The sequence below is a fragment of the Streptomyces sp. NPDC102441 genome, from assembly GCF_044765585.1.
Classification (GTDB): domain Bacteria; phylum Actinomycetota; class Actinomycetes; order Streptomycetales; family Streptomycetaceae; genus Streptomyces.
This window is the reverse complement of the sequence record NZ_JBIWKH010000006.1, coordinates 55,124-280,622: the sequence shown is the minus strand read 5'-3', so window position 1 is coordinate 280,622 and position 225,499 is coordinate 55,124. Positions and strand designations below refer to the sequence as shown.

The following is a 225,499-nucleotide window of genomic DNA, read 5'->3' as shown; positions in this document are numbered from 1 at the left end:
GATGTGCTGCGTGGCCGGCAGCAGCGGCACATGGAGGCTGATCAGGTCCGCCTCGGCGAAGAGGCGCTCCTTCTCCACGTACCTCATGCCGAGCGCGGTGCAGGCGGGGTTCTCGGTGACGTCCCAGCCGAGCAGTTCCATGCCGAAGCCGTGGGCGATCCGGGTGAACACCTCGCCGATCTTGCCCGTGCCGACCACTCCGGCCGTGCGGCCGTGCATGTCCCGGCCGAGGAGCCCGTCCAGCCGGAAGTCGAAGTCCCTGGTGCGGCTCACCGCCCGGACGATGCGGCGGTTGACGGCCATGGCCAGGGTCCAGGCGAATTCGGCGACCGCGTGGGGTGAGTAGTACGAGACCCGGGCGACGCGCAGGGCGAGCCGTTCGGCGACTTCGAGGTCGATGTTGTTGAAGCCGGTGGAGCGCTGGGCGATCATCTGCGTGCCGCCCGCCGCGAGGGCCTGCAGGACCTGACTGCCGAGGTCCGCGTTGACGCTGGTGGAGACGACCTCGTAGCCGGCGGCGATCGGGGCGGTGTCCTCGGTGAGGAAGACGTCCAGGCAGCGGACTTCGTGCAGGCCGGCGAAGGCCTTCTCGATCAGCGGCTTCTCGTCGGACTGCACTCCGAATGCCAGGATTTCCACGACGTCTCCCGGATGAGGGGGCGGGGCCGGTCCTCGCGAATATACGGCCCGCGCCCCCTGGGCGCCGCTCGGCCGGAGCAGGTCCGGCCGGGGAGGGATCAGCCGAAGAAGACCCCCGCTTCCGCGTACAGCGCGGGGTCGACCGTCTTCAGCCGGGCCGTCGCCTCCGCGATCGGCACCCGCACGATGTCCGTCCCCCGGAGTGCGACCATCACGCCGGAGACGCCCTCGTGCACCGCGTCGATGGCGTGGAGCCCGAAGCGGGTCGCGAGCCAGCGGTCGAAGGCACTCGGTGTGCCGCCGCGCTGGACATGCCCGAGGACGGTGGTCCTGGCCTCGTTGCCGGTACGCCGCTCGATCTCCTTGGCCAGCCACTCGCCCACACCCGAGAGCCGGACATGACCGAAGGAGTCATGGGAGTCGTCCTTGAGGACCATCTCGCCGCGTGCGGGTGCCGCGCCCTCGGCGACCACCACGATCGGCGCGTAGCTCGCCCGGAAGCGGGAGGTGACCCACTCGCAGACCTGGTCGGTGTCGAAGCGCTGTTCCGGGATGAGGATGACGTTGGCCCCGCCGGCCATGCCCGAGTGGAGGGCGATCCAGCCCGCGTGGCGCCCCATCACCTCGACGACGAGTACCCGCATATGGGACTCGGCCGTGGTGTGGAGCCGGTCGATGGCCTCGGTCGCGATGGAGACGGCGGTGTCGAAACCGAAGGTGTAGTCGGTACCGGAGAGGTCGTTGTCGATGGTCTTCGGGACGCCTACGCACGCGACGCCGTATTCGTCCGACAGCCTGGCCGCGACGCCGAGCGTGTCCTCGCCTCCGATCGTGATCAGGGAGTCGATCTCGTACTTGGCGAGGCTGTCCTTGATACGGCGGACCCCCTGGCCCGCGTACTCGGCGTCGAACGGATTGGTCCGGGACGAACCGAGGATGGTGCCGCCGCGCGGCAGGATGCCGCGCACCACCGGTATGGAGAGCGGCACGGTCACCCCCTCCAGGGGGCCGCGCCAGCCGTCGCGGAATCCGGTGAAGTCGTAGCCGTACTCCTGCACGCCCTTGCGGACGACGGCGCGGATGACCGCGTTGAGCCCGGGGCAGTCGCCTCCCCCGGTCAGTACTCCGACCCGCATGAAAGCATCCCTTCGCCGAAGTGAGCTCGCTATGGGCCACGCTAATGGTGACCCAGGTCACTTCGGGATGGGTCGGACGGTCAATTCCGCCGCGATACGGGCCGGTTGCCCGTCAGGCGTCGTCGAGGCCGGTCTCGATGGCGTACCGCACGAGCTCCACCCGGTTGTGCAGCTGGAGCTTTCCCAGGGTGTTCTGGACGTGGTTCTGCACGGTGCGGTGGGAGATGACCAGGCGCTCGGCGATCTGCTTGTACGAGAGTCCCTTGGCGACCAGCCGCAGGACCTCCGTCTCGCGGTCCGTGAGCTGCGGGGCCTTCGGCTGGTCGGGGGCGGCGGGTGCGGGGTCGGAGGCGAGCCGGCGGTATTCGCCGAGGACCAGCCCGGCGAGGCCCGGCGTGAAGACCGGGTCGCCGGCCGCGGTGGCGCGCACGGCCTCGGTCAGCTCCCGGGTGCTGGCCGACTTCAGCAGATAGCCGGTGGCGCCCGACTTCACGGCCTCCAGGACATCGGCGTGCTCGCCACTGGCGGAGAGCACCAGGACACGCAGCCCGGGATGCGATCCGACGAGCTCCTTGCAGACCTGGGCTCCCGGCATCCCCGGGAGGTTCAGGTCGAGCACCAGGACGTCGGGCACGACGGCCCCGGCACGGCGTACGGCGCCCGGGCCGTCGCCGGCGGTCGCGACCACGTCGAACCCGGACTCGGCCAGATCGCGGGCCACGGCGTCGCGCCACATCGGGTGGTCGTCGACGACCATCACCTTGATGGCCCGTTCCTCGGATGCCTGTGCGTGCGGTGTACTCATCGGGCCTTTCCTGCCTTCCCCCGTGAAACCTTCGGGACCTTCAATTCGACCTCGGCGCCCTGGCCCGGGACCGAGATCAGCTCTGCCGTACCGCCCAGATCGCGCAGCCGCCCGCGGATCGAGAGGGCGACACCGAGCCGGCCCTCCCCTTCCGCCTGGTCGAGTCTGCCCTCCGGGATGCCCGGGCCGTCGTCCCGGACCGTGACGATCACCTCGTCCGGCTCGTCCTCGACCAGGATCCAGGCCTGGGCGTCCGGACCCGCGTGGGCCCGGACGTTGTCCAGCGCGGCGCTCACCGCGGCGGCGAGCTCACGCGCCGCGCCTGCCGCGAGCACCACCGGGGCCCCGGGCTCCGCGAAGGTGACCCTGGAGCCGGCGTGCCGGGCGAGCAGCGCGCGCAGGTCGCACTCGCCGTCCTCCGGCGCGTCCGCGTCCACCGCGCGGACCGCCGCGCCCTCGGCGCCCTCCTCGGAGACCCGGGTCGTGGGCACCAGGCCGCTGGAGACCAGGGTCCGCAGGGCGACCTCCTGCTCCCCGGCCAACCGGCCGAGCTCCGCGGCCTCGCCGCCCATGGCGGTGCCGCGCCGCTGGACCATGGCCAGCACCTGGAGGACGCTGTCGTGGATGTCCCGGGCGAGCCGCTCCCGCTCCCGGGTGGCGGCCTCGATCTCCAGGGCGCGGGCGAGGGTGCGCTCACTGGCGCGGGCCACCTCGACGACGTAACCGATGGCGATGGAGGCGACCCACACCAGCAGCACGTTGTGGAACGTGTCCTCGCTGGGCTCGCCCCGCTCGATGATGTTGGCGCCGGCGACGAGGGTCGAGGCGAAGGCCGCCCAGCGCCAGCCGCCCTTGAGCGCGAAGGCGAGGACCGAGCCCGCGGTCCAGATCGACGGGAGCGTCGGGCCGTCCATGTGCTGGGCGTCGGCGTCGGCGAGGGGGGTCAGCAGGATCCCCGCCAGTGCGACCACGAGGTCGAGACCGAGGAACCGCTTGGTGCAGCTCGCCGCGCCGGCCACCCTGGGGAGGGTGACGACGGTCCAGAGGGTCAGGAAGGCCAGGAAGGCGACGGCGACCCAGAGGCGCTCGTACTTGTCGCGGCCGAAGCCCGCGAGCAGCGCCGCGTAGACCAGCGTCAGCACGCGGTACGCGGTCAGTGCCCGCCACAGCGGCTGCTCGACCGACATCCGTACGGCTCGTTCACGCGCGGCCATGTCCTCTGTGTCCCCTCCCCCGGTTCCCGCCCCTGTCATGCTGCCCGCCCGGGCGGTCCGCGGCGCTCCTATGCGCCGGGCCGTTCCGTTCCCTTGCTCTTCGCCTCGTCGGCGATCTGCCGTTTGGCCGCCGTCGCGTAGATGTCCACGTACTCCTGGCCCGAGAGCTTCATGATCTCGTACATCACCTCGTCGGTGACCGAGCGCAGGATGAACCGGTCGCCGTCCATGCCCTGGTAGCGGCTGAAGTCCAGCGGCTTCCCGATCCTGATTCCTGGCCGCATCAGCTTGGGCATCACCTGGCCGGGCGGCTGGATCTTCTCCGTGTCGATCATCGCCACGGGGATGACGGGAGCACCGGTGGCGAGGGCCACCCGGGCGAGGCCTCCGGGCTTGCCCCGGTAGAGCCGTCCGTCGGGTGACCGGGTGCCCTCCGGGTAGATGCCGAAGAGCCCGCCGCTCTCGATCACCTGGATGCCCGCCTTGATCGCCGCCTCGCCGGCGCCGCGGCTCCCGGAGCGGTCCACCGGGAGCTGTCCCACGCCCTTGAAGAAGGCGGCGGTGAGCTTGCCCTTCACCCCCGGGGCGGTGAAGTACTCCGCCTTGGCGATGAAGGTCACCTTGCGGTCGAGGACGGCCGGCAGGAAGAAGGAGTCGGAGAACGACAGGTGGTTGCTCGCGAGGATCGCCGGCCCGTGTGCGGGGATGTTCTCCAGACCCTCCACCCACGGCCTGAAGGCGAGCTTCAGGGAGCCGCCGATGGAGAACTTCATTGCGCCGTAGATCAACTCTGGTGCCTCCTGTGTGCCGTCGATGAGACCTTAACCTGTGGGACCGTGCCCTCCCCGTGCGCTCGGGGCGGTGTCCGGCACGGGTGCCCCAGCTGGTGACAGCTGTCCGGACGGTGACGGCCCTGGTCGGTGTCGGTCCGGTCGCGTACGGTGAAGTAATCCTTTTGCACACCCCTCGCACCCCCCGCCCCGCTTCATGAACAGGAGACCCCGGTGCCGGTCCTCCCTGGATCCGAGCCGTTCCGCCACGAGGGCGGAGAGGCCGGCGTCCTCCTCTGTCACGGATTCACGGGTTCGCCGCAGTCCCTGCGCCCCTGGGCCGGTTATCTGGCGGAGCGCGGGCTGACCGTGTCCCTCCCCCTGCTGCCCGGCCACGGCACGCGCTGGGAGGACATGGCGGTCACGGGCTGGCAGGACTGGTACGCGGAGGTGGACCGGGAACTGCGGGCGCTGCGGGCGCGGTGCGAGCAGGTCTTCGTCTTCGGCCTCTCCATGGGCGGTGCCCTGGCGCTCCGCCTCGCCGCGAAGCACGGGGACGAGATCACGGGCCTGGTGCTGGTGAATCCGGCGAACAAGGTGCACGGCCTGTCGGCGTACGCCCTGCCGGTGGCCCGGCATGTGGTGCGGACGACGAAGGGCCTGACCAGCGACATCGCGCTCAAGGGCGCCGAGGAGGTCGGCTACGACCGGGTGCCGCTGCACGCCGCGCACTCCGTGCGGGCGTTCTTCCGGCTGGTCGACGCCGATCTGCCCCAGGTCACCCAGCCGATCGTGCTGCTGCACAGTCCGCAGGACCATGTCGTGCCGCCGGCCGACACGGCGCGGATCCTCAGCCGGGTCTCCTCCAGGGATGTCGAGGAGATCCTCCTGGAACAGAGCTACCACGTGGCGACGTTGGACCACGATGCGGAGCGGATCTTCGACGAGAGTTACCGGTTCATCGAACGCCTCGCACCCAACGCTGGCAAGAAGGGGAGCACGTCCGGTGGCTGAACACGACGCGGAGCGCGCGGGCAGTGACGAGGAGCGCGAACCGCGCCCCACGGAAGGAACGGCCGTCCCCGAGGGCACGGAGGAGGCCAGGCCGCTCGACGAGACCGCGGCCTGGGAGGCGATCGTCGCGGGGTACGGCGAGGAGCCGCCGGACCCGCCGGGCGCCAAGCCCTTCAAGTCGGTCGAGGATCTGGCCCTGCTCGATGACGACCAGCTCAACGTCCTGGACCCCTCTCCGGAGCCGGGGCCGGGCGCGGGCGACGACGCGGACAAGGGCGGCAAGACATCCGGCGGGCCGCCGGAGAAGAAGCCGCTCGGCGGTTCGGTCGTCTTCGCGCCCGGGGTCGCGGGCCCGCGCGACTACGGCCTGGAGGCGCCCAAGGACGGCGACACCGACGACCCGGACGACAGCGGGGAGGGACACTTCGTCCCGCCGGAGCCGCCACCGCTTCCCGAGGCCGATGTGACGGCCAAGTTCGCCTGGCTCGCGGTCGTCGGCGGACCGGTGCTGATGCTGGTCGCCGTGCTGATGCAGTGGGACATGACGTGGTGGCTCACCACACTCTCCATCGGCGGCTTCCTGGGCGGGTTCGCCACCCTGGTGGCGCGCATGCCCCACGACGACGAAGAGGACGACGACCCGGGGCGCGGCGCGGTCGTCTGACCATTCGCGCGACGCGGTCGTCCGACCCGGGGCGAAGCGCTCCGGCGGCGTCCCCCGGCTCAGGCCCCCGCGGGCACCCTGAGGGCGGCGAGTACGGGCAGATGGTCCGTGGCCGCCCGCAGGTCCGCGCCCGTGACACCGGGCAGGTCCTCCGGGACGCCGCAGCCGAGCACCTCGATGCCGTCGGTCGCGAACACCGCGTCGATGCGCTTGCGCGGAGCGTCGGGCGGGAAGGTGAGCTCGCCGCCCCAGGGCCGCACGGTCCGGCAGTCCTGGAGCCGCCCCGCCAGCCGCCGGAAGGCGCTCCCCTCCGGTACGTCGTTGAGGTCACCGGCCACGACGGCGTGCGGGACGTCCATCGCGTCGACCCGCTCCAGCAGCAGCCCCGCCTGCGTCTGCCGTTCCTCCCGCTGCAGGCTGAGGTGACAGCTCAGGACACCGATCCGCGCCCCGGCGATCCGTACGACCGCAGTGGCCAGACCACGCCGGTGCAGCCCCGGGGTGCGCGGCAGCAGGACGTCCTCTGTGTGTTCCACGGTGGCGCGCAGGGAGCAGAGCAGCAGTGGCCCGGCCGCCGTGGCCCCGCCGCTGAGGACGACCAGGTCTGTCATGGCCGCGAGCCTGGCCGCCGCCTTGCGCCAGCGGAAGAAGCGCGGGGCCTCCTGGACGCACACCAGGTCGGGCGCGCAGGCGCGGATGACACGGGCCAGCGCCTCGGTGTCGTCCCGCAGCGAGCGGACGTTGTAGCTGAGCACCCTGATGACGGCCGAACCGTCCGGCTCGGTACGGGAGTCGGGCAGGGACAGCGGCATCGTGACCATGGAAGGCACGATACGACGAACGCCCGCCGCTCCCCGGAGGGCGCGACGGGCGTTGGACGTGCTGCGGTGCGGTCAGCCCTGGCGTGCCAGGTCCGCCGCGCCCACCAGGCCCGCCTTGCCGCCCAGTTGGGCGGCGAGGACCTGCGCGTGCGGGCGCCACTCGCCGCCGATCAGCCAGCGCCGGAACGACTTGCGGATCGGGTCGAGGACGAGTTCACCCTCGTCCGAGACGCCGCCGCCGACGATGAAGGCCGACGGGTCGAAGAGCGAGGCGAGGTCGGCCAGTCCGGCCCCTGCCCAGCGCGCCAGCTCGCGGAAGGAGTCGACGGCCACGGGGCAGCCCTGCCGGGCGGCCTCGCTGATGTGCTTGCCCTCGATGCCCTCCACGGTGCCGTCGCCGAGCCCGAGCAGGATCGGGGCGTTCTCCGGGGTGGCGTTGGCGCGCTGCTTCGCGTAGCGCACGAGGGCGCGCCCGGAGGCGTACTGCTCCCAGCAGCCCTGGCTGCCGCAGCCGCAGAGCAGCCCGTCCGGGACGACCCGGATATGACCGAATTCCGCCGCCACGCCGAAGCGTCCACGGCGCAGCTTGTTGCCGATGATGATGCCGCCGCCCAGGCCGGTGCCGAGCGTGATGCAGATGACGTCGTCGTGGCCCTGGCCGGCACCGAAGCGGTATTCGCCCCAGGCCGCCGCGTTGGCGTCGTTCTCGACGACGACGGGCAGGCCGACGCGCTGCTCGACCTTGTCCTTGAGCGGCTCGTGGCGCCAGTTGATGTTCGGAGCGAACAGCACGGTGGCACGCTTGTCGTCGACGTATCCCGCCGCGCCGATGCCTACCGCCTCGACGTCGTGTCCCTCGCTCGCCCCTGACACGGCGGAGCTGATCGCGTCCACGATGCCCTCGGCGGTCGGCGGGGTCGATACCTTGAACGTCGAGAGGATCCGGCCCTCTTCGTCGACCACTCCAGCCGCGATCTTCGTGCCGCCGATATCGACGCCGATGGTGAGTCCCATGAATCCCTCAGTTTCGGTCGAGCCCCGCTACGGCCAACCGTACCCGAGCCGGGGACGGGTATTTCCTGCCCAGGGTCAGTCCAGGTCGATGTGTTCGCTGCCGTCGGTGCCCTCGTCACGCGGGTCGGAGGCGTCATCGGCCGCCTTCTTCCCGGTGCCGGGGGCGGATCCGGTGCCGCCGGAGGTGGGTCCGGCGCCTTCGGTGCCCCGGGTCCAGCGGCCCTCCTGGCCCTCGACGGCAGAGCGGTAGGCGGCGAGGAGTTCGTTTCCCGCGGCGGCGAGATGGTCGAAGAGGTCCGGATTGCGCTCGATGACGGGTTCGACCGCGGATTTGGCCTGCCGGATCACCTGCTGGACGGTTCCCTGGGCGGCCATGCCGAGCAGCGGCGACTGCAGCGAGGAGACCTTGTCGGCCACGGCGTCGATCAGTTTGCGCAGCTCCTCGGCGGCGGAGCCCGGCTGCTGTCCGTACTGGGCCCTGCGACGCGCCTTCTCCGCTTCGAGGTCCTCGGCGCAGGCCTCCGCCCACGCGTCGTCGTCGGCGGGACGATCGGTGGCTTCACTCATGGCGGGCTCCTGCGACGCGGTTGTCTGCGTGACCGTGCGGGCCACGTACTACCGACGTTACCCGAACGGTGGTAGGCCGTTCATCGTGTCCGGGGCCAGAGCCCGGGGTCAGGCGTGAACCGGACACGCAGGACTCCGTCGGTGAGCGCGGCCCCGGAGACGGTGCAGCGGCGCAGCGCGGACTCCAGGCGGACGATCCGGTGGAACGGTCCGGCGGTGAGAAGCAGTTCGTCACCGCGCCGGACGAGCTTGAGGTCCTCCTTGGCCGCCCCGGGCAGCGGAAGGCACCAGGCGATGACACCGTCCCCGGCGTCCTCGGTCCACCAGGGGTCCCCGGCGTGTCCCGGCGCCCGGTCGTCCGGCGCGCAGGTCTCGGCGAGCAGGGCCAGGTCCTCGACGGTGCGCGGCTCACGGCCGAGGTGGGCGGTCTCGCTTACGGACGTCCCGGGCGCCCACTCCTGGCGCCAGTGGTCCAGGCACTTCTCCTGCCGGGCCGCGAGGTCGGCGAACCAGGGATCGGCGGAGTGGCGGGGCAGGACCCGGGAGGCCACGAGGGAGTCGACGCGCAGTCCGTGCAGGGCGAGTCCGGTGCGGGCGGAGCGCAGCGCCTCACCTGCGGCCTGCCCGGGTTCGGCGACCAGCCGCACGGTGGTCGCCTCGTCCTCGATCAGCGCCTCGACGAGGGCCAGTTCGGCGTCCTTGCGGGCGGCGGCCTCGTACAGCCACTGGGCGGGCATGGGGACACCGGCGAGCTGGGCGAGCACCGGGCGCAGGGCACGGGCCGCCTGGCGTTCCCGGGGCAGGAGGCGGCGCAGATAGCGGCGCAGCTGCCCGGGCAGGGCGAGCAGGGCGAGGGCCTCGGTGAGCGGGGGCAGGTCGACGACGAGCACCTCGTAGCCGTCCCCGGACCGGTCGCCCTCGGCCGCCCCGTGCAGGGCGTGGAGGAGGGCGAGCTGCGCGCTGCCCGGGAGTTCGGTGAGTTCCTCGCCGTCGAGCCGGTTGGCGCCGAGCAGGTCGAGCACCCCGGACGCCCGGTCCTGGAGGGCCAGGAGTTCCTCGCGGAAGTGCGCGGCGGAGTCGATGCGCGCGCAGGACAGGTGCTCGGTGTCCGGGGGGAGCGCGGGCACGGCGTCGGCGGAGATCAGGAGGGTGCGCCGGCCGCCGCGTGCCGAGGCGAGCGCGGTCGCCGCGGCGACGGTGGTACGGCCTGCGCCGCCGGGACCGGTGACGAGGACCGTACGCACGTGATCAGGCCTTCGGGACGGATTCGACGCGCTTCTTCAGCCCGGCGAGTGCCCGGTCGATGATGACCTTCTCGGCCTTGCGCTTGATCATGCCGAGGAGCGGGATCTTGACGTCGACGGCGAGCCGGTAGGTGACCTCGGTGCGGTCGCCGTCGCCCAGGGGCGCCAGCGCGTAACTGCCGTCGAGGGCGCGCAGCATCTGGGACTTGACCAGGGTCCAGCCGACCTCGTACGGGCTGTTCCAGGTGTAGGCGAGGACGTGGTCGTCCTTGATCGCTCCGGCGTCCAGGACGAGGCGGACCTGCTCGGCACGGCCCTGGTCGTCGGTGGCCAGGATCTCGGCCTCCTTGACCTCTCCGGTCCATTCGGGATAGCGGGCGAAGTCGGCGATCACTCCCATGACGTCGGGCGGTGCCGCCTCGATCGTGATGCTCGAGCTGGTGTGTTCAGCCATCGCCGTGGCCCTCCAGTGCGGTGTACCGGTCGCGTTCGGCAGAGGCCTGCCGTGTGCAGGCTATCGGGTGCCGACGGCCCTCCCGCCCGCGCCCCGGCCGGCGGCCGGTGGCCGTGTCGCACGGATGAGGTCGTCACCACTCCAGGGCCCAAGGGCGCCCGCTCGACGCGAAGTGACCGACGTTGACGCACTCGGTGACGCCGATCCGCATCCGGCGGACCAGCGGCTGGTGGACATGGCCGAAGACCGCGTAGCGGGGGCGGGTGCGGTGGATGGCGTCCAGGAGCGCGCGGCTTCCGCGCTCGAAACGCCGGGCCACGGTGTCGTAGGTCAGCTCCGGGACGTCCGGGGGGATGTGTGAGCACAGGACGTCCACCGGGCCGAGCGCCTCGACCTTGGCGGCGTATTCCTCGTCGCCGATCTCGTACGGGGTGTTCATGGGGGTCCTGAGGCCGCCCCCGACGAACCCGAAGACCCGGCCTCCGATCTCGACCCGTTCGCCGTCCAGCACGGTGGTACCGGAATTGGCGTACTCGGACCAGAGCGCGGGGACGTCGACGTTGCCATAGGTGGCGTAGGTCGGGGTGGGCATCACCGCGAACATCTCGGCGTACTGCTTGCGCACGGCGGACAGGATCGCCGCGTTGCGGTCCCTGCCCGCCCACAGCTCGCGGCCGAAGGCGCGCGCCTCGTCGAAGCGGCGTGCGGTGCGCAGCTCCACGATGCGGTCGGCGTTGGCGACGCCGAACAGGTCGGGGAAGATGCCGCGCGAATGATCGGCGTAGTCGAGGAAGAGGACCAGGTCACCGAGACAGATCAGGGCGTCCGCACCGTTCCCGGCGCGCGCCAGCGCTTCCGTGTTCCCGTGCACGTCGCTGACCACGTGCACGCGTGTCCGTCGAGTGGGGGTTGTGTGCTGATTGTGCGGTGTGCCGACTCCCATGGAGATCACCCTAGGTCTCCGCCCGCCGCTCTGGGTAGATGCCGTCGGACCTGCGATTACTTCCGGATCAGGACACGGGTGGACTAATGTGCGCCGAAGGACCACCGATATGTGTGATGCATAAGACATCTGGCCGGAAACCCCTTTCCGGAAACGAGTACCGGTGGGTAACGTCCCGCCAGTCCAGTCGTGCTCACCCCACTGAGCATCTGCCAGTCTTGGACCGATCCGGTGCGTCGCACAGAGCAGTGGAACCGGAGCCCGATGAGGAGCAGCAGTCTTGCGCGAGTTCAGCCTTCCGGCCCTGTACGAGGTCCCTACGGACGGCAACCTGACCGATCTCATCCGCCGCAACGCCGCTCAGCATCCCGATGTCGCGGTGATGAGCCGGAAGGTGGCGGGCGTCTGGACGGACGTCACGGCGACCCGGTTCCTCGCTGAGGTCAGAGACACCGCCAAGGGCCTGATCGCGGCGGGCATCCAGCCCGGCGACCGGGTGGCGCTCATGTCCCGTACCCGCTTCGAGTGGGTCCTGCTGGACTTCGCCATCTGGAGCGCGGGCGCGGTCACCGTGCCGGTGTACGAGACCAGCTCCCCGGAGCAGGTCCAGTGGATACTCGGCGACTCGGGCGCGGTAGCGGTCGTCGTGGAGAGCGCCGCCCACGCGGAGTCCGTCACCGCCGTGCGGGACCGGACCCCCGGCCTGCACCACGTCTGGGAGATCGACCGGGACGCCGTCGGCGAGCTGGTGGCGGCGGGTGCCGGAGTCCCGGACGAGACCCTGGACCTGCGCATGGCGAGCGCGAAGGCCGACGACCCGGCGACGATCGTCTACACCTCGGGCACCACCGGCCGCCCCAAGGGCTGTGTGCTGACGCACCGCAGCTTCTTCGCGGAGTGCGGCAACATCGTGGAGCGGCTCAAGCCCCTCTTCCGTACCGGCGAGTGCTCCGTCCTGCTCTTCCTCCCCGCCGCACATGTCTTCGGCCGGCTGGTCGAGGTCGCGTCGGTGATGGCCCCGATCAAGCTCGGCTGTGTGCCGGACATCAAGAACCTCACCGATGAGCTGGCCTCTTTCCGGCCGACGCTGATCCTCGGAGTGCCGCGGGTCTTCGAGAAGGTCTACAACTCGGCGCGGGCCAAGGCCCAGGCCGACGGCAAGGGCAAGATCTTCGACCGGGCCGCCGACACCGCGATCGCGTACTCCCGCGCGCTGGGCACGGCGGAAGGCCCCTCGGTGGGCCTGAAGGTCAAGCACAAGGTCTTCGACAAGCTGGTGTTCAGCAAGCTGCGGGCCGTCCTCGGCGGCCGCGGCGAGTACGCGATCTCCGGCGGCGCTCCGCTGGGCGAGCGGCTCGGCCACTTCTTCCGCGGCATCGGCTTCACGGTGCTGGAGGGCTACGGCCTCACCGAGACCTGTGCCGCCACGGCCTTCAACCCGTGGGACCGGCAGAAGATCGGCACGGTCGGCCAGCCGCTGCCGGGCTCCGTCGTCCGGATCGCGGACGACGGCGAGGTGCTGCTGCACGGCGAGCACCTCTTCACCGGGTACTGGCAGAACGAGTCGGCCACGGCCGACGCACTGGCCGACGGCTGGTTCCACACGGGTGACATCGGCACGCTGGACGAGGACGGCTATCTCGCGATCACGGGCCGCAAGAAGGAGATCATCGTCACCGCGGGCGGCAAGAACGTCGCGCCGGCGGTGATCGAGGACCGGATCCGCGCGCACGCCCTGGTGGCGGAGTGCATGGTGGTGGGCGACGGACGCCCGTTCGTCGGCGCGCTGCTCACCCTCGACGAGGAGTTCCTCTCCCGCTGGGCCGAGGAGAACGGCAAGCCGGCCGGGTCGACGGCGGTCTCGCTGCGCGAGGACCCCGACCTGCTGGCCGAGGTGCAGCGTGCGGTGGACGACGGCAACGCCGCGGTCTCCAAGGCGGAGTCGGTACGCAAGTTCCGCGTCCTGGCAGCGCAGTTCACCGAGGAGGCGGGCCACATCACGCCGTCGCTGAAGCTGAAGCGCAACGTCGTGGCGAAGGACTTCGCGGACGAGGTCGAGTCGATCTACCGCGGCTGAACCGCACACGTATGAGCAGGGGCCCCGCATCGCGACCGCGACCGGTGCGGGGCTCCTGCCCGTCCGTGCTCAGAGCAGTGTTCTGAGCTTCTCGGCCAGCAGGTCCCAGCGCCATTTCTCCTCGACCCACGCCCTGCCCCGCTCCCCCATGCGCCGGCGCAGTTCCGGGTCACGGAGCAGCGCGACGATCCGGTCGGCGGAGTCCTCGGCGGAGCCTCCCCGCACCACCCAGCCGGTCTCGCCGTCGAGCACGGCGTCCGGGGCGCCCCCCGAGTCGCCCGCCACGACGGGCAGTCCGGTCGCGGACGCCTCCAGGTAGACGATGCCGAGGCCTTCGACATCGAGCCCGCCGCGCCGGGTGCGGCAGGGCATGGCGAACACGTCGCCGGCGCCGTAGTGCGCGGGCAGCTCCTCCCAGGGCACCGGTCCGGTGAAGCGCACGGAGTCCTCGACACCGGTCTCGACCGCCAGCTTCTTCAGCTGCCCGGCGTACGGGCCGCCGCCCACGACGAGCAGGACCGCGTCCGGCACGCGTGCCAGGATCGCCGGCATGGCCAGGACGAGGGTGTCCTGGCCCTTGCGCGGCACGAGCCGCGACACACACACGACGACGGGCCGGTCCGCGAGGCCGAGCCCGGCCCTGACCCGGTCACCGCCGGAGGCGGGTTGGAAGGTCTTCTCGTCGACCCCGGGCGGCAGCTGCACCATGCGGGCCGCGGCGTCGGGGGTGAGCGCGGCGGCGATCCTGGACCGGGTGTACTCACCGAGATAGGTGATCGTGTCGGTGCCCTCGCCGATCCTGCGCAACAGCTGCCGGGACGCGGGCAACTGCGCCCAGCCCGCCTCGTGGCCGTGCGTGGTGGCCACGATCCGGCGGGCGCCGGCCCCGCGCAGCGCGGGCGCCATCAGCCCGAGGGGGGCGGCCGCACCGAACCACACGGAGGAGCAGCCGTGTTCGCGCAGCAGCCGGACCGCCCGCCGGGTGACCCGCGGGGTGGGCAGCAGCATCGTCGTACGGTCGCGTACGACGGTGAACGGCTGCTCGGCGTCGAAGGCCGCGGTGGCCTCGGCGCCCTCCGTGGAGCGCTTCCAGGTGGAGGCGTAGACCACGATCTGCTCGGGGTCCATGCGCAGCGCCATGTTGTGGAGGAAGGCCTGGATGCCGCCGGGGCGGGGCGGGAAGTCGTTCGTCACGATCAGCGTCTTGTCCATCGCCGCCGACAGTACCGGGCGCCCCGACGGCCCTGCCTGACGGCTCCCGCACAGCCCGGGCCTGCATCATGGCGTCCATGACGGTCAGGACGGACGCGAGCGGCCGGGGTCTGTCCCTCGCCGTATGGGGTCTCACGCGGGCGGTGCTGCTGCTCTGCGTCTTCAAGGTGTTCACCGTGCCGGGCCCCGATGTCACGAGCGACGTCTCGGTGATCTACCGGGGCTGGTACGAGGTGCTCCGCACCGGTTCGTATCCGCTGGACGACGTCACCTGGCAGTACCCGCCCGCCGCCGCTCTCGCTGTGCTCTCCCCGGATCTGCTGCCCTTCCTGGAGTACGCCTCCGCCTTCTTCGTCCTCGTGCTCCTGTGTGACGCCCTGGTGTTCGGTCTGCTGTTGTACGCGGGAAGCCGTCCGGGCATGCGCGACGCGGGCACCTGGCTGTGGGTGGTGGGCGTGCCGCTGCTCGGGCCGACGGTGTACGCCCGCTACGACCTGATGGTGACGGCCGTCGCGGTGGCGGCGCTGCTGGCGGGTGTGCGCCGTCCCAGGGTGCTGGGGGCGCTGGCCGCCTTCGGCGCGCTTCTGAAGGTGTGGCCGGTGCTGCTCCTGGTGGGCACGGCCCGGGGCGCGGCCACCCGCCGGTCCTGGTCGGCGGCGGCGGTGACGGCCGCCGTGGCGGCCCTGGTGGCCGCGGTGGCGGTGCCGGGAGCGTTCGCCTTCCTGACGTTCCAGCGGGACCGGGGGCTTGAGATCGAGTCGCTGGGGGCGCTGGTCTTCCATGTGGCCCGGCAGTTCGGCTGGGAGGGCCGGGTGGAGCTCCGCTACGGCTCGATGGAGTTCGCCGGCCCCCATGTGTCGCTCGTGAGCACCCTGGCTCTGGCGCTGAGCGTGCTCGCCTTCGGCTGGCTGCTGGTGTGGCGGCTGCGGGCCCGCACGTTCGCGGTGCACACCCCGGCGGACGCGGCGTTCACCGCGGTGCTGCTGTTCACCGTGACCAGCCGGGTCATCAGCCCCCAGTACATGGTGTGGCCGCTCGGTGTCGCCGCGGTGTGCCTGGTGTTCCGCGGCAGCCGGATGGCGCTGCCCGCGTGCCTGGTCCTGGTGGCCACCGCCGTCACCCTGCTGGAGTTCCCCCTCGGCTTCGCGCATGTGGTGGCCAGTGACCCGGAGGGCCTGGAGCTCATGGCCGTACGCAACGGTCTGCTGCTCCTCGCGACGCTGAGCGCCGGGCGGCGGCTCTGGCAGGACACCGTGCCGGGGGCCCGGCGGGGGCGCGCGGCGGAGCGGGTCAGCCCAGCCGGTCGCGCAGATACTCCCGCCAGCGCGCCGTGAAGTCCTCGGGCGTGGTGCCGAGCACCGTGTGCATGGCCTGCTCCACGGCCCCGTCCCGCTCGGAACGGCTCCCCACGGCCTCGTAGAAGGCGATCAGCTCCTCCTCGCCCCAGTCCCGCGCGATCAGCTCGCAGGCCAGCCAGCCGCCCTCGTACGCCCGGGAGAGCTTCGCGGCGTCCTCGCCGAAGCCGAAGTCCTCGTCGGTCGGCAGCCGCGCGGGCAGGTCGCCGCTCCGGACCGCCTCGGCCAGCTCGGGTGCGAGCTCGGGGGCGGTGCGGCTCTCCTGGCTGTACGCGGTCCGGTCGGCGAAGCCCTCGGAGAGCCAGACGGGAGTGGCGGCGGAGGTGTGCGCCCGGGTCGCCACATGGGTGGTCTCGTGGGTGAGGACGACCCGCTGCCCGAAGTCGCCGAGCATCCCGTACGCCTGCGGGTTGACGATCACGCGGTCCGCGGGGGCACGGCCGCTGCCGCCGACCTCACCGGTGGTGACGGCCGCTATGTCCCGGTAGCTGGCCACCGGTGAGCCCAGGAGCCCCGCCATGTCCTCCACCGACTCGGGGACGAGCACCACGACGCGCTCCGCCCAGGGCTCCGGCCAGGTGCCGGTGACGGCCGGGACGGCCCGGTCCGCGGTGGCCGCGATCCGGCGCAGCTCCGCCGTCCGCCGGCCGACGCCGAGGACCAGGCTGTGTGTGCCCCGTACGACCTCGACGTCGCCCTGCTGCCAGAGCTGCCCCGGGGCGCCGTCGGCTGCCCGGTCCGCGGCGATGTACCAGGTGCCGTTCTCGCCCCGGCGGACCAGCTCCACCGTGCGGGAGGAGGACATCGGGGCCTTGTCGTAGCCCTTGATCCGGTAGCGCAGTTCGACCTCGGCGGTCACCCGGTCCGCGCTCCTGTCGTTCACGTCCTTCACCTTGTACGCCCATGACTCCAGCGGTACGTCGGCGAGGTTGTGCAGCTCGGCGCGCTGTGCGGCCCGGAAGGACGCGGCACCGGGGTCGAGCGCGGCCAGGTAGGCGTCGGTGTCGTGCTCCATGACCGCCGCGGCCCGGCGGTCCAGGGTGGCGCCGACCTCCCGTGCGGTCATGCCGGTGGCGGGGTCCCGGGGACCGGCGCAGGCGGGCGCGAGCAGCAGAGCGGCGAGCACGGCACCCGCCGTGCTCGCTCTGCGGGTGCGCTCCCACCGGGCGTCCTGCGTCCGAACAGCCATCCAGCCGATCGTACGGTCAGACGCGGGTAACCGAGGAGACGGGCATCATGCCGACGGGGTCGTAGCGCACCGGCGCCCCCGGGTACGGCGCGTGGATGACCTGCCCGTTTCCCGCGTACATCCCGATGTGGCTCGCGTCCGCGCGGTAGGCGACCAGATCCCCGGGCTGCGCCTGCGCGAGCGGCACCATGCGGCCCGCGTACCGCTGTGCCTGCGAGGTCCGCGGCAGAGCGACCCCGGCCTGTGCGTACGCCCACTTCATCAGCCCGGAGCAGTCGAATCCGGCGGGCCCGTCGGCGCCCCAGACGTACGGGCGCCCCAGGGCCTGCCGGGCCGCCATGAGAGCCGCCAGGCCGCGCGCGGAGGCGGGGGCGCCGGCCGTCAGCACCTCGGCGGGGCCGGAGCGCGACGCACGGCCGAGAGACGCGCGGTCGGCGGCCGGAAGCGCGTGCAGCAGCTCCCGGGCCCGGGCCAGTTTGCCCTCCACGGTGCGCTTGCTCCGAGCCACCGCGGCGCGCTCGCGTTCCACGCCGGCGAGGGCACCGGCGGCCTCCGTACGGATCTGCGCGATCTTCCGCCGGGCCTGGTGGAGCTTGCCCAGCGTCGCGGCCCGGCGCTCGCCCACACGGTCCAGAGCGGCGGCCCTGTCCAGGAAGGTGTCCGGGTCGGAGGAGAGCAGGAGGGCGACCGACGGGTCGATACCACCCGAGCGGTACTGCGCGCCCGCCATCGAGCCGAGGGACACCCGCATCCGGTTGATGTCCTCCTGAGTCCGGGCCGCCGAGTCCTGGGCCCCGGCGACACGGCCACGCAGCCGGCCGAGGCTCTCCCTGGCCGCGTTGTACCGCTCGGTGGCACGCTCGGCCTCCCCGTACAGCCGGTCGACCGCGGCCTTCGCCGTCTCGTGGGTCTCCTCGGGCACGGCGCTCGCGGGTGCGGCCTGGAGGGTGACCGCCGCGGTGGCCGCGGTGGCCGACAGGACGGTGGCCCGGACGCCACGGTTGAGGCCGGGCCGGGTGGGGCGGCGATGCGACACCACAGGAAGCCGCACTCCCTTCCGCTGTACGCAGGTGTGCGCAGCCCCTGCCGCCCGGGGCGGGCGGACCGACGACCGGGAGCTACGCGGCAGCGCAGACAGTAACCGGGCGGCCGCACCGCGGCCAAAGGCCATGCCGGGAGAAGGGTGGGGGCGAAACAGCTCCGCCCCGCCGGTGACCTGTGGTCTCCGGCGGGGCGGGGCGTCGTCGAGGGGTGCTGCGATTCGCCCGTTCGGGCGTCAGACGCGCACGCCGAACTGGAAGGTGCCCATGTAGTCCATCGACTCGTAGCGGACCACGGCGCCGGGCTTCGGGGCGTGCAGGATCTGGTTGTTGCCCGCGTACAGGCCCACGTGCGAGGTGTTGTTGAAGAAGACCAGGTCGCCCGGCTTCAGGGCGCCGCGGCCTATCCGGACACCGTCGTTGATCTGGGTGTACGTGGTGCGGGTGATCTGGACGCCGGCCCGGGCGTAGGCCCACTGGGTCAGACCCGAGCAGTCGAACGAGTTGGGGCCGGTGCCGCCGGAGACGTACGGCTTGCCCTGCTGCGTGGAGGCGGCCTGGAGGGCGGCGGCACCACGGGCGGACGCGGGGACCTCGTTGCCGAGGTCGACCCGGTCACCGGCGTCACGGCTGGCGCGAACTTCCTTGTCGGCCATCGCCTGGCGCTCGGCGGCGGTGAGGGTGTTCAGCAGCTTCTGGGCGTCGGCGAGCTTGCCCTGGTACTTCTTCTTGTTCTCGTTCAGCGACTTGCGGACGTCCGCGAGGTCGTCGAGCTTCCCCTGCGCCTCCTTGCGCTGCTGCGCGAGGGTGCGCTGCTTCGACTGGATCTTCTGCAGCGACTCGGCCTGCTTGGCCGTCAGCTGGTCGAGCGCGGAGGCCTGGTCGAGGAAGCTGTCCGGGTCCGAGGAGAGCAGCAGCTGGACCGACGGGTCGAGACCACCGGAGCGGTACTGCGCGGTGGCGAGCGAACCGAGCTCGCCGCGCAGGGTGTTGAGCTCGTCCTGGCCCCGGGCGACCTTGTCCTGGAGCGCGTCGGCCTGCTTCTTGAGCTTGTCCTGCTGCTCCTTGGCGCCGTTGGCCTTCTCCGTGGCGACCTCGGCCTCGTGGTAGAGCTTGTCGACCTTCGCCTTGACCTCGGTCTTGGTCGGCTTGGGGTCGGCGTGGGCCGCCTGAGAGGTCAGGGCCACGGCTGCAGCGGCGGTCGCGGTGAGCACGGTCACGCGGGTGCGGCTCGGCTGCTTGGGACGACGGTGGGACGCCACGAAGGCGAGCTCCTTCTTCCTCGAGCCGCCTACCGGGCTGTGGGGGGACGTAGATCCCCGGCTCCGTGCACTCACGGACTCGGCGGTTCCTTCGCCGTCACCCCTGGTGGGCGATCAACCGTGCGAAGGTTCGAGGCCTGACCTTAGTGACCATCTTGTGATCAGTTCAAATCCTCACGAGCAAAATCTCGCCACACCAGGCACTTCTTTACTTTCATCACACTGCGTGTAGCGATGAATTGACGGTACGTTCCGTAAATTCCGGCAAGTCACCCATGTCTCACATGACGCATCAGACGCGCGAAAGGCGCTTCAGGAGCAAGGCGGACGCGACCGGCCGTGCACCCGCCTTCGCCACGCCGTCCGCCACCTCGCGGTCGGTGGAGACCACGACGACGGGCCTGCCGGACGGTTCGGCCCGCGCCAGCTGCCGGATCAGCTCGTCGGCGGTCACCCCCGCCTTGCTGAACAGCACACGGACACCGCGCGGCGGTGCCAGCAGAACCGGGACGGCCAGTTCGGCACCGTCGAAGACACAGGTCATCTCGGCGCCGGTCTGTGCCGCGAGGACCGAGAGACCGCCCAGGAGGCGCAACCGCTGCTTCTCCAGCGGCATCTGCGGATAGCCGGTCTTCGTGACGTTGTAGCCGTCGACGATCAGATGCGCCTGGGGCAGGGCGAGCAGCTGGTCGAGGAGCGCCGGATCGGTCTCCGAAAGGGCCCTGGCCGCAATGTCCTTCGGGGACATCCGGCCGGGCTCCACCGCTTCGACGCCGTCCGCGGGGCGGAGCGAGGAAGGAGGCAGGGCCAGTTCGCGGCGGAGTCCCTGCGCCGCGTCGAGCACCGTGTCCAGGAGCAGCCGCAGCCGCATGTCCTCGACCGAGCGGCCTTCCCTGGCCGCCCGGCGGCCCGCCTCGACGGAGGCCTCCGCCTCGGCCAGCCGCGCCTTGAGCCGGCGGGACTCGCTCTCGGCCGCGGAGACCTGGACCGCGGCCTCGGCCCGCACGGCGTCGGCCTCGGCGCCGGCCTTGCGCAGCGCCGCCTCGCCGCGCTTCATCTCGCTGAGGGCGCTGCGGAGTTTGCGGTGCAGGGAGTCGGCCTCCTTGCGGGAGGTGTCCAGCTCCGAGCGCAGCCGCTCGGTGTCGGCCCTGGTCTGACCCCGGGCACGGTCGAGCTCCTCGCGCAGTCCCTCCAGTTCGCGCCTGGTCTCCTCGTCCGCCTGCTCGGCGTGCGCCCGCTGGACCTCCTCGCCGGCCGCGGCCACCAGCTTGACCCAGCCGGCCGGCCGCAGCACATAGGCGGCTGCGGCAACGTCGACGGGGTCGGCGGCGGCGGGCGGGGCACCGGAGGTGAGGGCACCGGCCAGCTCCGGCTGGGTCTGGACGATCCGCTCACCGATGCGCCGGCGGAACACCGGATCGTTCTCCAGGGCGGCGGCCATCGCGTTACCCGCGAACTTGGCCCGCCTGCTCGGGGTGAAACGGGCGTACTGCCGGAGCTGGGCGGGGAGTTCGCCGATGGTCAGACCGCCGAACGCGTCCGAGACCAGGCCCACGACCTTGCGGCGTACGCCCTCGGGCAGCGGACGGTCGAGCGACTCCGCGGTGCCGTCGGCCGCGTCGGCCGGTCCGGCGCCGCCTGTCGGCTGCTCCACCATCCATCACCCCAATATGTCTGTCCGCACGGCCCCGTCAGGAGTCGGCACCAGGCCTGTCGACCAGCTCGATCTGGTCCACGGCGTTGCACCAACGACAGCGCACCGACTCGATGGTCTCACTGACCACCTCGCGCTCCTCGATACTCGACTCCCCGGCCAGGTCGAGATGCACGTACTCCACGACCTTCGAGGACCGCGTCACGTCGAAACGGGTGAGGTTGCCGCAGAGCGTGCAGCGCCAGCGCGTCGCGTCCGTCGGCTGGGGAACCGTCGTCATCGTTGCGTCCTCTTTCGTCGTTCTCGAGTCTCGTGCGTGCCCAGGTCTTCGATCTCGCGGTGCGCCGTCGAACTGCGGATGTCCTGCCGCAACCCTACGGCCTTGCGCATACCTATCGACACGGCGAGGCGGTCTGTCCCGTTCTCACCTGGTGCGTCATGCTCTGTACGTGACCGATCGGCGGGAAGTCCACTGGCGGAGGCGGGCCGGAGAGCTCCGGGCCGCGGCAGCGGCGGGCGGCGCCCCGGTCACGTACGGGCTGATCGCGCTGTGCTGTGCGGTGTTCCTGCTCAGTCCGCTCTCCGGGTTCAATCCGGTCTACGGCAGCGCCGACGCGCTCCTGGCCGCCCAGGCCGGGTACTTCGAGCGGTGGGGCGTGATCCCCAGCGAGCTCATGGCCGGCTCCGCCCACGCGGTCCTGACCCCGCTGACCGCGCTCTTCGTCCACGGCAGCTGGCTGCACCTGCTGGGCAACCTGCTCTTCCTGTACGTGTTCGGCGCGATGGCCGAGGAGCGCATGGGCCGCACCGAGTTCACCTTTTTCTATCTCGCGTGCGGCTACTTCGCCCTCGTGGCGTACGCGGTGGTGCACGCGGACTCCGACCAGACGCTGGTCGGCGCGTCGGGGGCGATCTCCGCGGTGCTCGGCGCCTTCCTCTACCTCTTCCCGAAGGCCCGGGTCACCAGCCTCTTCCCCTTCCTCTTCTTCCTTCCGCTGCGGTTCCCCGCCTGGATCGTGCTCGTGTTCTGGTTCGTGCTGCAGTGGCTGGCCGCGCGGAGCGCCGGCAGCGGCCCGGGCGTGGCGTACCTGGCGCACGTGGCGGGTTTCGCGGCCGGGTTCCTCTACGCCTGGGTGCGGTTCCGGGGGACTAGAGTGAAGTCTCCAGCCACGGCCACCGAGGGAGAAAGCCAGCCGTGATCACCGCGATCGTGCTCATCAAAACCAGCGTGGACCGGATTCCCGAGATCGCGGAGGCCATCGCCGCGCTGGACAGTGTCAGCGAGGTCTTCTCGGTCACCGGTACGTACGACCTGATCGCCATGGTCCGGGTGGCCCGGCACGACGATCTGGCCGATGTCATCCCGGGCCGGATCAGCAAGATCCAGGGCGTCGAGGGCACCGACACCCATGTCGCCTTCCGCACGTACTCGCAGCACGACCTCGAGGCGGCCTTCGCCATCGGCCTCGACGCCTGAGGCCACAGGAAAGGCGTACGGCTCCGGCCGGGGACGGGGCACGACGCCTCCCGTCCCCGGCCGGAGCCGTGTCCGGACCGGCTCAGACCTGCGCGGTGCCCCGGTCGGGCACGCAGCGGCCCTCCTCGGTGCGGTAGGTCCAGCGGGCGCCCTTGCTCACCAGCTCGCGGACGGCGCCCAGGAACCGCTCGATGTGCTCGTCCGGCGTACCGGCACCGAAGCTCACCCGGATGGCGTTGAGGGACCTCTCCCCCGGCCCGGCCTCCGGCGCGCCGCACTCGCCCGGGTCCTGCGGCTCACTGCCCAGCAGGGTCCGCACCAGCGGGTGCGCGCAGAACAGTCCGTCCCGCACCCCGATGCCGTACTCCGCGGAGAGCGCCGCGGCGAAGTGCGAGCTGTTCCATCCCTCGACCACGAAGGAGATGACGCCGACCCTCGGGGCGTCGTCACCGAAGAGCGAGAGCACCTTGACCTCGGGAACGTCGGCGAGTCCTTCGAGGACCCGCGTCACCAGCTGCTGTTCCCGGGTGACCAGGCGGTCGAACCCGGCCTCGGTCAGGGCCTTGCAAGCGGCGGCGATGGAGTAGACGCCGATGACGTTGGGCGATCCGGCCTCGTGCCGGGCCGCGGTGGTGTGCCACTCGACGTCCACTCCGCCGTCGGCACGCCGGGCGACCTTGCGGGAGGCGCCACCGCCCGCGAGGTACGGCTCCGCGTCCACCAGCCAGTCCGCCCGGCCCGCGAGGACGCCCGAGCCGAAGGGCGCGTACAGCTTGTGCCCTGAGAAGGCGACCCAGTCGACGTCCAGCTCGGCGATGTCCACGGGGTGGTGGGGCGCGAGCTGCGCCGCGTCGAGCACGATCCGCGCCCCGTGCGCGTGGGCGGCGGCGGCCAGTTCCCGCACCGGCCACAGCTCACCGGTGACGTTGGACGCGCCGGTCACGCAGACCAGTGCGGGGCCATTGGGCTTCCGGCCGGCCAGGGCGCGCTCCAGCGTGGCGACGGCCTGGCCGGGGGTGCGCGGGGCGTCGAGGCAGGTCACCCGGGCGTCGCGCCAGGGCAGCAGCGAGGCGTGGTGCTCGGTCTCGAACACGAACACCTGGCAGTCGGCGGGCAGTGCGGCGGCGAGCAGGTTGAGGGAGTCGGTCGTCGAGCGGGTGAAGACCACCTGGTCATCGGCCCGGCAGCCGAGGAACTCCGCGACGGTCTCGCGGCTGCCCTCGAACAGGTCTGTGGAGAGCTGCGAGAGGTATCCGGCACCACGGTGCACGCTGCCGTAGTACGGGGCGTAGGCGGCCACGTCGTCCCACACCCGCTGGAGAGCCGGGGCGCTGGCCGCGTAGTCGAGGGCGGCATAGGTGACGTCCCCGCCCGTCACGAGAGGAACGATGACATCGGCACCCAGAACCGGCAGCGGGGCACAGACGGACTGGTCGACGGCAGCGGTGGAGACAGACATGGCGAACTCCCGTAAGAGACAGGCGAAATCCTCGCGCCGGCGACAGTGCGCGGCAGCGCGGGGAACGAAAGAGAAGAGGTGTGCGGAGCAGGGCGTAGAGCCCTATCGCATTCGCTTGCTCACAGAAGGCTCCCTGGGACCAGGACCCCAAGGGGTGGCATCCAACGATGCCGAGGGGCCCGCGCTTGCCACAGACCTCGCTGCCTGCGGCCTGGTCTTCACCCGGGGCACCCCGCCACGGACGGAGGGTTGCCGGACAGCGGGCCGGGGCCGTAGTCGCTGTCACTCATGACCTGCGCAGCATCTTGCCATACCGACGGCCACGCGCAAGGGCGCAGTCCGCGATCCGGACTGCGCCCTTGCTCACACCAGCTCCGCGCCCTCAGGCGTTGCTGGCCGCCACCCAGCGCTCCAGCGCGCGCTTGGCGGCGCCCGAGTCGACCGACTCCGCGGCCCGCGCGATACCCGCCGAGAGCTGCTCGTCCAGCGTGCCCTCGCCCGGGTCCAGAGCGACCAGCGCGGCAGCGGAGTTGAGCAGCACCGCGTCGCGTACGGGGCCGGTCTCCCCGTCGAGCAGCCGACGGGCCACATCCGCGTTGTACGAGGCGTCCGCGCCGCGCAGCGCCTGGACGGGGACCAGGTCCAGGCCGACGTCGCGCGGGTCGAAGGCCTCCTCGCGGACGCTGCCGTCGCGGACGATCCAGACCCGCGAGGTCGCCGTGGTGGTCAGCTCGTCGAGGCCGTCGTCACCCCGGAAGACGAGCGCCGAATTCCCCCGGTCCGCCAGCACACCCGCGACGATGGGCGCCATCTTCGGGTCGGCGACCCCGACGGCCTGGGAGCGCACCCGGGCCGGGTTGGTGAGCGGGCCCAGGATGTTGAAGGTGGTCTGCGTGCCGAGCTCCTTGCGCGCCCTGGCGGCGTACCGCAGGGCGGGGTGGAACTTCACGGCGAAGCAGAAGGTGATGCCCGCCTCCTCGGCCACGGCGACCACGCGCTGCGGGGTCAGTTCGAGGTTGACGCCGAGCTTCTCCAGCACGTCGGAGGCCCCGCTCGCCGAGGAGGAGGCCCGGTTGCCGTGCTTGACGACCTTGGCGCCCGTCCCCGCGACGACGATCGCCGACATGGTGGAGATGTTGACCGTCTTGGCCATGTCGCCGCCGGTGCCCACGATGTCGACCGTGCGGCCGGGAACCTCGATGGTGTGGGCGTGCCCGTACATGGCGCGGACGAGTCCGGTGACCTCGTCCACGGTCTCGCCCTTGGCCCGCAGCGCGACGGCGAAGCCGGCGATCTGCACGTCCGTGGCCTCACCGCTCATGATGCGGTCCATGGCCCACGCGGTGTCGTCCGCGCCGAGGTTCTCGCCGCGCAGCAGGGGGGTCAGCACGCCGGGCCAGGTTCGGTCCGCCACGCTGTCGCCGCCGTCCGGGGTCACAACGTTCATGGTCCGCTCCTGGGGGTCCACAGCCGGTACAAGGATGCCTCCCACCCTATCCAGGCCCGGGGACAGCGAAGAGCCCCGTCCATCGGATGGACGGGGCTCCCGCTGTGGCGTTCAGCTGAGGTGATCAGTGGTGGCCGTGGCCGCTGGTGATCTCCTTGTACTCCTCGGAGGTGGGCTTGGCGATCTGGTTGTCCTCGCCGAAGTAGCTCCTGCTGAGCCTGGCCCGCACCTTCTGCAGCACCGACGGCTTGCGCTCGACACCGTTCTCGTCGACCGTCGGGCCGATCTCGACCGGCTTGTACTGCTCGTGCGCCGTGAGCGTGTGCAGCTGGCCCTGGCTGAGCGGCTCGTGGATCTCGACGAACTCACCGTGCGGCAGGCGCTTGATGGTGCCGGACTCGCGTCCGTGCAGCACCTTCTCCTTGTCGCGGCGCTGGAGGCCGAGGCAGATCCGCCGGGTGGCGACGAACGCCAGGACCGGGCCGACGAAGAAGGCGATCCGTACGAACCAGCTGATCGCGTTGAGCGACAGACTGAAGTGGGTCGCCCAGATGTCGTTGCCGCCGCCGATCAGCATGACGAAGTAGATCGTCACCCAGGCGACGCCCAGTCCGGTGCGGGTCGGAGCGTTGCGCGGCTTGTCCAGGATGTGGTGCTCGCGCTTGTCCCCGGTGATCCAGGACTCGATGAACGGATAGAGCGCGAGCGCCCCGAGGATCACACCGAAGAGGACCAGTGGGATCAGCACCCCGAGGACCAGCGTGTGGCCCCAGAGGTTGATCTCCCAGCCAGGCATCACACGCACGAAGCCTTCGGCGAAGCCCATGTACCAGTCCGGCTGGGCGCCCGTGGACACCTGGTCGGGCCGGTAGGGGCCGAGCGCCCAGATCGGGTTGATCGAGGCGATCGCCGCGATGATCGCGATGAAGCCGAAGACCAGGAAGAAGAAACCGCCGGCCTTCGCCATGTACACCGGCAGCAGCGGCATGCCGACGACGTTCTTGTTCGTCTTGCCCGGACCCGCGAACTGCGTGTGCTTGTGGAAGAAGACCAGGATGAGGTGGCCGACCACGAGCCCGAGCATGATGCCGGGCAGCAGCAGGATGTGGATCGAGTAGAACCTCGCGATGATGTCCGTCCCGGGGAACTCCCCGCCGAACAGGAACATCGAGATGTACGTACCGACGATCGGCATCGACAGGATGGCGCCCTGTGTGAAGCGCACACCCGTGCCGGAGAGCAGGTCGTCCGGGAGCGAGTAGCCGGTGAACCCGGTGAACATGCCGAGGACGAACAGCAGGAAGCCGAACAGCCAGTTGATCTCACGCGGCTTGCGGTACGCGCCGGTGAAGAACACCCGGAACATGTGCACGAACATGCCGGCGAGGAAGATCACCGCTGCCCAGTGGTGGATCTGCCGGACGAGCAGACCACCGCGGACGTCGAAGCTGATGTCCAGCGTCGAGGCGTAGGCCTCGGACATCCGGATGCCCTGCATCGGCTCGTACGAGCCGTGGTAGACGACCTCGTTCATGCTCGGGTGGAAGAACAGCGTCAGATACACACCCGTGAGGATGATGATGATGAAGCTGTAGAGGCAGATCTCACCGAGCATGAAGGACCAGTGGTCCGGGAAGATCTTGCGCATGTTGGCCTTGGCCAGGCCGTAGATGCCGAGCCGGCCGTCCGCCCAGTCGGCCACCCGCTCACCGGCGGGCGCCTTGCGTTGTGTTTCCGTCGCAGTACTCATCCGCGCTCCCAGAAGGCAGGACCGACGGGCTCTTCGAAGTCACCGAGCGCCTCGAGGTTGCCCTCGCTGTTCACACCGATCTGCAGCTGCGGAAGGGCGTGACCGGCCGGACCGAAGATGACGCGGGCGCCGTCGGAGAGGTCGAAGGTGGACTGGTGGCACGGGCAGAGCACGTGATGCGTCTGCTGCTCGTACAGGCTGATCGGGCAGCCGACGTGGGTGCAGATCTTGGAGAAGGCCACGATTCCCTCGTGGGCCCACTCGCGCTCCTGCTTGTCCTTGATGTTGTCCGGCTCGATGCGGATGATCATCAGGGCGGCCTTGGCGATCTGCGACTGGAAGTCGTGCGCGTCCTCCTCCAGGCCCTCGGGCATGGCGAAGGTCAGCGAACCGACGACGATGTCCTCGGGACGCAGCGGCTCCATGGTGTTCATGTTGACGAGCTGCTTGCCCTTGGCCCACAGCGTCTTGCGGAGCTTCTTCTCCGGCAGCGGGCCGAGGTCGCGCAGCAGCACCACACCGGAGAGCGGCACCAGGGCCAGCGCACCGAACATGGTGTTGCGGATCAGCTTCCGCCGTCCGAGCGCGGACTCCTTGGCGCCGGCCGCGAAGTCGGCCATGACCTTGGCCTTGACCTCGGGCTCCGCCTCGATGGCGTGCCGGTCGTCGGCGACCTCCACGTCGGACATCAGGGTGCGCGCCCAGTGGACGGCGCCCGCGCCGATGAGGAAGAGCGCCAGGCCCAGGGTCAGGCCCAGGGAGAAGTTGAGCGCGCTCACATGGCCGAACGGCCAGATGTAGACGATCTGGTCGACCGGGAAGATGACGTACGAGGCGATGAAGCCGACCGTCGCCAGCATGGACAGCGTGAACATGAAGGCGACGGCCCGCTCGGAGCGGTTCGCGGCTCGTTCGTCGATGTCCTGGATGCGCGGCCTGTGGGCCGGCAGCCCCGGGTCGGCGAACGGGTCGCCCGCACCCTCTACCGCGCCGTGCGCGGTGCCCTGCTCTACCGGCAGGTTCTCTTCTGGAATCTGTTGGCTACTCATGACTTCTTGGCCTTAGCGGTGTGGGCCGCGACCCATACGGCGATGGCGACCAGGCCGCCCAGGCCGAAGATCCAGCCGAAGAGACCTTCACTGACGGGGCCGAGGCCACCGAGCGAGAGCCCTCCGGGGTCCTCGGACTCATCACCGTTGACGGTCTTGATGTACGCGATGATGTCTTTCTTCTCCTGCTCGGGCATGGTGCTGTCCGGGAAGGAGGGCATGCTCTGCGGGCCGGTCTGCATGGCCTCGTAGATGTGCTTCGGGCTCACGCCTTCGAGGTCCGGGGCGTACTTGCCGTCCGTCAGCGCGCCGCCCTTGCCGGTGAAGTTGTGGCACTGCGCGCAGTTGGTGCGGAACAGGTCACCGCCCTTGGCCACGTCCGCGCCCGCGGGGTCGACCTGGCTTCCGGTCGGCGTGATCGGACCGGCGCCCAGGGACGCGACGTACGCCGCGAGCTGGTCGATCTCGGCCTGGGAGTAGATGACCTTCTTCTTCGGGATCTGGGCGCCCGGCTGCTGAGCCGGCATGCGTCCGGTACCGACCTGGAAGTCGACGGCGGCGGAGCCGACGCCCACGAGGGACGGCCCGTCGGTGGTGCCCTGACCGCCGGATCCGTGGCAGCTGGCGCAGCCCACGGAGTAGAGCTTCTTGCCCTCGTCGATGGCGAGGGACTGGGCGGTTTCGTCGGCCTGCGCCTTACCCGCAGGCGCGAACGCGGCGTACAGCCCCCCGGTAGCCGCCAGCGCGAGGAGTAGTACGACGACCGCCGCCAGCGGATGGCGTCGTCGTGCGGAGAGCTTTTTCACGGATTACCCCGGTGTCAGGATCTTCTGCGTCGATGATGGGTGGGTGCGAGCCCGGTTACTTGATCATGTAGATCGTGGCGAACAGACCGATCCAGACGACATCGACGAAGTGCCAGTAATAGGACACGACGATGGCGGCGGTGGCCTGCTCGTGGGTGAATCTCGAGGCCGCGTATGTCCTGCCCAGGACGAGCAGGAAGGCGATGAGCCCGCCTGTCACATGCAGACCGTGGAAGCCGGTCGTCAGGTAGAACACCGAACCGTACGGGTCGGAGGACAGGGAGAGCCCCGCCTCCTTGACCAGCTCGGTGTACTCGAGGACCTGGCCTCCGATGAAGATCGAACCCATCACGAACGTGATGATGAACCAGGTGCGGAGCTTCTTCACATCGCCCCGCTCCGCGGCGAAAACGCCGAGCTGGCAGGTGAGAGAGGAAAGCACCAGGATCGTGGTGTTCGTCGCCGAGAACGGGAAGTTCAGATGGTGAGCCATCTCCTTCCAGTGATCGGGTCCCATCACCGATCGCAGGGTGAAGTACATCGCGAAGAGGGCCGCGAAGAACATCAGCTCGGAACTCAACCAGATGATGGTTCCGACGCTGGTGAGGTTCGGTCGATTGACCGACGGGTGCGCGTGCCCGGTTTCTACTGTCGTTGCTGTCGCCACGACCGACATTATGTCGGTCGCTTATCCCGCCCTCACTCCCGGGGGTGCCGTTCGGTGTGTCAGAGGCCTGTGTCCTCACCGAACGGCCCATCGAATCGCTGTCCTTACCGGTGCTGACAGGCAGTCCGCCGGAGTACGATCCGCCCATCGGTTCATGCCCGGAGAGCCCCGAAGACACAGACGTCACGGAGGAACAATGCAGCCGACCGCCACGGTCCTGGTCTACAGCGACGACGCCAACACCCGCGAGCAGGTGAGGCTGGCAGCCGGGCGCAGGCCTGCGGCGGACGTGCCGCCGGTCGAGTTCCTGGAGTGCGCCACCCTGCCCGCCGTCCTGAGCGCGCTGGACCGGGGCGGTGTCGACGTCTGCGTGCTGGACGGCGAGACGGCCCCCGCGGGCGGCATGGGCGTCTGCCGGCAGATCAAGGACGAGATCTTCGACTGCCCGCCCGTCCTGCTGCTGATCGGACGCCCGCAGGACGCCTGGCTGGCCACGTGGAGCCGTGCGGACGCCGCTGTGACGCATCCGGTGGACCCGGTCGACTTCGCGGACGCGCTGGCCTCCCTGCTGCGCCACAGGCTCTCCGTGGAGGCCTGAGGCGGCGGAGGGGCCCCGAACCCCTCCGCGGTGTCCTTCCGGGGCGCGGCGCACTCCCGGGCGGGTCAGACCTGGGGGCGCAGCCGCGCCGTCCGGACATCGGTGCCCGGGTCGGAGGTGCCGCCGCCGCTGTGCAGGGCGCTGCCCTTCTGCCAGGCGTCCCAGGCCAGATTCCAGTCGCCGAAGCCGTTGTCGAACGGTGTCATCGTCTCGCCGTCGCTCCCGACGACCTTGACGATGTCGCCCTCGCGTACGGTCTCGAAGAACCATTCGGCGTCGGCGGTGCTCATGCCTGTACAGCCGTGGCTGACGTTGGCGCTGCCCTGCGAACCCGTCGACCAGGGTGCGGCGTGGACGTACTCACCGCTCCAGGTGACACGGGTCGCCCAGTAGACGGGCAGGTCGTAGGACTCCGAGGAGCCGGCTGCGATGCCGATGCTCTCGCCGCGCATACGTACGAACTGTTCCTTGGCGAGCACCACCTTGACGCCGTTACGGGTGTCGAAGCCCGGCTTGCCCGTGGTGACCGGCAAGGTGTTGATCACCTCGCCGTTGCGCAGGACGGTCATGGAGTGGTCCGAGGCGTCGGTGATCGCTTCTATACGGTCCCCGGTGTTGAGCTTCAGGGGTTTCGTGGCCGCCCCGTAGAGGGCGTTGGTGACCTTGATGCCCTTGAGGTTGCTGCGGACGTCGATGGCGGCGTCGGCGGGCCAGTACTCCTTGGGCCGGTAGTGCAGGGTCTTGTCGTCGACCCAGTACCAGGAGCCGGTGACGGCCGGGGCGGACCGGACCTGCAGCCCGCGTTCCACGGTGGCCCTGGAGGCCTTGTCGGCGACCGGAGCGCTGAGTTCCGCTGTGAGGGGCTGTCCGACGCCGTAGGTGCCCGCCTGCGGGCCGAAGGAGACCTTGAGGAACTTCTTGGCCGAGTTCGTGCCGAAGGCGTACGTACGGCTGCCGGGGGCGCCGTCACCGTTCTCGGTGGAGACCTTGACGGTGTATCGGGTGCCGGCCGCGAGCGCGGTGGTGGAGTGCCAGCGCTTCCCGTCGGCGTCGAGTTCGCCCGCCAGGTGGCGGCCCTCCGTGTCGACGGCCGTCACGTCCGTGATCTTCGCGTCGTCGTCCTTGACGGAGACTTCGATGGGCTTGTCGGGGTCGGCCTTCTCCTTGCCGGTCGGGCCGTTGAAGGAGACCAGGTCGGCGGCGTCGTGCGGCCTCAGGGACAGGGGGTCACCGTCGGGCTCGCCACAGGCGGTCGCACCCGCTATCAGGGTCACGACCAGCAGAGTGCAGCTCACTACGGTGCGGATGCGCGGCGTGTGGTTCATGAACCCACGCTAAGAAGATTCATCCGATCCAGCGCGTTCAGTGACTGCAAACGGGGGCCCTGCCCGCTCGTTGCTGAGCGGGCAGGGCCCCCGTCCGGGTGCCACGCGCCCTGTGAAGGCGTGTCCTACTGGGTGCGGTTCTCTCCCCGGTAGTACTCGAAGACCCAGCCGAAGAGGCCGATCAGGAGCAGCGGGGCCGAGAAGTAGGCCAGCCACCAGCCGAAGACGACGGCCATGAAGAGGAAGGCTCCACCGATGGCCAGCGAGAGCGGCTGCCAGCTGTGCGGGGAGAAGAAGCCCACCTCACCGGCTTCGTCCGCGACGTCGGCTTCCTTGTTGTCCTGGGCCATCGCGTCGACCCTGTTGGCCGTGAACGCCAGGTAGAAGCCGATCATGATGGTCAGCCCGAAGGCCAGGACCAGCGCGGTGGTGCCGACCGGCTCCTTGGACCAGACGCCGTACGTGACGGCCATGGCCAGCATGAAGACGCTCAGCCAGATGAAGAGCTTGCCCTGGATCTTCACTTGCCGTCCTCCTTGCCACCGACGAGGACCTTGTCACCCTCGGACAGGCGATCGAGCTGTTCGAGTGCTGCGATCTCCGGGTGGTGCAGGTCGAACGCCGGGGATTCGGAACGGATCCTCGGCAGGCTGATGAAGTTGTGCCTCGGGGGCGGGCAGGATGTCGCCCATTCGAGCGAACGGCCGTAGCCCCAGGGGTCGTCGACCTCGATCTTCTTGCCGTACTTGGCGGTCTTCCAGACGTTGTACATGAACGGAAGCATCGACAGTCCGAGCACGAACGAGGAGATCGTCGAGATCGTGTTCAGGGCGGTGAAGCCGTCGGCGGCGAGGTAGTCCGCGTAGCGTCGCGGCATGCCCTCGGCGCCGAGCCAGTGCTGCACCAGGAAGGTGCCGTGGAAGCCGATGAACAGCGTCCAGAAGGTCATCTTCCCGAGCCGCTCGTCCAGCATCTTGCCGGTGAACTTCGGCCACCAGAAGTGGAACCCGGCGAACATCGCGAAGACCACGGTGCCGAAGACGACGTAGTGGAAGTGCGCCACGACGAAGTACGAGTCGGAGACGTGGAAGTCCAGGGGCGGCGAGGCCAGGATCACGCCGGTCAGACCACCGAAGGCGAAGGTGATCAGGAAGCCGACGGACCAGAGCATCGGTGTCTCGAAGGACAACGACCCCTTCCACATCGTGCCGATCCAGTTGAAGAACTTCACACCGGTCGGCACCGCGATGAGGAATGTCATGAACGAGAAGAACGGCAACAGCACACCGCCGGTGACATACATGTGGTGCGCCCACACGGTCACCGAGAGGCCGGCGATGGAGATCGTCGCCGCGATCAGACCGACGTAGCCGAACATCGGCTTGCGGCTGAACACCGGGATGATTTCGGAAATGATTCCGAAGAATGGCAACGCGATGATGTACACCTCTGGATGGCCGAAGAACCAGAAGAGGTGTTGCCACAGCAATGCGCCACCGTTGGCCGCGTCGAAGACATGTGCGCCGAATTTTCGGTCGACCTCCAGCGCGAAGAGCGCGGCGGCCAGGACGGGGAAGGCCAGCAGGACCAGGACACCGGTCAGCAGGACGTTCCAGGTGAAGATCGGCATGCGGAACATCGTCATGCCGGGGGCGCGCATGCAGATGATCGTGGTGATGAAGTTGACCGAACCGAGGATCGTGCCGAAGCCGGAGAAGGCCAGACCCATGATCCACATGTCGGCGCCGACGCCCGGCGAGCGGACCGCGTCCGACAGCGGGGAGTAGGCGAACCAGCCGAAGTCGGCCGCACCCTGCGGGGTGAGGAAGCCGGCCACCGCGATCAGCGAGCCGAAGAGGTACAGCCAGTAGGCGAACATGTTCAGCCGCGGGAACGCCACATCGGGCGCGCCGATCTGCAGCGGCATGATCCAGTTCGCGAATCCGGCGAACAGCGGCGTCGCGAACATCAGCAGCATGATCGTGCCGTGCATCGTGAACGCCTGGTTGAACTGCTCGTTCGACATGATCTGCGTACCGGGACGGGCCAGCTCGGCGCGCATGAAGAGCGCCAGGAGGCCACCGATGCAGAAGAAGGCGAACGATGTGACCAGGTACATCGTGCCGATCGTCTTGTGGTCAGTGGTGGTCAGCCACTTGATGACGACAGCCCCCGGCTGGTTGCGCCGCACCGGCAGCTCGTCCTCGAAAGACTCGTCTGCTGCCGCGGCACCCTGGGATTCGTTGAGGATGCTCACAGTTTGTTCGTCTCCGCATTCCTGGCCGGGTCCGTCTGCTCGATGCCTGACGGCACGTAGCCCGTCTGACCCTTCTCCGCCAGCTCCTTGAGGTGCTGCTGGTAACGCTCCGGAGAGACGATCTTGACGTTGAAGAGCATCCGGGAGTGGTCGACGCCGCAGAGCTCGGCGCACTTACCCATGTAGGTGCCCTCCTTCTTCGGCGTGACCTCGAAGGAGTTGGTGTGGCCCGGAATGACGTCCTGCTTCATGAGGAACGGCACCACCCAGAAGGAGTGGATGACGTCACGCGAAGTCAGGATGAAACGGACCTTCTCGCCCTTCGGCAGCCACAGGGTCGGACCCGGGTTGCCGTTCTGCGGGTTACGCGTACCAGGGATACCCACGTCGTAGACGCCGTTGGCGTTGGCGGGGAAGTCCTTCTGGAACTTGTCGGGGATGGCGTCGAGCTCCTTGGAGATCTTTCCGCCGGTGGAGGGCTCGCCCTCCACGTTCTCGATGTAGTTGAAGCCCCAGCTCCACTGGTAGCCGACCACGTTGATGGTGTGGGCCGGCTTCGGGCTGAGCTCCAGGAGCTTCGACTCATCACGCGCGGTGAAGTAGAAGAACACCGAGACGATGATGAGGGGGACCACTGTGTACAGCGCCTCGATAGGCATGTTGTACCTGGTCTGCTGAGGTACCTCCACCTTGGTCCTGCTTCGCCGGTGGAAGATGACGCTCCACAGGATCAGCCCCCAGACAAGGACGCCCGTGGCGAGCGCTGCCGCCCACGAGCCCTGCCAGAGGGAGAGGATCCGAGGGGCCTCTTCCGTTACCGGTGTGGGCATACCGAGGCGGGGGAAATCCTCCCAGTTGTATGAACAACCGGAGGCCGTCGCCAGGACCAGGCCCGCAGTCAGCACCTGCGGCAGCTTCCGCCGCATCGGGCGCCGCGACAAGCGGTCGGAGCCGTTGGGACTCACGTAGCGCCTTCCCGAGAGTCTCGCCCGCACGGTCGGCGCGCCCGTCTCACTTGGTCGGTCGCCGGCCCTGACGCGGGCAGGGGTTTGGATGTTTATGCGGACCAAACCCTACTGGACGCTAATTGGGGTCGCGCGGGGAGGGTGCCCAACGCGCCGCACGACACCCCGAAGGGATGGAATGCGAGCCTCCGGCCGACATCTGACGCCCTCTCTCCCTGTCGTGACGGCGGCCGCCCGCCTGGTCGCGCGCCCGCGCGGGCTAGCGTGACGTCGTGCCCTACTTCGACGCGGCTTCCTCCGCCCCCCTGCACCCCGTCGCGCGTCAGGCGCTGCATGCCTCACTGGACGAGGGCTGGGCCGATCCCGCCCGGCTCTACCGCGAGGGGCGGCGGGCCGCGATGCTGCTGGACGCGGCCCGGGAGGCCGCGGCGGAGGCGGTCGGCTGCCGTCCGGACGAGCTGGTCTTCACCTCGTCCGGCACCCGGGCGGTGCACTCGGCGATCACCGGTGCGCTTTCCGGGCGTCGGCGTGTCGGACGCCACCTGGTGCTCTCGGCCGTCGAGCACTCCTCGGTACTCCATTCGGCCGCGGCCCTCGACGCGGCCGGGGGATCGTCCACCGAGGTGCCGGTGGACCGGACCGGGGCGGTGGACCCCTCGGCGTACAGCCGCGCCCTCCGCCCGGACACCGCGCTGGCCTGTCTCCAGTCCGCCAACCACGAGGTGGGCACCGAACAGCCCGTGGCGGAGACCGCCGAGGTCTGTGCCGCCGCGGGCGTGCCGCTGCTGGTGGACGCCGCGCAGTCGCTGGGCTGGGGGCCGGTGCCCGGCCGCTGGTCGCTGCTGGCCGCGAGCGCCCACAAGTGGGGCGGGCCGGCCGGCGTCGGACTGCTGGCCGTGCGCAAGGGGGTCAGGTTCGCCCCCCAAGGGCCCGTCGACGAACGGGAGTCGGGCCGGGCGCCCGGCTTCGAGAACATCCCCGCGATCGTGGCGGCCGCGGCCTCCCTGCGGGCGGTGCGCGCGGAGGCTGAGGCCGAGGCCGCCCGGCTGCGCGCCCTCGTCGACCGGATCCGGGCGGCGGTGGCGGACCTGGTGACCGATGTGGAGGTGGTCGGCGATCCGGTGCGGCGGCTGCCGCATCTGGTCACCTTCTCCTGTCTCTATGTCGACGGTGAGACCCTGCTCCATGAGCTGGACCGGGCCGGATTCTCCGTTTCGTCCGGGTCGTCCTGCACGAGCAGCACACTGACGCCCAGCCATGTCCTCAAGGCGATGGGGGTGCTCACGGAGGGAAACATCCGCGTGTCGCTTCCGGCCGGGACCACGGAGGAAGAGGTCGGCGGCTTCCTCGGCGTACTGCCCGGCGTGGTGGCCGAGGTGCGGGAGAGGCTCGGCGCGCCCGCCTCTGCGGCTCCCTCCGAGGCGCCGCGGGACTCGCTCGTGGTCGACGCGCTGGGCAGGCGCTGCCCGATTCCGGTGATCGAACTCGCAAAGATGATCGGAGAGGTACCGGTGGGCGGCACGGTGACGGTGCTCTCGGACGACGAGGCCGCCCGACTCGACATCCCGGCCTGGTGTGCGATGCGCGAGCAGGAGTTCGTGGGCGAGGAGCCGGCGGACCATGGCTCCGCCTATGTGGTCCGCCGGCTCCTGTGAGCTCGTAGCGCTTCGGACTCTCAGGAGAGGTGCTTGCGGACCTCCTCGGCCGCCTCGTCCCCGTAGGCCTTGGTGAAGCGGTCCATGAAGTGGGTGTGGCGCAGCGTGTACTCCTGGGTGCCGACCGTCTCGATGACCAGGGTCGCGAGCATGCAGCCGACCTGGGCGGCACGCTCCAGGTTCACGCCCCAGGCGAGGCCGGAGAGGAAACCGGCCCGGAAGGCGTCACCGACGCCGGTCGGGTCGGCCTTGCGCTCCTCCTCGGCGCAGCCGACCTCGATGGGGTCCTGGCCCGTCTGCTCGATGCGGACGCCACGGGCGCCGAGGGTGGTGACGCGGTGGCCGACCTTGGACAGGATCTCCTCGTCGCTCCAGCCGGTCTTGGACTCGATGAGCCCCTTCTCGTACTCGTTGGAGAAGAGGTACGTGGCGCCGTCGAGGAGGATCCGGATCTCCTCGCCGTTCATCCGCGCGATCTGCTGGGAGAAGTCGGCGGCGAACGGAATGCCGCGCGAGCGGCACTCCTCGGTGTGGCGGAGCATCGCCTCGGGGTCGTCGGCCCCGATCGAGACGAGGTCGAGGCCGCCGACGCGGTCGGCGACGCTCTTGAGCTCGATCAGCCGGGCCTCGCTCATGGCGCCCGTGTAGAAGGAGCCGATCTGGTTGTGGTCGGCGTCCGTCGTGCAGACGAAGCGCGCCGTGTGCAGGACCTCGGAGACACGGACCGACTCGGTGTCGACGCCGTGCCGGTCGAGCCAGGCGCGGTAGTCGTCGAAGTCGGCCCCGACGGCTCCCACGAGGACCGGCTGCGTGCCGAGCACGCCCATGCCGAAGGCGATGTTGGCGCCGACTCCACCACGTCGCACATCGAGGTTGTCGACGAGGAAGGAGAGCGAGACCGTGTGCAGCTGATCCGCGACCAGCTGGTCGGCGAATCGGCCGGGGAAGGTCATGAGGTGGTCTGTGGCGATGGAGCCGGTGACTGCGATGCGCACGGAGGCTGCTCCTGCGGAAGGCGGAGGGAACGCGTGAGCGCGCCCCCCGGGACGGCGTGACAGTTCACGCTACCCGGTGACGCCACCGGGTCCGAAGGGGCAAAACTACCCGATAGTAGGTCTTTCTACCTGAGTGTTCCCATGCGTACGGTGCGGATATGTCGAACACCATCGTTCCGCGTGAGTCCCTTCCGCGTGAGTCCGAGATGAGCCTGGCCGAGCTGCGCGGTGACTGCGCGCGGATGGCGCCGCACTGGGTCGTACCCACGAGGGCCACCGCGAAGCCGGTGGAGCCCTCCCGTATCCACGGGGTCACGGTGCCGCCCTCCTCGGCCCGCCTGATCGACGGCATGTCCGACTACGGGGACTGACCGGGCCCGGCAGACGCATCGGAGGCGGCTCCCCGCGCACGCGGTGGAACCGCGCGCTCCCCTGGCCCGTCCCACCGGCGTCCCCCGCACCGGGGAACGATGATGGGCACATGACGGCCAGGCAGCCGAAGGAGCGATCCGGTGAGCACCGAGCGACCCGAGAATGACGTGACCGGCCCCCGGCGGCGGTCACCCCTCGCCGTGGCCTCGGTGGCGGCGGCCGTGCTGCTGGCCGGAGGCGGAGCCGCCTACTGGGCCTCGGCCGCGTCGGGGGACGGCGGTACGGACGCGGGCCGGGCGGCGTCCGGCGGCAGCTCCCCTCCGCTGCTCACGCTGGACCGCGACGAGGGCCCGTCGGCGCGGCCGCCGGGGATCGCCCCCGGTGAGCCCGACCCGCACGGCGGCGGGGTCGTCCACCGCGCCTCGGGTGACCTGCCGGACGGTCCCGGCACCGCGGCCGTCCACCGTGCCGGCTCGGCGGTGACCTCGGCCGAGGTGGCGCGGCTCGCGAAGGCGCTCGGGGTACGGGGAACCCCGCGCACGGAGGGCACGGCCTGGAAGGTGGGCAGCGAGGGTGACGGTTCCGGACCGTTCCTGAGGGTGACCAAGCAGGCGCCCGGGACCTGGACGTTCGCCCGTCACGGCTCCGGCGGTCCGGACGCGTGCGAGTCCGCCCGGACCTGTTCGAAGCAGGACCGGACGCCCGCGTCCGGGTCGCCCGTCAGCGAGAAGGCCGCGAAAGCCGCGGCGGTTCCGGTGCTGAAGGCCGTGGGGCAGGACGGCGCCGCGCTCGACGCGGATCAGCTGATGGGTTCCGTACGGGTGGTGAACGCCGACCCCGTGTTGGACGGGCTGCCGACCTACGGATGGTCGACCGGGGTCCAGGTGGGCGCCGGTGGCGAGATCGTCGGCGGCAGCGGGCATCTGAAGGCCCTGGAGAAGGGCGACACCTATCCGGTGACCGGCGCGGACGACGCGCTGAAGCAGCTGAACGCTGAGAGCCGGCGTGCCGCGAAGTCGTCCGGCATCGGCGGCTGCGCGACAGCCGAGCCCCTGGAGGGTGATCCGGCGTCGCCGAGGACCGGCTGCGGCGGGACTCCGCCGGCCACCACGGCGACGGTCGAGAAGGCCGAGTTCGGGCTCGCGGCGCAGTACGCGGACGGTGAGCAGATTCTCGTGCCCTCGTGGCTCTTCTCCGTACGGCCCGAAGGGGGCGGCCCCGGGAACACGGTCGTCCAGGTCGCGGTGGACCCGGACCACCTGGCGCCGGAGAGCACCCGGCCCGCCCCGGAGCCCACCAAGGACCCGCAGGGCAAGGGCGCGGCTCTCATCGCGTACAGCGCGGACGGCCGGACGCTGGAGGTGACGTTCTGGGGCGGCGTGTGCAGCACGTACACGGCCCACGCCACGGAGGACACCACGACGGTGCGGGTCACGGTCTCCGAGTCGAAGCCGGATCCCGGGAAGGCCTGCATCATGATCGCCAAGGAGCTGACCCGGACGGTGACGCTGGACGCGCCGCTGGACGGCCGGAAGGTGGTCGACGCGGGGTCGGGCGAGACGGTGGAGCGCGGCTGAGTTCCGTGCACGTAAACGACAGCGGCGGCGCTCCCTGGTCCGGGAGTGCCGCCGCTGTCGTACGACTGAGGTTCAGCTGAAGGAGTCGCCGCAGGCGCAGGAGCCCGTGGCGTTCGGGTTGTCGATCGTGAAGCCCTGCTTCTCGATGGTGTCCACGAAGTCGACGGAGGCGCCGCCCAGGTACGGGGCGCTCATCCGGTCCGTGACGACCTTGACGCCGCCGAAGTCCTTCACGACGTCCCCGTCGAGCGCGCGCTCGTCGAAGAAGAGCTGGTACCGCAGACCCGAGCAGCCTCCGGGCTGAACGGCGACGCGCAGCGCGAGGTCGTCACGACCCTCCTGCTCCAGCAGGGTCCTGACCTTGTCTGCGGCGGCGTCGGACAGGAGGATGCCGTCGCTCACGGTGGTGGTCTCGTCCGATACGGACATCTGCTTCTCTCCCGGGGTTGTACGGACTGCTTGCCGACGGTCCAACCATCGGGGCCGCGGATTCATTCCGGGCCAGGCGCGTGTCTGTTCCCTTCATGCTCGCACACCGGGTGGGCGGGGGGATGCGTCACATCGACGCTATGGGCATCGTCAAGCTGACACGAAGCGGTTATGATAGATAACGTCAATTAGACGAAAAGGCTTTTCGCAGAAAAGAAAGGGTGCGTGTCGTGACCACCGCCCAGCCCCTGGATGTCCAGCCGACGCCCCTCGCCCTTCTGCTGCTCGGCCGAGAGGCCGACCCGCGGAGCGAGCGCGGGGTCGAATGCCCCGGCGACCTGCCCTCCCCGTCCGACCCGGACCTGGTGGAGCGGGCCCGCGCCGCCAAGGAGAAGCTCGGGAACAAGGTCTTCGTGCTCGGGCACCACTACCAGCGCGACGAGGTCATCCAGTTCGCGGACGTCACCGGCGACTCCTTCAAGCTCGCCCGGGACGCGGCGGCACGGCCCGAGGCGGAGTACATCGTCTTCTGCGGTGTGCACTTCATGGCCGAGTCCGCGGACATCCTGACGGGCGACGACCAGAAGGTCGTCCTGCCGGACCTGGCCGCCGGCTGCTCGATGGCCGACATGGCCACCGCGGAGCAGGTCGCCGAGTGCTGGGACGTGCTGACGGAGGCGGGAGTCGCCGACCAGGTCGTGCCGGTCTCGTACATGAACTCCTCCGCCGACATCAAGGCCTTCACCGGTAAGCACGGCGGCACCATCTGCACCTCGTCCAACGCGAAGCGGGCGCTGGAGTGGGCCTTCGAGCAGGGCGAGAAGGTGCTCTTCCTGCCTGACCAGCACCTGGGCCGGAACACGGCCGTGCGGGACATGGGGATGACCCTGGAGGACTGCGTCCTCTACAACCCGCACAAGCCGAACGGCGGCCTGACCACCGAGGAGCTGCGCGCCGCGAAGATGATCCTCTGGCGCGGGCACTGCTCGGTGCACGGGCGCTTCTCCGTGGAGTCGGTCAACGACGTACGGGAGCGCATCCCGGGCGTCAACGTGCTGGTGCACCCGGAGTGCAAGCACGAGGTCGTGGCGGCCGCGGACCAGGTGGGTTCGACGGAGTACATCATCAAGGCCCTGGAGGAGGCGCCGGCCGGCTCCAAGTGGGCGATCGGCACGGAGCTGAATCTGGTGCGCCGGCTGGCGAACCGTTTCGCCGACGAGGACAAGGAGATCGTCTTCCTCGACAAGACGGTGTGCTTCTGCTCGACGATGAACCGGATCGACCTGCCGCATCTGGTGTGGACGCTGGAGTCCCTGGCCGAGGGGAGCCTCGTCAACCGGATCCAGGTCGACCCGGAGACGGAGAAGTTCGCGAAGCTGGCGCTGGAGCGGATGCTGGCGCTGCCGTAACCCGCGCAGTGAAGAGGGAAGGCCCCCGATGCCGCTGTACGGCGTCGGGGGCCTTCCTGCGCTGTTACCGAGGGTTTCCTCAGGCCTTCGCGGGCTCCGGCTCCTCGGAGGTGGCTTCCTCGGCCGCCTCGGGGGCCGCCGCGCCGGACTTCGCCCCGCGCTTGGCCGCCTTCTTCTTGGCGCGGCGCTCCTTGCGGAGTTCGACCACCGCGTAGAGCGTCGGCACCAGGAGCAGGGTCAGCAGCGTGGAGGTGATCAGACCGCCGATCACCACGACCGCCAGCGGCTGGGAGATGAAGCCGCCTTCGCCCGTGACGCCGAGTGCCATCGGGAGCAGGGCGAAGATCGTCGCCAGTGCCGTCATCAGGATCGGACGCAGACGATGGCGTCCGCCCTCGATGACCGCCTCGACGACGCCCATGCCCTGCGCCCTGTACTGGTTGATCAGGTCGATCAGCACGATCGCGTTGGTCACCACGATGCCGATCAGCATCAGCATCCCGATCATCGCCGCGATGCCCATCGGGGTGCCGGTGACGACGAGGAGGCCGATGGCGCCCGTCGCCGCGAACGGGATGGAGACCAGCAGGATCAGCGGCTGGATGAGCGACCGGAAGGTGGCCACCAGGAGCATGAAGACGATGGCGATGGCCGCGAGCATGGCCAGCATCAGCTTCGTGGTGGCGTCGTCCTGTTCCTCGGTGACACCGCCGATGGTGGCCGTGGCGCCCTCCGGGAGGTCCAGGGCGTCGAGCTTCTTCTGGAGCTCTGTGCTGACCGCGCCGGTGTCGTCGGCGGTCGGCTTGGCGGTGATCGTCGCGGCCCGCTGGCCGTCGATCCGGGTCATCGTGACCGGTCCGGGGACCAGCTTCACGTCGGCGATGTCGCCGAGCTTCACGGGGCCGAGCGGCAGCGCCTTCAGCTCGGCCATCGTGGTGGCGGGCTTCGCCGACTTCACCAGGACGTCCCGCTCGGTGTCGTCCATGATCATCGTGCCGGACGGGGTGCCGCGCACCGCGCCGGCGACCGCCGCCCCGAGCGTCGTCTGGTTGAACCCGGCGTCGGCAGCCTTGTCGTTGGCCTTGACCGAGATGCGCGGGACGCTCTGGGCCACGTCGCTCTGGACGTCGGTGACGTCGTCGAGCTTCGCGACCTCGCTCCGCACCGCTTCGGAGGCCTTCTTCAGGACGTCCGCGTCGGCCGCCTTGACGGTGACGCTGAGGTCCTGTGAACCGAAACCGCCGTCGGCGACGATCGTCGTGTCACCGATGCCGTCGAGCTTGCCGAGTGCCTCGTCGATCCGCTTCTGGGCGGCGTCGAAGTCCGCCGGGTCCTTGAGGGTGATCTGGTACGAGGCCTGGTTGGCACCCGTACCGCCGCCGAAGGCCGCCATGAAGCCCGAGGAGCCCACGGTGACCTGGTAGTCCTTGACGCCCTTGTCGGCCGCGAGGACCTTCTCGACCTTCTGCGCGGCCTCGTCCGCCGCGGCGAGGCTGGTGCCGGGATTCAGCTCCTGCTTGAGGGAGAGGACTTCCTGCTCTCCCTGCTCGAAGAGGGTCGTCTTCAGCAGGGGCGCCATGCCGAACGTGCCGAACAGGACCACCAGGGCGATCACGATGCTGGTGACACGGCGCCGGGTCGCGAAGCGCAGCACCGGGACGTAGATCCGCTGGAGCCGGCTCGCGGCTTCCTTCTCCTCGGCCTTGCGGCGTGCCTCGTCCGGGTTCTCGGCGGTGCCCTTGGGGGCGCGCAGGAACCAGTACGAGAGGACCGGGACCACGGTCAGCGAGACCAGCAGGGAGGCCAGCAGGGCGGCCGTGACGGTGAGGGAGAACGAGCCGAAGAGCTGGCCCACCATGCCGCCGACCAGGCCGACGGGCAGGAAGACCGCGACGGTGGTGAGTGTGGAGGCGGTGACCGCGCCGGCCACCTCCTTGACCGCGGTGGTGATCGCCGACTGACGCTCCTCGCCGTAGCCGAGGTGGCGCCTGATGTTCTCCAGGACCACGATCGAGTCGTCGACGACGCGGCCGATCGCGATGGTCAGCGCGCCGAGGGTCAGCATGTTCAGCGACAGGTCGCGGGTCCAGAGCACGATCAGCGCGAGGACCACGGAGAGCGGGATGGAGACCGCGGTGACCAGCGTCGAGCGGATCGACGCGAGGAACACGAGGATCACGACGACCGCGAAGAGCAGGCCGAGCGCGCCCTCGGTGGTCAGACCGGAGATCGCCTTGGAGACTGCGGGTCCCTGGTCGGAGACGACCGTCAGCTCGGCGCCCGCTCCGAGGTCCTTGCGCAGGTCCGGGAGCTTGTCCTGGACGGCGTCCGAGATGGCGACGGCGCTGCCGTCCTTGTCCATCGTCGCCATGACGGCGAGGCTCGGCTTGCCGTTCGTACGGGTGATGGAGGCCGCCGTGGCGGGCTCCTGCTCCACCGTGGCGACGTCACCGACGCGGACCGGCTTTCCGGCCTTGCCCGACGCCGGGTCCGCCGCGGAGACCTTGAGGTCCTCGATCTGCCCGAGCGAGGTGAAGGAGCCGCCCACCTGGATGGTTCGGCTCTTGCCCGACTCGGAGAAGGAACCGGCCGGGACGGTGGCGCCGCCGGCCTGGAGGGCCTGGGCCAGCGAAGCGGCGTTCATGCCCGCCGCGGCGAGCTTCTTGTCGTCGGGGACGACGGAGACCTGGAGCTCCTGGACGCCGTCGATCGCGACCTGGCCGACGCCCTCGATGTCCTCGAGCGCCGGTACGACGGTGCGGTCCAGCCGGTCGGCGAGCGCCTGCTGGTCCTCGTCGGAGGTGACGGCGAGGACGACGGTCGGGATGTCGTCCGTCGAACCCGCGATGACCTGCGGGTCCACATCGTCGGGCAGCTGGATGCGGGCGCGGTTCACGGCCTGCTGGATGTCGGCGACGAGCTGCTTCGTGCCTTCGTCACCGAAGTCGAAGCTCGCCATGACGACGGCGTTGCCCTCGCTGGCGGTCGAGGTGATGCCCTCGACCCCGTCGACGGCCTTGATGGCGTCCTCGAGGGGTTCGACGACCTGCTTCTCGACCACATCGGGGGACGCACCCTGGTAGGGGGCCAGGATCGACACCATCGGGAGCTCGATGGTGGGCAGCAACTGCTGCTTGAGCTGCGGGATCGCGATGGCTCCGAAAACAAGCGCGACGATCGAGATCAGCCCGATCAGGGCCCGTTGCGCGAGGCTGAATCTGGACAGCCAGGACATGGGTGGGTCTCTCTTCTGTGGCTTACGCGGCAGATGGGCGGCTGCTCGGTGTTCACGTCGGTGATCATTCGGTGCTCACTTCGGTGATCACAGGGGACACAGCCCGCCCATCTATACGATCGCCGGTCCCATGAGCGAAATCGTCGGCCCCCGGGTTGCTTTCTTATCCCGCGCATACCGCAGCTGGAGTAGCCCGGTCTCCACCCGTCACTCCACCCTGGGGCGGACCAGGCCCGATTCATACGCAATGACCACCAATTGCGCCCGGTCCCGCGCGCCCAGTTTCGCCATGGCCCGGTTCACATGGGTCTTCACGGTGAGAGGGCTGACGACGAGCCGGTCGGCGATCTGGTCGTTGGAGTGTCCGCCCGCGACCTGGACGAGAACCTCACGCTCGCGCCCGGTGAGCGCGGCGAGACGCTCGGTGTACTCCTTGCTGTCCAGGTCCTCCGCGTCGCTGCCGCCCTGGGCGAGGAAGCTGGCGATGAGGCCCTTGGTCGCGGCCGGGGAGAGCAGCGCCTCACCGGCCGCGGCGACCCGGATGGCGTTGAGCAGCTCGTCCGGCTCCGCACCCTTGCCCAGGAAGCCGGACGCTCCGGCGCGCAGGGACTGAACGACGTATTCGTCCACCTCGAAGGTGGTGAGCATGACGATCCGTACGCCCGCCAGATCCGGGTCCGCGCTGATCATCCGGGTGGCGGTGAGCCCGTCGGTGCCCGGCATCCGGATGTCCATCAGCACGACGTCGGCGAGGGTCGAGCGGGCCAGTTCCACGGCCTGGGCCCCGTCGGCGGCCTCACCGACCACCTGCATGTCGGGCTCGGAGTCGACCAGCACCCGGAAGGCGCTGCGCAGCAGTGCCTGGTCGTCGGCGAGCAGCACCTTGATGGGCGTCATGCGCGTCCCCCCGTCGTCCCCACCGTGCCCGGCCCTTCCGGCGCGCGTGTGCGGGACATGACGGGCAGGATCGCATGGACCCTGAATCCGCCTCCGTAACGGGGTCCCGCCGTGAGGGTGCCGCCCAGGGCGGTGACACGCTCGCGCATGCCGATCAGGCCGTGCCCGCCGCCGTCGGCCGGCGCGGGGCGGGGACCGGCTCCGCTGCCGTTGTCGAGCACGGTGATCTCCGCTGTCCCCCCGACCCGTACGACGCTCACCTCTGCCTTCGCCCCGGCGCCCGCGTGCTTGCGCACGTTGGTCAGCGCCTCCTGGATGATCCGGTAGGCCGCGAGGTCGACCGCCGCGGGCAGCGGGCTGTCAGGGTCGGTGCAGGCGACCTCGACGGGGAGCCCCGCGTTACGGAAGGTGTCGACCAGGGTGTCCAGGACCGCGAGCCCCGGGGCGGGCTCCGTGGGCGCCTCCGGGTCGCCGGACTGGCGCAGCAGCCCCACCGTGGTGCGCAGTTCGTTGAGGGCGGAGCGGCTGGCTTCCCTGACGTGGGCGAGCGCCTCCTTCGCCTGGTCGGGGCGCTTGTCCATGACGTGGGCGGCGACCCCGGCCTGGACGTTGACCAGGGCGATGTGGTGGGCGACGACGTCGTGCAGGTCCCGGGCGATCCGGAGCCGCTCCTCGGCGACCCTGCGGCCGGCCTCCTCCTCACGGGTACGTTCCGCGCGTTCGGCCCGTTCCCTGATCGCGTCGATGAAGGCGCGTCTGCTGCGCACGGCGTCACCTGTGGCGCCGGCGAGACCGGTCCAGGCGAGCACACCGAGGTTCTCCTGGCTGTACCAGGGCGTCGTGCCGACCACCATCGCGGTCATGGTCAGCACCACCATGGTCAGCAGCCCGACCCGCCAGGTGGTGGGGCGGTCGGTGGTGGCCGCGACGGTGAAGAGTGCGATGACAGCGCTCATCACCACGGGGGCCGGCGGATCCATCAGGACGAACTCGACGGCGGACAGCAGCCCGGTCACGGCGAGTACCGCCATGGGCCTCTGCCGGCGCAGGACGAGCGCCGCCGCGGCGAGCACCATCAGCAGCACACTCGACACCTCGGGTGTCCGGGCTCCGAAGACGGGCCCGTGGCCCGGGTCCGGCTCGGCGAACGACGCGCAGAGCATGCAGGCGAGCACGGCCGTGGCGAGGCCACCGTCGAAGGCGAGGGGATGGCCGCGCAGCCAGCGGCGGGCGGGCACGAGCCCCGTTCCGAGGGTGGTCACGTCGGACAACGGTACGCGTGGGGCCGACGCGGCGGTCCGGGCGGCGTCACGGCACGGTGGCAGGGCACCCACGGCACGGTGGCAGGAGCGCGCAGCACAGTGGCCGGCCACGCAGCACGATGCCCCGCGCCGGCAGGACCGGGGCGGGGCATCGCGGGAGTGCGGGAGCGGGCGGCCCGGTCAGCCGGGGATCAGCCCGTCGTCGCGGAGCATGGAACGCACCTCTTCGAGGGTGGCGCCGGGTGACGGAAGGATCAGTTCGGACGGCTCCAGGGAGTCGTCGGGAAGCGCCGAGCCGAGCTCACGCACCTTGTCCAGAAGAGCGTGGAGGGTGGCGCGGAAGCCGGGTCCGTCACCGCTCTCCATCTCCGCGAGAAGTATGTCGTCGAGCTTGTTCAGCTCGGCGACATGACTGTCGGCCAGTACGACCTGGCCCTCCCCCATGATCCGTACGATCACGACGCCGCCCTCACTGCTTGTCGAACTTGTGCGGGGACTGCTGCGACTGCGGTGCCGCGTCCTCGGCGCCGCCTTCGATGGCCTGCTGCTGCCCGGCGGAGCCGCCGGCCAGCTCGGCCTTCATGCGCTGCAGTTCCAGTTCTACATCCGTACCACCCGAGATCCGGTCCAGCTCGGCGGCGATGTCGTCCTTCGCCGTGCCGGACGGGTCGTCGAGGGCTCCGGAGGCCAGCAGCTCGTCGATGGCTCCCGCACGTGCCTGGAGCTGCTGGGTCTTGTCCTCGGCCCGCTGGATCGCCAGGCCGACGTCGCCCATCTCCTCGGAGATGCCGGAGAAGGCCTCGCCGATCCGGGTCTGCGCCTGGGCGGCTGTGTACGTCGCCTTGATGGTCTCCTTCTTCGTCCGGAAGGCATCCACCTTGGCCTGCAGACGCTGGGCCGCGAGGGTGAGCTTCTCCTCCTCACCCTGCAGCGTCTGGTGCTGCGTCTCCAGGTCCGTGACCTGCTGCTGGAGGGCCGCGCGCCTGGACAGCGCCTCACGGGCCAGGTCCTCGCGCCCGAGCGCGAGCGCCTTGCGGCCCTGGTCCTCCAGCTTGGACGACTGTCCCTGCAACTGATTCAGCTGCAGCTCCAGCCGCTTGCGCGAGGTCGCCACATCGGCGACGCCGCGGCGTACCTTCTGAAGCAGTTCGAGCTGCTTCTGGTACGAGTAATCGAGGGTCTCGCGCGGATCCTCGGCCCGGTCAAGGGCCTTGTTTGCCTTCGCGCGGAAGATCATTCCCATACGCTTCATGACACCGCTCATGGGCTTCGCGCGCCCCCTTCTGACGGACTGAGCTCCAGCACTCCAACAGAACCCACAGTACGGGCCCTGTCTCCATTACCGCACTGTTCGAGCGCGGATGTGCTCCTCCGCAAGGACGACTGCCGCCGGCGACCGCTCCCGCGCAGGGAGTAGACGACCATCAGGGAAGACGTCGGCAACGTCCGTTCTGCCCCTGTCGGGACACTTTTCAGGACGCAGGCCGTTGCGGGATCGTTCCCGGCCGGTCTCCGGTAGTCCCGGCCGACCCCGTACCCTTGGGTTTTGTGTTCCGTAGCCGCTCCAAGGAAGAGAAGGCCCCCACCGGCAAGGTGACGGCGGACCTCTCCAAGACGCCCCGCGACCCCCAGGCTCCCAAAGGTCGCCCCACCCCCAAGCGCAGCGATGCCCAGACGCAGCGCCGACGCGCCTCAAGCGGTGCGCCGACCGATCGCAAGGAGGCAGCGAAGCGCCAGCGCGAAGCACGCCGGTCCGACATGGCCCGGCAGCGGGAGGCTCTCGCCTCGGGTGACGAGCGCTATCTGCCGGCGCGCGACAAGGGGCCCGTGCGCCGCTTCGTCCGTGACTTCGTGGACTCGCGCTTCTGCATCGCGGAGTATTTCCTTCCGCTCGCGGTGATCATCCTGATCCTCAGCGTGATCCAGGTGCAGAACATCCAGAACATCTCGCTGCTGCTCTGGCTCGGCGTGATCGTGCTGATCGTCGTGGACTCCGTCGGCCTCGCGTTCCGGCTCAAGAAGCAGCTGGCCCAGCGCTTCCCGGACACCCCGAAGCGCGGCGCGGTGGCCTACGGCCTGATGCGTACGCTCCAGATGCGCCGACTGCGTCTTCCCAAGCCTCAGGTCAAGCGGGGAGAGCGGCCCTGAGCACGGAGACCTCCGGCTTCACGGGGGTGTCCTCCCGGTGGCTGAGCGGGCTCGGCGGACTGCGCAACACGGTCCGCCAGGAGCTCGTCGCCCGGCAGCTCGACGAACAGATAGCCGCGCGCTTCCCCGTGGGGCAGCGGCTGCGGGTTCTGGACGTCGGCATGGGCCAGGGCACGCAGGCACTGCGTCTGGCGCGGGCCGGTCACTCCGTGACGGGCCTCGAGTCCGACGGCGAGATGCTGCGGTCGGCACGGGAGTCCCTGGCGGGCGAGCCCGAGGGCATCCGGGAGCGGGTGCGGCTCATCGAGGGCGACGGCCGTGACACCGGGGTGCACTTCCTGCCCGGCAGCTTCGACGTGGTGCTCTGTCACGGGGTGCTGATGTACGTCCCCGAGCCGGATCCGCTGCTGGCGGGCCTGGCCCGGATGCTCGCGCCCGGCGGGCTGCTCTCCCTGCTCGTACGGAACGCGGACGCGCTGGCGATGCGCCCGGGGTCGGCCGGCGACTTCGGCGCGGCTCTCGCGGCGTTCGACACGGATACGTACACGAACAGGCTCGGCCTCGACGTCCGGGCCGACCGGCTCGGGGTGCTGCGTGCCACCCTCGCCGGGATCGCCGCCCCGCTCCAGGCCTGGTACGGCGTGCGGATCTTCACGGACCACGTGAGCAACGAGGCGGAGCTGCCCGGCCCCGAGGAGCTGGCGCAGGTGTTCGCGGCCGAGGACCGGGCGGGACGGACCGACCCGTACCGCGGGGTGGCAGCGCTGCTGCATCTCTGCGGCGTACGCGGCTGACGCCTCCGGACCGCGCGTCCGGCCGGCATGGCCCGGGCGGCTGGACCCGCCACGGCCGTACGCCTGATCGGCCCAGCAGCGCAGGCCGTCGGCGGCGGGCCCTGGCGATACTCCGGGAATGGACGCAACCCCTTCCCGCAGGCGGGTACGCCGCTCGCTCACGCCTCTGGCCGTTGGTGCCTGCGCGATCGCCCTGGCAGGCGGCTGCGCCGGGACCGGCCCCGCCCCGTCGGCCGCCCCGTCCCAGCAGGCGGTGGTGTCCCGGGCCACGAGCGGTCTGGAGGACCAGTACCAGACCGTGATCAAGGACGTGCTGCCCTCCGTCGTGCAGATCGGCGCCGGGGACGCGCTCGGCTCGGGCATCGTCTACGACGACAAGGGCCACATCGTCACGAACGCCCATGTCGTGGGCAGCGAGAAGACGTTCGACGTCAGCGTCGCCACCGGCGAGAAGGTGCTCAAGGCGTCCCTGGTCTCCTCCTATCCGGAGCAGGACCTCGCCGTCATCAAGCTCGACAGCGTCCCCGACGGCCTGCGGGCCGCGAAGTTCGGGGACACCGACGAGGTCGAGGTGGGGCAGATCGTCCTGGCGATGGGATCACCGCTCGGTCTCTCCAGCAGCGTCACCCAGGGCATCGTCTCGGCCGTGGGCCGGACCGTCAGCGAAGGCCGCTCGGGCGGCGGCACCGGGGCGACGCTCGCCGACATGGTGCAGACATCGGCGGCCATCAACCCCGGTAACAGCGGCGGGGCCCTGGTGAACCTCGACAGCGAGGTCATCGGCATCCCGACCCTGGCGGCGACGGACCCGGAGCCGGGAGGCAGCGCGGCACCCGGGATCGGGTTCGCCATCCCGGTCTCGATGGTGCGAACGGTCGCCGACCAGATCATCAGGTCCGGGAAGGTCACGGACTCGGGCCGGGCGGCTCTGGACATCACGGGCCGCACCGTCGTGGACGACGAATACCAGCCTGCCGGTGTCGCGATCGTCAGCGCCGAGAAGGGCGGGGCGGCGGAGAAGGCCGGCCTGCGCACGGGGGACGTCATCACCCGGATCGGCGACACCCGGGTCACGACGATCACCTCGCTCACCGAGGCCCTGGCGGGCGACAGGCCGGGCCAGAAGGTCACGGTGACGTACACGCGGGGGGACTCGAAGAAGACGGCCGAGGTCACCCTGGGCGAGATCTGAGAGCCGGCCGGATGAGGCCGCAGGTGAGGAGGTCCCGCCCGGACGCCGGGGTCCGGGCGGGTGCGGGGGTCCCAGAGCCTGTCGGTGATCCGAGACCGCCCGGGGGCCTCTCAGTCGGCCTGGAGGCTCATCGGGCCGTAGATCTTCGTCGCGTCCTCGAAGAGCGTCACCTGGTCCGCGCCGCCCTCGAGGAGCTCCTTCCAGAACTCACCGATCCAGGACTCCGCGTCGCCCTGAGTCGTGAACTCCTCCGGCTGCAGCGCCGGCTCCGTCTCCGTACCGTCGGACTTCTCGAACCGCCACGTCCACGCCATGTCCGCCTCCTGGGTCACGTTGCTCCCCGAAGACTAGTGGGTGTCCCGGGCGCGCAGGTGGTTCACGGACACGGGAGGATCAGAGCGTGGAACTGACACTGCTCGGCACCGGAGCCCCCGACGGGCTGCCGCGGCCCGACTGCCCTTGCGCCGTCTGCGCGTCCTCCCGCGGCGCCGGGGCGCGCGCCGCGACCGCGCTGCTCGTGGACGACGCACTGCTGCTGGATCTGACCCCGGGCGCCGTGTTCGCCGCCGCCCGCGCGGGACACTCGCTCGCCGGCGTGCGGCAGGTGCTGCTGACCCACCCCCATGACGGGCCCGCGGTGGAGCTGCCCGCCTCTCTCCCGCCCGCGGGGCGTGTCCCGGACGGCCAGGAGCTGACGCTGATCAGCGGACACCGGATCCGGGCCCTGGCGATGGACTCCCCCGGCACCGGTTACGAGGTGACCGCACCGGAGGGCGAGCGCCTGCTCTATCTGCCTCCCGGGGCCTCCCCCGCCGGTCTGGCCGACGCGGTGGCGGAGCCGTACGACATGGTCGTGTGCGACGTGACCGCGCGGCCGGACGCCGTGGCCAGGCTGCGGGCCGTGGGGGCCGTCGGTCCGGCCACCGAGGTGATCGCCGTCCATCTGGACCATGACGCGCCGCCCGGTCCTGAGCTGGACCGCCGGCTCGCGGCAGGCGGGGCGCGGGCCGTGCCGGACGGGACGACGCTGCCGGTGGGCGCCTGCCACCCCGTACCCGAGGTGCCCCGGCGCACGCTGGTCACGGGCGGGGCCAGGTCGGGGAAGTCGGTGGAGGCCGAACAGCGCCTGGAGACCTTCCCCGAGGTGGTGTACGTGGCGACGGGCGGCCGCCGCGAGGGGGACGTCGAGTGGGAGGCCCGGATCGGTCTGCACCAGGAGCGCAGGCCCGCCGCGTGGCGCACCGAGGAGACCTGCGAGCTGACGGGCCTGCTGACGGAGGACGGCCCGCCGCTGCTGATCGACTGCCTGTCGCTGTGGCTGACGGACGCGATGGACCGGGCCGGGGCGTGGGACGACGGCCGGTGGGCGGACGGCGGGCAGGAGAAGCTGCGCGAACGGGTCGCCGAGCTGGTCCGCGCGGTGCGCGGGACACGTCGTACGGTCGTCGCCGTGACCAACGAGACCGGCTCGGGTGTGGTCCCGGCGACGGCATCGGGGCGGCGCTTCCGGGACGAACTGGGCCGGCTGAACGCCGCCTTCGCCGCCGAGTGCGAGCAGGTGCTTCTGGTGGTGGCGGGGCGGGCACTGGTGCTGCGGGGCTGAACCAGGGGTGGGTGCGGGGCCGGGGTACGGAACGGCGTGCCGGGTACTGTTCCGCACAGGAGCCCCCGGCGGGTTCCGGCCCACCTGGCGCCGACCCGCAAGGCAGACCCCCGTGAATCTGGACGACTTCTCCGACCTGATCGAACGCCCCGACGGGGGCGTACGGCGTGATGCCGAGGAACGGCGGGAGCGGCTCGCCGTCCCCGTCGGGGCGCTCGGCCGGCTCGACGAGCTGGGTGAATGGCTGTCGGCCGCCCAGCAGTCGGTGCCCGTCAAGGCGGTCGAGCGGCCACGCGTCGTGCTGTTCGCCGGTGATCACGGGGTGGCTGAGCTGGACGTCTCCGGCCGGGCCGCGGGGACGGCCCACGAGCTCGTCCGGGCGGCGCTGGACGGCGCGAGCCCCGTCGCCGTGCTGGCCCGGCGCTTCTCCGTCCCCCTGCGGATCGTGGACGCCGGTCTGGACTGCGATCCGGAGCTGCTCCCCGACGCCGTCGTACGCCACCGGGTGCGACGCGGCAGCGGACGGATCGACGTCGAGGACGCGTTGACGGCCGAGGAGGCCGAGCAGGCCGTACGGCTCGGGATGCGGATCGCCGACGAGGAGGCCGACTCCGGCACCGACCTGGTGGTGCTGGGAGATCTGAGTGTCGGTGGTACGACGGCGGCCTCGACGCTGATCGCCGCCCTGTGCGGTACGGACGCCTCGGTGGTGACCGGGCGCGGCGGTGCGGGCATCGACGACCTGGCGTGGATGCGTAAGTGCGCCGCGATCCGGGACGCGCTGCGGCGCGCCCGGCCGGTCCTCGGTGACCAGTTGGAGCTGCTGGCGGCCGTCGGCGGAGCGGACCTGGCGGCCACGACGGGATTCCTGCTGCAGAGCGCGGTGCGCCGGATGCCCGTGGTGCTGGACGGAGTGGTCTCGGCGGCCTGTGCGCTGGTGGCCCAGCGTGCGGCCTTCCGGGCTCCCGACTGGTGGCTGGCGGGGCAGCTCAGCGGGGAGCCGGCCCAGCTGAAGGCACTGGACCGGATGGCTCTGACGCCTCTGCTGGACCACGGGGTGACGGTGGGTGGGGGAAGCGGGGCCCTGCTGGCGCTGCCGCTCGTCCAGGCCGCGGCGGCGCTGGCGGCGGAGCTGCCCGAGCGCGCCCCGGAACCCGCCCCGGAGGAGAAGGAAGCGGAGGCGGAGGAGCCGTCCGAGGACGCGGAGGCCGCAAAGGCGTCGGACACGACCGCCTGAGCGCCCCGGGCCCCGCCACCGCCCTGTCACAGGCGTGCCGGTGGCGGGGCCTCAGGTCTTGTCACCGGGGCGGGGGCCCGGCAGCGGGGTCCTGTCCGGTGCCCCGCCGATGAGGTCCTGGAACCGGCGCCGCGGCCCCGCCCAGCGGACATCGTGGTGATACGCCCGCAGCACCGCTGCGGCGCGGGCCCGGTGGCGGCGGCGGTAGAAGCGCTTCGCCCAGAGTGACGTGGGCCGGGCCAGCCGGAGCGCTCCGATCAGCGCGATGAACGGGATGAGGGTGCCGATCACCGCCATCCGGGCCTTGCCCTTGAACAGGGTGACCAGCACGAAGCCGAAGTTGACGACGTACGTCAGGACGACGCCCAGCCTGTTCTGCTGCTGCTCGCCGGTCAGTTCGTCCACGCCGAGCGGTGAGAACCCGGCGAGCACGAGACCGACGAGCGAGGCGGTGAGGACGACGGCCTCCACGCTCTGGCGGCCCTCCTCGGTCCAGTACACGTCGTCGAGGTGCAGGATCAGCGCGAACTCGTCGAGGACCAGACCGGCGCCCATCCCGAAGACCACCGCGAGGATCCCGGCCGCGACACCGTGCTGACCGCTCGCGACCGCCCCGAAGCCGCCGACCACCGTCAGGACGACCCCGGGCACCACGTGGTGGACGTGCACACCGCCGGGCGTGATGTTGCGGAACGGTCCCTTCCCGGCCCTGATCATCCGGGTGATCATCCGGGTGACGGCGAAGGTCAGCACGAACGCGCTCAGGGCGAGCAGCAGGGGGAGCTTGCCCGGCTCGACGATGTTCTGCTGGAACCAGTGACCCATGCCACCTCCGCCCGGGGACCCTTTTGGGTCGCTTTGCCCAATCTAGCCTGCTGTCGCACCGGCTAGCCTGCGCGCGGTGACCTCCCTGAACAGCCACGGCGCGCGCTTCGCCTTCGGCACCCTGACCGCACTCCCCGTCCGTGTCTCGCGCTGGGACCGCGACACCGCCCGCGCCGGCATGCTGTGCGCCCCGCTCGCCGGGCTCGCCGTGGGGCTGCTCGCGGCTGTCCCGGGGGTACTGCTCCTCTCCGGGGGGGCCGGCCCCCTGGTGGCGGCGGTCGCCTCCGCCGCGCTCCCCGCCGCGCTGACCCGTGGGCTGCACCTGGACGGGCTCGCGGACACCGCGGACGGGCTCGGCAGCGCCAAGCCCGCCGAGGACGCGCTGCGGATCATGAAGCAGTCGGACATCGGCCCGTTCGGCGTGATCACCCTGCTGTTCGTGCTGCTGGCCCAGGTCGCGGCCCTCCACGAGCTCTACGGCCGCGGCTGGGCGGACGGCGCGCTGGGCACGGTCGCCGCCGCCGTCACCGCCAGGCTCGCGCTCACGCTGGCCTCGCGCCGCGGCGTACCGCCCGCCCGGCCGGAAGGCCTCGGTGCGGCGGTGGCGGGCACCGTCCCGCCCTGGGGTGCCGCGGCGGTGGCCTGTGCGGTGGTCGCCTGCTGCGCCGCGGCGGCCGCACCGCTCGGCGGGTACGGCGCCGCCCTGCACCACGCCCTCGCCGCCCTGGCCGGCCTGGCCGCCGCACAGGTGATGCTGCGTCACTGCGTGCGGCGCTTCGGCGGGGTGACCGGTGACGTGTTCGGAGCGCTGGAGGAGACGGCCGCCACGGTGACACTGCTGGCGCTGTCCCTCGGCTGAGCACTGCTCCTGACAGGCGGCCCTTCCCTCCGGACGGCCCGCCCCCGCGAGCCGGAAGCAGGTGCGCGCGTAGGCTCGTTCCCGGCACATTGCGGGGCATCCACGATGCGCCGGGCGCGGTCGGCCACCCCTTCGACCAACACAGACCGGCACACAACTCAACGGAAGCGAGAATTCACCACCGTGACTGCTCTCACTCTCAGCACCTCAGGTGCGGCGACGCTGCGCGCCGACGCACTCGTCGTCGGCGTCGCCAAGGGCGCTGGGTCCAAGTCCGGGGACCTGGTCGTCGCACCGGGCGCCGAGGCCGTGGACAAGGCGTTCGACGGAAAGCTCGCCGCCGTCCTGGAGACCCTGGGCGCCTCAGGTGCCGAGGGCGAAGTGACCAAGCTCCCCGCCCCGTCCGGCCTCAAGGTCCCGGTCGTGATCGCGGTCGGGCTCGGTCCGGTCCCGGCGAAGGACGACGCGTACGACGCCGAGGCACTGCGCCGGGCCGCGGGCAGCGCCGCGCGTGCGCTGAAGGGGTCGAAGAAGGCCGGTTTCGCGCTGCCGACGGAATCCGCCGAGGACGCCGGGGCGGTCGCCGAGGGCGCCCTGCTGGGTGCGTACGCGTTCACCGCTTACCAGGGCGGCGAGGACAGGCTCGCCCCCAAGAGCGCCAAGTCCGGCAGGAACGACGCGAAGCTTCCGCTCGCCGAGGTCGCCCTGCTCGGTGCCAAGCCGCGTGACAAGGCCTTCAAGGCCGCCGCCGAGCGCGCCGTCGCGGTCACCGAGGAGATCAACCGGGCCCGCGATCTGATCAACACCCCGGCGAACGACCTGTACCCCGAGTCCTTCGCCGCCGTGGTCACCGCCGCCGGCAAGGAGCACGGCATCAAGGTGCAGGTCCTCGACGAGAAGGCGCTCGTCAAGGGCGGCTTCGGCGGTCTGCTCGGCGTCGGCCAGGGCTCCACGCACGGCCCGCGCCTGGTCAAGCTGTCCTACACCCACCCCAAGGCGGAGAAGACGCTCGCCCTGGTCGGCAAGGGCATCACCTACGACTCGGGCGGCATCTCGCTCAAGCCGGCCGGCCACAACGAGACGATGAAGTGCGACATGAGCGGCGCCGCCGCCGTGTTCGCCGCCGTCGTCGCGGCCTCCCGCCTCGGCCTCCGGATCAACATCACCGGCTGGCTGGCGCTCGCCGAGAACATGCCCTCCGGCAACGCGACCCGGCCGGGTGACGTGCTGCGCATGTACAGCGGCAAGACCGTCGAGGTCCTCAACACCGACGCCGAGGGCAGGCTCGTTCTCGCCGACGCGCTGACCCGCGCCTCGGAGGAGAAGCCGGACGCGATCGTCGACGTGGCGACCCTGACCGGTGCGATGGTCCTGGCGCTGGGCAACCGCACCTTCGCCGTCATGGCCAACGACGACGCGTTCCGTACGTCGGTCCACGAGATCGCCGAGGAGGTCGGTGAGGCCTCCTGGCCGATGCCGCTCCTCGCCGACCTGCGCAAGGGCATGGACTCCCCGACCGCCGACATCGCCAACATGGGCGAGCGGATGGGCGGCGGCCTGGTGGCCGGCCTCTTCCTGCAGGAGTTCGTGGGCGAGGGCATCGCCTGGGCGCACCTGGACATCGCGGGCCCCGCGTTCCACGAGGGCGCGCCCTACGGCTACACCCCCAAGGGCGGCACCGGATCCGCGATCCGCACCCTGGTGCGGCTGGCGGAGCGCACCGCGGACGGCGACCTCGGCTGACCGGCCCCGTTCGCGGACCTCGCGCGCGGGGTTCACTCACGGCGCAGACGGCCCCGGGCATACGTCCGGGGCCGTGGGCGTTGATCCCGGTGTCTCCGAACGGCATATTTCCGGAAATCTGTACGCATCGGTATCCGTCCGGAACGGATCTTCGTCCCGCTCGGAGCAGGGGCCCGCGTCCCGTCCGCGCGCAACAAGTGCGAAGATGGGTTCTCGGCAGGACAGGGCCCACACCACAGGGCCGAATAACGCAAGCGGCCGAACACCAGCCGACCGGCCGGTCACACCCCAGCGACGGGGCCCGGCATACGGCGCACATGCATGGAGGACGTGACGTGGCGAACGACGCCAGCACCGTTTTCGACCTAGTGATCCTCGGCGGTGGTAGCGGCGGTTACGCCGCGGCCCTGCGCGGAGCTCAGCTGGGCCTGGACGTCGCACTGATCGAGAAGGGCAAGGTCGGCGGCACCTGCCTGCACAACGGCTGCATCCCCACGAAGGCGCTGCTGCACGCCGGCGAGATCGCCGACCAGGCCCGCGAGGCCGAGCAGTTCGGCGTGAAGGCCACCTTCGAGGGCATCGACATGGAGGCCGTCCACAAGTACAAGGACGACGTGATCTCGGGCCTGTACAAGGGTCTGCAGGGTCTCATCGCCTCGCGCAAGGTGCACTACATCGAGGGTGAGGGCCGGCTTTCGTCGCCCACCTCGGTGGATGTCAACGGCCAGCGCGTCCAGGGCCGGCATGTGCTGCTGGCGACCGGCTCCGTGCCGAAGTCGCTGCCCGGCCTGGAGATCGACGGCAACCGCGTCATCTCCTCGGACCACGCGCTGAAGCTGGACCGCGTGCCGAAGTCCGCGATCGTTCTGGGCGGCGGCGTCATCGGCGTCGAGTTCGCCTCGGCGTGGAAGTCCTTCGGCAGCGACATCACCATCGTCGAGGGCCTGAAGCACCTGGTCCCGGTCGAGGACGAGAACAGCTCCAAGCTTCTCGAGCGCGCGTTCCGCAAGCGCGGCATCAAGTTCAACCTCGGCACCTTCTTCGACAAGGCCGAGTACACGCAGGACGGCGTGCGGGTGACCCTCGCCGACGGCAAGGCCTTCGAGGCGGAGGTGCTGCTGGTCGCGATCGGCCGTGGCCCGGTCTCGCAGGGTCTCGGCTACGAGGAGGCCGGTGTCGCGATGGACCGCGGCTACGTCCTCGTCGACGAGTACATGCAGACCAACGTCCCGACGATCTCGGCCGTCGGCGACCTGGTCCCGACCCTCCAGCTCGCGCACGTCGGCTTCGCCGAGGGCATCCTGGTGGCGGAGCGGCTCGCCGGACTCAAGACCGTGCCGGTCGACTACGACGGCGTGCCGAAGGTGACGTACTGCCACCCCGAGGTCGCCTCCGTCGGCATCACCGAGGCCAAGGCCAAGGAGATCTACGGTGCGGACAAGGTCGTCGCGCTCAAGTACAACCTCGCGGGCAACGGCAAGAGCAGGATCCTGAAGACCGCGGGCGAGATCAAGCTCGTCCAGGTCAAGGACGGTGCGGTGGTCGGCGTCCACATGGTCGGTGACCGTATGGGCGAGCAGGTCGGCGAAGCCCAGCTGATCTACAACTGGGAAGCGCTGCCGGCCGAGGTCGCGCAGCTCATCCACGCCCACCCGACGCAGAACGAGGCGATGGGCGAGGCCCACCTGGCCCTGGCCGGCAAGCCTCTCCACTCCCACGACTGATCCAGTCCCGGGGACGACCGACCACTTCCGCACTTTCGTAAGGAGCAACTGAAACCATGTCGGTTTCCGTAACCCTTCCGGCGCTCGGCGAGAGCGTCACCGAGGGCACCGTCACCCGCTGGCTGAAGGCCGAGGGCGAACACGTCGAGGCCGACGAGCCGCTGCTCGAGGTCTCGACCGACAAGGTCGACACCGAGATCCCCGCGCCCGCCTCGGGCACCCTCGCGTCCATCAAGGTCGCCGAGGACGAGACCGTCGAGGTCGGCGCCGAGCTGGCCGTCATCGACGACGGTTCGGGCGCACCTGCCGCCGAGGCTCCGGCCGCCGAGCCGGAGGCCGCTCCGGCTCCGGCCGAGGAGGCTCCGGCCCCCGCCGCCGAGGCCCCGGCCGCTGAGGCCCCCGCCGCCGAGGCTCCCGCCGCCGCTCCGGCCGGTGGCGCCTCCGGTACGGACGTCACCCTCCCGGCGCTCGGCGAGAGCGTCACCGAGGGCACCGTCACCCGCTGGCTGAAGGAGGTCGGCGAGGAGGTCGCGGAGGACGAGCCCCTGCTCGAGGTCTCCACGGACAAGGTCGACACCGAGATCCCCGCCCCGGTCGCCGGCGTGCTGCTGGAGATCGTCGTCGGCGAGGACGAGACCGCCGAGGTCGGCGCCAAGCTCGCCGTCATCGGCGCTCCGGGTGCCGCTCCGGCCGCCGCTCCGGCAGAGGCCGCCCCGGCTCCTGCCGCGGCCCCGGCCGAGGCCGCCCCGGCTCCTGCCGCCCCCGCACCGGCTGCTCCGGCTCCGGCTCCCGCCGCCCCGGCCGCCCCTGCTCCGGCACCGGCCGCGCCCGCCGCTCCGGCACCGGCACCGGCACCGGCCGCGCCGGCAAAGCCCGCCGCTCCGGCACCGGCCGCGCCTTCCGGCGACGACGGCGCGTACGTCACGCCGCTGGTCCGCAAGCTCGCCGCCGAGAACGGCGTCGACCTGGGCTCGGTCAAGGGCACCGGCGTCGGTGGCCGTATCCGCAAGCAGGACGTCGTAGCCGCCGCGGAGGCCTCCAAGGCCGCCGCTGCCGCTCCGGCTCCGGCCGCCGCTGCCCCGGCGGCCAAGGCCGCGCCGAAGCTCGAGGCGTCCCCGCTGCGCGGTCAGACGGTCAAGATGACCCGCATGCGCAAGGTCATCGGCGACAACATGATGAAGGCCCTGCACTCGCAGGCGCAGCTGACCACGGTTCTCGAGGTCGACATCACGAAGCTGATGAAGCTGCGCAACCAGGCGAAGGCTTCCTTCGCCGCCCGTGAGGGCGTCAAGCTGTCCCCGATGCCGTTCTTCGTGAAGGCGGCGGCCCAGGCGCTGAAGGCCCACCCGGTCGTCAACGCCCGGATCAACGAGGACGAGGGCACGATCACGTACTTCGACTCGGAGAACATCGGCATCGCCGTGGACGCCGAGAAGGGTCTGATGACCCCGGTCATCAAGGGTGCGGGCGACCTGAACATCGCCGGTATCGCGAAGAAGACCGCCGAGCTGGCCGGCAAGGCCCGCGGTGGCGGCCTGACCCCGGACGACATGTCCGGCGCGACCTTCACCGTCAGCAACACCGGTTCGCGCGGTGCGCTGTTCGACACGGTCATCGTGCCGCCGAACCAGGCGGCCATCCTGGGCATCGGTGCCACGGTCAAGCGCCCGGCGGTCATCGAGACCGCCGAGGGCACCGTCATCGGCGTCCGTGACATGACCTACCTCTCGCTCTCCTACGACCACCGTCTGGTGGACGGCGCGGACGCCGCCCGTTACCTGACGACGGTCAAGGCGATCCTCGAGGCGGGCGAGTTCGAGGTCGAGCTCGGCCTCTGAGCCGTACAGCTGTAACCAGCCTCACCAGCGGCGCCCCCGTCCGGAACACTTCCGGGCGGGGGCGCCGCCGTATTGTCTAGACACCACCGGTCGCCCCAGGCAGCCGTATTGGTGGAGAGCAGTACCGGTTTGCCCGAAGGAGCCCCTCATGACCCCGCCCGTCGTCCACTCGCTGCGCGAACAGATCCGCGAGCACATCGTGGAAGGGATAGTCAGCGGGCGCTGGAAGCCGGGGGAGCGGATCGTGGAGCGCCGTATCGCCACCGAGCTCGAGGTCAGCCAGACGCCCGTGCGCGAGGCGCTGCGGGAGCTGGAGACGCTGCGGCTGATCGAGTCGGCGCCCAACAAAGGTGTCCGGGTACGCAATCTCACCGCGGCCGATCTGGAGGAGAGCTACCCCGTGCGGGCCGGCCTCGAGCAGATCGCGGCGGAGCTGGCGGCCCCCGCGCTCGGCGAGGACTGCTCGCGGCTCGCCCCGCACGTGGCGGCGCTGTACGAGGCGGACCGGCTGGCCGACGGCGAGGCGCAGGTGCGGCACACGGTGGCCTTCCACCGGGAGATGGTGCGCGCCGCCGGGAACGCCGTGCTGCTGCACACCTGGGAGGGGCTGGGCATCGAGGTGTTCACAGCCCTGTCGATCCGCTGGCTGGGCACCGTGCAGAAGTCGTACGCGGAGGAGCACGAGGCTCTCATCGAGGCGTTCCTCCGCCGGGACCCGCAGATCGCCGTGATGGTGAAGGAACACGTCCTCGGGTGCGCGCCGCGCGCCTGAGGACCGGCGCCGGGCGGGCGGGCACATCTGGGGCGGGAGCCGCTCGAACGTGCAGGTCATCGCCCGTTTCGCCCCCTTGATCCCGTCACTCCGTGCCCCGTTTCGCGGCACCGCATGCCACTTTTCTTCATATCGAGAAGTTTTGCCCTTCACCCTTTGATCGATCATCGATCGGAGACTTACAGTTCAGTCGCGGGCCCACCGGCCCCATCGCCCTGTCCTGCCAGCCAGGGACTTCTCCACCCCCTCCCACTCCGGAAGGCGGCGATCATGACCGACCCCGTAGCAAAGCTTCCGAGCGAGCTCGACCAGCTCCCGGACCGCGACCCCGAGGAGACCGCCGAATGGGCGGCCTCCCTGGACGCCGTCACCAAGGCCGCGGGCCCGCACCGCGCCGCGTACCTGATGCGGCGTTCGCTCCAGCACGCCGAGGGCGCCGGCATCGCGCTGCCCAAGCTGCTGGAGAGCGATTACGTCAACACCATCCCCACCTCCGCCGAGCCCACGTTCGACGGCGACCTGGAGATGGAATCGAAGATCACCGCGTGGAACCGCTGGAACGCGGCCGCGATGGTCACCCGTGGCGCCCGGTACGGCGTCGGAGGCCACATCGCCACGTTCGCCTCGGCGGCCTGGCTGTACGAGACCGGCTTCAACCACTTCTTCCGCGGCAAGGAAGGTGACGGCTCCGGCGACCAGCTCTACATCCAGGGCCACGCCTCGCCCGGCATCTACGCCCGCGCCTTCCTCGACGGACGCCTCAGCGAGCAGCAGCTCGACAACTTCCGCCAGGAGTCGGGGGGCGACGGCCTGCCGTCCTACCCGCATCCGCGGCGGCTGCCCTGGCTGTGGGAGTTCCCCACCGTCTCGATGGGCCTCGGCCCGCTCTCGGCGATCTACCAGGCGCGCTTCAACCGTTATCTGACCAACCGCAACATCAAGGACACGTCGAACTCGCACGTCTGGGCGTTCCTGGGCGACGGCGAGATGGACGAGCCCGAGTCGACCGCCGCCCTCGCCCTCGCGGCCCGTGAGCAGCTCGACAACCTGACCTTCGTCATCAACTGCAACCTGCAGCGTCTCGACGGCCCGGTCCGCGCCAACTTCCGCGTGGTCCAGGAGCTGGAGGGCGCCTTCCGCGGAGCCGGCTGGAACGTCATCAAGACGCTCTGGGGCAACGCCTGGGACGAGCTGTTCCAGCTGGACACCACGGGCGCGCTGATCCGCCGCCTCCGCGAGGTCCCGGACGCGCAGTTCCAGACGTACGCGACGCGCGACGTGGCCTACATCCGCGAGCACTTCTTCGGCGCCGAGCCGGCCCTCGCCGAGCTGGCGAAACTCCTGAGCGACGCGAAGATCGCCGAGTGTTTCTACAGCTCCCGCGGCGGCCACGAGGCCCGCAAGGTGTACGCGGCCTACCGCGCGGCCGTCGAGCACAAGGGCGCGCCGACCGTGATCCTGGCCCAGACGGTGAAGGGCTACACGCTCGGCAAGGGCTTCGAGTCCAAGAACGCCAACCACCAGATGAAGAAGCTGTCGATCGACGAGTTCAAGGGCATGCGCGAGCTGCTCGGCCTCCCGATCCCGGACAGCGCCTTCGAGGACGGGCTGGTTCCCTATGGCCACCCGGGCGCCGACTCCCCCGAGGTCCGCTACCTCCAGGAGCGCCGTGCCGCCCTCGGTGGTCCGGCCCCCGCCCGCCGGGTGCACGCCGCCGCGCTGCCCCAGCCGGAGGACCGCGCCTTCAAGGCCCTGTACAAGGGGTCCGGCAAGCAGGAGATGGCCACCACCATGGCGTTCGTCCGCCTGGTGAAGGACCTGATGCGGGACAAGGAGACCGGCAAGCGCTGGGTTCCGATCGTCCCGGACGAGGCCCGTACCTTCGGTATGGAGTCGCTGTTCCCGTCGGCCGGCATCTACTCCCCTATGGGCCAGACGTACGACCCGGTCGACCGCGACCAGCTGATGTACTACAAGGAGGCCAAGGACGGCCAGATCCTCAACGAGGGGATCACCGAGGCCGGCGCCATGGCCGACTTCATCGCCGCCGCTTCGTCGTACGCGACGCACGGCGAGACGATGATCCCGTTCTACATCTTCTACTCGATGTTCGGCTGGCAGCGGACCGGCGACCAGATGTGGCAGCTCGCCGACCAGCTCGGCAAGGGCTTCATCGTCGGCGCCACCGCCGGCCGTACGACGCTGACGGGTGAGGGCCTCCAGCACGCGGACGGCCACTCGCACCTGATCGCGTCCACGAACCCGGCTTCGCTCAACTACGACCCGGCGTTCGCGTACGAGATCGCGGTGATCGTCAAGGACGGTCTGCGGAGGATGTACGGCCCCGAGGCCGAGAACATCTTCTACTACCTGACGGTCTACAACGAGCCGAAGCAGCAGCCCGCGATGCCCGAGGGCGTCGAGGACGGCATCGTCAAGGGTCTGTACCGCTTCAAGGAGGGTGTGCCCGCCGCGGCGGACGCTCCGCGTCTCCAGCTGCTGGGTTCCGGTACGGCGATCCACTGGGTCCTGAAGGCCCAGGAGCTGCTGGCCGCCGACTGGGGTGTCACGGCCGACGTCTGGTCCGCCACCTCATGGGGCGAGCTGCGCCGCGACGCCCTGGAGTCCGACGAGGCACTGCTCCGCGGCGAGGAGCGGGTGCCCTACGTGGCCCAGGCGCTCTCCGGTGCGCCGGGCCCGGTCCTCGCGGTCAGCGACTGGATGCGCGCGGTCCCGGACCAGATCAGCCAGTGGGTGGAGCAGGACTGGTCCTCCCTGGGCACGGACGGCTTCGGCCTCTCCGACACCCGGGAGGGCGCACGGCGCCACTTCGGCGTGGACGCCGAGTCCGTCGCGGTCGCCGCGCTGGCCCAGCTGGCCCGCCGTGGTGAGATCCCGGCCTCGAAGGTCAAGGAGGCCCGGGAGAAGTACGGGCTCTGAGTCCCCGCGCGGAGGCGGGTGCCGGGTCTCCCGGTGCCCGCCCCGCCGTACTCACCGGGCCCGCCCCCACAATGGGGGCCATGCGTGCTGCCCGGCTGATCAAGATGGTGCTGCTCCTGCAGTCCCGCCCCTCCATGACCGCCGCCGAGCTGGCGGCGGAACTGGAGGTGTCGGAGCGCACCGTGACCCGGGACGCCCAGGCGCTCTCCGAAGCGGGTGTGCCCGTGTACGCCGACCGCGGCCGGAACGGCGGCTACCGGCTCGTGGGCGGCTACCGGACGCGGCTCACCGGGCTGGCCCGCCATGAGGCCGAGGCGCTCTTCCTGTCCGGGCTGCCCTCCGCTCTCCGCGAGATGGGGCTCGACGACGCCGCTTCGGCCGCGCGGCTGAAGGTCTCGGCCGCCCTGCTGCCCTCGCTGCGGGACGCCTCGCGCACCGCCGCCCGGCGTTTCCATCTGGACGCCCCCGGCTGGTACCACGATCCGGTCACTCCCGAGCTGCTGCCGGCCGTCGCGGAGGCCGTCTGGGACGACCGGCTGGTCCTGGCGCGCTACCGCCGCCGGTCCTCGGGAGAGGTGGAGCGGGAGCTGGCCCCGCACGGGCTCGTCCTGAAGGCCGGGGTCTGGTATCTCTGCGCGCGGGCCGGGGACGACTTCCGGGTGTACCGGATCGACCGGTTCACCGCCGTCGCCGTGTCGGAGGCCCGTTTCGTACGGGACGAGGACTTCGACCTGCCGGGCTTCTGGGAGGAACGGGCCGCTCAGTTCGCCCGGTCGATCCTGCGTACCGAGGTGACCGTACGGCTGTCGGAGGCAGGGGTACGACGGCTGCCGCACACCATGGACCGGGCCGCCGTCGACGAGGCGCTGGCGGGGGCCGCGGAGCCGGACGCGGACGGCCGGCGCACGGTCGTCCTGCCGGTCGAGTCCGCCGAGGTGGCGTACAGCCAGCTGCTGGCCCTCGGGCCCGAGGTGGAGGTCCTGGCCCCGGCCGCCCTGCGCGAACGCTTTGCCGATACCGCCGAACGACTGCGCGACCTCTATCGCTGAAGTGGCCCGGAAGTGACGTCGAAGGCTGCAATTCGGTGTCTGGGCGTGCGTCGCCTGCCGCCGGGGCAGATGCTGGACCCGTGATGGACGAGACGGAGTTCTGGGAGATCATCGACGGCACCCGCGAGGCCGCCGAGGGCGACCCCGAGGAGCACGCCGACCTGCTCGTCGAACGGCTGGTGCGGCTCGATCCCGATTCCGTGCTGGATTTCGCCAGGCACTTCGAGGCCCGTTACAACCGCGCCTACCGCTGGGACCTGTGGGGCGCGGCGGCCGTACTGCTCGGCGGGGCGAGCGACGACGCCTTCGACGACTTCCGGTGCTGGCTGATCGCGCAGGGCCGCGAGGTCTTCGAGGGCGCGATGCACGACCCGGACAGCCTGGCCGAGCTGCTGGACGACTTCGACGAGGAGCTCGACGGCGACGGCGAGGACATCGGCTACGCCGCCGACGAGGCCTACGAGCAGCTCACCGGCGTGGTCGCCCCCGACCTGGGACTGCCGCCGCAGCCGGCGGGACCCGCGGGCACGCCCTTCGGCCTCGATGACGACGCGGCGCTGGCGGATCGCTATCCGGCCCTCCGGGAACGCTTCGGCCCGGTCTGACCCCGGGCCCCCGCTTCTCAGCCGGGGAGCGAACGGCCCATCAGTACGTCGTCGACGTACCGCCCGCCCAGGAAGAACTCCCCGGGCAGTACGCCCTCGACCGCGAAGCCCTCCGCCGCGTAGAGCGCCTGCGCCGCGGTGTTGTGGGCGAGCACCCGCAGGGTGAGCCGTCCGGCGCCCTGCCGCCGCGCCTCGGCGTACGAGGCCCGCAGCAGCGCCCGCGCGACGCCTTGGCGCCTGGCCCAGTCGGCGACGGCGAGACCTTGTATCTGGCGGACGTGGGCGTTGCAGGCGAGCGGGGTCGGGCGGGCCAGCCGGACGTACCCGGCCAGGCACGTTCCGCCCGAGCCGGTGACCGCCTCGGCCACCAGGTGGTCGCCGGGCCGGTGCCGGTCGTCGAAGAACGGCTCGTACGGCGGCTGCGGCCTCGGCTGCACGGCGTGCAGGGTCGACCAGGTGGCCCGGTCGAGCTCCCCGAGGGCGGTCCCGTCCCCGGGCTCGGCGGGACGGACGGGGCGGAGGGACCGGAATCGCGGCGCGGACATGCGCGCAACTGTGCCATGCGTGTCCGCACGTCGGTCTCCCGCGTGACCCGGGGCCGATGGGGCAGGATGGACGTCATGCTGCGTTCCCGAATCGCCGTCAGCGGATCGACCGGACTCATCGGAGCGGCGCTCGTGCGCTCGCTGCGTGCCGACGGGCACGAGGTGGTGCGCCTGGTGCGCCGCCCGGCCGCCACCGGTGACGAGGTGGAGTGGGACCCGAAGCGCCAGTACGTCGATGCGGCGGGCCTGGTCGGCTGTGACGCGGTCGTCCACCTCGCCGGTGCGGGGGTCGGGGACCACCGGTGGACCGAGGCGTACAAGCGGGAGATCCGTGACAGCCGGGTTCTGGGTACGGCGGCCGTCGCCGAGGCTGTCGCGTCCCTGGACACCCCGCCGAAGGTGCTGCTGTCCGGGTCCGCCGTCGGGTTCTACGGCGACACCGGCGACCGTGCCGTCGACGAGAGCGCGCCGCCCGGTGAGGGCTTCCTGCCGTCCGTGTGTGTGGAGTGGGAGGAGGCCACGGCTCCCGCCGAGGAGGCGGGCGTGCGCACGGTGCACGCGCGGACCGGTCTGGTGGTCTCCCGGCGGGGCGGGGCGTGGGGGCGGCTCTTCCCGCTGTTCAAGGCGGGTCTCGGCGGGCGGATGGGGAACGGCCGGCAGTACTGGAGCTTCATCGCGCTGCACGACCACATCGCGGCGATGCGGCACATCCTGGACACCGAGGCGCTGTCCGGTCCGGTGAACCTGACGGGCCCCTCCCCCGTCACCAACGGCGAGGTGACGGCCGCCATGGGGCGGGTGCTGCGGCGTCCGACCCTGTTCACCGCCCCGGCGCCCGCGCTGAAGGCCGCGCTCGGGGAGTTCTCCGGGGACGTCCTGGCCAGCCAGCGGGTGCTGCCCGGCCAACTTCTCGACTCGGGCTTCGCGTTCGCCTTCCCCGGCATCGACGACGCCATCCGCGCCGCACTGCGCTGACCACGGCCCGGCGCTCCCCCGGACCCGACGCCGGGCCGCCGTGCGACCCCGTGCACCGGTGCCCGGGGTGCGCGCGACTGCGCCTCTCTCGGCCATACACCTAGCCTCATCCCGAACTCGGGCATTCCGGGGGCCGGTTGGGGGCAATACCTCCCCACCAGTCGCACCGACTCGGGGAGGGGCACGTGATCGGGGCACACACAGCAGACCACGCGGATGTGGTCATCATCGGGGCCGGGATCGCCGGCCTGTCGGCGGCCCACCAGCTTATCGGCGCAGGGGTGGGCGTCAGCGTCCTGGAGGCCGCCGCGCAGGTGGGCGGCAGGATGGCCACCCATGATGTGGACGGGTTCCGGCTCGACCACCTGGGCCCGCTGCTCAGTTCCGCGTATCCGGAGCTGAGCACCACCCCGGGGCTCGAAGGCCTGGTACTGCGGGACTTCGCCCCCGGGGTACTCGTCCACAGCAGGGGGCGGCAGTACCGCGCAGGGGACGTGCGGAGCGCGCGGGGCGCATTCCGTGCCGTGCGCTCCAGGCCGAGCGCCCCTCGCGCACCTCTGGGCGGGGCCATCGAACAGGCCAGACTCGGTGCCTGGCTCGCCCGTCTCGCCGCCACTCCGGAGTCCCGGATCCTGGCCCGGCCCGACAGGGCCGTCGTCGACGCGCTGCCGGCGCGCGGTCTCCCGCACCGGACGGTCGGCGGATTCCTGCGCCCCCTGCTCTCCGCGCTGCTCGGCGATCCCGGCCTCACCACGTCCAGCCGCATGGCCGACCTCACCCTCCGGGACTACGCGCGCGGCCGGCTCTGTGTGCCCTCGGGCGGTTCCGCGACGCTGCCCGAGCTGCTGGCGGCCGCCCTGCCTCCCGGGACCGTACGCACCGGGGTCCATGTGACCGCGGCCGACATCACCTCCGTACGCACCAAGGAGCACGGCGAGCTCGGCTGCCGGTCGCTCCTGCTGGCCACCGGAGCGGGCGCAGCCGCCGAACTCCTGCCGGGCCTGCGGATGCCCGCGTTCCATCCGGTGACCGTGCTGCACCACGCCGCCGGGGAGGCTCCGGCGACCGGGGGCAGTCTGCTGCTGGACGCGGACCGCTCGGGGCCGGTCGCGCACACCGCCGTGATGAGCGAGGTCGACCCCTCGCGCGCCCCGCGCGGCCGGACCCTGATCAGCTCCACGGTGCTCGGCCCTCCGCCGGGGGACCTCGACGGCGAGGTACGCGCGCACCTGGCCACGCTGTACGGCACGCCCACCGACGACTGGGAGCTGCTGGCCGCCCACCACGACCCGGAGGCGGTCCCCGCCATGCCGCCACCGCACGATCCGCACCGGCCCGTCCGGCTGCTCGCCGGGCTGTACGTGTGCGGCGACCACCGCGACACCAGCACGGTCCAGGGCGCGCTCCGCTCCGGCAGGCGCGCAGCCTCGGCGATCCTCACGGACCTGGGGGTGCGCCGACGGCAGCCCGACGGGACGGAGCTGCCCGCCGCCGCGTAGGCCGTCGGTCAGCCCAGCGCGGCGACCCGGTCGCGGTATCCCCGCACGGCGACGGCGTCGCGGTACGGCTCCAGGCGGCGCTCGAAGTCCCGTACGTACTCCGTCGCGCGCACCGACCGCATCTCCGCCGCCTGCTGGGCCGCCTCGGCGCCCAGCAGGCACGCCTGGTCCAGCTCACCGAGCCCGAGCCGCGCGGAGGCGAGCACCACCCGGCAGAACAGCCGGCTCCGGGCGTACGCCGGAGCGCGCAGCTGGAGCGACCGCTCGGCGTGCTGGGCGGCGACGCGGTACTGCTGCAGATCGCGGTGGCAGTGGCCGAACTCGTCGGCGAGCTGCGCCTCGTCGAAGTAGCGGGCCCAGTGCGGCACGTCGTCCCCGGGCCGGGAGATCCCCAGCGCGCGTTCCGCCCGTACGAGCCCGGCGACGCAGGGCCTGGTCTCCCCCAGGACGCCGTGTCCGCGCGCCTCGACCGAGTGCAGCAGGGCCATGACGACGGGCGGCGCGGAGGAGCCGATGCCCTGCTGGGCGACGCGCGCCAGCTGGACGGCTTCCCTGCCGTGCCCGAGGTAGACCGCCTGCCGGCTCATCGTGATCAGGACGAAGGCGCCGTAGGCCCGGTCCCCGGCCGCCTGGGCGAGCCGCAGCGCCTGGACGAAGTAGCGCTGGGCGAGGCCGTGCGCCGCGATGTCGTACGAGGTCCATCCGGCGAGCCGGGTCAGATCGGCCACGGCGGAGAACAGCCGGCGGCCCAACGTCTCGCCGTAGCTCCCGCGGAGCATGGGCTCGGCCTCGTGCTCCAGATACCGCACGAGGGCCTGCCTGGCGTGGCCGCCGCCGTAGGCGTTGTCCAGCGTGCGGAAGAGCTCGCCCACCGAGCGCAGGGCGGCGACGTCCCCGCTGCCGACCCGCTGGCCCGCGCCGCGCTCGGTCTGCCGCTGGCGCGGGACGCCCAGGAGCGGTGGCACGGGAGCGGACGGGCGGGAGGGGACGGGCCCACGGGTGGCTCCGGCCCGTGCGCCGTTGGCGCCCGCCCCATGCGTCAGGCCGGGAGCGCCGGGCACCTGGAGGGTGCCGGCCCCGTTGGCCTGATGGAGCCCGTGCGGGGCCCGGGGCCCTTGGCCCTCGGCGGGCGTACGGGGGGAGGGCAGTCCGGTGGCGCCGTTCACGCGTTCCGGCGGCTCACCGCGGCCGACCCATTCGTCGGCCCGCCCGATCAGCCAGTCCCTGCTGGGGACGACCAGTCCGGCGGGCGTGAACGCGATCTTGCGCAGCTCCGCATGGCTGCCCGAGTCCTTGCGCCACAGCCCGCTGACGATGTCGACGGCCTCGGCGGGCGTGGCCGCGAACTCCAGGCCGGCGTAGACGGGCGCACAGGCGTCCAGGCCCAGGTCCTGGGCGGAGAGCCTGCGTCCGAGCCGTCTGGTGAAGACCTCGGCGATCAGCGCGGGGGTGGTGCCCCGGGGCTGCTGGCCGCGTAGCCAGCGGGTCACCGAGGTCTTGTCGTATCGCAGGTCGAGCCCGTGTTCGAGGCCGAGCTGGTCCACCCGGCGGGCCAGGCCCGCATGGGAGAACCCGGCCTCCGCGATGAGGGCAGCGAGCCGCCGGTTCGGGGTGCGCTGCGGAGGTCGTTCCGACATCAGCTGTAAGGTCTCCTGCCTTCGGCGCCGGGCGAGCAGCCCTCACGGGTTCCCCCACGATTGGGAGCGGGCGAGCCCGGTATGGAACGGCGCGAACTTAACCGCCCCGGCGGCAGGGCCGACGACCTTCGCTCCACGTTCATCCGATCGTGTGAGGATTGCCGGATCGCTGACGGGAAGCGCCCGGTCCGTAACCTGCCGGACTCCTTGTTCCGGAGCGGTCGTACAGTGGATCGGGGCGCATACGCATGGTGACGCGGCTCCGGGGACACCCCCCGGGGCCCTTTGGCGCCGCGAGCAGAAAGGCACCCGAGTGAGTGAGCTGCGGTTCGTCCGTCTGGGATTCGGCGAGGACCGGGTCGACTACCAGGAGGCCTGGCAGAAGCAGCGCGAGGTGCATGCCGCCCGGTTCGAGGACACGGTCCCCGACACCTGCCTGCTCCTCGAGCACCCGTCCGTCTATACGGCGGGGCGGCGCACGACGGAGAGCGAGCGTCCGCTGGACGGCACCCCCGTCATCGACGTCGACCGCGGCGGGAAGATCACCTGGCACGGTCCCGGGCAGCTCATCGGCTACCCGATCCTCAAGCTGCCCCGCCCGGTGGACGTGGTCGCCCATGTCCGCCGCCTGGAGGACGCCCTGATCCGCACGGCCGCCGAGTTCGGCGTGGAGACCAGCCGCGTGGAGGGCCGCAGCGGCGTCTGGGTCCTGGGTGACCCGGTCGAGGAGCGCCCCTCGCTCGGCGGCCTCTCCCTCGACTTCGATCCCCGGCTGCACGACGAGGAGTTCGACGCCCGGCTGAACGGCCCCGAGTACGCGCCGTCCAACGCCGGACAGCGCCGCGAGGACCGCAAGCTGGCCGCGATCGGTATCCGGGTCGCCAAGGGCGTCACCATGCACGGCTTCTCCCTGAACGTGAACCCGGACAACACCTGGTTCGACCGGATCGTGCCGTGCGGGATCCGGGACGCGGGCGTGACCTCGCTCTCGTACGAACTGGGCCGCGAGGTCACGATCGACGAGATCCTCCCGGTCGCCGAGAGGCATCTGCGGGACGTTCTGGAGAACGCGGAGCTCGCGCCCCGGGTCCTCGCACCGAAGGAGCCGGCCGCCACCGCGTAGGGAATAGGCCCGCTCGGCCACAGGTTGGCCAGACGCAAGGCCGTTCTAACCACGGGCGTACCCTGGTGTTCGCCGAAGAATCCAATGCAGCGAAAGCAAAGGGGTGCCGGAGTGTCCGGTGTCGCACCCGACGGGCGCAAGATGCTGCGCCTGGAGGTCCGAAACAGCCAGACCCCCATCGAGCGCAAGCCCGAGTGGATCAAAACCCGGGCGAAGATGGGCCCCGAGTACACGAAGATGCAGGCGCTCGTGAAGAGCGAGGGTCTGCACACCGTGTGCCAGGAGGCCGGCTGTCCGAACATCTACGAGTGCTGGGAAGACCGCGAGGCCACGTTCCTCATCGGCGGTGACCAGTGCACCCGGCGCTGCGACTTCTGCCAGATCGACACGGGGAAGCCGCAGGCGCTGGACCGTGACGAGCCCCGCCGCGTGGGCGAGTCCGTCGTGACGATGGACCTGAACTACGCCACGATCACCGGCGTCGCACGCGACGACCTGGAGGACGGCGGCGCGTGGCTGTACGCGGAGACCGTGCGCCAGATCCACGCCCAGACCGCGGAGCGCGAGGGCGGCGCCACGAAGGTGGAGCTGCTCATCCCCGACTTCAACGCGGAGCCCGCGCAGCTCGCCGAGGTCTTCTCCTCGCGCCCCCAGGTGCTCGCGCACAACGTCGAGACGGTGCCGCGGATCTTCAAGCGGATCCGGCCCGGCTTCCGTTACGAGCGCTCCCTCGACGTCATCACGCGGGCCCGCGAGGCCGGTCTGGTGACGAAGTCCAACCTGATCCTCGGCATGGGCGAGACCCGCGAGGAAGTCAGCGAGGCGCTCCAGGACCTGTACGACGCGGGTTGCGAGCTCATCACGATTACGCAGTACCTCCGGCCCTCCGCGCGGCACCATCCGGTCGAACGCTGGGTGAAGCCGCACGAGTTCGTGGAGCTGAAGGACGAGGCCGACGCGATCGGTTACTCCGGAGTCATGTCGGGACCGCTGGTGCGTTCCTCGTACCGCGCGGGGCGCCTCTTCCAGCAGGCGATGGAGCGGCGCGGCGCGACCGCCGCCGTCGCACCGGCCGTGTGAATCGGCACACAAGAAGCTACTGAGCGGTAATGCCCGCGACGGCGCGGCCCATACGTTCCCCGCAGGTCGGGGGGCCCGTATGGGCCGCGTCGGCGTGCGCGCCGACGAAATCAGAGTTTCATTGGTGTTTGACCGACCGGTCATGCACTGGTAACACCGAGCAGTGACCCTAGGTACATACGCGGTGGCTCCCGCAGCCGCCGTCGTCATTGCTTCCCGCTACTCAGTGCGCGCCGGGCGCGCGCATCCGCTCCGAGGGGGAACACCCACGATGCACGCCGCACCGGTACGAGCCAGTGCCATCCCGACCGTCACCACCGCGCTCCGCGCGGTCGAGTCACTGCTGCTGAGCAGCGGCCAGCGCACCGCCCGCCGCAACGCCTGGACGGCGGTCCTCGAGGACCGCCGCAGGGCACAGGACCGGGTCGAGGCGGACCATGTGCTGAAGGCTGTGGCCGACCACCGTTCCTAGGTCGCTCCAGGGCCACGTAAACTTCGGCACATGGCGAGGAAGGCAAACACTGAAGGCGCGGACAGCGCCGAGAACGCGGGGCGGCTCAAGCAGATCGCCCTGACCTACAAGATGACCAGGCGGTCGGATCCCAAGGTGGGTCTTGTCGTCGCGGGTGTGGGAATCGTCACCTTCGGTGTCCTCCTCGCGATCGGTTTCCTGGTCGGTCACCCGGTCTACGCGGGCATCCTGGGCTTCGTCCTGGCCTTCCTCGCGATGGCGATCATCTTCGGACGGCGTGCCGAGCGCGCGGCCTTCGGCCAGATGGAGGGGCAGCCCGGCGCGGCCGCGGCGGTGCTGGACCGGGTGGGCCGTGGCTGGACCACGACTCCGGCCGTCGCGATGAACCGTAACCAGGACGTCGTCCACCGGGCGGTCGGCAAGGCCGGCATCGTCCTGGTGGCGGAGGGCAACCCGAACCGGGTGAAGAGCCTGCTGGCGGCCGAGAAGAAGCGGATGGCCCGCATCGTCATCGACGTACCGGTGCACGACATCATCGTCGGCGACGGCGAGGGCCAGGTGCCGCTGAAGAAGGTGCGCACCACGATGCTGAAGCTTCCGCGGGTCCTGACCGGCCCGCAGGTGACCGCCGCCAACGACCGGCTCCGGGCGATGGGCGACCTGATGAGCAACATGCCGCTGCCCAAGGGCCCGATGCCGAAGGGCATGCGGATGCCGCGCGGCGGAAAGATGCGCTGACCGAACGTATACGCAGAGGAGCGGCCCCGGACGACGTACGCGTCCGGGGCCGCTCCTCTGCGTACACGCCCGCGGACGTGTCCCGCAGAGGCGCCGTCCCGCCAGGCCTCAGATACGGACCTGGACGGCGCGGGCCAGCCGGTCGTGGAGGCCACGGCTGTCGCGGTCCCAGACGATGGCCGGGATCACCAGGACGAGCAGCACGCTCCGCACGACGACCCGCACGACACCGAGCCGTCCGCCGTCCTCGGCGATGACCCGCAGGCCCAGAATCCGCTTGCCGGGGGTGGAACCGACCGTTCCGACCGTCAGCAGGCTCATGACGAGGAAGACGCCGAGCGCCCAGTTCCCGGCCGTCTGCTGGTCACCACGAGCGAGCAGGCCGTATGCGATCACCATGCACACGATCCAGTCGATGAAGAGGGCCCCGAAGCGCCGGCCGAGCGGGGCCACGGCACCCGGGCCTTCCTGGGGCAGACCGAGGCGCTCGCCCCGGTAACCGAAGTCGGCGCCCATGTCCTCGGCCGCCGCGCGCGGCCCCGAGAGCCACGATCCGATTGCTTGCCTGTTGTCCACCCGTCCACGGTACTGCTCCCGCCTCCGCACCCGACCGGCCGGGGCGGCGGACACGTCGCTGAGGTGCCGCACACTGCCGCCCTGGTTAACTTGTGCGAAACAAATGGGTCATGCTGGAGAAATCCTGTCTACCTATGGTCGGGTCCAGCGTGTGCCACCGCACTGGCCACACAGACGAGCTGCAACCCCGCCCTTTCCCGGGTCGGGAGTAGGAGGAGTTGGATGTTCCAGAACGCCGACGAAGTCCATAAGTACATCGCCGACAACGACGTCAAGTTCGTCGACGTCCGGTTCTGCGACCTGCCGGGCGTGATGCAGCACTTCACGATTCCGGCGGCGATCTTCGACCCGGCCGAGGAACTGGCTTTCGACGGCTCGTCGATCCGCGGCTTCCAGGCCATCCACGAGTCGGACATGGCGCTCCGTGCGGACCTGTCCACGGCTCGGCTCGACCCGTTCCGCCGCGACAAGACGGTGAACATCAACTTCTTCATCCACGACCCGATCACCGGCGAGCAGTACAGCCGTGACCCTCGGAACGTGGCCAAGAAGGCCGAGGCCTACCTCGCCTCGACCGGCATCGCCGACACCGCGTACTTCGGCCCCGAGGCGGAGTTCTACGTCTTCGACAACGTCCGCTTCCAGACGTCGGCGAACGAGAGCTTCTACCACATCGACTCCGAGGCCGGCGCCTGGAACACCGGTGCGGTCGAGAACAACCGTGGTTACAAGGTCCGCTACAAGGGCGGCTACTTCCCGACGCCGCCGGTCGACCACTTCGCCGACCTGCGTGCCGAGATCTCCATGGAGCTGGACAAGAACGGCCTGCAGGTCGAGCGCCAGCACCACGAGGTCGGCACCGCCGGCCAGGCCGAGATCAACTACAAGTTCAACACGCTGCTCGCCGCGGCCGACGACCTGATGCTCTTCAAGTACATCGTGAAGAACGTCGCCTGGCGCAACGGCAAGACCGCGACCTTCATGCCGAAGCCGATCTTCGGTGACAACGGCTCGGGCATGCACGTCCACCAGTCCCTGTGGGCCGGTGGCGACCCGCTGTTCTACGACGAGCAGGGCTACGCGGGCCTGTCGGACATGGCGCGCTACTACATCGGCGGCATCCTGAAGCACGCCCCGTCGCTGCTCGCCTTCACCAACCCGACGGTGAACTCCTACCACCGCCTGGTCCCCGGCTTCGAGGCCCCGGTCAACATGGTGTACTCGCAGCGCAACCGCTCCGCCGCGATGCGCATCCCGATCACGGGCTCCAACCCGAAGGCGAAGCGCGTCGAGTTCCGCGCCCCCGACCCGTCCTCGAACCCGTACCTGGCGTTCTCGGCCCTGCTGATGGCCGGCCTGGACGGTGTCAAGAACAAGATCGAGCCCCCGGAGCCGATCGACAAGGACCTCTACGAGCTGGCCCCCGAGGAGCACGCGGGCGTCCAGCAGGTCCCGACCTCGCTCCCGGCGGTCCTCGACGCGCTCGAGGCCGACCACGAGTACCTCCTGGCCGGCGGCGTCTTCACGCCCGACCTGATCGAGACGTGGATCGACTACAAGCGCACGAACGAGATCGCCCCGATCCAGCTGCGCCCGCACCCGCACGAGTTCGAGCTGTACTTCGACCTCTAGGCGCGCGGTAGTTCGCAGGAACACATGTGAGGGCCGCCATCCCCTGGCCGGGGGTGGCGGCCCTCGCGTGTGCGCCCTGCCGGGGCCCGTTGGTTCAGGACCCGCAGCAGCCGCCGGCCTGTTCTGCGGCGGGGTCGTCGAAGAGTCCGGCGCCGCCGCATACTCCGGTCTCAGGGAGGGTGAGTTCGACGCGGCCGGCGGACTCGGTGTCGCCCGCGATGGCGGCGGCGACCGAGCGGACCTGCTCGTAGCCGGTCATCGCGAGGAAGGTGGGGGCACGTCCGTAGGACTTCGTACCGACCAGGTAGACGCCCTGTTCGGGGTGGGACAGTTCGCGGTGGCCGTGCGGGTGGACGGTGCCGCAGGAGTGCTGGTTCGGGTCGATGAGCGGGGCGAGCTCCACCGGGGCCTGGAGGCGCTCGTCCAGGGCCAGGCGGAGCTCCGACAGGAAGGACAGGTCGGGGCGCAGGCCCGTCAGGACGATGACCTCGTCCACCGGGTCGAGGCGCCGGCCGTGCTCACCGACGAGGGTCAGACGGTCGTCGGTGGTGGGCTCGATGGCCTCGGTACGGAAACCGGTGACGGCGTCGGCGTATCCGTCGTCGACGGCGGCCTTGGCGGCCAGGCCCAGGGCGCCCCGGGCGGGGAGCTGGTCGGCGGGGCCGCCGCCGAAGGTGGATCCGCTGATGCCACGGCGCAGGACCCACACCGAGTGCGTGCCGGGTGCGTCCTTCGCTACGTCGGCGAGGCCGGCCAGGACGGTGAACGCGGAGGCGCCGGAGCCGATGACAGCGGTGCGCCTGCCTGCGTACCGGGCGCGGACCGCGGGGTCCTTCAGGTCGGGGATGCGGTAGGAGACGCGGGCGGAGGCGGCGCGTTCGCCCAGGGCGGGCAGTCCGTCGGCGCCGGCCGGACCGGGGGTCGACCACGTACCGGACGCGTCGATCACGGCCCGGCCGAGGATCCGCTCCTCGGCGCCGTCGGCGCGTGTGAGGCGGATCGTGAAGGGCTGCTGCTCGCGGTCCGCGTCGACGATCCTGTCCCGGCCGAGGCGGGAGACGCCGGTGACGGTGGCGCCGTGGCGGACCTTGTCCCCCAGGGCTTCGGCGAGTGGCTGGAGGTACCGCGCGACCCAGTCCCCGCCCGTGGGGTAGGTGTCCGCGTCGGGCCTCGCCCAGCCGGTCGGCGCCAGGAGCTTCTCGGCGGCCGGGTCGACGAGCTCTCCCCAGGTGGAGAACAGCCGCACGTGTGACCAGTCGCGTACCGCGGTGGCGGCGGTGAGCCCTGCTTCCAGGACCAGTGGCTGGATGCCGCGCCCGACCAGGTGGGCGGCGGCCGCCAGCCCGGCGGGGCCGGCCCCGATGACGACGACCGGCAGGTCTGCAGTGGTGGTCATGGCGGTGATGCCCTCCTAGGACGGGCGACGGATGAGCGAGGAATGAGCGAACACACCCGGTCGCTGTTTCGATGTTTGTCTATATTCGAAGCCTGGCACTTCGCATCGACGGATGTCAACATAGACGTATGTCGAATTCTGAGGTTGTGGAGCCGCCCGTCCTGGACGCGGGCGCCGTGGTGCCGTGCTGCCCGCCGATCACTTCGGGTGAGCTGTCGCAGGACGACGCGGAGAGGATGGCCGTGATGTTCAAGGCGCTGTCCGACCCGGTGCGGCTGCGCCTGTTCTCCAAGGTCGCCTCGCACCCCGGCGGCGAGGCGTGCGTGTGCGACATCTCCGACGTCGGCGTCTCCCAGCCGACGGTCTCCCACCATCTGAAGAAGCTGCGCGAGGCCGGCCTGCTGACCTCGGAGCGGCGCGGGACCTGGGTCTACTACCGGGTCGCCCCGTCCGTCGTGGCGGCCATGTCCGCCATGCTCGACCTGCGCACCTGATACCGGGCGGTGCGTCAGGCCTCCCCGCCCGGGGCGCCTGCGGCGAACCTCCTGCGCCAGGCCAACGCGACGTACACGAGTCCGATCAGGACGGGGACTTCGATCAGCGGGCCGACCACGCCGGAGAGGGCCTGCCCGGAGGTGACGCCGAAGGTGGCGATGGCGACGGCGATGGCCAGCTCGAAGTTGTTGCCCGCCGCAGTGAACGCCAGCGTCGCGGTGCGGTCGTAGGCGAGGCCAAGGGCCTTGCCGAGGAGGAAGCTGCCGAAGAACATGATCGCGAAGTAGACGAGCAGCGGCAGCGCGATGCGCACGACGTCCAGCGGCTGCGAGGTGATCGTCCTCCCCTGGAGCGCGAAGAGGACGACGATCGTGAACAGCAGTCCGTACAGCGCCCAGGGGCCGACCTTCGGCAGGAACTTCGCCTCGTAACTCTCGCGTCCCATTCTCCTCTCGCCGATGCGCCGGGTGAGGAAGCCGGCGAGCAGAGGGACGCCGAGGAAGATGACGACGTTCAACGCAATGTGCCACACGGACACGTCCAGGCCCTGCCCGTCGCCGAGGCCCAGCCACCGGGGCAGCAGGTCGAGGTAGAACCAGCCGAGCAGGCCGAAGGCGAGGACCTGGAACACGGAGTTGAGGGCGACGAGGACCGCTGCGGCTTCGCGGTCGCCGCAGGCGAGGTCGTTCCAGATGATGACCATGGCGATGCAGCGGGCGAGGCCGACGATGATCAGGCCGGTGCGGTACTCGGGCAGGTCGGGCAGGAAGATCCACGCCAGGGCGAACATCACGGCGGGGCCGATGATCCAGTTGATGACCAGCGAGGAGACCAGCAGCTTGCGGTCGCTGGTCACACGGTCGAGCCTGTCGTAGCGGACCTTGGCCAGGACCGGGTACATCATCACCAGCAGGCCGAGCGCGATCGGCAGGGAGATCCCGCCGGTCTCGATCTTCGCCAGTGCGTCGTTCATCCCGGGGACCAGCCGGCCCAGCCCCAGGCCGACGGCCATGGCCAGCAGGATCCACACCGCGAGGTAGCGGTCCAGGGTGGAGAGCTTCTTGACGATCGAGTCGTCCGCTCCGGCCTCCGGCGTTGCGCCGGAGGGGGTGGTGGTGGGCTCGGCGGAGGTCACGGGCAGGCCCTCTTGTTCTCGGAAGAGGTGCGAGCGGATTCGGCGAGCGCCGCGAACTGCTCCGAGAGGCCGGCGAGGACCTCGGGGCGCAGCTTGTAGTAGGTGAAGCGGCCGCAGGGCTCGGTCTCCACCAGTCCGGCCTCGCGCAGGACCTTCATGTGGTTGGAGAGGTTGGTCTGCTTCGCCCCGGTCTCCGCGACCAGGTGGGTCGTGCACAGGGTCTCGCGGGCCAGCAGGGTCACGATCCGGAGGCGGAGCGGGTCGCTCAGCACCCGGACCAGATCAGGATCCACTGATGTCAGCATGCGCTGATACTGTCACATCATCGCTCGCTGACATCAGCGGGGGCTGAACCTCTGTACCGCCCGGCGGCTCCGGAGCGGCGGATCCGGTATTCGCGAGGCCCCTACACTGAGACCCTTCGGGTCCGACAGCGCGGCCCACGCCGGACAGGAGAGCGAAGGTGGCAGCAGGGGGCTCCGACGATCCGCCCGCCGAGGTGCTGACGGACGCGGCTGCGGCCTTCGGGCTGCTGGCATCGCCACCGCGCCTGCACATCGTGTGGGCGCTGGCGGAGGGCGAGAGTGATGTGAGCGGGCTCGCCCAGCGCGTGGGCGGAGCGCTGCCCGCGGTGAGCCAGCATCTGACGAAACTGAAACTCGCCGGCCTCGTACGCTCCCGGCGGGAGGGGCGACGACAGGTCTACTTCGTCGACGACCCCGACGTGGTGACGGTGGTGCGGCTGATGATCGGCCAGCTGACCACCCGTGCCGCGCACGCTTCGGCCCCCCGCATCCGTGACATCGGTGCCTGAGACCGCAGCGTCCGGCAGTACCGATCCTGCGGGCCCCGGTGGACAGTGGGCGCGGCGCCCGTCGGACACGGCTCCCCGGCCGGGCGACGGATCGCCGCCCTGGCCCGAACTCACCTCCCTCCAGGTGCTGCGGCGGCTGGACAGCGGGCCCCGCGGGCTCGTCGAGGCGGGAGCCGGGGAACGGCTCGCCCGGTTCGGCGAGAACACGGTGTCGTCACGGCGGACGGCCTCCTGGTCCGGCCGCCTCGCGGGAAGCCTGCGGGATCCGTTCACCGTCGTCCTGCTGTGTCTGGGACTGGTGTCGGCCACCGTGGCGGCCTGGGGCACCGCGAGCGTGATCCTCTCCCTGGTGGTGGTCAGCTGCGTCCTGCGTGCCGGCGGGGAGCGCCGGGCCGACCGGTCCGTGGCCGCGCTGCGGAAGCTGGTGGCGACCACGGCGACCGTGCTGCGGCGCACGGCGGAGGACGCGGCGCCCCGGTCACGGGAGATCCCGGTCGACGAGCTGGTACCGGGCGATGTGATCCGCCTCGGCCCGGGTGACCTGGTCCCCGCCGATGTACGGCTCCTTCGCGCGAGCGGCCTCACGGTGCACCAGGCCCCGCTGACGGGAGAGTCGGCCCCGGTGGCCAAGTACCCCGTCGACGTACCGGTGGAGCAGGTCGGACTGTTCGACCAGCCGCAGTTGTGCTTCCAGGGCAGCAGCGTGGGAGCGGGCAGCGGTACCGCGGTGGTCGTCTCGACCGGTGCGCACACCCGCTTCGCCGCCACCCGGAGCGGCCCGGGGCAGCGCGCGGCCAGCGCGTTCGACCAGTCGGTGCACGGGATCTCCTGGGTCCTCATCCGCTTCATGCTGCTGACCCCGCCCCTGGCGCTCATGGCCAACGCGGCGCTGCGCGGCAGGGGTTTCGAGATGCTGCCGTTCGCGGTGGCGGTCGCGGTCGGACTCACCCCGGAGATGCTGCCGGTCATCGTCACCACCGCCCTGGCCCGTGGGGCGGCCCTCCTCGCCCGTGACCACAGGGTGATCGTCAAGCGGCTCCCCGCGCTGCACGATCTCGGCGCGGTCGATGTGCTGTGCCTCGACAAGACGGGCACCCTCACCCAGGACCGGCCGGTCCTCCACCACGCGCTGGACGTGCGGGGCCGTCCGGATCCCGGCGTGCTGCACTGGGCCGGTGTCAATGCCTGGTGGACGCTCCAGCTCGCCGACCTGCCCGCCCCTGACGCTCTGGACGAGGCGATCCTGGACGCCGTCGAGGAGGACGAGCCGCTGTCGTACGAAGGTGTGGCGGCGCTGCCCTTCGATCCGGTACGGCGTCTCTCCACCGCGGTCGTACGCCGCCCGGGCCGTCTCGGGCTCCACACGATGGTCGTCAAGGGCGCCGTGGAGGAGGTGCTCGACCGCTGCGCGCTCACCGGGGACGAGCGGGCCCGGCTGCTCTCGCTCGCGGCGCGGGAGGCACGTGACGGCATGAGAGTCCTCGCGGTCGCCACCGCCGAACGGCACGCCCGGAACCGCGACTACACCCCGGCCGACGAGCGGGGGCTCACGCTCATCGGCTTCGTCGCCCTGCGCGACGCCCTCGCCCCGACCGCGGCGGACGCCCTGGATGTCCTCGCGGACCGGGGCGTCACCGTCAAGATCCTCACGGGTGACCACCCGGGCACGGCCGCCCGCGCCTGCCGGGACCTCGGCCTCGACCCCGGCGCCGTCCTCACCGCCGACGCCATCGAGGGCGTCACGGACTCCGAGCTCGCGGACCTCGCCCGCCGCACCACCGTCTTCGCGCGCTGCGCCCCTGAGCACAAGGCCCGGATCATCTCCGCGCTGCGCGCCGACGGGCACACCACCGGGTTCCTCGGTGACGGCGTCAACGACCTTCCCGCACTCCACGCGGCCGATGTCGGTATCTGTCCGCGCGACGCCGTGGACGTCGCCCACGAGAGCGCCGATGTGGTCCTGGCCGAGAAGGACCTCACGGCCATCGCCCATGCGATCAACTCCGGCCGCTACAGCAGCGTGAACATCGCCACCTATCTGCGCATCACGCTCTCCTCCAACCTCGGCAACGTGATCGCGATGCTCGCGACCGGCCTGATGCTGCCCTTCCTGCCGATGCTCCCGGCGCAGATACTGGTCCAGAACCTGTGCTTCGACGCCGCCCAGCTCGCCTTCGCCTTCGACCGGCTCCACCCCGGCACGCTCCGGAGGCCGACGGTGCTGCAACCCCGCCACTTCCTCCGTTTCATCACGGGATTCGGGCTGCTGGGGGCCGCGGCCGACCTGGCCACCTTCGGCGTCCTCGCGCTCGCCCTGCACGACACCGCCGACTCCGGGCAGGCCGCCTTCCACTCCGGGTGGTTCACCGAGAACCTGCTCACGCAGGCGCTGGTGATGCTGCTGCTGCGCGCCGGCCGCCGCACCGCCGAGGGCCGTACCGGGAGCCCGGTCCGCTGGGCCGCCGCAGGCCTGGCCGTCATCGGCATCCTCCTGCCGCCCTCCCCGCTCGGACCGCTGCTCGGCCTGACCGCGCTGCCGCCGCTGTACTACCCGCTGCTCGCCGGGGTCCTCGCCCTGTACACGGTGGCGCTGGCGGCCGCCCGGTCCCGTTACGACAGGCCCGGCACCGGGCGGTAGGCGTGCCTGCGTTCGTCCGGCCATGGCGGAGGGACGACTGAACCCGCACCGAGCTTGTACAGTTGCGCAATCTAGCAACCTTTAAGACGTGCGTCGCACTCCGCCGGTGCGCACGCCCGTACCGATGAGAGAAGGGGCGGTGCGGCAATGCTCCGCAACGGACTTGAACCCTGGCACCTACTGGTCCTGGCGATCGTGGTCATCGTGCTGTTCGGATCGAAGAAGCTGCCGGACTCCGCCCGCGCGCTGGGCCAGTCACTCCGGATCCTCAAGAGCGAGACGAAGGCGATGAAGGAGGACGGCGCGACACCCGGCGCCGCCCCTTCCGAACCGGCCACAGCCGGGGCCGCACGGACCACATCCGAGGCTGCCACGCCGACCGCTCGATAGTTTCCAAGTTGCGCAATAGATGGAACCTTAAGGGCCGCTCCGGCGTTGAACCGGATGACTGCAGATCCAGAGACAATGGAGGAACACCGTGGGAGTCAGCCTGGCCAAGGGCGGCAACGTATCGCTCAGCAAGGAGGCCCCCGGCCTCACCGCCGTGACGGTCGGACTCGGCTGGGACGTGCGCACCACCACCGGCGCTGATCACGACCTCGACGCCAGCGCCCTGATGTGCGACGAAGCCGGCAAGGTCGTCTCCGACCGCCACTTCGTCTTCTACAACAACCTCACCAGCCCCGACGGTTCGGTCCAGCACACCGGCGACAACCTCACGGGCGAGGGCGAGGGGGACGACGAGTCCGTCAACGTGGACCTGGCGTCCGTGCCTGCCGAGGTCGCGAAGATCGTCTTCCCCGTCTCCATCCATGACGCCCCCGCACGCGGGCAGAGCTTCGGCCAGGTCCGTAACGCCTTCATCCGGGTGATCAACCGCGCCGACAACGCCGAGCTGGCCCGCTACGACCTGAGCGAGGACGCCTCGACGGAGACCGCCATGGTCTTCGGCGAGCTCTACCGCCACGGCAGCGAGTGGAAGTTCCGCGCGGTGGGCCAGGGCTACGCCTCCGGTCTGGCCGGCATCGCCGCCGACTTCGGCGTCAACATCTGACGCGGCGGCGGGCGTACGTCGCAAGCCGAAGGCGGGCCGGGGGACGCACTCCCCCGCCCGCCTTCGTCCCCGGGTGACTCCGGTCAGTCCGCCAGCAGTTCGCGGAGTTCGGCGACCGCTGCGCGGAGGCGGTCCGCGAAGGCGTGCATCTGGCCGGCCACCGCCCGCGGGGTGCTCAGGTAGAGGTTGAAGCGGTCGGGCAGCAGGACATAGGCGATGCCGATGCACTTGCTGCTCGTGGAGCCGAAGCCGAAGTACTGGATGTTCTCCGACGGTGCCGAGCTCGTGCTCAGGTAGTCGTCCCGCATGGTGAGCCAGCCCGGGGAGCGGTACAGAGCGGGCTGTTCGCGCACGCCCAGCTCCTCGCCCCGGCGGCGCTGGATCAGTTCCAGCTCCCAGAGGTGCTGCTCGGGGGCCCCGCCCGCCTGGCATTCCCTCGCACGGGCCACATGGGCGGACGCGGCGGCCCGGAACGCCGCCCGGCGGCTGTCCCGGCCGGCAGTGGGGTCGTCCATCGCCGCGACGAAGGCGAGCATCTCGGGGGTGACGACACGCATCGCCTCGGTCCGGCCGTGCCGGTACTGACGGGTGGCGATCGACTCGTACGTGGCTCCCAGATGGCCCTTGGCCCGCTGGTGGGCCAGCTGGTACGCCGCCTGGACGAAGGCGTCCGGGGACGCTCCGAGCGCCTTGGCCGCCGTACTGCCGAAGTCACCGAACGACACGGTGCGGGTGGCGGTGTCTCTGCCGTACGCGGCGAACGCCTCGGCCGCGGTGCGGACCTGCGCCCGCTGGGACGCGTCCAGCTCGAAGGTCAGCGGGTGCGGCACCGGCACGCCCTGGGCGCGCGCCCCGGACCGGCGGGAGTGCTCCTGGGGCGGGGTGCCGAGCAGGGCGTCGGTGAAGCTGAGGATCGTCGTACCGTCCAGCTCGCAGTGCTCGACGTTGATACCGGCCCGGCCGTCCGCGTGGACGACGAAGGAGACGGCCTTGTCGAACCAGCGGTTGCCGCGGTCCCCGTGGAGCAGTTCGTCGCACGCGGCCTGGGTGTCCTCCGGAGCGAAGTCCTCCAGGCAGACGCAGAAGAGCGCGGTCTCGATGTCGTCCAGCGTCCGGGCGTTGCCGGGGTGGCCGTCGACGAGGGACGCCCGGGTGGCCGCCCATTCGGCGCGCGCCATGGTGGTGAGATGGCCGGCCCGGTCCTCCTCGGCCGTGTGGATGTCGGCCTTGGTGACGGCCCGCAGCCCGGCCTCGATCTCGTCGAGGGTGTGCGGGACGCCGTCGGGGCCGAGCACGTCCAGCCGGAACATGGTGCCCCGGAAGAACACCACGATGTGCCGGGCCGTGGAGGGTCCGGGCGCCTGTTCGCTGTACGGGGCGCGCACCGTGTCCAGCGGCACCCCGGGGACACGGGTCGTGGAGAAGAGATACGCGTTCTGCACCATCGACTGGGGCACGCCGCGCTGCTCGACCGGTGCGATCAGCCCCTCGTCGAGCTGCCTCTTGTAGTGCAGCGCCCCCGCGACGAGACCGGCCGCACGGTCGAGCTGTCCCTGGCCGGTGTCCTGGAAAAGGAAGAAGAAGTTGGCGTTGAGCGCGATCCGGTCCCTGCGGCCGAGGTAGCGGTACGGCCAGAAGGTGTCGAGCCAGCTGTGCACTCCCTCCGTCGCGTCGTACTCCTCGAGCGCCGCGTGCAGCGTCCGGCCGGGGCCGCCGGGCCGCAGGAAGGCGGTGACCTCGGCCTCGGTCGCGGCCCGCTCCTCCGCGGTCAGCAACGGGGCGCACCAGGCGAGGAACCTCTCGCAGCTCGCATCGAGCGTGGGCAGCGGCACACGCGGAAGACTGCCTTCACGGGCGAAGGTCGCGCCGGCTGCTGCTTCCTGACTGACGTTCAATGCGGCTCTCTTCTCGGTGAGTCGGGCTTTTCTCGGGTGGTCTACCTGTGCTGCGGCCTGGAGAGATAGAGCTGAGCGTAGAGCCAGCCGTCCTCCTCCAGTCCGCTCGCGTCGACATCGGCCGCGGCGAGGCTGTCCAGGACGCCCCGTTGTTCCTGCGGGCCCGCGAACCGGCGCTGCTTGAAGACCCCGTCGACCCGGGTCGTCCGGTAACCCAGCTCTTCGAGGGCGTTCTCGACGGGGTCGAAGGGGAACATCCGCAGCACGAAGTGCGCCATCCAGGGGAGGCGGCCGTCCTGCGCGCGGACGACACGCGTGAGGGTGCGCTCGGTGACGTAGCCGACGCAGCCCGTGGAGATCACCAGGTCCGTCCCTGCGAGCCGGTCCCGCTGCGCGGGGGTGGGGTCGTCCGTCTCGAGGTCGGCGTCGACGGTGTCGTCGAGGAACCCGGCTTCATGGGCGTAGGCCAGGGCGTTGGCGGAGGCGTCCAGGCCGGTGAAGCGAAGGGTCTGTGCGGGCCTCCGGGAGCGGGCGAGACCGCGGTCGCGCTCCAGCAGCCCGGCGCGGGATCCGGGGCCGCTGCCGTCGTAGCGCGCGTACAGCTCGTCCATCGTGGTGTCGTACTTGAGCAGGGCCGCGTTGATGCCGTACGAGCAGCCGATGTCCAGCACCCGGGGGACGGCCACCTTCTCGGTCTCCCGGTACTCCTTGACGAGCTTGTCGAAGTAGGGCTTGGCCAGTTGGGGGACGCAGTAGCCGAGCGGGCGGAGCACCTGGAAGTAGGTGCGGGGGTCGGGTGCGGTGTAGATGTGGTCCAGCGAGACTTTTCCGGACGCGTCGAGACGCAAGGTCTTCTCCTCGGTGGGGGCGCGCGTGGCAGTGCCTGGGACCGTTCGCCGTACATCTAGTCCAGAAGCTGGTCCCCCCGTACGGACCGGCCGTCCGCCGCCAGGTGTTCGGGCAGTACGCGGCCGAACAGCTGCCGGGTGCGTGACACGCTCCCGATGACGCCGGGGCGCTCGCTGTAGGCGAAGATCGCGCTGTGACGTGCGAGGCCGCCATGGACGGGACTGACCCGGTGCAGCGAGTAGCGGCCCTTGAACAGCTGCAGGTCGCCCGGGTGCAGGGGCAGGCGCTCCGGGGCGCCTTTGCCGTCCAGGACGTCCCGGACGTCGTCGAAGCGCTCGTCGGTGGCGGACCTGATGTTCGGGCAGTACTCGAAGGAGCCGCCCTCCTGTGCCTCCTGGGTCAGCATGCTGACCGTGTACTCGTTGGTGTCGAAGTGCCAGGGATGCTCCATGCCCGGCCGTACGACGTTGAGCACGAGCCCCGAGAGCGGGTCGGCGAGCTCGTACAGGCGTGGCAGCCCTAAGCAGTCGGCGACGAAGCGCTGGAACGCCTCGTGGGCGTAGAGGCTGCCGATGAGGGAGTCCCCGGGGATGCGGTCGCGGGCGACGAACGCGTTGCCGCGCTCGAAGGTACGCCGGCCGGGGTGGTGCTCGGGCAGGTCCGCGTCCACATCGATGTTGTAGACGTTGACCGTCTCGACGTCGAAGTACGCGTGCGGGGCGAGGGCGGCACACTCCTGCCGCAGGGCCTCGTGGAGCCGGGGCCGGACGAAGTCCGGCAGTACGGTGCAGCCGGCCACGGCCAGTTCGCGCCTCGCCCGCGCCACCACGGCGCGGGCTTCGGCACTCTCGGGATCCGACAGGGGGTAGTGGTCCGTGTCGACCACTTGGTCGAGCGTGATGGCTTGCAGAGTGCTCATTCGACCCTCTCACGCGTGGACGTCGGTAACTCAACTGACGGGTAACAGAGTTGAAGTTCCCACAGCCCTGTTGCGTTGTCTGTGACACGTCACACTTCCGGAGAGAGTGTGCGGTGGCCAGAGGCCCTTTCCGGCCGCGTGCGGTGAATCGAGTCAGTCGAGACCGATGACGGGACGTGCGTTGAAGTCGGCGAACATGTCCTCGCCCTCGGGCCCGTCGAGGAACTCGGCCGTGGCCGGATTGCGGTTGGCGGTGGCCAGGGGCAGCCATTCGAGCAGCGAGCCGTAGCCCCCGCAGACCGCCTCTCCCCCGTCGCCGCCGTAGACGGAGGCGGGATCCGAGGTCATCTCGGCGGTGTCGTAGACGTCGAAGGCGATGTGCAGCCCGAAGGCGTTCGGCGGGTGGTGCGGGCCCTTGTCGCCGCCGTAGGGGGGCACGTCCGCCGGATAGCCCTCGCCCCAGCGGAACAGTGTGCGGGCGCCGGCCCCGCAGGCGTGTTCCCACTCGTCGGGGCTGGGCAGCCGCAGGCCGTCCCCGGCGAGCAGCGCGGGTACGAGCGCGGGGAGTTCGGGGAGCTTCCTGGGCTCCACCGCCATCAGCACCGTCGGCAGGGTGACCGTGCGCGGCGGGGTCATCACCCGCGCGAGACGGTCGCGTGGGTCCGTCTCGAAGCCGAAGCCGCCCGCGAGGCTCTCCTCCCGGTAGGAGACGAGCTGCTCCGGCAGCGGCTGCCAGGCGTCCACGTCGAAGCCGACGGTCACCTCACCGCCCGGCACCAGGGCATAGAGCTCACCGGCCCGCTCGATCACCGCGCGGTGCCCGCCGCCGCCCGGGTGCGGAGAGGTGTCCAGCCGGATGAGCCGGCCGTCGGCCCGGCGGGCGGCCTCGTCCGCGTACCGCCCGGCGGTGGCCGCGTCCAGGGCGCGCCAGCGGACGAAGGTCAGGTCGGCGAGAGACATGGCGTGCAGTCTCGCACCCGTCCCGCACGGCGGTGGAGCCGCCGTCCGTGCCCCCGGTTCCTCCTCCGGGGGCACGGACGGCGGGAGCACGGACGGCAGGGTCAGCGGCCGTAGCGGATCAGGGCACGGACCATGCGGCAGGTGGTGTCGGACGGCGGGTGGATGGCGAGACGGTCGGCGGTCGCGCGGATGCGGGCGTTGTCGGCGCTCGACGGCTGGTACACCCCGGTGTCGAGCAGGGCTATCGCCAGGCGCATGGCCTTCAGGCGGCGGTTGTGGGAGACATACCACTCGCGGGGCCGGCCCGCGGGGAGCGGCTTCTTCCGCAGCGGCTTGTGGAGCGGCTGGGTCGTGACTGTGGCAACGGCCATCGGCAACCTCCTGGCACGGTGGTGGAACCCTCACGAACTACCTCCATCTTACTGCCCACCACTGACAATCACCCCTGGCCAGAGGCGCTTTCGGGGATCCCTCCCGTACCCTGGCCCCATGGAGATCTGGATCAATCCCGCCTGTTCCAAATGCCGCAGCGCGGTGAGTCTGCTCGACGCGGAGGGCGCCGAATACACCGTCCGCCGCTATCTGGAGGACGTGCCGTCGGCCGAGGAGATCCGGGCCGTGCTCGACCGTCTCGGCCTGGAGCCGTGGGACATCACCCGCACCCAGGAGGCGGAGGCGAAGGAGCTCGGGGTCAAGGAGTGGGCGAAGGACGCCGGTTCGCGCGAGCGGTGGATCACGGCGCTGTCCGGACACCCGAAGCTGATCCAGCGTCCGATCATCACCGCGCAGGACGGTTCTGCCGTGGTGGCGCGGACGGACGATGCGGTCCGGGACGCGCTGGGGCGCTGACGACGGCCCCGTGGCTTCCGGGTACAACAGGTGCACGGCCACCAACAGGCCCACGACCGGACGCGCCGGCTTCTTCTGCAGGGCCACGCGCCGCTTACGGAGACCGGCCTGCCGCTTGCCGGCTCGCCTTGCCCGCCGCCGCCCGGGCCTACCCGGTCAGGCCCGCCCCACAGCCTCCTCCGCCTGCGCGAGCACCTCGGTGAGACGTAGCCCGAAGCGCACGTCGCAGGGGTGGGCCACCCCCGTACGCGCGGCTTCGGCCAGTGCGTCCACGGCCGCCCCGAACGCGCCGAGCGCGTCGCCGCCTCCCGTCGGCAGGGAGGACACGCCCCGCTCGCCCCGGAACTCGACCTCGGTGCCGGCCGCGCCCTCCGGTGCGCCCAGGGCGAGCGTCACCGTGCTCGACGCGCCGGAGGTGTGGCGCAGCAGCAGATGGGTGGTGTCGGCCGGGCCACGGGCCGCGACCACCTCCGTCACATCGCCCAGGACCGGGATCAGGACCGAGAGCGCGTGCGGGCCCACGTCCCAGAGGCCGCCCTTCTCGCGGCGCCAGGGCGAGGCGCCGAACTCGCTGGTCGCACCCGGGGCGAACAGCGCGCCCATCCACAGGGCGCGTGCCGTGAACCAGCCGCCCGCCGCTGCCTGCTCGGCGATCCACCCGTCCGTGCCCCGGGCGAACCGCAGGGTGCAGAAGACCACGGAGGCGACCCGGGCCCGCTCGGCGGCATCGGCGACCTCGCGCGCGCCCGCCACGGTGGTGGCGACCGGCTTGTCCAGCAGGAGGTGGCATCCGGCCTCGGCGGCGCGCGCGGCCAGGGGCGCCTGGACGTCGGGTGGCACGGCGAACGCCACCGCGTCGCTCGCGGCCAGGAGCGCGTCGATGCCCGCCTCGCCGGTGTACGCCTCGGTGCCGTGGGCGGCGGCGAGCGCGTCCGCCGCCGCGGGGCGGCGGCCCCATACGCCGCTCAGCACGGCGGCGGGGTGGGCGGCGAGGGCGGGGGCGTGGGTGAGGCGCGCCCAGGGGCCCGCCCCGACGAGGCCGACGCGCAGCGGTGCGGCGGAATCCGGGTGTGTGGTCATGCCGCCAGTCTGCCCGGGCCGGGTCGCCGGCGCGGAACGTATCCAGTGCGACGCAGGGTGAGACGGCATCGGGCGGCGGGGACCTGCCGTCCGGCACCTTCACGAAACCTCGGTAACACGGGGTTCACATCCGGGCAACGGTCGGGAAATCGCGTCTTGCCAAGCTGCGCACCATAGACCGCAGCACCCGCAAAGGATGGCGTCCGTGACGTTCAAGGCTGAGTACATCTGGATCGACGGCACCGAGCCGACCGCCAAGCTTCGTTCCAAGACGAAGATCATGGCCGGCAGCCCCTCGCAGGGCGTGGCGGATCTGCCCATCTGGGGCTTCGACGGTTCGAGCACCAACCAGGCCGAGGGCCACGCCTCCGACCGGGTCCTGAAGCCGGTCTTCGCGTGTCCGGACCCGATCCGCGGCGGTGACGACATCCTCGCCCTGTGCGAGGTCTTCCACATCGACATGACTCCGCACGAGTCCAACACCCGTGCGTCGCTGCGTCCGGTCGCCGAGCAGTTCGGGTCCCAGGAGCCGATCTTCGGCATCGAGCAGGAGTACACCTTCTTCGACGGGCACCGTCCGCTCGGCTTCCCCGAGGGCGGCTTCCCGGCCGCGCAGGGCGGCTACTACTGCGGCGTGGGCTCCGACGAGATCTTCGGCCGCGACATCGTCGAGAAGCACCTGGACAACTGCCTGAAGGCGGGCCTCGCCATCTCCGGCATCAACGCCGAGGTCATGCCCGGCCAGTGGGAGTTCCAGGTCGGCCCGGTCTCGCCGCTGGAGGTCTCCGACCACCTGTGGATCGCCCGCTGGCTGCTCTACCGCACCGCCGAGGACTTCAACGTCTCCGCGACCCTGGACCCGAAGCCCGTCAAGGGCGACTGGAACGGCGCGGGCGCGCACACCAACTTCTCCACGAAGGCGATGCGCGAGGGGTACGAGGCGATCATCACCGCGGCCGAGTCGCTCGGTGAGGGCTCGAAGCCGATGGACCACGTCAAGCACTACGGCGCGGGCATCGACGACCGCCTGACCGGTCTGCACGAGACCGCCCCGTGGAACGAGTACAGCTACGGCGTCTCCGACCGCGGCGCCTCGGTCCGTATCCCGTGGCAGGTCGAGCAGGACCGGAAGGGCTACATCGAGGACCGTCGCCCGAACGCCAACGTCGACCCGTACGTGGTCACGCGGCTGATCGTCGACACCTGCTGCACCGCGCTGGAGAAGGCCGGCCAGGTCTGATCCGTCACCGGACCGGTTCGGAGGGGCGCCTGCTCGCGGGCGCCCCTCCGGCATGCCCGGCGGTACGGGAGGGGGGCGTGAGGAACCTGACACGGCGGTCCGTATCGACGGGTGAGAGGACTCTCCTGCACAGCCGCAATCTCTGCTTCAATGGGGACATGGCCAGCTTCCAGCACACCGCGTCGGGTCGCAGCGACCTCGAGCCGTTCTGGCCCTCTCGTCAGCACCATGACTTCGACCGGGTGTGTTGCCGCGCGTGGAACGCGCAGGCCCTCTAAAGCCGCATCACCCGGCCTTCGGCCCGCGCGCACGACGTACGTCCTGGACGACTCCTCGCGCGAAAGAGCTGACCCTCATGGCGAACACCCGTACCTTCTCCACCGCGTCCGCCGTCACCGCGGCGTCCGCGGTGTCCGCTGCGGCCACCACCACCGCCCGCGACTCCCTGTCCCCCAACCGCCCCCGGCTGCGTGCCGTCGACCGTGACGAGGTCGTCGAGCTCTCGGACGTGGCCGGCTTCCTGCCGCCCGGCGCCACCTGGCTGCCCGCGCCCCAGCACACACTGCCCGCCCTGCCGGGACGGCCTCCGATGGTCGGTTACCTGGTGCTCGTGCCCGCCGACCAGCAGCCGGCCCTCGCCGGGGCCGTGGCCTCCGCCCGGAACCGGGAGTTCGTCCCGGAGCCGGCGGGCGGCCCCGTCCTGATCGACTCGACGCGGCGCACCGCCGCCGTGGACGGCGTCACCCTCGAACTCACCTACCTCGAGTTCGAGCTGCTGGCGCACCTGGTGGCGCACCCGCACCGGGTGCACACCCGCGACCAGTTGGTGACGACGGTCTGGGGTTACGGGCATGTGGGCGACGGGCGCACCGTCGACGTCCATGTGGCCCGGCTGCGCCGCAAGCTGGGCGCCGAGCACCGCCGGTCGATCCAGACCGTGCGGCGCGTGGGCTACAAGTACGCCCCCTGATCACACCGCTCGTACGGGAGGCCCCGGGTTCCTGCCCGGGGCCTCCCGCCGTTCCGATGGTGGTGCCAGGTACACCTCCGTCGGGTGGTGGAACGGCTGACGGCGCCCCCGGCGCAGAGGCGAGACTGTGTGTCGAACGGGATCCGGCGTGGGGCCCGGCAAGGAGAGGCACCATGATGAAATCGGCACAGAGCCGGGTACGGACCGCGATGCTGGCCGGCGGGCGGGCGTTCGTCCTCTCCTTCGCGAGCATCGCCGGCTCGGCCACCCTCTTCGTCCTGTCGGTCCTCTCGATCAGCTTCGTCCTGCTCGGGGTCGGGCTGGTCACCACGCCGTGGATCATGGAGGCCGTGCGCAGGCACGCCAACCAGCGCCGGCTGCTCGCGGCGACCTGGTCGGACATCCGCATCCCGGTCCCCTACCGGCAGTTCCCGAAGGATGTGCGCTCCGGGTTCACCGGACAGGTCGAGCGCACCACACTGCTGCTGAAGGACCCGGCGACCTGGCGCGACCTGCGGTGGCTGCTGGTCGACATGACGGCGGGCTACACACTGCTGGTCTTCGCCTTCGCGCTGCTGGTCTACCCGCTGGAGGGGCTGGTCCTGGCGGCGGGACTGTGGCGGGTGTTCGAGGACAGCACGTACTGGTACGGCTTCGTCCCGGTGGACAGCCAGATGACGGGCCTGGCCGCAGCGGCGCTCGGCATCGTGATCTTCCATGTCGGGCTGTTCGCGAGCAAGCCCCTGCTGCGCCTGCACTTCGTGCTCGCCAGGTCGGCGCTGTCGCCCACCCCGGAGGAGCTCGCGCAGCGCATCGAACGGCTCACCGAGACCCGCCACGAGGCGGTGGACACGGCGGCATCCGAACTGCGGCGCATCGAGCGGGATCTGCACGACGGGGCGCAGGCACGGCTGGTCGCCATGGGCATGAACCTCGGGACGATCGAGGCGCTCGTCGAGAAGGACCCGGCGGAGGCGAAGAAGCTGCTGGCCATGGCGCGTACGTCCTCCGCGGAGGCCCTCACCGAGCTGCGTGATCTCGTACGGGGCATCCACCCGCCGGTGCTCGCCGAGCGTGGCCTCGGGGACGCGGTGAAGGCGCTGGCGCTGCGGCTGCCGATCACGTCCGAGGTGACCGTGGACCTCGCGGCCCGCGCCGACGCACCGGTCGAGTCGGCGGCGTACTTCGCCGTGAGCGAGGCCCTGACCAACGTGGTGAAGCACGCGGAGGCCGACCGTCTGTGGGTGGACGTGCACCACGCCGAGGGCATGCTGCGGATCTCCGTCACGGACAACGGCAGGGGCGGTGCGGACATCGGGGCCGGCTCCGGACTGAGCGGCATCGAACGCCGGCTGGGTACATTCGACGGCGTACTGGCCGTCAGCAGTCCTGCGGGCGGCCCCACCATGGTGACCATGGAGATCCCTTGCGCGTTGTCCTAGCCGAAGATCTCTTCCTGCTCCGCGACGGCCTCGTACGGATGCTCGAAGCCTACGATTTCGAGATCGCCGCGGCAGTCGAGACGGGGCCCGAGCTGACCAAGGCCCTGGCCGAGTTGGAGCCGGACGTCGCCGTCGTCGACGTCCGGCTCCCGCCGTCCCACACGGACGAGGGCCTCCAGTGCGCGCTGGCCGCCCGCCGCCGGAGACCCGGCCTGCCGGTGCTCGTCCTGTCGCAGCATGTGGAGCAGCTGTACGCCCGGGAGCTGCTGGCCGACGGCAACGGCGGCATCGGCTATCTGCTGAAGGACCGGGTGTTCGACGCCGACCAGTTCATCGACGCGGTGCGCCGGGTCGCCGCCGGGGGCACGGCGATGGATCCGCAGGTCATCTCGCAACTGCTGTCACGACGCTCGGCGGACAAGCCGATGGGCGGCCTGACGCCCCGGGAGCGTGAGGTCATGGAGCTGATGGCCCAGGGCCGTTCCAACGTGGCGATCGCCTCGCAGATGGTGGTCACCGAGCGGGCGGTGGCCAAGCACACCTCGAACATCTTCAGCAAGCTCGGCCTGCCCGTGTCCGACGACGACAACCGCCGTGTGCTCGCGGTCCTCGCCTACCTCGACCAGGGCTGATCCCCGGGCCGGTCGAGAAGCCGGTCCAGCCGCTGGGCCGTACGGTCATCGTGCCCCGCGTTCCCGGTGCCTGCGGGGAAACGCACAACACGCCCCGGAGCGCGCACGCCGGAGTGACCATCGCACGATTCGCTCGTTCAGCTGAATATGCCCTCACTGCGAGCAGTACCGCCGTCCACCGGCCGCCCGTACGCGCAGGAGGCGACCGGGGAGCGGGCCGAGGCCGCGCCCGCCGAGCACTACGCCCGGCTGGTGCGGCTCGCGTATCTCGTGCTCGCGCCCTCGCTGGGCCGCAACCGCCGGGTGCTGTCGGCCCACTGGCTGGCCCAGCGGGCGCTGGCCGGCGGGCGGTCCGCGGACCCGGGGGGCGCGTACGCGGACGTACGGCTGCGGGTGCTGCGTTCCGCGCTGGAGGCGGGGCTGCCGCTGTTCAGGTTCGGCCGGCCGAGGCGGGCGCAGTTCCCGCCGCTGGTGCCGCAGGTGTGGGGGCTGCGGCTGTTCCCGCACTCCTGCGGTGCGGACGAGCTGGCTCTGGAGCAGGCCCTGGGCGAGGCGTCCGGGCCCTGCCGGGCCGCTCATGTGCTGCGTGGGCTCGAGGGGCTCGGCGACGCCGAGGTGTGCCGCGTTCTCGACGCGGCGGGCATCGACGATCCGCGGGCGGCGCTGCTGGAGGCCGACGCGCTCACGGCGCCCTACACCCTGCTGGCCTCGCCGGAGTTCGACCCGTGCTCCCTCCAGGTCAGGCCGACCGATCCGGCGCGCCGCCGGCGGCGCGGGCGTACGCTCCTGGCCGGTGCATGCGCCCTGCTGGTCTGCGGGACGCTGCTGCTGATGCCGGGGGACGGCCTGGGCGGCCCCAGCGCCTCGTCCGCACCGCTCTACTCGCGCAACCCCACCGCCCAGCAGGCCCTGGACCCGGACGCGTTGCGGCGGGTGCCCGGGGGGCTCTGGCGGACTTCCACACGCAGGGACTTCACCGTCTGGCCCACGCGCGGCGACCGCACCGGGGACACCGGGCTGCTGGGCCGCGCTCTCGCCGCGTGGGCACGGCCCGGCCCGGCGGTGGCCGCGTCGGCGACGCCCGGGACACCCGACGGGCCGCCGATGGGGCCGCCGCAGCTGCTGTACGCGGGCGAGGTCGGGCGGGCGGCGGTGGTGCTGTTCCACGACGGCCTGCGTGTCGTGCGCTACGCCGAGCCGCGCAACGCCGATCCGTCCGGGGGTGCCGCACTCGACTTCGCCCGGGTGGACGGGGCGGGCCCGGCGGCGGCGAGTGCGCTGGTGGTGCAGCGCCGCACCGGCCGGGTCCGTTATCTGACCGCGCCCTGGGTGCGTGACGTCGGCGTACGTGACCTGCTCGCACCGCACGGGAAGGCCAGGCCGCTGCCCCGCGACCGTCACGGGGTGACGGACCCGCTGACGGAGCCGGAGACCGAGGAGGGCGGCCGGGCGGACTGCCGTTCCTGGCAGGCCCTCGAGATGCGTGACGACACCGCGGCGCGGCTGATGACGGATCTCGGTGAGCTCACGCCCGTACGCCTCACCTCCGGTGCGCCGTCCGCTCCGCACGACGTGTCGGGCCGGGCGGAGCGCGAGAGCTGGGCGCGCACCGCCTGTCTTCTGCCGGCGGTGCGGTCCAACGGCGTCCGGAGCGTGAACTCCTGGCCGTACGCGAAGCAGCGGCTGCCGGAGGGCGAGGGGGACGCCCTGTGGTTCTGCACCCGGGCCGACACCTGGCGGGGCACGGGCAGCAGGGTCCTGGCGCAGTTCCAGGCGCCGCCCGAGCTGTCGGGCGGCACCGGGGCGCCGGCGGCGGTCGCGGCCCGCGCCGAGGACTCGCCGGACTGCGGGATACGCAGACCGCGGGTGCTGGCCGGTGTGCTGTGGAAGTCGGACGGCGGGCGGTGGTACGTACTGGCGGCGGGCTCACGGCAGTTCACCGCCCTGACCGCGAGCGGAGGGGTGACCGGCCGGGTCGCCGGGCGGCTGCTGGCGTTGCCCGCCGACGAGGGCGACCGGCCCCGGCTGGACGGGCTGCTGGCGGACGGCAGCCGGGTGGGCTCTCTGCGCTGAGGCGGTCCGCACGGGGCGGCCACCCCGGCAGGGGCGCCGACGTACGCCTTAGGGTCTGACGGGTGAAGATCCCACGCCTCCTCGACGGCCGGCTGAAACTGCGCCACCTCTCCCTCGTCGACGCGCTCTCCCGGCAGGGAAGTGTGGTCGGCGCCGCGGCCGAGCTCCACCTGACCCAGCCGGCCGCCACCCGCAGCCTGCACGAACTGGAGGACATCCTCGGGGTCCCGCTGTACGAACGCGGGCCGCGGGGGGTCACCCCCACCGTCTTCGGCACGGCGTTCACCGAGCACGCCCGGGCCGTGCTGGCCCAGCTGGCCCAGGCGGGCCGGCACGTGGTGGAGCTGGCCGACGCAGACCGGGGCACGGTCGTCGTCGGCACCCATCTCGCCGGGTCCAACGTGCTGCTCCCGCGGGCGATCGCCGCGCTCAAGAGAGGACGCCCCTACCTCACGGTCGTGGTCCGCGAGGCGTCCCCCGAGGCGCTGCTGCTGGAGCTGGAGGCCGGCCGCATCGACTTCGTCGTCGGCCGGCTCACCGTTCCCTCCGACGAGCGGATCCTACGGCGCACGCTGTACGACGAGTCCGTCGAACTCGTCGTCGGGGCCTCGCACCCTCTCGCCGGGCGCCCGGATGTGCGGCTCGCGGATCTGGCGGACCTCCCGTGGATCCTGCCGGGCGCGGAGACCGCTCTGCGGCGCGAGATCGAGGAGTTCTTCGCCCGGCACGGCATGCCGCTGCCGGCGAACCGTATCGAGACCACCTCCTTTCTGACGGTACGTCAACTACTGGTGGAGACCGAGGTCGTCGCGGTGCTGCCGGGGCTGATCACCAGGGACGACAGCCGGATCGTCCGGCTGGGCGTACCGCTCGACCCCATCGGACACAGCGTCGGGCTGGCCCTCTCGGCCTCCCGCACCCTGGGCCCGTCGGCTCAGGCTCTGATCCGGAGCCTGGAGGAGACGGCCGCCGGGATGACCGGGGGCCGGTCCTAGGGCCTGTCGTCAAACTCCCGTCGTCGCCCGGAGGACGGCCGCGCGGCGTCTGGTGCGTGCAATCGCAAGGCGCCGGAATGGTCTCGGTCGGGGCCTCCCCTGCTCGAACGGAGTTGAGAGCTCGGGGAAGGAGCTACTAGGGCATTTCGGCAACGCCGCGAGTGTGCGTGCCAGGCGTCGCGCGGCAGGCGTCGCGCGGCAGGCGTCGCGCGGCAGGCGGGAGTTTGACGACAGGCCCTAGAGTTCCGGCATCCCCAGGAAGCGCTCCGCGTTGCCGTGCGTGATCAGCCCCCGGCTGCGGTCGTCCAGGAAGGCGCTCTTGCGGACCACTTGGCCGACCGGGCGCTCGCCCAGCGGATACGGGTAGTCGCTGCCCACCATCACCCGGTCCGCGCCGACCGTGTCGACAAGGAGACGCAGGGCGCGGTCGTCGAAGACGACCGAGTCGACGTAGAAGCGGCCGAGGTAGTGCGAGGGCGGGAACGCGGAGGTGCCGATGACGTCGTTACGGCCGTGCCAGGCGTTCTCCATCCGGCCCAGCCAGAAGGCGAAGGAACCACCGCCGTGTGCGAAGCAGATCTTCAGCCGGTCGTCGATCCGGTCGAAGACCCCGCCCAGGATCATGGCGAGGATCGACAGATGGGTCTCCGCGGGCATGGCCGTGAGCCACTGCGCCATCCAGCGGTCCAGCCGGGGCGAGTTGGCCATGTCCCAGGGGTGCACGAACACCGGGACGTCCAGCGACGCGCAGTACTGGAGGAAGGTGACGACCCCCTCGCTGTCGAGGTCGAGATCGCCGACGTGGTTGCCGATCTCGACGCCCCGGTGCCCGTTGGCGATGCTGCGTTCCAGCTCGCGGCAGGCCGCGTCGGGGTCCTGCAACGGCACCTGGCAGAAAGGGATCAGACGGTCCGCTGCCGGGGCAACGATCTCCAGTGCCAGGTCGTTGAAGATCCGTGCGATCTTCGTCGCCTCGGCTCCACTGCGTCCGTACTGGAAGAACGCCGGGGTCGGCGAGACCACCTGCTTGCGCACCCCGTCCGCGTCCATGTCGCGCAGCCGTGTCCCGGCGTCCCAGGCATCGGCCTGGACCCGGCGGAACTCCCTGGAACCCATCATGATCATGGCCTCGGACTCGGACTCGATCCGCAGCCAGGGGGCGTCCGGGCCACCCTCTGCCGTCAGGTCCGGCCAGCCTCGCGGCACGTAGTGCGTGTGGATGTCGATGGTGCGGTCCACGGTCAGCCCTTCCCGGGGTGCAGAGCGCCGCAGTCCGGGCAGGTGCGTGCCTTCTCGTCCTCGTAGAAGGCGGTGAAGACCGGCGGCAGGTCCTCGACGATGTCGCGCACCTGGAGCTCGACCTCATGGACCAGCGCGGAGCAGTCGGCGCAGTACCACTGGAACTTCTCCAGGGTGCCCTCCTCGCGGACCCGCTCGATGACCAGACCGATCGAACCGGCGGCGGGGCGCTGCGGGGAGTGCGGCACGTTGCCGGGCAGCAGCCAGGTCTCACCCTCCCGGATGTGCACGGTCCGCGGCCCCTCCGTGGTCATGACGTCGACGTGCATGTCGCCCTTGAGCTGGTAGAACCACTCCTCGTACGGGTCGACGTGGAAGTCGGTCCGCTGGTTGGGTCCGCCGACGACCTGAACGATGAAGTCCGCGCCCAGGGCCATGGTGCGGTTGTTGACCGGCGGCTTGAGCAGGTGCTCGTGCTCGGCGATCCAGCCCTGGAAGTCGATGACGGGGGGAAGGGCGGTCATGAGGAAACCTCCGTGCTCTGTACTGCGTGGGACGGGCGGGACCGCGTCAGATGCGCGACGGCCTGGATCTCGATCAGCAGATGGGGATGGGGCAGCTGGTGCACCGCGACGGTCGTCCGGGTCGGCCCGCTCTCGTCGAAGAACTCGCCGTAGACCTCGTTGTATCCGCCGAAGTCGTTCATGGACACGAGGTACGTGGTGAGCTGGGCGATGTCGCCGAGTTCGGCGCCGACCTCGGCGAGGATGTCCCGGATGTTCTCGATGACCGCGCGGGTCTGCGCCTTGATGTCGAGCCGGGTGGTGCCGAACTCGTCGGCCTCGACGCCCACGAACGTGTTGTCGGGCCGGCGCGAGCTGGTGCCGGAGACGAACACCAGGTCGCCGACGACCTTGACGTGGGGGAAGCGCCCGCGCGGGGCTGCCTTCCCTTCGATGACCCGGGAGCCGCTCATCACCGCCCCCGTACCGTGACGGAGCCGAGGCCCGCCACATCGCACTCGGTGACCCCCGCCACCAGCGGCAGGGCGGCGGTGGCCGCACCGGCGAGCACGACCTCTCCGGCCCGCAGCGGGATCCGGCGGCGCCGGCACATGTCCAGCAGGGCGTGCAGCGCGTGCACCGGGTCGCCGAGGATCGCTGCGGTCGAGCCGACGGATTCAGCATCGGCGGTGCGCAGCCGTACCGCCCGGTTCGCCACGCTCCCGACAGGACTCCACGGGCCGATCGCGTATCCGGCGGCGGAGGTGTTGTCCGCGACGACATCGGTGTAGGTGAACCGGAAGTCGCGGTACCGCGAGTCGATGATCTCCAGGGCCGGTGCCATGGCGTCCACGCAGGACTCGATGTCGGTCAGCGGGTCGTCGAGGTCGACGTCGCGGCAGAGCCGGTAGGCGACCTCGGGCTCCACCTTGGGGTGGATGAAGCGTGCAAGGCCGAAGGAGTCGCCGTCCCCGATCCGCATGGCGTCGGTGAGCCGCCCCAGGATGACGTCGGACACCCCCATCTGCGCCATCTTGGCCTTGCTGGTGAACCCCAGCTTGACGCCCACGATCCGCTCGCCCCGGGCGACCCGGCGCTCCAGCAGCGCGGCCTGGACGGCATAGGCGTCGTCGATGTCGAACGCGTGGCTGTCGGCAAGACTCGGGGTGTCCGCACACGCCGTCTGTGCTGTGTCGAGCCGCTGTGCCAGCGAGCCGGTCAGGTCTGCCGCGATCACTTGCTGCTTCCTTCCTTGAGGGCCTCGCGCCGCGCGGCCAGGTCGAGTGCGATGTCCACGATCAGGTCCTCCTGGCCGCCCACCATCTGGCGCCGTCCGACCTCGACGAGGATCTGCCGGGTGTCGATCCCGTAGCGCTTCGCGGCGCGTTCGGCGTGCAGCAGGAAGCTGGAGTAGACGCCGGCGTAGCCGAGGGTGAGGGTTTCGCGGTCGACCTGTACGGGCCGGCTGCGCATCGGGCGGATGATGTCGTCGGCGGCGTCCTGGAGGGCGAACAGGTCGCAGCCGTGTTCCCAGCCGAGCAGATCGGCGACGGCGACGAACGGCTCGGCCGGGCAGTTGCCGGCCCCGGCACCCTGGCCGGCCAGGGCGACGTCGACGCGGTACGCGCCGTGCTCCACGGCGGTCACGCTGTTGGCGACCGAGAGGGAGAGGTTCTCGTGGGCGTGGATACCGATCTCGGTGCCCGCGTCCAGCACTTCGCGGTATGCGTCGACGCGGGCGGCGACATCCCCCATCGTCAGCCGGCCGCCGGAGTCGGTGACGTACACGCAGTGCGCCCCGTAGGACTCCATGAGCCTGGCCTGGGCGGCCAGCCCCTCCGGGGAGTTGAGGTGGCTCATCATCAGGAAGCCCGCGACGTCCATCCCGTGCTCGCGGGCCCAGGAGATGTGCTGTGCGCTGACGTCGGCCTCGGTGCAGTGGGTGGCGATGCGTACGCTGCGCACGCCCAGGGCGTGGGCCCGGCGCAGGTGCTCGATGGTGCCGATCCCTGGCAGCAGCAGGGTGGTCAGCTTCGCGTGCTGCAGGACGTCGGCCGCGGCCTCGATCCACTCCTCGTCGGTGTGGGCGCCGAAGCCGTAGTTCGCGCTCGACCCGCCGAGACCGTCGCCGTGCGCGACCTCGATGGCGGCGACACCCGAGGCGTCGAGTGCGGCGACGATCCGGCGTACCTGGTCGACGGTGTACATGTGCCCCATCGAGTGCATGCCGTCGCGGAGGGTCACGTCCTGTACGTACAGCTTCATGCGTTCACCCATCCTCGGAGCACGGCGATCTTCTCCGCGGTGCGGACAGCGGCGGAGGTCATGATGTCGAGATTGCCCGCGTAGTCGGGCAGGTAATGGCCGGCGCCGAGCACCTCCAGGAACACGGAGACCTTGACCCCGGTGATCCGCCGCCCGAGGGCGGGGACCATGGTCTCCTCGACCGGGTCGAACTGCACGTCCTGCTTGAGCCGGTAGCCGGGCACGTACTCCTGCACGGTCTCGGCCATCTGCTGTACGGACGCCGCGATCCGGTCCCGGCCCGAATCCGTCAGCGCGCCCTCGACGAGGCAGAAGACCGTGTCGCGCATGGCGAGCGGGGGCTCGGCGGGGTTCAGCACGATGATCGCCTTGCCGACCTCGGCGCCGCCCACCACCCGGATCGCCTCGCTGGTGGTCTCGGTGAACTCGTCGATGTTGGCCCGGGTGCCGGGGCCCGCCGACTTCGATGCGATGGAAGCGACGATCTCGGCGTACACGACCGGCGCGACGCGCGAGACCGCGGAGACCACGGGGATGGTCGCCTGGCCGCCGCAGGTCACCATGTTGACGTCGGGGGCGGCGAGATGCTCGTCCAGGTTGACCGAGGGCACCACGAACGGTCCGAGAGCCGCGGGGGTGAGGTCGACCATGAGCTTGCCGTGCTCGGCCGCGATCCGCGCGTTGCGTACGTGGGCCTTGGCCGAGGTCGCGTCGAAGATCACCTTGATGGAGTCGAACCCGGGCAGGGCCACGAGTCCGTCGATGCCCTCGTGCGTGACGGCGACCTTGAGCCGGGCGGCGCGGGCCAGTCCGTCGGACTCCGGGTCGATCCCGGCCATGGCGCCCATGCTCAGCGTCTTCGAGAGCCGCAGCACCTTGATCATGAGGTCGGTTCCGATGTTGCCGGACCCGATGACGGCGACCGGTACGGTGCCGTCGGTGGTGTTGCTCACTTGGTTCCCTCCTCGTCGAAGGTCTCGATGACGGTCTCGACCTCGCCCATCCCGTCCAGGACGAGGCGGTAGCGGCCGGGCTCGGTGACCGGCACCATCGGGCCCAGTGCGCCGGACATGATGACGTCTCCGGCCCGCAACGGCTGTTGCCGCCGGGCCATTTCGCGGGCCAGCCAGGCCACGGCGACGACCGGTGAGCCGAGGCAGGCGTGGCCGGCGCCGAAGGAGACCGGTTCGCCGTCGCGCTGGAGCACCATGCCGGTCCGGGAGAGGTCGAGCCCGCTCAGCGGGCACGGGGTGGTGCCGAGGACGACCGCGCCGCTGGAGGCGTTGTCGGCGACGGTGTCGGTGATGGCCAGGTCCCAGCCGGCGATGCGCGAGTCGACGATCTCGATGGCGGGCAGCACGAAGTCGGTGGCCCGCAGCACGTCGGCGACGGTCGCGCCGGGACGGTCCAGGTCGTGGCCGAGCACGAAGGCGATCTCCCCCTCCACGCGCGGCTGGAGGAAGCGGCCCAGCGCCAGCGGCTCGGTGTGCGCGTGCACCATGTCGTCGAAGAGCACCCCGAAGTCCGGCTGGAACACGCCGAACTGCTGCTGCACGACGGGGGCGGTAAGGCCGATCTTGGCCCCGGCCACGCGGGCTCCGGCGCTGCTGCGGGCGGCGGCGATGCGCCGCTGCACCTCGTAGGCGGAGTCGAGGTCGTCGGCGCCCAGGAACTCGCGTACCGGCGCGCAGGGGGTCCGGTCGGCGGCCGCGGCGGTCAGCCGCGCGACGGCGGCGTCGATCCCGGCGCGGGCAGCGGAGTGGTCGTGGTGTTCCGTCACAGCTGTACGCACACATTCGTCGGCTCGGTGTAGAAGTGCAGCGAGGACTCGCCGCCCTCGCGGCCGATGCCGGAGAGTCCGACACCGCCGAACGGGGATCGCAGGTCGCGCAGGAACCAGGTGTTGACCCAGGCCATCCCGACGTTCATGGACTGCGCCACCCGGTGTCCGCGGCGCAGGTCGTTGGTCCACACCGAGGCGGCGAGGCCGTACTCGGTGTCGTTGGCGAGGGCGATCGCCTCCGTCTCGGTGTCGAAGGGGATCAGCGCGGCCACCGGCCCGAAGATCTCCTCGCGCACCACACGGTCGCTGTTGGTCAGCCCCGTCCACAGGGTGGGCTCGATCCAGGAGCCACCGGCGAGTCCGTCGCCCAGCTGCGGCACGCCGCCGCCGGTGAGCACCTTGGCCCCGGCCTGCTCGGCCAGGCCGAAGTAGCCCAGCACCTTGTCCCGGTGCTCCTGGGAGATCAGCGGACCCGTGGTGGTGCCCTGATCGGCCGGGCTGCCCAGTCGCAGTCCGCGGGCCCGCTCGGCGAGGCCTTCGGCGATGGCGTCGAAGACCGGGCGCTGTACGTAGACACGCTCGGTGCACAGGCAGACCTGGCCGGTGTTGGTGAAGACCGACTTGGTCAGCCCGGTCAGCGCCTCGTCGATGTCGACGTCGTCGAAGACGATCGCGGCGTTCTTCCCGCCGAGTTCGAACGAGACGGGCCGGACCCGGGGTGCGACCGTCTTCATCACGTGCGAGCCGGTCGCCGACGAACCGGTGAAGGTCACGCCGTCGATGCCCGGGTGCGACGTCACGTACTCACCTGCGGAGCCGCCGCCGAAGCCGTGGACGACGTTGTACACCCCGGCGGGGAGCCCCACTTCGTCGAGCACCTCGGCCAGCAGCGTGGCGGTGGCCGGGGTCTCCTCGCTCGGCTTGACGACCAGGGCGTTGCCGCAGGCGAGGGCCGGGGCCACCTTCCAGGTCAGCAGCAGCAGGGGCAGGTTCCACGGGACGACGACCGCTACGACGCCGAGCGGTTTGCGTACCGCGTAGTTCAGCGCCTGCCTGCCGCCCGCGAGGTCGGTGAGGAACGATTCCTGCCCCGCCGCGGCGACCACGTCGGCGAAGGTACGGAAGTTCGCCACGGCCCGTGGGACGTCGAGTTCCCTGGCCTGGGCGACCGGCTTGCCGGTGTCGGCGATCTCCGCGGCGACGAACTCCTCGAAGCGTTCCTCGATCCGGTCCGCGGCCCTGCGCAGCAGCGCCGCCCTCTCCCGTACCGGAGTGGTCGCCCATCCCTCGTGCAGGGCCCGTCGGGCCGCCGTGGCCGCGCGGTCCACGAGGGCCCGGTCCGCCTCGTGCACCCGGGCGAACACCTGCCCGGTGGCGGGGTCGATGTCGTCGAAGCTGCGGTTCTCGTCGGGCTCCACGAACTGCCCGGCCACGAAGTTGCGGATCCACCGCCCTGTGTCTGCCGTCATGGACCTCACTGTGCTCGGGTACAGCCATGCACCACAAATGCAGATTGGTGACATCCATATACCCAGACAGGTATACCCAAGAAAAGGCCCAGCTATACCGCTCCGGGTATAGCACATCGGCGATTTGGTATTGGTGCGTCATGTCTCAGGGCGTGAGGATCCAGCAGTAATCGCCCCGCATGCCCAGATCCAAGTGATGGGATCCCCCGTGATCAATTCACCTCACGAAGAACACCCGGGCGACGCCCGCGCCACCGCGGGCAGAACCGCCCTCGCCACGCTCGCAGGCACCACGCTGGAGTGGTACGACTTCTTCCTCTACGGCACCGCCGCGGCGCTCATCTTCAACGAGCAGTTCTTCCCCTCGCTGAGCCCCACCGCCGGCACCCTCGCGGCCTTCAGCACCTTCGCCGTCGGGTTCATCGCGCGTCCGCTCGGGGGCCTCGTCTTCGGACACTTCGGCGACCGGATCGGCCGCAAGGCGACGCTGGTGGTCTCGCTCGTGCTGATGGGGATCGGCTCCACCCTCATCGGGGCCATCCCCAACTACGACTCCATCGGGTTCTGGTCCCCGGTGCTCCTGGTCGCCCTACGCGTCGCCCAGGGGATCGGACTCGGCGGCGAGGGAGCCGGAGCGACCCTGATGTCGATGGAACACGCGCCCCCGGGGAAGAAGAATCTGTACGCGGGATTCCCGCAGATGGGCACACCCGGCGGCCTGGTCCTGGCCAATGTGATCTTCCTGGCCACCAACTCGGCCTTGGGCGACCACGCGTTCACCTCATGGGGCTGGCGCATACCGTTCCTGCTCAGCTTCGTCCTGGTCGCCGTGGGCCTCGTGGTCCGGCTCCGGGTGACCGAGTCGCCTTCCTTCAGTCGCGTCCGGGCCCAGGAGGAAGTCGTCAGGTTCCCCCTCAAGGAGTCTCTCGCGGTCGGGTTCCCCAGGCTCTCACTGACACTCCTGGCCGTCGTGGCGAACTCCGCCGTGGCCTACGTGTTCATGGTGTTCACCCTGTCGTACGGCACCCAGCACCTCGGCTACGACAAGCAGTTCCTCATCCTGAGCGTGACCGCCGCGGCGGTCCTGTGGTTCGCGACCATTCCGTTGTGGACCGGTTTCGCCGACCGGCACGGCAGGCGGACCATGTTCATCGCGGGCTCCGCGGCCGTCCTCGCCTGGTGCCTCGTCTTCTTCCCCCTGCTCGACACGGGCAACTCGGCCCTCGCCGTGATCGCCCTGCTCGGCATGGGCCTCATCATCCCCGTCACGCACAGCGTGCAGGGCAGCATCATCGTCGACACCTTCCCCGTGAACGTCCGGTACTCGGGCACGTCGTTGATCCTTCAGAGCGGCGCCATCCTCGGCGGCGGCCTCGCCCCCATGATCTCCACCGCGCTGCTGGACTCCGGCGGGTCGTCGACCGGGGTGACGTGGTACCTCGCCGGGATCTGTACCGTCAGCCTGGCCGGTGCGGTCGCCCTGTTCCGCCTGGTGCCGGAGGGTGCCCCGGAAACGGACCGCGCCACGGTGGAGCCGCTCGTGGGAGACAGCGCATGACCCGGTCCGACGCCGTGCGCAGCGGCCCCGTCCGCTACGCCGTGGCCGACCGCTTCGCCCGGCCACGCGGCGTGAGCCCCGATGACACCCGCCCGGCCGGCGCCGAGGTGTGCCCCCAGCTGCCGTCCCGGCTGGACGCGGTGATGGGGCGCCCCCGGGACCGGCACCCACAGGGCGAGGACTGTCTGAACCTCGACGTCACCACTCCGGCCCGCGACGCCGGGAAGAGGCCGGTGATGGTCTGGTTCCACGGTGGCGGGTTCAGCAGCGGCGCCGGACTGATGGACTGGTACGACGGCGGGGCACTCGCCACCGAGGGCGATGTGGTCGTGGTGTCGGTCAACTACCGCCTCGGCGCCCTCGGATACCTCTGCCTGGACGGGGTCAGCGAGGGCAATCTCGGTCTGTACGACCAGCTCGAAGCGCTCCGCTGGGTGCAGGCGAACATCGCCGGGTACGGCGGTGACCCCGCTCAGGTCACGGTCTTCGGACAGTCCGCCGGAGCGCTCTCCATCCTGTTGCTGACCCGGCTGCCGGAGGCCCGCGGACTCTTCCGGCGCGCCATCCTGCAGAGCGCGCCGCTCGACATCGTCACGCGCTCCCGTACCGACGCGGAGGACCTCGGCCGGATGTTCGCCGCTCGGCTCGCAGCACACGCGCAGGGCACGGACCCGGCGGACGCCGACCCCAGGACCGCGGAACCCGCCACCGTCCTCGCAGCTCAACGGGACACCGCGCTCGCTCACGCGAAGTGCTCCGGCAGCACCGTCGAGCCCCCGTTCGGACCGGTCGAGGGTGCCGGTCCTCTCGGCTCCGCAGGCGCGTCCCCCGACGCACACGTGCGGGGCCTGGACATCATGTACGGCTGGAACGCGGACGACATGACGGCCTTCCCCGGTGAGCGCGGTGACCCGGCCGAGCTGACCCGCCGTATGTACGCCGAGCCGCTCGGCGTCCTCGGTGAGCGGCTGGAACGGGCCGGGGCCCGCGTCCACGCCTACCGGCTGGACTGGCGGCCGGCCGGCTCCGCGTTCGGCGCCACCCACTGCGTCGAACTTCCCCTGCTGCTGGGGTCCCGGGCCGCCTGGCAGACGTCACCGATGCTCGGCCACACCCCGTGGCACGAGGTGGACGCTCTGGGCCGGACCCTGCGAGCCGTCTGGACCTCGTTCGCCCGCACCGGCCGTCCCGGCACCACCGTTACCCCGTTGGTCTGCGGCGAGGTCCGCAGGCCCGGCCCGTAGCCGCGGACCGGGCCGAGCGGCGGCAGGCAGGCGGCACCCTGGGGTCCGCTTCCGTGTCCGCCGGTCAGTACCCTGTTGTTCATGACGACCGGGGCGCGACGCAGGATGGGCGTCGCTGAGCGCAGGGCCCAGTTGATCGGTGTCGCACTGGAGTTGTTCAGTCACCGCTCGCCCGACGAGGTGTCGATCGACGAGATCGCGGCGGCGGCCGGGATCTCACGCCCGCTCGTCTACCACTACTTCCCGGGGAAACGCAGTCTGTACGAGGCGGCGTTGAAACGGGCCGCGGACGAGCTGTCCGGCCGCTTCCTGGAGGCGCACGAAGGTCCCCTGGGGGCCCGCCTGATCCGGGTGATGCACCGGTTCTTCGACTTCGTCGAGGAACACGGTCCGGGTTTCGCCGCCCTGATGCGGGGCGGCCCGGCAGGCGGTTCGTCCACGGCCAACGCCCTGGTGGACGGGGTGCGGCAGGCGGCGTACGAGCAGATCATCGCGCATCTCGGTGTCCCACGCCCGCCCGCCCGGCTGGAGCTCGTCGTGCGGTCCTGGGTGTCGCTGGCCGAGTCGACGGCGCTGCTCTGGCTCGACGGGAAGCACATCCCGCGCGGAGAGCTGGAGCTGCAGCTGGTGCACGACTTCGCGGCGCTGGCATCGGTGAGCGCGGCGTACGACCAGGAGATGGCCGGCATCATGCTGCGGGTCTTCGCGCAGGAGCCGGCGGACGGCCCGTTCGGCGAACTGCTCACCAGGCTCTCGGTCCTGGCCCCCGCCGCACCGGCCGTCCCGCCCCAGCGGCTGCCTCAGCCCTTGCGGTAGGACGCGTCCAGGTCCCGGATCTCGGCCGAGGCGTGGACGGTGAGGCCGTCGGCGGGCTTCAGGTGCCCGGCCAGCAGCTCCAGGACGGCCTCCGTGAGCTGCGCCTTGATCTCGGGGGTCCGGCCGGGCAGCATCGCGATGGAGACGTTCACGATGGAGTCACCCGAGGGCGCGTCGCCGACGACGGAGTCCTCGGCCCTGCGGAACCGGGTCTTGCAGGCGGGGACCTCGGTGGACACGGTCTCGGCGACGAGCGGGTGCAGGGCCAGCGCGAAACCGCGCCGGTCGAAGCTGTCGTCGAGCTCGGCGGAGTAGTCGACGGTGATCTGCGGCATCAAGCGCTCCTGATCGCGAGTGCGGGTCCGTATACATGGACAGTGTGCACGGACGTGTACGCCTTCAGCTTCGCCTGATCGCGCCGCCCGCACAAGGGAGCACAGAAGCACAGAAACGGCAGGTCCCGGCTTCCGCCACGAGGGGCGGGAGCCGGGACCTGCCGTTTCGATGGCCGTCAGCGCCGGGTGAACACGGCGACCGTGCGCCCTGGGACGGTGAAGCCGCCCGACTTCCCTTCGTACGAGGCCTTCTTGACGGCGGCGTCCGCGCCGGCCGCCTGGACGGGGTGCAGGGCGTACGCCTTCCCGGCGAGCGCGGGGATGTCCTGCTTCTGCGTACCGGGGGTGGCGTTCATGACGACGACCAGGTCACCCAGGCGCATCGTGATCACCCCGGGGGTCTCCTCCTTGCCGGAGAGCGGGAAGGACAGGGTGTGCTGCACCTGTTCGGCGGTGGCGAGGTCGAACTCCTTCTCGGTGGTGCGGATCCTGAGCAGGTCCTGGTAGGCGACGGACGCACCCGTGATCTGCGCGCAGCCGGGGGTGAGCGCGGGGTTGGTCAGCAGCGGCTTGCCGTAGGACCACTTGTCCTTGTTGTCGGCGGCGGGCGGCAGTCCCCGCCCGAAGCCGTTGCCCTTGCGGCAGTCCCAGTTCAGCACGTTGAACCAGTCGCCGCTGTCGAAGGAGTTGCGGTCCAGCGACTTGGAGCGCAGCAGGTCGGTGCCGGCCTGGGAGAGCGCCGGTCCCTGCGAGAGCACAGCGGTGGCCATCGCCACGACCTGCATGCGGGCCCGGTCGGCGGCAGAGGTGTCCGCCGGGAGCTTGAAGGCCAGCGTGTCGTAGAGCGTTTCGTTGTCGTGGGCGTCGGCGTAGGCGAGCGCGTCACCGGGTGCCGCCGCGTATCCGGCGGGGGCTCCGTTGTAGTCGACGGCCGAGCCCCTGACCGTACGGCCCTGGGTGTCGGTGAAGGTGTAGTCGGCGAGGCCTCCGGTGAGGCCGACCTTGATCAGGTCCTGGTAGTGGAGGAGCCGGGCCTTCTGTTCGGCCTCGGTGCCGTTGGCGGAGGAGGTGTTGGGGTCGGTGTAGAGGCCGGAGGCGAAGCCCTGGACACCAGGGTCCTCGTCGAAGGGGCCGCCGCCGCGGACGGCGTCGCGGGCCCGGTCGGAGAAGGTGGCGATGCCGGTGCCGGCCATGTTCTTCTGGGTGGCCTGGACGAAGCGTGCGTCGTCGGCGATCTCACCGAAGTTCCAGCCCTCGCCGTACAGGATGATCTTCTTCCCGTCGACGCCGTCCTTGGCGACGGTCAGTTCGTCGAGGGCCTTGCGGACCGCGAGGATGTTGGCCTTGGGGTGGTGGCCCATCAGGTCGAAGCGGAAGCCGTCGACCTTGTACTCCTTGGCCCAGGTGACGACCGAGTCCACGACGAGCTTGCCCATCATGGTGTTCTCGGGCGCGGTGTTGGCGCAGCAGGTCGAGGTGGCGACGGTGCCGTCCTCCAGGAGGCGCTGGTAGTAGCCGGGCACGATCCTGTCGAGGACGGACTTGTCGTCCTGGCCGGAGGCGACGGTGTGGTTGTAGACGACGTCCATGACGGTCCGCAGCCCGGCGCCGTTGAGCCCCTGGACCATCTGCCGGAACTCGACCGTGCGCTTCGTGCCGTCGGGGTCGGAGGCGTACGAACCCTCGGGGACCGTGTAGTGCAGCGGGTCGTAACCCCAGTTGAAGGCGTCCTTCGCTGCGGCCTTCGCCACACAGGCCTGCTGCTCCTCGGAGTCGGGGGCGTGGACGGACAGGTCGCAGCCCGGCTTCTGCTGGTCGGACTTCTTCTCGGGGATCGTCCCGATGTCGAAGGCGGGCAGCAGGTGCACATAGCTGGTGCCGGAGTCCGCGAGCTCCTTGAGGTGCTTCATGCCGTCGGAGCGGGTGTCGGTGAAGGCGAGGTACTCACCGGGGTGCTTCGACGTGGCGTCCGTGACCGAGAAGTCACGGATGTGCAGATCCTGGATCTGCGCGTCGCGCAGCGGGGTCGCGGCGGGCTTCTCCAGGCCGGACCAGCCGCGCGGGGCGAGCTCCGGGTCGTCGAGGTCGACGACGAGGCTGCGGGCGGAGTCGGTGGTCAGGGCGGTGGAGTAGGGGTCGGTCACCTTGTTGGTGACCATCTTCTGGACGGTGGGTGCCCAGACCTGGACGGCGTAACGGTAGGGCTTGCCGTTCCAGCTCTTGCTGCCTGTGACCGACCAGACGCCGGTGCTGCCGTCGCGCCGCATCGGGACGGTCTTCCCGTCGAGTTCGAGCGACACGGTGCGGGCGGTGGGCGCCCAGACGGAGAGCGTCGGGCCGCCCTTGCGGAAGACGGGGCCGAGTGCGGCCCCGCTCGCGGCCTTCCCGTACAGCGCGTCCAGCACACCAGCGGTCTGTACGCCGGTGGCGGCGAGCAGGGCGCCGTTGGCGGCGCGCTGGGTGGCGATCAGCTGGCCGCGCAGGGATTCACGGACCCTGTCCCGGTCACGGGTGTCGACGGTGAACGCCGGATAGTCCTTGAGGTGCGGGTACTTCGCCTTCTGCGCGTCGGTGAGTTCGGTGGCGCCGAGCCGGAGCCACCGGCCCTCGTCGGAGAGGGCACCGTCGACGACGGAGATCCCGCCGTTCTTCGCGTACACGAGCTGCTGGCTGGTGGCGTCGGTGGCCTTCACCTTCCAGACGACGGTGTCCCCGTCGATCCACTGGGCCTCGGCCTTGGTCAGGTCCGGGGAAGGCACCCCGCCGGCCTGCGGGAGCAGGTAGCCGGACTTCCCGCCGAGCATCCAGACCTCGTGCCCGTACGAGGCGATGTCGAGGGACTGGTCGCTGGGGAGGTCCTTCTCGTCGCCCTTGTGGAGGATGTAGCTGAGCGAGGTGGCACCGTCCGTGAGCGGCACCTCGAAGGTGACGCCGTAGGCGTCGGTCTTCACGGGCTCCAGCGGCTTCGCCCAGTCCGTGGGGGCGGCAGCCCCGGTCCAGGTGTGCAGACCCCAGCCGTCGTAGTCGCCGTCGGCCCGGTGGTAGTGCAGGACGGCCTTGGAGGTGTCCTGCGCCGGGGCCTCGGGAGCCTCGGTGGCCTGCTCGTCCTTGCCCTGCTCGACCCAGACCTGGCCGGTCTGCGTGAGGTCGACGGTGCGCTCGGGCCCGTCGGCCGTGCCGTTCTTCTCGACCGTGTACGGGACCGAGGAGGCGCCCTCGTCGAGGTCGATCCAGGCGAACGCGCCGTAGGCGTCCCGCCCGATGAAGTCGGCGGTCCTGTCGCCGGACTTCAGCTGCCGGCCCTCGTAGTCGCCGTCCGCGCGCTTGTAGTGGACGACGGCGTGGTCGCGTTCGACGGCGACCGGCTTCGGGGCCGGCGGTGCCTGTCCCGCGGTGGTCGAGGCGAGGGTGCTCGCGGTGCGCCCGGCGCGGTCGACGACCACGGCCTTGTAGCGCAGCGGGACCCCGGCCTTCACCGACTCGTCCAGGTGCTGGGTGACCTTGTAGGGGGCGTGGTCGGCGGAGCCGAGGGTGACCCACTTGCCGCTGCCGGTCTGCGCGGCGAACACGACACGGTTCAGACCACCGCCGTCCACGTCGGCGCTGATCTCGACCGTGCCGGTGGCTCCTGCGGCAGGGGCCTTCAGGGTGACCGACGGCTTGGTGGCGGGGGTGCCCAGCTGCTTGTCGGCGCGGAGCACGACGCTGGACAGCGCGGGGACGGTGACCTCGACGGCCTTGTCCGCACCGCTGCGTACAGCACCGGAACTCCCGTACAACGAGCGGAAGTTCATGCCCGCCGACTCGGTGGGGACCGCCACGGTCTTCGCCTCGGCGGAGTTGTTGGTGGCGACGAGGTATTCATACGGGCGCTCGGTGTCCGTGCGCGAGAAGGCGTAGACGGACTCCTTGGAGTAGCGCTCGGTCTGCACGCCGTCGCGCAGCGCCGGGTGGTCCGCGGTGAGCTTCGACAGGGCGGCGATGGAGCGGTAGAGCGGGTGGGTCGTGTCGTACGCATCGGAGGTGTGCGTACGGTCGGTGCCCAGCTGGTCGTCGTCGAGGTAGTCGGCGGTCTTCGAGGCGAACATCGTCTGGCGGGCGTCCTTGTCGCCGCCCGCCCCGGTGTAGCCCTGTTCGTCGCCGTAGTAGATCACCGGGTTGCCGCGGCCGAGGAGCATCAGCTCGTTCGCGAGGCGGGCGCGGTTCAGGAGTTCGGCGTCATCGGCCTTCGGGTTGTCCTGCTTCAGGAAGGTGCCGATCCGGCCCATGTCGTGGTTGCCGAGGAAGGTCACCTGCTCGTAGGCGTTGGCCTTGTCGGTGGTGTAGCGGTAGTCGTCACCGTAGACCGCGGCGAGCTTCGAGGCCGGGGCGCCCTGGGAGGCGTACTGCCGGGCGGCTTCCTGGAAGGGGAAGTCGAGCGTGGCGTCCAGCCTGCCCCGCGTCACATAGGGCGAGGTGATCGCGGTGTCGGAGGAGTAGACCTCGCCGAACATGAAGAAGTCGTCGCGGCCGTGGGTCGCCGCGTAGCCGTCGAGGGCGGTCGCCCACTGGGTCCAGAAGTCGAGGTCGACGTGCTTGACGGTGTCGATGCGGAAGCCGTCGATGTCGAAGTCCCGGACCCACTTCTCGTAGATCTTCTCCATGCCGGAGACGACCTCGGGGCGTTCGGTCCACAGGTCGTCGAGGCCGGAGAAGTCGCCGTACTCGGTGGACTCGCCGGCGTAGGTCGAGTCGCCCCTGTTGTGGTACATCGTGGTGTCGTTGAGCCAGGACGGAGCCTTCTTCCCCGTGTTCTGCGGGGTGTACGGGAAGGAGTCGGCGTTCACCTCCTCGACGCCCCGGGTGTCGTCGAAGGGACGGCCGCTCTCGTCGAGGTACGGGTAGGCGCCCTTGGGTTTGTAGCCGTACTCCTTCTCGGCGTGGTCGACGGTGTCGGCCGTGTGGTTGGTGATGACGTCGAAGAAGACCTTCATGCCCTTGCCGTGGGCCTTGTCGATCAGCTTCGTGAGGTCGGCGTTGGTCCCGAAGTGCGGGTCGACCTGGGTGAAGTCGGTGATCCAGTAGCCGTGGTAGCCGGCCGAGGCGTCGTCTCCCGTGCCCTGGACGGGCCGGTTCTTGAAGATCGGGGCGAGCCAGATCGCGGTGGTCCCGAGGCCCTTGATGTAGTCGAGGCGCTGGGTGAGGCCCTTGAGGTCGCCGCCCTGGTAGAAGCCCTTGTCCGTGGGGTCGTAGCCGGTCTCCAGCCGTGAGCCGGTCAGCCCGCCCCGGTCGGTTGAGGTGTCGCCGTTGGCGAACCGGTCGGGCAGCACGAAGTAGAACTGCTCGCGGGTCAGGTCCTGCCTGGCCGGTTCCTTGGCGAGTCTCGCGTCCGAGGGCGGGGAAGGGGGTCTTGCGGCAGCGGACGCGGAGGCCGCCGGCACGACGGGCAGCAGCACCGCGCACAGTGCGGCGGCGGCTCCCCGCCGGAGGGTGGTTCGGGACACGGGCGGGTACTCCTCGGCTTTCAGGGATGGGGTTCAGCGGTGCGGGCCGGGAACGCGCCATTCGCGTCCCCGGCCTGCCAGGGGTGTGATCAGCTGCGCCAGACGTCGGCGGTCAGGGCGGCCTTGCCGGTGGACGGCACGGTGGCGGTGCGGTTGGCGCCGCTCTCCCAGGTGACGTTGGAGCCCGCGTCCTTGCGGAGGTACTTGTACTCGAACGACGTCCCGGCGGGCAGGCTGACGTCGAGCTTCCAGACGGGGTACGTCGCCGGGTCGAGCTTCAGCGCGCTGCCCGGGTCCCAGTTGCCGAGCGCGGCCTGGTTTCCGGTGACGTAGATGTTCTGGCCGGGCTGGGTGGTGGCGTTGACGCCGAAGGAGGCACCGGACTGGCCGGCCCCCGGGTCCGGGTCGGGGTTTCCGCCGCCGGAGCCGGAGCAGGTACGGGCGTTGACGTGCAGCGCGACGGCCGTGTTCGCGCCGAGCGTGGCGGTGAACTGTCCGGAGCCGTTGACGGTGACGCCGTTGCCGGACTGGACGTCGCAGTAGTCACCGGCGGGCAGCGAGGTCTGGAACGTACGGCTCAGCGAGGAGCCCTCGTGGTTGATGGCGACGTAGGCCTTGGAGCCCCGGCCGAAGGCGATCTGGTCGCCGCCGTTGTCCCACCAGTTCGAGACTCCTTGCCCACGGGCGGCGTTGCGGAAGCCGACCATGGAGGAGATCTCGCGCCAGGCGTGCTGGCACTTCCAGCCGTCGCTGTAGCAGGCGTTCACCTGGCCGCCGTTGGGCGGGCCGGCGTCCTTGTCGGACCACTCGTAGCCGGAGTGGACGTCCGGGGAGCCGTAGGGGTGGGCCAGCATGAAGACGCTCGCCAGGGTGTAGTTGGCGCCGTCCTTGTAGTTCAGGGTGTCACCGCCGCGCTCGGTGTCGTGGTTGTCGACGAAGACGGCCGACTTGCCCGACTCCATGAAGCCCCAGCCCTCACCGAAGTTCTTGAGGTTGGCGAGGTTCTCGTTGTTGAAGACCTGCTTGAGGCCCCGGCCGTAGCGGAACTCCTGGACGTCGCCGCTGCCGAGGTACTCGGTGGGCGAGACGGCCTCGCCGGCCCCGTGGATGGCCTCGTGCTTCCAGTACACACCGGGGTTGCTGAGCCGGGACTTGATGTCGGCGAGGTCGCCGGCCGGCATGTGCTTGGCGGCGTCTATGCGGAAGCCGTCGACACCGAGGGAGAGCAGGTCGTTGAGGTAGCCCGCTATTCGGCCGCGTACGTACTCCTCACCGGTGTCCAGGTCGGCGAGGCCCACCAGTTCGCAGTTCTGGACGTTGCCTCGGTCGCCGTAGTTGCTGATCTGCGACTGGCAGTCGTTCATGTCGTTGACGGAGTAGGTGCCCGGGTAGTCGTACTTGCTGTACGAGGACCCGCCGGTGCCGGTGCCCGATCCGGCCGACATGTGGTTGATGACCGAGTCGGCCACGACCTTGACGCCCGCGCCGTGGCACGTGCTGACCATGTTCGCGAAGGCCGTTCGGTCACCGAGGCGGCCGGCGATCCTGTAGCTGACGGGCTGGTACGAGGTCCACCACTGGCCGCCCTGGATGTGCTCCTGGGGCGGCGAGACCTGGACGTAGCCGTAACCGGCCGGACCGAGGCTGTCCGTGCAAGCCTTTGCCACGGAACCGAAGTTCCACTCGAACATCACCGCGGTGACGTCCTTCTCGCCGGGCGGTGCGGCTTGGGCGGTCCCGGCGCCGAGACCGGCGGGGACGGCGAGAACAGCGGCACCCAGGGCGAGGGCGAGCGCACCGGACAAGGGTCTGTGTGCCATGACGTTCCTCCTGCGGTGGGGGAAGTGCGGGGATGGCGGAGCAGCCTCACGTGGCAACACGCCGTGCCGTCAAGGCTCATGAAGGTTCTTGCAGCAAGGATGCAAAACTTCGTGTGCGGCAGACCGTACGAGCCTGACCTGCCCCGGTCAACCCCCTGGACACGACGCGATTACACGCCGTTCACATCCGCGGGATCCCGGAGATTTCTTCCTGCAAGGTGTTACGCAAAATGTTGCGAGCCTGTTAAGTTCATCCCGACTCCGGCCCGGCCGGCCGGGGGTCCGGACACCCGGGCCCCACGCGCCCGGCCGACCGGGCCGGTCACAACGCGGAGAGGTCCGGACGTCGCCTTCCCGCCGGCCCATCCCGGGCCGACGTCCGGACCTCTCCCGTGTGTAGCACGGGTGAACAACCGTGCTATTAGACTCACCGCTCATGTGGCCAGGACAGCAATCGCCCTCCGGACAGCCGAACCCGCAGGGTGCATACCCCAGTTCGGTTCCCCCGCAGCCCGGGCAGGCCGGCGCAGACTGGCACTCCTCACCCACTGTCGGCATGGGGTCACCCGAGCCGCCCCGTGGTTCCCGGAACCGGACCACGATCGCCCTGGTGTCCGCTTCCACGGCAGTCGTCGCGGCATGCCTGGTGACCGGCTTCCTGCTGTTCCCCGACGACGGCGACGGCAAGGCCGACACGAAGCCCGCGGCGACGAGCTCGGCGAACTCCGATGACACGGACCGGTCCGCGGCCGAGACCGGCTCGGGCCCGCTCGTCCCTGGCTGGAACACGGTGGTCAACGCCAAACGCGGCATCACCTTCGACGCGCCGGTCTCCTGGGCGCGGCAGTCCGCTGACTGGGTCAGCTACGTCGCGGAGGACAGCGACCCCGACGAGAAGCCGCTGGTGGCGATGATGGCTCCGGCGGTCCTCAAGGAGAAGTGGTGCACGTCCGACGACGACAAGGACGGCACCGAGGAGGACACCCCGCTCGCCTCGACGGGCACCACCGGCGAAAAGGGTGCCAAGAGCACCGCCGAGGCCGCCGAGGACACTGCGAGGAAGTGGGTCTACGGCGCGTACACCCAGCCCGACCGCACCCGTCTAGAGATCGGTGAGCCCGAGTCGTACCGGACGAAGTCGGGCATCGAGGGCAGTCTCGTGACCGTCACGTCGTCCGGGACGCCGCCGAAGGGCAAGTGCGACACCGACGGCAAGGCGGTGACGTTCGCCTTCAAGAACGCGGAGGGCGACTTCGTGTCATGGACCTACATCGGGGCACACGGGGTTCCCGACGAGGTGTCCGACACCACGATCCGCCAGATCCTCAGCACGGTGCGGCTCTTCGAGGAGGGCGACGGGCAGGGCTGACGAGCCCACTGAAGGCCGCAGCGCCTGCTCGCGGAGGGCCTCGATGAGCGTCGTCACGTGCGGGTGGTCGCGGCCGGCTCGTGTGGCTACGCCGATGTGCCGGGCCGGGGCCGGTGGCTCGACCGGGACGGCGCGCAGACCCGGCACCGTCGGGACGAGCGCGATGGAGGGGATCAGGGAGATTCCCAGGCCCGCGACGACGAGTGAGCGGGCGAAGAAGTAGTCGGTGGTGGTGCCGCGCACGTCCGGCTCGAAGCCTGCCTGCTGGGCGTAACGGCGAAGGTACGCCTCGGTCTTGAGGCAGCCCAGCACCCAGGGCTCCGCCGACAGCTCGGCGATGTCGAGCGACCGGCGGGCGGCGAGCCGGTGCCCCTCCTCCATGACGACGTGCAGGGGGTCTTCCATGACAGGGGTCCATCGCAGGCCGGCGCCCGGACCCGGTCCGACGGGCAGCGGGCCGTCGAAGTGGTAGGCGAGTGCGAGGTCGACGGCGCCTTGGCGGACAAGGGGCAGGGTGTCCTCGGGCTCGCCCTCCCTGACGTGGAGCACGGTGCTCGGGTGGGCTGCCATGAGCCGGGGCAGAGCGCCGGGCAGCAGGTGCCTGCCGCCGCTGGTGAACGTGGCGACGGTGAGCTGTACCCGGCCCGTGCTGAGCCGCTCGACCTGCTGTTTCGCCTGTTGGAGCTCGGCTGCGACCGACTCGGCGGCCCCGACCATGATCTGGCCGGCCTGCGTGAGGGTGACCCCTCGCGTGCTGCGTGTCACGACCTGGGCGCCGACGCTGCGTTCCAGCGCCGCCACGTGCTGGGAGACGGCGGAAGGGGTGAGGCGGAGAACAGCGGCTGCCTTGCTGAAGCTGCCGTTGTCCGCCACCGCCCGCAGGACGCGGAGCCGCTGCACATCTATCAACAGTTTTCCTTAACGCGTCGTCAGTAAGCCAGCACTTCTGCTGATGACGATAGGTGTCCAGGATGAGGGCATGAAGAGAATCTGCGTCATCGGCGGAAGCCGTTACTTCGGCAAGCTCCTGGTCGAGCGCCTCCAGGCGGCCGGCCATCAGGTCACTGTGATCAATCGCGGTTCCATCCGGCCGCCCGCCGGGGTCGAGCACCTCGTCGTCGACCGCGACGACGAGGCCGCTCTCACCGCCGCGCTGGGCTCTCTCACCTTCGACGTGGTCGTCGACCAGGTCTGCTACACGCCGGTGCAGGCCGCGATCGCCGCCCGCGCCTTCGCCGGCCGCACCGGGCGCTACGTCATGACGTCCACGATCGAGGTCTACGACCCGGCGACCGCCGCGCTGCCGGCTGTTCCGGCGGGGACCCCGGTGCCGGAGGAGAACGTGGACCCGCGTGCCTGGCTGGTGACCATGGACCTGCCCTGGCACGACGAGGCGTACCTGGACGCGCACTACGCCGAGGGCAAGCGTCAGGCGGAGGCCGTACTCACCCGGAACGGCAGCTTCGCGTTCGCCTCCGTGCGCAGCGCACACGTACTCGGCGGTGGCGCGCAGGAGTTCACCGGCCGGCTGGCCCACTACACCGAGCGCGTCGGACGCGGCGAAGAGATCGCCGTGCACTCGGAAGCCCTGCCGACGGTGTTCATCCACTACGAGGAGATGGCGGACCTGCTGCTGTGGGCGGCCACCGCCACCGACTTCACGGGGCCCGTCAACGCCTGCTCCGACGGTCTGCTCGATGTGCGTGAGCTGACTGCGGCTGTCGCGGCACAGACCGGCCGGGAGGCCGTCCACCGGACGGTCGCAGCGGGCGGGACGGCTTCGCCGTTCTCCTTCGACCGCCACTACGCCATGAGCAACGCCCGTGCGAAGGAGCTGGGTTTCGCCTTCTCCCGCATCACCGACTGGCTGCCCGGCGCCGTCGCCGAAACCGTCGCCGCGTCCGCCGTCCCCGCCGTGTGAGGAGCCCGACCGTCATGCAGTACCGCACCATCGCGGACACCGCCGTCAGCGCCATCGGCCTGGGTGCCATGCCGCTGTCCATCGAGAACCGCCCGGACGAGGCGCGGGCCGTCGCCACGGTCCACGCCGCCCTCGACGCCGGTGTCACGCTCATCGACACGGCCGACAGCTACCACTGGCACGCCGGCGAGGCGGGCCACAACGAGCTCCTGATCGCCCGTGCCCTGGCCCGCTACGGCGGCGACACCTCCGGTGTGCTGGTCGCCACCAAGGGCGGCCGGGGCCGGCCCGGCGACGGCAGCTGGACCGTCGACGCCGCCCCCGCCCACCTCAGGCGCGCAGCCGAAGCCTCCGCCAAGCGTCTGGGGGTCGAGGCCATCGGCCTGTACCAACTGCACAAGCCGGACCCGGCCGTGCCCTGGGCGGAGTCCGTCGGCGCCCTGCGCGAGCTGATCGACGCCGGCGCGATCCGCGCCGCCGGCATCTCGAACGTGACCACCGGCCAGATCCACGAGGCGCATCAGATCCTCGGTGACGGACTCGTCTCCGTACAGAACCAGTACTCGCCCGCCGTCCGCGACAGCGAGCCCGAGCTGCGGCTGAGCGCCCGGCTGGGCCTGGCGTTCCTGCCCTGGAGTCCCCTCGGCGGCATCTCCCGTAGCTCGCTCGGCGGCCCTTCGGGCCCGACCTCCGCCGGCACCGCCTTCCAGCGCATCGCAGCCGAGCACGGCGTGAGCCCACAGCAGATCGCCCTGGCCTGGCTGCTGAGCCGCTCCCCAGCGATGATCCCGGTGCCGGGAGCCAGCCGCCCGGCCTCCATCCAGGACTCGGCCCAGGCCTCGGAACTCCGGCTGAGCGCGGCGGAGCTGGCAGAGCTGGAGGACGCGCAGCCGGGCTGAACCGGCTCAGGGCTCAGTGGCTCAGTAGGTGTGCCCCGGCCAGTACGGGTCCTCCCAGCGAGCAGGCCCGCCGACGGACTTCGACTACAGCCTCGAAGCGCACGCCGACGCGCCGGCCGCCACTTTGACGTACGCGGGCGTCATCGGCGCGGAGTTGGTGGCGCACAGCATGGGCGGCTCGGTCGCCGTCGTCCTGGCAGCCCGTCACCCACAGCTGGTGTCACGCCTGGTGTTGGTGGACGCAAATCTCGACCCTCTCACGCCGGCACCCGGGGCTCCAGGGAGCAGCGGGATCGCCGCCCTCTCCGAACCTGACTTCCTGGCGGGCGGCTGGCAGCAGACCCGGGACCTGGCGGGGCCCCACTGGTGGGCCACGATGCGTCTGGCCGGCCTGGAGGCCCTCCACCGCAGCGCCGTACAACTCACCCGAGGGACGACCCCCACCATGCGTGAGCTGCTGTTGGAGCTGAGCATCCCGCGAGCCTTCCTGTTCCCGCATCCCGACGGCGCACCCGCCGGGGCCGCCGCACTCGCCGAAGCCGGTGTGCGCCTGGTCGCGGTCCCGGACTGTGGGCACAACATCATGCTCGACAACCCGGACGCGTTCGCCCGGGCGGCCGCCACCGCGCTCTCGGCCGCCGCCTGAGAGGCGCCGGCCGACGACGTGGTCACCGGTCGGCAGAAGTCTGCTCCTCGCCGAAGACCTCGTCACCTGTGGCAGCGACTGCTGCGCGAACCAACCACTGGCTGAGAAGTTCCGGATCGGTGCACGCCGTGATCTTCTCGCGGGCCCGGTTGCCGATCGCGATGCCGCGTGCGCCGAGGACGAGCAGAATGTCTGCAGCGCCCCTCTCGACGCGGCCTTCGGTACGGCCTTCGGTACGGCCTTGTGTGCGGCCTTCGTCGCGGATTTCTTCGGAGAGCGGGGAGGTGTAGAAGGAGAGATCCACGGCCACCAGGTTCCTCCACTGTTGTGCGGCGGGGCGGTTGCCCAGGCCTTGTGCGATGAGTTCGACGATGGGTTCAGCGATCGATTCCGGTGTGTCGCGCAGGGCGACGGACATCGTCTTCAGTATCGCATCGACGTCCGGATTGTCAGCGTGTGTGATCGCGGAGAGTGTGGCGAGCGCGAGGTCCTTGCGGGCTTCGGCGACGTTCGTGATGACGGGCATGTTGTGGGGTCCCGCCACGAGGGGGCGGGTGGTCACGGTCGGCCATTGGGGCAGGCCGATGGTGATCGGCCGGGCGGCCCATGTGGCGGTCGCGTGGTCCTGGCAGATGACCAGGAGAAGGACGGGAAGCCGGTATTTGTTGTTGAGGTAGGTGACGTAGTAGGGCCAGCTGGCTGTTTTGCCGGGGTCCTTCTTGCCTTGGGCTTCGATGACGAGGAGGAACGGGCCGTCGTTCTGCGTCTCGATGCGCAGGAGGGTGTCGACGCGGCGTTCGAGGGGTTCGTTTTCGGTGAGGTCGACGGTCAGGAGCTCCGCTGACACGGGGGGCGGCAGTTCGAGCCCGAGGACGTGGGAGAGCTTGGAGAAGAGGTTCGGGTATTCCTGGAAGATGCGGTGCATCGCTTCGTGCGGTGCGCTGACCATGGGTTTCCGTTCGGGATCAGGCGGCTGTGGGCAGGTCGGTGCGGCAGTCGCGGCAGTGGCCGGGGTGCCGCGAGCGGAAGGCGCGGTCGCAGCGGTCGCAGTTCTGGAGCGGGATGACGATCACGCCGGGGCGTGCGGCCTTCAGCTCGTGTGCGCCGGGCAGCGGCGGCGGGAGGAGGGTGGTGATGCGGTGCCGCAGGAGCTTGGCAGGGTGTTTCAGCGGTACGGGCAGGTCGGCGGTGAGGGCGTGCCGGATGGTGTCGGGGCGGGCGTCGCGTTCGAGCCAGGTGACGATCCCGGGCGCGAGGGCACTGATGTCCGCCTCTGACAGCACGAGTTGGGGTGCTTGACGGCGCAGGTCGGCCAGGAGCACGGCGGCCGTGTGCTGGAGTTCCGGGGTGGGCGCCTGCGGCTGCGGGAGGGGCGGGGGTGCTGCTGTGCGGGCGGTGGGCGGTGGCACGAGGACGGCGGCGGGCTGCGGTGTGGGGGTCGGCATCGGCGCCGCGGGCTCATGTGGTGTGGGCTTGGCCGCGCTTGGGGCGGCCCGAGGTGGGGTGGGCCTCGCGACGGGGGTGTCCGCTCCCGGCTGGTTGTACGAGACCGTGCGCGTCACGATGCGGCCGTCGGCGAGGCGTACGCGGCTGCGGTGCAGGTAACCGGCCGCCTCCAGCTCCCGTAGGGCGGCGGCGATTCGGGTCTCGCTCTCCGGGAAGCGTTCGGCGAGGCGCTTGATGCCGACCTTCGCTCCGGCCGGCAGCGACTGGATGTGCACGGCCAGGCCGACGGCGACGAGGGAGAGGCCCCGGTGCTGGGCCAGGTGGTTGCCGATGACGGTGAAGCCTGCGGTGTGCCGGACGTTCCTGTGGATCACACCGGATACGGCGGGCTGGGCGCACGGGGGCGCGGTAATCTGCTGGGTATCCATCGGGAAGCTCCACACTTCCTCGGTGGTCAGGCCCTCGATCGAGATTGGCGTCTCGTCGGGGGCCGTCGCATGTCTGTGGTGGTCGAGGCGAGCATATGCCCGGCAACACGTCCAAAATCCAGCCCAGTTGCCCTTTGTCACCCGAGTGAGTGACAGAGCATGAATTAGGGCGGGTTGGGTTGGGAAGGGTCATTTCCCGAGTTCTTTCAAAGCTTTTAGCGTCGTGGGCCACCGCGTCACGGCCCACCGGGTCGTGGGTTCCCGCGACCCGGTGGCGGCGGTCACGGTACGAGGTCGAGTTCGGCCCAGACCGTCTTGCGCGGGGCAGGTCCGACGTCTACACCCCAGCGGTCCGCAAGCGCCTCGACGATTAGGAGACCGCGCCCCGACTCCGCGTCGTCGGCGGCGATACCGGGCGCGAGTGGTAGCCGTTCACCCCGAGTGTCGGTCACCTCGATACGGAGGAGCGCCTCGTGGTGGACCGCGAGGCCCAGCCTGAAGTCCCGCCCCGGTGCGCGGCCGTGGACGGCGGCATTGGCCGCCAGTTCGGCCACGATGTTCGCTGCTGGCTCCACGGGCAGCCCCCAGTCGCCCAGGTGTGCCGTTGCCAGCAAACGGGCGAGCCGGGCTCCCCGACGGGTGGGCGAGAGCAGCACGGTGAACTGCCGTGCCGGAGCGGAATGTTCGGTTCGGGTGATTTCTTGGCTCACATCACTCAGCGTGGCCGTTTTTGTTTACCGTGAGGAGTGGCAGAACGGTTACGTACGGTGACTGTCCAGTCCTTGTCCAGTGCTGTCCCGGCTGTCCGGGGTGACTCGCCGGGGACGCCGGAGGTTGGTGCAGGAACGGCAGCGCGTCGGAAGTGGGGCACGGATGAGCGTGGATGAGGCTGGTACGGCACGCAGTGACGACGGAGCGGACGAGCCCGGCTGGGACGTCGATCCCGATGACGAGTCGGGAGTCGCCATGGCCGCTACGGTGGGCCGCCAGATCAAGGCCTGGCGGGAGGCAGCAGGCATGCGGGCCGGTGAGTTCGGCGCCGCGATCGGGTATGGCGAGGACCTGGTCTACAAGGTGGAGGGAGGCCGGCGCATCCCTCGGCCGGAGTTCCTGGACAGAGCGGACGAGGTGCTGGGGGCCGGCGGGAAGCTCGCGATGCTGAAACGGGAGTTGGCGGAGGTCCGGTATCCGAAGAAGGTACGGGATCTGGCAAGGCTGGAGGCCAGGGCGGTCGAGCTGGAGGCGTACCACCACCACAACATCAACGGCCTGTTGCAGACCGAGGAACACATGAGGGCGTTGTTCGCCTCGTGGTTGCCGGCCTACACGCAGGACGAGATGGACCGGGTGGTGAGCGCTCGCCTGGCCCGACAGTCCATCCTCGACCGGACTCCCCTGCCCTCACTGAGCTTCGTCCAGGAAGAGGTGACGCTCCGCCGTCCGGTCGGAGGCACAATGGTTCTACGTCGCCAACTCGAACGCCTCCTGGAGGTGGGGCGGTTGTCGAATGTGGCAATCCAGGTGCTGCCGACGTGTCGCGAGGAGCATCCCGGGACGGGCGGGCTGATCGAGGTACTCAGGTTTCCCGACGGCAGTGCGGTGGGGCGATCCGAAGGGGCGTTCAGTGGCCGCCCGGTCTCCGACCCGAAGCAACTCAGGATCCTCGGCCTGCGCTATGGCATGATCCGGGCGCAGGCTCTTACGCCACGTGAGTCGCTGGCCTTCATTGAGCAACTGCGGGGAGAAACATGATCCACAAGTCCTCTGCCGGGGGAGCCACGGAGCTGAAGTGGCTCAGGAGCAGCTACAGCAGCAGCGGTGACGGCAACGACTGCGTCGAGGTCGTGACCACACCCGCCACGGTGCACGTGCGCGATTCCAAGGACCAGCCCGGCCCGCGTCTCGGCTTCACCCCCACCACCTGGGAAGCCTTCCTGGCGTACGCCTCCGAGCGCTGACGATGGGGATGCCCGACAGCGGAAGCGAAGCCGCCCCGTACATACGGTTCCAGTCGCCGCACAGGAACAGGCGCGGCCACTTCACCGGGGTTTTCGGGCTCGTCAACAGCCTGGCGCGGGAGGGGCGGCTCTCGGACGCGCAGGAGTCCTTCCGCCGTAGCAACAACCGCTGGTACGACGCCGCGTACACCGACCCTTCGACCGTCGACCCCACTGTCTACGACGACGAGGTCAACCCCGGGGCTGCGGCCTGGTTCAAGCCGTCGGCCGCGCATCTCCTCACACGGGTGCCCGGCTATCTGGAGATCCTGGCCGCCCACGAGGTCGACTGCCGGGTGCTGCGTTCCTCGGATCCCGGGCGGATCATCTACGAGGACGATGTACAGATCGTGGTCGTTCCATACGCCTAGCTCAACCGGTCAGAGTGGCCGACGACCGCACGCCGAACGATCATCGCTCGTCGAGATCGATCGGGCGGCCCCCGACTCAGTCGGAGCGAGCCTGGCTGCGCGCGGGGCCGGATCCCCCCTCCGGACCCGGCCCCGCGCTCCCCCGCCGCCCGCGCCCGTTCAGGCGCCCCGCACCGCCGCCGTCGAGCCCCGTACGACCAGCTCCGGCTGGAACACGTACTCCGTGCGCTGAACCGGGCTTCCCGCGAGCTCCTCCAGCAGTGCCCCGACCGCCGCAGCCGCCATCGCCTGCACCGGCTGGCGCACCGTGGTCAGTGGCGGGTCGGTGAAGGCGATGAGCTGGGAGTCGTCGAAGCCGACGACGGAGACGTCGCGGGGGACGTCGAGGCCCCTCCCCCGGGCCGCGCGGACCACGCCGAGCGCCATCAGGTCGCTGCCGCAGACGATGCCGGTACAGCCCATGTCGAGCAGGGCGCCCGCCGCGACCTGGCCGCCCTCGACGCTGAACAGGGTGGAGCAGACGAGGAGTTCGGCCTCCTCGCGGTCCATGCCCAGCAGGGAGACGGCCGCGTCGACGAAGCCGTCGCGCTTGCGGCGGGAGGGCACATAGCGCTGCGGCCCGATCGCCAGACCGATCCTCCGGTGGCCGAGCTCGGCGAGGTGGCTGACGGCCATGCGTACGGCGGCCTGGTCGTCGGGTGAGACGAACGGGGCGCTGATGCGCTCGTTGTAGCCGTTGATCAGGACGAACGGCACACCGCGTTCGGCGAGCGCCGCATAGCGCGCCGGGTCGGCCGAGGTGTCCGCGTGCAGCCCGGACAGGAACACGATGCCACCCACACCGCGCTCGACGAGCTGTTCGACGAGCTCGTCCTCCGTTGCGCCGCCGGGCAGCTGCGTGCAGAGCACGGGTGTGTAGCCGTGCCCGGCGAGCACCTGCTCCACGGACTGTGCGAACGCCGGGAAGATCGGGTTGGTGAGTTCGGGTGTCACAAGACCGATCAGCCCGGCACTGCGCTGCCGCAGCCGCACGGGCCGTTCGTAGCCGAGGATGTCGAGCGCCGCGAGCACCCGCTGACGCGTGGTGTCCGCGACGCCGGGCTTCCCGTTCAGGACCCGGCTGACGGTGGCCTCGCTGACGGCGGCCTGACCGGCGATGTCGGAGAGCCGCAGTGCCGGTCCGGTCCTGGGCGCGGGGACGGTCACACCGTCCACCACACCGTGGTGTCGGCGGGCAGCTCGAAGGTGTCGCCGTCGACGGTCACCGGGCCGCTGGACAGCAGCAGGCTGCCGGGGGCGGGGATCCGTACCGGCGCGCCCGTGGTGTTGACGGTGCAGATGAAGCCGGGGCGGCCGAGGGCGAGCACGCCCTCGGGGACGTCCAGCCACTCGACGCCGGTGCCGGCGCCGAGGCCCGGGTGCTCGCGGCGGGCGGCGATCGCGGCGCGGTACAGCTCCAGGGTGGAGCCCTCCGTGCCGGTCTGCGCCTCGACGGAGAGCTCGCCCCAGCTGCCGGGCTGCGGCAGCCAGCTGCCGCCGTCGCCGAAGCCGTACGAGCTGCCCTCGCGGGTCCACGGGATCGGCACCCGGCAGCCGTCGCGGAAGCCGTCCTGGCCCTCCGCGCGGAAGTACGACGGGTCCTGGCGGACCTCGTCGGGCAGGTCGGTGACGTCCGGGAGGCCCAGCTCCTCGCCCTGGTAGACGTAGGCGGAGCCGGGGAGCGCCAGCATCAGCAGGGTCGCGGCGCGGGCCCTGCGCAGGCCGAGCTCACGGTCACCGGCCGTCCGGATCTGGGTGCCCAGGCCCGGCGGGTTGGCGAAGCGGGTGGAGTGCCGGGTGACGTCGTGGTTGGAGAGGACCCAGGTGGTGGGGGCGCCCACCGGGCGCATCGCGTCGAGCGAGGAGTCGATGACCTTGCGGAGCTCGGCGGCGTCCCAGGCGGTCGACAGGTACTGGAAGTTGAAGGCCTGGTGCATCTCGTCGGGGCGCACGTAGTTGGCGGTGCGCTCGACGGTGGGGGTCCACGCCTCGGCGACGAGAATGCGGTCGCCGGGGTACTCGTCGAGGATGGTGCGCCAGCTGCGGTAGATCTCGTGCACACCGTCCTGGTCGAAGAACGGCAGGCCATCGTCAGCGCTGCCCAGCAGCTTCAGCTGCTCGTGCGATCCGAGGTCCGGCAGGCCTTCGGCCTTGACGAGGCCGTGGGCGACGTCGACGCGGAAGCCGTCGGCGCCCATGTCGAGCCAGAAGCGCAGGATCGAGCGGAACTCGTCGGCCACGGCCGGGTGTTCCCAGTTGAAGTCGGGCTGCTCCGGCGCGAAGAGGTGGAGATACCAGTCGCCGGGGGTGCCGTCCGCGTCGGTGGTACGGGTCCAGGCGGGGCCGCCGAAGATGGACTCCCAGTCGTTGGGCGGGAGTTCGCCGTCGGCGCCCTTGCCCGGGCGGAAGTGGTAGCGCTCGCGCAGGGCGGAGCCGGGGCCCTCGGCGAGAGCGCGCTTGAACCACTCGTGCTGGTCGGAGGAGTGGTTGGGCACCAGGTCGACGATGATGCGCAGGCCCAGGTCGTGGGCGTCACGGATCAGCGCGTCGGCGTCGAGGAGCGTGCCGAACATCGGGTCGATGGCCCGGTAGTCGGCGACGTCGTAGCCCGCGTCGGCCTGCGGAGAGGCGTAGAAGGGGCTCAGCCAGACGGCGTCGACGCCGAGGTCCCTGAGGTAGGGGAGCCGGGCGGTGATGCCTGCGAGATCGCCCATGCCGTCGCCGTTGCCGTCGGCGAAGCTGCGCGGGTACACCTGGTAGATCACCGCGTCCTGCCACCAGCCGGTGCGGTGGCCCGGGGCGTCGTCGGACGTGCCGGTGGAGGGGGCAGCGAGGTGCTGGGTCATGTCGTCCCTGGGGTGTCTGGGTGGGGGGCGGCGCCGGGACCGGGTCGGGGATCCGGCGCCGCCGTGACGTTGCGTGCGGTCGTACGGCGCTGGGTGCGTCAGCCCTTGACGGCTCCGGCGGACATGCCGGTGACCAGGTGCTTCTGCGCGAAGAGGAAGACCAGCGCGGCGGGGATCGCGATGAGCACGGACGCCGCGGTCATCGGGCCCCACTGGGCTCCGTACTGGTTGACGAACTTCTGCAGTCCGCCGGCGAGCGTGAGGTTCTCGTCACCGACCATGAACGCGGAGGCGTACGCCACTTCGCCCCAGGCGGTGATGAAGGAGTAGAAGGCGGTGACGGCGAGGCCGGGCTTGGCGAGCGGCAGGATGAGCCGCCAGAACGTGCCGAACGGCGTGAGTCCGTCGACCTGTCCCGACTCGTCGATCTCGCGGGGGATCGTGTCGAAGAAGCCCTTCATCATCCAGGCGCAGAAGGGCACCGAGATGGTGAGGTAGGTGATGACGAGCCCGGCCGGCTGGTTGAGCAGGCCCATCGTCGACATGATGTTGTAGATCGGCACGATGAGGACGGCCACCGGGAACATCTGGGTCACCAGCAGGGTCCACATCAGGCCACGCTTGCCGGGGAAGCGGAAGCGGCTGACGGCGTAGCCGGTGGTGGCGGAGACGAAGACGCCGATGACGGTGGAGAGTCCCGCGACGATCACGGAGTTGCCGAACCAGCTCAGGAACTCGGTGTCCTTGATCAGGTTCGTGTAGTTCACGAACGTCGTCTCTTTGAAGAAGTCCGTGGTCGACGCGAACTTCGCGGGCTTCAGCGAGGTCAGCAGGACCCACAGCACCGGGAAGACCGCGATCACCGAGGTGACGATCAGGGTGAGGTGCAGGGCCAGGGAGGCGGCCGGCGAGCGGTCGCCGCGCTTGCGGACCTTTCGGGCGCCGTGCCGGGTGGAGGTTGCCGTAGCGGTGGTCACCAGTTGTCTCCCTGCGTGCGGAGCACTCGCCGGTACACCATGGCGAAGAGCATCAGGAGTACGAGGATCAGCACGCCCCAGGTGGAGGACTGCGCGAAGTCGCGCGGGCTGATCTCGAAGGAGAATTTGTACGCCTGCGTCACCAGGATCTGCGTGGCCTCACCGGGTCCGCCGCGGGTCAGCAGGAAGATCACCGGGAACATGTTGAACGTCCAGATGGTGGAGAGCAGGACCACCGTGGTGGACACCGGGCGCAGTCCGGGGAGCGTGACGTGACGGAAGCGCTGCCAGGCGGTGGCACCGTCCATCTCCGCGGCCTCGTACTGCTCCGAGGGGATCGACTGCAGTCCGCCGAGCAGGGCGACCATCATGAATGGCACACCGAGCCACACGTTGACGGCGATGACGGAGAACTTGGCCCAGGTGGGGTCGTTCAGCCAGGGTATGCCGTCGATACCGGCGCCACCCAGGATCTTGTTGAGCAGGCCGTTCCTCTCGTTGTAGAGGAAGCGCCAGGCGAAGACCGAGACGAAACCGGGGATGGCCCAGGGCAGGATCAGCGCCATGCGGTAGGCGGAGCGGCCGGCGATCCTGCGGTTCAGGATGTTGGCGAGAGCCATGCCGAGGCAGAAGGTGATGGCCACACAGGAGATCGTCCACACCAGCGTCCAGCCCAGCGTCCCGAGGAACTGGCTGCCGGTCAGGGCGTCGGCGTAGTTGTCCAGGCCCACGAACTCGTAGGTGGCGGGCATCTCGTTGACACCGATGGACCGGGCGACGTTGCGCTCGTTGGCGTCGGTCAGTGACAGCCAGATACCGCGGACCAGCGGGTAGCCGATGATCACGCCGACCACGAGCACGACCGGGGCGACCATGGTCCAGGCGTACCAGTGGACCGAGAGGGCGCGCCGGAACCTGCTCGGCGGCGGGGGGTTACCAGTCCCGCGGCTCCGGCCGCGGGCGACGTCGTCGCCCGCGGCCTTCGCCACCGACTGGCTGGTGTGGACAGCCATCAGTCGGCCTGCCTTCCTGAGTTACTTCCAGCCCTTGAGGAGCTTGCGGTAGGAGCTGCCGGTCGACTCGGCGGCCTTCTCCGGTGTGGTCTGGCCGGTGAGGACCTTGGTGTACTCGACGTTCAGCGGGGCGAAGAGGCTGCCGGTCTCCGGGATCCAGGGGCGCTCGACCGCGGTCTCGACGACGGGCTTGAAGAACTGGACGATCTCGCTGTCCGCGGCCTCCTTCTTGGAGTACGCGGAGGTGCGGGTCGGCAGCAGGTTCAGCTCACCGGCGGCCTGCGCCTGGGACTCGACCGAGGTCATGTAGTCGACGAACGCGTAGGAGGCGTCGAGGTTCTCGGAGCCCGCGTAGACGCCGAGGTTGTGGCCGCCCTGCGGTGCGCCCTGCGAGGCGGAGCCGGCCGGCACCGTGGAGATGCCCAGGTTCGCCTTGTCGGTGAACTCCTTGCCGGTCAGCGTGTCGGCCACGGCCCAGGGGCCGTTGATCATCATCGCGACGTCGCCGTTCTTGAACGACTGCATCATGTTCTCCCAGCCGTCCGTGGCGTCGGTCCTGGCCGCCCCGGAGTCGACGAGGTCCTTCACGACACCGAACGCCTTGACGCCCTCGGCGTTGTCCACGGTGACGGTCTTCGAGTCCGCGTCGACCAGGTCGCCGCCCTCGCCGTAGAGGAAGGAGAGGAAGTAGTAGGAGTCGTCGCCGCGCAGGTAGAGACCGGTCTTGCCGGTCTTCTCCTTGATCTTCTCGGCGACGCTCTTCAGATCGGCGATCTTCGCGGGCGGCTCGACGCCGGCGTCCTTGAACATCTTCTTGTTGTAGAAGATGCCCATGGAGTCGATCACCTGCGGGACCGCGTACGTCTTGCCCTTGTACTGGGTGGACGCGGCGGCCTGCTTGAGGAAGTCGCCCTCGTCCTTCAGCGCCGCGGTGCCGTCCAGCGGCGCCAGGTAACCGAGGTCCGCGAACTCGGGGGTCCAGGCGACCTCGGAGCGGATGACGTCCGGGGCACCGGCGCCGGCCTGGGCGGCGTTCTTGAACTTGTTCTGCGCCTCGCCGAAGGGGACGTTGACGTACTTGACGTCGACCTTCGGGTGCTTCTTCTCGAAGCCCTCGGCGATCTTCTTGAAGACCTTGTCCTCGCTGCCGACGTTCGAGGTGTCCCACCAGGTCACCGTGCCGGAGAGCTCGCCCGAGCTCTTGCTGCCGCCGGACTCGTCGTCGCTTCCGCAAGCGGTCGCCGCGAGCGCCAGGGTCGCGACCAGGGCGGTGGCCGTTATGCCACGTCGCATCTGAACTCCTTCAACTGCCGTACCGCTCCGTCGCGGCGCCGGGTCGACGTGAACGTAACAAGGATGAAAGACGACCGAAAGACTTTGCGGAAGATTTCTGCAAGGGCTGTTGATCGTTACATTGGCGTGTCCTCAAGGTTGCCGTCAAGCCTCTTGACGGGAGCCCGTCCACCCTGCCCATGCCTGGCCAGGCCCGCTGTGGCAGCGGTACGACGATCCGATCCTGGCAGCAGGGACGGTGCCCGCAAGGCCTTGCAAGATGTTGCTGCGCGGAGGCCCCCGACCGGTGATTCCCTGACCGGACCGCCCGAATCCCCTGCATGGTGGGCAATCCGACACGCGCCCGGTACAGTCCAGTCCCATGACCGCACGGCTTGCCGATATCGCAACTCAGGCGGGGGTCAGCGAAGCGACGGTCAGCCGTGTACTGAACGGCAAGCCCGGTGTCGCAGCGGCCACCCGCGAATCCGTCCTCGCGGCGCTCGACGTCCTCGGGTACGAACGCCCCGTGCGGTTGCGCCGGCGCAGCGCCGGCCTCGTCGGCCTGATCACGCCCGAGCTGGAGAACCCGATCTTCCCCGCGCTGGCCCAGGTCATCGGCCAGGCGCTCACCAGGCAGGGCTACACGCCGGTGCTGGCGACGCAGACGCCGGGCGGCTCCACCGAGGACGAGCTCACCGAGATGCTCGTCGACCGTGGTGTCTCGGGCATCATCTTCGTCTCCGGCCTGCACGCCGACACCTCCGCCGACATGCAGCGCTACGAGCAACTGCGCGCCCAGGGCGTCCCCTTCGTCCTGGTGAACGGTTTCTCCCCCAAGGTGCAGGCCCCGTTCATCTCGCCCGACGACCGGGCGGCGATGCGGCTCGCGGTGACGCACCTGGTGGCGCTGGGCCATGAGCGCATCGGCCTGGCGGTCGGGCCGAAGCGTTTCGTGCCCGTGCTCCGCAAGATCGAGGGGTTCCACACCACGATGCGGGAACAGCTGGATCTCACCGCCGATGCGGTCGAGGAACTGATCCAGCACTCCCTGTACACACTGGAGGGCGGCCAGGCGGCCGCCTCGGCGCTGATGGAGCGCGGCTGCACCGCGGTGGTCTGCGCGAGCGACATGATGGCGCTCGGCGCGATCCGGGCGGCCCGCCGGCTGTCGATGGAGGTGCCGCGCGACCTCTCGGTGGTCGGGTACGACGACTCGCCCCTCATAGCGTTCACCGATCCGCCGCTGACCACGATCCGGCAGCCGGTCACGGCGATGGGCCAGGCCTCCGTCCGCACGCTGCTGGAGGAGATCGGCGGCACGCCCGCACCGCACAGCGAGTTCGTGTTCATGCCCGAACTGGTCGTGCGTGGTTCAACCGCCTCGGGGCCCGGCCCCGGCCCCTCCGTCCGTCGGTGACGTACTGGATGTGCGGCCCGATCCCGACGGGAGGATCATCGGGCAGAGGGGGACGTATCTGGCAGACTCTGCGCCTATGGGTGAATCGCACGTGACCACACAGGAAGACCGCACGGCGGCCACCCCGTCACCCGTCGCGGACGGAACAGCGGCGTCCGGTTCGACGAGGTCGACCGCCCCGTCACGCGTGCGCCGCCCACGGCTCTCACTCCGTTCCCTGCGCTCCCCGCGCCGCCCGCGTCTCTGGTTCGAAATCCTGCTGATCGCGGTCAGTTACTGGCTCTACTCGCTGGTGCGCAACGCCGTTCCCGAGCAGAAGGCCGCGGCCCTGCGGAACGCCGACTGGATCTGGTCCCTGGAGCACACCGTCGGGCTGGCCTTCGAGGAGACGGTCAACCATGCCGTCAATTCGGTGACATGGCTGATCGTGTCGATGAACTACTACTACGCGACGCTGCACTTCGTCGTGACCATCGGTGTGCTCATCTGGCTCTTCCGCCGTCACCCGGGCCGCTACGCGGCCACCCGTCTGGCCCTTTTCGCCACCACGGCGGTCGCCCTGCTCGGCTATTACGTCTTCCCGCTGGCACCGCCCCGGCTGATGAGCGGCGGCGGCTTCGTGGACACGGTGGCGCTGCACCAGACGTGGGGCTCGATGGCCTCGGGCAACTTCAAGCACATGTCGAACCAGTACGCGGCGATGCCGTCCATGCACATCGGCTGGTCCCTGTGGTGCGGTCTGACCATATGCTTCCTGGCGACCGCCCCCTGGGCGCGCATCCTGGGCGCACTGTACCCCGTGGCCACGCTGGTCGTGATCGTGTCGACGGCGAACCACTTCTGGCTGGACGCGGTGGGCGGGATGGCCTGCCTGGCGTTCGGGGTCTCCCTCTCCTACGCCTGGTACGGCTCGCTGCCGCACCGGCTGCCGAAGCGGGTGCAGCGTCCCGGCACGGGCCGTATGCGCGCCTTGCGGAGGCCGCCCTCCCGGACACCCGAGCTGAGGCAGCCGGCCGGGGCCTCACCCGCCGGGGCCGGCTCGCGGCCGTCCGGCCCGCCCGGCGGCTGAGGGCACGCACCGGCCGTCGCGCGGGCCCGACCAGGCCCGTCGCGGGCCTGACCGGGCCGGTGGGGGCCCGACCGGGCCGGTGGGGGCCTGACCGGTCCGGTGGGGGCGGCGGTGGCCGCCCGCCGCCTCAGCTCGTGGCGCCGTAGAACCGCTCCTCCACGACGGCACGGGCCCGCCGGGTGATCCGCCGGTAGTCCTCCAGCATGTCCCCCGCGTGCCCCGGCTCGTAGCCCAGATAGCGCCCCACCGCCGCCAGCTCACGGGGGTTCGAGGGGAACGTGTCTCCCGGCCTGCCCCGCACCAGCATCACCGCGTTGCGGACCCGCGAGGCCAGGACCCACGCCTCGTCCAGCGTCTGTGCCTCCTCGGCCGGGATCAGCTCCGCCGCGCACGCCGCCGCCAGCGCCGCACGCGTACGCGGGGTCCGCAGGCGGGGTTCCTCCCAGCCGTGCTGCATCTGCATCAGCTGGACCGTCCACTCGACGTCGCTCAGCCCGCCGCGCCCCAGCTTGGTGTGCAGCGTCGGATCGGCCCCGCGCGGCATGCGTTCGGACTCCATCCGCGCCTTGAGCCGCCGGATCTCCCGGACCGCGTCGTCCCCCAGCCCTTCCATCGGATACCGCAGCGGGTCCACGAGGTCGATGAAGGCACGGCCCAGGTCCTCGTCCCCGGCCACCGGGGCGGCGCGCAGCAGGGCCTGGCTCTCCCAGACCAGCGACCAGCGCCGGTAGTAGGCCTCGTACGACTTCAGGGTGCGCGCCAGGGGCCCGGTCTTCCCCTCCGGCCGCAGGTCGGCGTCGATGAGCAGCGGCGGGTCGGCGGTCGGCAGCTCCAGCAGCCTGCGCATCTCGGTGACGACGGAGTTCGCGGCCCTGGCCGCCTCCTCGTCGCTGACGCCTTCGCGGGGTGCGTGGACGAACAGGACGTCCGCGTCCGAGCCGTAGCCCAGCTCGTGCCCGCCGAAGCGGCCCATCCCGATGACGGCGAACCGGGTCGGCAGGGTGTCGCCCCACCGGTCGCGCACCGCTGCGCGCAGCGCCCCGGACAGTGTGGCGGCGTTGAGGTCGGTGACCGCCGATCCGACCCGGTCGACGAGGGCGCCCGGGTCGGGGTCGGCCGGGTTGTCCTCGGTGCCGTACGAGCCGATGATGTCGGCCGCCGTCGTACGGAACAGCTCCCGCCGGCGCACCCCGCGCGCCACCGCGACGGCGGCTTCGGCGCCGGGGGCCCGGCCGACCGCCGCCAGCACCTCCTGTTCGAGGTGGCCCCGGCTGCGCGGCTTCAGCCCTTCGGGGTCGCCGAGGATGGCGACGGCCTCCGGGGCCCGCATCAGCAGGTCGGGGGCGAGCCGCCCGGCGGAAAGGACCCGGGCGAGATTCTCGGCCGCGGCGCCCTCGTCGCGCAGCAGCCGCAGATACCACGGGGTCTTGCCGAGTGCGTCGGACACCTGACGGAATCCGAGGAGCCCGGCGTCCGGGTCGGCGGAGTCCGCGAACCAGCCGAGCAGCACCGGCAGCAGCGTGCGCTGGATCGCGGCCTTACGGGAGACACCGGACGAGAGGGCTTCCAGGTGCCGCAGCGCGGCGGCGGGATCGGCGTATCCGAGGGCCTCCAGGCGGACCACGGCGGCCTTGGCACTGAGCCTGCTCTCGCCGGGCGCCAGCTGGGCGACGGCGTCCAGGAGCGGCCGGTAGAAGAGCTTCTCGTGCAGCCGCCGTACGACGGAGGCGTGCCGCCGCCACGCCCGGTTGAGCTCGGCGACCGGGTCCGTACGCAGTCCGAGGGAACGCCCGAGCCGGCGCAGGTCGGCCGCGTCCTCGGGGACCAGGTGGGTGCGGCGCAGCCGGTAGAGCTGGATGCGGTGCTCCATGGCGCGCAGGAAGCGGTAGGCCTCGTCCAGTTGCGCGGCGTCCGCCCGCCCGACGTACCCTCCGTCGGCGAGGGCCCGCAGGGCCTCCAGCGTGGAGCCCGCGTGCAGGCTGCTGTCGCTGCGGCCGTGGACGAGCTGGAGCAGCTGGACGGCGAACTCGACGTCCCTGAGCCCGCCGGGACCGAGCTTGATCTCCCGGGCGACGCGGTCGACGGGGATGTTGTCGACGACACGGCGGCGCATCTTCTGTACGTCGCCGACGAAGTTCTCCCGGTCGGCGGCCTGCCACACCAGCGGGGACACGGCATCGACGTATGCCGCCCCGAGCTCGGGGTCCCCGGCGACCGGCCGGGCCTTGAGCAGCGCCTGGAACTCCCAGGTCTTGGCCCAGCGCTGGTAGTACGCGAGGTGCGAGGTGAGGGTCCGCACCAGTGGCCCGTTGCGGCCCTCGGGGCGGAGGTTGGCGTCGACGGGCCAGATCGTGCCTTCGGCGGTGGTGTCGGAGCAGATCCGCATCAGGTGGGCGGCGAGCCGGGTCGCGGCCTGCATGGCGCCGCTCTCCTCCGCGCCGTCGACGGGTTCGGCGACGAAGATCACGTCGACGTCGGACACGTAGTTCAGCTCGTGTCCGCCGCATTTGCCCATCGCGATGACGGCGATCCGGCACTGCGCGGCGTCGGAGGGCGCGGCGACGCGGGCGATGTCGAGCGCCGCCCGGAGGGTGGCCGTCGCCAGGTCGGCGAGCTCCGCGGCGACCTCGGCGACATCCGTCGTCCCGCACACGTCGCGGGCCGCGACGGACAGGAGGGACCTGCGGTAGGCGACCCGCAGCGAGTCGGGGTCGACGGCGTCGCCGAGCATCTGCTCGAACTCGGGGACCCCGGGGTGCAGGTCGGTGGCCTCGTAGGTGACCAGCGCCTGCCAGTCACGCGGGTGGCGTGCCAGATGGTCCCCGAGCGCCTCGGAGGCGCCGAGGGCTCCGAGGAGCCGGTCCCGCAGGGGTTTGGCCGTGACGAGCGTGTCCAGCAGGATCTGCCGTTCGTCGGCCTCCTCGGCCTCGACGAGCCGTACGAGACTCTGGAGGGCCAGGTCGGGGTCGGCGGTGGCGCCGAGGGCCTCGAAGAGGACGGGATCGGCCCGTACGGAGGAGAGCTCGGGCAGGTCAAGGAGTCGTTCGGCGGCGGACGGATCGGTGAAACCGTGCCGCAGCAGCCGCGTGAACGTACTGCTTCTGCGTCCCGGCACCGTCGTCATTCCGTGTCTCCTGCCCGCCGATCACACATGTCCGCCCTTCGAGCCTAAGGCCTTTCGTTCGGATCAGGCTGGGCTCGTGGGGTCTGGCACCGCACCTCGCGGCGTTGTCGTCAATCTTCCCCGAGCTCTCGGCTTCTCCCCCACAGCCTGAACGGCGTGGGAGGTGCCCCCATCACCAGACCCCGCTCCCTGATCCAGCCTGATCCGAACGAAAGGCCTAGCCCCCGCCGATGAATTCCGAGCGGGAGCGGAGTCCGTACTTCACGGGGACGATCGAGGAAGAGACCCCGCACACCGCGACACCGCTTCTGGAGGCCCGAAATGCCGGAGAAGGACACCGCCGACGCCGCTGAGACCGCCCTGGACCCGCACTACAGCAGCGAGGGCGCCACCGCCCGGCCATGGGCCGAGGCGGTCGCACTGCTGGAGGGCGCGGAGCTGTACTGGCTGTCCACGGTCCGGCCCGACGGCCGCCCGCACGTCACCCCGCTGATCGGCCTCTGGTCGCACGGCGCGCTGCACTTCTGCACGGGGCCCTCCGAACGCAAGGCACGCAACGTGGCGGCCAATCCGGAGGTCGTCCTGACCACCGGCGTCAACACGCTGAACGAGGGGTTCGACGTGGTGGTCGAGGGCCGGGCCACCCGGGTGACGGACGAGCCCCGGCTGATCGCACTGGCCGAGGCCTGGGAGGCGAAGTACGGCGCCGAATGGCACTTCGGTGTCACGGACGGCATGTTCTCCAACGGTGCCGGCGGCCGTGCCGAGGTCTTCGCGGTGACCCCTCGCACGGCCTTCGGCTTCGCCAAGGGCGACCCGTTCGGCCAGACGCGCTGGCGCTTCGCCTGAGCCTCGGACCTCCCCCGCTACCGGGGTGGCCTGGTCCCGATGACGACGCTGGCGTACAGCTCCTCGGAGACGACGACGCGCGCGGTGAGCCCGCTGCTCCCCACGGTCTCCGCTGCGCGCGCCGCCTGCCGCTCGCTCGTCTCGACCAGCAGACTGCCGCCCGGGGCCAGCCAGCCGGTCGCCTCCGCGACGACGCGCCGCATCACGTCGAGCCCGTCGCCGCCTCCGTCGAGCGCGACGAGCGGCTCGTGGATCCGCGCCTCGGCGGGCAGCAGCCCGACGTCATCGGTCGGTACGTACGGCACGTTGGCGAGCAGGACGTCGACCCGCCCGCGCAGCGAACGGGGCAGGGGCTCGAAGAGGTCGCCCTCGTAGACCGTTCCGCGTGCGCCCACGTTGCGCCGGGCACAGCGCACGGCGGCGGGTTCCACGTCGGCGGCGTGCAGTTCGGCCTCAGGCAGCGACGAGACGAGCGCCCTGCCGAGCGCACCGCTTCCGCAGCAGAGGTCGACGACGACCGCCCGGTCGGGCGCGAGTTCCGCGGCCTGCCGGACGAGGAACTCCGTACGCCTCCGGGGCACGAAGACCCCGGGGTCCACGGCGATCCGCAGCCCGCAGAACTCGGCCCAGCCGAGCACGTGTTCAAGGGGCAGGCCGGCCACGCGGCGTTCGAGCATGGCCGCGAGTGCGGCGGGGCCGGCCGCTGTGGAGAGGAGGAGTTCCGCCTCGTCCTCGGCGAAGACACAGCCGGCGGCGCGGAGCGTGGTGACGAGGGTGGAGAAGTTGAGCGGCGGAGCGAATTCCTGCATGGTGCGGAGCCTTTCGGGATGACCGATGGGCGCTCCGCGATCGCTCAGGCCAGGTCGGCCGTACGACGGCGGGGTGCGAGCGCCCAGCCTGCTGAAGCGGTAATGGGTCTCACCTCCTGGGTCGGTCCCGGTCTCGGGACGGGTCACACTACCGGAACGGGGCCGCGCGCCTCACCGTCCGGCTGCTCCTCCCGGGGGCAGGTGGGCGCCGGGTGTGTGCCCGTAGGCACGGCGGAAGACGTCGATGAAGGCGCTGGCGGACGACCAGCCACAGGAGTGCGCCACGGTGGTGACGGGGGTGCCTTCGGCGAGCAGCACCAGGGCCCGGTAGAGGCGGAGCTGGGTGCGCCACTGGGGGAAGGTCATGCCGAGGTCGATCCTGAACAGCCGGGACAGGGTGCGGTCGCTCGCGCCGACCTCTCTGCCCAGCGCGGCTAGGGTGCGCGGGTCCCCGGGGTCGGCGTGCAGGATCGCGCACAGGGCCCGCAGTGCGGGGGCGGTGGGGGCCGGCAGGTGCACGGGCGTCTGGGGCGAGGCCCGCAACTGGTCGAGCAGCACCGCCCGTAGGCGCCCGCGGGGCTGGCTCTCGTCGTCGGGGGCACGGGTGTAGGCGAGGATCAGTTCGCGCAGCAGGGGGGCGACGGTCAGCACGGCAGGCCCGTCCAGGCCGAGCGGGTTCTCCGTCTCGGGCAGCCCGACCAGGTGGAGTTCGAGCGCCCCGTGGGCCTGATGGGCGTGGACGGTGCCGGCCGGTACCCAGACCGCGCGGTTGGCGGGCGCGACCCACGTTCCCGCTCCGGTGGTGACTGCCAGCACTCCGCGGGCCGCGTAGACGATCTGATGGTCGTCGTGGCGGTGGGCGTCGATGGCGGCCCCGGGGGCGACCCACTGGCTGCGTGTGGGCGCGGTCGGCTGGTGGCGGGATTCCTGCATCGGTCGGCAGATTATCGGAAGCGCGACAGGGTGCGGCGCCGTGACGATGGCGGCGTGGCAGCGAACAGAACGATCCTCCTGCTGTCGGTCGGGCACGGCTGCGTGGACGTCTACCAGGGCTCCGTGGCCGCGCTGATCCCCTTCTTCGTCGCCGAGAGGTCCTACAGCTACGCGGTGGCCTCCGGCATCGTGCTCGCCGCGTCTCTGCTGTCCTCGGTCGCCCAGCCGCTGTTCGGTGTGCTCACCGACCGGTGGTCGCTCCCCTGGCTGCTGCCGGCGAGCACGCTCCTGGGCGGGCTGGGGGTCGCGCTGAGCGGCCTCAGCGGCTCGTACGCCCTGACTCTGGTGTTCGTCGCGGTGTCCGGCGTCGGTATCGCGGCGTACCACCCCGAGTCGGCGCGCGTCGCACGGATCGCCTCCCTGGGCAGCCACACCGCGATGGGCTGGTTCTCCCTCGGCGGCAACATCGGTTTCGCCGCCGCCCCTTTCATGGTGACCGCCGCGATCGCCACCGGGGGCCTGCGCTTCACGCCCCTGCTGGTCCTGCCGGCCCTGGTGGGCAGCGTCCTGTGCCTGCCGGTGCTTCGCGCCCTGACGAGGGCCGACGCGGCTGCGGAGAAGGGGACTTCGGCACGGCCGGTGAACAGGGACCTCGACGACACCGCGTCGTTCGTCAAGCTGTCACTGGCGGTGGCCTTCAGGTCCGTCGCGTTCATGGGCCTGAGCACGTTCATCGCGCTCTACGCCCGGCAGCGTACGGGCGGCGGGACGACCGCCGGGACAGCCGCGCTGTCCGTGCTCTACCTCGGCGGGGCGGTGGGCACCGTACTCGGCGGGAGACTCGCCACCCGGTTCGACCGGGTCGCCGTGGTCCGTGGCGCGTACCTGATCAGTGTGGCCGCAGTCGCCGGTGCCGTACTCGTCCCCGGCCCGCCCCTCTACCTGTTCGCGGCCCTGGCCTCCGCCGGGCTGTACGTCCCCTTCTCGCTCCAGGTGACGCTCGGTCAGGACTACCTGCCGTCCCGGGTGGGCACGGCGAGCGGGATCACCCTCGGTCTGGCCGTCAGCGTGGGCGGTGTCACCGGGCCCCTGATCGGGGCGCTGGCCGACGCCACGTCCCTGCGTACGGCGCTGATTCCGCTGATCCTCATGCCCGCCCTCAGCTATGCGATGGTGCGCCCCCTGAACGAGCCACTCGCTCACCGGCCGTCGTCACCCGCACGGGTGAAGCAGCCCTGAGGGTGCGAGGCTCCACCACCGCACCCGTCGGCCTCACCTGCACCAGTCCTTGCCCCCGCGGCCCCGCCCCTGCCTGCGCCTGCGCGGCAGGGGCGGGTGCCCGGCTCAGATCACGACGCGGTAGTGGGTGGTGAGCCGGCCGTCGTCACCGAGGACGTGGAAGGCGAGCCCGGGGGGCTGATCGCGGTCGGCGGCGCCCTCGCCCTCCCACGGCATCCGCAGCGTCCAGGTGACCGCCGGCCCCACGATCAGCGGGCGCCCCGCGAAGGTGGAGGCCGCCGCGGTGTGGGCGTGCCCGGTGAGGACGGCGGCGACCCGAGGATGCGCGTCGAGCAGCGCCGCCAGATCACCGGGGCGTTCGAGCATGCAGGAGTCGGGCAGCGGGTGGTGCAGCTCGACGGGCGGCTGGTGAAAGGCCATCAGAGCCCGTGTCTCCTGCGGCAGTTCACCGAGCGTGGCGTCGATCCAGGCGAGGGTCTGCTCGTCGAGACGCCCCTCGTCGCGTCCGGGGATGGTGGAGTCGCACATCAGGATCGCCACGCCCGCGACGCGGTGCACCCGGTTGACGGGCCCGGTGCCGGGCGCCTCCCCCAGCAGTGCCTTCCGGTACGCGGGACGGTCGTCGTGGTTCCCGGGGCACGGGAGCACGGGGAAGGGCGCGGCGAGGATCCGGGCGGCCTCCTCGTACTCCGCCTCCGCGCCGTGGTCCGCGATGTCCCCGGTGACCAGTACGGCGTCGACGGGGCGGGGCATGGCCCGCAGGTGGTCCATGACGCGTACGGCCCGTTCGGTCGCCCTCTCGCTGCCGTCCAGGTGCAGATCACTGATCTGCGCGAGCAACACCGCCATACCTCCCCCTAATGCTTGTTTCCAGTTATCCGTTAGGACCATAGACTGTGCGTACCATCGCGATCAACCGGTACGGGCAGGAGCGGAACCTCGTGGAGCGTTGGACGGCGCTGGACCTGGCGAGCACGATCCGCCATGACGGCGAGGGCGGGGTGACGGACGAACTGGCCACCACCGAGGGCCTGAAGGACTGGATCGACCGGCAGCGCGCACTACTGGACGGCCACGCTCCCGAGGACGAGGACGTGGTGGACGAGAAGCTCAGACTCCGGGTCGTCGAGCTGCGGCGTGCGGTGCGCGCGCTGTTCGCCCGGGCGGTCAGCCCCGCGCCCCCGAGCCCGCCGGACGCCCACCGGCTGATGACTGCCGAGCGGGCGGTGGCCCACCTCAACACTGCCGCCGCACTGGTCCCCGTCGTCCCCCAGCTGGACTGGCCGCCCGAAGGCCCCCCTGGCACGCGCCTCTCGGCCACACGGGACGACCCGCACACCATGCTCCTCGCGGCCCTCGCGCGGGCCGCCGTCGAATTCCTCAGCGGCCCGCAGCGCGAACAGCTGCGGGCCTGCACGGCGCCTCGCTGTGTCCGCTACTTCGTGAAGGGCCACGGCCGCCAGGAGTGGTGCAAGCCCTCCTGCGGCAACCGCGCCCGCGCGGCCCGCCATTACGACCGGCACCACCGGGCGCCGGGCGGGGCGACCGCCGCGTCCTGATATCGAACCCGATGTACGGGTACCACTCCCGTGACCTTCGCCGACGCCCGGTCGCACCGAGGACGCGGCCTGGTCTGCGGGACTGATCGGCATGGCCGCACCGCCGCGCCCGCCTGCCTGGGCGACGAGGGACCGGAAGGCGTCCAGGTCGCCGATGACCTCTTCGACACGGTTCCGCTGCTGGTACATGTCGTAGTAGCGGGCGCCGATGGCGTCAGGGTCGGCCTCACCGCCTCCGGGTACGACACCGGAGGCGATGGTCACCGTGCCCGCGTAGATACCCTGCGGCCCGAGTTCGGCGCGCAGGGCGTGCGCCCAGTTGCGCAGGCCGGCCATGAGCACGTCGGCCAGGAAGGGCGCGGGGACCGTCGAGGACACTCCGGTCGTCAGCAACAGCGTGCCGTCGCCCCGGGCCGGCATCTCCGGCAGCACCTGGCCCGCCGAACCCGCTACGACACCGCACACCCGACGCAAGCACCGGCTTGAAGTACCGCCCTGAGCCGCTCGGTCACAGCCACCGGCTGACAACCGGCTACAGCCCCCGAAGCGCCTCGTGGAGATCGCCGTAGCCGCTCCAGCAGACGACGCTGCCGTCGTCGTTCAGGCTGCCCATGTGCCAGAGGTCGCCGGAGACCCGGCGGATCTCCTCCAGGGCCCAGCCTGCCGGCAGCCTCCTGTCAGTCGTCGTCATGCGCCACAGTCTCCCCCGACCGCCGAAACGGCTTCGGGGCCGGCGGTGTGGAACCGCCGGCCCCGAAGCCGCGTACGCACAGCGGGTGCCGCTACAGAGCCCTGGGCGAGCGCGAAGCTTGATCGACCCCGAAGGATTTCCGGCGCCGCCCTCTAAGCGACCGTGAGCACGATCTTGCCCTGCATGTGCCCTCGGGCGGCGCGCTCGTGCGCGGCTCGGGCGTCCGCCAACGCGAACGTGCTGTCGATCGCGACGCGAACCGTTCCCGCGTCGAGCAGGCGTCCCAGTTCGGCGAGCTGCGCGCCGTTCGAGCGGACCTGGGTGCTCGAGACCGTGACGCCCAGCTTCGCGATTTCCTCTTCGTCGAAGCCCCCGGGAAATACGGGGAACTGGGCGCCTCCGCGCTTGAGTGTGCGCAGGAAGCGTCTGCTGTCGGGGCCGCCGACGGTGTCGAGAACGAGATCGACGTCATGCACGAGTTCCTCGGGACGACTCCGGGTGTAGTCGATGAACTGATCGGCGCCGAGGTCACGCAGGAACGATTCGTGCCCGCCCGATGCCACCGCGATGACACGAGCGCCCTTCCACTTCGCCAACTGCAGTGCGAAGTGCCCCACGCCGCCCGCAGCGCCGTTGACGAGCACCGTCGCGTCCCCATCCAGCACCGTCGGGCGATGCCGTGTCTCCTGGAAGGGCGAGGGGTGATCGTGGCCGGTCTCGATCAGGAACTGCCACGCGGTGAGCCCGGCCATGGGCGCCCCGGCCGCGTGCACGTGATCGATGCCCGCCGGCTTGCGTGCGAGGTCCGACGCGGGCGCGACCACGTACTCGGCGTACGCGCGTCCGTGGAAGCTCGGAAAGCGCAGAAGACCGAAGACCTCATCACCCACCGCGAGGCCGTCCACGCCCGCGGCGACGGCTTCGACGACGCCCGAGACGTCCGTCCCTGGAATCACCGGCAGGCTGACCGTCGACTCCGCCTCCCCGGGCATCGTGGTCAGCCCGCCGCGCAGGTACCAGTCCGGAGGATTGACACCGATCGCGTGAACGCGGACGAGCACCTCGCCCGGCCCCGGCTCGGGAATCGGCACCTCGTCGTACCGCAGAACTTCAGGGCCACCGTGCTCATGGAGCCGCGCGGCTTTCATCGTGCCTGTCGGCATCGTTCTCTCCTGCCCGTGCTGCGGGATAGGCTCATACGGATCAGTGGTCCACATAAACGGATCACTGGTTCAAATATATGGACCACTGATCCGGATAGTCAAGGGGAACAGATGCGGGCCGACGCCAGGAAGAACCGCGACCACCTGCTCGCAGTAGCGGGCACGGCCATCACCGAACAGGGCGTCGACGTATCGCTGCGCGACGTCGCGCGCAGGGCCGATGTCGGGCTTGCGACACTGCTGCGTCACTTCCCGACGCGCGAGGCGCTGCTGGAGGCCCTGCTCCGCACGAGCTTCGACAGACTGACGGCACAGGCGGCCGAGCTCGAAACGTCGAGCTCGCCCGCAAGCGCTCTCGTTTCGTGGCTGCGCGACTGCGTCGCCTGGACCACCGAGTACCGGGGCGTGACCGCGCTGATGGCAGCCGCCATCGAGGACACCGAATCCGCGCTCCACGCTTCGTGCGTCACCCTGCGCTCGGCAGGCGCGCGACTCCTCGCCCGTGCCCAGGCCGCGGGCATGGCCCGGAGCGACATCGACGGCAGCGATCTGTTCGCGCTGATCGCCATGCTCGCCTGGCTCGGCGATCAGCCCTCGCTCGCGCCGCGTGCCGAACGGCTCTTCGAAGTTGTCGCAAGCGCCGTTCTGACGAGCGCGGGAGCAGCCCCTGAAGGGTGACCACGTTCACTGACGTTCCGGGCGCGCTGTCGGCTCACGCCCCCGCGCGACCTCGGCCGCATCGTGGCCCCGGGCGGCGACGTGCTCATGGCGCGCGAGTCGGGCAGCGGAGCTGTGGTCGGCTGCATCGCGCTCCTGCCCTATCCGCATGCCGCGTTCGAGCTGGCGAAGATGGCCGTGGATCCCGCCGCGCAAGGACGCGGCATCGGCCGCCGTCTCATACCCTCGGCCGTCGACCGCGCCCGGGCGCTCGGTGGGATCCGGCTCTTCCTCGGCACGAACACCAAGCTGGCCCCCGCCGTTCGCCTCTACGAGGACGCGGGGTTCGCCGGGATCACCCGCGACCGTCTCCCCGTGTCCGACTACTACGCCCGTGCCGACATCCTCATGGAATTGGTGTGAGCCTCCTCGACCGAGACTCCTCAGCCGAAGGCGGCCAGGGAGACCGGCTCCCATTGGCGCCAGGTGCGCAGACGCTCCTCGTACAGACCGGCGACGTCGGTGAGTGACCTGCCGAGGAAGATCCGCAGCGGGGGCTGCTCCGTGTCGACGATCCGGAGGATCGCGTCGCGGGTGGCACGCGGGTCGCCGACCTCGAAATCCTGTGCGGTGGCCGCGTGGACCTCGGCGTAGTCCGGATGCAGCTCACTGTGCCGCGCCCCGCGGGCCAGCCAGTCGGTGGCGTAGGGGCCGGGTTCGATGTTGGTGATGTGGATGCCGAAGGCTGACACTTCCTGCGCCAGGGACTCCGACAATCCCTCGAGAGCCCATTTGGACGCGTGGTAGGCGCCGATGCCGGGGAAGGCGCGTACGCCGCCCTCGCTGGTCACCTGCAGGATCCTTCCTGATCGCTGGGCCCGCATGAGGGGCAGGACGGCCTGCGTGACCCATACCGCGCCGAAGAAGTTGGTCTCCATCTGAGCCCGGAGTTCGTCCTCGCCGACCTCTTCGACCATGCCGAAGTGGCCGTAGCCGGCATTGTTGACCGCGATGTCCAGCGAACCGAAATGCGAGTGGGCGCGCTGAACGGCCGCATGCACAGCGGCACGGTCGGTGACGTCGAGCTGGACCGGCAGTACCGCGTCCCCGTACCGCTCCACCAGAGGGGACAGTTGGCCGACGTCCCGAGCCGTCGCCACGACGTGATCGCCGCGTTCGAGGGCGGCGTCCGCCCACTCGCGGCCGAACCCCCTCGAACTGCCCGTGATGAACCACGTCTTCGCCATGATCTGTGCTCCCTCTGGATCGCTCGCCGGTACTTCTCCATCGTGCTTCCGGCCAAGGCATTCCACCAGCGAGGGTCTTGCACAGGAGACATGCGATCCGGGAATGTGTCAGGGTGAGGTCATGGCTGACTTCACCCTCACCGGCCTGCGTGTCGTCCAGGCCGTGGTCGGCACCGGATCGTTCACCGCCGCGGCCGACGCGCTCGGATACACGCAGTCAGCGGTGTCCCGTCAGGTGGCGGCGATGGAAGCCGCTGCGGGCGCACCGCTGTTCGTCCGGGGCGCCCGAGGGGTTGTCCCTTCGCCCGCGGGCACGGCTCTCGCCCGCCGAGCCGCCTCGGCACTCAACGAGATCGACGCCGTCAGCACGGACCTCGCCCGGCTGCAGGACCATCTCACCGGACGGGTCGTCATCGCCGCGTTCCCCTCGGCCGCCGCCGTGCTCGTCCCCAGGACCTTGGCCCGCCTCCGGAACGAACACCCTGGCCTGGTCACCGAGTTCGGCGAGGCGTCCTCACCCACCCAGCTTCGCCAGCTCCGCGCTCACCGCATCGACGTCGCGGTGATCGGTGTGGGGGCGGACCTCCCCGCCTACGACCTGGAGGGGCTCTCCCACGACCTGCTTCTGGACGGCAGTCTCCTGCTCGCCGTGCCCGCGAACCACCGGTTCGCCGACCGTGGAAGCGTCCCGGTGACCGAGCTGAGGGACGAGGGATGGATCGTCGGCAAGGGCCTCCGCGACGACCCCCAGTTCGGCGCGTGGCCGACCCTCGACCACCCGAACATCGCCTACGTCGCCCGCGAATGGCCCACTCGCCTGGGCTTCGTCGCTGCCGGTCTCGGCATCGCCGTCCTCCCCGAACTGGCCGCCGCCTCGGTCCCCGCCGGCGTCCGCACCGTCCACGTCGACGACCCCGCCTGGCTCGGCCGGGCCGCTGTCGCCGTGACGGTCCGCACCCGCTCCCCCGAGGTGACGGCCACCGTGGAGGCGCTCCGCCACGAGGCCGCAGGGCTTCGCGCGGCGCCATGACGTCGGTCGGACCACGCTGATGCCGCGTCTTGAAGAGGTGGTCCTCAGGAGGCCGGTCGTGGTGTCCCGGCCGGAGGTCCGTCCTGCGTGAGCTGAGTCCGCACACCGCGAGGCACACGCACGCCGCGGCTGCGCAGGTCGCCGATGAACCGCGCGACGAGCGGGTCCGGCTCCGCGGACGTCACCGCCACCAGCTGCCTGACCCATCGCGGCGAGAACGATCGCACCACTCCCGGAAAGCCGTCGCTGACGGCGCTGACGGGGCACACGGCGATTCCCAGACCGGCAGCCGCGAGCTGTGGTGCCGCCGCGGTCACCGATGTCCTCATCACCGTCTCCGGGTGGACCCCGGCGCGGGCGAAGGACTGGTCGAGCCAGGCGCTGAGGCCGTTGTCCGGTGCGAAGTGGACGAGCGGCACGCCTTCGAGATCCTCGAGGCGTACGGCTGACTGCTCGGCCAGCGGGTGGCCGGCGGGTGCCGCCAGCACGATCTCCTCCTCGGCGACGGCGCTGATCGTGAAACGGCCGGCCGAGGGAGCGGTCAGCACGGCCACATCGGCCTCGTCGGAGTCGACGAGGCCGAGCGCCTCGTCCATCGCCGTGGACTCGCGCAGCGTGATCGCGACGTCCGGGTGGCGGCGATGCCATTGGCGAATGACCTCGGCGAGCAACGGCACCGTGAGGCTCTGCGCGCAGACCAGCCGCAGGACCCCTCCGGCCGCTTGGCCTGCCGTACGTGCCGACCTCACCGCGGAGGCGGCCGCTTCGACCGCCCGTCTGGCGTCCGCGACGGCGGCACGCCCTGCCGGAGTGAGCTTGACCCCCCGTGACTCGCGGCGAAGCAGGACCGTTCGCGTCTCGCGTTCCAGCGAAGCGAGCTGATGGGAGACAGCGGGCTGCGACGAGTGCAGCAGCAGTGCGGCCTGGGTGATCGATCCGGAGTCCGCGACCGCGACAAGGCACTCCAGCGCCCGAAGAGAAGCCATCCAGAAATCTTATAGCAGACCTTCGAAGCATGAGTGTATTCGAGGGAAGACCCCCGGACCTCTGATTGCTCTCCCCCACGAGACCTTCTCGCTCAAGGCAGGAGAGAGGGCTCAGCAGAGCGAAGGAGAGATTCATGGCACAGGCGTTCGTTACCGGAGGCTCCGGGTTCATCGGCGAGGTGCTGGTACGCCGGCTTATCGGTGAGGGGCACTCGGTGCGTGTCCTGGTTCGAAGTGAGACATCGGCTGCGAAGGTCTCGGCGCTGGGCGCGGAGCCCGTGCGGGGCGAGTTGACCGACCCGGCCACATGGCAAAACGATGTGACGGGCAGCGACGTGGTGTTCCATCTCGCTGCCGAGACGGATATCACCGCTGATCGTGAACGTCATGAGCTGGTGACGGTTCGCGGCACGCGGGCAGCCGTCGACGCCGCCCGTTACGCGCGGGTCCCCCGGTTCGTCCACTGCGGGAGCGAAGCCGCGCTCCTCGCCGGCGCCCCGCTCGTGGACGTCGACGAGACCGCGCCGCTGCGGCCCGACTCGGAGGCCGCCTACTCGGCGACGAAGGCCGCAGCCGAGAAGATCGTGCTCGACGCGAACGCACCCGGCTTCGTCACGGTGTCGATTCGCCCGAGGTTCGTCTGGGGTCCCGACAGCCTCCTGGTCGAAGGCCTGGTGGCGGCGGCGAAGGCCGGGCAGTTCGCCTGGATCGACGGAGGCCGGCACACGACTGAGGTCACGTTCGTCGAGAACGCCGTCGAGGGGCTCGTGCTCGGGTGGCAGCGCGGCCTGCCAGGTCAGGCCTACTTCGTCACCGACCGGCACCGCGTCACACTGCGCGAGTTCCTGGAGACCCAGTTCGAGATCTACGGCGTCGATCTCGCGATCCCCGAACTGGACGCCGGAACAGCCGCCCGTGAGGTCCCCGTTCCCGCTCGATGGTTCCTCGGGCAGCAGTGCACCCTGCGGACGGACAAGGCCGTGACCGACCTCGGATACGAGCCCGTTGTCTCCCACGCCGCCGGTCTGGACGCCGTGAGGAGTTCGGTGGCCGCCGGCCGCGCATGAGGCGCCCTCGATGTTCAACCGGCCTACGTCAACGTGCAACTGAGGAGACCCACGATGAAGATCGTCACGATCGGAAGAGGAATGGTCGGCGGAGGACTGGCCGGACTGTGGCGGGCCGCGGGCCACGAGGTCGAGGAGCTCGGCCGTGACGGCGGGGACGCCTCGGACGCGGACGCCGTCCTGGTCGCAGTACCCGGCGCGAGGATCTCGGAGGCCCTGAGCAGGGTGACAGGGCTCGACGGGAAGATCGCGATCGACGCGACCAACATCATGCCCGCACGTCATGGCAGCTTTCCCTCGTACGCCGAGGAGGTGAAGTCCTTCACCCACGCCCCGGTGGCCAAGAGCTTCAACATGAACTTCGGCGCCCTGTACGGCGAAGTGCGCAAGCAGCGAGTGCGGCCGGGCAACTGGTACGTCGCTGACGACGGAGCCCTCGACGTCACCGAGCGTCTCATCCGTGACGCCGGCTACGACCCGGTGCGCGTCGGAGACCTCTCACGAGCCCGCGACTTCGAGAACGCGGTCTGGCTGCTCATGGGCGTCCAGCCGGTCGGCGGCGTGTTCTACCGGTCCGCCGTTCCCGGCGAACTCTGAACGAACCGCTAGGTCTGGAGATTTCCATGTTCGAAGAAATAAACTGGCCGGCGGGCCACGCCCCCAGCCGCTCCCCGATCCACTTCACCAACGAGCTCGAGGTCGAAGCCTCCCCCGAGACGATCTGGTCCCTGCTCGTGGACACCCGAACCTGGCGCACCTTCTACCCGGGCGTCGAACACGTCCGGCTTCTCGGCGGCCACGGTTCGCTGCGCCTCGGAACTCGATTCGAAACCAACCTGGCAGGCCAGGACGTCTTCGCGTCCGTGCAGGAATTCCGGCCCATGGCGCGTATCGCCTGGGGCGGACATCCCAAGGCGTCGGAAGAATCCACGGCTTACCACGCCTGGATCATCACACCCACGCCGAAGGGGAGCCATCTCTGGACCGAGGAGACGATGCAGGGCCCGCTCTGGATCGAAATCGCGAAGCAGGATCCTGAGGTTTTCTGGCGCACCCACGAGAAGCTTCTCGCGGCGCTCGCCGAGGCAGCTGCCGAGCGTGAAAGCCGGATCGGTTCCCAGGACGTTCCAAAAGGAAAAGCAGCCGATGTATGACAAGGTGAATTGGCCCGAACGGTACGACCCGAAATTTTCGGCTCTCTACGCGCTCAACGATATCGACGTGAAGGCGCCGCCCGAAGTGGTGTGGAAGCTGCTCGTCGACGCCGAGAACTGGTGGAGCTACTTTCCTCCGGAAGATCACGTCGAGATCCATGGCGACGAGTCGGTACTGACGCCCGGAACCACGTACCGCCGGGTGACGGTCGGATTTCCCATGACGCTCCACGTGACGGAGTACGAGCCCTTCACCAGGCTCTCGTGGAAGACGACGGTCGATGGCGACGAGACCGGTTCGAGCGCGTACCACGGCTGGGTGATCACGCCCACGGAGAACGGGTGTCACGTGCTGACCGAGGAAACGCAGCAGGGCCCCTTCTTCCTGGAGGAGCTCGGGCGCAGGAATCCCGGTGCGCTCTACCGCTATCACCAGGACTGGGTCGAACGCCTCGCCCGCGCCGCGGAGGCGGAAGTGGCGCAGCCCGCCGCCTGACCGGCCGGAACGGCTTCGGGCCGGCGGTGTGGAACCGCCGGCCCGAAGCCGCGTACGTACAGCGGGTGCCGCTACAGCACCGGCAGCAGGTTCTTCAGCTCGAAGGCCGTGACCTCGCTGCGGTACTCCTCCCACTCCTGCTTCTTGTTGCGGAGGAAGAAGTCGAAGACGTGCTCGCCCAGCGTCTCGGCGACCAGCTCGCTCTTCTCCATCAGCGAGATCGCCTCGCCCAGGTTCTGCGGCAGCGGCTCGATGCCCATCGCGCGGCGCTCCGAGTCGGAGAGGGCCCAGACGTCGTCGTCGGCTCCGGCCGGGAGTTCGTAGCCCTCCTCGATGCCCTTGAGGCCCGCGGCGAGCAGCACCGCGTAGGTCAGGTAGGGGTTGGCGCCGGAGTCGATGGAGCGGACCTCGACGCGGGCGGAACCGGTCTTGCCGGGCTTGTACATCGGGACGCGGATCAGCGCGGAGCGGTTGTTGTGGCCCCAGCAGATGTACGAGGGGGCCTCGCCGCCGGCGCCCGCGGAGCGGCTGGAGCCGCCCCAGATGCGCTTGTACGAGTTGACCCACTGGTTGGTCACGGCGGAGATCTCCGCGGCGTGCTTGAGCAGGCCCGCGATGAAGGAACGGCCCACCTTCGACAGCTGGTACTCGGCGCCCGACTCGTAGAAGGCGTTGCGGTCGCCCTCGAAGAGGGAGAGGTGGGTGTGCATGCCCGAGCCGGGGTACTCCGAGAACGGCTTCGGCATGAAGGTGGCCTGTACGCCCTGCTCCAGTGCGACCTGCTTCATGACCAGGCGGAAGGTCATGATGTTGTCGGCGGTGGAGAGCGCGTCGGCGTACCGGAGGTCGATCTCCTGCTGGCCGGGGGCGCCCTCGTGGTGGCTGAACTCGACCGAGATGCCCATCGATTCGAGCATGGTGATCGCCTGGCGGCGGAAGTCCATGCCGACGTTCTGCGGGGTGTGGTCGAAGTAGCCGGAACTGTCGGCCGGCGTGGGGCGGCTTCCGTCGACCGGCTTGTTCTTCAGCAGGAAGAACTCGATCTCCGGGTGGGTGTAGAAGGTGAAGCCCAGGTCGGAGGTCTTCGCGAGGATGCGCTTGAGGACGAATCGCGGGTCCGCGAAGGAGGGCGAGCCGTCCGGCATCAGGATGTCGCAGAACATCCGGGCGGTACCCGGGGCCTCGGCGCGCCACGGAAGGATCTGGAACGTGCCGGGGTCCGGCTTTGCGATCATGTCCGATTCGTATACACGGGCGAAGCCCTCGATCGCGGAGCCATCGAAGCCGATGCCCTCGTCAAAGGCCTGTTCGAGCTCGGCCGGGGCCACGGCAACGGACTTGAGGTAACCGAGAACATCGGTGAACCACAGCCGTACGAAGCGGATGTCGCGCTCCTCAAGCGTCCTGAGGACGAATTCCTGCTGCTTGTCCATAGCCACATCCTTGCAGTTCAGACGGTCCGTGCACCACCGCCCGGGGTAGGGGAGACACCTCAGTATCACGACCCGGGATTTCACCCAGATTACGCACACGGTGTGAGAGAGAGCACGCGGCCACCCACTACGATCGGCGCCCATGGTGTGCAAGGGCCGTAGCCGCTCGGCCATGGCCCCTGGCGACCAGGATTTTCCGCTCCGCTCCCGTCCCTCCCGACCCCTTGGCAGAAGGACCCGACGTCATGAGCTTCGACCGCAGGAACCGCATGGAGCAGATGCGCGGTGCCGACCGTGCGCGCGACCGCCGCAACCGCGTCGTCGCCATAGGCCTGAGCACCGTCGTGGTCGCGGGCCTGCTGGGTTTCGGCTCGTACATGCTCCTGGAGAAGTCCGAGGCGAAGGACAGGTCCGGGGAGAGCCGGGCCCAGGACTCCAAGCAGACCGAGCAGGAGAAGAAGGAGCTCGCCGACGGGCCGATCGCGGGCGAGAAGACGTGGGACGCGGCGAAGCTGGGCCGTGACCACGTCACGACCGATGTGAAGTACCCGATGGAGCCGCCCGTCGGCGGGAACCACAATCCGGCCTGGCTGAACTGCGACGGCGTCGTATACGAAAAGGCCGTCCCGAACACCAACGCCGTGCACGCCCTGGAGCACGGCTCGGTCTGGGTGACGTACACGGGGAAGGCCTCCGGCTCGGACGTCGACGCGCTCGCGTCCCGCGTCAAGAGCACCCCGTACTCCCTGATGTCCCCGTACGAGGGACAGGCCGCGGCGATCACGCTGAGCGCCTGGGGCAAGCAGGTCACGGTGGACGGCGCCGACGACCCCCGGGTGGCCACCTTCTTCGCGAAGTACGTCCAGGGCGCGCAGACGCCCGAGCCGGGTGCTCCCTGCACCGGCGGGGTCGACGGGTGAGCCCGGCGGGCACCCTGCGTACGCGGTGGGTCGCGGGCTCCGCGGTGGCCCTCGCCCTGCTGTTCGCCGGAGCGGCGACGGTCGCCTCCGCGCGGGGCGACGGGGCTCCGGCAGCACCCCGTACGCCGTCGGCGCGGTCCTCGGACGCGGGCTTCGCGCGGGACATGGCCGTCCACCATCAGCAGGCCGTGGAGATGTCGTTCGTCGTGCGGGACGGCACGGAGGACGAGGACGTACGGCGTCTCGGGTACGACATCGCCAACACGCAGGCCAACCAGCGGGGCATGCTGCTCGGCTGGCTGGATCTGTGGGGGCTGCCGAAGACGGCACCCGACGGGCAGAGTCCGATGGCCTGGATGCCGGGCGGCGGCCACAGCGCTCACGACATGAACGGCATGGAGGGCATGGAGGGCATGGAGGGCATGGATCACGACGGGGCCCTCATGCCGGGCATGGCGACCAGGACCGAGCTCGGCCGGCTCCGCGAGGCCCGTGGCAAGAAGGCCGAGGTCCTCTTCCTGCAGCTGATGACCGCCCACCACAAGGGCGGCGTCGCGATGGCCCGCGGCTGCGTCGAGCAGTGCACCGTGCCGGTGGAGAAGCGCCTCGCCCGGGGCATGGTCGCGGCACAGCAGTCCGAGCTGGACCTGATGGCGGACATGCTCGCGGCGCGCGGGGCCACGCCCCGTCCCTGAGCGCGGGACCGGCTCGGCGTACGCCCGAACGGGTGACAGCGTTCGCGTGCGCCGGGCGGGCCCGCGACCATGGAAGGACTCGGGGCCGTACAGCAGTGCCCACCGGCACGCAGGAGGCAACCCCATGACCACGGCCAAGGACATCATGCACACCGGGGCCCACTGGATCCCCGCCCACGAGACGCTCGACCGCGCGGCCCAGATGATGCGTGACCACAAGGTGGGGGCGCTGCCCGTCTCCGCCAACGGCGAGCAGGACCGGATGGTCGGGATCATCACCGACCGCGACATCGTGATCGAGTGCGTGGCGGCGGGGCACGATCCGTCGAAGGTGACGGCGGGCGAACTATGCGACGGCACCCCGCGCTGGATCGAGTCGTCGGCGGACGTCGACGCGGTGCTCGATGAGATGCAGAGCCACCGGATCCGCCGGCTCCCGGTGGTCGAGGGCAAGAAGCTGATCGGCATGATCAGCGAGGCCGATCTGGCGCTCCACCTCTCGGACGAGCAGGTCGCCGGCTGGGCGGAGAAGGTCTACTCCCACGCCTGATCCCCTGCCCCGGAACCGTGCGCACCCCGCCCCGCACACAGCAGACGGCCCGGCGCCCCTCGCAGGCATGAGGAGCACCGGGCCGTCGGGTGTCGGGGCGGCGCGCTTATACCGGCCAGGGGTACGGTGCGCAATATGTCTGAAATGCCCACTCGACGCGCCATGCTCGGCGCCGGTATCGCCCTCGCGGGAACAGCAGGAACAGCAGGCCTCGCCTCCCGGGCCGTCGCGTCCCCGGCCCACGCCTCTCCGTCCCGCGCCCCCTCCCCCGCGCGCGCGGCGGACCAGTACGTCACGCCCGACGGACCGGAGGTGGTGGACGCCGAAGCCCGGCGGGGCGCGGGACCCGTGCGGAAGGTCTCGCTCACCGCCGCCGCGTCCCGCTTCGAACTGGGCGACGGCGTCACCGTCCCCACCTGGGCCTACGGCGACCGTCTGCCCGGTGAGGCGATCCGGGTCACGGCGGGCGACACCCTGGAACTCGCCCTGGCCAACCATCTGACGCAGTCCACGACGATCCACTGGCACGGCCTCTCGATCCGCAACGACATGGACGGGGCGCCGGGGCTGACCCAGCAGCCGGTCAAGCCGGGCGCCGAGTTCACCTACCGGTTCGCGGTCACCCACCCGGGGACCCACTGGATCCACCCGCACTCCGGGGTCCAGCTCGACCGGGGGCTGTACGCGCCGCTGATCGTCGACGACCCGAAGGAGCCGCTCTCGTACGACAAGGAGTGGATCGTCGTCCTCGACGACTGGCTCGACGGGGTGGACGGCTCCACCCCCGACGCGGTCCTCGACGAGCTCACCCAGGGGCGAGGCAGCAGCCACGACGAGGCCGGTCACGGGGCGGCGGCCGGCGAGGCCCGCTCCCGGCGGCTGAAGGACACGGACAGCGATCTGCTCGGCGGCCACGCGGGCGATGTCGCCTACCCCCACTATCTGGTCAACGGCCGCAGGGCGGAGGCTCCTTCGGTCTTCGAGGCCCGGCCCGGAGACCGCATCCGGCTGCGCGTCATCAACGCGGGCGGGGACACCGCCTTCCGGCTGGCTCTCGGCGGTCACCGTATGACCGTGACGCACACGGACGGCTACCCGGTGCGGCACACCGAGACGGACGCCCTGCTGCTCGGCATGGGCGAGCGGTACGACGTGCTGGTGACGGCCGGGGACGGGGTGTTCCCGCTGACCGCCCTCGCCGAGGGGAAGGGCGCGTCGGCCCTGGCCGTGCTGCGGACGGGGGCGGGAGCGACGCCCCCGGCCTCCGTGCGGCCCAAGGAACTGACGGGCGAGCTGATCACCGCCGAGGGGCTGGTCCCGGACGAGTCGGTGGCGCTGGCGGAGCGGGAGCCCGACCGGACCGTGCGGATGACGCTCACGGGCTCGATGGCGGCGTACGACTGGGGCTTCGACGGCAAGAGCTACGACCCGGCGGCGCGGCGGCCCGTCCGGGCCGGGGAGCGGGTGCGTCTGGTCTTCACCAACCGCACCTCGATGTGGCATCCCCTCCATCTGCACGGCCACACCTTCGCGCTGGCCGGCACGGGCGACGGGGCCGGTCTCGGTGCCCGTAAGGACACCGCGCCGATCCTGCCCGGGCGTTCGCTGACGGTCGACTTCGACGCGGACAACCCGGGGCTGTGGATGCTGCACTGCCACAACGTCTACCACGCGGAGGCCGGGATGATGACGGTCCTCGGCTACCTGCGCTGAGCCACCCGGTCCGGCCCCGTCCGGAGGCGGCCCGCCGCTTCCGGACGGGAACACCAGGACATCGCGTCAGTCAGACGATTACACTGGCGGGGTGCCTCAACTACGTCTCGCACTCAATCAGATCGACGCGACCGTCGGAGACCTCGCCGGCAACTCCGAGTCGATCGTCCACTGGACCCGGCACGCCGCCGGGCAGGGCGCCCACCTGGTGGCGTTCCCCGAGATGGTGCTGACCGGGTATCCCGTCGAGGACCTGGCCCTGCGGTCGTCCTTCGTCGAGGCCTCGCGGAAGGCGCTGCGCGCGCTCGCCGCCCGTCTCGCCGACGAGGGCTTCGGGGAACTGCCGGTCGTCGTCGGCTATCTCGACCGCTCGGAGCACGCCGCCGCACGCTACGGCCAGCCGACGGGGTCCCCACGCAACGCCGCGGCGGTGCTGCACCGGGGGCAGGTCGCGCTGAACTTCGCCAAGCACCACCTGCCCAACTACGGCGTGTTCGACGAGTTCCGGTACTTCGTGCCTGGCGACTCGATGCCGGTCGTGCGGGTGCACGGCATCGATGTGGCGCTCGCGATCTGCGAGGACCTCTGGCAGGACGGTGGCCGCGTCCCGGCCGCGCGCGCCGCCGGAGCCGGTCTGCTGCTGTCCGTCAACGCCTCCCCGTACGAGCGCGACAAGGACGACACCAGGCTGGAGCTGGTCCGCGAGCGGGCTCAGCAGGCCGGCTGCACGACGGCGTACCTGGCGATGACGGGCGGCCAGGACGAGCTGGTCTTCGACGGGGACTCGATCGTCGTCGACAAGGACGGTGAAGTCATCGCCCGCGCACCCCAGTTCGTCGAGGGCAGCGTGATCCTCGACCTGGAGCTCCCACGCGCGGCCGCGCAGGCGCCGTCGGGGGTCGTCGACGACGGGCTGCGGATCGACCATGTGGTGCTGAGCGAGGAGCCGCTCCCGGCCTACGAGCCGGAGCTGGCCGGCGGATACACGGAGCGGCTCGACGACGACGAGGAGCTCTACTCAGCGCTGGTCGTGGGCCTGCGCGCGTACGTCGCGAAGAACGGTCTCAGCAGCGTCCTGATCGGGCTCTCGGGCGGAATCGACTCGGCGCTTGTCGCGGCGATCGCCTGCGACGCCCTGGGGGCCCAGCGCGTGTACGGCATCTCGATGCCGTCGAAGTACTCCTCGGACCACTCCAGGGGCGACGCGGCGGAGCTGGCCCGGCGTACGGGGCTGAACTTCCGCACCGTGCCGATCGAGCCGATGTTCGACGCGTACATGGGGGCCCTGGGGCTCACCGGCCTCGCCGAGGAGAACCTCCAGTCGCGGCTGCGCGGCACGATGCTGATGGCGGTCTCCAACCAGGAGGGCCAGATCGTGCTGGCACCGGGCAACAAGTCCGAGCTGGCGGTGGGCTATTCCACTCTGTACGGGGACTCCGTCGGCGCGTACGGACCGATCAAGGACGTGTACAAGACATCGGTCTTCCGTCTGGCGAAGTGGCGCAACCGCGCAGCCGAGGAGCGTGGGCAGACCCCGCCGATCCCGGAGGCCTCCATCACGAAACCGCCGAGCGCCGAACTGCGCCCGGACCAGGTGGACACGGACTCGCTGCCTGACTACGACGTGCTGGACCGGATCCTGGAGCTGTACGTCGACCGGGACCAGGGCCGGGACGCGATCGTGGCAGCCGGGTTCGACGAGGCCCTCGTGACGAAGACGCTGCGGATGGTGGACACGGCGGAGTACAAGCGGCGGCAGTACCCGCCGGGCACGAAGATCTCACCGAAGGGCTTCGGCAAGGACCGCCGGCTGCCGATCACGAACCGGTGGCGCGAGTCGGGCTGAGGCAGGAACGGCTCAGCGGAGCAGCGCGCCCCGCAGGGTGATGCCGTGCCGTGTGCGCAGCCGTCGCAGCTCCCACATCGCCACGACGGTGACGGACAGCGGGCCTCCCAGGGTGAGGGCCACCCACGCCACGAGCGGCACACCGTCGTAGGCACCCCGGAACACGTCGAGGAGCGCGACCTCCCAGACGAGCAGCGTCGCGAGCAGCGGCGGAACCGTCTCGTGGATGTCCGCCGTCCGGAAGACGTGCACGAGCGACTGGGCGATGCCGTAGAACACGAACGGGACGAGCCACAACAGCCAGGCTGCCAGGGCGAACAGCAGCGCGACCCTCTCCGGCGACGACGTCCAGTCCGTCTCCTCGGTGACGTAGCCCATCCCGGTGATCAGTCTCGGCGCGGCGAGGGCGACGAACAGCGCGAGGAGCGCCCCGGCGGGCTTGGCCACACGGCGCAGGAACAGGCCCCGGTTGGGGGGCCGGGCGGCCGCGACGAACACGGCGACGGCGACCGGGAAGGTCACGGCCAGCGTGATGAGGGCGGTGCGGATCTGGCCGAAGCGGTCGTCCACCACGGCGTCGGCGTCCGATGCCAGCCCGTAGGACAGCATCATCCACGTGACGGCGGCGATACCGACGACCGTCCGCAGGACCTGCGCCTTCTTCACCGCCGGGTCGTGCACACGGTCCGGCCGGGACGGCGTGAACACCGCACGGCCCACAGCGATCGGATTGAAGAGACGCCCGAAGGTCATCCGTCGCGCCGGCTGACCTCCCCCGTACGGATTCCACGGCGCGCCGCCCCCGTTTGCGCTCATCCCCCGGCCTTCCTGTCGCCGCTTCCGGACCTCACGAGGAGAATACGCAGGCTTCAGAGCGTGAAACCGCCTCTGTTCCGCTGCAGTTGCGCTGCGGTCGTGTGCCGATGGCGGCCGGCCGGCCGGTGGTGATGCCTGAGGCATCTGCCCGATGCCGTCGCCCCACCTCAGTCACCAGCATGGCCAGGAGCGCTCCCCGGCCCGGGAGCGCGGGTCACGTGGGTGTGGGGAGTGGACGGTGGCGTCGGTCGCGGTGGTACGGGATCGCACGGCGAGGCTCTGTCTGACGGGCCTGCTCGTATCGGGGTTCGGTACGTCCGCGATGTGGCTGACCGCCGGTGTCTGGGTCAAGTCGCTCACCGGGTCGGACAGTCTGGCCGCCCTCACGGTGTGCGCGATGTGGGCGCCGGTCCTCGCGGGGCCCGCTCTCGGGGCCGTGGCGGACCTGGTGCCCCGCAGGCTCCTGCTGGTCACGGTGAACCTGGTGATGGCAGGGCTGATGCCCTCGCTCCTCCTCGTCGGCCCCGAGCACCGGATCGGTGTGCTCTTCGTGGTCCTGCTCGTCTACGGCGTGAGCGGCGTGCTCCTTGACGCGGCGGAGGCCGCGCTGGTGGCGCGGGCGGTCGACGCACGGCTGCTGGGCGACTTCAACGGGCTGCGCACGACGGCGAACGAGGGCATGAAGCTGCTCGCGCCCCTCGCGGGAGCCGGGCTGTTCGCACGGTACGGCGCGGGCCCCGTGGTCGTGCTGGACGCGGTGACGTTCGCCCTGGCCGCCCTGGTCTTCGCCCGGCTGCGGGAGCCGGGCGGGGCGGCCCGGACGCGCACACGGAGGGGCGGCACGGCGGCGGGGATACGGCTGCTGCGCGGCTCGGCGGCCCTGCGGCCGCTGGTGTACGCCGGAGCGCTGACGATGCTGCCGGCGGGGCTCAACGGCGCTGCGGTGTACGCCGTCATCGAGACGCTCGGCCGTCCACCGGCGTACGCCGGGGTGCTGTACGCCTGCCAGGGTGCGGGTTCCGTGGCCGTCGGGCTGCTGGCCGGGCCGCTGCTGCGGCGGATGCCGGAGCGGGCCTTCGCGGCGGGTGGGATCGCGGTGTTCGCGGTGGCCGTGGGCGTGCGTGCGCTGGGCGGTGAGGCGGTGGCCCTCGCGGCGAGCGCGGCGATCGGTGCCGGCCTGCCCTGTGTGCTGATCGCCGCGATGACGGCGGTGCAGCGGGAGACCCCGGACGCGGTGCTGGGCCGCACGGCGGCGGCTGCCAACTCGCTGATGATGGTGCCGAACGCGCTCGCGACGGCGGCCGGTGCGGGGCTGGTCGCCGTGGTGGACGTCCGGCTGCTGCTCGTACTGACGGGGCTCGCGGGGCTGGTCACGGCGGCTCGGCTGGGCCGGTGGCGGGGGCGCGTGTCCGCTGCCCCCGCCACCGGCCGTCGCAGCTCCTAGCGGGAGTGCGTCTCGACCGGCTCGCGCGTCTCGGCGCGGGAGCCGGACGCCACGACACGCGAGGTGCCCGGGGTCCGGTCCAGGACACCCGCGGTGACCGCCACGGCCAGACCCGCCACGGCCAGCACCGCGCCGACCAGGGCCGGAGACGTCCAGCCCCAGCCTGCCGCGATGGCGACCCCGCCGAGCCAGGCCCCGCCCGCGTTGGCGAGGTTGAAGGCGGAGTGGTTGGAGGCGGACGCGAGCGTGGGGGCGTCCTTCGCCTTGTTCATCACGAGCATCTGCAGTGGCGTGGTCGTCATGAAGCCGACGCCGCCGAGCAGCACCACCATGACCAGCGCGGCCCACTGCACGTGGACGGTGAAGGGGAAGACGACGAGGACGACGGCCAGAGCCCCCAGCGAGCCGTACAGGGTGGGACGCAGTGCCCGGTCGGTCAGCGGTCCCGCCGCCAGCGCGCCGAGGGTCATCCCGATGCCGAAGAGCGCGAGCACGAGCGTCACCGAGGACTCGCCGAAGCCCATCGCCTCGGTCGTCATGGACGAGAGGTAGGAGTAGACGGCGAAGACACCCGCGAAGCCGAGGACCGCGGTGAGCAGGCCGAGGACGACCTGCCGGTTGCCGAGCGCGCTCAGTTCGCGACGTACGTTCTGGTGCGCCTCGACGGGGATCTGCGGGACGAGGCGGGCGAGCGCGGCCATCGCGACCAGACCGATCACCGCGACCACCACGAACGTGGCGCGCCAGCCGAGGTGCTGTCCCAGCAGGGTGGCCGCCGGCACGCCGACGATGTTGGCCACGGTCAGACCGAGGAACATGGTGGCGACGGCGCGCGCCTGGCGCCCGTCCGGCACGAGGCGCGCGGCGACGACCGCGCCGACGCCGAAGAAGGCGCCGTGCGGCAGCCCTGCCAGGAACCGGCCGGCCAGCAGCCAGCCGAAGTCGGGGGCGAAGGCGGAAGCGAGGTTGCCGACGGTGAAGACGGCCATCAGCAGCAGGAGCATCCGCTTGCGCGGGATCCTGGAGCCGAGTCCGGTCAGCAGCGGGGCACCGAGGACGACGCCGATCGCGTACGCCGAGACGAGGTAACCGGCGGTGGGTACGGACGTTCCCAGATCGTCCGCGACGTTGGGCAGCAGCCCCATCATCACGAACTCGGTGGTGCCGATGCCGAAGGCGCTCACAGCGAGGGCGAGCAGGGCCAGGGGCATGGAGAAGACCTTTCGGGCAGGGGGCCGCCCGGTCCATGGAGGGCCGGGTGGCGGCGGTGTGTGTGCGGGAGCGTCGGCTTCGTTGCCGGAACGGGTTATGTACCCCGTCGGAACAAAGTCTCTCAGACGTTTTATGCCCGGACGTGAACATGCCGTTGCGGCGGGGTGTGATGTGGACGTCACTCAGCGGCTCCGGCCCGCCCAGGCCGCCTGGCGGCCCTCGTGCGCCAGGACACCGACAGCACCCCCGCGCCCGCGAGGGCGAGGCACATCAACAGGGCGCTCACCCAGACCGGAGCGCGGAAGCCGAGGCCCGCGCCGAGGGCCAGGCCGCCCAGCCAGGGGCCGGCCGCCGCGCCCACGTTGAAGGCGGCCGTGGCGAAGGAGCCGGCCATCGTCGGGGCGTCCGGGGCCAGGTGGAAGACCCGGGTGATCAGCGTCGTCCCCGTGCCGAAGGCGAGCGCTCCCTGGAGCAGGACGAGGGCGAGGGCCGCCACCGGATGGGCGGCGGTCAGGGCGAGTGCGGCCCAGCCGACGGCCAGGGCGGTCATCCCGAACCCGATGACAGCGTCCGGGCGGGTGTCGGCAAGGCGCCCGGCCAGGGTGACACCCGCGAACGAGCCGACGCCGAACAGCGCGAGCACCACGGGCACCCAGCCCGCGCCGAAGCCGGTGACCCGGGTGACCAGCGGTTCCAGATAGGAGAAGGTACAGAAGGTCGCCCCCTGCACGAGCGCCATCACCAGCAGGGTCAGCAGCAGCCGGGGCCGGGCCAGGGCACGCAGTTCACTCCGCGCGCTCACCCCCGGCGCGTCATCGGGCCGGCCGCCCGGCAAGGCCACCACCAACGCGACGGCGGCAGGTACGGACACGAGGGCCACGGCCCAGAACGCCGAGCGCCAGCCCCAGAGTTCACCGAGCGCCGCCCCCGCCGGGACACCCACCACACACGCGACGGTGACCCCGCCGACGACCACGGCGGTGGCCCGCGCGCGCCGGTCCGGGCCTGCCAGGGCCAGTGCGGTGACCAGCGCCACCGCCCAGAAACCTGCATTGGCCAGCGCCCCCGCGACCCGGGTGGCGAGCAGTACCCCGTAGCTGGAGGTCAGGGCGCCGACGACATGGGCCGCGACGAAGACGCCGAGGAAGAACAGCAGTGCCCGGCGCCGGGGCCAGGTGCGGCCTGCCAGAGCCGTGAGCGGCGCACCGGCCACCATCCCGACCGCGAAGGCCGAGGTCAGCAGCCCGGCGGCGCCCAGCGAGACATTCAGGTCACCGGCGATGCCGGAGAGCAGGCCGGAGAGCATGAATTCCGATGTGCCCTGGGCGAAGACCGCCAGCCCGAGCACGTATACAGCGAATGGCATGAGAAAGGGACCCCTTGTACGGAACCGTCGGAGGAACGACCGGTGTGCAGGGGATGCGGGCCGCGCCCGTCGTCACACGTGAGAGCGCGAGGACGGCGACGCGGTGGAATGTCCGGTGTCGCTACGGGACATGAGAGTCGGCCCACACCGCCACGGAGGATCCGGCGGTGGTCGACGGCGTGACGGGCGAAGCCCGGTGACCGCTGGGGTCAGAGGCTGTCGGCGTCAGTGACCGGCCACCGGCGAACCGGCGGCCGGAGTCTGTCGGACTCGGGGCTGGACATGGGTGGGAGCCTACCGCCCGCCGAAGCGGCGGCGCTCACAGCTCCAGACGGGCCGCGATCGGCAGGTGGTCGCTGTCCGTGGCGGGCAGGGTCCAGGAGGAGAGGGGGTCGACGCCCCGCACCATGATCTGGTCGATCCGCGCCATCGGGAAAGCCGCCGGCCAGCTGAAGCCGAAGCCGTCGCCCGCCGCGCCCTGGGTGGAGCGCATCTGGGAGGTGACCCCGTGCAGCGAGCGGTCGTTCATCGTGCCGTTCAGGTCGCCCAGCAGGACCACCCGCTCCATCGGTTCGTGGGCGATCGCCTCGCCCAGCGCGTCCGCGCTGTCGTCCCGCTGGTTCGCGGTGAAGCCCGCGTTCAGCTTGACCCGTACGGAGGGGAGGTGGGCGACGTACACCTTGACCTTGCCCTCGGGGGTCGCGACCGTGGCACGCATCGCACGGGTCCAGCCCAGCTTGATGTTGACGGGGCTGGAGTCCGTCACCGGGTACTTGCTCCACAGGCCGACGGTGCCCTGGACGGAGTGGTGCGGATAGCGGTCGGCGAGTGCGTCCTCGTACGCCGCCACCTTCCCGACCGGCAGTTCCTGCAGGGCCACGATGTCCGCGCCGGAGCCGGAGACCTGCTGGGCGGTGCCCCCGGGGTCGGGGTTGCCCGCGTTGACGTTGTGCGTGGCGACGGTGAGGTCGCCGCCGCCGCCCGACTCGTCGGCGAAGAGCAGCCCACCGAAGAGGTTGAGCCAGACCGCGGCCGGCAGGACGAGGGCGATCAACGCCGTCGCGGAGCGCCGGACCAGGCCGAGGACCAGCAGGACCGGCACGAGAACGCCGAGCCAGGGCAGGAACGTCTCGATGAGGCTGCCCAGATTCCCTATGGTGTTCGGGATCTCCGAGTGGAAGACCATCACGAGGGTCAGGAGCAGCGAGCAGAGCGCCAGGAGGATGCCGCGCCGCCAGATGCCCCGGTCGGAGGCCAGTCTGTGACGCAGAGCCCGGAGTCGGGAGCCCGGCTGCGAACCCGCACCGGCGTCCTCGGTGTCCGCCCTGTACGCCTGCACCATTGCGCTCGTCCTCACTGCCTTGCCGTTCACATCACCGCGCCTCACGACCCTAGGCGATAAGGGGCGCCGTTCTCGCCGCCGACGAGGGCGGTACTGCCATCAGGACGACGGAACCGGACTGGTGAGTTCCGGCCGTAATGGCCGATTCGCGGCTTGTGACAGAACACTCACGTGGAGGCGGCCGTCGGTTTCACAGCCGTGACCCGTGTCTTGCGGTGGGCGCGGCGCGAGACCCGCACGGGTGGGCCCACTTCCCGGGAACGGTCCGGGGATGCCACCATGGAAGGGATCCGGGGACGCCGTCAGGGCGCCTCGAGATGACGAAGGAGCCGTTGGCCATGTCGCTTCAGGCTGCGCAGAACCAGTCCGCCACACCCGCGGGCCCCACTCCCGGTGCCGGTAAGGCCCTGTACGGGGGCAAGAGCACCCGCCGCATCACCGTCCACGACATCGCCGCCGCCAGTGAGCGCGGAGAGAAGTGGCCCATGCTCACCGCCTACGACGCGATGACCGCGTCCGTCTTCGACGAGGCCGGCATTCCGGTCATGCTCGTCGGCGACTCCATGGGCAACTGCCACCTCGGCTACGAGACGACCGTGCCCGTCACCATGGACGAGATGACCATCCTCTCGGCCGCCGTCGTACGGGGCACCAAGCGCGCCCTCATCGTGGCCGACCTGCCCTTCGGGGCGTACCAGGAGGGCCCGGTCCAGGCCCTGCGCAACGCCACCCGGCTGATCAAGGACGCCGGCGTCGGCGCGGTCAAGCTGGAGGGCGGCGAGCGCTCCCACGAGCAGATCCGGCTGCTGGTCGAGGCCGGGATCCCGGTCATGGGCCACATCGGCCTGACCCCGCAGTCCGTCAACGCCATGGGCTACCGGGTGCAGGGACGCGGCGAGGAAGCGGCGCAGCAGCTGCTGCGCGACGCGAAGGCGGTGCAGGACGCGGGCGCGTTCGCCGTCGTGCTGGAGCTCGTGCCTGCCGAGCTGGCCGCCGAGGTCACCCGCACGCTGCACATCCCGACCGTCGGCATCGGCGCCGGGCCCGACACGGACGCGCAGGTGCTGGTCTACACCGACATGGTCGGGCTGACCGGCGGCAAGGTCCCACGCTTCACCAAGCAGTACGCGAACCTGCGCCAGGTGATGACCGACGCCGCCAGGGAGTACGCCGAAGAGGTCGTCGGAGGCACGTTCCCGGCGGCTGAGCACACCTTCCACTGAAGCGCCACCGATACCACTGCCGCACCATCGACAGCCCGCCGACATCCCCCATCGGCGGGCTGTCGCCCGCTGTCAGCGATATGTCGGTGACTTGTCGGTGGCAGCTGGTCTCATGGTGTCCATGACGCGAAACGACAAGAACCTCGGGGACGGCAGGAACGCCGTCGAGGTGCGGGGGCTGGTCAAGCACTACGGCGACACCAAGGCGCTGGACGGTGTGGACCTCGATGTACGCGAGGGCACCGTCCTCGGCGTGCTCGGACCCAACGGCGCCGGCAAGACCACCCTCGTACGCTGCCTTTCCACCCTGATCCTGCCCGACGCCGGACATGCCGTCGTCGCCGGCTACGACGTGGTGAAGCAGCCCCGGCAGCTGCGCCGCACCATAGGCCTGACCGGGCAGTACGCCTCGGTCGACGAGAAGCTCTCCGGCTGGGAGAACCTCTACATGATCGGGCGGCTGCTCGACCTGCCGCGCAAGAAGGCCCGGTCCCGCGCCGACGAGCTGCTGGAGCGCTTCTCGCTCACCGACGCGGCGAAGAAGGCCGCGATGGACTACTCCGGCGGCATGCGGCGCCGGCTGGACCTGGCGGCGTCCATGATCGGCAGTCCGGCCGTCCTCTACCTGGACGAGCCGACGACGGGTCTCGACCCCCGTACGCGCAACGAGGTCTGGGACGAGGTGCAGCGGATGGTCGCGGAGGGGGCGACCGTGCTGCTGACCACCCAGTACATGGAAGAGGCCGAACAGCTCGCCAACGAGCTCACCGTCATCGACCAGGGCAGGATCATCGCCCGCGGCGGTGTCGACGAGCTCAAGGCCAAGGTCGGCGGCCGCACCCTGCAGATCCGGCCCTCCGACCCGGCCGAACTCGCCGCGATGGCACAGGCGGTGCGGGAGGCAGGTCTCGACGGCGTCGCGGGCGCCCAGGCGGTCCCGGACGAGGGACTGCTGTACGTACCGATCCTCAGCGACGAGCAGCTGACCGCGGTGATCGGGCTGCTCGGCACCCGGGGCTTCTCGCTCGCCCATGTCGCCACCGCGCTGCCCAGCCTGGACGAGGTGTTCCTCGCCATCACGGGCGACAAGGCCACCGTCACCGACACGATTCCCCAGGAGGTCGCGGCATGAGCACGACGACTCTGACGCCCACGCCCACCGAAGCGGCGACGTCCGCACCGGCCACCGGCCTCCACGACGAGGGCCGGATCGGGCTGCGGAACAACCTGCGCCACATCGGGGCGCTGGTGCGGCGCAATCTGCTCCAGATCAAGAAGGATCCGGAGTCGATGTTCGACGCACTCCTGATGCCGGTCATCTTCGTGCTGCTGTTCGTGTACGTCTTCGGCGGCTCGGTCGGCAGCAGCATGGGCGGCGGGCGGCAGGAGTACCTCAACTACCTGATCCCCGGCCTGATGGCGATGATGGGCATGAACATCGCCATGGCCGTCGGTTCCGGTGTCAACGACGACTTCCGCAAGGGGGTCATGGACCGGTTCCGCACGATGCCGATCGCCCGCTCCTCGGTGCTCATCGCCAAGATCGTGGTCGAGCTCGGCCGGATGACGGTCGCCACCTTGATCCTGCTGGGCATGGGCTTCGCGCTCGGCATGGAGCTCCACGGGTCGGTGCTCGGCCTGATCGGGGCGATCGCCCTGGCTGCCGCGTTCGGCGCCGCCATCATGTGGATCTTCATCCTGCTCGGACTGAGCATGAAGACCGCTCAGGCGGTCCAGGGAATGGGGATGATCGTGATGATGCCGCTCCAGTTCGGTTCGTCCATCTTCGCCCCGACCCAGACGATGCCCGGCTGGCTCCAGACGTTCACCGACTACAACCCGCTGTCCAACCTGGCCGACGCGGCCCGCGGTCTGATGATGGGCGGCCCGCTCGGCCACTCCGTCTGGCTGACGCTCGGCTGGACCGTGGTGATCACCGTGGTGATGGCCCCGCTCGCGGTCTCCAAGTTCCGCAAGAAGTCCTGACCTCCACTCAGTACTCAGTCCGCGGACCCGTCGACGAGGGCGTTGGCCTCCTCCAGGGAGAGGCCGACGCCCTCGGCGTACGCCGCCTCGTAGGCGGCGTCCCCGAGAACGCCGCGGACCACTTCCTCGGCTGCGGTGCCGTTGTGCCGCTCCATCGACGTCGGCACGTGCCCGTCCGGCAGCAGCCCCCTTCCGGCGGCCAGCAGCCGCGCCGCGGTGACGGCCCGGCGCTCCCCGCCGAGCCCGCCCAGCGCCCGCGCCGCGGTGACCAGGTAGTGCACGTTCATCTGCGGCGCCACCATCTGCGACAACCGGTCGTCAGACCGTGCCAGCGCCTCCCGGCTCCGGGCCAGGGCGTCCGAGTACAGCCCCTCCTGGCTGTCGAGCCAGGCCAGACCACCCAGCACGAACGCCTGGAAGAACTCCACCGTGGAGGCGGAGTCGAACTCCCCCTGCAGCGTGACGAGCTGTTCACGGGCCTCGCCGGTGCGCCCTGACGTCCCCAGCCACATGGCGAGGAAGAAGCGGGCGAACGCCGTCCCCTCGTGCCCCGCGTGCCGCCCCTCGACGAGCACCTCCCGGAAGATCACCTCGGCCTCCGAGCCGCGGCCGAGCTCCACCAGCGCGGCGGCGTACCGGGTACGGAGCACCATCACCTGGGCCTTGGCACCGAGTTTCTCCGCGTAACCGATCGCGGCCCGGTAGTCCTCGGCCGCACGGGCGAAGTCGCCCGTCTTCTCGTTGGCCTCGCCGCGCGAGGAGAGCGCCTCCGCCGCGCCCCAGTCGTCGCCGAGGCGGCCGAAGATCTCCAGGCTCTCGTCGGCGTCCGCATGGGCCTCGCCCGCCCAGTCGGGCCGGTTGGCCAGCACGTTGGCACGCACCTGGAGCGCGGAGGCCAGCTCCCACTCGTATCCGAACTCCCGGGAGGCGCGGACCCTCTCGTTCAGCAGTACGCGCAGATCCGAGATGTCCCCGGTGAACATGACGGCGAAGAACCAGAGCGAACCCGGACTGCGGCAGGTCTGCGGCTGGCCGGGCAGGTACGTGGCGGCGATGACGCGCAGGCGCTCCATGCCTCTCGCGTTCATCCAGGCGTCCATCGCGTCGTCCATACCGGCCAGCTGGACCAGCGCCACCTCACGCCGCGCCTCCTCCAGCAGCTCGGGGCCCATGGGCGGCGGCGCGTCGGTGCAGCGCTCGTGAATGGAGGGCGCGAGACGGGCGGGTCCGGCGAACGGGTCGGGACCGAGCGCGGCGGCGGCCTCGGCCCACTGCAGGGCGTCGCTGCGCAGATCACGCATCTGCCAGTACCAGGAGAGCGAGAGCACCAGGCAGAACGCCTCCTGCTCGTCCCGGGCGGCGACGGCGCGCCGCAGTGCGGTGCGCAGGTTCTCGTACTCGCGCTGAAGCAGTTCGAGGGCGGCGAGCTGCCCGGCGCCCCGGAGTTCGGGGTCGGTGGTACGGGCCAGCTCCCGGTAGAACACGAGGTGCTGCCGTTCGACGGCGTCCCGCTCCCCCGCCTCGTCGAGCCGTTCGGCGGCGTACTCACCGACGGTCTCCAGGAGGCGGTAGCGCATCCGGCCGTCCGCGGCGGGGGCGGCGACGACGAGGGACTTGTCGACGAGCGAGCCGAGCACCCCGGCGACGTCGTGCGCCTCCCCCGGCCGGTCCGCGCAGACCGCCTCGGCGGCGGCGAGCGTACAGCCGCCGGAGAAGACCGAGAGCCGGCGCAGAGCGGCGCGTTCGTCCTCGTCCAGGAGGTCCCAGGACCAGTCGACGACCGCACGCAGGGTCTGCTGGCGCGGCAGTACGGTGCGGCTGCCGCTGGTCAGCAGACGGAAGCGGTCGTCCAGACGGTCGGCGATCTGGCGCGGGGTGAGCATACGCAGCCGGGCGGCGGCGAGTTCGATCGCGAGCGGAAGCCCGTCGAGGCGCTGACAGATCTCGGCGCAGGCCGCCGCCGTCCGCTCGTCCGCGTCGACCCGGAAGCCGGACAGCGCGGCGGCTCCGCGCTCGGCGAGCAGGCGCAGCGCCATCGGTCCGGGCAGCGGGTCGACCGGCCGGACGAACTCGCCCGGGACGCCGAGGGGTTCACGGCTGGTCGCGAGGACGGTGAGCCCGGGGCAGCGGGCCAGCAGGTGGTCGGCGAGGGCCGCGGCCGCCTCGATGAGGTGCTCGCAGTTGTCCAGGAGCAGCAGCATGCGGCGCCCTGAGCAGTGTTCGGTGAGCCGGACGAGCGGTTCGCCCGCGCCCCGCTCCGCGGCCCGGAGCTCCTCGGCGCCCGCCCCGCGCAGCACGGTCTCACGGCCGCCGAGCGCGCTGAGGACGGCCTCCGGCACCGCTTCGGGATCGTCGACCGGCGCGAGCTCGGCCAGCCAGACGCCGTCCGGCCAGGCGGCCGCACCGACGGATTCGGCCGCCTCCTGGGACAGCCTGGTCTTGCCGGCCCCGCCGGGACCCAGGAGGGTGACCAGCCGGGCGCGGGTCAGGTCCTCGCGCAGGTCCGCGATGTCCGCGTCACGCCCTACGAAGCTCGTGAGCCTGGCCCGCAGATTGCCCGGCCGCCGGGGCCCGGGGAAGGAGCCGGGAGCCGGAGCGGGCGGGCCCTGGTGCAGCAGCCCGTCGTACAGAGCGCGCAGTACGGGGCCCGGGTCGGCGCCGAGCCGGTCGGCGAGCAGGGCGCGCACCTCGTCGTACGCCGCTAGCGCCTCCGCGGTGCGTCCGGCGTCCCGCAGCGCCCTGATGCGGAGGGCCTGCAGGGACTCGTCCAGCGGGTGGTCGGCGCAGAGCCCCGCGAGCTCGGGCAGGGCCTTCTCGGCGCCGCCCAGCGCGAGGACGGCCTCGGTCCGGGTCCGGCGGGCGTCCAGACGCCTCGCCTCCCAGCGGGCCGCCGCCACGGCGCGGTCCGGCAGGTCGTCGAGGGCGGGCCCGCGCCACAGGGCGAGCGCCTCGTCGAGGACGGTGGCGGCCTTCGCCGCGTCGCCCTCCTCCAGCGCCCGGGCGCCCTCGCCCGCGAGCCGCTCGAAGCGGTGCAGGTCCACGGCGTCCGGATCGGCGGCGAGGCGGTAGCCGTTCGCCGCCGACTCGACCGCGTCCCGGCCCAGGGAGCGCCTGAGCCGGCCCACGAGTGCCTGCAGGGCACCGGGGGCGTCGGCGGGCGGATCACCGTCCCACACCTCGTCGACGAGCACCCCCGCCGGGACCGTACGGCCCGGGCTCAGGGCGAGCACGGTGAGCAGGGCGCGCAGCCGCGCCCCGCCGAGGGTGACGGGCGTGCCGTCGGAGCGGAGAGCGCGGGTGGTACCGAGGATGCCGTAGTACACGCGCCCATTGTCCGTGACCGCTCCGCTCTCCGGGGAACTGCCACCCGTCCGTGAGACGTTCTCGCCGTGTCACCCGTACTCTCGGGGGCTCCAGCCGCTGTCCAGCCCTCAGGAGTACCGCCGATGACCACCGCGTTCCGCCGCCCCAGCGACCGGCGGGTCAGCCCGATCTTCCTCGGGATCGTCGCCGTCATGGCCGTCTCGGGCTGGGCGGTGTGGACGGACTTCGCGGAACAGACCGGCTTCGCGGTCTTCCTCTTCGTCACCGCGGCCTGGATCGTCTCGCTCTGCCTCCACGAGTACGCGCACGCGCGCACCGCCCTGCACAGCGGCGACATCTCGATCGGGGCGAAGGGCTATCTGACGCTCAACCCGCTCAAATACACCCACGCCCTGCTGAGCATCGTGCTGCCCGTGCTCTTCGTGATCATGGGCGGTATCGGTCTGCCGGGCGGGGCGGTCTACATCGAGCGGGGCCGCATCAGCGGGCGCTGGAAGCACAGCCTGATCTCGGCGGCCGGCCCCCTGACGAATGTGCTGTTCGCCATCGTCTGCACGGCGCCGTTCTGGCTGGACGCCCTGGACGGCGTTCCGCTGTCCTTCCGGCTCGCCCTGGCGTTCCTGGCGCTGCTCCAGGTGACGGCGGCGATCCTGAACTCCCTGCCGGTCCCGGGGCTCGACGGCTACGGAGTGATCGAGCCCTGGCTGTCGTACAAGATCCGGCGCCAGGTGGAGCCGTTCGCGCCCTTCGGGCTGATCGCGGTCTTCGCACTCCTGTGGGTCCCGGAGGTCAACGGCTTCTTCTTCGACGCGGTGGACGCGCTGCTGCGGGGCCTGGGCGTCAACGAGGTCGAGACGTACTGCGGGCTCGACACCTACCGCTTCTGGCAGGAGTGGTTCGGCGACCAGGACCCGGGCTGTGCGCTGATCCGCTAACGGGAGCGCCCTCAGGCGGCTTCGGCGCGGGACTCCGACTTCTGCTTACGCAGGTAGAACCACGCCATGTTGGACGAGAGGCCGGCCAGCAGCACCCATACGACACCCAGCAGGATGCTGCCCTGGACGAAGGAGACCACGGCTGCGGCGACGGCGAGGACGCAGACGATGCTGGCGTAGAGAGCGAGGCGGGGCATGAGGGCTGGTGCTCCTGTCCGGGGATGGTGCGCGGTCCCCTCCAGTGTCCCTCATGCCCGATTCGGCTCCCGACAGGCTCCTACACGTCGGTGGTGCGCAGCCCCGCGTGTGCCTTGTAGCGGCGGTTGACGGAGATCAGGTTCGCCACCAGGGACTCGACCTGGTGCGCGTTGCGCAGCCGGCCGGCGAAGACGCCGCGCATGCCGGGGATGCGGCTCGCGAGCGCCTGCACGGTGTCGGTGTCGGCGCGTGCCTCGCCCAGCACCAGCACATCGGTGTCGATCTCCTCGATCGTCTCGTCCTGGAGGAGCACCGCCGACAGGTGGTGGAAGGCTGCGGTGACCCGCGAGTCCGGCAGCAGGGCGGCGGCCTGCTCGGCGGCGCTGCCCTCCTCGGGCTTCAGGGCGTAGGCGCCCTTCTTGTCGAAGCCGAGCGGGTTGACGCAGTCGACGACGAGCTTCCCGGCGAGCTCCTCGCGCAGCGACTCCAGGGTCTTGGCGTGACCGTCCCACGGCACGGCGACGATCACGACATCGCTGCGGCGCGCGCACTCCGCGTTGTCCGCACCCTCGACGCCGTGGCCCAGCTCGGCGGCGGCCGCCTCGGCACGGTCGGCGGCCCGCGAGCCGATGACGACCTTCTGCCCGGCACGGGCGAAGCGGTAGGCGAGGCCGCGGCCCTGGGGGCCGGTACCGCCGAGTACGCCCACGGTCAGGCCGGACACATCGGGGAGGTCCCAGGGGTCCTTGGCGGGGGGCTTGGGGGCGCTTCCAGCGTCATTCGTAGTCATGGCGCCGACCCTACTGTGAGGTAGGGAAGCGGAGCCCTCGCCTCGTCGCTGTGCGACGTGCGTCACGGCGGAGGTTCCCGTTCGGGTGGATTGAACGCGATCGGGCGGTCACGGGGCCGAGGCAGCGGCATGATGCCGGTCCATGGATGCCGTACGTGTCGCTCTGCTGCGTGAGGTGCTCGCCGGGACGGAGTGGCCGGCGGCGGCCCGGGGGTTCGCCCGGACCCTGCGGTCGTCGGTCGTCCCGCAGGGCGGCGGGCTGCTGCTGGTGGGCACCGAGGACTACGAGCCGTGGCACATGGCCGCGCACCTGGTGGACGAGTCCACCTGGTCGGGCCTGCCACAGCTGAGGCCCACGCTCGTACGCCACCGGGTGGAGCCGGACGACCCGGTGCACCTGGCCGTCGGTCTGGGCCGGATCGAGGCCGCGGGACGCGGCGAGACGCTGCTCGTGGTGGCGCCCGGGCAGCCGGACGGCGGCCTGCTGGAACGCGTGCACGACGCGCGTCGCGCGGGGGCGACCGTGCTCGCGCTGGACGGCGGCGACCCTGAGGTGCGGGGCCTCGCCCACGAGGCGCTCACGGTCTCCGACGGCGCCGAGGTCGACCTGGACACGGTCCAGCACCTGGTCAGCGCGGCGGCCGGAGAGAACGGCACCCCGTCCCCCCGGGGCCGCCGCACCTTCCGCGACCGCCTCTCCCGCCTGGCCGACCAGCTGACGGCCCCGCCGCCGGCCCGCTGGTGAGGGGCCCGGTCCGGACGGGAGGCTAGTCCGGCGTCTCGTCCGTGGGCCGGTCCGTGCGGTCGTGCCACTTCGGGTCGGTCTCCCACTCCAGGTTCCGCTCACGCGCCGTGTCCATGGCGCGCTGGGCCTCCCCCGGGGTGGCGTACGGGCCGAACCGGTCCTTGCCGGGGCACTCGGGGCCCTCCTCGACCTTCTTGTGTTCCAGGCAGTAGTACCATTCGCCCGGTTTGCCCACCGTGCGCTTCTTGAACAGGGCCATTGCGGGATCCTTTCCTCGTTGCCATGGTGCCCCGGGCGCGCTGGTTAGACTCGCTGACATGTCTGGCCAGTCGCTTCTCGTACCAGGGGAGATCACTCCCGTCCGCTCCGTTCCCGGAAAGATCCGGCGCCCCGAATACGTGGGCAAGCCCGCTCCCACGCCGTACACGGGGCCGGAGATCCAGGACTCCGACACCGTGGAGCGCATGCGGATCGCGGGCCGTATCGCGGCGCAGGCGATGGAGGAGGCCGCCAAGCTCATCGCCCCGGGGGTCACCACCGACGAACTCGACCGGGTCGCCCATGAGTTCATGGTGGACCACGGAGCGTACCCGTCGACCCTCGGTTACCGGGGCTTCCCGAAGTCGCTCTGCACCTCGCTCAACGAGGTCATCTGCCACGGCATCCCCGACTCCACGGTGGTGCGGGACGGCGACATCGTGAACCTCGACGTCACGGCGTACATCGACGGCGTGCACGGCGACAACAACGCCACCTACCTCTGCGGTGACGTCGACGAGGAGTCGCGGCTCCTGGTGGAGCGCACCCGGGAGTCGCTGAACCGTGCCATCAAGGCGGTGCGGCCCGGCCGGCAGATCAATGTGATCGGACGGGTCATCGAGTCGTACGCGAAGCGGTTCGGCTACGGGGTGGTGCGGGACTTCACCGGGCACGGGATCAACTCCTCGTTCCACTCCGGTCTGATCATCCCGCACTACGACAGCCCGCACGCGACGACCGTGATGCAGCCCGGGATGACGTTCACCATCGAGCCGATGCTGACGCTCGGGTCCCATGACTACGACATGTGGGACGACGGCTGGACCGTGGTGACGAAGGACCGGAAGCGGACCGCACAGTTCGAGCACACACTGGTGGTGACCGAGACCGGGGCGGAGGTCCTGACGCTTCCGTGAGCGGCACCGGCCGGGCTTTTACCGACAGGCGGTCGGGAACCTGTTGACTTAGGTATGCCTAAGTAGGAGGATCAGCGTATCGGTGCGCGGCGGCGTGTACAGCTGCTACCGGTTCGTACGATTCTGTCCGGACTTCCCGTCCCCTCGGTCCCCGGAGGCCCGCCTTGGACTCGACAGCCACCACCACGCCCTTCTCGACTCTCATCCGCACCGCCTCGCACGAGCAGCACACGGAGGCGGAGTCCTCGACCTTCATGAGCGACATGCTCGGCGGACGGCTCGGGGTGGACGCGTACACGCGCTACACCGAGCAGCTGTGGTTCGTCTACCGGGCGCTGGAGGACGGCGCGGAGGCACTGCGCGAGGACCCGGTCGCCGGGCCCTTCATCCAGCCGGAGCTGATGCGCACGCCCGAGCTGGAGCGCGACCTCGGCCATCTGCGGGGCGAGGGGTGGCGCGAGGGCCTGGAGCCGCTGCCGGCCACCGCGGCCTACGCCGCGCGGGTCGCCGAGTGCGCGCGCGAGTGGCCCGCCGGATACGTGGCGCACCACTACACCCGTTACCTCGGCGACCTCTCGGGCGGCCAGATCATCCGGGGCACCGCGGAGAAGACCTGGGGCTTCGCCCGCAAGGGCGACGGGGTCCGGTTCTACGTGTTCGAGCAGATCTCCAACCCGGCCGCCTTCAAGCGGGACTACCGCGAGCTGCTGGACGCGGTGAACGCCGACGATCTGGAGAAGCAGCGCGTCGTCGACGAGTGCAAGCGCGCGTTCGCGCTGAACACCGCGGTCTTCCGCGATCTCGGCGAGGCCTTCCCGCTCAGCGCGTAGTCAAGGGCACCGACGGGGCGCCGTCGTAGGTGTCGGTGTCGGTGTCGACGGTACGAGCGGCGCACTCGGCGCAGCTGCTCGGATCGACCGGGATGATCTGAGCGACCAGCACCTTCATCGCCGGGTTGGCGGCCCGCATCCGGCCGACCAGCTCAGGGCGCGGACAGCTGTTCGGGGCGCGGACGCGCGGCCATCAGAAGGACCCGGCCTCCGATCTCCATCGTGCCGTCCGGCGCGGGTGCGGTGAGGATCTGGGAGCCGCGTCCTTGGGTGATGTTGAGGGCCCGGCCGAGCTCGGCGCTCAGCAGCATGGCCGCAGCGCCGGTCGCCTCGTCCTCGTCGATGTTGTCGTCGCGCCGCGGGAAGGCCCGTGCCCGTACGCGGCCGGCGGCCTCGTCCTCCCAGGCCCAGACGTAGAGCCAGCCCTCGCCGGGCGGTGGCCCCGTCAGCGCCTCGACCTCCGCGACCGAGGCGTACCGCTCCAGTGTCCTCGGCGGCGCCCATTCCGGGCGGGCCGTGATCCAGGTGAACTCGCCGTCCTGGCGGGCCGTCACATCCCCCACGGGCAGCTCCAGGACCTCCACGTCGAGCAGCCAGGCCGCACCGACGAGCGGATGACCCGCGAACGGCAGCCGCAGCCCGGGGGTGCGGATGTCGACGGTGCCGCGCTCCGGGTCGTCCACGAACACCGTCTCGCTGAAGCCGAGCTTCCGCGCGAGCGCCTGCCGGGACTCGTTGTCGGGATACCTGCGCCCGTCGCGCACGACGCCCAGCGCGTTGCCGTGGCCGCCGTCCGGGCCGCAGAACACGCGCAGTACGTCGATGCCTTCGGGTACGTCGAAGTCGTTCACCTCCGCATTCAAACACCGTGCGGGGCCCCCTGACGCCACAGGGCCGCACCGGGCTTCCTGATCCGGATCCCGGCCCCTTCCCATGTCACGGTTGGGCGCTGGATCTCATCCCCGCGCTCGCGCTGTTCGCCGCCCCGGTAGGGTGCAAGCGGTCAGTGCGGACGACGGATCAGAAGGCGCAGAAGCAACGGATGAGAAGGCTGGGTCGACTGGCGGCGGGGTTCGCGACGACGACGGTACTGGCCGTCACGGCGAGCGGCTGCGTGACGGTGCACGGTGAGCTGGAAGTCGTGCCGGGGGCGACGAAGTCCGAGGCCGCGAAGGCCCTGGAGGACTTCCTCGTCGCCTACAACGAGGCGGACAAGGCGTACGATCCGGCGCTCGACGAGGACCGGGTGACCGGTTCGCTCGGCGCGATCAACCAGGCCGGTCTGGCGGCGCGGCAGAAGAACAGCCCGGAGGGCAACGCGGATCACAAGCCGCTGGAGCTGACCGACGCCTCGTACGCCATTCCGAAGAAGGCGGGCTGGCCGCGCTGGTTCGTCGCGGACACGGACTCCAACCGCGACAAGGACGGCGGGAAGCAGGACACCCGCTGGCTGCTGACGTTCGTCCGCACCGGGCCGGACGCGCCGTGGAAGGTCTCGTATCTGGCGGTCGCCTCCCCGTCCGAGATCCCGAAGTTCCGCAAGGATGCCGACGGCTGGGCGCAGCCCGTGCCCTCCACGGACACGGATGGAGCGCTGGCGACTCCGCCGGCGGAGCTGAGCACCACGTACACGGACTACCTCAAGGAGGGCGCGCCCGACGTGTTCGCTCCGGGGTCGATGACCTCGGGCTGGCGGGACGCGCGGAAGAACACCCGCAGGGCGGGCTTCTCCTACCAGTACATCGACCAGGCACTGGATTCCGGGACGTTCGCGCCGCTGGGTCTCACGACGGAGGACGGCGGGGCGCTCGTCTTCTTCAGCAGCAAGCACTTCGAGCGGCAGACGGCGGCCGAGGGACTGCGGCCGACGGTCACCGAGGACGTGGAGGCGCTGCTGACCGGTGAGGTGAAGAGCTCCCTCACCAAGGAGCGGGTCTCCAGCCAGCTGGTCTACGTGCCCAAGAGGGACGCGGGGAACGCGGAGGGTACGGACGGGAAGGTGCGGGTGCTGAACCGGCTGCCCGGCCTGGTCGCGGCGCAGGGGTCCTGACCACCCTCAGGCGTGGGCGGTGGCCCGCGGATCCGTCACGCGTGGGGCGGGCCCCGTCGGGCGGAGTGCGTGAGCCGTTCGGCGAAGGCCTCGACGAGACCGCGGAGCTCATCCGGGCGTTCGATGACGAAGGGCCGGTCCAGCGAGGCGAGTACGGCGGGCAGCCAGTCGAGCTGTTCCACGCGCAGTTCGACACGGCACCAGCGCTCGGCATCCGGATCCGCGGCATCCGGGGACGACGGTTCCGCCACGATCGCGATGCCGGCGGGCAGCCGGGTGCGGATGTGCTCGGCCGTGCCCTGGACGCGCAGGGTCACCTCATGCCGGTACGGAGCTGTGGCGAGCCCGGTCAGGACGCGCTGCGCCGGGTCGGGCCCGGCGGGCGGCTCGAAGGAGCCCGGCAGGGCCCTCACATCGGTGATGCGGTCCAGCCGGAACGTCCGGTCCTCGCCGGTCATGAGATCCGCGGCCGTGACGTACCACTTGCCGGAGTGGGCGACGAGCCCGTGCGGGTGCAGGGTGCGTTCGCTGCGGCGGCCGTCCGCGGCGGTGTAGCGGATCGAGACCGGCCGGTGGTGGTTCACCGCGTCGGCGAGCGGCAGCAGGACCCCGGATTCGGGGGCTGCCGCCTCGCCCGCCGGAGCCGTGAAGGCGAGGGCACCGAGCACGGCATCGAGCCCGATGCGCAGCCGCTCGGGCAGTACGCGACGGATCTTGGCGGTCGCCGTTTCGCTCGCGGTGCCCGTGGCGGTGGTCAGGCCGGCGCGCCGGCCCGCGACGAGTCCGAGCAGTACGGCGAGTGCCTCGTCGTCGTTCAGCATGAGCGGGGGCATGCGGTGGCCGGGCATGAGCCGGTAGCCGCCGTGGCGTCCGCGCACCGACTCGACGGGCACGTCGAGGTCGATGAGATGACCGACGTAGTGCCGCACCGTGCGTTCGTCGACACCGAGCCGGCCGGCGAGTTCGGCCGCGGTCCGCAGCCCTCCCGACTGCAGGAGTTCCAGGAGGGTGAGCACGCGGGCCACAGGACGGGACATGTCCAGAAGTCTCCCGCACATACCGGGCGGGTTCCGCCCGGTATACGTCGTAACGTGCGGTCAGAAGCACCGAACGACCAGGAGAGAACCCATGGACTTCACCTCTGTACGCATCATCACTGCCGACGTCGCCCGTCTTGTCGACTTCTACGAGCGTGCCACCGGCGTGTCCGCCGACTGGTCCAACGAGGACTTCGCCGAGATCGGGACCGGCTCGGCGACCCTCGCGATCGGCAGCACGCGCACGGTCCCCCTGTTCGCGCCGGGTTCCGCCCGCCCGGGCGACAACCACAGCGTCATCCTCGAATTCCTCGTCGACGACGTGGACGGCGTGTACGAGAACCTGACCGGCTTCGTCGAGGACTTCGTCAACGAGCCCACCACGATGCCCTGGGGCAACCGCGCGCTGCTGTTCCGCGACCCCGACGGCAACCTCGTCAACTTCTTCACGCCCGTCACGCCGGCCGCCGTCGAGAAGTTCGCCCGCCGATGACGGTGAGGAACGGGCTCAGCGGCTGAGCGGCCAGGCCACCGCGTCATGGTCGAGGTCGCCGGCGTCGGCCGTGTCCGCGTACCGCGCGCAGGCTTCGGTGAGCGTCTCCAGCAGGGTCAGCGGATCGGGCAGCGGGTTCTCCGGGCCCCGGATCCAGCGCACGTCCGCCTCGCCGGGAAGGCGTGCGGGCGGCAGGAGGACATAGCTGCCGCGGCAGTGCCAGCGGAGCCCGGGATGCTCGTCCATGGTCTCGGGGTGGCAGTCCAGCTCGCAGGGCCACCACTCGTCCTCGTCGTCCGGGGTGCCACGGGTGGCGGTGAAGAACAGCATCCGGTCGGTGCCGGACCGGGCCACCGGCCCGACGTCGATGCCCGCCGCGGTGAGCCGCTCCAGGGCGGCGCTGCCCGCGGTGAAGGGGACGTCGAGGACGTCGTGGATCAGGCCCGTCGCGGTGATGAAGTTGGCCAGCGGCTGGTTGGCGGCCCAGCGCTCGATCTGCGCGCGGTCCGTCGTGGACTGCGTCTGCCAGGCGAACGAGACGGGGTGCCGGGCGGGGGTCGGACAGCCGACGCGCTCGCACGAACATCGGTATCCCGACGGGTGCGCCGCGGGCGAGATGGGCATTCCTGCCTCGGCGACGGCCAGGAGCAGTGCCAGCCGCGCCGCGCTGTCGGCTTCCGGCTGTGGTTTCGGCCGCCTGCGCAGCCACTGGGAAATCCTGCCCTCTGTGCCGCGATAGCGGCCGGCATCGGCGCCCATCTATCCCCTCACCTCAGTGGTTACCTCTCCATGGTCGCACCATCCTGCTCCTCGGGTGGCCAGAGTTTCCAAGCGGGGTGCCCGGGCGATCGCGGAGAGGCTGGAACACTCGTACGGAATGTCATGGAATGGGCCTCCGGATTCACGGCCGGGGCAAGAGACCCCGCAGGGCGAGGTCGACGACGGCGTCCGCGTACGCGTGGGTGAGCGGAAGCGTCCTCAGCAGCCAGCGGTGGGTCAGCGGGGCGATCAGGAGCTCCAGCGCGATCCGCGGATCGATGTCCGCGCGCACCTCGCCGGCCTCCTGGGCGGCCCGCAGGCGTGTGACATACAACTGGAGCTGCGGTTCGAGCAGATTGCCGACGAACTGGGCCCCGAGCGCGGGATCGATGATCCCCTCGGCGGCCAGAGCCCGGGTGGGTGCCGCGCTCACCGGGTCGTTCAGCCCGTCGACCGTGGCCCGCAGGACCAGTTTGAGGTCGGCCGCCAGATCGCCGGTGTCGGGGATCCCGTACGCACCGTCCTCGCCGACCTCGCCGAGCTCCTCCGAGTGGCGGGCGCTCTCCTCGAGGAACGCCTCCAGGAGCACGGCCGCCTTCGACGGCCACCAGCGGTAGATCGTCTGCTTGCCGACCCCGGCCCGGGCGGCGATCCCCTCGATCGTCGTCTTCGCGTAACCCACCTCGCCGACGAGTGCGAGCGCGGCGTCGCAGATGGCGCGGCGGGAACGGTCGCTGCGGCGGCTGGAGTCGGGTGTCCTGTGAGCTGGCATCCCGCCATCCTAGAGGGCTGACGGTCCGATACGTATCGTCTTGTCGGGCCCTCTGCCGGCCGGAGCGAACCACCCGAACGGATCACAGCGCAACGGCCCGGCACGGCGCACCATGAACTCACGCACACACCCGTGCGCATCCCACCGTTCCGCGGCTGAACGCCGCCGTTCGCGAGGAGCCTGCATTGACCCGTGACGCCACCCCTCGTCGCTATCTGATGTGCGCCCCGTCCCACTTCGAGGTCACGTACTCCATCAACCCGTGGATGGATCCGTCGAAACCCGTGGATCTGCCCCTGGCCATCACCCAGTGGGAGGACCTGCGCGACCGCTACCGGACCCTCGGCCACACCGTGGAGCTCCTCACTCCCCGCCCCGACCTGCCCGACATGGTGTTCGCCGCCAACGGGGCCACCGTGATCGACGGCAGGGTGCTCGGCGCCCTGTTCGCCTACCGGGAGCGGTACGCGGAGGCCGAGGCGCACCGGGACTGGTTCCGGGCCGGCGGTTTCACCGAGATCCATGAGCCGGCCCACGTCAACGAGGGTGAGGGCGACTTCGCCGTGACCGCCTCGTATCTGCTGGCGGGGCGGGGCTTCCGGTCCAGCCCGCTCTCACACGACGAGGCCCAGGAGTTCTTCGGGCGCCCGGTGATCGGCCTCGATCTGGTGGACCCGCGCTACTACCACCTGGACACGGCGCTGTGCGTGCTCGACGACGCGGCCGACGAGATCATGTACTACCCCGGGGCCTTCTCGCCCGGCAGCCGGTCCGTGCTGGCCCGGCTCTTCCCCGACGCGCTGCTGGCCGAGGAGGCGGACGCCGCCTCGCTGGGTCTCAACGCGGTCAGCGACGGCCGCCATGTGCTGCTCCCGCAGGCCGCCGTGGGGCTCTTCGACCCGCTGCGGGCCCGGGGTTTCGACCCGGTCCCGATGGACCTGGGCGAGCTGCTCAAGGGCGGCGGCAGCGTGAAGTGCTGCACCCAGGAGCTGCGGGCCTAGTCACCTTCCGGGGGCGGCCAGGGGTCGCCCCAGTCGGTGTCCCGGGCGGCACGGTAGAGCGAGCCGTGCCGCTTGGTGACCGTGGCGCGGCGCAGGCCGTCGTCCCGGGTGCAGAGCTCCAGCAGCACCTGCCCCTTGCGGATCTGCGGCCTGCGGGTGACCCGTGCGGCGGCCGGGTCGGTGGCGAACCTGGTCGCCACGACGTAGCTGAACTTCTCGTCCTCGTGGCTGAGCGAGCCGCCCTTGACCTGCCGGTGCAGGGACGAGCGGCTGACCCTCGCCGAGAAGTGGCACCAGTCCGTGCCGCGCTCGATGGGGCAGGCGTCGTCGTGCGGGCAGGGGGCGGCGACGCTCAGGCCCCCGGCGATCAGCCGGTCGCGGGCCTCGATGATCCGGTCGTAGCCGTCTGGGGTGCCGGGTTCCACGATCACCACGGCCTGTGCGGCACCGGCGACGGCGTCGACCAGCGCCGCCCGGTCCGCGGGGGTGAGCTCCTTGAGTACGTAGCTGACGGTCGCCAGGTCCGTCGGGGCCAGCTCAAGCGCCGTTCCGATCCTCGCCCGCTCCCAGGCCGCGTCCCCCAGGGCGGGGATGCCGGAGGCCCCTGCCAGTTCCCGGCCGAGCGCCAGGGCGGGCTCCGCCCAGTCCAGGACCGTCGTCCGCGGCCCGTCCCAGGCCCCGGCGACCGCCCAGCTCGCCGCGCCGGTGCCGCCTCCGATGTCGGTGTGGGTGGCGGGCACCCAGTCCGGCGCGGCCTCGCGGAGTGCGGCGAGGCAGGACCGTACGGCCTCGAACGTCGCGGGCATCCGGTACGCGGCGTACGCGGCGACGTCCGAGCGGTCCCGCAGGATCGGGGCGTCGGTGGGGGTGGCCCCGCGGTAGGTGGCGATCAGCCGGTCGACGGCCTGCGCGGCCTGCTTCGGGGGCAGCCCGTCGAGCAGGGCGGCCAGCGCCGCGCGCAGGGTTTCCGCAGTGGGGAGGGTGGCGTTCACCGCCGAATTGTAGGCGCAGCGGCCCCGGCCGTGGTCGTACGGCCGGGGCCCGTCCTCCTCGGGGATCGGGCTCAGCTCTTGGCCGGCACCCGTGTCCCGCCGGTGTTCTGCCACGGCCGGCACAGCAGCAGGAAGCACGCCGCCGCGGACAGCGCGCAGACCACCTGCACCACGGCCATCGGCACGGCGGTCTGTTCACCGGCGATCCCGACCAGCGGTGAGGCGATGGCGCCGATCAGGAACTGGGACGTCCCCAGCAGCGCGGAGGCGGAGCCCGCCGCGTGCCTGGTGCGCATCAGTGCCTGGGTGTTGGTGTTGGGCATCGCGAGGCCCATCGCCGACATGAGCACGAACAGCCCGACGGCCACCGGCACCAGGCCGACCTCGCCGAAGACCCCGGAGGTCATCAGCAGCAGCGCGACCGCCGCGAGGGAGATGACGGCGAGGCCGAAGCCGAGCGCCTTGTCCAGGCTGACCCGTCCGACGAGCAGCTTGCCGTTGATCTGGCCGACGGCGATCAGCCCGACCGAGTTGATCCCGAAGAGCAGGCTGAAGGTCTGCGGCGACGCCCCGTAGATCTCCTGCACGACGAACGGGGACGCGCTCACATAGGCGAAGAGCGCGGCGAAGGCGAGGCTGCCCGCGACCATGTAGCCGGTGAACACCCGGTCGGCCAGCAGCCCGCGCATGGTGCGCAGCGCGTCGCCGACACCGCCGGTGTGCCTCTGTGCCGCCGGGAGTGTCTCGTGGAGCCACTTCCAGACGACCAGGGTGAGCAGCACGCCGACGACGGTGAGGACGACGAAGATGCCGCGCCAGTCGGTGAACTGCAGTACCTGGCCGCCGATCACGGGCGCGATGACGGGCGCGACCCCCGAGATCAGCATCAGGGTGGAGAAGAACCGGGCCATCTCGTCGCCGTCGTAGAGGTCACGTACGACTGCCCGGGAGATCACGATGCCGGCGGCGCCGGCCAGGCCCTGGAGGAGGCGGAACCCGATGAGGAGTTCCACGGTGGGGGCGACGGCGCAGATCGCGGTCGCGATCACGTAGACGACCATGCCGAGGAGCAACGGCGTGCGCCGGCCCCAGCGGTCGCTCATGGGTCCCACGACGAGCTGGCCGAGCGCCATGCCGGTGAGGCAGGCCGTCAGGGTCAACTGGACCGTCGCGGCCGGGGAGTGCAGCGCGTCGGTGACCTCCGGGAGTGCCGGGAGGTACATGTCCATCGAGAGGGGCGGCACTGCCGTGAGCCCGCCCAGCACGAGGGTGACCAGAATTCCGGCCCGCCGTGCGGTGTTCGTCGAGGCGGCCGGGACACCCGGCGCCGTGGTCGTGGAAAGGGCCTGGGCACCCACTGCGGCGGGGGTGGTGGCCGGGGCGTCATGTACGGCGCCCCTGCTGCTCGTCGGTATGTGCTCGTGTTCTTGCTGGGCCCGGCTCACGCCGCTGTCCGGCATCCTCGTCTCCGCTTCGTTGAATCCACATCTATGCTCTCAGGTCAGTCGTAGTGGTCGATACCTTTTTGCGTGGGAGCGGGCGGGCATGAGCGGGACTGTGCGTTGGGGTGTACTGGCGACGGGCGGCATAGCCGCGACGTTCACCGGGGATCTGCAGGCGATGAAGGACTCCGGGGCCGAGGTCGTGGCGGTGGCGTCCCGGTCCGAGGCCTCCGCCAAGGCGTTCGCCGAGCGGTTCGGGATCGAGCGGGCGTACGGCAGCTGGGCGGAGCTCGTCGCCGACGACTCCGTCGACGTCGTCTACGTCGCCACCCCGCACTCCGCGCACCGCGAGGCGGCCGGGCTCGCCCTGGAGGCCGGGAAGCACGTGTTGTGCGAGAAGGCGTTCACCCTCAACGAGCGTGAGGCGCGGGAGCTGGTGGATCTGGCCCGGGAGCGCGGGCTGTTCCTGATGGAAGCCATGTGGACGTACTGCAATCCGCTCATCCGCCGGATGACCGAGCTGGTGGCGGACGGCGCGATCGGCGAGATCCGCACGGTGCAGGCCGACTTCGGCTTCGCGGGCGACTTCGGGGCCGAGCACCGGCTGCGCGACCCCGCGCTCGGCGGCGGCGCGCTGCTGGACCTGGGGGTCTATCCGGTGTCGTTCGCGCAGCTGCTGCTGGGCGAACCGGACCGGGTGCAGGCGGAGGCGCTGCTGTCCCCGGAGGGTGTGGACCTGAACACGGGGATGCTGCTGGGCTGGGACTCGGGTGCCACGGCCCTGCTGACCTGCTCGATCGTCGGGAGCCTGCCGACCGTCGCGTCGGTCACCGGCACGGCCGGGCGGATCGACTTCCCGCAGGGCTTCTTCCACCCGGAGCACTTCCTCCTGCACCGGCCGGGCCGGGAGCCCGAGAAGATCGTCACGGGTCCGGGCCCGCAGGGCCTCTCGGGCATGCAGTACGAGGCGGCGGAGGTGACGCGCGCGCTGCTGGCCGGCGAGAAGGAGTCCCCGCTGGTTCCGCTGGAGGGTTCGCTCGCCGTGATGCGGACGCTCGACGCGGTACGTGACCGCATCGGCGTCCGCTACCCCGCGGACGACCGCGCCTGACCGCGTGCCGGGATCGGGTTACGCGGGGGTCAGTCCCGGGTTCCCGGCCTCGGTCACGAAGGAGGCCGCCGTGGTGACCGGCGCGCCGGGCGTGGTGACCGCCGACACCGTACGGAAGTCGGCTCGCGCCTGGTCCGTGCCGAGGGTGACGAGCGCATAGCCGCGGCGGCCGTCGTAGAACTTCATGTGGGGGTTGGCCTGGGTCAGGTTGTTCCAGTTGGCAGGCTTCTCGGAGCCGTCCTTGCCGCTGGCGATCGAGGTGGCGACGACCTCCGTGCCGACGGTCCGGGACGCCGGGTCTTCGTAGTCCTTCTTGAGGTCGAAGCCGTAACCGACGTGCACGTCGCCGGTGAGGACCATGAGGTTCTCGATCCCGGCGGCCTCGGCGCCGTCCATGACGCGCTGCCGGGAGGCGGGGTAGCCGTCCCAGGAGTCCATGGACAGCTTGTAGGCGTCGCCCGGCACGTCTCGCCGCCGGGCGAAGGTGACCTGCTGCGGGACGACGTTCCACCGGGCGTCCGAGGCCTTCCAGCCGTCGATCAGCCAGCGCTCCTGGGCGGCGCCCGTCATGGTGCGCGAGGGGTCCTCGGACTCCGGTCCCGGGACCTTCCAGCCGTCGCCGTAGGCCTGGTTGCTGCGGTACTGACGGGTGTCGAGGATGTCGAACTGGGCGAGCCGGCCGAAGCGCAGCCGCCGGTAGAGCCGCATGTCGGGGCCGGTCGGGCGCTGCGGGGTGCGCAGCGGCTGGTTCTCCCAGTACGCGCGGTAGGCGGCGGCCCTGCGCAGCAGGAACTCCTCCGGGGGGACGCTGTTCTCCGGGGTGTCGCCCGCGTAGTTGTTCTCGGTCTCGTGGTCGTCCCAGGTGACGACGAAGGGGTGCGCGGCGTGGGCGGCCCGCAGGTCGGGGTCGGACTTGTAGAGGCCGTACCGCATGCGGTAGTCCTCCAGCGTGAGCGTCTCCCGGTTGTAGTGGTCCGGCAGGAGCAGGTCCGTGTAGTTGCGGACGCCGCCGACGGCGGTGACCGCGTACTCGTAGAGGTAGTCGCCGAGGTGGAAGACCACGTCGACGTCCTCGTCCGCGAGGTGCTTGTAGGCGGTGAAGTAGCCGTCGTGGTAGGCCTGGCAGGAGACGGCGGCCAGGGTCAGGGAGCTGTTGCGGGCGCCCCGGGCGGGTGCGGTGCGGGTGCGCCCGGTGGGGCTGGTCCAGCTGCCGGCGCGGAACCGGTAGTAGAAGTTCCGGTCGGAGTCGAGGCCCTTCACCTCCACATGGACGCTGTGCCCGAATTCCGGGTGGGCGGTGGCGGATCCGCGCCGGACGATCCGCCGGAAGCGCTCGTCGCGGGCGATCTCCCAGCGGACCTCGACGCGCTCGGCGGGCAGTCCGCCGTCGGCCTCGTACGGGCGGGTCGCGAGTCTTGTCCACAGGAGTACGGAGTCCGGCAGCGGGTCGCCGGACGCCACCCCGAGGGTGAAGGGGTCCTCGGTGATCTTCCGGGCGTCGAGCTCGGCGGCGGCAGCCGTGCCGGCGCCGGGCAGGTCGACGGCGAACGCCAGCGCGGCGGCGGCACCGGTGACGGTGAGGAACCGGCGGCGGCCGACTCCGGATCCGAGCCGCCGCGCGGCGCTGCGCAGCTCGGCGGAATGACCGTGCTGACCGGGCGTCCTGCTGATCTGTGCGGGTGTCATATACCCCTCCCCTGCCGGATGTTGTCAGAGGCATTGGAGTCCGGGGCGACGACCGGCCGTTGGCGGGTACACAACATCCTTATGGCGGTGCGATGAGCACCGGATGCCGGCCGCCGGGAAACCTCCCGTACGCTGCCGGGCCATGAACGCTGAGCAGAGAATCGCTGTCGTCACGGGTGCGGGATCAGGGATCGGCAGGGCCGTCGCCCTCACTCTCGCGGGTGCGGGCTGGACGGTGGCCCTGGCGGGGCGGCGGGCCGGGGCCCTGGAGGAGACGGCCGCCGCGGCCGGTCCGGGCGCCACGGTGTGCCTGCCCGCCGATGTGAGCGACCCGGACGCCGTGGCCGCGCTCTTCGCCTCCGTACGGGACCGCTTCGGCAGGCTGGACCTGCTCTTCAACAACGCCGGGACGTTCGGGCCGCGCGCGACGCCCGTCGAGGATCTCGCGTACGAGGACTGGCGGACGGTGGTGGACGTCAATCTGACGGGGACGTTCCTGTGCGCCCAGGCGGCCTACCGTCTGATGAAGGAGCAGGACCCGCAGGGCGGCCGGATCATCAACAACGGATCGATCTCGGCCCACACGCCGCGTCCGCACTCCATCGCCTACACGGCGACCAAGCACGCGGTGACCGGCCTGACGAAGTCGCTGTCGCTGGACGGCCGGCCCTACCGGATCGCCTGCGGGCAGATCGACGTCGGCAACGCGGCGACCGACATGACGGAGCGGATGAGCACGGGAATCCTCCAGGCCAACGGCGAGACGGCCGTCGAGCCGGTCATGGCGGCGGACGACGTGGCCCGGACGGTCCTGCACATGGCGGAGCTGCCGCTGGAGGCCAATGTGCAGTTCGCGACGGTGCTGGCGACCGCCATGCCGTACGTCGGCCGGGGCTGATCCGCCCAGGTCCATCTGGATCCACGCTTGCCCGGACCACACCGGAACTCGCCCCCGAATGACAGAGTTTGCGAGTTTCCCTTGCCAGGTCCGGGCAAGCGCGTGCTGCCCGTATGCTGCTGACCTTCACCGGACGCACACAGAAGGACCACAAAGCATGCGCATACGCACTGCCGCGCCCCTCGCCCTGGCCGCCGCCACCGCCCTGGCCGGCTCGCTCCTCGCCACGACCCCGGCCTCGGCGGCCTCCCACCAGGGCGGTCTGCACCTCGGCAAGATCCAGTACGACAGCCCCGGCAAGGACACCCGGACGAACACGTCCCTGGTCGCCGAGTACGTGGACATCCACAACAACGGCAAGTCCAAGCTGCAGCTCAAGGGCTACAAGCTGAAGGACAACACCGGCTACACGTACACCTTCCCGAGCTTCGGCGTCGCCGCCGGGAAGACGGTCCGGGTCCACACCGGCAAGGGCAAGAACTCCGCGGCCCACGTGTACTGGAACCGTGGCTCGTACGTCTGGAACAACACCGGCGACAAGGCCCGGCTGATCAAGCCGAGCGGTGCGCTCCTGGACTCATGCTCCTGGGGGAAGGGCACCGGCGTGAAGGTCTGCCACTGACCACAGTGAAGGGGTCGCCACCGACGGGAATGTCCGGCCACGTCTTCCGGCCGGGAATGCGCGGCCCCGTCCTCCGGTTGAGCTGCGACATGAGCTCACACACGGCCGCCGAAGTCCTCCGCTACACCGCGTTCTCCGCCGATCCCGCCGGGGGCAATCCCGCGGGTGTCGTCCTGGACGCCTCAAGGCTGGACGACGCGGCCATGCTCGCCGTCGCCGCTGATCTGGGCTACAGCGAGACGGCGTTCCTCACAGCGCCGGACGGCCGGGGCGGGTACACGGTCCGCTACTTCAGCCCGAAGGCCGAAGTCCCCTTCTGCGGCCATGCCACGGTGGCCGCGGCCGTCGCGCTCGCCGAGCGGGACGGCCCGGGCGCCCTGGTGTTCGCCACCCCCGCCGGCACGGTCCCGGTCACCGTCGTCCGCGAGGGCGGCGAGCTCCGCGCCACGCTCACCAGCGTCGAGCCGCACAGCGAGGACATCGCCGCCGGCGACCTGACCGAGGCGCTGGCCGCGCTGGACTGGCCGGCCGCCGGCCTGGACCCCGCACTGCCGGCCCGTATCGCCTACGCGGGCGCCCGCCACCTGGTGCTGGGCGCGGTGAGCAGGGAACGGCTGGCGGACCTGTCGTACGACTTCGCCCGACTGGAAGCCTTCATGCACCGGCTCGATCTGACGACCGTCCAGCTGGTGTGGCGGGAGTCCGCCACCGTCTTCCATGTCCGCGACCCGTTCCCGGTCGGCGGCGTCGTCGAGGATCCGGCGACGGGCGCCGCGGCCGCGGCGTTCGGTGCGTACGCCCGCGAGCTCGGCCTCGTCCCGCAGGACGCGGTCCTCACCCTGCACCAGGGCGCCGACATGGGCCGGCCCGGCACCCTCACCGTGGAGCTGAGGCCGGGCGACGCACGGATCAGGGTCAGCGGGACGGGGACCCGGATCGGCTGAAGGGCCCCGCCGCCCCGTGACATCCCCCGGCCACCCGGGGCGCCGGACCGTGGTCAGCTCACATACACGCCGGCCCGCGCCGCCACCGCCGCCGCCTCGGCCGCGCGGTCGGCGACCATCTCGTCGAGGGGGTCGCCGCTGGCCAGCAGCCGGTAGTAGAGGGGCGCCGACACAGCCCGGATCACCTCGCGGGCATCCGTGCCCCGGGGCACCTCGCCCCGCCCTGCCGCCGCGTCGACACAGCCGGCCCACTCGTCGATGCGCACCGCGTAGAAGTGGTGCAGGGCCTCGGCCGTCCGGGCTTCGCATGTCGCCGCCGCGACGACGGCGGCGAAGAGGGGGCCCTGGCGCGGGTCGGTCAGCGTGCGCACGACCAGCCGCGCGTTGGACCGGAGGTCCTCGTCCAGGGAGCCCGTGTCCGTACGCGGCACGGACTGCTCCGCCATGTCCGTCAGCAGGTCGGCGACCAGTCCCGCCGTGGTGGACCAGCGCCGGTAGACCGTCGTCTTGCCGACCTCGGCGCGGCGGGCGACATCGGCGAGGTCGAGGCCGCCGAAGCCGTGCTCGACCAGTGCGTCACCGGCCGCGCGCAGCACGGACTCCCGCACCCGGGCCGTACGCCCGCCCGGCCGGACCGTGCCCGGCTCCCCGTCCCCTGCGTCCATCACGGGTCTCCACTCCCCTAGGCGTCTACCACGATGGAGCCCACCTTAACGGAACCATGAGGCCGTTAGCCCTGCCGAACGCCGGCCGGGTGAGTCGGGCCACGGCGGCGGGCCGCGGTCGCGGCAGGATGACGGTCATGGCACAGCCCCTGACCGTCCCCAGCATGACCGCCGGAGCCGACTTCGTCCTGCGCCCCTGGGAGATGAGCGATCTGCCCCTCGTCCGCGAGGCGTCGGAGGACGACTACATCCCGCTGGTCACCACGATCCCCGCTCCGTACTCCGACGAGGCGGCGAAGGCCTACGTCAGGCGTCAGTGGGAACGGGCGGCCCAGGGGGCCGGGTATCCGTTCACCATCGCGCGCACCAGGGACCGGCGGCCGGTCGGCTCCATCGGGCTCTGGCTCGCGGACGCCGCCGCGGGCCGGGCGACGCTGGGCTACTGGATGACGCCCCCGGGCCGCGGCCAGGGAGTCGCGGGAGCGGCGCTGCGCACGGTCACCACCTGGGCCCTGCACGAGCTGGGCATCCCCCGTGTGCAGCTCCTCATCGAACCGTGGAACGCGGCCTCGGTAGGGACCGCCGAGAGCGCCGGCTACCGACGGGAGGGCCTGCTGCGCGGCTGGCAGGAGATCGGCGGCCGGCGCCGGGACATGCTGATGTACGCGCGACTGAACGACGACCGGCCGTCCGACGACCGGCCTTCCGATGTCCGGGCACCCACCGGCAGCTGAACACAAGGCGTTACGATCGCGGGCACCGCGGTGGTGCCGCGGTGCCTCAGTCACCGATTCCCCGGGAGAGCCGAGCCTTGTCCGAACCACGCATCGGTGTATCCGTCGTGACCATGGGAGACCGCCCCCAGCAGGTCGAGGCGTTGCTGGCGTCGGTGGCCATGCAGGACGTGCGGCCCTCCCGCGTGGTCGTCGTGGGCAACGGCTCACCGCTCCCCGACTACGGATCCCTCCCCGGCCTGAAGGACCTGGCCGGCGGCGTGACCCTCCTCGAACTCGACGAGAACCTCGGCTGCCCCGGCGGCCGCAACGAGGCTCTGGACGCACTCGCCGGCTTCGGCGACGTGGACGTGGTGATCGAGCTGGACGACGACGGACTGCTGGTGGACAAGGACGTGTTCCGCAGGGTCCAGGAGCTGTACGCCGCCGACCCGCGCCTCGGCATCGTCGGCTTCCGCATCGCCGACGAGCACGGCGAGACCCAGCGCCGGCACGTCCCGCGCCTCCGCGCCAAGGACCCGATGCGCCCCGGCCCCGTCACCGCGTTCCTCGGCGGCGGCCACGCGCTCTCCATGAAGATGCTCGCCGAGACCGGCCCCTGGCCCGCCGAGTTCTTCTTCACCCACGAGGAGACCGACCTGTCCTGGCGGGCGCTCGACGCGGGCTGGAAGATCCTCTACGAGCCCGCTCTGCTGCTCCAGCACCCCAGGACGTCCCCGGCCCGCCACGCGGTCTACTACCGCATGACGGCCCGCAACCGTGTCTGGCTGGCGCGCCGCAACCTTCCCTTCTTCCTGGTCCCCGCCTACCTCGGCACCTGGATCCTGCTCACCGCCGTCCGTACCCGCTCCGCCTCGGGCCTGCGCGCCTGGGCGGCAGGCTTCGCCGAGGGGATGCGCACCGAGTGCGGCGAGCGGAACCCGATGCACTGGCGCACGGTCTGGCGGATGACGCTGCTGGGCCGCCCGCCGGTCATCTGACGGCCCGGCACGGACCGCGGCGGGGGCCCGCGAACCCAGGGGCCGGGACGGCGTGTGACTCCCCCACCGGACCGGGGCAAGCGGTACATAATGCGGCGTCCACGCAACGCCGACCGCCCACCCGAGGAGTCCAGCCATGGCTTTGACACGAACAGAGCGTGAGCACTTTCTGGCCGAACCGCATATCGCCGCACTGGCCGTGGACGCGGAGGAGGGGCGGGCGCCGCTCACCGTGCCGATCTGGTACCAGTACGCACCCGGCGGCGACCTGTGGATCATGACGGGGCGTGACTCCCGCAAGGGGGCCGCCATCGCCCGGGCGGGCCGCTTCAGCATCATGGCCGACCGCCTCGCACCGACCATCCGCTACGTCTCCGTCGAGGGCCCGGTCCTCGCCACGCTGCCCGCCACCCGGGAACAGCTGGTGGAGATGGCGTCGCGCTACCTTCCCGCCGACAAGGTGGCGGGCTACGTCGACTTCTCCTGGAAGGAGCACGGCGAGCAGGTGGCGATCCACATGCGCCCCCAGCGCTGGCTCAGCTCCGACCTGGGACAGGTCTGAATCCCCGCTCGTCCACGGAAAGATCCTCTTCGGTCCGATCTTGCGGCATAGATCGTTTAGGGTCTGGGCAGCATCAGGGCGCACATGATGAGCCGTCAATTTATGGCTCAAAACGTGCACTTCGAGTCAAGGGGCGTCAATCCCGATCGCCCTGTCACGGGGCGGGGGCCTGTGAATCGTCTCAAGAGAGGACGCCAATGCCGCAGGACGTCACATTCGACCTCCCCTTCGAGGCCCCGGTCAGCGAGCACCTCGCGTACGCACGGGAGCGCCACCTGCACTGGGTGTGGAAGATGGGCCTGGTGCGCAGCCAGGCCGGATTCGAGGAGTACCAGTCCTGGGACCTGCCCCAGGCGGCGGCGCGTACGTACCCTCACGCCTCGGCCGACGACATGGTCGTCCTGATGAACTGGTTCTCCCTGGCCTTCCTGTTCGACGACCAGTTCGACTCCGGGAGCCCCGACCGCGCCGACCGCATAGCGGAGGTCGCGCGGGAGCTGATAGCCACGCCCCTGCGACCGGCCGGGACACCGCCTCGCGTGACCTGCCCCATCACCCTGGCCTGGGCCGAGGTGTGGGCCCATCTCTCGGATGGCATGTCCCTGACCTGGCGGACACGGTTCGCCGCCTCCTGGGGGCGCTTCCTCGTGGCACACACCGAGGAGGTCGACCTGGCGGCCAGGGGCAGGGCCGGAACACTCGGCATCGAGGAGTACGCGGAGTTCCGCCGCCGCACCGTGGGCATCCACCACAGCATCGACGCGGGTGAGCGCAGCCGCGGCTTCGAGGTGCCGGCGCAGGTGCAGGCCCACCAGCTGATGGTCAGGATGCGCGACCTGGCGGCGGACACGATCGGCTTCATGAACGACATCCACTCCTTCGAGCGCGAGAAGCGCCGGGGCGACGGTCACAACCTCATCGCCGTCCTGCACCGGGAGCGGAGCTGCACGTGGGAGGAGGCCGCCGCCGAGGCGTACCGGATGACGACACTGTGCCTCGACGAGTACCTCGAACTCGAGGCGCGTGTCCCGGGGATGTGCGAGGAGCTCGGCCTCGGCGCCGAGGAGCGGGACCAGGTGCGGATGGGCGTGGAAGCCATCCAGCACTGGATCGGCGGCAACTACGAGTGGGCACTGACCTCGGGCCGTTACGCCGCCGCGAAGGAGGGCCCTGCCGCCACGGCCGAACTGGCGGGCAAGGGCTCGCTGGACGACCTTCTCGCCGTCTGACACACCGTTCCCGCACGGCCGGAGAATCCGGCCGGGCGGGAAGGCGGCGCGCGGTCAGACCGCGGTGAACTCGACCGGGAGGGTGTCCAGACGCGCTTCCCAGGTGGAGGCCGTCGAGGTGAGTTCACGGGCGGGTACGGACAGACGCAGTCCGGGCAGCCGGTGCAGCAGGGTGTCGACGGCGGTCTCGATGATGGCCTGGCCGATGTTCTGGGCGGGGCATTCGTGCGGACCGGCGCTGAACGCCAGGTGCGACTGGTTGCCGTGCACGGAGACGCCCGAGTCCGGACGGATGTCCGGGTCGAGATTGCCCGCTGCGAGGCCGAGCACCAGCAGGTCACCCTCCTTGATCTGCGTGCCGCCCAGCTCCAGGTCCGCGGTGGCGAAGCGCCCCGGGAGCACCGCGAGCGGCGGGGTGCTCCACATGACTTCCTTGACGACCTCGGAGACCCCCCGCTGACCGCTGACGAGCTCCGAGAGACGCGCGGAGTCGGTGAAGACCGCTTCCAGCACCCGGGCCAGCAGATTGCTGGTCGTCGTGTGCGCGGTGATCAGCACCAGGCGCAGATGGCTGAGGATCTCGCCCTCGTCGAGCCCGGCGTCGTGCCCGAGCAGCCCGGTGGTGAAGTCCGGGCCCGGTTCGAGGCGCTTGCGCTCGGCGAGCTCCCCCAGGATCTGCATGATGCGGTCGTTGTGCGCGAGTGCGTCCTGACCGCCCTTGATCACCTGGGCACAGGAGACCGCGAGGCTGCGCCCCTCGGCCGCCGGGAGCCCGAACAGCCGCGTCAGCACGAGCATCGGCAGGTACTCGGCGTACTCGCCCACCAGATCGGCGCTCCCCTTCCCCGCGAACGCGTCGATCTGCTTGTTCGCGAAGTGCGTGGCATGGCGCCGGATACCGCGCCCCGCGAGGGTGTCCAGGTTGTCGGTGACGGCCCTGCGCAGCCTGCGGTGCGGCTCACCGTCCTGGGACACGCAGTCGGGCCGCCAGCCGAGCATCTGCATCAGGGGCGAGATGTCCTCGACGTCCCCTTCCTTCCAGTCCCGCCAGATACGCGAGTCCCGGCTGAACTGGAGGGGGTTGTCGAGCACACGACGGCTCTCCCGGTAGCCGAGGACCAGCCAGGCACGGACGTCCCCCTCCAGCAGCACCGGTGCCACGGCTCCGTGTTCCTTGCGCAGCCGCTCGTAGATGCCCTGCGGATCGATCGCCGCGTCCGGCCCGTACAGCCGGGTCGGGCCGTCCGCGCCGCCGTGCATGACGGGGCAGCCTCTGATGCCGTCCGCGTCACCGGCCGGGTGGTCGGTCATCGGGGCTCCAGATCGACGGCGGAGCGTTCCTTGAGGTGACGTATCAGCGCGATCAGCACATCACGGCTGGAGGTCCGGTCACGCGCGTCGCAGGTCACGACCGGGGTGTGCTCGGGGATGTCCAGCGCGTCGCGGATCTCCTCGACCGGATGGTCCTTGGAGTCCGGGAACACGTTCAGGGCGATGACGAAGGGCACGTCCTGCCGCTCCATCTCCTCGATGGCCCGGAAGCTGGAGGCCAGCCGGCGGGTGTCCACCAGGACGACCGCCCCGAGGGCGCCCTTGAACAGGCCGTTCCACAGGAACCAGAACCGCTCCTGCCCTGGTGTTCCGAAGAGGTACAGCACCAGCTCCTCGTTGATGCCGATCTTCCCGAAGTCGAGGCTGACGGTGGTCTGCTGCTTGTCCGCCACCCCGATCAGGTCGTCGACGTCCACGCTGGCCTGGGTCAGTGTCTCCTCGGTGGTGAGCGGCTTGATGTCGCTGACCGAACGCACCAGGGTGGTTTTCCCGGTGCCGAAGCCGCCGGCGATCATCACCTTCACCGAGCGGGTGCCGCCCCCGTCCGCCTGCCGGTCGGGATGGTCAAAGCCTTTGAAGTCCACTGAGTACCTCCTCAAGGAGCGCGAGGTCGGGCCCGCGGCCGGCTCCTGACGCCGGGATGGGATCACGGGCCTCGACGCGGCCTGCGTCCAGCAGATCGGCCAGGAGCACCGCGAGAATGTTGAAGGGCAAGCCGAGGTGGGCACCGAGTTCGGCCACCGACAGCGGATCGCGGCAGCGCCGGAGTATCTCCTCGTGCTCATGCTGCAGGCCGGGCTCGGCTGCGGCACGGGAGATGATGAGGGTCGCCACGTCCAGGGTCGACGCCGAACCACCCGGTCCGCTGCGCCCTCCGGTGAGAACGTAGTAGCGCTCGAGACCGGGCGGGTCCGTGGGCCGGCGGGGACCACTCATCCAGACTGCTCGTCCAGGCGCGGACTGGTGCCGAGGAGCTCACCCATCCTCCGCGCCAGGTCCCTCATCTGGTGACCGAGCAGGCCCTGGTCGAGCCCTTCCCTGGCCAGCACGCCGAGATACGTCTCCACACCGGCCCGCACCACGAAGAGATGGCCGCCGTCGACCTCGATCATCGCCAGGCGCAGCTGCCCCGCGTACGTGGGGAACTGCTCGGCCACCGGTTGCGCGAGCGCCTGCAGGCCCGCGACCACAGCGGCGAAGCGGTCCACGTCGTCGGGATCGTCGGCGCCGTAGGAGGTGATGGCCTTGCCGTCACTGGAGGCCACGAGGGCGAAGCGGATCTCCCGGATGCTCTCCGTCAGATCGCGGAGCGCCCAGCTCACGTCATTTCCCTGTTGCGTCATCTGGACTAGTCGCTCTCTTCAGTGCGGTTGGACTCGCGGCCGGCAGTCGTCTCACGGGCGCCCGGGTCGGCGCCCGCGGTCGTCGCCCCCGGTGGGGCGCTCTCGCGCCCGGCCGTGGCGAATGCGGCGAGGCCGGCGAACGAAGCGTCCGGCGGCACGGCGGCCATGGACTCCGTGGGCCGGTCGGCGGCGACCGTACGGGCGGCCGGGGTGTCGGCCCGCCTGCTCCTGCGTCGCGGCAGGCCACCGGGCGTGGTGTCCATGGCTTCGATGGCTTCGGTGCTTTCCACGGGCACGACGCTCTCGGCGTTCTCCGAGGGCACGACGGTCTCGGCGTATTCCGAGGGCACGACGGTCTCGGCGTATTCCGAGGGCACGACGGTCCTGGCCCGCTCGGGGAGCGACCCGGCCCTTCCCTCGGCGGGCCCGGCCGGCTCGGTCACGGGGGCGGTGAGATGGCTGAAGTACTTGTGGGGAACCACCACGACCACGGAGGTGCCGAGCCACGGCGAGTCGGCGAAGGTGACCCGGATGCCGTAGCGGCGCGCGAGAGCGCCCACCACGCGCAGGCCGAGGTTGGCGTCCTCGGAGATACCGCCGAGGCCGGGGCCCTTCGACGTACCCGCGATGGACTGTTCCGCCTCGCGCTTGCGCTCGTCACTCAGACCCTTGCCGGCGTCCTGGATCTCGATGCCGACGCCGTTGGGCACCTCCTTGCCGGATACGACCACGGGCTCGGTGGGCGGCGAGTAGCGCGCCGCGTTGTCGAGGAGGTGGGCGAAGATCAGGGTGAGGTGGTCCACCAGACCGCCGTCGACACCGAGTTCGGGCAGGTGACGGACCTGGATACGGTTGAAGTCCTTGATACGCCCGATGCCGCCGCGGACCACGCTGAGCAGTCGCTGCGGCTCCTGCCACTGGCGTCCGGGCCGGTCCGAACCACCGAGTACGCCGATGCTGGCGGCGAGACAGTCGGCGGGGCCGATCTCCTGGTCCAGCTCCATGAGGCCCTGGGCCACGGCGGGCAGCCGCCCGTGTTCGCCCTGCATCTCGTGCAGCCTGCCGCGCAGCCGGCCGGTCAGCACGTGGATCCGGCTGCCGATGCCGACCACGGCCTGCTCGGCCGACGTGGAGCGGTTCAGCTCCTCCTCGACGGCGAGGAGCGCGGTCCGCTGGACCTTGCGCAGTGCGGCACGCAGCTCCGGACTCGCGTCGGTCTCCTGCGCGGCCTCCGCGAGGATGTCGTCGATCGCCTCGCCGTCCCGGAGCCGGTCGACCGCTCCGGGGAGGTGGCTGTCACCGAGTCTGACGACGACGGCCTGCTGGAGGGCGAGCCGCTCCTCCGTCGCGCGGGCCCGTTCGGCGATGCCGGCCTCGTAGGCCTGGGTGTGCTCCGCGAGCCGGGCGTCGAAGGCGGCCGCCTGCTCGCCCAGCTGCGCCTCCAGGGCGGAGCGCTCGGCCGCGAATCTCTGTTCCCGGCCCCGCACATCCGCGTACCGCTGCTGGGAGTGCTCGGTCTGAGCCGAGCGGAAGTCGTCGTCCGCGCGGTCGAGGCGGGCCCGGGTCCGTACGAGGAGCCGTACACAGACCGCGCCGGCGACGGTGACCGCGGCACCTGCGAACGTCGCGGGTATCTGGACCTCATCGGGTCCCGCCACTGCGGTGACGACGGTTCCGGCTCCTAAGGCCAGCGGCATCAGCCACCAGCCGTACCAGGAGACCGGCGCACGTGCCGCCGGGGGTGGAGTGGCAAGTTCCATCTGCATCCTTCGAGAGCAACACAATCGAACAGGGGGGAATCGCGCACACGCCGCAACACCACACGCAGAGCGGGCAGCACTGCGACGGCCGAGTGAGTTCGAGTCAACTCGCCGCGCCGCAGGGGAGCCTATCGGGTCAGGGGCACAAGTGATCAACTCCCCTCCGCATACCGAAAGGTACGTGATCAGGTCTGGCCGGAACCGGTCGGACTCGGTGACACCCGACGGTGAAGACGTCCTGACGGGGCGTCACTATCACGCGAACAGCACACCTGCGGGCGGTGGTTCGGGAGGGCAGGCGGACAAGTGCGCGCGGACGCGAAGGACGGCGGCCACGCCGACGGGGACCCGCTGCGACTGTGGACGTGCGCCGGAGTGCCCCATCAGAAGTGGCGGGTAGAGGGCTGGCCACCCGCCGCTGTGGGCGAGTGGTCCGTCCTCAGGTGGTGTAGTCGGCGTTGATCTTCACATAGCCTTCCGTGAGGTCGCAGCCGTAGACCGTGAACGCCCCGTCGGCGATACCGAGGTCGACACGGATGACCACCTCGTCGCCGGCGAGGTGGCGCGCAGCCTCCGCCAGCAGCGCGTCACCCGGCTCCTCGGGGTGCATCACGAGGTCGCCGAACCGGATGCGGACGCGCGGCGGTTCGATGTCGGTCTCGTCCTCCAGCTTTCCGACGGCCATGGCGACCCGGCCCCAGTTCGGGTCGGCTCCGTGGACGGCGGTCTTGACCAGGGGCGAGTTGACGACCGCCTTGCCGACGCGCTTGGCCTGGACGTCGTCGCGAGCTCCGGTGACACGTACCTCGATGAGTTTGCTCGCGCCCTCGCCGTCCGAGGCGATGTCGCGGACGAGGTGGAGCGCGCAGTCGTACAGGGCCTGTTCGAAGGCGCCGAGATCCACCGGCCCTGCGAGGCCGTTGGCGAAGACGGCGGCGGTGTCACTGGTGGAGGTGTCGGTGTCGATGCTCAGGGCGTTGAAGGTCCTGTCCATGACGCGGCGGAAGAGGGCGTCGAGTTCACCGGCCGGGATGTCCGCGTCGGTGAAGAAGAACGTGAGCAGCGTGGCCATGTTCGGCTCGATCATGCCGACGCCCTTGGCGATGCCGGTGAGTACGGCGTCGCCGCAGCGCACGGTGATGTGCTTGGGCCGGGTGTCGGTCGTCATGATGGCCCTGGCAGCCGCGGCGGCGTCCAGCTCCGGGAAGGGCCAGGCCAGAGCTGCGAGACCGGCCCTGATGCTCTCCATCGGGTAGGGGCGGCCGATGACGCCGGTGGAACCGATGACCAGTTCCCCGGGTGCGACCCCGGCGATCGACGCGACCCTGCGTCGGACCTCGGCGGCGTGTTCGGCCCCGGCGCGCCCGGTCGCCACATTGGCGTTGCGGGAGAGCACGACCATGCCGCGGGCCCGCTGCGCGGGAGCGTCCTCGCGGCTGAGCGCGACGCTCGGGCCCGCGAACCGCGAGCGGGTGAACACCGCCGCCGACCTGGCCGGCACCTCGGACACCACGGCCGCGAAGTCGTCCTCCAGGTCCTTGAGCCCCATGTTCGCCGTCACACTGCGAAAGCCCTGCGGGACCATGGTCTCCATGACCGACACACTCCCTCATGCTGAATATTTATTCCCGTTAACGCAAACATATACCACGCGGAACGACCCGCGCGAAGCCCTGACAGGAGCACCGAGATGCCGGACACCGAGGCCCTCACCCATGCCTGGCACATCGAGGACGAGGTCTACCTGCGTCATGAGGAACGCCGGGGTCGCCGTTTCGCGTACACGAGTCTGGACCCGGTCCGCACAGCACTCGTGGTGATCGACATGGTGCCGTTCTTCGTAGACGCCAACCCCTACACCCGCGGCATCGTCCCGAACATCCAACGGCTCGCCGACCGCCTGCGCTCCGCCGGCGGAACGGTCGCCTGGGTCCTGCCCGCGCGCACGGAACGGACCCCGGTCGGCGACGAGTTCCACGGTCCCGAAGCAGCCGAGATGTTCCGCAACTCCGGCGGCAGCGGACCTCTCCGGGGCCGGCTGTGGCACGAGTTCACCACCGGTGCCGACGACCTGCTGACGGAGAAGTCCGCGCCCAGCGCCTTCTTCCCCGGCCGCAGCCCGCTTCCCGGGCTGCTCCAGGAGCGCGGGATCGACACCGTTCTGATCACCGGCACGGTCACGAACGTGTGCTGCGAGAGCTCGGCCCGCGACGCCTGGACACTCGGCTACCGGGTCGTCCTGGTCGCCGACGCCAACTCCACCGGCCGCGACCAGGAACACAACGCCACCCTACGGACGGTCTACCGCTCCTTCGGCGACGTCCGGCCCACCACGGACGTGCTCGGCCTCATCGACTCACGGCTCCGGCCGCCCCGGGCCACCTGACACGCGGGCCCGGCCCTGTTCGTCGAGCGATGCTGCGTCGGTACGACAGCGGGCTCGGATCGCTCGCCCCCTGAACTCATAGGGCCGGGTGCAGTCCTTCGAAGCGCACCGCCCAGCGCTGGTCTGCCGGAAAGCCCGGCGCGTGCCGGTCGGGTGCGCCGTCCCAGCCGGCCGCCATGAACGCGATGGCGTACAGCAGCGCGGCGTTGCTCGGGAAGTACGGGAACGGCCCGCCGGTTGCCAGACCCGCGTCGTCGAACTGGAAGCCTGCGGCCGGGTGCAGCAGGAAGTCCACGGCGTCGTCGGGGCGTCCGAGCCGCGCGGCGCACATGGCGAGCATCGGGAAGTCCCATCCCCAGGTCCGGTCGAACTGCCAGCCGGTGAAGACCTTCTCGGCGGTGCGGGCCATCGTGGGGACGTCGACACCGTCGCCCGGCAGCCAGCCGTACGCTCCGATCAGGGCCGGGTGCTCGTAGTTCCACCGTGTCCACATGTCCTGCACGCCTTCGTGCAGGACGTACGTGCCGTCCTGCACCGGCAGCGGCGCGAGCCCGTCGTGGACACGCTGCCACCCCGGGTCGCCGCGCAGGCCGAGCCGTTCACGCCACTGCTGCGCGACCCGCAGGCCGAAGCGCCAGTACGCGAGCTCGAACGTCGGGTTCCGCGTGGTCTTCGGGTCGGTGTTCTCCGAGACGAGGTGCATCGGCGGGCCGAGGATGTAGCGGCGCGCGTCCTTGTCCCAGAAGGCCCAGGAGGAGAGGAAGTCGGCAGTGTCGAAGACGATGTCGCGCCACTTCCGCAACGTGCTCTCGTCGGGATGCGCCCGGTAGTCCATCTCGGCCAGGAAGATCGGGTGCGGCTGTTGCCACATCAGCAGGGCGTGGATGACGTGCGGTGACTCGCGCCCGTCGGCCGTCGTGCACTTCGGCCAGCGCGCTCCGCGGAAGCCCTGGGACTCCGCGCGTTCGCGCGCCGACCGGTGGAATCGTTCATAGACGTCCAGGCTGCGGTCGAGCATCGGCCAGCGGTTCCACAGCGCCCAGTGCGCACCGTGCCACCAGTACATCTCCATGTGGAACTTGCCGTTCCAGCCGTTGTTGACGAGCCCGGATTCCTGCGGCGGCAGCGAGCCCGCCTCGTTCGCGCGCATCAGGTACTGGGAGAGCACCACACGGCGCTCCAGTTCCTTCCAGCGCGGGTCGGCGCTCGCGGAGAGGTCGATCGCTCCGCCGGAGAGCCAGTACTGCCGCCAGGCCCGCGTGCTCGCCGCGAAGGTCGCACCCGACGTCGGAACCGACCCTGACCGCGTGGGCGCGAACGTGCAGGTGAACCGCAGCCGGTCGGCGTGGCGGTCGCCGGCGAGACGGTAGCGATGCCGGTCGGCCGCTGCTCCGATCGACAGGTTCTGGTCGTCGGGTACGACGATGTCGTGGTCCTGGCCCGCGTACGTGTAGCCGAGCACCAGGCGCTTGGCCATGCCGGGCGCCGGGTCGCCGAGTTTCAGGTGGCTGACGAGGAGGACGAGCGAATTGTCCGCGACCAGTTGCGCGAGCTTGCCGGTGACGTCGGCCCAATGACCGTCGGTTCCGTACCGCGCAGTGCGGATGACGAGCTCTCCTGCGGTGGAGCCCGGGCCGGTGAACACCCCGTGGCCTTCCCAGGCGAGAGCGGCGTGGTACTCGGTGGAGTCCAGGCGGTGTGTGATGTCGGCGTGGTTGTGCCCGTGTGTCGTCGCCGTCGTCTCGTGGGCGTCGGGGGCACCGTAGGTGCCGACATACGCGGCGAACTCCTCCTCGTCGGCGTAGGGGAAGTCGAGAAAGACCGCCAACCGCTCGGCAGAGACGAGCGGCGAGTCGATTTCCACAGCGACCGTGTCGCGATCGGGGTGGCAGCAGGTGCGGACGTGCACCGGGTCACCGGCGATCTCGAACCGACTGTCGACGACGCCGGTCCACAGGTCGAGTTCCTGGTGGATCCCCGTGATGTCGGCGGCGACGGCGGCGCGGCCGTCGGGCATGGCCAGCTCGAGACCGATACGCCCGAGGTTGATGCGAGCCGGGCTGGCGTAGAGCCACGACGACAGGTCGGGCTGATCCGGATTCGGGATGGGGTATTCGACGGGACGGCCGTGCGTGTCCCAGGTCTCACCGCGGAAGTCCGACGGCTCCTGGCCGGGCGGGAGCGGGAAGCTGTGCCATCCCCAGTCGGACATGGTGTTGAAGGGGACGAACGTCTGCAGCCCGGTGACGTCGACACCGAATGCGAACCCGCCGTTGCCGACCTGCAGCGGGCTCTGTGTGTCGAGTTTCCCGCGCACGACCCGATGGCGGGTCACGACGGATCGGCGATCGATCGGACGTACCGACGTGGCATCGGCCGGTGTTCGAGCCGCGGCGGCGGGCTCCGAAGTGACGCCGACCACCGCTGCGGCCGCCGAACCGGACAGGAACGTTCTACGAGTGACCATACGGTGCTCCTGACTGAGAGATGGAACAGCCACCCGTCTCGGCCATGTGGGCGAGGCACCGGCGGTTGTCTCTGCACGCATCACGGGGCCTGATGCGCGCATCGGTGGACGGGCGGAGTGTCCCGGTCCGCACACCACGCGCTCGGCAAGAGACTGGTCGGCCGGTCAGCTGACCAGTACTCGTCGCACTCCTCCACCGGCATCGAACGCTGGACAGCTCACGGAGATGATGTGCCGTTGATTCGATTCAAACTGTGCGACAGGCTAAGCCCGTTGTCTTGATTCAGGCAATGCGCCGGAGGCAAGTCATCTGCGCCACTCCTCGACGGACGACCTCACCCGGCCACGCCTGACGTCATTGAACGTTTCAATCTCTCCTCGACCTCCGGCTATGTCCGGACGGCACTGGCGGACGGCCCGACCACCCACCCACCCCGGGGAGGACGAGGTGCACCGAATCCGGTGCAGTCTGTTTACAGGCTCCGTTCCGACCGGTAAGCAAGCACCAGCACTGTGCGAAGTCGTCCGGTGCTGTTGGTAGTTGGTCGGTTTCGATACGGAGGACTGGATGAGACGGCGAAACCTACGTGCCGGCCCCATGGCGCTGATGGCGGCGGCGGTCAGCGCCGCACTGACTCTGAGTGCGGCCGGCCCGGCGAGCGCACTGCCTGACAACGTTGTCGGCCCCCATTCCGGCCCCGCGGCCACGTCATGGACCGTGCAGCGCGGCGGGCCCACCGCAGTCGTCACCCTCGACCGGGCCGACGGCTCGCTCGACTTCTCCGTCCGGCGGAACGGACGGACGGTCCTCGAACCCGCGCCCGTCGGTGTGGTCACGGATCAGGCGGATCTGACCTCGGGACTGCACCTGCTGCACCGTGACAGCCGGGCGGTCGACGAGAAGTACACGACGACCGTCGGCAAGCAGCTCCGGCGGTCCGTCCACATGAACGAGTCACGGTTCGCTTTCGAGGGGAAGAGCGGTGTACGCCTCGATCTGGTGGTCCGGGCCACCGACGACGGCGTGGCTTACCGCTATGTGCTGCCCGGCAAGGACGGCGTGACCATCGAGCACGAGGCCTCCGCCTTCCAGCCCCCGGCCTCCTCGCCTGCCTGGCTCAGCGCCTACGCCGCCCCTCACGAGCAGCCTTACGACCGGACCACCGCGGCCTCCGCGGGCAGCGGCGAGTACGGCTACCCGGCGCTCTTCCAGGTGGGCGACCAGAACGTCGTACTCGCCGAGTCGGACCTCGACGGCCGGTACTCCGGCAGCCGTCTGGCGCACGAACAGGGCACCGGACGCTACGAGGTGGAGCTTGCCGACAAGGAGGTCCACTCGGACGGACCGCTCACCACCCCGTGGCGCACCGCCGTCATCGGCGATCTCGCGACCGTCACCGAGTCCACCCTCATCGACGACCTGGCGCCGCCGTCCCGGATCCGCGACACCTCCTGGATCGAACCCGGGAAGGTTGCCTGGTCATGGCTGGCCGGATTCAGCGAGGCCCAGCGCAGCCTGGAGACGCAGGAGAAGTTCGTGGACCACGCCGCGGCGCACGGGTGGCAGTACGCCCTCGTCGACGACGGCTGGAAGACCACGGACTGGATGCCGCAGCTCATGGACTACGCGAAACGGCGCGGAGTGAAGATCCTGCTGTGGATGGCCTGGACGGACCTCGACACCGCCGCTGAGCGTGACACGCAGCTGGACAAGGTCAAGAAGTGGGGCGCCGCCGGCCTCAAGATCGACTTCATGGACTCCGACACCCGTGAGCGTTATCAGTGGTACGACGACGTACTCAAGGCCACGGCCGAGCGCGAACTCGTCGTCAACTTCCACGGCTCCACGATCCCGAACGGCATCCAGCGCACCTGGCCGCACGTGATGTCGATGGAGGCGGTGCACGGCGCCGAACAGGGCGACGTCCGGGCCGACAACATCGCGACGCTGCCGTTCACCCGTAACGTCGTCGGGTCGATGGACTTCACCCCGATGGGTTTCCAGTTCGGTCAGCGCAACACATCCGATGCGGCGGAACTGGCCCTGTCCGTCATATTCGAGTCGGGTCTGCAGAACTTCGCGGGCAGCATCGCGGAGTACCGGGCCCGTCCCGAACTGACCCGCTTCCTGGAGCAGGTACCGACGGTCTGGGACGAGACAAAGCTGCTGAAGGGCAGCGCGCCCGGTCGGAGCGCCGGCTTCGCACGACGCAGTGGCGCCCGATGGTTCCTGGGTGAGATGGCCGCAGGTGCGGCTCGCACCCACCAGGTGCCGCTGGACTTCCTGGGCGGCGGGAAGTGGCGCGTCGACGTGGTCCGCGACGGCTCGGACGGTCTGGTCCGGGAGAGCCGGCTGCTCACTCGCCACGACACCCTGAAGGTGCCGGGCGTCGAGAACGGTGGATTCGCCGCGATCGTCTGCCGTGCCGTGCCCGGCCGGGCCGGTTGCGACGAGCCCGTACGCCATGTCCCCTCGGGCACGCTGACGGTGGACCCGCAGCAGACCGCGGCGGATCCGGGCACAGAGGTGAAGCTCGACGGCAGCTTCGCGATCGACGAGTTCGGTCCGGTCACCGATGTCACCCTCAGCGCGAAGGCCCCGGAGGGCTGGAGCGTCGAGGGGCCGGGGGCGACCGCGGCCGAGCTGGCCACCGGACAGCCGCTGACCGCGGACTGGCGGATCACCGTACCGGAGCAGCCCGCCTACGGCTGGACGGAAATTCCGGTCACCGTCACCTATCGGGATCCGGCCGCGGGCGCAACAGCCCCGGAACTGAGACTGCAGAGGCAGGCCCGTGTCTTCGTGTCACCGCCCGGCATCGACTACGTCAGCGATCTCCCCTTCTCGGCGGAGAGCAACGGCTGGGGCCCGGTCGAGCGGGACACCTCCAACGGCGAGTCGGCCAAGGGCGACGGGGGCCCGCTGCGTATCGGCGACCGGACCTACGACAAGGGGCTCGGCACACACGCGCCCTCCGAGGTGGCGGTCGACCTGGGCGGTATGTATGACCGTTTCATCGCCGACGGCGGCATCGACGAGGAGACGCCGGACAAGGGGTCCGTGGTCTTCGAGGTCGTCGGCGACGGGAAGGTACTGGGCACCAGCGAGGTCATGGGTCCGGATGACGCCGCCCATACCTTCGACATCGACGTCACCGGCGTGCAGCGGCTGACCCTGCGCGTGACGGACGGCGGCGACGGTAACGACTCGGACCACGCGGACTGGGCCGACGCACGGCTGCACATCGCCGCCGGCACCGCCGGCCGGTAACCGGACGGGCCCGGCGAAGGCGCTGTTCGCCGGTGGAGATCTGCCCGTGGGTGTGCCCCTTCGCGGACAGCGAGGGGGCATTCCATCCATGCCGGTCAGAGGCAGAACCGCTGGTGGCGGCAGACGAGTCGGGCTGTACGCCGGGTTCTGTCGCCCGGTCGCCTCACGGCGGCCGGGGAGACGGCCATCCATCTAGGACCGGCATTGCTGCCGGTCTCGTGCGGTCTACCCGCGAACTCGGGCGGGCAGCCCTCGAACGTTCGCGCAGGAGCACCGGGGCGCTCCCTCTTGACCTTGCTCCGGGTGGGGTTTACCTAGCCGCCTGAGTCGCCTCAGGCGCTGGTGGTCTCTTACACCACCGTTTCACCCTTACCGGGGACCGAGGTCCCCGGCGGTCTTTTTTCTGTGGCACTGTCCCGCGGGTCACCCCGGGTGGCCGTTAGCCATCACCCTGCCCTGTGGAGCCCGGACGTTCCTCGGGAGGATCCGGGGATCCTCACGCGGCCGTCCGCCCGGCTCGTCTGCCGTGGTGACCATGCTACCCGGCGGGACCGGAGGTGAAGGCCGCGATGCCCGCCTCCCAGGCCGCCGAGAGGTCGGCGCCCGGGGGGAAGCGGCCGTTGAGCTCCAGGACCACCATTCCGTGGGCGAAGGCCCAGGCCGCCCGGGCCCGGTCCTCGTCGCCACCGGCGGCACGGAACAGCGGAGCCGACGCGGCGTCCGCCGCTCCTGTGGCGGTAAGGCTGCGGCCCATGGTGAGGAGGTAGAGGTGCGGGTGGGCCAGAGCATAGGTGCGGTAGGCGGTGGCGAGCGCGGAGAAGGAGCCCGGAGCCGCCGCCTCGGCGGCCGCCAGGACCCCGGCGGTCTCCCGGAGCATCTCGGCGGCCAGGGCCGCCACCACGGAGGACTTGTCCGGGAAGTGCTTGTACAGGGACGGCGCCTTGACGCCCACCCGGTCCGCCAGCCGGCGCATGGTGAGCGCTTCGGGACCCTCCGCCTCCAGCAGGACGCGTGCGGCGGCGATGATCTGCCGGGGCCTGCCGGCCGTGGGGGCGGTGGCGAGGTCAGTCACGCATGAGACCTTCCCTGGTACGGAGTCGCTACGCATCCCGCAGCCGAGGACGTGATCGTACGAGATGCGGACAAGCCGTCCTCACTCGGGCGCGAACAGCACCTTCGACGAGCCGGGGTCGGCCTGGGTGAGGCGGGCCCGCAGTCGTTCGCCGAGAGGGAGAGGGCCTGTCGCCGGACCGGCCCGTACCCTTGCCGGGGGTTCCCGCATGGGCGGAGCCCTGTGACGCGTATGAAGGAGAACCCCCGTGCTCGTGCTGTTGCCGCCCTCCGAAGGTAAGGCCGCCTCGGGGCGCGGGGCACCGCTGAAGCCGGAGTCCCTGTCCCTGCCGGGCCTCGCCGAGGCCCGGGCCGCGGTCCTCGACGAGCTGGTCGAGCTGTCGCTGGCGGACGAGGAGAAGGCCCGGGAGGTGCTCGGGCTGAGCGAGGGGCTGCGCGGCGAGATCGCGAAGAACGCGGAGCTGCGCACGGCCGGGACGCGGCCCGCAGGGGAGATCTACACCGGTGTGTTGTACGACGCCCTCGGCCTGGCCACGCTGGACGCGGCGGCCAAGCGCCGGGCCGGGAAGTCGTTGCTGGTCTTCTCCGGGCTGTGGGGAGCGGTGCGGGTGGGCGACCGGATCCCCTCGTACCGCTGCTCGATGGGGGTGAGGCTGCCGGGCCTGGGAGCGCTGAACGCCTACTGGCGCACCCCGATGGCGTCGGTCATGCCGGAGGCGGCCGGAGAGGGGCTGGTCCTCGACCTGCGCTCGTCCGCGTACGCCGCGGCGTGGAAGCCGTCGGGCGAGGTCGCGGAGCGCACGGCGAGTGTGCGGGTGCTCCAGTCCCAGATGGTGAACGGGATGGAGAAGCGGTCCGTGGTGAGCCACTTCAACAAGGCCACGAAGGGCCGGATGGTCCGCGATCTGCTGCTGGCCGGGGCCCGCCCGAAGGGGCCCGCGGAGCTGGTGGAGGTCCTGCGTGGCCTCGGATACGTGGTGGAGGCGCAGGCCCCTGAGCGGGCCGGGCGGCCGTGGGCGCTCGATGTGGTCGTCACCGAGATCCACTGACCCATAGCTAGCATTGCAACATGCGCAACGCGCGTTGCGCATCGTGCGGTTCTCGCGGCAGGATGAGTCCATGACCTCCTCCGTGCCCGCCGCCGCGTCCGCTTCCGTGCTCGACCTCGCCCCCGTCGTCCCCGTCGTCGTGCTGGAGGACGCGGCCGACGCGGTGCCGCTGGCGCGCGCGCTCGTAGCGGGCGGGCTGCCCGCGATCGAGGTCACGCTGCGGACGGCCGCCGCGCTCGACGCGATCCGGGCGATCGCCTCGGAGGTCCCCGAGGCCGTGGTCGGCGCCGGCACGGTGATCTCCCCGGCGCATGTGACGGAGACCGCCGCGGCCGGAGCGCGCTTCCTGGTCAGCCCCGGCTGGACGGACGCTCTGCTGGACGCGATGAAGGCGTCGGGCCTGCCGTTCCTGCCGGGCGTCTCGACGACGTCCGAGGTGGTCGCGCTGCTGGAGCGCGGGATCACGGAGATGAAGTTCTTCCCCGCCGAGGCCGCGGGTGGCACCGCCTATCTCAAGGCGCTGGCGTCCCCCCTCCCCCAGGCCCGGTTCTGCCCGACGGGCGGCATCTCGCTCGCCTCGGCACCTTCGTATCTGGCCCTGCCCAACGTGGGCTGCGTGGGCGGCAGTTGGATGGTGCCCGGGGACGCGGTGGCGGCGAAGGACTGGGCGCGCGTGGAGCGGCTGGCCGCCGAGGCGTCGGCGCTGGGCGGCCGCTGAGCCTGCCCGATCCGGACGAGAGCCCTGACCGACGCAGGTGCGGGGTGTCGTTGACTAACGCAGGTGCGAGGTGTCGTTGAGCAGCCTCAGTGACGGGTTCCCGTCCGCGTAGTAGGCCACCGTCGAGACCGAGGCCGGCGACAGCTCCATGCGGAACAGCGACTCCGGCGGGGCGCCCAGCGCGAGCCGGACCAGGGTCTTGATCGGGGTGACGTGCGTGACCAGGAGCGCCGTACGCCCCGCGTGACGGGCGATCAGCCGGTCGCGTGCCGCCGACACCCGCTCCGCCACCTCCGCGAAGCTCTCGCCACCGCCCGTGGGCGCCGCGTCGGGGGACGCCAGCCAGGTGGTGAGGTCGGAGCCGTAGCGCTCCTTCACCTCGCCGAAGGTGAGCCCCTCCCAGACCCCGAAGTCCGTTTCGCGCAGGCCATCCTCGATACGGACCTCCAGACCGAGCCTGGCCGCCACCGCCTGTGCCGTCTCACGGCAGCGGCGCAGCGGGGAGCTCACGATCTCCTGGACCGTGCCCCGGGCGGCGAACGCCTCCGCGGCGCAGGCGGCCTGGTGACGGCCGGTCTCCGAGAGCTCCGGGTCGCTGCCGCCGCTCCCCGAGAACCGCTTCTCCGGGGTGAGCACCGTCTCGCCGTGCCGCAGCAGGATGAAGGTGGCGGGCGCGCCCAGGTCGGGTGCGCTCCCCCAGCCCACCTGCGGGGCCGCGCCCGCCGGGCGGGCGGCGGCCATCGCGGCGCGGACCTTCGCAGCGCCCGCCACCGCGTCGCCGGGCGGGCCGGACGGAGGATCCGGGAGGGCCGGCGTGCGCGTCGTCTCCAGGTCGGCCGTCGAGGACGCCGGGTCCCACCGCCTGCCCTGCCTGCCGGCGTCCATCGCCTCGTTGGCGAGCCGGTCGGCGTGCTTGTTCTGCTCGCGCGGGATCCACTCGTACGTGACCGAGGAGGCGGGCAGGATACCCGCGGCCTCCGCGGCCAGCGGCTTCATGTCGGGGTGCTTGATCTTCCAGCGGCCCGACATCTGCTCGACCACCAGTTTGGAGTCCATGCGGACACGGACCTGCACGTCCGTGTCCGGGAGGAGCTCCCTGACCGCCGTCAGGCCGGCGATCAGGCCCCTGTACTCCGCCACGTTGTTCGTCGCGACACCGATGTACTCGGCGGCCTCGGCGAGCGTCTCACCGGTGTCCGGGTCGATCACGGCCGCGCCGTAACCGGCGGGCCCCGGGTTGCCCCGGGAGCCGCCGTCCGCCTCGACGACCAGCCGGCGCGGAGCGGGCATTACAGGCCCGACTCCGAGGTGCGGACCAGGATGCGGTGGCAGTTCTCGCAGCGCAGCACGGTGTCGGGGGACGCGGCCTTCACGTCGTTGACCTCGGTGATGTTCAGCTCCAGGCGGCAGCCCTCGCAGCGGCGCTGGTAGAGCCGTGCCGCGCCGACGCCGCCCTGCTGGGCGCGCAGCTTGTCGTACAGCTTGAGCAGGTCCGCGGGGACGGCACCGGCGACGACCTCGCGGTCCTTGGCGACGCTGGCGGTCTCGGCGTCGAGCTCCTTGGAGGCCGCGTCCCGGCGTGCGGTGGCGTCGTCGGCCTTGGCCTGTACGGCGCTGACGCGCTCGGTGAGTTCGGCGACGCGCTCCTGGGCGGACTCGCGGCGCTCCATGATCTCGAGGACGACGTCCTCCAGGTCGCCCTGGCGCTTGGCCAGCGAGGTGATCTCGCGCTGGAGGCTCTCCAGGTCCTTCGGCGAGGAGACCGCGCCGGAGTCGAGCCGCTGCTGGTCGCGGACGGCGCGCTGGCGCACCTGGTCGACGTCCTGCTCCGCCTTGGTCTGCTCGCGGGTGGTGTCGCTCTCCTCGGTCTGCGAGGCGACGAGCAGGTCGCGCAGCTGCGCGAGGTCGCTGTTGAGCGAGTCGAGCTCGGCGTGCTCGGGCAGCGACGTGCCCCTGTGGGAGAGCTGCGACAGACGTACGTCGAGTGCCTGGACTTCGAGGAGTCGGATCTGGTCGGCGGGCGCGGCGTTCAGTTGGGGGCTCCAGAAGAGTGGTGGGTGGTCCAGGGGTCGGTGACCTGCTTCGAGACATGGACCCGCAGGTCCCATCCGTGGCGGTCGGAAATCGCGTCGAGCTGCGCGGCGGCCTGCTCGCACCAGGGCCATTCGGTGGCCCAGTGTGCGGCATCGACGAGGCCGAGCGGCGAGTGCTGGACGGCCTCGGAGGCCGGGTGGTGGCGCAGGTCCGCGGTGAGGAAGGCGTCCACACCGGCTGCGCGTACGGCGTCGAAGAGGCTGTCACCGGAGCCGCCGCTCACCGCGACCCGGCGCACGAGCGCGTCGGGGTCGCCGGCCAGCCTGACGCCCTGCGCGGTGGCGGGCAGCCGGGCGGCGGCGCGGGCGGCGAAGTCGCGGAGGGTCTCGGGGCGGTCGAGCTCGCAGATACGGCCGAGCCCGCGGCGCCCGTCGGCGTCGGCGGGGTCCGGCACGAGAGGGCCGGTGACCCGCAGGTCCAGGGCGCTCGCGAGGGCGTCGGAGACCCCGGGGTCGGCGGTGTCGGCATTGGTGTGCGCGACGTGCAGGGCGATGTCGTGCTTGATCAGCCCGTGGACGACCCGGCCCTTGAAGGTGGAGGCCGCGACCGTCGTCGTACCGCGCAGATAGAGCGGGTGATGGGTGACGATCAGCTGGGCGCCGAGGGTGCGGGCCTCGTCGGCGATCCGCTGGACGGGGTCGACGGCGAAGAGGACCCGGTCGATCTCCGCTCCGGGATCCCCGCAGACCGTGCCGACCGCGTCCCATCCTTCGGCCCGCTCGGGGGGCCAGAGGGCGTCGAGCTCGGCGATGACTTCAGACAGACGGGGCACGGAGGAAAGGCTACCTGTCCGCCGTGCCCCGTCGCCCCTGGCCGCCGGGCCCGTGGAGCGGACCCGGCGGCCAGGGGCGAATCGTTACAGGGCGAGGCCGTTACCTCACGGGGCCGGCGTGGTGGCCGGCTGTTCGACGAGGTCGGCGCGGAGGTCGTCGAGGACCAGGTTCGCGGAGGTGACACCGAGCCCGAGGTACCAGGTCTCGTCGGGGACGTCCTCGGCCCGGCCGGCCTTCACGGCGGCGAGGTTCTTCCACAGCGGGTTGGCGCGGGCGGTGTCGCGTTTGGTGGCCTTCGCGTCACCGTAGACACCGGTGAAGATCCAGTCGGCGTCCGCCTGGTCCATGTTCTCCGAGCTGATCTCCGCGGCCAGATCGTTGATCTGCTGGTTCTCGGGCCGCGGCAGGCCCACGTCCTGAAGGATCGTGCCGATGAAGGAGGCCTTGGCGTAGAGGCGGATCTTGCCGGGCATGTAGCGGACCATCGAGACGGTCGGTTTGTCCGGGCCGATGTCCGCGCCGAGCCTCTTCGCCTTCGCCTCGTAGGCGGCGAGCTCGGACTGCGCCTTCGCGGTCCTGTCGAGCGCGGCGGCGTTCAGGAGGTAGTTCTCCTTCCAGGTGAAGCCCGGACGGATGGAGAACACGGTCGGCGCGATCTTCGAGAGCTCGTCGTACGTGTCGGCGGCGCGCAGCTGGCTGCCGAGGATCAGGTCCGGCTGGAGGGCGGCGATGGCCTCGAGATTGAGGCTGTTGATCGTCCCGACGCTCGCCGGGTTTCCCGCCTCCTTCTGCAGGTACGACGGAATGGCGTCGTCTCCCTCGGAGGGGGCGTAGCCGACGGGCTTCACGCCGAGCGAGACGACGTTGTCGAACTCACCGACGTCCAGCACGACCACGCGCTCGGGCGCGGCTTCGAGCGTCGTGCTGCCCATGGCGTGGGTGAGCGTACGGGGGAACTCGCCGGCCTCGGCGTCGGTCCCGTACGCCGCGGTCTTCTTCGCCGCGTCGGCGAAGTCCTTGCCGCCCGTGGCGACGGCCGCCTTCTTGTCACCGCCCGTGCCGCCCGCCGCGGACCCGCCGCCTGTGTCGCCGCCGCACGCCGAGAGGGAGAGGGCGGCCGCGACCGCGAGACCGATCGCGGCGGTGCCGCGGCGTCTGAAGGACATGTTCTGCTCCAGTTCGGGACGTACACAGGAAATCCTTAGGCAAGCCTCACCTTAGACACGCGAGGATGCCGCAGCACAGCCACCCTCACTTCCGCAGGCGAATCAGGACCTCGGCACCCTTATGTGTGAAGTGGCGTGGCTCGTGTTGTCCGGTGGGGAGTGCGAAACCTAGCTTCGGTTGCCGGAGGTGACCGGACCATGACTGCCTGTGCCATCGAGGACAAGACCACCGGAATCGCGAGGGCCGCCGCGGCGGCCGGCCCCGCACCCGAACCCGCGGAACCGGACGGGCCGGCCGAGCCCGTGAAACCCCGCGCCGCGGGAGTGCCGGGCGAGGACGCGGACCGGGCCGGAACGAACGCGCCCGGCGAGGAGGAGGACGCGGAGGCCCCGGCCGATCCGATCGACGCGGGGGCACCCGGGGGGACCGACGGTCCGCCTGTGCCGCCCCTTCCCTCCGTACCGCCCGTTCCGTCGGCGCCACCCGCTGTACCCGCAGCTCCCGCACGGGTACGGCGGGACGAAGCGGCTGCCCCTCCGGCCCCGTCACGTCTCGTGCCGCCCGCGCTCACCCTTGCCGCCGACCATGCGTACGCGGCGCGGCTCACCCCGGCCGGAGAGGCCTCCGGCCCCGGCTGGTTTCCCGAGCGCTGGACGCTGGACGGCCCCGAGCCCTACGCCGTGCCCCTCCCCCTGGACCGGCCGGAGAACGCCTCCTCCGACGTGCAACCGCTCTCGGACGGGCGGGTCCTGATCCGGCGGGAGGCGGCACCCGGCCGGCACACGTTCTCACTCCTCTACCCGACAGGGCCCGGCACGGGCGAGATCTCCCTGGGCGCCCTCGACTGCGCGGAGCTCACGCTGCTCCCCCCGCCCCCGGACGGGATGACCGCCTACGCACTGCTCCCCGGCGAACGCTCCACCGGTGTCTGGCTGGTGGCGGGCGGCGCGTTCGGCCCCGAGCGTGTCGCGGATGTCCCGGGACGCTGTTCGGGCGGTGTCTGGCTGGACCGCGAGGGCCGGCTGCTCGCCCTGGACCGGCAGATGTCCGGCGGCGGCCCCGTGAAGGCGGTCGTCGTGGACCTGGAGCGCCTCGGTGAGGTGACCCCGCTGCTGCAGATCGCGCCGGAGAGCAACGACCGGCTGCTGATGGCCGACGCGGACAGCGGACTGCTGCTGGTCCGGTCGGACGCGCCCGGCCACGACCGGCTCGGCTGGGGTGTACTCGGCAGCTGCCTCCCCGTGCGTTTCCCGGAGTGCCTGCGCACCCCGGACGAGACACTGACGCCGTTCGCCGTGCAGCCCGGCCAGATGCTGATGCCGGAGAGCTGCGCGGTGGCTCTGCGGATCGACGGAGCCGGGGGCAGCTGGGTGGGGCTGTGGCGCCCGGCGGGACGCAGGCTGCACCAGTTCGCGGGACCCGGCGGATGGCTCACCGGCTCCGGCTTCTGGACACGGGAGGGGGTGCTGCACCTGCCGTACTCGCAGGAGGGCGCCCCGTGCGCCGTGGCGTTGATGGAGGCTCCCGTGGACGAGCCTCACCCGTCCGTCACTTCCGGAACGAACGCCTCCGCGGCCACTCCGGCGCGCGGTGTGTGCACGCCCGTACCGCTGGGGCAGGCGCCTCTCACCGGCCGTGTCGTACCTGGATAAACTTGCCCGTGGCTACGCAGTCGTTCCGTGCGGACGCCGACGGTGACCGTTCCGGGTGGCGGCGTGGCTGCGACACACACGTAAGCGATTGCAACGGGGAGACTTCCCACATGTCTGAAGCCCGAACCGACACGACCCAGACGCGTCCGCCCCGGGCGGACACGGAACGGGCCGAAGCCGGCGGCTACGGAAAGCACCGAGGAGGCGCATCTGCGGAGAGCGTGACCGCGCAGCCGCACGGCCGTCATCGCCGTCCCTCCGAAGGGGGTGGCAGCGCGGCGGCCTGAACCCGCCCCGTACACGGCACGAGGGCCGTCGCAGCCACCCGGGCGCGGCGGCCCTCGGCCGTGCGGCGCCCGCTCCCAACAGCGCGCGCACCCAGGACATTTGTCATCGAGGACTCCGTACAGTCGCCCCTGCCGCGCGGAGCGCCCGGTCCGTAGCGTCGTGGACATGACGCAGACAACGGGGACGCAGACAACGAGGACCGGGCCGGCGGTGGAGTTCACCGCGGTGGCCAAGGCCTTCGGCAGGGCGGGACACACCGTGCGGGCGGTCGACGGCATCGATCTCACGGCGGGGAGGGGCGAGACCGTCGCCCTGCTGGGCCGCAACGGCGCGGGGAAGTCCACGGCCATCGGCCTGCTGCTGGGCCTGAACGAACCCGACTCCGGCACGGTGCGCCTCCTGGGCCGCACACCCGGCCAGGCGGTCCGCGCGGGGCTGGCCGGCGCGATGCTCCAGGACGGCCGCCCCATTCCCCGGGTGACGGCGGGTGAGCTGGTCCGCTTCGTCGCGGCCCTCTATCCGCGCCCGCTGCCCGTGCCCGAGGTGCTCGACCTCGCGGGGGTGACGGAGTACGCGGACCGGCGCGTCGACAAGCTGTCCGGCGGCCAGGTCCAGCGCGTCCGGTTCGCCGTCGCGCTGGCCGGCGACCCCGAACTGGTCGTGCTGGACGAGCCGACGGCCGCACTGGATGTGGAGGCGAGGCGCGCGTTCTGGGGCTCGATCCGGTCCGTCGCGGAACGCGGCACCACCGTCCTGTTCTCCACGCATCATCTGGAGGAGGCCGACGAGAACGCCGGCCGGATCGTCGTCCTGCACCAGGGCCGGATCGTCGCGGACGGCAGCGGCGAGGCGATCAAACGGTCGGCGGGCAGCGCCCTGGTCTCCTTCGACCTGGCGGACCGCTCCGCCGCGGGACTGGAGTCGCTGCCCGGCGTCGTGGGCGTCGATGTACGCGGCAACCGGGCCCTGCTCCGTACGGACGACTCGGACGCGACCGTGGTCGAACTGGCGCGGATCGGGGCGGTACGCGGGCTCCAGGTCGGCAGGGCCACCCTGGAGGACGCGTTCCTGGCCCTGACCGAGTCGACGCCCGCCGGAGTGACGGCCGGCCATGTGAAGGAGACCGTGTGATGTTCCCGTACATAGCACTCGAAATCCGGCGCACCCTGCGCGACCCCACGTTCCTGATCTTCGGGACGGGCATGCCGGTGATGATGTATCTGCTCTTCACGAATCTCGGAGGGGCAGGCTCCTACGACGACTGGAAGGCCTCGTCGATGGTCGGCATGGCCGCGTACGGCGCGCTCGGCTCCTCCATGGCGATCGGTACGGGCATCGCTTCGGACAAGTCCCTGGGCTGGCTGCGGCAGTTGAGGATCACGCCGCTGGACCCGGGGCGTGCGGTGGCGGGCCGTGCGATCAGCGGTTCGGTGACGGTGCTGCCGACCGTCGTGGCCATCCTGCTGGCCGGCGCGCTCGTCAACGGGGTGCGGCTGGCGGTCTGGCAGTGGGGCGCGCTGGTGCTGCTGCTGTGGCTGGGCGCGCTGCCGTTCACCCTGCTCGGCATCGGCAACGGGTACCGGCTCACGCCGCAGGGCACCGGCGTGGTCAACGTGGCCTGTCTGATGGGCTTCGCGATCGTCGGCGGCCTGTGGTTCCCGCTCGACGCGTTCCCCGGATGGCTGCGCGCCGTCGGCGAGTTCACCCCCGCGCACGGGTTCGCCGACCTGGGCTGGTCGACGGTCGCCGGGCAGGCCCCGGGGGCCGGTTCCATGGCCCTGCTGGGCGGGTGGATGCTGCTGTTCGGCGGCTACGCCGTGATCTCCTACCGTCGGTCGGCGAGGACCGTGTGAGCGGAGCAACCGTGTCCGAAGAAGTGACCCTGTCCAAGAACCTGTCCAAGAAGACGAAGAAGCCCAGGAAGACGAAGAGGGACAGGCGGCCCGGCCCGCGCGGTCCGTACGCCCTGCTGCCCATTCTGCTGATGGGGCTCGGCGCGTTCTCCAACCTCCTGCAGGGTGAGACGTCGAACCCCTGGGTCGGCGGTATCGGGTTGCTGGCCTTCAACTCCCTCTACATCTCGGTGGTGTTCCGGGGCTTCGACAGGAGGAAGCGGGAGAGCGTCACGTCCTACGTGCTGCTGGCCGCGATGGGCGTCATCACGTTCGGTCTCGCGATCGGATACGGCGGCAACTGGCTGCTGTTCTTCCCCTTGTTCTCGCTGGCCTGCGGGACGATCCTGCGCGGCAGGCGGCTGGGCATCCTCCTGGTCGTCCTGGCAGCGAGTGCGTGCGCGGTGGCCTTGTGGCGCGGCGACCACGTCTCGGAACCGTGGACGATCGGCTACGGCACCGTCATCTCCGGGGGTGTGACGGCTGCGATCCTCACCCTGTCCGAGACGGTGATGGAGCTGCGCGCCACCCGGCAGGAGCTGGCCCGCAGCGCCGTCGAGCGTGAACGGCTGCGCTTCTCGCGTGATCTGCACGATCTGCTCGGCCACACCCTGTCGGTCGTCGTCGTCAAGTCGGAGGCGGCCCGCAGGCTCGCTCCGCACGACCTCGACGCCGCGCTCGCTCAGGTCTCCGACATCGAGTCGGTGGGCCGCCAGGCCCTCACCGAGATCCGTGAGGCGGTGACGGGCTACCGCGAGGGGAGCCTGGCCACCGAGCTGGACCGGGCAGGCCCGGTGCTGGCCGCCGCCGGAATCCAGAAGGCCGTCCACCGCTCCGGGCCGCCGCCCGCCCCGCAGACCGATGTGCTGCTGGGCTGGGTCGCGCGGGAGGCCGTCACCAACGCCGTACGCCACAGCGGTGCGACCCGCTGCGTGTTCGTGCTCGACTCCGGTCCCGAACGGGTCCGGCTGACGGTGACGGACGACGGCACCGGCCCCGGGACGCCGGGGGCCCGGTCCGGCGGCACGGGCCTGAAGGGCCTGGCCGAGCGGCTGGCCGCCGCGGGCGGCTCCCTGGAGTCGGGCCCCGGGCCCGACGGCGGCTTCGCCGTCACGGCGGAACTGCCGGCCGATGCGGAGGGCGGCCCCGCGGAGCGCGACTGCGGCTGACGGATCCACCGGCGGGCAGACCGCGGCGCCGGGCCTCGGCGGGGGCCCAGGCGGCCTACTCTGAGCCCGTGAACGAGATGCCGCAGGACCACCGCCCCACGGGATCGGTACGCATCCTGCTCGCCGAGGACCAGGGCATGATGCGCAGCGCGCTCGCCCTGCTGCTCGGGATGGAGCCGGACTTCGAGGTGGTCGCCCAGGTGGCCACCGGGGACAGGATCGTGGACGAGGCGCTCCTGTCCCGCCCGGATGTGGCGCTGCTGGACATCGAGCTCCCGGGCCGCAGCGGCCTGGACGCCGCCGCCGATCTGCGTACGGAGGTGCCGGACTGCCGGGTGCTGATCCTGACGACCTTCGGCAGGCCCGGCTATCTGCGGCGTGCCATGGAGGCCGGAGCCTCCGGCTTCCTGGTGAAGGACGGCCCGGTCGGGGAACTGGCGAAGGCGATCCGTCAGGTGCTGGGAGGCGAGACCGTCATCGATCCGGCGCTGGCCGCCGCCGCCCTGGGCGCGGGCCCGAGCCCGCTGACGCCACGGGAGCGGGACGCGCTGAACGCCTCGGTGGACGGGGCGACGGTCGCCGACATCGCCGCGAAGCTGCGCCTGTCGGAGTCCACGGTCCGGAACTACCTCTCCTCGGCCATCGGCAAGACGAACACCCGCAACCGCATGGAGGCGATGCGCGCGGCACGTCAGCAGGGCTGGCTATAGGGCCTCCGGGGAGTGCAGCGCCGCCGGCGCGGGCTGCTTCCCGGGGCGGCCCCCGGCTCGCGTGCCCGGGTGTCCGCCCGGGTCCTTCACGCCGCGCCCCGGCAGCCAGAACAGCATCATCACCGCTCCCGCCGCCAGCACCACGGCGGAGGTGCGGAAGGCCAGCGCGTATCCGGCCGTGATCTCCGCCGCGCCCGTCGAACCCGCCGTACGGGCCGCCGCGACCGTGGAGAGCACGGCGAGGCCCAGGGCGCCGCCCATCGTGCGGGAGGTGTTGACCAGCCCGGAGACGAGTCCGGCGTCGGCGGGTGCCGCACGGAGGTGGCGAGCGTGGCGAGCGGGGTGGAGGCCAGTCCGGAGCCGGCCATCATCAGGACCCCGGGGAGACAGACCGCGGTGAGGTAGGAGCCGTGCACGCCCATGGTGGACTGCCAGCCGAAGCCGGTGGCGGCGACCAGGGCGCCGGCCACGGCCAGGGGCTTGGCGCCGGTCCGTGCCATGAGCGCGGGAGCGGCCTTCGCGCCGGCGAAGACGGCGGCGGAGCTCGGTACGAGCGCGAAGCCGGCCTCCAGCGGCGTGTAGCCCAGGACGTTCTGGGCGTAGACGGTCATGAAGTACCACATGCCGAAAGTCGCCGAACCCAGCAGCAGCATCGACACGTTCGCCGCCGAGACGGCGCGCACGCCGAGCACCCGCAGCGGCATGAGCGGCGCGGCCGTCCTGGCCTCCACCAGGACGAACACGCCGAGCAGCACCAGGCCTCCCAGGAGCGGCACCAGGGTGGCGGCGGCCGTCCAGCCGGCCGCCTCGGTCTGCACGATGCCGTACGCCGTCGTCGCCAGGCCCGCCGTGACGAGCACCGCGCCCGGCAGGTCCACGCGGCGCCGGTCGCCCGCCCTGCCCTCGGCCAGCCACACAGCGGCGCCCGCGATCACGAGGACGCCGACCGGGACGTTGATGAGCAGCACCCACCGCCAGGAGAGGAGATCGGTGAGCACCCCGCCGATCAGCCCGCCGGCCGCGCCGCCGCCCGCGCCGACCGCCATCCAGGTGCCGATCGCCCTGGTCCGCGCGGGCCCCTCGGGGACGGCTGCGGTGAGGATCGTGAGGGTCGCCGGGGACAGCACGGCGGCGCCGAGGCCCTGCCCGGCACGGGCGGCGAGAAGCTGCCAGCCCTCCTGCGCGAAGCCGCCGGCCAGCGAGGCCGTGGTGAAGAGGGCGAGCCCGGTCAGGAACATCCGCTTGCGGCCGTATATGTCCGCGGCCCGCCCGCCGAGCAGCATGAAACCGGCGAAGGCGATCGAGTAGGCGTTGACGACCCACTGCAGTCCGGGTGCGCTCAGGCCCAGGTCGGTGCGCATGGACGGCAGCGCCACGTTGACGACGGACACGTCGAGGACGACCAGGAACTGGCCGGTGCAGGCTGCCGCGACCACGGCCCACGTACGGGTTCTGGACCGGGCGGGAGGCCGCGTGGGCGGAGAGGCGTCAACCATGGGTGTCATACTCCCAGGCCACTCGTGCCCCGTACATCGGTTTCCGGTCCCCCTTCGGTCCCATTGCATCTCCGCCCCCTGGCGTAGGACCTTCGCCGACTTCTCTGTTTTTACGCCGCGTTCACCGGAATAACGCGGGCACAGGGAAGCGTTCAACATGCACACACTTGGCGGTCGGCGCTGCCCGTCGGCGCGCTGCCGCATGCTCCGCCCAGCTCGATGTTCCGCACCTTCCCCTGCCCGGAGGCCACACGTATGCAACGGACGACCAACGAACAGCAGGCCGGGAATCTCCCCGGCCCGCGCAGGGGCAAGGGCGGCGGCGTCGTCCCCGTACTCGCGTTCGCGGGGATCACCGTCGCGGTGATGCAGACCCTGCTCGTCCCCGTCATCAAGGACCTGCCGTCCCTGCTCGGCACCGACCCGGCGAACGCGACCTGGGTGATGACGGCCACCCTGCTCGCCGGGGCCGTGGCCACCCCGATCATGGGACGGCTCGGCGATCTGTACGGCAAACGGCGGATGCTGCTGGCCAGCCTCGCCGTGATGGTGGTCGGCTCGCTGATCTGCGCCTCCACCGACAATCTCGTGGTCATGATCGTGGGCCGGGCGCTCCAGGGCTTCGCCATGGGCGCCATCCCGCTGGGGATCGGCATCATGCGCGATGTGCTGCCGCGCGAGAAGCTCGGCTCGGCGATGGCCCTGATGAGCTCTTCCATAGGCGTGGGCGGCGGACTCGCGCTGCCCGCCGCCGCGATCGTCGCCCAGCACGCCGACTGGCACGCGCTCTTCCTCGCCTCGGCCGGGCTCGGGGTGCTGGCCATGGGACTGACCGTCCTCGTCGTGCCGGAGCCTCCGCTGCGCGCACCGGGCAGCTTCGACCTCGTCGGGGCGCTGGGCCTCGCCCTGGGCCTGGTCTGCCTGCTGCTGCCCGTGACCAAGGGCAGCGACTGGGGCTGGACCTCTCCGCTGACGCTCGGTCTGGTCGCCGCGTCCCTGGTGATCCTGTTGCTGTGGGGCCTGTTCGAGCTGCGCTCCACGGCGCCGCTGGTCGATCTGCGGACCAGCGCCCGCCGTGAGGTGCTGCTCACCAACCTCGTCTCGATCATGGTCGGGGTGGCCTTCTACGCCGTCTCCCTCGTCCTGCCGCAGCTGCTCCAGCTGCCCGCGTCGACGGGGTACGGCCTGGGCCAGTCCATGGTGGTGGCGGGGCTCTGCGTGGCACCGCTGGGCCTGACGATGATGTTCGTCGCCCCGCTGTACGCCCGGCTCTCCGCCCGCCGCGGACCCAAGACCACCCTGATCCTGGGCATGCTGATCATCGCCATCGGTTACGGGGCGGGGCTCGGCCTGATGAGCGCCGCCTGGCAGACCGTGGTCATCGCGGTGGTGCTCGGAGCGGGCATCGGGCTCGCGTACTCCTCGCTGCCCGCCCTCATCATCGGCGCGGTCGACGCGTCGGAGACGGGTGCGGCCAACGGCCTGAACACGCTGATGAGGTCGATCGGCACCTCGCTGTCGAGTGCGGTGATCGGCATGGTGCTGGCGAACACCTCGATGCGGATGGGGTCGGTGGACGTCCCCACCATGGAGGGCTTCCGGACCTCGTTCATGATCGCCACAGGGGCGGTGCTGATCGGCCTCGTGCTGGCGGCGTTCCTGCCGGCGCAGCGGAAGGCGCATCCGGTGCTGCTGGCCAGCAGTGCGGGCGACGCGCTCGCCGCGGCGGAGTCCGCCCCCGTGGCGGCACCGGTCAGCGGGCCGGGGCGTCGAACCTCGGCTCCGTAGCCAGCAGCCGGGACACATCGGTTCCGGCCGCGAGCTCCTGCGGCCGGACACCGCGTGTGAAAAGCCGTGCGGGCCGTGCGCCCTGGACCGTCGCCGTGCCCTCCTCGACACGGAGCCAGGAGCCCTCGCGCAGCCCGAGCACGGGGACGTCGTTCTCCTCGAGGAACTCGGTGAGCCGCTCCTCGCGGGTCTCGCCCTTGTGGGTGCTGTCCGGGTCCGGGTCCAGGTAGTGCGGGTTGATCTGGAACGGGACCAGGCCCAGTGCGGCGAAGGACGGCGGCTGCACGATGGGCATGTCGTTGGAGGTCCGGAGGGTGGGCGCGGCCATGTTGGTGCCCGCGCTGGCGCCCATGTAGGGCAGTCCGTCCCGCGCGGCGTCCCGAACCGCCTCGCGCAGGCCGGTGCGGTACAGGGCGTCGAGGAGCCGGAAGGAGTTGCCTCCGCCGATGAACACGGCGTCCGAGGCGGCGAGTTCGGCGAGGGGGCCGGTGCCCTCGTGGACACCGCGCACATCGATGCCGGACGGCTCCAGGGCCGCGCGGACACGTGCGGTGTACGCGCCGTGGTCGGCCAGCGCGTACGGCACGAAGGCCAGCCGGGCGTTCGCCGGAAGGAACGCGGTGACGGTGTCCAGGGCGTGTTCCAGATAACCGCGGCCGTACTGGGTCGAGTTGGAGAGCAGCAGCAGATTCACGGAGGTTCCTCGTGCGGTGGGGGCGGAGAGCCGGTCGGGCGGCTCACGGGCAGGGGTCAGGCGGTCCGGGGCCGGCCCGCGCGGGACTTCGGCCGCTGGGGCGGGTGGGTGAGCCGCTGCTCCAGCAGGTGGGCGGCGTGGCGCAGGGCTTCGAGCCGGTCCTCGGGGGCGCCCCGGAAGCGGTCCTCGCCTCCGCCGAGGCTGAGGCTTCCGTAGGGCTCGCGCCTCAGGAACACGGGCACGGCGACGGTGGCGATGCCGGTGTCGTACTCGCCGACCGTCCACGCGAACCCCTGGGCGCGGACCTTCATGAACTCCTTCTCAAGCAGATCCGGGTCGGTGACGGTCCGGTCGGTGAACCGCGCCATGGGGCGGCCCCGGAAGAGCCGGTGGCGCTGGTCGTCGGGCAGGTAGGCGTAGAAGGACTTGCTGGTGGCCCCGGCGTGCGCCGGGTAGAGCTCCCCGACCAGCGGGTAGTAGCGCAGCGGTCCGGTCTCGCCCTCCTCGGCCGCCACGCACCGCATGTGGAAGTTGTCCGGCAGACAGAACAGGACGGTGTCGCCGGTGGTCCGGCGGAGCTCCTCCAGCACCGGGCCGGCCAGCAGCTCCAGTGACCCCGAGCGCTCCCAGAGCCGGCCGAGCCGCAGCACGGCGGGGCCGATGCGGTAGCGGCGGGTGACCGGGTCGGACACCAGGAATCCGCGGCCCGCGAGCGTGGCCAGCAGGCGCTGGGCGACCGAGGTGTCCCAGCCGAACTCCTCGGCGACCTCGGTGACGCCCCAGTCGGGCCGGGTGCGCTCGAAGGCGAGCAGCACCAGGAGCGCCCGGTCGACGGTCTGCAGCGCCCCGGCGGGGGTCCGGCGGTCCGGATCAAGGTCGGCCATCAGCAGCATCTCACCATTCAGACCTGAATTGCAGATAACGGGAAATCATTGCGTTCCACGGTAGCGGATCCCGAATGTTGCTCCAGCACCCCGCCCCGCGCTTCCCCTCCGAACAAGAGGCCCCCGGAGCGCCGGGCGGGTGTCCCGCTCCGGAGAAAGGCCCCCCATGCTCAAGTACGTACTGGACATCGTCGAGCTGCTGGACGACCCGCTGGTCAGCGGCAAGACGGTCGCCGGATACCTCGACTCCGTCGCCGGGCCCGCGGGCTCGGCGGCCGAGGTCACGACGGTCACCGGCGACCGGGGGGCGACGGACTTCGTGCTCGTCCGCGTCCCGGGCTCCCGGGGGCGCACGTCGGGCGGCAGCGCCCGGACCCTCGGTGTGGTCGGCCGGCTCGGCGGCGTCGGTGCCCGGCCGGAGGTGACCGGGCTCGTGTCCGACGCCGACGGCGCGGCCTCGGCGCTCGCCACGGCCGCCAAGCTGCTGGACATGCGCCGCCGGGGCGACGCGCTGCCCGGCGACGTGATCGTCGCCACGCACATCTGCCCGAGCGCCCCGACCGAGCCGCACGACCCGGTGCCGTTCATGGGGTCCCCGGTGGACATCGCCACGATGAACCGGCACGAGGTCACCGGCGAGATGGAGGCCGTGCTCTCCATCGACACCACCAAGGGCAACCGGATCATCAACCACAAGGGCCTGGCCCTCTCGCCCACCGTCAAGGAGGGCTGGGTGCTCCGGGTGTCCGAGCAGCTCGGCGAGCTGCTCGCGGTGGTGACGGGTGAGCCGTTGGTCACGTACCCCGTGACCACACAGGACATCACCCCGTACGGTAACGGTGCACACCACATCAATTCGATTCTCCAGCCCTCCACCGCGACCGCTGCTCCGGTCGTCGGTCTGGCGGTCACCTCGGCCGCCGCGGTGCCGGGCTGCCAGACGGGCGCGAGTCACGAGACGGACATCGCGTCCGCCGCCCGGTACGCCGTCGAGGTCGCCAAGTCCTTCGGCGCCGGAACCCTGGACTTCCACGACGCGGTGGAGTTCGGCAACCTCGTCAACCGCTACGGGTCGCTGGCTCACCTGCAGACCTTCGGCCGCACTCCCCAGGAGTCCTGATGACATCCGACAGCCGGGGCGTCGCCACGGCCCCCGAGGCCAAGAGCATCGGCAGCGACGACTACTCGCTCTCGCGGGTGCCGCGCGACAAGCGCTTCGGTTTCTGGTCGATGCTCCTGCAGTGGCTGGCCCAGTCCGGGTCGATCTCCCAGTTCACGCTCGGCGCCACCATCGGTGTGGGAATGACCTTCGGGGACGCGTTCCTCGCGTTCACGCTCGGCGCGGTGATCCTGGAGATCGTGATCTTCGCGATCGGCCTGGCCGGGATGCGCGAGGGCCTCGCCACCCCGATGCTGACCCGCTGGGTGGGCTTCGGGCGCAACGGCTCCGCTCTGGTCAGCTTCGTCATCGCGGTCAGCCTGGTCGGCTGGTTCGGCGTCCAGAACACGATCTTCGGCGACAGCGTCTCGGCGCTCGTCGGCGGCCCGTCCTGGATGTGGTGCGTCGTCGCGGGCATCGCCATCACCGCCCTGGTGATCTTCGGCTTCCGCTACATGGCGCTGTTCGCGAAGATCGTCACCCCGCTCTTCTTCGGCATGGTCGCCTGGTCGGTGATCACCACGCTGAACGACCACTCGCTCGGCGACCTGATGAGCTCGCCGCCGCCCGGTGAGACGATCCCGCTGGCGGTGGCCGCCACCGCGATCGCGGGCGGCTACATGACGGGCGCGATCGTCTCCCCGGAGATGACCCGCTACAACAGGAAGAGCTCGCACGTCTTCGTGCAGAGCGCATCCTCGATGATCCTCTCCGAGTACATCGTCGGCATGGTCGGTGTGCTCCTCGGCCACCTGGTGAAGTCCAGCGAGGTCTCGCACATCGTGCTCTCCACCTCGGGTGCCTTCGGCGTGATCGTGGTCCTGATGTCCACCGCCA

The 225,499-nt window shown here is 71.0% G+C and carries 211 protein-coding genes, 1 other RNA gene, 1 pseudogene and 1 riboswitch (2 of these 214 cut by a window edge); of the genes and pseudogenes, 102 read left to right on the top strand and 111 right to left on the bottom strand.

Annotated features, from left to right (window positions below):
- The 5 genes from ACIREO_RS15415 to ACIREO_RS15395 form a co-directional block, all read right to left on the bottom strand.
- Nucleotides 1-639, bottom strand: the 5' portion of a protein-coding gene (locus ACIREO_RS15415; RefSeq protein WP_404109439.1) for a 2-hydroxyacid dehydrogenase. It extends 366 nt beyond the left edge of the window; the window shows 639 of its 1,005 coding nt (coding positions 1-639); its start codon is at nucleotides 637-639; its stop codon lies off the left edge, out of view.
- A gap of 98 nt (nucleotides 640-737) precedes the next feature.
- A complete protein-coding gene (locus tag ACIREO_RS15410; RefSeq protein WP_404109436.1) occupies nucleotides 738-1,775 on the bottom strand; it encodes a 6-phosphofructokinase in 1,038 nt (345 codons plus the stop codon).
- A gap of 112 nt (nucleotides 1,776-1,887) precedes the next feature.
- Nucleotides 1,888-2,580 carry a response regulator gene (locus ACIREO_RS15405; protein ID WP_404109433.1) on the bottom strand — a complete coding sequence of 231 codons (693 nt, stop codon included), beginning with the start codon at nucleotides 2,578-2,580 and terminating at the stop codon, nucleotides 1,888-1,890.
- Nucleotides 2,577-3,794, bottom strand: coding sequence for a MacS family sensor histidine kinase (gene macS / locus ACIREO_RS15400; RefSeq protein WP_404109430.1), 1,218 nt, complete (start codon nucleotides 3,792-3,794; stop codon nucleotides 2,577-2,579). Before macS ends, ACIREO_RS15405 begins: the two co-directional genes overlap by 4 nt.
- Nucleotides 3,795-3,862: 68 nt before the next feature.
- Entirely contained in the window at nucleotides 3,863-4,582 is a 720-nt protein-coding gene (locus tag ACIREO_RS15395; RefSeq protein WP_404109428.1) for a lysophospholipid acyltransferase family protein, read from the bottom strand.
- A 216-nt stretch (nucleotides 4,583-4,798) separates the two neighbouring features.
- On the opposite strand from ACIREO_RS15395, the gene ACIREO_RS15390 reads away from it, so the two are divergent.
- Nucleotides 4,799-5,578 (top strand): alpha/beta hydrolase, encoded by a 780-nt coding sequence (locus tag ACIREO_RS15390; protein WP_404109425.1) that lies wholly within the window; start codon nucleotides 4,799-4,801, stop codon nucleotides 5,576-5,578.
- Nucleotides 5,571-6,242, top strand: a complete 672-nt coding sequence (locus ACIREO_RS15385; RefSeq protein ID WP_404109423.1) for a hypothetical protein — start codon at nucleotides 5,571-5,573, stop codon at nucleotides 6,240-6,242. The genes ACIREO_RS15390 and ACIREO_RS15385 overlap by 8 nt, the downstream gene beginning before the upstream one ends.
- A 59-nt stretch (nucleotides 6,243-6,301) precedes the next feature.
- On the opposite strand, the gene ACIREO_RS15380 is transcribed toward ACIREO_RS15385, so the two are convergent.
- The 6 genes from ACIREO_RS15380 to ACIREO_RS15355 all read right to left on the bottom strand — a co-directional run bounded on the left by ACIREO_RS15380 (nucleotide 6,302) and on the right by ACIREO_RS15355 (nucleotide 11,285).
- Nucleotides 6,302-7,063, bottom strand: coding sequence for an endonuclease/exonuclease/phosphatase family protein (locus ACIREO_RS15380; protein ID WP_404109420.1), 762 nt, complete (start codon nucleotides 7,061-7,063; stop codon nucleotides 6,302-6,304).
- Nucleotides 7,064-7,135: 72 nt separating this feature from the next.
- Complete coding sequence (locus ACIREO_RS15375; RefSeq protein WP_404109418.1) at nucleotides 7,136-8,077, bottom strand: ROK family glucokinase; 942 nt, start codon at nucleotides 8,075-8,077, stop codon at nucleotides 7,136-7,138.
- Nucleotides 8,078-8,152: 75 nt separating this feature from the next.
- Nucleotides 8,153-8,644, bottom strand: coding sequence for a DUF5304 domain-containing protein (locus ACIREO_RS15370; protein ID WP_404109415.1), 492 nt, complete (start codon nucleotides 8,642-8,644; stop codon nucleotides 8,153-8,155).
- Nucleotides 8,645-8,724: 80 nt separating this feature from the next.
- Nucleotides 8,725-9,888 (bottom strand): ArsA-related P-loop ATPase, encoded by a 1,164-nt coding sequence (locus ACIREO_RS15365; protein WP_404109414.1) that lies wholly within the window; start codon nucleotides 9,886-9,888, stop codon nucleotides 8,725-8,727.
- A gap of 4 nt (nucleotides 9,889-9,892) precedes the next feature.
- Complete coding sequence (locus ACIREO_RS15360) at nucleotides 9,893-10,342, bottom strand: SRPBCC family protein (protein WP_404109412.1); 450 nt, start codon at nucleotides 10,340-10,342, stop codon at nucleotides 9,893-9,895.
- A 133-nt stretch (nucleotides 10,343-10,475) separates the two neighbouring features.
- Nucleotides 10,476-11,285, bottom strand: a complete 810-nt coding sequence (locus ACIREO_RS15355) for a metallophosphoesterase (protein ID WP_404109409.1) — start codon at nucleotides 11,283-11,285, stop codon at nucleotides 10,476-10,478.
- Between the two features lie 280 nt (nucleotides 11,286-11,565).
- On the opposite strand from ACIREO_RS15355, the gene ACIREO_RS15350 reads away from it, so the two are divergent.
- Entirely contained in the window at nucleotides 11,566-13,362 is a 1,797-nt protein-coding gene (locus ACIREO_RS15350) for an AMP-dependent synthetase/ligase (protein ID WP_404109406.1), read from the top strand.
- Nucleotides 13,363-13,431: 69 nt separating this feature from the next.
- Here ACIREO_RS15350 and ACIREO_RS15345 read toward each other — a convergent pair whose 3' ends face one another.
- Nucleotides 13,432-14,574, bottom strand: coding sequence for a glycosyltransferase family 4 protein (locus ACIREO_RS15345; RefSeq protein ID WP_404109403.1), 1,143 nt, complete (start codon nucleotides 14,572-14,574; stop codon nucleotides 13,432-13,434).
- A gap of 77 nt (nucleotides 14,575-14,651) precedes the next feature.
- Between ACIREO_RS15345 and ACIREO_RS15340 the strand changes: the two genes are divergently transcribed.
- Entirely contained in the window at nucleotides 14,652-15,908 is a 1,257-nt protein-coding gene (locus ACIREO_RS15340; protein ID WP_404109400.1) for a glycosyltransferase 87 family protein, read from the top strand.
- Here ACIREO_RS15340 and ACIREO_RS15335 read toward each other — a convergent pair.
- From ACIREO_RS15335 to ACIREO_RS15315, 5 genes are all read right to left on the bottom strand, one after another.
- Nucleotides 15,865-17,118 carry a hypothetical protein gene (locus ACIREO_RS15335; RefSeq protein ID WP_404109398.1) on the bottom strand — a complete coding sequence of 418 codons (1,254 nt, stop codon included), beginning with the start codon at nucleotides 17,116-17,118 and terminating at the stop codon, nucleotides 15,865-15,867. The genes ACIREO_RS15340 and ACIREO_RS15335 overlap by 44 nt on opposite strands.
- 16 nt (nucleotides 17,119-17,134) lie before the next feature.
- Nucleotides 17,135-18,157 carry an NlpC/P60 family protein gene (locus ACIREO_RS15330; protein ID WP_404109396.1) on the bottom strand — a complete coding sequence of 341 codons (1,023 nt, stop codon included), beginning with the start codon at nucleotides 18,155-18,157 and terminating at the stop codon, nucleotides 17,135-17,137.
- Between the two features lie 237 nt (nucleotides 18,158-18,394).
- Nucleotides 18,395-19,420 carry an NlpC/P60 family protein gene (locus ACIREO_RS15325; RefSeq protein ID WP_404109393.1) on the bottom strand — a complete coding sequence of 342 codons (1,026 nt, stop codon included), beginning with the start codon at nucleotides 19,418-19,420 and terminating at the stop codon, nucleotides 18,395-18,397.
- Nucleotides 19,421-19,712: 292 nt separating this feature from the next.
- Nucleotides 19,713-21,077, bottom strand: coding sequence for an NYN domain-containing protein (locus ACIREO_RS15320; protein WP_404109390.1), 1,365 nt, complete (start codon nucleotides 21,075-21,077; stop codon nucleotides 19,713-19,715).
- Between the two features lie 34 nt (nucleotides 21,078-21,111).
- Nucleotides 21,112-21,354: a hypothetical protein gene (locus ACIREO_RS15315; protein WP_404109387.1), complete on the bottom strand. Its 243-nt coding sequence runs from the start codon at nucleotides 21,352-21,354 to the stop codon at nucleotides 21,112-21,114.
- Nucleotides 21,355-21,505: 151 nt separating this feature from the next.
- On the opposite strand from ACIREO_RS15315, the gene ACIREO_RS15310 reads away from it, so the two are divergent.
- Nucleotides 21,506-22,273 carry a rhomboid family intramembrane serine protease gene (locus tag ACIREO_RS15310; protein ID WP_404109384.1) on the top strand — a complete coding sequence of 256 codons (768 nt, stop codon included), beginning with the start codon at nucleotides 21,506-21,508 and terminating at the stop codon, nucleotides 22,271-22,273.
- Nucleotides 22,270-22,551: an Lrp/AsnC family transcriptional regulator gene (locus ACIREO_RS15305; RefSeq protein ID WP_104784870.1), complete on the top strand. Its 282-nt coding sequence runs from the start codon at nucleotides 22,270-22,272 to the stop codon at nucleotides 22,549-22,551. Before ACIREO_RS15310 ends, ACIREO_RS15305 begins: the two co-directional genes overlap by 4 nt.
- Before the next feature lie 82 nt (nucleotides 22,552-22,633).
- Here ACIREO_RS15305 and ACIREO_RS15300 read toward each other — a convergent pair whose 3' ends face one another.
- From ACIREO_RS15300 to ACIREO_RS15275, 6 genes are all read right to left on the bottom strand, one after another.
- Nucleotides 22,634-24,010, bottom strand: coding sequence for an aminotransferase class V-fold PLP-dependent enzyme (locus ACIREO_RS15300; protein ID WP_404109380.1), 1,377 nt, complete (start codon nucleotides 24,008-24,010; stop codon nucleotides 22,634-22,636).
- Between the two features lie 176 nt (nucleotides 24,011-24,186).
- Nucleotides 24,187-24,304, bottom strand: a riboswitch (SAM riboswitch).
- An 88-nt stretch (nucleotides 24,305-24,392) separates the two neighbouring features.
- A complete protein-coding gene (gene trpD / locus ACIREO_RS15295; RefSeq protein WP_404109378.1) occupies nucleotides 24,393-25,457 on the bottom strand; it encodes an anthranilate phosphoribosyltransferase in 1,065 nt (354 codons plus the stop codon).
- Between the two features lie 124 nt (nucleotides 25,458-25,581).
- Nucleotides 25,582-27,207 carry a cytochrome bc complex cytochrome b subunit gene (locus ACIREO_RS15290; RefSeq protein ID WP_404109375.1) on the bottom strand — a complete coding sequence of 542 codons (1,626 nt, stop codon included), beginning with the start codon at nucleotides 27,205-27,207 and terminating at the stop codon, nucleotides 25,582-25,584.
- Nucleotides 27,204-28,256: a Rieske 2Fe-2S domain-containing protein gene (locus tag ACIREO_RS15285; protein WP_404109372.1), complete on the bottom strand. Its 1,053-nt coding sequence runs from the start codon at nucleotides 28,254-28,256 to the stop codon at nucleotides 27,204-27,206. The genes ACIREO_RS15290 and ACIREO_RS15285 overlap by 4 nt, the downstream gene beginning before the upstream one ends.
- On the bottom strand, nucleotides 28,253-29,062 hold the full coding sequence (locus ACIREO_RS15280) for a c-type cytochrome (protein WP_404109369.1): 810 nt from the start codon (nucleotides 29,060-29,062) through the stop codon (nucleotides 28,253-28,255). Before ACIREO_RS15280 ends, ACIREO_RS15285 begins: the two co-directional genes overlap by 4 nt.
- Nucleotides 29,063-29,117: 55 nt before the next feature.
- The gene (locus ACIREO_RS15275) at nucleotides 29,118-29,738 is read right to left on the bottom strand and encodes a heme-copper oxidase subunit III (protein ID WP_359475841.1); all 621 of its coding nucleotides are present in this window, start codon (nucleotides 29,736-29,738) and stop codon (nucleotides 29,118-29,120) included.
- 187 nt (nucleotides 29,739-29,925) lie between these two features.
- Between ACIREO_RS15275 and ACIREO_RS15270 the strand changes: the two genes are divergently transcribed.
- On the top strand, nucleotides 29,926-30,327 hold the full coding sequence (locus tag ACIREO_RS15270) for a hypothetical protein (RefSeq protein ID WP_356707331.1): 402 nt from the start codon (nucleotides 29,926-29,928) through the stop codon (nucleotides 30,325-30,327).
- A 65-nt stretch (nucleotides 30,328-30,392) separates the two neighbouring features.
- Here ACIREO_RS15270 and ACIREO_RS15265 read toward each other — a convergent pair whose 3' ends face one another.
- The 4 genes from ACIREO_RS15265 to coxB all read right to left on the bottom strand — a co-directional run bounded on the left by ACIREO_RS15265 (nucleotide 30,393) and on the right by coxB (nucleotide 34,874).
- A complete protein-coding gene (locus ACIREO_RS15265) occupies nucleotides 30,393-31,652 on the bottom strand; it encodes an Ig-like domain-containing protein (protein ID WP_404109366.1) in 1,260 nt (419 codons plus the stop codon).
- A 125-nt stretch (nucleotides 31,653-31,777) separates the two neighbouring features.
- Nucleotides 31,778-32,176 (bottom strand): cytochrome c oxidase subunit 4, encoded by a 399-nt coding sequence (locus tag ACIREO_RS15260; RefSeq protein WP_104784882.1) that lies wholly within the window; start codon nucleotides 32,174-32,176, stop codon nucleotides 31,778-31,780.
- Nucleotides 32,173-33,909, bottom strand: a complete 1,737-nt coding sequence (ctaD, locus tag ACIREO_RS15255) for a cytochrome c oxidase subunit I (protein WP_404109363.1) — start codon at nucleotides 33,907-33,909, stop codon at nucleotides 32,173-32,175. Before ctaD ends, ACIREO_RS15260 begins: the two co-directional genes overlap by 4 nt.
- A complete protein-coding gene (gene coxB, locus ACIREO_RS15250; RefSeq protein WP_404109360.1) occupies nucleotides 33,906-34,874 on the bottom strand; it encodes a cytochrome c oxidase subunit II in 969 nt (322 codons plus the stop codon). Before coxB ends, ctaD begins: the two co-directional genes overlap by 4 nt.
- 272 nt (nucleotides 34,875-35,146) lie before the next feature.
- Here coxB and ACIREO_RS15245 point away from each other — a divergent pair, with 272 nt between their 5' ends.
- On the top strand, nucleotides 35,147-36,529 hold the full coding sequence (locus ACIREO_RS15245) for a cysteine desulfurase/sulfurtransferase TusA family protein (protein ID WP_404109357.1): 1,383 nt from the start codon (nucleotides 35,147-35,149) through the stop codon (nucleotides 36,527-36,529).
- Between the two features lie 20 nt (nucleotides 36,530-36,549).
- Here ACIREO_RS15245 and ACIREO_RS15240 read toward each other — a convergent pair whose 3' ends face one another.
- Nucleotides 36,550-37,524: a carbohydrate kinase family protein gene (locus ACIREO_RS15240; protein ID WP_404109355.1), complete on the bottom strand. Its 975-nt coding sequence runs from the start codon at nucleotides 37,522-37,524 to the stop codon at nucleotides 36,550-36,552.
- 158 nt (nucleotides 37,525-37,682) lie between these two features.
- Between ACIREO_RS15240 and ACIREO_RS15235 the strand changes: the two genes are divergently transcribed.
- A complete protein-coding gene (locus ACIREO_RS15235; protein WP_404109352.1) occupies nucleotides 37,683-37,895 on the top strand; it encodes a hypothetical protein in 213 nt (70 codons plus the stop codon).
- A gap of 141 nt (nucleotides 37,896-38,036) precedes the next feature.
- The gene (locus ACIREO_RS15230) at nucleotides 38,037-39,473 is read left to right on the top strand and encodes a hypothetical protein (protein ID WP_404109350.1); all 1,437 of its coding nucleotides are present in this window, start codon (nucleotides 38,037-38,039) and stop codon (nucleotides 39,471-39,473) included.
- Between the two features lie 72 nt (nucleotides 39,474-39,545).
- Here ACIREO_RS15230 and ACIREO_RS15225 read toward each other — a convergent pair whose 3' ends face one another.
- A complete protein-coding gene (locus ACIREO_RS15225; protein ID WP_404109347.1) occupies nucleotides 39,546-39,902 on the bottom strand; it encodes a HesB/IscA family protein in 357 nt (118 codons plus the stop codon).
- Nucleotides 39,903-40,123: 221 nt separating this feature from the next.
- Between ACIREO_RS15225 and nadA the strand changes: the two genes are divergently transcribed.
- Entirely contained in the window at nucleotides 40,124-41,311 is a 1,188-nt protein-coding gene (gene nadA / locus ACIREO_RS15220; RefSeq protein WP_404109345.1) for a quinolinate synthase NadA, read from the top strand.
- 79 nt (nucleotides 41,312-41,390) lie between these two features.
- Here the strand turns inward: nadA and ACIREO_RS15215 are convergent, their stop codons facing one another.
- From ACIREO_RS15215 to ACIREO_RS15195, 5 genes are all read right to left on the bottom strand, one after another.
- Nucleotides 41,391-44,546 (bottom strand): efflux RND transporter permease subunit, encoded by a 3,156-nt coding sequence (locus ACIREO_RS15215; RefSeq protein WP_404109342.1) that lies wholly within the window; start codon nucleotides 44,544-44,546, stop codon nucleotides 41,391-41,393.
- A 207-nt stretch (nucleotides 44,547-44,753) separates the two neighbouring features.
- Entirely contained in the window at nucleotides 44,754-45,443 is a 690-nt protein-coding gene (locus ACIREO_RS15210) for a response regulator (RefSeq protein ID WP_404109340.1), read from the bottom strand.
- On the bottom strand, nucleotides 45,440-46,705 hold the full coding sequence (locus ACIREO_RS15205; RefSeq protein WP_404109338.1) for a sensor histidine kinase: 1,266 nt from the start codon (nucleotides 46,703-46,705) through the stop codon (nucleotides 45,440-45,442). Before ACIREO_RS15205 ends, ACIREO_RS15210 begins: the two co-directional genes overlap by 4 nt.
- Before the next feature lie 180 nt (nucleotides 46,706-46,885).
- Entirely contained in the window at nucleotides 46,886-47,164 is a 279-nt protein-coding gene (locus tag ACIREO_RS15200; protein WP_404109335.1) for a hypothetical protein, read from the bottom strand.
- A gap of 10 nt (nucleotides 47,165-47,174) precedes the next feature.
- Nucleotides 47,175-47,957, bottom strand: coding sequence for a PspA/IM30 family protein (locus tag ACIREO_RS15195; RefSeq protein ID WP_014156668.1), 783 nt, complete (start codon nucleotides 47,955-47,957; stop codon nucleotides 47,175-47,177).
- A gap of 296 nt (nucleotides 47,958-48,253) precedes the next feature.
- Between ACIREO_RS15195 and ACIREO_RS15190 the strand changes: the two genes are divergently transcribed.
- The 3 genes from ACIREO_RS15190 (at nucleotide 48,254) to ACIREO_RS15180 (ending at nucleotide 50,839) form a co-directional block, all read left to right on the top strand.
- The gene (locus tag ACIREO_RS15190) at nucleotides 48,254-48,853 is read left to right on the top strand and encodes a DUF3043 domain-containing protein (RefSeq protein WP_404109332.1); all 600 of its coding nucleotides are present in this window, start codon (nucleotides 48,254-48,256) and stop codon (nucleotides 48,851-48,853) included.
- 26 nt (nucleotides 48,854-48,879) lie between these two features.
- Nucleotides 48,880-49,647, top strand: a complete 768-nt coding sequence (locus tag ACIREO_RS15185) for a class I SAM-dependent methyltransferase (protein WP_404109329.1) — start codon at nucleotides 48,880-48,882, stop codon at nucleotides 49,645-49,647.
- Between the two features lie 118 nt (nucleotides 49,648-49,765).
- Nucleotides 49,766-50,839, top strand: a complete 1,074-nt coding sequence (locus ACIREO_RS15180; protein WP_404109326.1) for a S1C family serine protease — start codon at nucleotides 49,766-49,768, stop codon at nucleotides 50,837-50,839.
- Nucleotides 50,840-50,949: 110 nt separating this feature from the next.
- On the opposite strand, the gene ACIREO_RS15175 is transcribed toward ACIREO_RS15180, so the two are convergent.
- A complete protein-coding gene (locus ACIREO_RS15175) occupies nucleotides 50,950-51,153 on the bottom strand; it encodes a hypothetical protein (RefSeq protein ID WP_099176312.1) in 204 nt (67 codons plus the stop codon).
- An 86-nt stretch (nucleotides 51,154-51,239) separates the two neighbouring features.
- Here ACIREO_RS15175 and ACIREO_RS15170 point away from each other — a divergent pair, with 86 nt between their 5' ends.
- Both ACIREO_RS15170 and cobT read left to right on the top strand, forming a co-directional pair.
- A complete protein-coding gene (locus tag ACIREO_RS15170) occupies nucleotides 51,240-52,442 on the top strand; it encodes a bifunctional adenosylcobinamide kinase/adenosylcobinamide-phosphate guanylyltransferase (RefSeq protein ID WP_404109323.1) in 1,203 nt (400 codons plus the stop codon).
- Nucleotides 52,443-52,554: 112 nt separating this feature from the next.
- On the top strand, nucleotides 52,555-53,679 hold the full coding sequence (gene cobT / locus ACIREO_RS15165; RefSeq protein WP_404109320.1) for a nicotinate-nucleotide--dimethylbenzimidazole phosphoribosyltransferase: 1,125 nt from the start codon (nucleotides 52,555-52,557) through the stop codon (nucleotides 53,677-53,679).
- 51 nt (nucleotides 53,680-53,730) lie between these two features.
- On the opposite strand, the gene ACIREO_RS15160 is transcribed toward cobT, so the two are convergent.
- The gene (locus ACIREO_RS15160) at nucleotides 53,731-54,504 is read right to left on the bottom strand and encodes a hypothetical protein (RefSeq protein WP_404109317.1); all 774 of its coding nucleotides are present in this window, start codon (nucleotides 54,502-54,504) and stop codon (nucleotides 53,731-53,733) included.
- Nucleotides 54,505-54,580: 76 nt separating this feature from the next.
- On the opposite strand from ACIREO_RS15160, the gene ACIREO_RS15155 reads away from it, so the two are divergent.
- From ACIREO_RS15155 to ACIREO_RS15120, 8 genes are all read left to right on the top strand, one after another.
- Nucleotides 54,581-55,363, top strand: coding sequence for an adenosylcobinamide-GDP ribazoletransferase (locus ACIREO_RS15155; RefSeq protein WP_404109314.1), 783 nt, complete (start codon nucleotides 54,581-54,583; stop codon nucleotides 55,361-55,363).
- A gap of 183 nt (nucleotides 55,364-55,546) precedes the next feature.
- Nucleotides 55,547-57,106, top strand: a complete 1,560-nt coding sequence (locus ACIREO_RS15150) for a leucyl aminopeptidase (RefSeq protein WP_404109311.1) — start codon at nucleotides 55,547-55,549, stop codon at nucleotides 57,104-57,106.
- 335 nt (nucleotides 57,107-57,441) lie between these two features.
- A complete protein-coding gene (gene lpdA, locus ACIREO_RS15145) occupies nucleotides 57,442-58,830 on the top strand; it encodes a dihydrolipoyl dehydrogenase (protein WP_404109308.1) in 1,389 nt (462 codons plus the stop codon).
- Nucleotides 58,831-58,886: 56 nt separating this feature from the next.
- On the top strand, nucleotides 58,887-60,668 hold the full coding sequence (gene sucB / locus ACIREO_RS15140; RefSeq protein WP_404109306.1) for a 2-oxoglutarate dehydrogenase, E2 component, dihydrolipoamide succinyltransferase: 1,782 nt from the start codon (nucleotides 58,887-58,889) through the stop codon (nucleotides 60,666-60,668).
- Between the two features lie 148 nt (nucleotides 60,669-60,816).
- Nucleotides 60,817-61,440, top strand: coding sequence for a GntR family transcriptional regulator (locus ACIREO_RS15135; protein WP_404109304.1), 624 nt, complete (start codon nucleotides 60,817-60,819; stop codon nucleotides 61,438-61,440).
- Nucleotides 61,441-61,710: 270 nt separating this feature from the next.
- Entirely contained in the window at nucleotides 61,711-64,380 is a 2,670-nt protein-coding gene (aceE, locus tag ACIREO_RS15130) for a pyruvate dehydrogenase (acetyl-transferring), homodimeric type (RefSeq protein ID WP_404109301.1), read from the top strand.
- 80 nt (nucleotides 64,381-64,460) lie between these two features.
- Nucleotides 64,461-65,429, top strand: coding sequence for a helix-turn-helix transcriptional regulator (locus ACIREO_RS15125; RefSeq protein ID WP_404109298.1), 969 nt, complete (start codon nucleotides 64,461-64,463; stop codon nucleotides 65,427-65,429).
- An 83-nt stretch (nucleotides 65,430-65,512) separates the two neighbouring features.
- On the top strand, nucleotides 65,513-66,034 hold the full coding sequence (locus ACIREO_RS15120; protein WP_404109981.1) for a DUF4240 domain-containing protein: 522 nt from the start codon (nucleotides 65,513-65,515) through the stop codon (nucleotides 66,032-66,034).
- A gap of 17 nt (nucleotides 66,035-66,051) precedes the next feature.
- Here the strand turns inward: ACIREO_RS15120 and ACIREO_RS15115 are convergent, their stop codons facing one another.
- The gene (locus tag ACIREO_RS15115; RefSeq protein WP_404109295.1) at nucleotides 66,052-66,579 is read right to left on the bottom strand and encodes a GNAT family N-acetyltransferase; all 528 of its coding nucleotides are present in this window, start codon (nucleotides 66,577-66,579) and stop codon (nucleotides 66,052-66,054) included.
- Nucleotides 66,580-66,654: 75 nt separating this feature from the next.
- Here ACIREO_RS15115 and ACIREO_RS15110 point away from each other — a divergent pair, with 75 nt between their 5' ends.
- A complete protein-coding gene (locus ACIREO_RS15110; protein ID WP_404109292.1) occupies nucleotides 66,655-67,554 on the top strand; it encodes a TIGR01777 family oxidoreductase in 900 nt (299 codons plus the stop codon).
- Between the two features lie 185 nt (nucleotides 67,555-67,739).
- Complete coding sequence (locus tag ACIREO_RS15105; protein WP_404109289.1) at nucleotides 67,740-69,053, top strand: NAD(P)/FAD-dependent oxidoreductase; 1,314 nt, start codon at nucleotides 67,740-67,742, stop codon at nucleotides 69,051-69,053.
- Between the two features lie 8 nt (nucleotides 69,054-69,061).
- On the opposite strand, the gene ACIREO_RS15100 is transcribed toward ACIREO_RS15105, so the two are convergent.
- Entirely contained in the window at nucleotides 69,062-70,690 is a 1,629-nt protein-coding gene (locus ACIREO_RS15100) for a regulator (RefSeq protein WP_404109286.1), read from the bottom strand.
- A gap of 313 nt (nucleotides 70,691-71,003) precedes the next feature.
- Between ACIREO_RS15100 and lipB the strand changes: the two genes are divergently transcribed.
- The 4 genes from lipB (at nucleotide 71,004) to ACIREO_RS15080 (ending at nucleotide 74,103) form a co-directional block, all read left to right on the top strand.
- Nucleotides 71,004-71,813 (top strand): lipoyl(octanoyl) transferase LipB, encoded by an 810-nt coding sequence (gene lipB / locus ACIREO_RS15095; protein WP_404109284.1) that lies wholly within the window; start codon nucleotides 71,004-71,006, stop codon nucleotides 71,811-71,813.
- Between the two features lie 111 nt (nucleotides 71,814-71,924).
- Entirely contained in the window at nucleotides 71,925-72,893 is a 969-nt protein-coding gene (gene lipA, locus ACIREO_RS15090) for a lipoyl synthase (protein ID WP_404109281.1), read from the top strand.
- 271 nt (nucleotides 72,894-73,164) lie between these two features.
- A complete protein-coding gene (locus ACIREO_RS15085; RefSeq protein ID WP_404109278.1) occupies nucleotides 73,165-73,365 on the top strand; it encodes a hypothetical protein in 201 nt (66 codons plus the stop codon).
- 30 nt (nucleotides 73,366-73,395) lie between these two features.
- Nucleotides 73,396-74,103 (top strand): DUF4191 domain-containing protein, encoded by a 708-nt coding sequence (locus ACIREO_RS15080; protein WP_404109275.1) that lies wholly within the window; start codon nucleotides 73,396-73,398, stop codon nucleotides 74,101-74,103.
- Between the two features lie 108 nt (nucleotides 74,104-74,211).
- On the opposite strand, the gene ACIREO_RS15075 is transcribed toward ACIREO_RS15080, so the two are convergent.
- A complete protein-coding gene (locus ACIREO_RS15075; protein ID WP_404109272.1) occupies nucleotides 74,212-74,679 on the bottom strand; it encodes an RDD family protein in 468 nt (155 codons plus the stop codon).
- Nucleotides 74,680-74,901: 222 nt separating this feature from the next.
- On the opposite strand from ACIREO_RS15075, the gene glnA (ACIREO_RS15070) reads away from it, so the two are divergent.
- Nucleotides 74,902-76,311, top strand: a complete 1,410-nt coding sequence (glnA, locus tag ACIREO_RS15070) for a type I glutamate--ammonia ligase (RefSeq protein ID WP_404109270.1) — start codon at nucleotides 74,902-74,904, stop codon at nucleotides 76,309-76,311.
- A gap of 94 nt (nucleotides 76,312-76,405) precedes the next feature.
- On the opposite strand, the gene ACIREO_RS15065 is transcribed toward glnA (ACIREO_RS15070), so the two are convergent.
- A complete protein-coding gene (locus ACIREO_RS15065; protein ID WP_404109267.1) occupies nucleotides 76,406-77,707 on the bottom strand; it encodes an NAD(P)-binding domain-containing protein in 1,302 nt (433 codons plus the stop codon).
- Nucleotides 77,708-77,835: 128 nt separating this feature from the next.
- On the opposite strand from ACIREO_RS15065, the gene ACIREO_RS15060 reads away from it, so the two are divergent.
- Nucleotides 77,836-78,201 carry an ArsR/SmtB family transcription factor gene (locus ACIREO_RS15060; RefSeq protein WP_404109264.1) on the top strand — a complete coding sequence of 122 codons (366 nt, stop codon included), beginning with the start codon at nucleotides 77,836-77,838 and terminating at the stop codon, nucleotides 78,199-78,201.
- A gap of 14 nt (nucleotides 78,202-78,215) precedes the next feature.
- On the opposite strand, the gene arsB is transcribed toward ACIREO_RS15060, so the two are convergent.
- Together arsB and ACIREO_RS15050 are read right to left on the bottom strand one after the other, a co-directional pair.
- Nucleotides 78,216-79,337: an ACR3 family arsenite efflux transporter gene (arsB, locus tag ACIREO_RS15055; RefSeq protein ID WP_404109261.1), complete on the bottom strand. Its 1,122-nt coding sequence runs from the start codon at nucleotides 79,335-79,337 to the stop codon at nucleotides 78,216-78,218.
- Nucleotides 79,334-79,642, bottom strand: a complete 309-nt coding sequence (locus tag ACIREO_RS15050) for an ArsR/SmtB family transcription factor (protein WP_404109258.1) — start codon at nucleotides 79,640-79,642, stop codon at nucleotides 79,334-79,336. The genes arsB and ACIREO_RS15050 overlap by 4 nt, the downstream gene beginning before the upstream one ends.
- A gap of 158 nt (nucleotides 79,643-79,800) precedes the next feature.
- On the opposite strand from ACIREO_RS15050, the gene ACIREO_RS15045 reads away from it, so the two are divergent.
- The 4 genes from ACIREO_RS15045 (at nucleotide 79,801) to ACIREO_RS15030 (ending at nucleotide 83,843) form a co-directional block, all read left to right on the top strand.
- Nucleotides 79,801-80,151, top strand: a complete 351-nt coding sequence (locus ACIREO_RS15045; protein ID WP_404109255.1) for an ArsR/SmtB family transcription factor — start codon at nucleotides 79,801-79,803, stop codon at nucleotides 80,149-80,151.
- A complete protein-coding gene (gene mgtA, locus ACIREO_RS15040) occupies nucleotides 80,135-82,789 on the top strand; it encodes a magnesium-translocating P-type ATPase (protein WP_404109253.1) in 2,655 nt (884 codons plus the stop codon). Before ACIREO_RS15045 ends, mgtA begins: the two co-directional genes overlap by 17 nt.
- A 147-nt stretch (nucleotides 82,790-82,936) precedes the next feature.
- Nucleotides 82,937-83,179: a Sec-independent protein translocase subunit TatA gene (gene tatA, locus ACIREO_RS15035; RefSeq protein ID WP_404109250.1), complete on the top strand. Its 243-nt coding sequence runs from the start codon at nucleotides 82,937-82,939 to the stop codon at nucleotides 83,177-83,179.
- 88 nt (nucleotides 83,180-83,267) lie between these two features.
- The gene (locus ACIREO_RS15030) at nucleotides 83,268-83,843 is read left to right on the top strand and encodes a TerD family protein (protein ID WP_404109247.1); all 576 of its coding nucleotides are present in this window, start codon (nucleotides 83,268-83,270) and stop codon (nucleotides 83,841-83,843) included.
- 83 nt (nucleotides 83,844-83,926) lie between these two features.
- On the opposite strand, the gene ACIREO_RS15025 is transcribed toward ACIREO_RS15030, so the two are convergent.
- The 5 genes from ACIREO_RS15025 to ACIREO_RS15005 all read right to left on the bottom strand — a co-directional run bounded on the left by ACIREO_RS15025 (nucleotide 83,927) and on the right by ACIREO_RS15005 (nucleotide 88,837).
- Nucleotides 83,927-85,738, bottom strand: a complete 1,812-nt coding sequence (locus ACIREO_RS15025; protein ID WP_404109245.1) for a choline/carnitine O-acyltransferase — start codon at nucleotides 85,736-85,738, stop codon at nucleotides 83,927-83,929.
- Between the two features lie 41 nt (nucleotides 85,739-85,779).
- Entirely contained in the window at nucleotides 85,780-86,586 is an 807-nt protein-coding gene (locus ACIREO_RS15020) for a class I SAM-dependent methyltransferase (protein WP_404109242.1), read from the bottom strand.
- 56 nt (nucleotides 86,587-86,642) lie between these two features.
- Nucleotides 86,643-87,506 (bottom strand): arpA protein, encoded by an 864-nt coding sequence (locus ACIREO_RS15015; RefSeq protein ID WP_404109240.1) that lies wholly within the window; start codon nucleotides 87,504-87,506, stop codon nucleotides 86,643-86,645.
- Between the two features lie 153 nt (nucleotides 87,507-87,659).
- Entirely contained in the window at nucleotides 87,660-88,466 is an 807-nt protein-coding gene (locus ACIREO_RS15010) for a hypothetical protein (protein ID WP_404109237.1), read from the bottom strand.
- A gap of 101 nt (nucleotides 88,467-88,567) precedes the next feature.
- The gene (locus ACIREO_RS15005; protein ID WP_362933898.1) at nucleotides 88,568-88,837 is read right to left on the bottom strand and encodes a hypothetical protein; all 270 of its coding nucleotides are present in this window, start codon (nucleotides 88,835-88,837) and stop codon (nucleotides 88,568-88,570) included.
- A 118-nt stretch (nucleotides 88,838-88,955) separates the two neighbouring features.
- On the opposite strand from ACIREO_RS15005, the gene ACIREO_RS15000 reads away from it, so the two are divergent.
- On the top strand, nucleotides 88,956-89,315 hold the full coding sequence (locus ACIREO_RS15000; protein ID WP_404109234.1) for an arsenate reductase family protein: 360 nt from the start codon (nucleotides 88,956-88,958) through the stop codon (nucleotides 89,313-89,315).
- A 156-nt stretch (nucleotides 89,316-89,471) separates the two neighbouring features.
- On the opposite strand, the gene ACIREO_RS14995 is transcribed toward ACIREO_RS15000, so the two are convergent.
- Nucleotides 89,472-90,395, bottom strand: coding sequence for a Gfo/Idh/MocA family protein (locus tag ACIREO_RS14995; protein WP_404109231.1), 924 nt, complete (start codon nucleotides 90,393-90,395; stop codon nucleotides 89,472-89,474).
- 205 nt (nucleotides 90,396-90,600) lie between these two features.
- On the opposite strand from ACIREO_RS14995, the gene glnII reads away from it, so the two are divergent.
- From glnII to ACIREO_RS14965, 6 genes are all read left to right on the top strand, one after another.
- Nucleotides 90,601-91,635, top strand: coding sequence for a glutamine synthetase (glnII, locus tag ACIREO_RS14990; protein ID WP_404109228.1), 1,035 nt, complete (start codon nucleotides 90,601-90,603; stop codon nucleotides 91,633-91,635).
- A 355-nt stretch (nucleotides 91,636-91,990) separates the two neighbouring features.
- Entirely contained in the window at nucleotides 91,991-92,605 is a 615-nt protein-coding gene (locus ACIREO_RS14985) for a winged helix-turn-helix domain-containing protein (protein ID WP_404109226.1), read from the top strand.
- A 176-nt stretch (nucleotides 92,606-92,781) separates the two neighbouring features.
- Nucleotides 92,782-94,047, top strand: a complete 1,266-nt coding sequence (locus ACIREO_RS14980) for a sensor histidine kinase (protein ID WP_404109978.1) — start codon at nucleotides 92,782-92,784, stop codon at nucleotides 94,045-94,047.
- Entirely contained in the window at nucleotides 94,032-94,679 is a 648-nt protein-coding gene (locus tag ACIREO_RS14975) for a LuxR C-terminal-related transcriptional regulator (protein ID WP_404109223.1), read from the top strand. Before ACIREO_RS14980 ends, ACIREO_RS14975 begins: the two co-directional genes overlap by 16 nt.
- Before the next feature lie 147 nt (nucleotides 94,680-94,826).
- Nucleotides 94,827-96,752, top strand: coding sequence for a hypothetical protein (locus tag ACIREO_RS14970; RefSeq protein ID WP_404109220.1), 1,926 nt, complete (start codon nucleotides 94,827-94,829; stop codon nucleotides 96,750-96,752).
- A 62-nt stretch (nucleotides 96,753-96,814) separates the two neighbouring features.
- Entirely contained in the window at nucleotides 96,815-97,747 is a 933-nt protein-coding gene (locus ACIREO_RS14965) for a LysR substrate-binding domain-containing protein (RefSeq protein WP_404109218.1), read from the top strand.
- A 237-nt stretch (nucleotides 97,748-97,984) separates the two neighbouring features.
- Here ACIREO_RS14965 and ACIREO_RS14960 read toward each other — a convergent pair whose 3' ends face one another.
- The 8 genes from ACIREO_RS14960 to ACIREO_RS14925 are packed head-to-tail and all read right to left on the bottom strand — an operon-like array spanning nucleotide 97,985 to nucleotide 105,006.
- On the bottom strand, nucleotides 97,985-98,986 hold the full coding sequence (locus tag ACIREO_RS14960) for an amidohydrolase family protein (RefSeq protein ID WP_404109215.1): 1,002 nt from the start codon (nucleotides 98,984-98,986) through the stop codon (nucleotides 97,985-97,987).
- A gap of 2 nt (nucleotides 98,987-98,988) precedes the next feature.
- Nucleotides 98,989-99,510 carry a 3-hydroxyanthranilate 3,4-dioxygenase gene (locus ACIREO_RS14955; protein WP_404109212.1) on the bottom strand — a complete coding sequence of 174 codons (522 nt, stop codon included), beginning with the start codon at nucleotides 99,508-99,510 and terminating at the stop codon, nucleotides 98,989-98,991.
- Nucleotides 99,507-99,962 (bottom strand): RidA family protein, encoded by a 456-nt coding sequence (locus tag ACIREO_RS14950; protein ID WP_404109210.1) that lies wholly within the window; start codon nucleotides 99,960-99,962, stop codon nucleotides 99,507-99,509. Before ACIREO_RS14950 ends, ACIREO_RS14955 begins: the two co-directional genes overlap by 4 nt.
- Nucleotides 99,962-100,726: a 2-keto-4-pentenoate hydratase gene (locus tag ACIREO_RS14945; RefSeq protein WP_404109207.1), complete on the bottom strand. Its 765-nt coding sequence runs from the start codon at nucleotides 100,724-100,726 to the stop codon at nucleotides 99,962-99,964. Before ACIREO_RS14945 ends, ACIREO_RS14950 begins: the two co-directional genes overlap by 1 nt.
- Nucleotides 100,723-101,754: a 4-hydroxy-2-oxovalerate aldolase gene (dmpG, locus tag ACIREO_RS14940; protein ID WP_404109204.1), complete on the bottom strand. Its 1,032-nt coding sequence runs from the start codon at nucleotides 101,752-101,754 to the stop codon at nucleotides 100,723-100,725. The genes ACIREO_RS14945 and dmpG overlap by 4 nt, the downstream gene beginning before the upstream one ends.
- Nucleotides 101,751-102,707 (bottom strand): acetaldehyde dehydrogenase (acetylating), encoded by a 957-nt coding sequence (locus ACIREO_RS14935; protein WP_404109202.1) that lies wholly within the window; start codon nucleotides 102,705-102,707, stop codon nucleotides 101,751-101,753. The genes dmpG and ACIREO_RS14935 overlap by 4 nt, the downstream gene beginning before the upstream one ends.
- A complete protein-coding gene (locus ACIREO_RS14930) occupies nucleotides 102,704-103,534 on the bottom strand; it encodes a 2-keto-4-pentenoate hydratase (protein WP_404109199.1) in 831 nt (276 codons plus the stop codon). The genes ACIREO_RS14935 and ACIREO_RS14930 overlap by 4 nt, the downstream gene beginning before the upstream one ends.
- Nucleotides 103,531-105,006 carry a 2-hydroxymuconic semialdehyde dehydrogenase gene (locus tag ACIREO_RS14925; protein WP_404109196.1) on the bottom strand — a complete coding sequence of 492 codons (1,476 nt, stop codon included), beginning with the start codon at nucleotides 105,004-105,006 and terminating at the stop codon, nucleotides 103,531-103,533. The genes ACIREO_RS14930 and ACIREO_RS14925 overlap by 4 nt, the downstream gene beginning before the upstream one ends.
- A gap of 211 nt (nucleotides 105,007-105,217) precedes the next feature.
- Between ACIREO_RS14925 and ACIREO_RS14920 the strand changes: the two genes are divergently transcribed.
- From ACIREO_RS14920 to ACIREO_RS14910, 3 genes are all read left to right on the top strand, one after another.
- On the top strand, nucleotides 105,218-106,564 hold the full coding sequence (locus ACIREO_RS14920) for an MFS transporter (RefSeq protein ID WP_404109975.1): 1,347 nt from the start codon (nucleotides 105,218-105,220) through the stop codon (nucleotides 106,562-106,564).
- Nucleotides 106,561-107,808: a carboxylesterase family protein gene (locus tag ACIREO_RS14915; protein WP_404109193.1), complete on the top strand. Its 1,248-nt coding sequence runs from the start codon at nucleotides 106,561-106,563 to the stop codon at nucleotides 107,806-107,808. Before ACIREO_RS14920 ends, ACIREO_RS14915 begins: the two co-directional genes overlap by 4 nt.
- Nucleotides 107,809-107,889: 81 nt before the next feature.
- The gene (locus ACIREO_RS14910; protein ID WP_404109191.1) at nucleotides 107,890-108,624 is read left to right on the top strand and encodes a TetR/AcrR family transcriptional regulator; all 735 of its coding nucleotides are present in this window, start codon (nucleotides 107,890-107,892) and stop codon (nucleotides 108,622-108,624) included.
- Here ACIREO_RS14910 and ACIREO_RS14905 read toward each other — a convergent pair.
- From ACIREO_RS14905 to ACIREO_RS14895, 3 genes are all read right to left on the bottom strand, one after another.
- Complete coding sequence (locus ACIREO_RS14905) at nucleotides 108,609-108,959, bottom strand: 5-carboxymethyl-2-hydroxymuconate Delta-isomerase (protein ID WP_404109188.1); 351 nt, start codon at nucleotides 108,957-108,959, stop codon at nucleotides 108,609-108,611. The genes ACIREO_RS14910 and ACIREO_RS14905 overlap by 16 nt on opposite strands.
- A gap of 176 nt (nucleotides 108,960-109,135) precedes the next feature.
- Nucleotides 109,136-114,442, bottom strand: coding sequence for a pullulanase-type alpha-1,6-glucosidase (gene pulA / locus ACIREO_RS14900; RefSeq protein WP_404109185.1), 5,307 nt, complete (start codon nucleotides 114,440-114,442; stop codon nucleotides 109,136-109,138).
- An 89-nt stretch (nucleotides 114,443-114,531) separates the two neighbouring features.
- The gene (locus tag ACIREO_RS14895) at nucleotides 114,532-116,262 is read right to left on the bottom strand and encodes a carbohydrate-binding module family 20 domain-containing protein (protein WP_404109182.1); all 1,731 of its coding nucleotides are present in this window, start codon (nucleotides 116,260-116,262) and stop codon (nucleotides 114,532-114,534) included.
- Nucleotides 116,263-116,818: 556 nt separating this feature from the next.
- Between ACIREO_RS14895 and ACIREO_RS14890 the strand changes: the two genes are divergently transcribed.
- A complete protein-coding gene (locus ACIREO_RS14890; RefSeq protein WP_404109179.1) occupies nucleotides 116,819-117,631 on the top strand; it encodes a hypothetical protein in 813 nt (270 codons plus the stop codon).
- Here the strand turns inward: ACIREO_RS14890 and ACIREO_RS14885 are convergent.
- Nucleotides 117,521-118,540 (bottom strand): LysR family transcriptional regulator, encoded by a 1,020-nt coding sequence (locus ACIREO_RS14885; protein ID WP_404109177.1) that lies wholly within the window; start codon nucleotides 118,538-118,540, stop codon nucleotides 117,521-117,523. The genes ACIREO_RS14890 and ACIREO_RS14885 overlap by 111 nt on opposite strands.
- Nucleotides 118,541-118,610: 70 nt before the next feature.
- Here ACIREO_RS14885 and ACIREO_RS14880 point away from each other — a divergent pair, with 70 nt between their 5' ends.
- From ACIREO_RS14880 to ACIREO_RS14870, 3 genes are read left to right on the top strand one after another with little or no spacing between them, the layout of a single operon-like run.
- The gene (locus ACIREO_RS14880; RefSeq protein WP_404109174.1) at nucleotides 118,611-119,552 is read left to right on the top strand and encodes an NAD-dependent epimerase/dehydratase family protein; all 942 of its coding nucleotides are present in this window, start codon (nucleotides 118,611-118,613) and stop codon (nucleotides 119,550-119,552) included.
- Between the two features lie 14 nt (nucleotides 119,553-119,566).
- A complete protein-coding gene (locus tag ACIREO_RS14875) occupies nucleotides 119,567-120,451 on the top strand; it encodes an aldo/keto reductase (protein ID WP_404109171.1) in 885 nt (294 codons plus the stop codon).
- 28 nt (nucleotides 120,452-120,479) lie between these two features.
- Entirely contained in the window at nucleotides 120,480-121,097 is a 618-nt protein-coding gene (locus tag ACIREO_RS14870) for an alpha/beta fold hydrolase (protein ID WP_404109168.1), read from the top strand.
- Between the two features lie 22 nt (nucleotides 121,098-121,119).
- On the opposite strand, the gene ACIREO_RS14865 is transcribed toward ACIREO_RS14870, so the two are convergent.
- The 3 genes from ACIREO_RS14865 to ACIREO_RS14855 form a co-directional block, all read right to left on the bottom strand.
- Nucleotides 121,120-122,046: a hypothetical protein gene (locus ACIREO_RS14865; RefSeq protein WP_404109165.1), complete on the bottom strand. Its 927-nt coding sequence runs from the start codon at nucleotides 122,044-122,046 to the stop codon at nucleotides 121,120-121,122.
- 16 nt (nucleotides 122,047-122,062) lie between these two features.
- The gene (locus ACIREO_RS14860) at nucleotides 122,063-122,971 is read right to left on the bottom strand and encodes a helix-turn-helix domain-containing protein (protein WP_404109162.1); all 909 of its coding nucleotides are present in this window, start codon (nucleotides 122,969-122,971) and stop codon (nucleotides 122,063-122,065) included.
- Nucleotides 122,972-123,252: 281 nt separating this feature from the next.
- Entirely contained in the window at nucleotides 123,253-123,681 is a 429-nt protein-coding gene (locus tag ACIREO_RS14855; protein WP_404109159.1) for an ATP-binding protein, read from the bottom strand.
- A gap of 163 nt (nucleotides 123,682-123,844) precedes the next feature.
- On the opposite strand from ACIREO_RS14855, the gene ACIREO_RS14850 reads away from it, so the two are divergent.
- The 3 genes from ACIREO_RS14850 to ACIREO_RS14840 are packed head-to-tail and all read left to right on the top strand — an operon-like array spanning nucleotide 123,845 to nucleotide 125,339.
- Nucleotides 123,845-124,723, top strand: a complete 879-nt coding sequence (locus ACIREO_RS14850; protein ID WP_404109156.1) for a helix-turn-helix domain-containing protein — start codon at nucleotides 123,845-123,847, stop codon at nucleotides 124,721-124,723.
- Nucleotides 124,720-124,929: a DUF397 domain-containing protein gene (locus ACIREO_RS14845; RefSeq protein ID WP_404109153.1), complete on the top strand. Its 210-nt coding sequence runs from the start codon at nucleotides 124,720-124,722 to the stop codon at nucleotides 124,927-124,929. The genes ACIREO_RS14850 and ACIREO_RS14845 overlap by 4 nt, the downstream gene beginning before the upstream one ends.
- An 8-nt stretch (nucleotides 124,930-124,937) precedes the next feature.
- The gene (locus tag ACIREO_RS14840) at nucleotides 124,938-125,339 is read left to right on the top strand and encodes a hypothetical protein (protein ID WP_404109150.1); all 402 of its coding nucleotides are present in this window, start codon (nucleotides 124,938-124,940) and stop codon (nucleotides 125,337-125,339) included.
- Between the two features lie 159 nt (nucleotides 125,340-125,498).
- Here the strand turns inward: ACIREO_RS14840 and ACIREO_RS14835 are convergent, their stop codons facing one another.
- The 5 genes from ACIREO_RS14835 to ACIREO_RS14815 all read right to left on the bottom strand — a co-directional run bounded on the left by ACIREO_RS14835 (nucleotide 125,499) and on the right by ACIREO_RS14815 (nucleotide 131,507).
- Nucleotides 125,499-126,557 carry a LacI family DNA-binding transcriptional regulator gene (locus tag ACIREO_RS14835; protein WP_404109147.1) on the bottom strand — a complete coding sequence of 353 codons (1,059 nt, stop codon included), beginning with the start codon at nucleotides 126,555-126,557 and terminating at the stop codon, nucleotides 125,499-125,501.
- Nucleotides 126,542-128,224, bottom strand: a complete 1,683-nt coding sequence (locus tag ACIREO_RS14830; protein WP_404109145.1) for a glycoside hydrolase family 13 protein — start codon at nucleotides 128,222-128,224, stop codon at nucleotides 126,542-126,544. The genes ACIREO_RS14835 and ACIREO_RS14830 overlap by 16 nt, the downstream gene beginning before the upstream one ends.
- A gap of 98 nt (nucleotides 128,225-128,322) precedes the next feature.
- Entirely contained in the window at nucleotides 128,323-129,201 is an 879-nt protein-coding gene (locus ACIREO_RS14825; protein WP_404109143.1) for a sugar ABC transporter permease, read from the bottom strand.
- Complete coding sequence (locus tag ACIREO_RS14820) at nucleotides 129,198-130,214, bottom strand: carbohydrate ABC transporter permease (RefSeq protein ID WP_404109140.1); 1,017 nt, start codon at nucleotides 130,212-130,214, stop codon at nucleotides 129,198-129,200. The genes ACIREO_RS14825 and ACIREO_RS14820 overlap by 4 nt, the downstream gene beginning before the upstream one ends.
- 21 nt (nucleotides 130,215-130,235) lie before the next feature.
- Nucleotides 130,236-131,507 carry an extracellular solute-binding protein gene (locus ACIREO_RS14815; protein ID WP_404109137.1) on the bottom strand — a complete coding sequence of 424 codons (1,272 nt, stop codon included), beginning with the start codon at nucleotides 131,505-131,507 and terminating at the stop codon, nucleotides 130,236-130,238.
- A gap of 361 nt (nucleotides 131,508-131,868) precedes the next feature.
- Here ACIREO_RS14815 and ACIREO_RS14810 point away from each other — a divergent pair, with 361 nt between their 5' ends.
- Nucleotides 131,869-132,906: a LacI family DNA-binding transcriptional regulator gene (locus ACIREO_RS14810; protein ID WP_404109134.1), complete on the top strand. Its 1,038-nt coding sequence runs from the start codon at nucleotides 131,869-131,871 to the stop codon at nucleotides 132,904-132,906.
- A 91-nt stretch (nucleotides 132,907-132,997) separates the two neighbouring features.
- The gene (locus tag ACIREO_RS14805) at nucleotides 132,998-133,975 is read left to right on the top strand and encodes a phosphatase PAP2 family protein (RefSeq protein ID WP_404109132.1); all 978 of its coding nucleotides are present in this window, start codon (nucleotides 132,998-133,000) and stop codon (nucleotides 133,973-133,975) included.
- A 127-nt stretch (nucleotides 133,976-134,102) separates the two neighbouring features.
- Here ACIREO_RS14805 and ACIREO_RS14800 read toward each other — a convergent pair whose 3' ends face one another.
- Entirely contained in the window at nucleotides 134,103-137,099 is a 2,997-nt protein-coding gene (locus ACIREO_RS14800) for a bifunctional [glutamine synthetase] adenylyltransferase/[glutamine synthetase]-adenylyl-L-tyrosine phosphorylase (protein WP_404109129.1), read from the bottom strand.
- A 321-nt stretch (nucleotides 137,100-137,420) separates the two neighbouring features.
- Here ACIREO_RS14800 and ACIREO_RS14795 point away from each other — a divergent pair, with 321 nt between their 5' ends.
- Nucleotides 137,421-137,948, top strand: a complete 528-nt coding sequence (locus ACIREO_RS14795; protein WP_404109126.1) for a pyridoxamine 5'-phosphate oxidase family protein — start codon at nucleotides 137,421-137,423, stop codon at nucleotides 137,946-137,948.
- A gap of 17 nt (nucleotides 137,949-137,965) precedes the next feature.
- Here the strand turns inward: ACIREO_RS14795 and ACIREO_RS14790 are convergent, their stop codons facing one another.
- Both ACIREO_RS14790 and ACIREO_RS14785 read right to left on the bottom strand, forming a co-directional pair.
- Entirely contained in the window at nucleotides 137,966-138,757 is a 792-nt protein-coding gene (locus ACIREO_RS14790) for a putative protein N(5)-glutamine methyltransferase (RefSeq protein WP_404109123.1), read from the bottom strand.
- A gap of 171 nt (nucleotides 138,758-138,928) precedes the next feature.
- A complete protein-coding gene (locus tag ACIREO_RS14785; RefSeq protein ID WP_404109120.1) occupies nucleotides 138,929-139,690 on the bottom strand; it encodes an AraC family transcriptional regulator in 762 nt (253 codons plus the stop codon).
- 54 nt (nucleotides 139,691-139,744) lie between these two features.
- On the opposite strand from ACIREO_RS14785, the gene ACIREO_RS14780 reads away from it, so the two are divergent.
- Nucleotides 139,745-140,929 (top strand): MFS transporter, encoded by a 1,185-nt coding sequence (locus ACIREO_RS14780; protein WP_404109117.1) that lies wholly within the window; start codon nucleotides 139,745-139,747, stop codon nucleotides 140,927-140,929.
- Between the two features lie 105 nt (nucleotides 140,930-141,034).
- Here ACIREO_RS14780 and ACIREO_RS14775 read toward each other — a convergent pair whose 3' ends face one another.
- Nucleotides 141,035-141,778, bottom strand: a complete 744-nt coding sequence (locus ACIREO_RS14775; protein ID WP_404109114.1) for a metallophosphoesterase — start codon at nucleotides 141,776-141,778, stop codon at nucleotides 141,035-141,037.
- Between the two features lie 92 nt (nucleotides 141,779-141,870).
- Here ACIREO_RS14775 and ACIREO_RS14770 point away from each other — a divergent pair, with 92 nt between their 5' ends.
- On the top strand, nucleotides 141,871-142,488 hold the full coding sequence (locus tag ACIREO_RS14770) for a CGNR zinc finger domain-containing protein (protein WP_404109973.1): 618 nt from the start codon (nucleotides 141,871-141,873) through the stop codon (nucleotides 142,486-142,488).
- Nucleotides 142,489-142,518: 30 nt separating this feature from the next.
- Nucleotides 142,519-142,974 carry a hypothetical protein gene (locus tag ACIREO_RS14765; protein ID WP_404109111.1) on the top strand — a complete coding sequence of 152 codons (456 nt, stop codon included), beginning with the start codon at nucleotides 142,519-142,521 and terminating at the stop codon, nucleotides 142,972-142,974.
- Nucleotides 142,975-143,020: 46 nt separating this feature from the next.
- Here ACIREO_RS14765 and ACIREO_RS14760 read toward each other — a convergent pair whose 3' ends face one another.
- Nucleotides 143,021-143,179, bottom strand: a complete 159-nt coding sequence (locus ACIREO_RS14760; protein WP_404109108.1) for a hypothetical protein — start codon at nucleotides 143,177-143,179, stop codon at nucleotides 143,021-143,023.
- Between the two features lie 152 nt (nucleotides 143,180-143,331).
- Nucleotides 143,332-144,342, bottom strand: a complete 1,011-nt coding sequence (locus ACIREO_RS14755) for an NADP-dependent oxidoreductase (protein WP_404109105.1) — start codon at nucleotides 144,340-144,342, stop codon at nucleotides 143,332-143,334.
- A gap of 111 nt (nucleotides 144,343-144,453) precedes the next feature.
- Here ACIREO_RS14755 and ACIREO_RS14750 point away from each other — a divergent pair, with 111 nt between their 5' ends.
- Entirely contained in the window at nucleotides 144,454-145,020 is a 567-nt protein-coding gene (locus tag ACIREO_RS14750) for a TetR/AcrR family transcriptional regulator (protein ID WP_404109103.1), read from the top strand.
- Between the two features lie 63 nt (nucleotides 145,021-145,083).
- Nucleotides 145,084-145,422: a GNAT family N-acetyltransferase gene (locus tag ACIREO_RS14745; RefSeq protein WP_404109101.1), complete on the top strand. Its 339-nt coding sequence runs from the start codon at nucleotides 145,084-145,086 to the stop codon at nucleotides 145,420-145,422.
- 20 nt (nucleotides 145,423-145,442) lie between these two features.
- Here the strand turns inward: ACIREO_RS14745 and ACIREO_RS14740 are convergent, their stop codons facing one another.
- A complete protein-coding gene (locus ACIREO_RS14740; RefSeq protein WP_404109098.1) occupies nucleotides 145,443-146,246 on the bottom strand; it encodes an SDR family NAD(P)-dependent oxidoreductase in 804 nt (267 codons plus the stop codon).
- A gap of 121 nt (nucleotides 146,247-146,367) precedes the next feature.
- Between ACIREO_RS14740 and ACIREO_RS14735 the strand changes: the two genes are divergently transcribed.
- Nucleotides 146,368-147,276 (top strand): LysR family transcriptional regulator, encoded by a 909-nt coding sequence (locus tag ACIREO_RS14735; protein WP_404109095.1) that lies wholly within the window; start codon nucleotides 146,368-146,370, stop codon nucleotides 147,274-147,276.
- A 44-nt stretch (nucleotides 147,277-147,320) separates the two neighbouring features.
- Here ACIREO_RS14735 and ACIREO_RS14730 read toward each other — a convergent pair whose 3' ends face one another.
- The gene (locus ACIREO_RS14730) at nucleotides 147,321-148,262 is read right to left on the bottom strand and encodes a LysR substrate-binding domain-containing protein (RefSeq protein WP_404109092.1); all 942 of its coding nucleotides are present in this window, start codon (nucleotides 148,260-148,262) and stop codon (nucleotides 147,321-147,323) included.
- A 134-nt stretch (nucleotides 148,263-148,396) separates the two neighbouring features.
- Here ACIREO_RS14730 and ACIREO_RS14725 point away from each other — a divergent pair, with 134 nt between their 5' ends.
- The 4 genes from ACIREO_RS14725 to ACIREO_RS14710 are packed head-to-tail and all read left to right on the top strand — an operon-like array spanning nucleotide 148,397 to nucleotide 150,979.
- Entirely contained in the window at nucleotides 148,397-149,329 is a 933-nt protein-coding gene (locus ACIREO_RS14725) for an NAD-dependent epimerase/dehydratase family protein (protein ID WP_404109089.1), read from the top strand.
- A gap of 54 nt (nucleotides 149,330-149,383) precedes the next feature.
- The gene (locus ACIREO_RS14720; protein ID WP_404109087.1) at nucleotides 149,384-149,926 is read left to right on the top strand and encodes an NADPH-dependent F420 reductase; all 543 of its coding nucleotides are present in this window, start codon (nucleotides 149,384-149,386) and stop codon (nucleotides 149,924-149,926) included.
- Nucleotides 149,927-149,952: 26 nt separating this feature from the next.
- Nucleotides 149,953-150,483: an SRPBCC domain-containing protein gene (locus ACIREO_RS14715; RefSeq protein ID WP_404109084.1), complete on the top strand. Its 531-nt coding sequence runs from the start codon at nucleotides 149,953-149,955 to the stop codon at nucleotides 150,481-150,483.
- On the top strand, nucleotides 150,476-150,979 hold the full coding sequence (locus ACIREO_RS14710; protein WP_404109081.1) for an SRPBCC domain-containing protein: 504 nt from the start codon (nucleotides 150,476-150,478) through the stop codon (nucleotides 150,977-150,979). Before ACIREO_RS14715 ends, ACIREO_RS14710 begins: the two co-directional genes overlap by 8 nt.
- A gap of 71 nt (nucleotides 150,980-151,050) precedes the next feature.
- Here ACIREO_RS14710 and glnA (ACIREO_RS14705) read toward each other — a convergent pair whose 3' ends face one another.
- A complete protein-coding gene (glnA, locus tag ACIREO_RS14705) occupies nucleotides 151,051-152,412 on the bottom strand; it encodes a type I glutamate--ammonia ligase (protein ID WP_014156604.1) in 1,362 nt (453 codons plus the stop codon).
- A gap of 245 nt (nucleotides 152,413-152,657) precedes the next feature.
- On the opposite strand from glnA (ACIREO_RS14705), the gene ACIREO_RS14700 reads away from it, so the two are divergent.
- From ACIREO_RS14700 to ACIREO_RS14680, 5 genes are all read left to right on the top strand, one after another.
- Entirely contained in the window at nucleotides 152,658-153,332 is a 675-nt protein-coding gene (locus ACIREO_RS14700) for a DUF3105 domain-containing protein (RefSeq protein WP_404109078.1), read from the top strand.
- Entirely contained in the window at nucleotides 153,329-154,027 is a 699-nt protein-coding gene (locus tag ACIREO_RS14695; protein WP_404109075.1) for a DUF305 domain-containing protein, read from the top strand. The genes ACIREO_RS14700 and ACIREO_RS14695 overlap by 4 nt, the downstream gene beginning before the upstream one ends.
- Before the next feature lie 124 nt (nucleotides 154,028-154,151).
- Nucleotides 154,152-154,577: a CBS domain-containing protein gene (locus ACIREO_RS14690; RefSeq protein ID WP_404109072.1), complete on the top strand. Its 426-nt coding sequence runs from the start codon at nucleotides 154,152-154,154 to the stop codon at nucleotides 154,575-154,577.
- A gap of 135 nt (nucleotides 154,578-154,712) precedes the next feature.
- Entirely contained in the window at nucleotides 154,713-156,290 is a 1,578-nt protein-coding gene (locus ACIREO_RS14685) for a multicopper oxidase family protein (RefSeq protein ID WP_404109070.1), read from the top strand.
- 91 nt (nucleotides 156,291-156,381) lie between these two features.
- Nucleotides 156,382-158,136 (top strand): NAD+ synthase, encoded by a 1,755-nt coding sequence (locus ACIREO_RS14680; RefSeq protein WP_404109067.1) that lies wholly within the window; start codon nucleotides 156,382-156,384, stop codon nucleotides 158,134-158,136.
- Between the two features lie 12 nt (nucleotides 158,137-158,148).
- On the opposite strand, the gene ACIREO_RS14675 is transcribed toward ACIREO_RS14680, so the two are convergent.
- Nucleotides 158,149-158,952 (bottom strand): hypothetical protein, encoded by an 804-nt coding sequence (locus tag ACIREO_RS14675; RefSeq protein ID WP_404109064.1) that lies wholly within the window; start codon nucleotides 158,950-158,952, stop codon nucleotides 158,149-158,151.
- A gap of 238 nt (nucleotides 158,953-159,190) precedes the next feature.
- On the opposite strand from ACIREO_RS14675, the gene ACIREO_RS14670 reads away from it, so the two are divergent.
- Nucleotides 159,191-160,396 carry an MFS transporter gene (locus ACIREO_RS14670; RefSeq protein WP_404109062.1) on the top strand — a complete coding sequence of 402 codons (1,206 nt, stop codon included), beginning with the start codon at nucleotides 159,191-159,193 and terminating at the stop codon, nucleotides 160,394-160,396.
- Here the strand turns inward: ACIREO_RS14670 and ACIREO_RS14665 are convergent.
- The 3 genes from ACIREO_RS14665 to ACIREO_RS14655 all read right to left on the bottom strand — a co-directional run bounded on the left by ACIREO_RS14665 (nucleotide 160,393) and on the right by ACIREO_RS14655 (nucleotide 164,316).
- Complete coding sequence (locus ACIREO_RS14665; protein WP_404109060.1) at nucleotides 160,393-161,607, bottom strand: MFS transporter; 1,215 nt, start codon at nucleotides 161,605-161,607, stop codon at nucleotides 160,393-160,395. The two genes, ACIREO_RS14670 and ACIREO_RS14665, sit on opposite strands and share 4 nt — an antisense overlap.
- A 179-nt stretch (nucleotides 161,608-161,786) precedes the next feature.
- Entirely contained in the window at nucleotides 161,787-162,974 is a 1,188-nt protein-coding gene (locus ACIREO_RS14660) for a Cmx/CmrA family chloramphenicol efflux MFS transporter (RefSeq protein ID WP_404109057.1), read from the bottom strand.
- 319 nt (nucleotides 162,975-163,293) lie between these two features.
- Nucleotides 163,294-164,316, bottom strand: coding sequence for an endonuclease/exonuclease/phosphatase family protein (locus ACIREO_RS14655; RefSeq protein WP_404109054.1), 1,023 nt, complete (start codon nucleotides 164,314-164,316; stop codon nucleotides 163,294-163,296).
- A 338-nt stretch (nucleotides 164,317-164,654) separates the two neighbouring features.
- Here ACIREO_RS14655 and panB point away from each other — a divergent pair, with 338 nt between their 5' ends.
- From panB to ACIREO_RS14640, 3 genes are all read left to right on the top strand, one after another.
- Entirely contained in the window at nucleotides 164,655-165,539 is an 885-nt protein-coding gene (panB, locus tag ACIREO_RS14650) for a 3-methyl-2-oxobutanoate hydroxymethyltransferase (protein ID WP_404109051.1), read from the top strand.
- A 112-nt stretch (nucleotides 165,540-165,651) separates the two neighbouring features.
- The gene (locus tag ACIREO_RS14645; RefSeq protein ID WP_404109970.1) at nucleotides 165,652-166,671 is read left to right on the top strand and encodes an ATP-binding cassette domain-containing protein; all 1,020 of its coding nucleotides are present in this window, start codon (nucleotides 165,652-165,654) and stop codon (nucleotides 166,669-166,671) included.
- Nucleotides 166,668-167,525 carry an ABC transporter permease gene (locus ACIREO_RS14640; protein ID WP_404109048.1) on the top strand — a complete coding sequence of 286 codons (858 nt, stop codon included), beginning with the start codon at nucleotides 166,668-166,670 and terminating at the stop codon, nucleotides 167,523-167,525. Before ACIREO_RS14645 ends, ACIREO_RS14640 begins: the two co-directional genes overlap by 4 nt.
- Before the next feature lie 14 nt (nucleotides 167,526-167,539).
- On the opposite strand, the gene ACIREO_RS14635 is transcribed toward ACIREO_RS14640, so the two are convergent.
- Nucleotides 167,540-170,848 (bottom strand): BTAD domain-containing putative transcriptional regulator, encoded by a 3,309-nt coding sequence (locus ACIREO_RS14635; RefSeq protein WP_404109046.1) that lies wholly within the window; start codon nucleotides 170,846-170,848, stop codon nucleotides 167,540-167,542.
- A 123-nt stretch (nucleotides 170,849-170,971) separates the two neighbouring features.
- Here ACIREO_RS14635 and ACIREO_RS14630 point away from each other — a divergent pair, with 123 nt between their 5' ends.
- Nucleotides 170,972-171,784, top strand: coding sequence for a site-2 protease family protein (locus ACIREO_RS14630; protein WP_404109043.1), 813 nt, complete (start codon nucleotides 170,972-170,974; stop codon nucleotides 171,782-171,784).
- 11 nt (nucleotides 171,785-171,795) lie between these two features.
- Here the strand turns inward: ACIREO_RS14630 and ACIREO_RS14625 are convergent, their stop codons facing one another.
- Nucleotides 171,796-171,981, bottom strand: a complete 186-nt coding sequence (locus ACIREO_RS14625; protein ID WP_404109040.1) for a hypothetical protein — start codon at nucleotides 171,979-171,981, stop codon at nucleotides 171,796-171,798.
- Between the two features lie 80 nt (nucleotides 171,982-172,061).
- A complete protein-coding gene (gene npdG, locus ACIREO_RS14620) occupies nucleotides 172,062-172,772 on the bottom strand; it encodes an NADPH-dependent F420 reductase (RefSeq protein WP_404109037.1) in 711 nt (236 codons plus the stop codon).
- Between the two features lie 142 nt (nucleotides 172,773-172,914).
- Between npdG and ACIREO_RS14615 the strand changes: the two genes are divergently transcribed.
- A complete protein-coding gene (locus ACIREO_RS14615) occupies nucleotides 172,915-173,517 on the top strand; it encodes a hypothetical protein (RefSeq protein ID WP_404109034.1) in 603 nt (200 codons plus the stop codon).
- Nucleotides 173,518-173,539: 22 nt separating this feature from the next.
- Here ACIREO_RS14615 and ACIREO_RS14610 read toward each other — a convergent pair whose 3' ends face one another.
- Nucleotides 173,540-173,776: a hypothetical protein gene (locus ACIREO_RS14610; protein ID WP_404109032.1), complete on the bottom strand. Its 237-nt coding sequence runs from the start codon at nucleotides 173,774-173,776 to the stop codon at nucleotides 173,540-173,542.
- A 58-nt stretch (nucleotides 173,777-173,834) separates the two neighbouring features.
- Between ACIREO_RS14610 and map the strand changes: the two genes are divergently transcribed.
- Both map and ACIREO_RS14600 read left to right on the top strand, forming a co-directional pair.
- Nucleotides 173,835-174,692, top strand: a complete 858-nt coding sequence (map, locus tag ACIREO_RS14605; protein WP_404109029.1) for a type I methionyl aminopeptidase — start codon at nucleotides 173,835-173,837, stop codon at nucleotides 174,690-174,692.
- Nucleotides 174,693-174,856: 164 nt separating this feature from the next.
- The gene (locus ACIREO_RS14600) at nucleotides 174,857-175,522 is read left to right on the top strand and encodes a heme oxygenase (biliverdin-producing) (RefSeq protein WP_404109027.1); all 666 of its coding nucleotides are present in this window, start codon (nucleotides 174,857-174,859) and stop codon (nucleotides 175,520-175,522) included.
- On the opposite strand, the gene ACIREO_RS14595 is transcribed toward ACIREO_RS14600, so the two are convergent.
- A complete protein-coding gene (locus ACIREO_RS14595) occupies nucleotides 175,512-175,661 on the bottom strand; it encodes a hypothetical protein (RefSeq protein WP_404109025.1) in 150 nt (49 codons plus the stop codon). The two genes, ACIREO_RS14600 and ACIREO_RS14595, sit on opposite strands and share 11 nt — an antisense overlap.
- Before the next feature lie 13 nt (nucleotides 175,662-175,674).
- A complete protein-coding gene (locus ACIREO_RS14590; RefSeq protein WP_404109023.1) occupies nucleotides 175,675-176,373 on the bottom strand; it encodes a PhzF family phenazine biosynthesis protein in 699 nt (232 codons plus the stop codon).
- 191 nt (nucleotides 176,374-176,564) lie between these two features.
- On the opposite strand from ACIREO_RS14590, the gene ACIREO_RS14585 reads away from it, so the two are divergent.
- Complete coding sequence (locus tag ACIREO_RS14585) at nucleotides 176,565-177,572, top strand: hypothetical protein (RefSeq protein WP_404109020.1); 1,008 nt, start codon at nucleotides 176,565-176,567, stop codon at nucleotides 177,570-177,572.
- Nucleotides 177,573-177,607: 35 nt separating this feature from the next.
- On the opposite strand, the gene ACIREO_RS14580 is transcribed toward ACIREO_RS14585, so the two are convergent.
- Nucleotides 177,608-178,609, bottom strand: a complete 1,002-nt coding sequence (locus tag ACIREO_RS14580) for a helix-turn-helix transcriptional regulator (RefSeq protein WP_404109017.1) — start codon at nucleotides 178,607-178,609, stop codon at nucleotides 177,608-177,610.
- A gap of 91 nt (nucleotides 178,610-178,700) precedes the next feature.
- Between ACIREO_RS14580 and ACIREO_RS14575 the strand changes: the two genes are divergently transcribed.
- Entirely contained in the window at nucleotides 178,701-179,102 is a 402-nt protein-coding gene (locus ACIREO_RS14575; protein ID WP_404109014.1) for a VOC family protein, read from the top strand.
- A gap of 15 nt (nucleotides 179,103-179,117) precedes the next feature.
- Here the strand turns inward: ACIREO_RS14575 and ACIREO_RS14570 are convergent, their stop codons facing one another.
- Nucleotides 179,118-179,861 (bottom strand): bifunctional DNA primase/polymerase, encoded by a 744-nt coding sequence (locus tag ACIREO_RS14570; protein ID WP_404109011.1) that lies wholly within the window; start codon nucleotides 179,859-179,861, stop codon nucleotides 179,118-179,120.
- Between the two features lie 142 nt (nucleotides 179,862-180,003).
- A complete protein-coding gene (locus tag ACIREO_RS14565; RefSeq protein ID WP_404109009.1) occupies nucleotides 180,004-180,633 on the bottom strand; it encodes a TetR/AcrR family transcriptional regulator in 630 nt (209 codons plus the stop codon).
- A gap of 155 nt (nucleotides 180,634-180,788) precedes the next feature.
- Here ACIREO_RS14565 and ddaH point away from each other — a divergent pair, with 155 nt between their 5' ends.
- On the top strand, nucleotides 180,789-181,634 hold the full coding sequence (ddaH, locus tag ACIREO_RS14560; protein WP_404109968.1) for a dimethylargininase: 846 nt from the start codon (nucleotides 180,789-180,791) through the stop codon (nucleotides 181,632-181,634).
- On the opposite strand, the gene ACIREO_RS14555 is transcribed toward ddaH, so the two are convergent.
- Entirely contained in the window at nucleotides 181,631-182,626 is a 996-nt protein-coding gene (locus ACIREO_RS14555; protein ID WP_404109007.1) for a small ribosomal subunit Rsm22 family protein, read from the bottom strand. The genes ddaH and ACIREO_RS14555 overlap by 4 nt on opposite strands.
- Nucleotides 182,627-182,697: 71 nt before the next feature.
- Complete coding sequence (locus ACIREO_RS14550; RefSeq protein WP_404109004.1) at nucleotides 182,698-184,086, bottom strand: Bcr/CflA family multidrug efflux MFS transporter; 1,389 nt, start codon at nucleotides 184,084-184,086, stop codon at nucleotides 182,698-182,700.
- A gap of 85 nt (nucleotides 184,087-184,171) precedes the next feature.
- Here ACIREO_RS14550 and ACIREO_RS14545 point away from each other — a divergent pair, with 85 nt between their 5' ends.
- Nucleotides 184,172-185,179: a Gfo/Idh/MocA family protein gene (locus tag ACIREO_RS14545; protein WP_404109002.1), complete on the top strand. Its 1,008-nt coding sequence runs from the start codon at nucleotides 184,172-184,174 to the stop codon at nucleotides 185,177-185,179.
- An 18-nt stretch (nucleotides 185,180-185,197) separates the two neighbouring features.
- Here the strand turns inward: ACIREO_RS14545 and ACIREO_RS14540 are convergent, their stop codons facing one another.
- Nucleotides 185,198-186,865: an alkaline phosphatase D family protein gene (locus tag ACIREO_RS14540; protein WP_404108999.1), complete on the bottom strand. Its 1,668-nt coding sequence runs from the start codon at nucleotides 186,863-186,865 to the stop codon at nucleotides 185,198-185,200.
- A 142-nt stretch (nucleotides 186,866-187,007) separates the two neighbouring features.
- Here ACIREO_RS14540 and ACIREO_RS14535 point away from each other — a divergent pair, with 142 nt between their 5' ends.
- From ACIREO_RS14535 to ACIREO_RS14525, 3 genes are all read left to right on the top strand, one after another.
- A complete protein-coding gene (locus ACIREO_RS14535; RefSeq protein ID WP_404108997.1) occupies nucleotides 187,008-187,763 on the top strand; it encodes an SDR family oxidoreductase in 756 nt (251 codons plus the stop codon).
- A gap of 157 nt (nucleotides 187,764-187,920) precedes the next feature.
- Nucleotides 187,921-188,385: a lamin tail domain-containing protein gene (locus tag ACIREO_RS14530; RefSeq protein WP_404108995.1), complete on the top strand. Its 465-nt coding sequence runs from the start codon at nucleotides 187,921-187,923 to the stop codon at nucleotides 188,383-188,385.
- A gap of 89 nt (nucleotides 188,386-188,474) precedes the next feature.
- Complete coding sequence (locus tag ACIREO_RS14525) at nucleotides 188,475-189,329, top strand: PhzF family phenazine biosynthesis protein (protein ID WP_404108992.1); 855 nt, start codon at nucleotides 188,475-188,477, stop codon at nucleotides 189,327-189,329.
- A gap of 53 nt (nucleotides 189,330-189,382) precedes the next feature.
- Here the strand turns inward: ACIREO_RS14525 and ACIREO_RS14520 are convergent, their stop codons facing one another.
- Nucleotides 189,383-189,994: a TetR/AcrR family transcriptional regulator gene (locus ACIREO_RS14520; RefSeq protein WP_404108989.1), complete on the bottom strand. Its 612-nt coding sequence runs from the start codon at nucleotides 189,992-189,994 to the stop codon at nucleotides 189,383-189,385.
- Nucleotides 189,995-190,131: 137 nt separating this feature from the next.
- Between ACIREO_RS14520 and ACIREO_RS14515 the strand changes: the two genes are divergently transcribed.
- The 4 genes from ACIREO_RS14515 (at nucleotide 190,132) to ACIREO_RS14500 (ending at nucleotide 193,499) form a co-directional block, all read left to right on the top strand.
- Complete coding sequence (locus ACIREO_RS14515) at nucleotides 190,132-190,728, top strand: GNAT family N-acetyltransferase (RefSeq protein ID WP_404108987.1); 597 nt, start codon at nucleotides 190,132-190,134, stop codon at nucleotides 190,726-190,728.
- Nucleotides 190,729-190,805: 77 nt separating this feature from the next.
- Nucleotides 190,806-191,708: a glycosyltransferase family 2 protein gene (locus tag ACIREO_RS14510; RefSeq protein ID WP_404108984.1), complete on the top strand. Its 903-nt coding sequence runs from the start codon at nucleotides 190,806-190,808 to the stop codon at nucleotides 191,706-191,708.
- A 136-nt stretch (nucleotides 191,709-191,844) separates the two neighbouring features.
- Nucleotides 191,845-192,270, top strand: a complete 426-nt coding sequence (locus ACIREO_RS14505) for a pyridoxamine 5'-phosphate oxidase family protein (protein WP_404108981.1) — start codon at nucleotides 191,845-191,847, stop codon at nucleotides 192,268-192,270.
- Between the two features lie 197 nt (nucleotides 192,271-192,467).
- The gene (locus ACIREO_RS14500; RefSeq protein ID WP_404108979.1) at nucleotides 192,468-193,499 is read left to right on the top strand and encodes a 7-epi-alpha-eudesmol synthase; all 1,032 of its coding nucleotides are present in this window, start codon (nucleotides 192,468-192,470) and stop codon (nucleotides 193,497-193,499) included.
- Between the two features lie 54 nt (nucleotides 193,500-193,553).
- Here the strand turns inward: ACIREO_RS14500 and ACIREO_RS14495 are convergent, their stop codons facing one another.
- The 6 genes from ACIREO_RS14495 to argJ form a co-directional block, all read right to left on the bottom strand.
- A complete protein-coding gene (locus ACIREO_RS14495) occupies nucleotides 193,554-194,810 on the bottom strand; it encodes a cytochrome P450 (protein WP_404108976.1) in 1,257 nt (418 codons plus the stop codon).
- Nucleotides 194,807-195,415: a GTP-binding protein gene (locus ACIREO_RS14490; RefSeq protein ID WP_404108974.1), complete on the bottom strand. Its 609-nt coding sequence runs from the start codon at nucleotides 195,413-195,415 to the stop codon at nucleotides 194,807-194,809. The genes ACIREO_RS14495 and ACIREO_RS14490 overlap by 4 nt, the downstream gene beginning before the upstream one ends.
- On the bottom strand, nucleotides 195,396-195,767 hold the full coding sequence (locus ACIREO_RS14485; RefSeq protein WP_031096986.1) for a DUF742 domain-containing protein: 372 nt from the start codon (nucleotides 195,765-195,767) through the stop codon (nucleotides 195,396-195,398). The genes ACIREO_RS14490 and ACIREO_RS14485 overlap by 20 nt, the downstream gene beginning before the upstream one ends.
- Entirely contained in the window at nucleotides 195,764-196,174 is a 411-nt protein-coding gene (locus tag ACIREO_RS14480) for a roadblock/LC7 domain-containing protein (protein WP_404108972.1), read from the bottom strand. Before ACIREO_RS14480 ends, ACIREO_RS14485 begins: the two co-directional genes overlap by 4 nt.
- A 5-nt stretch (nucleotides 196,175-196,179) precedes the next feature.
- Nucleotides 196,180-197,934, bottom strand: coding sequence for an ATP-binding protein (locus ACIREO_RS14475; RefSeq protein ID WP_404108970.1), 1,755 nt, complete (start codon nucleotides 197,932-197,934; stop codon nucleotides 196,180-196,182).
- Between the two features lie 439 nt (nucleotides 197,935-198,373).
- Nucleotides 198,374-199,537 (bottom strand): bifunctional glutamate N-acetyltransferase/amino-acid acetyltransferase ArgJ, encoded by a 1,164-nt coding sequence (argJ, locus tag ACIREO_RS14470; RefSeq protein ID WP_404108968.1) that lies wholly within the window; start codon nucleotides 199,535-199,537, stop codon nucleotides 198,374-198,376.
- 87 nt (nucleotides 199,538-199,624) lie between these two features.
- Between argJ and ACIREO_RS14465 the strand changes: the two genes are divergently transcribed.
- On the top strand, nucleotides 199,625-200,320 hold the full coding sequence (locus ACIREO_RS14465) for an isochorismatase family protein (protein WP_404108965.1): 696 nt from the start codon (nucleotides 199,625-199,627) through the stop codon (nucleotides 200,318-200,320).
- Nucleotides 200,321-200,396: 76 nt separating this feature from the next.
- On the opposite strand, the gene ACIREO_RS14460 is transcribed toward ACIREO_RS14465, so the two are convergent.
- A complete protein-coding gene (locus tag ACIREO_RS14460) occupies nucleotides 200,397-202,787 on the bottom strand; it encodes a DNAJC11 domain-containing protein (RefSeq protein WP_404108963.1) in 2,391 nt (796 codons plus the stop codon).
- Nucleotides 202,788-203,355: 568 nt separating this feature from the next.
- Between ACIREO_RS14460 and ACIREO_RS14455 the strand changes: the two genes are divergently transcribed.
- Nucleotides 203,356-206,058, top strand: a complete 2,703-nt coding sequence (locus tag ACIREO_RS14455) for a glycoside hydrolase family 97 catalytic domain-containing protein (protein WP_404108961.1) — start codon at nucleotides 203,356-203,358, stop codon at nucleotides 206,056-206,058.
- A 120-nt stretch (nucleotides 206,059-206,178) separates the two neighbouring features.
- Here the strand turns inward: ACIREO_RS14455 and rnpB are convergent.
- The 3 genes from rnpB to ACIREO_RS14440 all read right to left on the bottom strand — a co-directional run bounded on the left by rnpB (nucleotide 206,179) and on the right by ACIREO_RS14440 (nucleotide 207,340).
- Nucleotides 206,179-206,578: RNase P RNA component class A (gene rnpB, locus ACIREO_RS14450), an RNA gene on the bottom strand.
- Between the two features lie 18 nt (nucleotides 206,579-206,596).
- Nucleotides 206,597-207,130: a TetR/AcrR family transcriptional regulator gene (locus ACIREO_RS14445; protein WP_404108959.1), complete on the bottom strand. Its 534-nt coding sequence runs from the start codon at nucleotides 207,128-207,130 to the stop codon at nucleotides 206,597-206,599.
- A gap of 81 nt (nucleotides 207,131-207,211) precedes the next feature.
- Entirely contained in the window at nucleotides 207,212-207,340 is a 129-nt protein-coding gene (locus ACIREO_RS14440) for a hypothetical protein (RefSeq protein ID WP_404108956.1), read from the bottom strand.
- Between the two features lie 37 nt (nucleotides 207,341-207,377).
- Between ACIREO_RS14440 and yaaA the strand changes: the two genes are divergently transcribed.
- Both yaaA and eda read left to right on the top strand, forming a co-directional pair.
- Nucleotides 207,378-208,178, top strand: coding sequence for a peroxide stress protein YaaA (yaaA, locus tag ACIREO_RS14435; RefSeq protein WP_404108953.1), 801 nt, complete (start codon nucleotides 207,378-207,380; stop codon nucleotides 208,176-208,178).
- A gap of 70 nt (nucleotides 208,179-208,248) precedes the next feature.
- The gene (gene eda / locus ACIREO_RS14430) at nucleotides 208,249-208,896 is read left to right on the top strand and encodes a bifunctional 4-hydroxy-2-oxoglutarate aldolase/2-dehydro-3-deoxy-phosphogluconate aldolase (RefSeq protein WP_404108950.1); all 648 of its coding nucleotides are present in this window, start codon (nucleotides 208,249-208,251) and stop codon (nucleotides 208,894-208,896) included.
- A 54-nt stretch (nucleotides 208,897-208,950) separates the two neighbouring features.
- On the opposite strand, the gene ACIREO_RS14425 is transcribed toward eda, so the two are convergent.
- The 4 genes from ACIREO_RS14425 to ACIREO_RS14410 form a co-directional block, all read right to left on the bottom strand.
- Nucleotides 208,951-210,186 carry a bifunctional RNase H/acid phosphatase gene (locus ACIREO_RS14425; RefSeq protein ID WP_404108948.1) on the bottom strand — a complete coding sequence of 412 codons (1,236 nt, stop codon included), beginning with the start codon at nucleotides 210,184-210,186 and terminating at the stop codon, nucleotides 208,951-208,953.
- Nucleotides 210,186-210,929: a zinc ribbon domain-containing protein gene (locus ACIREO_RS14420; RefSeq protein ID WP_404109965.1), complete on the bottom strand. Its 744-nt coding sequence runs from the start codon at nucleotides 210,927-210,929 to the stop codon at nucleotides 210,186-210,188. Before ACIREO_RS14420 ends, ACIREO_RS14425 begins: the two co-directional genes overlap by 1 nt.
- On the bottom strand, nucleotides 210,926-211,762 hold the full coding sequence (locus tag ACIREO_RS14415) for a Nif3-like dinuclear metal center hexameric protein (RefSeq protein WP_404108945.1): 837 nt from the start codon (nucleotides 211,760-211,762) through the stop codon (nucleotides 210,926-210,928). The genes ACIREO_RS14420 and ACIREO_RS14415 overlap by 4 nt, the downstream gene beginning before the upstream one ends.
- 105 nt (nucleotides 211,763-211,867) lie before the next feature.
- Nucleotides 211,868-212,929, bottom strand: a complete 1,062-nt coding sequence (locus ACIREO_RS14410) for an ABC transporter substrate-binding protein (RefSeq protein ID WP_404108942.1) — start codon at nucleotides 212,927-212,929, stop codon at nucleotides 211,868-211,870.
- A 198-nt stretch (nucleotides 212,930-213,127) separates the two neighbouring features.
- On the opposite strand from ACIREO_RS14410, the gene ACIREO_RS14405 reads away from it, so the two are divergent.
- From ACIREO_RS14405 to ACIREO_RS14385, 5 genes are all read left to right on the top strand, one after another.
- Nucleotides 213,128-214,582 carry a hypothetical protein gene (locus ACIREO_RS14405; RefSeq protein WP_404108939.1) on the top strand — a complete coding sequence of 485 codons (1,455 nt, stop codon included), beginning with the start codon at nucleotides 213,128-213,130 and terminating at the stop codon, nucleotides 214,580-214,582.
- Between the two features lie 453 nt (nucleotides 214,583-215,035).
- On the top strand, nucleotides 215,036-216,001 hold the full coding sequence (locus ACIREO_RS14400; RefSeq protein ID WP_404108936.1) for an ABC transporter ATP-binding protein: 966 nt from the start codon (nucleotides 215,036-215,038) through the stop codon (nucleotides 215,999-216,001).
- Nucleotides 216,001-216,723 (top strand): ABC transporter permease, encoded by a 723-nt coding sequence (locus ACIREO_RS14395; RefSeq protein WP_404108934.1) that lies wholly within the window; start codon nucleotides 216,001-216,003, stop codon nucleotides 216,721-216,723. Before ACIREO_RS14400 ends, ACIREO_RS14395 begins: the two co-directional genes overlap by 1 nt.
- An 11-nt stretch (nucleotides 216,724-216,734) precedes the next feature.
- Complete coding sequence (locus ACIREO_RS14390; RefSeq protein ID WP_404108931.1) at nucleotides 216,735-217,931, top strand: histidine kinase; 1,197 nt, start codon at nucleotides 216,735-216,737, stop codon at nucleotides 217,929-217,931.
- 77 nt (nucleotides 217,932-218,008) lie between these two features.
- Entirely contained in the window at nucleotides 218,009-218,641 is a 633-nt protein-coding gene (locus ACIREO_RS14385) for a response regulator (RefSeq protein WP_404109962.1), read from the top strand.
- Here ACIREO_RS14385 and ACIREO_RS14380 read toward each other — a convergent pair.
- A pseudogene (locus tag ACIREO_RS14380) lies at nucleotides 218,636-220,146 on the bottom strand (MFS transporter). The gene ACIREO_RS14385 and the pseudogene ACIREO_RS14380 sit on opposite strands and share 6 nt — an antisense overlap.
- 246 nt (nucleotides 220,147-220,392) lie before the next feature.
- On the opposite strand from ACIREO_RS14380, the gene ACIREO_RS14375 reads away from it, so the two are divergent.
- Nucleotides 220,393-221,925, top strand: a complete 1,533-nt coding sequence (locus ACIREO_RS14375; RefSeq protein WP_404108928.1) for an MFS transporter — start codon at nucleotides 220,393-220,395, stop codon at nucleotides 221,923-221,925.
- On the opposite strand, the gene pepE is transcribed toward ACIREO_RS14375, so the two are convergent.
- Nucleotides 221,891-222,619 carry a dipeptidase PepE gene (gene pepE / locus ACIREO_RS14370; protein ID WP_404108926.1) on the bottom strand — a complete coding sequence of 243 codons (729 nt, stop codon included), beginning with the start codon at nucleotides 222,617-222,619 and terminating at the stop codon, nucleotides 221,891-221,893. The two genes, ACIREO_RS14375 and pepE, sit on opposite strands and share 35 nt — an antisense overlap.
- Before the next feature lie 56 nt (nucleotides 222,620-222,675).
- Nucleotides 222,676-223,503: an IclR family transcriptional regulator gene (locus ACIREO_RS14365; protein WP_404108923.1), complete on the bottom strand. Its 828-nt coding sequence runs from the start codon at nucleotides 223,501-223,503 to the stop codon at nucleotides 222,676-222,678.
- Between the two features lie 166 nt (nucleotides 223,504-223,669).
- On the opposite strand from ACIREO_RS14365, the gene ACIREO_RS14360 reads away from it, so the two are divergent.
- Both ACIREO_RS14360 and ACIREO_RS14355 read left to right on the top strand, forming a co-directional pair.
- Nucleotides 223,670-224,623 carry a DUF1177 domain-containing protein gene (locus ACIREO_RS14360; protein ID WP_404108921.1) on the top strand — a complete coding sequence of 318 codons (954 nt, stop codon included), beginning with the start codon at nucleotides 223,670-223,672 and terminating at the stop codon, nucleotides 224,621-224,623.
- Nucleotides 224,623-225,499 carry the 5' portion of a cytosine permease gene (locus tag ACIREO_RS14355; protein ID WP_404108919.1) on the top strand. Its footprint extends 518 nt past the window's final position, so 877 of the gene's 1,395 nt are visible here — the first part of the coding sequence; the start codon lies at nucleotides 224,623-224,625; its stop codon lies off the right edge, out of view. Before ACIREO_RS14360 ends, ACIREO_RS14355 begins: the two co-directional genes overlap by 1 nt.

Coding starts and splice junctions, on each gene's coding strand:
- ACIREO_RS15410 (WP_404109436.1), bottom strand. CDS start 1,775: ATGCGGGTCGGAGTACTGACCGGGGGAGGCGACTGCCCCGGGCTCAAC.
- ACIREO_RS15405 (WP_404109433.1), bottom strand. CDS start 2,580: ATGAGTACACCGCACGCACAGGCATCCGAGGAACGGGCCATCAAGGTG.
- macS (WP_404109430.1), bottom strand. CDS start 3,794: ATGGCCGCGCGTGAACGAGCCGTACGGATGTCGGTCGAGCAGCCGCTG.
- ACIREO_RS15380 (WP_404109420.1), bottom strand. CDS start 7,063: ATGGTCACGATGCCGCTGTCCCTGCCCGACTCCCGTACCGAGCCGGAC.
- ACIREO_RS15375 (WP_404109418.1), bottom strand. CDS start 8,077: ATGGGACTCACCATCGGCGTCGATATCGGCGGCACGAAGATCGCGGCT.
- ACIREO_RS15370 (WP_404109415.1), bottom strand. CDS start 8,644: ATGAGTGAAGCCACCGATCGTCCCGCCGACGACGACGCGTGGGCGGAG.
- ACIREO_RS15360 (WP_404109412.1), bottom strand. CDS start 10,342: ATGGCTGAACACACCAGCTCGAGCATCACGATCGAGGCGGCACCGCCC.
- ACIREO_RS15355 (WP_404109409.1), bottom strand. CDS start 11,285: ATGGGAGTCGGCACACCGCACAATCAGCACACAACCCCCACTCGACGG.
- ACIREO_RS15345 (WP_404109403.1), bottom strand. CDS start 14,574: ATGGACAAGACGCTGATCGTGACGAACGACTTCCCGCCCCGCCCCGGC.
- ACIREO_RS15340 (WP_404109400.1), top strand. CDS start 14,652: ATGACGGTCAGGACGGACGCGAGCGGCCGGGGTCTGTCCCTCGCCGTA.
- ACIREO_RS15335 (WP_404109398.1), bottom strand. CDS start 17,118: ATGGCTGTTCGGACGCAGGACGCCCGGTGGGAGCGCACCCGCAGAGCG.
- ACIREO_RS15320 (WP_404109390.1), bottom strand. CDS start 21,077: ATGGTGGAGCAGCCGACAGGCGGCGCCGGACCGGCCGACGCGGCCGAC.
- ACIREO_RS15315 (WP_404109387.1), bottom strand. CDS start 21,354: ATGACGACGGTTCCCCAGCCGACGGACGCGACGCGCTGGCGCTGCACG.
- ACIREO_RS15300 (WP_404109380.1), bottom strand. CDS start 24,010: ATGTCTGTCTCCACCGCTGCCGTCGACCAGTCCGTCTGTGCCCCGCTG.
- trpD (WP_404109378.1), bottom strand. CDS start 25,457: ATGAACGTTGTGACCCCGGACGGCGGCGACAGCGTGGCGGACCGAACC.
- ACIREO_RS15290 (WP_404109375.1), bottom strand. CDS start 27,207: ATGAGTACTGCGACGGAAACACAACGCAAGGCGCCCGCCGGTGAGCGG.
- ACIREO_RS15285 (WP_404109372.1), bottom strand. CDS start 28,256: ATGAGTAGCCAACAGATTCCAGAAGAGAACCTGCCGGTAGAGCAGGGC.
- ACIREO_RS15275 (WP_359475841.1), bottom strand. CDS start 29,738: ATGTCGGTCGTGGCGACAGCAACGACAGTAGAAACCGGGCACGCGCAC.
- ACIREO_RS15270 (WP_356707331.1), top strand. CDS start 29,926: ATGCAGCCGACCGCCACGGTCCTGGTCTACAGCGACGACGCCAACACC.
- ACIREO_RS15265 (WP_404109366.1), bottom strand. CDS start 31,652: ATGAACCACACGCCGCGCATCCGCACCGTAGTGAGCTGCACTCTGCTG.
- ACIREO_RS15235 (WP_404109352.1), top strand. CDS start 37,683: ATGTCGAACACCATCGTTCCGCGTGAGTCCCTTCCGCGTGAGTCCGAG.
- ACIREO_RS15225 (WP_404109347.1), bottom strand. CDS start 39,902: ATGTCCGTATCGGACGAGACCACCACCGTGAGCGACGGCATCCTCCTG.
- ACIREO_RS15215 (WP_404109342.1), bottom strand. CDS start 44,546: ATGTCCTGGCTGTCCAGATTCAGCCTCGCGCAACGGGCCCTGATCGGG.
- ACIREO_RS15210 (WP_404109340.1), bottom strand. CDS start 45,443: ATGACGCCCATCAAGGTGCTGCTCGCCGACGACCAGGCACTGCTGCGC.
- ACIREO_RS15195 (WP_014156668.1), bottom strand. CDS start 47,957: ATGAAGCGTATGGGAATGATCTTCCGCGCGAAGGCAAACAAGGCCCTT.
- ACIREO_RS15180 (WP_404109326.1), top strand. CDS start 49,766: ATGGACGCAACCCCTTCCCGCAGGCGGGTACGCCGCTCGCTCACGCCT.
- ACIREO_RS15175 (WP_099176312.1), bottom strand. CDS start 51,153: ATGGCGTGGACGTGGCGGTTCGAGAAGTCCGACGGTACGGAGACGGAG.
- ACIREO_RS15160 (WP_404109317.1), bottom strand. CDS start 54,504: ATGGGTCACTGGTTCCAGCAGAACATCGTCGAGCCGGGCAAGCTCCCC.
- sucB (WP_404109306.1), top strand. CDS start 58,887: ATGTCGGTTTCCGTAACCCTTCCGGCGCTCGGCGAGAGCGTCACCGAG.
- ACIREO_RS15135 (WP_404109304.1), top strand. CDS start 60,817: ATGACCCCGCCCGTCGTCCACTCGCTGCGCGAACAGATCCGCGAGCAC.
- aceE (WP_404109301.1), top strand. CDS start 61,711: ATGACCGACCCCGTAGCAAAGCTTCCGAGCGAGCTCGACCAGCTCCCG.
- ACIREO_RS15125 (WP_404109298.1), top strand. CDS start 64,461: ATGCGTGCTGCCCGGCTGATCAAGATGGTGCTGCTCCTGCAGTCCCGC.
- ACIREO_RS15120 (WP_404109981.1), top strand. CDS start 65,513: ATGGACGAGACGGAGTTCTGGGAGATCATCGACGGCACCCGCGAGGCC.
- ACIREO_RS15115 (WP_404109295.1), bottom strand. CDS start 66,579: ATGTCCGCGCCGCGATTCCGGTCCCTCCGCCCCGTCCGTCCCGCCGAG.
- ACIREO_RS15110 (WP_404109292.1), top strand. CDS start 66,655: ATGCTGCGTTCCCGAATCGCCGTCAGCGGATCGACCGGACTCATCGGA.
- ACIREO_RS15100 (WP_404109286.1), bottom strand. CDS start 70,690: ATGTCGGAACGACCTCCGCAGCGCACCCCGAACCGGCGGCTCGCTGCC.
- ACIREO_RS15085 (WP_404109278.1), top strand. CDS start 73,165: ATGCACGCCGCACCGGTACGAGCCAGTGCCATCCCGACCGTCACCACC.
- ACIREO_RS15080 (WP_404109275.1), top strand. CDS start 73,396: ATGGCGAGGAAGGCAAACACTGAAGGCGCGGACAGCGCCGAGAACGCG.
- glnA (WP_404109270.1), top strand. CDS start 74,902: ATGTTCCAGAACGCCGACGAAGTCCATAAGTACATCGCCGACAACGAC.
- ACIREO_RS15065 (WP_404109267.1), bottom strand. CDS start 77,707: ATGACCACCACTGCAGACCTGCCGGTCGTCGTCATCGGGGCCGGCCCC.
- ACIREO_RS15060 (WP_404109264.1), top strand. CDS start 77,836: ATGTCGAATTCTGAGGTTGTGGAGCCGCCCGTCCTGGACGCGGGCGCC.
- ACIREO_RS15050 (WP_404109258.1), bottom strand. CDS start 79,642: ATGCTGACATCAGTGGATCCTGATCTGGTCCGGGTGCTGAGCGACCCG.
- tatA (WP_404109250.1), top strand. CDS start 82,937: ATGCTCCGCAACGGACTTGAACCCTGGCACCTACTGGTCCTGGCGATC.
- ACIREO_RS15015 (WP_404109240.1), bottom strand. CDS start 87,506: ATGAGCACTCTGCAAGCCATCACGCTCGACCAAGTGGTCGACACGGAC.
- ACIREO_RS15010 (WP_404109237.1), bottom strand. CDS start 88,466: ATGTCTCTCGCCGACCTGACCTTCGTCCGCTGGCGCGCCCTGGACGCG.
- ACIREO_RS15005 (WP_362933898.1), bottom strand. CDS start 88,837: ATGGCCGTTGCCACAGTCACGACCCAGCCGCTCCACAAGCCGCTGCGG.
- ACIREO_RS15000 (WP_404109234.1), top strand. CDS start 88,956: ATGGAGATCTGGATCAATCCCGCCTGTTCCAAATGCCGCAGCGCGGTG.
- ACIREO_RS14995 (WP_404109231.1), bottom strand. CDS start 90,395: ATGACCACACACCCGGATTCCGCCGCACCGCTGCGCGTCGGCCTCGTC.
- ACIREO_RS14985 (WP_404109226.1), top strand. CDS start 91,991: ATGGCGAACACCCGTACCTTCTCCACCGCGTCCGCCGTCACCGCGGCG.
- ACIREO_RS14980 (WP_404109978.1), top strand. CDS start 92,782: ATGAAATCGGCACAGAGCCGGGTACGGACCGCGATGCTGGCCGGCGGG.
- ACIREO_RS14970 (WP_404109220.1), top strand. CDS start 94,827: ATGCCCTCACTGCGAGCAGTACCGCCGTCCACCGGCCGCCCGTACGCG.
- ACIREO_RS14955 (WP_404109212.1), bottom strand. CDS start 99,510: ATGACCGCCCTTCCCCCCGTCATCGACTTCCAGGGCTGGATCGCCGAG.
- ACIREO_RS14950 (WP_404109210.1), bottom strand. CDS start 99,962: ATGAGCGGCTCCCGGGTCATCGAAGGGAAGGCAGCCCCGCGCGGGCGC.
- dmpG (WP_404109204.1), bottom strand. CDS start 101,754: ATGAAGCTGTACGTACAGGACGTGACCCTCCGCGACGGCATGCACTCG.
- ACIREO_RS14925 (WP_404109196.1), bottom strand. CDS start 105,006: ATGACGGCAGACACAGGGCGGTGGATCCGCAACTTCGTGGCCGGGCAG.
- ACIREO_RS14915 (WP_404109193.1), top strand. CDS start 106,561: ATGACCCGGTCCGACGCCGTGCGCAGCGGCCCCGTCCGCTACGCCGTG.
- ACIREO_RS14910 (WP_404109191.1), top strand. CDS start 107,890: ATGACGACCGGGGCGCGACGCAGGATGGGCGTCGCTGAGCGCAGGGCC.
- ACIREO_RS14905 (WP_404109188.1), bottom strand. CDS start 108,959: ATGCCGCAGATCACCGTCGACTACTCCGCCGAGCTCGACGACAGCTTC.
- ACIREO_RS14895 (WP_404109182.1), bottom strand. CDS start 116,262: ATGGCACACAGACCCTTGTCCGGTGCGCTCGCCCTCGCCCTGGGTGCC.
- ACIREO_RS14890 (WP_404109179.1), top strand. CDS start 116,819: ATGGGGTCACCCGAGCCGCCCCGTGGTTCCCGGAACCGGACCACGATC.
- ACIREO_RS14880 (WP_404109174.1), top strand. CDS start 118,611: ATGAAGAGAATCTGCGTCATCGGCGGAAGCCGTTACTTCGGCAAGCTC.
- ACIREO_RS14875 (WP_404109171.1), top strand. CDS start 119,567: ATGCAGTACCGCACCATCGCGGACACCGCCGTCAGCGCCATCGGCCTG.
- ACIREO_RS14865 (WP_404109165.1), bottom strand. CDS start 122,046: ATGGTCAGCGCACCGCACGAAGCGATGCACCGCATCTTCCAGGAATAC.
- ACIREO_RS14860 (WP_404109162.1), bottom strand. CDS start 122,971: ATGGATACCCAGCAGATTACCGCGCCCCCGTGCGCCCAGCCCGCCGTA.
- ACIREO_RS14850 (WP_404109156.1), top strand. CDS start 123,845: ATGAGCGTGGATGAGGCTGGTACGGCACGCAGTGACGACGGAGCGGAC.
- ACIREO_RS14845 (WP_404109153.1), top strand. CDS start 124,720: ATGATCCACAAGTCCTCTGCCGGGGGAGCCACGGAGCTGAAGTGGCTC.
- ACIREO_RS14840 (WP_404109150.1), top strand. CDS start 124,938: ATGCCCGACAGCGGAAGCGAAGCCGCCCCGTACATACGGTTCCAGTCG.
- ACIREO_RS14830 (WP_404109145.1), bottom strand. CDS start 128,224: ATGACCCAGCACCTCGCTGCCCCCTCCACCGGCACGTCCGACGACGCC.
- ACIREO_RS14820 (WP_404109140.1), bottom strand. CDS start 130,214: ATGGCTGTCCACACCAGCCAGTCGGTGGCGAAGGCCGCGGGCGACGAC.
- ACIREO_RS14815 (WP_404109137.1), bottom strand. CDS start 131,507: ATGCGACGTGGCATAACGGCCACCGCCCTGGTCGCGACCCTGGCGCTC.
- ACIREO_RS14810 (WP_404109134.1), top strand. CDS start 131,869: ATGACCGCACGGCTTGCCGATATCGCAACTCAGGCGGGGGTCAGCGAA.
- ACIREO_RS14800 (WP_404109129.1), bottom strand. CDS start 137,099: ATGACGACGGTGCCGGGACGCAGAAGCAGTACGTTCACGCGGCTGCTG.
- ACIREO_RS14795 (WP_404109126.1), top strand. CDS start 137,421: ATGCCGGAGAAGGACACCGCCGACGCCGCTGAGACCGCCCTGGACCCG.
- ACIREO_RS14790 (WP_404109123.1), bottom strand. CDS start 138,757: ATGCAGGAATTCGCTCCGCCGCTCAACTTCTCCACCCTCGTCACCACG.
- ACIREO_RS14785 (WP_404109120.1), bottom strand. CDS start 139,690: ATGCAGGAATCCCGCCACCAGCCGACCGCGCCCACACGCAGCCAGTGG.
- ACIREO_RS14775 (WP_404109114.1), bottom strand. CDS start 141,778: ATGGCGGTGTTGCTCGCGCAGATCAGTGATCTGCACCTGGACGGCAGC.
- ACIREO_RS14760 (WP_404109108.1), bottom strand. CDS start 143,179: ATGACGACGACTGACAGGAGGCTGCCGGCAGGCTGGGCCCTGGAGGAG.
- ACIREO_RS14755 (WP_404109105.1), bottom strand. CDS start 144,342: ATGCCGACAGGCACGATGAAAGCCGCGCGGCTCCATGAGCACGGTGGC.
- ACIREO_RS14750 (WP_404109103.1), top strand. CDS start 144,454: ATGCGGGCCGACGCCAGGAAGAACCGCGACCACCTGCTCGCAGTAGCG.
- ACIREO_RS14740 (WP_404109098.1), bottom strand. CDS start 146,246: ATGGCGAAGACGTGGTTCATCACGGGCAGTTCGAGGGGGTTCGGCCGC.
- ACIREO_RS14735 (WP_404109095.1), top strand. CDS start 146,368: ATGGCTGACTTCACCCTCACCGGCCTGCGTGTCGTCCAGGCCGTGGTC.
- ACIREO_RS14730 (WP_404109092.1), bottom strand. CDS start 148,262: ATGGCTTCTCTTCGGGCGCTGGAGTGCCTTGTCGCGGTCGCGGACTCC.
- ACIREO_RS14725 (WP_404109089.1), top strand. CDS start 148,397: ATGGCACAGGCGTTCGTTACCGGAGGCTCCGGGTTCATCGGCGAGGTG.
- ACIREO_RS14720 (WP_404109087.1), top strand. CDS start 149,384: ATGAAGATCGTCACGATCGGAAGAGGAATGGTCGGCGGAGGACTGGCC.
- ACIREO_RS14715 (WP_404109084.1), top strand. CDS start 149,953: ATGTTCGAAGAAATAAACTGGCCGGCGGGCCACGCCCCCAGCCGCTCC.
- ACIREO_RS14710 (WP_404109081.1), top strand. CDS start 150,476: ATGTATGACAAGGTGAATTGGCCCGAACGGTACGACCCGAAATTTTCG.
- glnA (WP_014156604.1), bottom strand. CDS start 152,412: ATGGACAAGCAGCAGGAATTCGTCCTCAGGACGCTTGAGGAGCGCGAC.
- ACIREO_RS14700 (WP_404109078.1), top strand. CDS start 152,658: ATGAGCTTCGACCGCAGGAACCGCATGGAGCAGATGCGCGGTGCCGAC.
- ACIREO_RS14690 (WP_404109072.1), top strand. CDS start 154,152: ATGACCACGGCCAAGGACATCATGCACACCGGGGCCCACTGGATCCCC.
- ACIREO_RS14685 (WP_404109070.1), top strand. CDS start 154,713: ATGTCTGAAATGCCCACTCGACGCGCCATGCTCGGCGCCGGTATCGCC.
- ACIREO_RS14675 (WP_404109064.1), bottom strand. CDS start 158,952: ATGAGCGCAAACGGGGGCGGCGCGCCGTGGAATCCGTACGGGGGAGGT.
- ACIREO_RS14665 (WP_404109060.1), bottom strand. CDS start 161,607: ATGCCCCTGGCCCTGCTCGCCCTCGCTGTGAGCGCCTTCGGCATCGGC.
- ACIREO_RS14660 (WP_404109057.1), bottom strand. CDS start 162,974: ATGCCATTCGCTGTATACGTGCTCGGGCTGGCGGTCTTCGCCCAGGGC.
- ACIREO_RS14655 (WP_404109054.1), bottom strand. CDS start 164,316: ATGGTGCAGGCGTACAGGGCGGACACCGAGGACGCCGGTGCGGGTTCG.
- panB (WP_404109051.1), top strand. CDS start 164,655: ATGTCGCTTCAGGCTGCGCAGAACCAGTCCGCCACACCCGCGGGCCCC.
- ACIREO_RS14645 (WP_404109970.1), top strand. CDS start 165,652: ATGGTGTCCATGACGCGAAACGACAAGAACCTCGGGGACGGCAGGAAC.
- ACIREO_RS14640 (WP_404109048.1), top strand. CDS start 166,668: ATGAGCACGACGACTCTGACGCCCACGCCCACCGAAGCGGCGACGTCC.
- ACIREO_RS14630 (WP_404109043.1), top strand. CDS start 170,972: ATGACCACCGCGTTCCGCCGCCCCAGCGACCGGCGGGTCAGCCCGATC.
- ACIREO_RS14625 (WP_404109040.1), bottom strand. CDS start 171,981: ATGCCCCGCCTCGCTCTCTACGCCAGCATCGTCTGCGTCCTCGCCGTC.
- npdG (WP_404109037.1), bottom strand. CDS start 172,772: ATGACTACGAATGACGCTGGAAGCGCCCCCAAGCCCCCCGCCAAGGAC.
- ACIREO_RS14615 (WP_404109034.1), top strand. CDS start 172,915: ATGGATGCCGTACGTGTCGCTCTGCTGCGTGAGGTGCTCGCCGGGACG.
- ACIREO_RS14610 (WP_404109032.1), bottom strand. CDS start 173,776: ATGGCCCTGTTCAAGAAGCGCACGGTGGGCAAACCGGGCGAATGGTAC.
- map (WP_404109029.1), top strand. CDS start 173,835: ATGTCTGGCCAGTCGCTTCTCGTACCAGGGGAGATCACTCCCGTCCGC.
- ACIREO_RS14595 (WP_404109025.1), bottom strand. CDS start 175,661: ATGCGGGCCGCCAACCCGGCGATGAAGGTGCTGGTCGCTCAGATCATC.
- ACIREO_RS14585 (WP_404109020.1), top strand. CDS start 176,565: ATGAGAAGGCTGGGTCGACTGGCGGCGGGGTTCGCGACGACGACGGTA.
- ACIREO_RS14580 (WP_404109017.1), bottom strand. CDS start 178,609: ATGTCCCGTCCTGTGGCCCGCGTGCTCACCCTCCTGGAACTCCTGCAG.
- ACIREO_RS14575 (WP_404109014.1), top strand. CDS start 178,701: ATGGACTTCACCTCTGTACGCATCATCACTGCCGACGTCGCCCGTCTT.
- ACIREO_RS14570 (WP_404109011.1), bottom strand. CDS start 179,861: ATGGGCGCCGATGCCGGCCGCTATCGCGGCACAGAGGGCAGGATTTCC.
- ACIREO_RS14565 (WP_404109009.1), bottom strand. CDS start 180,633: ATGCCAGCTCACAGGACACCCGACTCCAGCCGCCGCAGCGACCGTTCC.
- ACIREO_RS14550 (WP_404109004.1), bottom strand. CDS start 184,086: ATGCCGGACAGCGGCGTGAGCCGGGCCCAGCAAGAACACGAGCACATA.
- ACIREO_RS14545 (WP_404109002.1), top strand. CDS start 184,172: ATGAGCGGGACTGTGCGTTGGGGTGTACTGGCGACGGGCGGCATAGCC.
- ACIREO_RS14540 (WP_404108999.1), bottom strand. CDS start 186,865: ATGACACCCGCACAGATCAGCAGGACGCCCGGTCAGCACGGTCATTCC.
- ACIREO_RS14535 (WP_404108997.1), top strand. CDS start 187,008: ATGAACGCTGAGCAGAGAATCGCTGTCGTCACGGGTGCGGGATCAGGG.
- ACIREO_RS14530 (WP_404108995.1), top strand. CDS start 187,921: ATGCGCATACGCACTGCCGCGCCCCTCGCCCTGGCCGCCGCCACCGCC.
- ACIREO_RS14525 (WP_404108992.1), top strand. CDS start 188,475: ATGAGCTCACACACGGCCGCCGAAGTCCTCCGCTACACCGCGTTCTCC.
- ACIREO_RS14520 (WP_404108989.1), bottom strand. CDS start 189,994: ATGGACGCAGGGGACGGGGAGCCGGGCACGGTCCGGCCGGGCGGGCGT.
- ACIREO_RS14515 (WP_404108987.1), top strand. CDS start 190,132: ATGGCACAGCCCCTGACCGTCCCCAGCATGACCGCCGGAGCCGACTTC.
- ACIREO_RS14505 (WP_404108981.1), top strand. CDS start 191,845: ATGGCTTTGACACGAACAGAGCGTGAGCACTTTCTGGCCGAACCGCAT.
- ACIREO_RS14500 (WP_404108979.1), top strand. CDS start 192,468: ATGCCGCAGGACGTCACATTCGACCTCCCCTTCGAGGCCCCGGTCAGC.
- ACIREO_RS14495 (WP_404108976.1), bottom strand. CDS start 194,810: ATGACCGACCACCCGGCCGGTGACGCGGACGGCATCAGAGGCTGCCCC.
- ACIREO_RS14485 (WP_031096986.1), bottom strand. CDS start 195,767: ATGAGTGGTCCCCGCCGGCCCACGGACCCGCCCGGTCTCGAGCGCTAC.
- ACIREO_RS14480 (WP_404108972.1), bottom strand. CDS start 196,174: ATGACGCAACAGGGAAATGACGTGAGCTGGGCGCTCCGCGATCTGACG.
- ACIREO_RS14475 (WP_404108970.1), bottom strand. CDS start 197,934: ATGGAACTTGCCACTCCACCCCCGGCGGCACGTGCGCCGGTCTCCTGG.
- ACIREO_RS14465 (WP_404108965.1), top strand. CDS start 199,625: ATGCCGGACACCGAGGCCCTCACCCATGCCTGGCACATCGAGGACGAG.
- ACIREO_RS14460 (WP_404108963.1), bottom strand. CDS start 202,787: ATGGTCACTCGTAGAACGTTCCTGTCCGGTTCGGCGGCCGCAGCGGTG.
- ACIREO_RS14455 (WP_404108961.1), top strand. CDS start 203,356: ATGAGACGGCGAAACCTACGTGCCGGCCCCATGGCGCTGATGGCGGCG.
- ACIREO_RS14440 (WP_404108956.1), bottom strand. CDS start 207,340: ATGCGGGAACCCCCGGCAAGGGTACGGGCCGGTCCGGCGACAGGCCCT.
- eda (WP_404108950.1), top strand. CDS start 208,249: ATGACCTCCTCCGTGCCCGCCGCCGCGTCCGCTTCCGTGCTCGACCTC.
- ACIREO_RS14425 (WP_404108948.1), bottom strand. CDS start 210,186: ATGCCCGCTCCGCGCCGGCTGGTCGTCGAGGCGGACGGCGGCTCCCGG.
- ACIREO_RS14410 (WP_404108942.1), bottom strand. CDS start 212,929: ATGTCCTTCAGACGCCGCGGCACCGCCGCGATCGGTCTCGCGGTCGCG.
- ACIREO_RS14405 (WP_404108939.1), top strand. CDS start 213,128: ATGACTGCCTGTGCCATCGAGGACAAGACCACCGGAATCGCGAGGGCC.
- ACIREO_RS14400 (WP_404108936.1), top strand. CDS start 215,036: ATGACGCAGACAACGGGGACGCAGACAACGAGGACCGGGCCGGCGGTG.
- ACIREO_RS14395 (WP_404108934.1), top strand. CDS start 216,001: ATGTTCCCGTACATAGCACTCGAAATCCGGCGCACCCTGCGCGACCCC.
- ACIREO_RS14385 (WP_404109962.1), top strand. CDS start 218,009: ATGCCGCAGGACCACCGCCCCACGGGATCGGTACGCATCCTGCTCGCC.
- ACIREO_RS14375 (WP_404108928.1), top strand. CDS start 220,393: ATGCAACGGACGACCAACGAACAGCAGGCCGGGAATCTCCCCGGCCCG.
- ACIREO_RS14365 (WP_404108923.1), bottom strand. CDS start 223,503: ATGGCCGACCTTGATCCGGACCGCCGGACCCCCGCCGGGGCGCTGCAG.
- ACIREO_RS14360 (WP_404108921.1), top strand. CDS start 223,670: ATGCTCAAGTACGTACTGGACATCGTCGAGCTGCTGGACGACCCGCTG.